General features: G+C 59.6%; 217 protein-coding genes (1 of these 217 only partly in view). 94 read left to right on the top strand and 123 right to left on the bottom strand.

Features of this window, described 5'->3' with window-relative positions:
- A protein-coding gene (gene tssA / locus IB245_RS17820) for a type VI secretion system protein TssA (protein WP_008038109.1) crosses the window boundary here: on the bottom strand, positions 1-247 show its 5' end (the start). The gene continues 1,310 nt to the left of window position 1, outside the view; 247 of the gene's 1,557 nt are visible here — the first part of the coding sequence; its start codon is at positions 245-247; its stop codon lies off the left edge, out of view.
- 904 nt (positions 248-1,151) lie between these two features.
- On the opposite strand from tssA, the gene IB245_RS17815 reads away from it, so the two are divergent.
- Entirely contained in the window at positions 1,152-1,547 is a 396-nt protein-coding gene (locus IB245_RS17815) for a DUF6124 family protein (RefSeq protein WP_192228184.1), read from the top strand.
- 411 nt (positions 1,548-1,958) lie between these two features.
- Here IB245_RS17815 and IB245_RS17810 read toward each other — a convergent pair whose 3' ends face one another.
- From IB245_RS17810 to IB245_RS17800, 3 genes are all read right to left on the bottom strand, one after another.
- Positions 1,959-2,234 (bottom strand): HU family DNA-binding protein, encoded by a 276-nt coding sequence (locus IB245_RS17810; protein WP_003213368.1) that lies wholly within the window; start codon positions 2,232-2,234, stop codon positions 1,959-1,961.
- A 192-nt stretch (positions 2,235-2,426) separates the two neighbouring features.
- Complete coding sequence (locus IB245_RS17805) at positions 2,427-3,575, bottom strand: NAD(P)/FAD-dependent oxidoreductase (protein WP_192228183.1); 1,149 nt, start codon at positions 3,573-3,575, stop codon at positions 2,427-2,429.
- Between the two features lie 20 nt (positions 3,576-3,595).
- Entirely contained in the window at positions 3,596-3,763 is a 168-nt protein-coding gene (locus IB245_RS17800; protein ID WP_007954349.1) for a rubredoxin, read from the bottom strand.
- A gap of 201 nt (positions 3,764-3,964) precedes the next feature.
- Between IB245_RS17800 and IB245_RS17795 the strand changes: the two genes are divergently transcribed.
- Both IB245_RS17795 and ubiA read left to right on the top strand, forming a co-directional pair.
- On the top strand, positions 3,965-4,516 hold the full coding sequence (locus tag IB245_RS17795) for a chorismate--pyruvate lyase family protein (RefSeq protein ID WP_008038114.1): 552 nt from the start codon (positions 3,965-3,967) through the stop codon (positions 4,514-4,516).
- Positions 4,516-5,406 (top strand): 4-hydroxybenzoate octaprenyltransferase, encoded by an 891-nt coding sequence (gene ubiA, locus IB245_RS17790; RefSeq protein ID WP_008038125.1) that lies wholly within the window; start codon positions 4,516-4,518, stop codon positions 5,404-5,406. The genes IB245_RS17795 and ubiA overlap by 1 nt, the downstream gene beginning before the upstream one ends.
- Before the next feature lie 66 nt (positions 5,407-5,472).
- Here ubiA and IB245_RS17785 read toward each other — a convergent pair whose 3' ends face one another.
- On the bottom strand, positions 5,473-5,862 hold the full coding sequence (locus tag IB245_RS17785) for a hypothetical protein (RefSeq protein WP_192228182.1): 390 nt from the start codon (positions 5,860-5,862) through the stop codon (positions 5,473-5,475).
- A 153-nt stretch (positions 5,863-6,015) separates the two neighbouring features.
- Between IB245_RS17785 and phoB the strand changes: the two genes are divergently transcribed.
- From phoB to IB245_RS17770, 3 genes are all read left to right on the top strand, one after another.
- Positions 6,016-6,705: a phosphate regulon transcriptional regulator PhoB gene (gene phoB / locus IB245_RS17780; RefSeq protein ID WP_007896474.1), complete on the top strand. Its 690-nt coding sequence runs from the start codon at positions 6,016-6,018 to the stop codon at positions 6,703-6,705.
- Positions 6,706-6,786: 81 nt separating this feature from the next.
- Positions 6,787-8,073, top strand: coding sequence for a phosphate regulon sensor histidine kinase PhoR (gene phoR, locus IB245_RS17775; protein ID WP_219739792.1), 1,287 nt, complete (start codon positions 6,787-6,789; stop codon positions 8,071-8,073).
- 123 nt (positions 8,074-8,196) lie between these two features.
- Positions 8,197-9,537, top strand: coding sequence for a hemolysin family protein (locus IB245_RS17770; protein WP_008030693.1), 1,341 nt, complete (start codon positions 8,197-8,199; stop codon positions 9,535-9,537).
- 143 nt (positions 9,538-9,680) lie between these two features.
- Here the strand turns inward: IB245_RS17770 and IB245_RS17765 are convergent, their stop codons facing one another.
- From IB245_RS17765 to IB245_RS17730, 8 genes are all read right to left on the bottom strand, one after another.
- Complete coding sequence (locus IB245_RS17765) at positions 9,681-10,583, bottom strand: peptidoglycan DD-metalloendopeptidase family protein (protein WP_192228181.1); 903 nt, start codon at positions 10,581-10,583, stop codon at positions 9,681-9,683.
- 207 nt (positions 10,584-10,790) lie between these two features.
- Positions 10,791-11,747 (bottom strand): response regulator, encoded by a 957-nt coding sequence (locus tag IB245_RS17760; protein ID WP_008038130.1) that lies wholly within the window; start codon positions 11,745-11,747, stop codon positions 10,791-10,793.
- A gap of 168 nt (positions 11,748-11,915) precedes the next feature.
- On the bottom strand, positions 11,916-12,677 hold the full coding sequence (phoU, locus tag IB245_RS17755) for a phosphate signaling complex protein PhoU (RefSeq protein WP_084317714.1): 762 nt from the start codon (positions 12,675-12,677) through the stop codon (positions 11,916-11,918).
- Between the two features lie 71 nt (positions 12,678-12,748).
- Positions 12,749-13,582 (bottom strand): phosphate ABC transporter ATP-binding protein PstB, encoded by an 834-nt coding sequence (gene pstB, locus IB245_RS17750; protein ID WP_008030698.1) that lies wholly within the window; start codon positions 13,580-13,582, stop codon positions 12,749-12,751.
- Between the two features lie 159 nt (positions 13,583-13,741).
- Positions 13,742-15,412, bottom strand: a complete 1,671-nt coding sequence (pstA, locus tag IB245_RS17745) for a phosphate ABC transporter permease PstA (protein ID WP_008030699.1) — start codon at positions 15,410-15,412, stop codon at positions 13,742-13,744.
- 15 nt (positions 15,413-15,427) lie between these two features.
- Positions 15,428-17,710, bottom strand: a complete 2,283-nt coding sequence (locus tag IB245_RS17740; RefSeq protein WP_008030700.1) for an ABC transporter permease subunit — start codon at positions 17,708-17,710, stop codon at positions 15,428-15,430.
- Between the two features lie 253 nt (positions 17,711-17,963).
- The gene (locus IB245_RS17735) at positions 17,964-18,965 is read right to left on the bottom strand and encodes a phosphate ABC transporter substrate-binding protein PstS (protein ID WP_008038131.1); all 1,002 of its coding nucleotides are present in this window, start codon (positions 18,963-18,965) and stop codon (positions 17,964-17,966) included.
- A gap of 213 nt (positions 18,966-19,178) precedes the next feature.
- The gene (locus IB245_RS17730; RefSeq protein WP_008030702.1) at positions 19,179-20,477 is read right to left on the bottom strand and encodes an MFS transporter; all 1,299 of its coding nucleotides are present in this window, start codon (positions 20,475-20,477) and stop codon (positions 19,179-19,181) included.
- 361 nt (positions 20,478-20,838) lie between these two features.
- Between IB245_RS17730 and IB245_RS17725 the strand changes: the two genes are divergently transcribed.
- Both IB245_RS17725 and IB245_RS17720 read left to right on the top strand, forming a co-directional pair.
- Positions 20,839-21,243: an acyl-CoA thioesterase gene (locus IB245_RS17725; RefSeq protein WP_007896491.1), complete on the top strand. Its 405-nt coding sequence runs from the start codon at positions 20,839-20,841 to the stop codon at positions 21,241-21,243.
- A gap of 57 nt (positions 21,244-21,300) precedes the next feature.
- Positions 21,301-22,200: a D-hexose-6-phosphate mutarotase gene (locus tag IB245_RS17720; RefSeq protein ID WP_192228180.1), complete on the top strand. Its 900-nt coding sequence runs from the start codon at positions 21,301-21,303 to the stop codon at positions 22,198-22,200.
- A 99-nt stretch (positions 22,201-22,299) separates the two neighbouring features.
- Here the strand turns inward: IB245_RS17720 and IB245_RS17715 are convergent, their stop codons facing one another.
- The 5 genes from IB245_RS17715 to IB245_RS17695 all read right to left on the bottom strand — a co-directional run bounded on the left by IB245_RS17715 (position 22,300) and on the right by IB245_RS17695 (position 26,080).
- Positions 22,300-22,836, bottom strand: coding sequence for a DUF3299 domain-containing protein (locus IB245_RS17715; RefSeq protein ID WP_008030706.1), 537 nt, complete (start codon positions 22,834-22,836; stop codon positions 22,300-22,302).
- A gap of 87 nt (positions 22,837-22,923) precedes the next feature.
- On the bottom strand, positions 22,924-23,169 hold the full coding sequence (locus IB245_RS17710; protein WP_008030708.1) for a GlsB/YeaQ/YmgE family stress response membrane protein: 246 nt from the start codon (positions 23,167-23,169) through the stop codon (positions 22,924-22,926).
- Between the two features lie 110 nt (positions 23,170-23,279).
- Positions 23,280-24,362: a 5-(carboxyamino)imidazole ribonucleotide synthase gene (locus IB245_RS17705; RefSeq protein WP_008030711.1), complete on the bottom strand. Its 1,083-nt coding sequence runs from the start codon at positions 24,360-24,362 to the stop codon at positions 23,280-23,282.
- An 11-nt stretch (positions 24,363-24,373) separates the two neighbouring features.
- On the bottom strand, positions 24,374-24,865 hold the full coding sequence (gene purE / locus IB245_RS17700; protein WP_008030713.1) for a 5-(carboxyamino)imidazole ribonucleotide mutase: 492 nt from the start codon (positions 24,863-24,865) through the stop codon (positions 24,374-24,376).
- 297 nt (positions 24,866-25,162) lie between these two features.
- Positions 25,163-26,080, bottom strand: a complete 918-nt coding sequence (locus IB245_RS17695; RefSeq protein ID WP_008030714.1) for a LysR substrate-binding domain-containing protein — start codon at positions 26,078-26,080, stop codon at positions 25,163-25,165.
- Positions 26,081-26,260: 180 nt separating this feature from the next.
- Here IB245_RS17695 and aspA point away from each other — a divergent pair, with 180 nt between their 5' ends.
- The 7 genes from aspA (at position 26,261) to IB245_RS17660 (ending at position 39,102) form a co-directional block, all read left to right on the top strand.
- A complete protein-coding gene (gene aspA, locus IB245_RS17690) occupies positions 26,261-27,685 on the top strand; it encodes an aspartate ammonia-lyase (RefSeq protein ID WP_008030715.1) in 1,425 nt (474 codons plus the stop codon).
- Between the two features lie 551 nt (positions 27,686-28,236).
- The gene (locus IB245_RS17685; RefSeq protein ID WP_192228179.1) at positions 28,237-29,688 is read left to right on the top strand and encodes an alanine/glycine:cation symporter family protein; all 1,452 of its coding nucleotides are present in this window, start codon (positions 28,237-28,239) and stop codon (positions 29,686-29,688) included.
- Between the two features lie 139 nt (positions 29,689-29,827).
- A complete protein-coding gene (locus IB245_RS17680) occupies positions 29,828-30,832 on the top strand; it encodes an asparaginase (protein WP_192228178.1) in 1,005 nt (334 codons plus the stop codon).
- Positions 30,833-30,977: 145 nt separating this feature from the next.
- A complete protein-coding gene (locus IB245_RS17675) occupies positions 30,978-31,970 on the top strand; it encodes an AraC family transcriptional regulator (RefSeq protein ID WP_008030718.1) in 993 nt (330 codons plus the stop codon).
- A gap of 247 nt (positions 31,971-32,217) precedes the next feature.
- Positions 32,218-33,255 carry a histone deacetylase family protein gene (locus IB245_RS17670; protein WP_192228177.1) on the top strand — a complete coding sequence of 346 codons (1,038 nt, stop codon included), beginning with the start codon at positions 32,218-32,220 and terminating at the stop codon, positions 33,253-33,255.
- A gap of 5 nt (positions 33,256-33,260) precedes the next feature.
- Positions 33,261-34,361: a polyamine ABC transporter substrate-binding protein gene (locus IB245_RS17665; protein WP_008038136.1), complete on the top strand. Its 1,101-nt coding sequence runs from the start codon at positions 33,261-33,263 to the stop codon at positions 34,359-34,361.
- Positions 34,362-34,515: 154 nt separating this feature from the next.
- Complete coding sequence (locus tag IB245_RS17660) at positions 34,516-39,102, top strand: dermonecrotic toxin domain-containing protein (protein ID WP_192228176.1); 4,587 nt, start codon at positions 34,516-34,518, stop codon at positions 39,100-39,102.
- Positions 39,103-39,130: 28 nt separating this feature from the next.
- On the opposite strand, the gene IB245_RS17655 is transcribed toward IB245_RS17660, so the two are convergent.
- Positions 39,131-40,681, bottom strand: a complete 1,551-nt coding sequence (locus IB245_RS17655; RefSeq protein WP_192228175.1) for a PLP-dependent aminotransferase family protein — start codon at positions 40,679-40,681, stop codon at positions 39,131-39,133.
- A gap of 90 nt (positions 40,682-40,771) precedes the next feature.
- On the opposite strand from IB245_RS17655, the gene IB245_RS17650 reads away from it, so the two are divergent.
- The 3 genes from IB245_RS17650 to IB245_RS17640 are packed head-to-tail and all read left to right on the top strand — an operon-like array spanning position 40,772 to position 42,540.
- On the top strand, positions 40,772-41,395 hold the full coding sequence (locus IB245_RS17650; RefSeq protein WP_192228174.1) for an FMN-binding negative transcriptional regulator: 624 nt from the start codon (positions 40,772-40,774) through the stop codon (positions 41,393-41,395).
- 9 nt (positions 41,396-41,404) lie between these two features.
- Complete coding sequence (locus IB245_RS17645; RefSeq protein WP_008038140.1) at positions 41,405-41,851, top strand: GNAT family N-acetyltransferase; 447 nt, start codon at positions 41,405-41,407, stop codon at positions 41,849-41,851.
- Positions 41,852-41,868: 17 nt separating this feature from the next.
- Positions 41,869-42,540, top strand: coding sequence for a GNAT family N-acetyltransferase (locus IB245_RS17640; protein WP_008030727.1), 672 nt, complete (start codon positions 41,869-41,871; stop codon positions 42,538-42,540).
- A 93-nt stretch (positions 42,541-42,633) separates the two neighbouring features.
- Here the strand turns inward: IB245_RS17640 and IB245_RS17635 are convergent, their stop codons facing one another.
- Positions 42,634-43,533, bottom strand: coding sequence for a homocysteine S-methyltransferase family protein (locus IB245_RS17635; RefSeq protein WP_192228173.1), 900 nt, complete (start codon positions 43,531-43,533; stop codon positions 42,634-42,636).
- A gap of 112 nt (positions 43,534-43,645) precedes the next feature.
- Between IB245_RS17635 and IB245_RS17630 the strand changes: the two genes are divergently transcribed.
- From IB245_RS17630 to IB245_RS17620, 3 genes are all read left to right on the top strand, one after another.
- Positions 43,646-44,467, top strand: coding sequence for an ABC transporter substrate-binding protein (locus IB245_RS17630; protein ID WP_008038142.1), 822 nt, complete (start codon positions 43,646-43,648; stop codon positions 44,465-44,467).
- Positions 44,464-45,300 carry an amino acid ABC transporter permease gene (locus tag IB245_RS17625; RefSeq protein WP_008030736.1) on the top strand — a complete coding sequence of 279 codons (837 nt, stop codon included), beginning with the start codon at positions 44,464-44,466 and terminating at the stop codon, positions 45,298-45,300. The genes IB245_RS17630 and IB245_RS17625 overlap by 4 nt, the downstream gene beginning before the upstream one ends.
- Positions 45,301-45,757: 457 nt before the next feature.
- On the top strand, positions 45,758-48,013 hold the full coding sequence (locus IB245_RS17620; protein ID WP_225609910.1) for an autotransporter domain-containing protein: 2,256 nt from the start codon (positions 45,758-45,760) through the stop codon (positions 48,011-48,013).
- Positions 48,014-48,091: 78 nt separating this feature from the next.
- Here IB245_RS17620 and oadA read toward each other — a convergent pair whose 3' ends face one another.
- Entirely contained in the window at positions 48,092-49,900 is a 1,809-nt protein-coding gene (oadA, locus tag IB245_RS17615; protein ID WP_008038148.1) for a sodium-extruding oxaloacetate decarboxylase subunit alpha, read from the bottom strand.
- An 11-nt stretch (positions 49,901-49,911) separates the two neighbouring features.
- Complete coding sequence (locus IB245_RS17610) at positions 49,912-51,327, bottom strand: acetyl-CoA carboxylase biotin carboxylase subunit (RefSeq protein ID WP_008030739.1); 1,416 nt, start codon at positions 51,325-51,327, stop codon at positions 49,912-49,914.
- Positions 51,328-51,517: 190 nt separating this feature from the next.
- On the opposite strand from IB245_RS17610, the gene IB245_RS17605 reads away from it, so the two are divergent.
- Complete coding sequence (locus tag IB245_RS17605; protein WP_192228172.1) at positions 51,518-52,480, top strand: LysR family transcriptional regulator; 963 nt, start codon at positions 51,518-51,520, stop codon at positions 52,478-52,480.
- Here the strand turns inward: IB245_RS17605 and IB245_RS17600 are convergent.
- Positions 52,422-52,631 carry a PA3496 family putative envelope integrity protein gene (locus tag IB245_RS17600; protein ID WP_008030742.1) on the bottom strand — a complete coding sequence of 70 codons (210 nt, stop codon included), beginning with the start codon at positions 52,629-52,631 and terminating at the stop codon, positions 52,422-52,424. The genes IB245_RS17605 and IB245_RS17600 overlap by 59 nt on opposite strands.
- A 188-nt stretch (positions 52,632-52,819) precedes the next feature.
- Positions 52,820-53,686, bottom strand: a complete 867-nt coding sequence (hexR, locus tag IB245_RS17595; RefSeq protein ID WP_008027445.1) for a transcriptional regulator HexR — start codon at positions 53,684-53,686, stop codon at positions 52,820-52,822.
- 352 nt (positions 53,687-54,038) lie between these two features.
- Here hexR and IB245_RS17590 point away from each other — a divergent pair, with 352 nt between their 5' ends.
- On the top strand, positions 54,039-54,353 hold the full coding sequence (locus IB245_RS17590; RefSeq protein ID WP_008038170.1) for a hypothetical protein: 315 nt from the start codon (positions 54,039-54,041) through the stop codon (positions 54,351-54,353).
- A gap of 59 nt (positions 54,354-54,412) precedes the next feature.
- On the opposite strand, the gene IB245_RS17585 is transcribed toward IB245_RS17590, so the two are convergent.
- Positions 54,413-57,280, bottom strand: a complete 2,868-nt coding sequence (locus IB245_RS17585) for an EAL domain-containing protein (RefSeq protein WP_008038172.1) — start codon at positions 57,278-57,280, stop codon at positions 54,413-54,415.
- Positions 57,281-57,538: 258 nt separating this feature from the next.
- Between IB245_RS17585 and uvrD the strand changes: the two genes are divergently transcribed.
- From uvrD to IB245_RS17565, 4 genes are all read left to right on the top strand, one after another.
- Complete coding sequence (gene uvrD / locus IB245_RS17580) at positions 57,539-59,722, top strand: DNA helicase II (RefSeq protein WP_192228171.1); 2,184 nt, start codon at positions 57,539-57,541, stop codon at positions 59,720-59,722.
- Positions 59,723-59,878: 156 nt separating this feature from the next.
- Positions 59,879-60,319: an EamA family transporter gene (locus IB245_RS17575; protein ID WP_007934436.1), complete on the top strand. Its 441-nt coding sequence runs from the start codon at positions 59,879-59,881 to the stop codon at positions 60,317-60,319.
- Positions 60,320-60,497: 178 nt separating this feature from the next.
- Positions 60,498-61,370 (top strand): Tim44 domain-containing protein, encoded by an 873-nt coding sequence (locus IB245_RS17570; protein ID WP_192228170.1) that lies wholly within the window; start codon positions 60,498-60,500, stop codon positions 61,368-61,370.
- A gap of 137 nt (positions 61,371-61,507) precedes the next feature.
- The gene (locus IB245_RS17565) at positions 61,508-61,915 is read left to right on the top strand and encodes an SMI1/KNR4 family protein (RefSeq protein WP_003187120.1); all 408 of its coding nucleotides are present in this window, start codon (positions 61,508-61,510) and stop codon (positions 61,913-61,915) included.
- A gap of 21 nt (positions 61,916-61,936) precedes the next feature.
- Here the strand turns inward: IB245_RS17565 and IB245_RS17560 are convergent, their stop codons facing one another.
- Positions 61,937-63,700: a cation:proton antiporter gene (locus tag IB245_RS17560; RefSeq protein WP_008027455.1), complete on the bottom strand. Its 1,764-nt coding sequence runs from the start codon at positions 63,698-63,700 to the stop codon at positions 61,937-61,939.
- Positions 63,701-63,901: 201 nt separating this feature from the next.
- On the opposite strand from IB245_RS17560, the gene IB245_RS17555 reads away from it, so the two are divergent.
- Positions 63,902-64,384 carry an acyl-CoA thioesterase gene (locus IB245_RS17555; protein WP_008027457.1) on the top strand — a complete coding sequence of 161 codons (483 nt, stop codon included), beginning with the start codon at positions 63,902-63,904 and terminating at the stop codon, positions 64,382-64,384.
- A gap of 92 nt (positions 64,385-64,476) precedes the next feature.
- Here IB245_RS17555 and pdxY read toward each other — a convergent pair whose 3' ends face one another.
- The gene (pdxY, locus tag IB245_RS17550; protein ID WP_008027459.1) at positions 64,477-65,349 is read right to left on the bottom strand and encodes a pyridoxal kinase PdxY; all 873 of its coding nucleotides are present in this window, start codon (positions 65,347-65,349) and stop codon (positions 64,477-64,479) included.
- Positions 65,350-65,469: 120 nt separating this feature from the next.
- On the opposite strand from pdxY, the gene IB245_RS17545 reads away from it, so the two are divergent.
- Positions 65,470-65,883, top strand: a complete 414-nt coding sequence (locus tag IB245_RS17545; RefSeq protein ID WP_008027461.1) for a DUF3301 domain-containing protein — start codon at positions 65,470-65,472, stop codon at positions 65,881-65,883.
- On the opposite strand, the gene IB245_RS17540 is transcribed toward IB245_RS17545, so the two are convergent.
- Positions 65,880-66,845: a CobW family GTP-binding protein gene (locus tag IB245_RS17540; protein ID WP_192228169.1), complete on the bottom strand. Its 966-nt coding sequence runs from the start codon at positions 66,843-66,845 to the stop codon at positions 65,880-65,882. The two genes, IB245_RS17545 and IB245_RS17540, sit on opposite strands and share 4 nt — an antisense overlap.
- A gap of 27 nt (positions 66,846-66,872) precedes the next feature.
- Here IB245_RS17540 and IB245_RS17535 point away from each other — a divergent pair, with 27 nt between their 5' ends.
- Complete coding sequence (locus tag IB245_RS17535) at positions 66,873-67,229, top strand: NADH:ubiquinone oxidoreductase (RefSeq protein WP_192228168.1); 357 nt, start codon at positions 66,873-66,875, stop codon at positions 67,227-67,229.
- A 4-nt stretch (positions 67,230-67,233) separates the two neighbouring features.
- Here IB245_RS17535 and IB245_RS17530 read toward each other — a convergent pair whose 3' ends face one another.
- Positions 67,234-67,884 carry a DUF1826 domain-containing protein gene (locus IB245_RS17530; protein WP_192228167.1) on the bottom strand — a complete coding sequence of 217 codons (651 nt, stop codon included), beginning with the start codon at positions 67,882-67,884 and terminating at the stop codon, positions 67,234-67,236.
- A complete protein-coding gene (gene zigA / locus IB245_RS17525) occupies positions 67,884-69,092 on the bottom strand; it encodes a zinc metallochaperone GTPase ZigA (protein ID WP_192228166.1) in 1,209 nt (402 codons plus the stop codon). The genes IB245_RS17530 and zigA overlap by 1 nt, the downstream gene beginning before the upstream one ends.
- A gap of 144 nt (positions 69,093-69,236) precedes the next feature.
- Between zigA and IB245_RS17520 the strand changes: the two genes are divergently transcribed.
- Entirely contained in the window at positions 69,237-69,614 is a 378-nt protein-coding gene (locus IB245_RS17520) for a glutamine synthetase (RefSeq protein ID WP_192228165.1), read from the top strand.
- Here IB245_RS17520 and IB245_RS17515 read toward each other — a convergent pair.
- Positions 69,611-70,807 carry an N-acetylmuramoyl-L-alanine amidase gene (locus tag IB245_RS17515; RefSeq protein ID WP_192228164.1) on the bottom strand — a complete coding sequence of 399 codons (1,197 nt, stop codon included), beginning with the start codon at positions 70,805-70,807 and terminating at the stop codon, positions 69,611-69,613. The genes IB245_RS17520 and IB245_RS17515 overlap by 4 nt on opposite strands.
- A gap of 85 nt (positions 70,808-70,892) precedes the next feature.
- On the opposite strand from IB245_RS17515, the gene folE2 reads away from it, so the two are divergent.
- Genes folE2 through IB245_RS17480 form a run of 7 tightly spaced genes read left to right on the top strand, consistent with a single transcriptional unit; the run spans position 70,893 to position 77,032 of the window.
- Complete coding sequence (gene folE2, locus IB245_RS17510; RefSeq protein WP_192228163.1) at positions 70,893-71,789, top strand: GTP cyclohydrolase FolE2; 897 nt, start codon at positions 70,893-70,895, stop codon at positions 71,787-71,789.
- Positions 71,786-72,454, top strand: coding sequence for a metal ABC transporter ATP-binding protein (locus IB245_RS17505; RefSeq protein ID WP_192228162.1), 669 nt, complete (start codon positions 71,786-71,788; stop codon positions 72,452-72,454). The genes folE2 and IB245_RS17505 overlap by 4 nt, the downstream gene beginning before the upstream one ends.
- The gene (locus IB245_RS17500) at positions 72,454-73,320 is read left to right on the top strand and encodes a metal ABC transporter permease (protein WP_008041350.1); all 867 of its coding nucleotides are present in this window, start codon (positions 72,454-72,456) and stop codon (positions 73,318-73,320) included. Before IB245_RS17505 ends, IB245_RS17500 begins: the two co-directional genes overlap by 1 nt.
- An 11-nt stretch (positions 73,321-73,331) precedes the next feature.
- Positions 73,332-74,207 (top strand): metal ABC transporter substrate-binding protein, encoded by an 876-nt coding sequence (locus tag IB245_RS17495; protein WP_192228161.1) that lies wholly within the window; start codon positions 73,332-73,334, stop codon positions 74,205-74,207.
- Positions 74,204-74,764 carry a DapH/DapD/GlmU-related protein gene (locus IB245_RS17490; protein ID WP_150630614.1) on the top strand — a complete coding sequence of 187 codons (561 nt, stop codon included), beginning with the start codon at positions 74,204-74,206 and terminating at the stop codon, positions 74,762-74,764. The genes IB245_RS17495 and IB245_RS17490 overlap by 4 nt, the downstream gene beginning before the upstream one ends.
- A gap of 2 nt (positions 74,765-74,766) precedes the next feature.
- Positions 74,767-76,104 (top strand): dihydroorotase, encoded by a 1,338-nt coding sequence (locus IB245_RS17485; protein WP_192228160.1) that lies wholly within the window; start codon positions 74,767-74,769, stop codon positions 76,102-76,104.
- 22 nt (positions 76,105-76,126) lie between these two features.
- Positions 76,127-77,032 (top strand): His/Gly/Thr/Pro-type tRNA ligase C-terminal domain-containing protein, encoded by a 906-nt coding sequence (locus tag IB245_RS17480; protein WP_192228159.1) that lies wholly within the window; start codon positions 76,127-76,129, stop codon positions 77,030-77,032.
- 79 nt (positions 77,033-77,111) lie between these two features.
- Here IB245_RS17480 and IB245_RS17475 read toward each other — a convergent pair whose 3' ends face one another.
- Positions 77,112-77,633, bottom strand: a complete 522-nt coding sequence (locus tag IB245_RS17475; RefSeq protein WP_008027488.1) for a DUF3617 domain-containing protein — start codon at positions 77,631-77,633, stop codon at positions 77,112-77,114.
- Between the two features lie 132 nt (positions 77,634-77,765).
- Here IB245_RS17475 and cls point away from each other — a divergent pair, with 132 nt between their 5' ends.
- Complete coding sequence (gene cls, locus IB245_RS17470) at positions 77,766-79,205, top strand: cardiolipin synthase (protein ID WP_192228158.1); 1,440 nt, start codon at positions 77,766-77,768, stop codon at positions 79,203-79,205.
- On the opposite strand, the gene cfaB is transcribed toward cls, so the two are convergent.
- The 5 genes from cfaB to hflK (IB245_RS17445) form a co-directional block, all read right to left on the bottom strand.
- Positions 79,202-80,386, bottom strand: coding sequence for a C17 cyclopropane fatty acid synthase CfaB (gene cfaB, locus IB245_RS17465; protein WP_008041360.1), 1,185 nt, complete (start codon positions 80,384-80,386; stop codon positions 79,202-79,204). The genes cls and cfaB overlap by 4 nt on opposite strands.
- A 190-nt stretch (positions 80,387-80,576) precedes the next feature.
- A complete protein-coding gene (locus IB245_RS17460; RefSeq protein WP_192228157.1) occupies positions 80,577-82,487 on the bottom strand; it encodes a cation-translocating P-type ATPase in 1,911 nt (636 codons plus the stop codon).
- The gene (gene hflK / locus IB245_RS17455; RefSeq protein WP_008027495.1) at positions 82,484-83,542 is read right to left on the bottom strand and encodes a protease modulator HflK; all 1,059 of its coding nucleotides are present in this window, start codon (positions 83,540-83,542) and stop codon (positions 82,484-82,486) included. Before hflK (IB245_RS17455) ends, IB245_RS17460 begins: the two co-directional genes overlap by 4 nt.
- The gene (hflC, locus tag IB245_RS17450) at positions 83,539-84,579 is read right to left on the bottom strand and encodes a protease modulator HflC (protein ID WP_032828679.1); all 1,041 of its coding nucleotides are present in this window, start codon (positions 84,577-84,579) and stop codon (positions 83,539-83,541) included. The genes hflK (IB245_RS17455) and hflC overlap by 4 nt, the downstream gene beginning before the upstream one ends.
- Entirely contained in the window at positions 84,576-86,534 is a 1,959-nt protein-coding gene (gene hflK / locus IB245_RS17445) for a protease modulator HflK (RefSeq protein WP_192228221.1), read from the bottom strand. Before hflK (IB245_RS17445) ends, hflC begins: the two co-directional genes overlap by 4 nt.
- A gap of 217 nt (positions 86,535-86,751) precedes the next feature.
- Here hflK (IB245_RS17445) and lpdA point away from each other — a divergent pair, with 217 nt between their 5' ends.
- Complete coding sequence (gene lpdA, locus IB245_RS17440; RefSeq protein WP_192228156.1) at positions 86,752-88,152, top strand: dihydrolipoyl dehydrogenase; 1,401 nt, start codon at positions 86,752-86,754, stop codon at positions 88,150-88,152.
- 121 nt (positions 88,153-88,273) lie between these two features.
- Here the strand turns inward: lpdA and IB245_RS17435 are convergent, their stop codons facing one another.
- Positions 88,274-88,747, bottom strand: a complete 474-nt coding sequence (locus IB245_RS17435; protein ID WP_008027506.1) for an Lrp/AsnC family transcriptional regulator — start codon at positions 88,745-88,747, stop codon at positions 88,274-88,276.
- A 144-nt stretch (positions 88,748-88,891) separates the two neighbouring features.
- Here IB245_RS17435 and IB245_RS17430 point away from each other — a divergent pair, with 144 nt between their 5' ends.
- On the top strand, positions 88,892-89,521 hold the full coding sequence (locus tag IB245_RS17430; protein ID WP_192228155.1) for a LysE family translocator: 630 nt from the start codon (positions 88,892-88,894) through the stop codon (positions 89,519-89,521).
- Between the two features lie 3 nt (positions 89,522-89,524).
- On the opposite strand, the gene IB245_RS17425 is transcribed toward IB245_RS17430, so the two are convergent.
- The 5 genes from IB245_RS17425 to IB245_RS17405 form a co-directional block, all read right to left on the bottom strand.
- Complete coding sequence (locus IB245_RS17425; protein ID WP_192228154.1) at positions 89,525-91,642, bottom strand: hypothetical protein; 2,118 nt, start codon at positions 91,640-91,642, stop codon at positions 89,525-89,527.
- A complete protein-coding gene (locus IB245_RS17420; protein WP_192228153.1) occupies positions 91,629-92,825 on the bottom strand; it encodes a DUF3142 domain-containing protein in 1,197 nt (398 codons plus the stop codon). Before IB245_RS17420 ends, IB245_RS17425 begins: the two co-directional genes overlap by 14 nt.
- A 130-nt stretch (positions 92,826-92,955) precedes the next feature.
- On the bottom strand, positions 92,956-94,986 hold the full coding sequence (locus tag IB245_RS17415) for a pyridoxamine 5'-phosphate oxidase family protein (RefSeq protein ID WP_192228152.1): 2,031 nt from the start codon (positions 94,984-94,986) through the stop codon (positions 92,956-92,958).
- 63 nt (positions 94,987-95,049) lie between these two features.
- Positions 95,050-95,676: a glutathione S-transferase family protein gene (locus IB245_RS17410; RefSeq protein ID WP_008041372.1), complete on the bottom strand. Its 627-nt coding sequence runs from the start codon at positions 95,674-95,676 to the stop codon at positions 95,050-95,052.
- 129 nt (positions 95,677-95,805) lie between these two features.
- A complete protein-coding gene (locus IB245_RS17405) occupies positions 95,806-96,708 on the bottom strand; it encodes a LysR family transcriptional regulator (protein WP_192228151.1) in 903 nt (300 codons plus the stop codon).
- A 106-nt stretch (positions 96,709-96,814) separates the two neighbouring features.
- On the opposite strand from IB245_RS17405, the gene ppk2 reads away from it, so the two are divergent.
- Positions 96,815-97,636 (top strand): polyphosphate kinase 2, encoded by an 822-nt coding sequence (ppk2, locus tag IB245_RS17400; RefSeq protein ID WP_192228150.1) that lies wholly within the window; start codon positions 96,815-96,817, stop codon positions 97,634-97,636.
- A gap of 69 nt (positions 97,637-97,705) precedes the next feature.
- Here ppk2 and glmS read toward each other — a convergent pair whose 3' ends face one another.
- The 21 genes from glmS to rpmH all read right to left on the bottom strand — a co-directional run bounded on the left by glmS (position 97,706) and on the right by rpmH (position 118,022).
- Positions 97,706-99,538, bottom strand: coding sequence for a glutamine--fructose-6-phosphate transaminase (isomerizing) (glmS, locus tag IB245_RS17395; RefSeq protein WP_008041429.1), 1,833 nt, complete (start codon positions 99,536-99,538; stop codon positions 97,706-97,708).
- 1 nt (position 99,539) lies between these two features.
- Positions 99,540-100,316 (bottom strand): DeoR family transcriptional regulator, encoded by a 777-nt coding sequence (locus tag IB245_RS17390; RefSeq protein WP_008027522.1) that lies wholly within the window; start codon positions 100,314-100,316, stop codon positions 99,540-99,542.
- A gap of 240 nt (positions 100,317-100,556) precedes the next feature.
- Positions 100,557-101,924 (bottom strand): bifunctional UDP-N-acetylglucosamine diphosphorylase/glucosamine-1-phosphate N-acetyltransferase GlmU, encoded by a 1,368-nt coding sequence (glmU, locus tag IB245_RS17385; protein ID WP_192228149.1) that lies wholly within the window; start codon positions 101,922-101,924, stop codon positions 100,557-100,559.
- 116 nt (positions 101,925-102,040) lie between these two features.
- Positions 102,041-102,466, bottom strand: a complete 426-nt coding sequence (locus IB245_RS17380) for a F0F1 ATP synthase subunit epsilon (protein WP_007969909.1) — start codon at positions 102,464-102,466, stop codon at positions 102,041-102,043.
- A 45-nt stretch (positions 102,467-102,511) separates the two neighbouring features.
- Positions 102,512-103,891 (bottom strand): F0F1 ATP synthase subunit beta, encoded by a 1,380-nt coding sequence (gene atpD, locus IB245_RS17375; protein ID WP_008027526.1) that lies wholly within the window; start codon positions 103,889-103,891, stop codon positions 102,512-102,514.
- A gap of 27 nt (positions 103,892-103,918) precedes the next feature.
- On the bottom strand, positions 103,919-104,779 hold the full coding sequence (gene atpG / locus IB245_RS17370; RefSeq protein ID WP_008027528.1) for a F0F1 ATP synthase subunit gamma: 861 nt from the start codon (positions 104,777-104,779) through the stop codon (positions 103,919-103,921).
- A gap of 50 nt (positions 104,780-104,829) precedes the next feature.
- Complete coding sequence (atpA, locus tag IB245_RS17365) at positions 104,830-106,374, bottom strand: F0F1 ATP synthase subunit alpha (RefSeq protein ID WP_008041439.1); 1,545 nt, start codon at positions 106,372-106,374, stop codon at positions 104,830-104,832.
- Between the two features lie 21 nt (positions 106,375-106,395).
- The gene (locus IB245_RS17360) at positions 106,396-106,932 is read right to left on the bottom strand and encodes a F0F1 ATP synthase subunit delta (protein WP_008027533.1); all 537 of its coding nucleotides are present in this window, start codon (positions 106,930-106,932) and stop codon (positions 106,396-106,398) included.
- 12 nt (positions 106,933-106,944) lie between these two features.
- Entirely contained in the window at positions 106,945-107,415 is a 471-nt protein-coding gene (locus tag IB245_RS17355) for a F0F1 ATP synthase subunit B (protein WP_008027535.1), read from the bottom strand.
- A 56-nt stretch (positions 107,416-107,471) separates the two neighbouring features.
- A complete protein-coding gene (gene atpE / locus IB245_RS17350; protein ID WP_002555987.1) occupies positions 107,472-107,729 on the bottom strand; it encodes a F0F1 ATP synthase subunit C in 258 nt (85 codons plus the stop codon).
- 133 nt (positions 107,730-107,862) lie between these two features.
- Complete coding sequence (gene atpB / locus IB245_RS17345) at positions 107,863-108,732, bottom strand: F0F1 ATP synthase subunit A (RefSeq protein ID WP_008027537.1); 870 nt, start codon at positions 108,730-108,732, stop codon at positions 107,863-107,865.
- Between the two features lie 16 nt (positions 108,733-108,748).
- Positions 108,749-109,156, bottom strand: coding sequence for a F0F1 ATP synthase subunit I (locus IB245_RS17340; RefSeq protein ID WP_008027539.1), 408 nt, complete (start codon positions 109,154-109,156; stop codon positions 108,749-108,751).
- Positions 109,157-109,304: 148 nt separating this feature from the next.
- Positions 109,305-110,177: a ParB/RepB/Spo0J family partition protein gene (locus IB245_RS17335; protein WP_192228148.1), complete on the bottom strand. Its 873-nt coding sequence runs from the start codon at positions 110,175-110,177 to the stop codon at positions 109,305-109,307.
- A 9-nt stretch (positions 110,178-110,186) separates the two neighbouring features.
- Positions 110,187-110,984: a ParA family protein gene (locus IB245_RS17330; protein WP_008027543.1), complete on the bottom strand. Its 798-nt coding sequence runs from the start codon at positions 110,982-110,984 to the stop codon at positions 110,187-110,189.
- 18 nt (positions 110,985-111,002) lie between these two features.
- Positions 111,003-111,647, bottom strand: a complete 645-nt coding sequence (gene rsmG, locus IB245_RS17325; RefSeq protein WP_192228147.1) for a 16S rRNA (guanine(527)-N(7))-methyltransferase RsmG — start codon at positions 111,645-111,647, stop codon at positions 111,003-111,005.
- A complete protein-coding gene (gene mnmG, locus IB245_RS17320; protein ID WP_192228146.1) occupies positions 111,644-113,542 on the bottom strand; it encodes a tRNA uridine-5-carboxymethylaminomethyl(34) synthesis enzyme MnmG in 1,899 nt (632 codons plus the stop codon). The genes rsmG and mnmG overlap by 4 nt, the downstream gene beginning before the upstream one ends.
- A 551-nt stretch (positions 113,543-114,093) precedes the next feature.
- Positions 114,094-115,464 (bottom strand): tRNA uridine-5-carboxymethylaminomethyl(34) synthesis GTPase MnmE, encoded by a 1,371-nt coding sequence (gene mnmE / locus IB245_RS17315; protein WP_192228145.1) that lies wholly within the window; start codon positions 115,462-115,464, stop codon positions 114,094-114,096.
- Positions 115,465-115,543: 79 nt separating this feature from the next.
- Entirely contained in the window at positions 115,544-117,229 is a 1,686-nt protein-coding gene (gene yidC / locus IB245_RS17310; RefSeq protein WP_192228144.1) for a membrane protein insertase YidC, read from the bottom strand.
- A 2-nt stretch (positions 117,230-117,231) separates the two neighbouring features.
- On the bottom strand, positions 117,232-117,477 hold the full coding sequence (yidD, locus tag IB245_RS17305; RefSeq protein ID WP_010207715.1) for a membrane protein insertion efficiency factor YidD: 246 nt from the start codon (positions 117,475-117,477) through the stop codon (positions 117,232-117,234).
- A complete protein-coding gene (gene rnpA / locus IB245_RS17300) occupies positions 117,470-117,871 on the bottom strand; it encodes a ribonuclease P protein component (RefSeq protein ID WP_028620331.1) in 402 nt (133 codons plus the stop codon). The genes yidD and rnpA overlap by 8 nt, the downstream gene beginning before the upstream one ends.
- Positions 117,872-117,887: 16 nt before the next feature.
- The gene (gene rpmH / locus IB245_RS17295) at positions 117,888-118,022 is read right to left on the bottom strand and encodes a 50S ribosomal protein L34 (protein ID WP_003213577.1); all 135 of its coding nucleotides are present in this window, start codon (positions 118,020-118,022) and stop codon (positions 117,888-117,890) included.
- 566 nt (positions 118,023-118,588) lie between these two features.
- On the opposite strand from rpmH, the gene dnaA reads away from it, so the two are divergent.
- The 5 genes from dnaA (at position 118,589) to IB245_RS17270 (ending at position 125,555) form a co-directional block, all read left to right on the top strand.
- Complete coding sequence (dnaA, locus tag IB245_RS17290) at positions 118,589-120,109, top strand: chromosomal replication initiator protein DnaA (protein WP_192228143.1); 1,521 nt, start codon at positions 118,589-118,591, stop codon at positions 120,107-120,109.
- Between the two features lie 39 nt (positions 120,110-120,148).
- Entirely contained in the window at positions 120,149-121,252 is a 1,104-nt protein-coding gene (gene dnaN, locus IB245_RS17285; RefSeq protein WP_008027555.1) for a DNA polymerase III subunit beta, read from the top strand.
- Between the two features lie 20 nt (positions 121,253-121,272).
- Positions 121,273-122,376, top strand: coding sequence for a DNA replication/repair protein RecF (gene recF / locus IB245_RS17280; RefSeq protein WP_008041454.1), 1,104 nt, complete (start codon positions 121,273-121,275; stop codon positions 122,374-122,376).
- Positions 122,377-122,381: 5 nt separating this feature from the next.
- A complete protein-coding gene (gene gyrB / locus IB245_RS17275) occupies positions 122,382-124,799 on the top strand; it encodes a DNA topoisomerase (ATP-hydrolyzing) subunit B (protein ID WP_192228142.1) in 2,418 nt (805 codons plus the stop codon).
- 237 nt (positions 124,800-125,036) lie between these two features.
- The gene (locus tag IB245_RS17270) at positions 125,037-125,555 is read left to right on the top strand and encodes an Hcp family type VI secretion system effector (protein WP_032832632.1); all 519 of its coding nucleotides are present in this window, start codon (positions 125,037-125,039) and stop codon (positions 125,553-125,555) included.
- Between the two features lie 185 nt (positions 125,556-125,740).
- Here IB245_RS17270 and IB245_RS17265 read toward each other — a convergent pair whose 3' ends face one another.
- The 4 genes from IB245_RS17265 to glyQ form a co-directional block, all read right to left on the bottom strand.
- Positions 125,741-126,520: a lysophospholipid acyltransferase family protein gene (locus IB245_RS17265; protein WP_008027562.1), complete on the bottom strand. Its 780-nt coding sequence runs from the start codon at positions 126,518-126,520 to the stop codon at positions 125,741-125,743.
- A gap of 82 nt (positions 126,521-126,602) precedes the next feature.
- Positions 126,603-127,136, bottom strand: coding sequence for a D-glycero-beta-D-manno-heptose 1,7-bisphosphate 7-phosphatase (gene gmhB, locus IB245_RS17260; protein WP_192228141.1), 534 nt, complete (start codon positions 127,134-127,136; stop codon positions 126,603-126,605).
- A gap of 6 nt (positions 127,137-127,142) precedes the next feature.
- Positions 127,143-129,197 carry a glycine--tRNA ligase subunit beta gene (glyS, locus tag IB245_RS17255; protein ID WP_008041461.1) on the bottom strand — a complete coding sequence of 685 codons (2,055 nt, stop codon included), beginning with the start codon at positions 129,195-129,197 and terminating at the stop codon, positions 127,143-127,145.
- A complete protein-coding gene (glyQ, locus tag IB245_RS17250) occupies positions 129,194-130,147 on the bottom strand; it encodes a glycine--tRNA ligase subunit alpha (RefSeq protein ID WP_003213601.1) in 954 nt (317 codons plus the stop codon). Before glyQ ends, glyS begins: the two co-directional genes overlap by 4 nt.
- An 81-nt stretch (positions 130,148-130,228) precedes the next feature.
- On the opposite strand from glyQ, the gene tag reads away from it, so the two are divergent.
- The 3 genes from tag to IB245_RS17235 all read left to right on the top strand — a co-directional run bounded on the left by tag (position 130,229) and on the right by IB245_RS17235 (position 132,122).
- A complete protein-coding gene (gene tag, locus IB245_RS17245) occupies positions 130,229-130,786 on the top strand; it encodes a DNA-3-methyladenine glycosylase I (protein ID WP_008041464.1) in 558 nt (185 codons plus the stop codon).
- Between the two features lie 40 nt (positions 130,787-130,826).
- The gene (locus IB245_RS17240; protein WP_192228140.1) at positions 130,827-131,714 is read left to right on the top strand and encodes a lysophospholipid acyltransferase; all 888 of its coding nucleotides are present in this window, start codon (positions 130,827-130,829) and stop codon (positions 131,712-131,714) included.
- A gap of 168 nt (positions 131,715-131,882) precedes the next feature.
- Complete coding sequence (locus IB245_RS17235; RefSeq protein WP_008027574.1) at positions 131,883-132,122, top strand: PilZ domain-containing protein; 240 nt, start codon at positions 131,883-131,885, stop codon at positions 132,120-132,122.
- Here the strand turns inward: IB245_RS17235 and IB245_RS17230 are convergent, their stop codons facing one another.
- The 5 genes from IB245_RS17230 to def all read right to left on the bottom strand — a co-directional run bounded on the left by IB245_RS17230 (position 132,123) and on the right by def (position 136,794).
- Complete coding sequence (locus IB245_RS17230; RefSeq protein WP_008027576.1) at positions 132,123-132,437, bottom strand: tetratricopeptide repeat protein; 315 nt, start codon at positions 132,435-132,437, stop codon at positions 132,123-132,125. It abuts the gene before it with no gap.
- A gap of 116 nt (positions 132,438-132,553) precedes the next feature.
- Positions 132,554-133,927 carry a Trk system potassium transporter TrkA gene (gene trkA, locus IB245_RS17225; RefSeq protein ID WP_008027578.1) on the bottom strand — a complete coding sequence of 458 codons (1,374 nt, stop codon included), beginning with the start codon at positions 133,925-133,927 and terminating at the stop codon, positions 132,554-132,556.
- A gap of 22 nt (positions 133,928-133,949) precedes the next feature.
- Positions 133,950-135,260, bottom strand: a complete 1,311-nt coding sequence (gene rsmB / locus IB245_RS17220) for a 16S rRNA (cytosine(967)-C(5))-methyltransferase RsmB (protein WP_008041465.1) — start codon at positions 135,258-135,260, stop codon at positions 133,950-133,952.
- Positions 135,257-136,216: a methionyl-tRNA formyltransferase gene (fmt, locus tag IB245_RS17215; protein WP_192228139.1), complete on the bottom strand. Its 960-nt coding sequence runs from the start codon at positions 136,214-136,216 to the stop codon at positions 135,257-135,259. Before fmt ends, rsmB begins: the two co-directional genes overlap by 4 nt.
- 71 nt (positions 136,217-136,287) lie before the next feature.
- Positions 136,288-136,794: a peptide deformylase gene (def, locus tag IB245_RS17210; RefSeq protein ID WP_008027583.1), complete on the bottom strand. Its 507-nt coding sequence runs from the start codon at positions 136,792-136,794 to the stop codon at positions 136,288-136,290.
- Between the two features lie 171 nt (positions 136,795-136,965).
- Here def and IB245_RS17205 point away from each other — a divergent pair, with 171 nt between their 5' ends.
- From IB245_RS17205 to IB245_RS17195, 3 genes are all read left to right on the top strand, one after another.
- The gene (locus tag IB245_RS17205; RefSeq protein WP_192228138.1) at positions 136,966-137,991 is read left to right on the top strand and encodes a LysM peptidoglycan-binding domain-containing protein; all 1,026 of its coding nucleotides are present in this window, start codon (positions 136,966-136,968) and stop codon (positions 137,989-137,991) included.
- A gap of 80 nt (positions 137,992-138,071) precedes the next feature.
- A complete protein-coding gene (dprA, locus tag IB245_RS17200) occupies positions 138,072-139,172 on the top strand; it encodes a DNA-processing protein DprA (protein ID WP_192228137.1) in 1,101 nt (366 codons plus the stop codon).
- A gap of 54 nt (positions 139,173-139,226) precedes the next feature.
- Positions 139,227-139,784, top strand: coding sequence for an L-threonylcarbamoyladenylate synthase (locus IB245_RS17195; protein WP_192228136.1), 558 nt, complete (start codon positions 139,227-139,229; stop codon positions 139,782-139,784).
- Between the two features lie 103 nt (positions 139,785-139,887).
- Here IB245_RS17195 and IB245_RS17190 read toward each other — a convergent pair whose 3' ends face one another.
- Positions 139,888-140,865: an NADPH:quinone reductase gene (locus IB245_RS17190; RefSeq protein WP_008027591.1), complete on the bottom strand. Its 978-nt coding sequence runs from the start codon at positions 140,863-140,865 to the stop codon at positions 139,888-139,890.
- A 180-nt stretch (positions 140,866-141,045) separates the two neighbouring features.
- On the opposite strand from IB245_RS17190, the gene hemF reads away from it, so the two are divergent.
- Positions 141,046-141,960, top strand: coding sequence for an oxygen-dependent coproporphyrinogen oxidase (hemF, locus tag IB245_RS17185; RefSeq protein WP_008027593.1), 915 nt, complete (start codon positions 141,046-141,048; stop codon positions 141,958-141,960).
- A gap of 9 nt (positions 141,961-141,969) precedes the next feature.
- Positions 141,970-142,791: a shikimate dehydrogenase gene (aroE, locus tag IB245_RS17180; RefSeq protein WP_192228135.1), complete on the top strand. Its 822-nt coding sequence runs from the start codon at positions 141,970-141,972 to the stop codon at positions 142,789-142,791.
- A gap of 133 nt (positions 142,792-142,924) precedes the next feature.
- Here the strand turns inward: aroE and IB245_RS17175 are convergent, their stop codons facing one another.
- The 3 genes from IB245_RS17175 to betC all read right to left on the bottom strand — a co-directional run bounded on the left by IB245_RS17175 (position 142,925) and on the right by betC (position 147,098).
- Positions 142,925-144,493 carry a SulP family inorganic anion transporter gene (locus IB245_RS17175; protein ID WP_192228134.1) on the bottom strand — a complete coding sequence of 523 codons (1,569 nt, stop codon included), beginning with the start codon at positions 144,491-144,493 and terminating at the stop codon, positions 142,925-142,927.
- 153 nt (positions 144,494-144,646) lie between these two features.
- Positions 144,647-145,567, bottom strand: a complete 921-nt coding sequence (gene choX, locus IB245_RS17170; RefSeq protein ID WP_008027600.1) for a choline ABC transporter substrate-binding protein — start codon at positions 145,565-145,567, stop codon at positions 144,647-144,649.
- A 16-nt stretch (positions 145,568-145,583) separates the two neighbouring features.
- Positions 145,584-147,098 (bottom strand): choline-sulfatase, encoded by a 1,515-nt coding sequence (gene betC, locus IB245_RS17165; RefSeq protein ID WP_192228133.1) that lies wholly within the window; start codon positions 147,096-147,098, stop codon positions 145,584-145,586.
- A gap of 114 nt (positions 147,099-147,212) precedes the next feature.
- Here betC and IB245_RS17160 point away from each other — a divergent pair, with 114 nt between their 5' ends.
- A complete protein-coding gene (locus IB245_RS17160; RefSeq protein ID WP_008044033.1) occupies positions 147,213-148,163 on the top strand; it encodes a choline sulfate utilization transcriptional regulator in 951 nt (316 codons plus the stop codon).
- 37 nt (positions 148,164-148,200) lie between these two features.
- Here the strand turns inward: IB245_RS17160 and IB245_RS17155 are convergent, their stop codons facing one another.
- Complete coding sequence (locus tag IB245_RS17155; protein ID WP_192228132.1) at positions 148,201-148,863, bottom strand: NAD(P)-dependent oxidoreductase; 663 nt, start codon at positions 148,861-148,863, stop codon at positions 148,201-148,203.
- 81 nt (positions 148,864-148,944) lie between these two features.
- Here IB245_RS17155 and IB245_RS17150 point away from each other — a divergent pair, with 81 nt between their 5' ends.
- A complete protein-coding gene (locus tag IB245_RS17150; RefSeq protein WP_192228131.1) occupies positions 148,945-149,271 on the top strand; it encodes a DOPA 4,5-dioxygenase family protein in 327 nt (108 codons plus the stop codon).
- On the opposite strand, the gene IB245_RS17145 is transcribed toward IB245_RS17150, so the two are convergent.
- The gene (locus IB245_RS17145) at positions 149,272-149,673 is read right to left on the bottom strand and encodes a GFA family protein (RefSeq protein ID WP_192228130.1); all 402 of its coding nucleotides are present in this window, start codon (positions 149,671-149,673) and stop codon (positions 149,272-149,274) included. It abuts the gene before it with no gap.
- Positions 149,674-150,081: 408 nt separating this feature from the next.
- Here IB245_RS17145 and IB245_RS17140 point away from each other — a divergent pair, with 408 nt between their 5' ends.
- The 9 genes from IB245_RS17140 (at position 150,082) to IB245_RS17100 (ending at position 160,543) form a co-directional block, all read left to right on the top strand.
- Positions 150,082-151,389: a CitMHS family transporter gene (locus IB245_RS17140; RefSeq protein ID WP_008027613.1), complete on the top strand. Its 1,308-nt coding sequence runs from the start codon at positions 150,082-150,084 to the stop codon at positions 151,387-151,389.
- Positions 151,390-151,474: 85 nt separating this feature from the next.
- Entirely contained in the window at positions 151,475-152,242 is a 768-nt protein-coding gene (locus IB245_RS17135; protein ID WP_192228129.1) for a TerC family protein, read from the top strand.
- Between the two features lie 282 nt (positions 152,243-152,524).
- A complete protein-coding gene (locus IB245_RS17130; protein WP_192228128.1) occupies positions 152,525-154,183 on the top strand; it encodes a Na/Pi cotransporter family protein in 1,659 nt (552 codons plus the stop codon).
- 181 nt (positions 154,184-154,364) lie between these two features.
- Complete coding sequence (locus IB245_RS17125) at positions 154,365-155,741, top strand: M16 family metallopeptidase (RefSeq protein ID WP_192228127.1); 1,377 nt, start codon at positions 154,365-154,367, stop codon at positions 155,739-155,741.
- Between the two features lie 207 nt (positions 155,742-155,948).
- The gene (locus IB245_RS17120) at positions 155,949-156,977 is read left to right on the top strand and encodes a DUF5924 family protein (RefSeq protein WP_192228126.1); all 1,029 of its coding nucleotides are present in this window, start codon (positions 155,949-155,951) and stop codon (positions 156,975-156,977) included.
- Positions 156,978-157,031: 54 nt separating this feature from the next.
- On the top strand, positions 157,032-158,180 hold the full coding sequence (locus IB245_RS17115; protein ID WP_032828683.1) for an ABC transporter permease: 1,149 nt from the start codon (positions 157,032-157,034) through the stop codon (positions 158,178-158,180).
- Entirely contained in the window at positions 158,177-158,980 is an 804-nt protein-coding gene (locus IB245_RS17110) for an ABC transporter ATP-binding protein (RefSeq protein WP_008044731.1), read from the top strand. Before IB245_RS17115 ends, IB245_RS17110 begins: the two co-directional genes overlap by 4 nt.
- A 1-nt stretch (position 158,981) precedes the next feature.
- Positions 158,982-159,920, top strand: coding sequence for an MlaD family protein (locus IB245_RS17105; protein WP_192228125.1), 939 nt, complete (start codon positions 158,982-158,984; stop codon positions 159,918-159,920).
- Positions 159,917-160,543 carry an ABC-type transport auxiliary lipoprotein family protein gene (locus IB245_RS17100; protein ID WP_192228124.1) on the top strand — a complete coding sequence of 209 codons (627 nt, stop codon included), beginning with the start codon at positions 159,917-159,919 and terminating at the stop codon, positions 160,541-160,543. Before IB245_RS17105 ends, IB245_RS17100 begins: the two co-directional genes overlap by 4 nt.
- A 117-nt stretch (positions 160,544-160,660) precedes the next feature.
- Here the strand turns inward: IB245_RS17100 and IB245_RS17095 are convergent, their stop codons facing one another.
- From IB245_RS17095 to IB245_RS17080, 4 genes are all read right to left on the bottom strand, one after another.
- Complete coding sequence (locus IB245_RS17095) at positions 160,661-161,890, bottom strand: nucleoside recognition domain-containing protein (RefSeq protein ID WP_008027633.1); 1,230 nt, start codon at positions 161,888-161,890, stop codon at positions 160,661-160,663.
- Positions 161,891-162,076: 186 nt separating this feature from the next.
- Positions 162,077-163,408 (bottom strand): glutamate/aspartate:proton symporter GltP, encoded by a 1,332-nt coding sequence (gene gltP / locus IB245_RS17090; RefSeq protein ID WP_008044718.1) that lies wholly within the window; start codon positions 163,406-163,408, stop codon positions 162,077-162,079.
- Between the two features lie 833 nt (positions 163,409-164,241).
- A complete protein-coding gene (locus IB245_RS17085) occupies positions 164,242-164,406 on the bottom strand; it encodes a DUF1328 domain-containing protein (protein ID WP_003177151.1) in 165 nt (54 codons plus the stop codon).
- Positions 164,407-164,487: 81 nt separating this feature from the next.
- Entirely contained in the window at positions 164,488-164,775 is a 288-nt protein-coding gene (locus tag IB245_RS17080) for a hypothetical protein (protein WP_008044713.1), read from the bottom strand.
- A gap of 437 nt (positions 164,776-165,212) precedes the next feature.
- Here IB245_RS17080 and algB point away from each other — a divergent pair, with 437 nt between their 5' ends.
- Both algB and IB245_RS17070 read left to right on the top strand, forming a co-directional pair.
- Positions 165,213-166,559 carry a sigma-54-dependent response regulator transcription factor AlgB gene (gene algB, locus IB245_RS17075; protein WP_008044712.1) on the top strand — a complete coding sequence of 449 codons (1,347 nt, stop codon included), beginning with the start codon at positions 165,213-165,215 and terminating at the stop codon, positions 166,557-166,559.
- 10 nt (positions 166,560-166,569) lie between these two features.
- Complete coding sequence (locus tag IB245_RS17070) at positions 166,570-168,360, top strand: ATP-binding protein (protein WP_192228123.1); 1,791 nt, start codon at positions 166,570-166,572, stop codon at positions 168,358-168,360.
- Between the two features lie 7 nt (positions 168,361-168,367).
- On the opposite strand, the gene IB245_RS17065 is transcribed toward IB245_RS17070, so the two are convergent.
- From IB245_RS17065 to IB245_RS17035, 7 genes are all read right to left on the bottom strand, one after another.
- A complete protein-coding gene (locus tag IB245_RS17065; protein WP_008044710.1) occupies positions 168,368-169,981 on the bottom strand; it encodes an EAL domain-containing protein in 1,614 nt (537 codons plus the stop codon).
- Between the two features lie 76 nt (positions 169,982-170,057).
- Positions 170,058-170,840: an N-acetylmuramoyl-L-alanine amidase gene (locus IB245_RS17060; protein WP_192228122.1), complete on the bottom strand. Its 783-nt coding sequence runs from the start codon at positions 170,838-170,840 to the stop codon at positions 170,058-170,060.
- A 102-nt stretch (positions 170,841-170,942) separates the two neighbouring features.
- The gene (locus IB245_RS17055; RefSeq protein ID WP_192228121.1) at positions 170,943-173,006 is read right to left on the bottom strand and encodes a GGDEF domain-containing protein; all 2,064 of its coding nucleotides are present in this window, start codon (positions 173,004-173,006) and stop codon (positions 170,943-170,945) included.
- Positions 173,003-173,881 (bottom strand): endonuclease/exonuclease/phosphatase family protein, encoded by an 879-nt coding sequence (locus tag IB245_RS17050; protein ID WP_008027651.1) that lies wholly within the window; start codon positions 173,879-173,881, stop codon positions 173,003-173,005. The genes IB245_RS17055 and IB245_RS17050 overlap by 4 nt, the downstream gene beginning before the upstream one ends.
- 14 nt (positions 173,882-173,895) lie before the next feature.
- The gene (gene dsbA / locus IB245_RS17045) at positions 173,896-174,537 is read right to left on the bottom strand and encodes a thiol:disulfide interchange protein DsbA (RefSeq protein ID WP_192228120.1); all 642 of its coding nucleotides are present in this window, start codon (positions 174,535-174,537) and stop codon (positions 173,896-173,898) included.
- 199 nt (positions 174,538-174,736) lie between these two features.
- Complete coding sequence (locus tag IB245_RS17040; protein WP_008044706.1) at positions 174,737-175,366, bottom strand: c-type cytochrome; 630 nt, start codon at positions 175,364-175,366, stop codon at positions 174,737-174,739.
- A 46-nt stretch (positions 175,367-175,412) separates the two neighbouring features.
- On the bottom strand, positions 175,413-175,703 hold the full coding sequence (locus IB245_RS17035; RefSeq protein WP_008027657.1) for a c-type cytochrome: 291 nt from the start codon (positions 175,701-175,703) through the stop codon (positions 175,413-175,415).
- Between the two features lie 191 nt (positions 175,704-175,894).
- Between IB245_RS17035 and yihA the strand changes: the two genes are divergently transcribed.
- On the top strand, positions 175,895-176,539 hold the full coding sequence (gene yihA / locus IB245_RS17030) for a ribosome biogenesis GTP-binding protein YihA/YsxC (RefSeq protein WP_008044703.1): 645 nt from the start codon (positions 175,895-175,897) through the stop codon (positions 176,537-176,539).
- A gap of 368 nt (positions 176,540-176,907) precedes the next feature.
- On the opposite strand, the gene polA is transcribed toward yihA, so the two are convergent.
- On the bottom strand, positions 176,908-179,679 hold the full coding sequence (gene polA, locus IB245_RS17025) for a DNA polymerase I (RefSeq protein WP_192228119.1): 2,772 nt from the start codon (positions 179,677-179,679) through the stop codon (positions 176,908-176,910).
- A gap of 74 nt (positions 179,680-179,753) precedes the next feature.
- On the opposite strand from polA, the gene IB245_RS17020 reads away from it, so the two are divergent.
- Positions 179,754-180,041 (top strand): DUF2782 domain-containing protein, encoded by a 288-nt coding sequence (locus tag IB245_RS17020; RefSeq protein WP_008027663.1) that lies wholly within the window; start codon positions 179,754-179,756, stop codon positions 180,039-180,041.
- A gap of 58 nt (positions 180,042-180,099) precedes the next feature.
- A complete protein-coding gene (locus IB245_RS17015) occupies positions 180,100-181,050 on the top strand; it encodes a homoserine kinase (protein WP_192228118.1) in 951 nt (316 codons plus the stop codon).
- A gap of 126 nt (positions 181,051-181,176) precedes the next feature.
- On the opposite strand, the gene IB245_RS17010 is transcribed toward IB245_RS17015, so the two are convergent.
- Positions 181,177-182,097, bottom strand: a complete 921-nt coding sequence (locus IB245_RS17010) for a zinc ABC transporter substrate-binding protein ZnuA (RefSeq protein ID WP_008027667.1) — start codon at positions 182,095-182,097, stop codon at positions 181,177-181,179.
- Between the two features lie 66 nt (positions 182,098-182,163).
- On the opposite strand from IB245_RS17010, the gene zur reads away from it, so the two are divergent.
- From zur to IB245_RS16975, 7 genes are all read left to right on the top strand, one after another.
- A complete protein-coding gene (zur, locus tag IB245_RS17005) occupies positions 182,164-182,646 on the top strand; it encodes a zinc uptake transcriptional repressor Zur (protein ID WP_008027669.1) in 483 nt (160 codons plus the stop codon).
- Positions 182,646-183,431, top strand: a complete 786-nt coding sequence (znuC, locus tag IB245_RS17000) for a zinc ABC transporter ATP-binding protein ZnuC (RefSeq protein WP_008027671.1) — start codon at positions 182,646-182,648, stop codon at positions 183,429-183,431. Before zur ends, znuC begins: the two co-directional genes overlap by 1 nt.
- Positions 183,424-184,212: a zinc ABC transporter permease subunit ZnuB gene (gene znuB, locus IB245_RS16995; RefSeq protein ID WP_008027673.1), complete on the top strand. Its 789-nt coding sequence runs from the start codon at positions 183,424-183,426 to the stop codon at positions 184,210-184,212. Before znuC ends, znuB begins: the two co-directional genes overlap by 8 nt.
- A gap of 37 nt (positions 184,213-184,249) precedes the next feature.
- A complete protein-coding gene (locus IB245_RS16990) occupies positions 184,250-184,966 on the top strand; it encodes a PA5502 family lipoprotein (RefSeq protein ID WP_192228117.1) in 717 nt (238 codons plus the stop codon).
- 210 nt (positions 184,967-185,176) lie between these two features.
- Entirely contained in the window at positions 185,177-186,184 is a 1,008-nt protein-coding gene (locus IB245_RS16985) for a methionine ABC transporter ATP-binding protein (RefSeq protein ID WP_008027677.1), read from the top strand.
- A complete protein-coding gene (locus IB245_RS16980; RefSeq protein ID WP_008027679.1) occupies positions 186,184-186,858 on the top strand; it encodes a methionine ABC transporter permease in 675 nt (224 codons plus the stop codon). The genes IB245_RS16985 and IB245_RS16980 overlap by 1 nt, the downstream gene beginning before the upstream one ends.
- Positions 186,859-186,932: 74 nt before the next feature.
- Positions 186,933-187,703, top strand: coding sequence for a MetQ/NlpA family ABC transporter substrate-binding protein (locus tag IB245_RS16975; protein ID WP_008027681.1), 771 nt, complete (start codon positions 186,933-186,935; stop codon positions 187,701-187,703).
- A gap of 150 nt (positions 187,704-187,853) precedes the next feature.
- Here the strand turns inward: IB245_RS16975 and IB245_RS16970 are convergent, their stop codons facing one another.
- The 5 genes from IB245_RS16970 to IB245_RS16950 are packed head-to-tail and all read right to left on the bottom strand — an operon-like array spanning position 187,854 to position 191,756.
- The gene (locus tag IB245_RS16970) at positions 187,854-188,489 is read right to left on the bottom strand and encodes an SCO family protein (RefSeq protein WP_008027684.1); all 636 of its coding nucleotides are present in this window, start codon (positions 188,487-188,489) and stop codon (positions 187,854-187,856) included.
- Positions 188,486-189,385, bottom strand: coding sequence for a heme o synthase (cyoE, locus tag IB245_RS16965; protein ID WP_008027686.1), 900 nt, complete (start codon positions 189,383-189,385; stop codon positions 188,486-188,488). Before cyoE ends, IB245_RS16970 begins: the two co-directional genes overlap by 4 nt.
- On the bottom strand, positions 189,373-190,446 hold the full coding sequence (locus tag IB245_RS16960; RefSeq protein ID WP_192228116.1) for a COX15/CtaA family protein: 1,074 nt from the start codon (positions 190,444-190,446) through the stop codon (positions 189,373-189,375). Before IB245_RS16960 ends, cyoE begins: the two co-directional genes overlap by 13 nt.
- Positions 190,447-190,456: 10 nt before the next feature.
- The gene (locus IB245_RS16955) at positions 190,457-191,050 is read right to left on the bottom strand and encodes a hypothetical protein (RefSeq protein WP_008027689.1); all 594 of its coding nucleotides are present in this window, start codon (positions 191,048-191,050) and stop codon (positions 190,457-190,459) included.
- Positions 191,016-191,756, bottom strand: a complete 741-nt coding sequence (locus IB245_RS16950; protein WP_192228115.1) for an SURF1 family protein — start codon at positions 191,754-191,756, stop codon at positions 191,016-191,018. The genes IB245_RS16955 and IB245_RS16950 overlap by 35 nt, the downstream gene beginning before the upstream one ends.
- A gap of 70 nt (positions 191,757-191,826) precedes the next feature.
- Between IB245_RS16950 and IB245_RS16945 the strand changes: the two genes are divergently transcribed.
- On the top strand, positions 191,827-192,030 hold the full coding sequence (locus IB245_RS16945; RefSeq protein WP_008027692.1) for a twin transmembrane helix small protein: 204 nt from the start codon (positions 191,827-191,829) through the stop codon (positions 192,028-192,030).
- Between the two features lie 11 nt (positions 192,031-192,041).
- On the opposite strand, the gene IB245_RS16940 is transcribed toward IB245_RS16945, so the two are convergent.
- The 4 genes from IB245_RS16940 to coxB all read right to left on the bottom strand — a co-directional run bounded on the left by IB245_RS16940 (position 192,042) and on the right by coxB (position 196,435).
- Complete coding sequence (locus tag IB245_RS16940) at positions 192,042-192,929, bottom strand: cytochrome c oxidase subunit 3 (RefSeq protein WP_008027694.1); 888 nt, start codon at positions 192,927-192,929, stop codon at positions 192,042-192,044.
- A 25-nt stretch (positions 192,930-192,954) separates the two neighbouring features.
- Positions 192,955-193,506: a cytochrome c oxidase assembly protein gene (locus tag IB245_RS16935; protein ID WP_008027696.1), complete on the bottom strand. Its 552-nt coding sequence runs from the start codon at positions 193,504-193,506 to the stop codon at positions 192,955-192,957.
- 126 nt (positions 193,507-193,632) lie between these two features.
- Positions 193,633-195,225: a cytochrome c oxidase subunit I gene (ctaD, locus tag IB245_RS16930; protein WP_008027700.1), complete on the bottom strand. Its 1,593-nt coding sequence runs from the start codon at positions 195,223-195,225 to the stop codon at positions 193,633-193,635.
- A gap of 82 nt (positions 195,226-195,307) precedes the next feature.
- Positions 195,308-196,435, bottom strand: a complete 1,128-nt coding sequence (coxB, locus tag IB245_RS16925) for a cytochrome c oxidase subunit II (protein WP_008027701.1) — start codon at positions 196,433-196,435, stop codon at positions 195,308-195,310.
- Between the two features lie 371 nt (positions 196,436-196,806).
- Between coxB and IB245_RS16920 the strand changes: the two genes are divergently transcribed.
- Positions 196,807-197,457 (top strand): hypothetical protein, encoded by a 651-nt coding sequence (locus tag IB245_RS16920; RefSeq protein WP_008027703.1) that lies wholly within the window; start codon positions 196,807-196,809, stop codon positions 197,455-197,457.
- A gap of 95 nt (positions 197,458-197,552) precedes the next feature.
- Here the strand turns inward: IB245_RS16920 and IB245_RS16915 are convergent, their stop codons facing one another.
- The 3 genes from IB245_RS16915 to IB245_RS16905 form a co-directional block, all read right to left on the bottom strand.
- Positions 197,553-199,079, bottom strand: coding sequence for a SulP family inorganic anion transporter (locus IB245_RS16915; RefSeq protein ID WP_192228114.1), 1,527 nt, complete (start codon positions 199,077-199,079; stop codon positions 197,553-197,555).
- Between the two features lie 90 nt (positions 199,080-199,169).
- The gene (locus tag IB245_RS16910) at positions 199,170-199,901 is read right to left on the bottom strand and encodes a carbonic anhydrase (RefSeq protein WP_008044681.1); all 732 of its coding nucleotides are present in this window, start codon (positions 199,899-199,901) and stop codon (positions 199,170-199,172) included.
- Positions 199,902-200,144: 243 nt separating this feature from the next.
- On the bottom strand, positions 200,145-201,203 hold the full coding sequence (locus tag IB245_RS16905) for a PA0069 family radical SAM protein (protein WP_008027708.1): 1,059 nt from the start codon (positions 201,201-201,203) through the stop codon (positions 200,145-200,147).
- Between the two features lie 231 nt (positions 201,204-201,434).
- Here IB245_RS16905 and IB245_RS16900 point away from each other — a divergent pair, with 231 nt between their 5' ends.
- Both IB245_RS16900 and IB245_RS16895 read left to right on the top strand, forming a co-directional pair.
- Positions 201,435-201,740, top strand: coding sequence for a hypothetical protein (locus IB245_RS16900; RefSeq protein ID WP_192228113.1), 306 nt, complete (start codon positions 201,435-201,437; stop codon positions 201,738-201,740).
- Between the two features lie 198 nt (positions 201,741-201,938).
- Positions 201,939-202,580, top strand: a complete 642-nt coding sequence (locus tag IB245_RS16895) for a dual specificity protein phosphatase family protein (RefSeq protein ID WP_192228112.1) — start codon at positions 201,939-201,941, stop codon at positions 202,578-202,580.
- A 44-nt stretch (positions 202,581-202,624) separates the two neighbouring features.
- Here the strand turns inward: IB245_RS16895 and IB245_RS16890 are convergent, their stop codons facing one another.
- Positions 202,625-202,909 (bottom strand): YheV family putative zinc ribbon protein, encoded by a 285-nt coding sequence (locus tag IB245_RS16890; protein WP_192228111.1) that lies wholly within the window; start codon positions 202,907-202,909, stop codon positions 202,625-202,627.
- Positions 202,906-204,984, bottom strand: a complete 2,079-nt coding sequence (prlC, locus tag IB245_RS16885; protein ID WP_192228110.1) for an oligopeptidase A — start codon at positions 204,982-204,984, stop codon at positions 202,906-202,908. The genes IB245_RS16890 and prlC overlap by 4 nt, the downstream gene beginning before the upstream one ends.
- A gap of 62 nt (positions 204,985-205,046) precedes the next feature.
- Between prlC and IB245_RS16880 the strand changes: the two genes are divergently transcribed.
- The 3 genes from IB245_RS16880 to IB245_RS16870 all read left to right on the top strand — a co-directional run bounded on the left by IB245_RS16880 (position 205,047) and on the right by IB245_RS16870 (position 206,902).
- Positions 205,047-205,592 carry a gamma carbonic anhydrase family protein gene (locus tag IB245_RS16880; RefSeq protein WP_192228109.1) on the top strand — a complete coding sequence of 182 codons (546 nt, stop codon included), beginning with the start codon at positions 205,047-205,049 and terminating at the stop codon, positions 205,590-205,592.
- Positions 205,593-205,619: 27 nt separating this feature from the next.
- Positions 205,620-206,270, top strand: a complete 651-nt coding sequence (locus IB245_RS16875) for an HAD family hydrolase (RefSeq protein WP_192228108.1) — start codon at positions 205,620-205,622, stop codon at positions 206,268-206,270.
- A 173-nt stretch (positions 206,271-206,443) separates the two neighbouring features.
- A complete protein-coding gene (locus IB245_RS16870; protein WP_192228107.1) occupies positions 206,444-206,902 on the top strand; it encodes an REP-associated tyrosine transposase in 459 nt (152 codons plus the stop codon).
- A gap of 89 nt (positions 206,903-206,991) precedes the next feature.
- On the opposite strand, the gene IB245_RS16865 is transcribed toward IB245_RS16870, so the two are convergent.
- On the bottom strand, positions 206,992-208,083 hold the full coding sequence (locus tag IB245_RS16865; RefSeq protein WP_192228220.1) for an aminopeptidase: 1,092 nt from the start codon (positions 208,081-208,083) through the stop codon (positions 206,992-206,994).
- 60 nt (positions 208,084-208,143) lie between these two features.
- Here IB245_RS16865 and IB245_RS16860 point away from each other — a divergent pair, with 60 nt between their 5' ends.
- Positions 208,144-208,566, top strand: coding sequence for a hypothetical protein (locus IB245_RS16860; RefSeq protein ID WP_008044667.1), 423 nt, complete (start codon positions 208,144-208,146; stop codon positions 208,564-208,566).
- 40 nt (positions 208,567-208,606) lie between these two features.
- The gene (locus IB245_RS16855) at positions 208,607-209,029 is read left to right on the top strand and encodes a hypothetical protein (RefSeq protein ID WP_008027726.1); all 423 of its coding nucleotides are present in this window, start codon (positions 208,607-208,609) and stop codon (positions 209,027-209,029) included.
- Between the two features lie 6 nt (positions 209,030-209,035).
- Here IB245_RS16855 and IB245_RS16850 read toward each other — a convergent pair whose 3' ends face one another.
- Both IB245_RS16850 and IB245_RS16845 read right to left on the bottom strand, forming a co-directional pair.
- Positions 209,036-209,275, bottom strand: coding sequence for a DUF1161 domain-containing protein (locus tag IB245_RS16850; RefSeq protein WP_192228106.1), 240 nt, complete (start codon positions 209,273-209,275; stop codon positions 209,036-209,038).
- Positions 209,276-209,462: 187 nt separating this feature from the next.
- Positions 209,463-209,894 (bottom strand): OsmC family protein, encoded by a 432-nt coding sequence (locus IB245_RS16845; protein WP_008152515.1) that lies wholly within the window; start codon positions 209,892-209,894, stop codon positions 209,463-209,465.
- Between the two features lie 243 nt (positions 209,895-210,137).
- Here IB245_RS16845 and IB245_RS16840 point away from each other — a divergent pair, with 243 nt between their 5' ends.
- Positions 210,138-211,139, top strand: a complete 1,002-nt coding sequence (locus IB245_RS16840; protein WP_008027732.1) for an LLM class flavin-dependent oxidoreductase — start codon at positions 210,138-210,140, stop codon at positions 211,137-211,139.
- 69 nt (positions 211,140-211,208) lie between these two features.
- Here IB245_RS16840 and IB245_RS16835 read toward each other — a convergent pair whose 3' ends face one another.
- Positions 211,209-211,430, bottom strand: a complete 222-nt coding sequence (locus IB245_RS16835) for a DUF1161 domain-containing protein (RefSeq protein WP_192228105.1) — start codon at positions 211,428-211,430, stop codon at positions 211,209-211,211.
- Positions 211,431-211,552: 122 nt separating this feature from the next.
- On the bottom strand, positions 211,553-211,768 hold the full coding sequence (locus IB245_RS16830; protein WP_008027736.1) for a dodecin: 216 nt from the start codon (positions 211,766-211,768) through the stop codon (positions 211,553-211,555).
- Positions 211,769-211,926: 158 nt separating this feature from the next.
- Here IB245_RS16830 and IB245_RS16825 point away from each other — a divergent pair, with 158 nt between their 5' ends.
- Positions 211,927-212,253: a DUF883 family protein gene (locus IB245_RS16825; protein WP_008027738.1), complete on the top strand. Its 327-nt coding sequence runs from the start codon at positions 211,927-211,929 to the stop codon at positions 212,251-212,253.
- On the opposite strand, the gene IB245_RS16820 is transcribed toward IB245_RS16825, so the two are convergent.
- Entirely contained in the window at positions 212,250-213,143 is an 894-nt protein-coding gene (locus IB245_RS16820; protein ID WP_192228104.1) for a LysR family transcriptional regulator, read from the bottom strand. The two genes, IB245_RS16825 and IB245_RS16820, sit on opposite strands and share 4 nt — an antisense overlap.
- A gap of 126 nt (positions 213,144-213,269) precedes the next feature.
- Between IB245_RS16820 and trpB the strand changes: the two genes are divergently transcribed.
- From trpB to IB245_RS16805, 3 genes are all read left to right on the top strand, one after another.
- On the top strand, positions 213,270-214,505 hold the full coding sequence (trpB, locus tag IB245_RS16815; protein WP_008027742.1) for a tryptophan synthase subunit beta: 1,236 nt from the start codon (positions 213,270-213,272) through the stop codon (positions 214,503-214,505).
- Positions 214,505-215,317, top strand: a complete 813-nt coding sequence (gene trpA, locus IB245_RS16810; RefSeq protein WP_192228103.1) for a tryptophan synthase subunit alpha — start codon at positions 214,505-214,507, stop codon at positions 215,315-215,317. Before trpB ends, trpA begins: the two co-directional genes overlap by 1 nt.
- A 121-nt stretch (positions 215,318-215,438) precedes the next feature.
- On the top strand, positions 215,439-215,882 hold the full coding sequence (locus tag IB245_RS16805; protein WP_192228102.1) for an anti-virulence regulator CigR family protein: 444 nt from the start codon (positions 215,439-215,441) through the stop codon (positions 215,880-215,882).
- Between the two features lie 125 nt (positions 215,883-216,007).
- On the opposite strand, the gene IB245_RS16800 is transcribed toward IB245_RS16805, so the two are convergent.
- The 11 genes from IB245_RS16800 to IB245_RS16750 all read right to left on the bottom strand — a co-directional run bounded on the left by IB245_RS16800 (position 216,008) and on the right by IB245_RS16750 (position 226,099).
- Complete coding sequence (locus IB245_RS16800; RefSeq protein WP_192228101.1) at positions 216,008-217,969, bottom strand: DUF4105 domain-containing protein; 1,962 nt, start codon at positions 217,967-217,969, stop codon at positions 216,008-216,010.
- Entirely contained in the window at positions 217,966-218,286 is a 321-nt protein-coding gene (locus tag IB245_RS16795; protein WP_008027752.1) for a DUF2388 domain-containing protein, read from the bottom strand. Before IB245_RS16795 ends, IB245_RS16800 begins: the two co-directional genes overlap by 4 nt.
- Positions 218,287-218,313: 27 nt before the next feature.
- The gene (locus tag IB245_RS16790; protein ID WP_192228100.1) at positions 218,314-218,622 is read right to left on the bottom strand and encodes a DUF2388 domain-containing protein; all 309 of its coding nucleotides are present in this window, start codon (positions 218,620-218,622) and stop codon (positions 218,314-218,316) included.
- A 110-nt stretch (positions 218,623-218,732) separates the two neighbouring features.
- The gene (locus tag IB245_RS16785; RefSeq protein ID WP_008044656.1) at positions 218,733-219,050 is read right to left on the bottom strand and encodes a DUF2388 domain-containing protein; all 318 of its coding nucleotides are present in this window, start codon (positions 219,048-219,050) and stop codon (positions 218,733-218,735) included.
- Between the two features lie 144 nt (positions 219,051-219,194).
- Positions 219,195-219,404, bottom strand: a complete 210-nt coding sequence (locus IB245_RS16780; RefSeq protein WP_192228099.1) for a DUF1127 domain-containing protein — start codon at positions 219,402-219,404, stop codon at positions 219,195-219,197.
- 257 nt (positions 219,405-219,661) lie between these two features.
- Entirely contained in the window at positions 219,662-219,877 is a 216-nt protein-coding gene (locus IB245_RS16775; protein WP_007947887.1) for a DUF1127 domain-containing protein, read from the bottom strand.
- Positions 219,878-220,196: 319 nt separating this feature from the next.
- Positions 220,197-221,690 (bottom strand): acetyl-CoA hydrolase/transferase family protein, encoded by a 1,494-nt coding sequence (locus tag IB245_RS16770; RefSeq protein WP_008027760.1) that lies wholly within the window; start codon positions 221,688-221,690, stop codon positions 220,197-220,199.
- Positions 221,691-221,870: 180 nt separating this feature from the next.
- Positions 221,871-223,304 carry an NAD(P)(+) transhydrogenase (Re/Si-specific) subunit beta gene (locus IB245_RS16765; protein ID WP_192228098.1) on the bottom strand — a complete coding sequence of 478 codons (1,434 nt, stop codon included), beginning with the start codon at positions 223,302-223,304 and terminating at the stop codon, positions 221,871-221,873.
- Positions 223,304-223,627 (bottom strand): NAD(P) transhydrogenase subunit alpha, encoded by a 324-nt coding sequence (locus IB245_RS16760; protein WP_003187010.1) that lies wholly within the window; start codon positions 223,625-223,627, stop codon positions 223,304-223,306. The genes IB245_RS16765 and IB245_RS16760 overlap by 1 nt, the downstream gene beginning before the upstream one ends.
- Before the next feature lie 15 nt (positions 223,628-223,642).
- Positions 223,643-224,764, bottom strand: a complete 1,122-nt coding sequence (locus IB245_RS16755; RefSeq protein ID WP_008027764.1) for a Re/Si-specific NAD(P)(+) transhydrogenase subunit alpha — start codon at positions 224,762-224,764, stop codon at positions 223,643-223,645.
- Positions 224,765-225,199: 435 nt separating this feature from the next.
- Positions 225,200-226,099 carry a LysR family transcriptional regulator gene (locus tag IB245_RS16750; protein ID WP_192228097.1) on the bottom strand — a complete coding sequence of 300 codons (900 nt, stop codon included), beginning with the start codon at positions 226,097-226,099 and terminating at the stop codon, positions 225,200-225,202.
- Between the two features lie 158 nt (positions 226,100-226,257).
- On the opposite strand from IB245_RS16750, the gene IB245_RS16745 reads away from it, so the two are divergent.
- Complete coding sequence (locus IB245_RS16745; protein WP_008027768.1) at positions 226,258-227,439, top strand: acyl-CoA dehydrogenase; 1,182 nt, start codon at positions 226,258-226,260, stop codon at positions 227,437-227,439.
- A 13-nt stretch (positions 227,440-227,452) separates the two neighbouring features.
- Positions 227,453-228,673, top strand: coding sequence for a CaiB/BaiF CoA transferase family protein (locus IB245_RS16740; protein WP_192228096.1), 1,221 nt, complete (start codon positions 227,453-227,455; stop codon positions 228,671-228,673).
- The last annotated feature ends 332 nt before the right edge of the window (positions 228,674-229,005 follow it).

The following is a 229,005-nucleotide window of genomic DNA, read 5'->3' as shown; positions in this document are numbered from 1 at the left end:
CCCAGGTCAGCCAGGCGCCGACGCGCAAATCCTTGGACTGGGTGCGCAGCAGGTTTTCGCTGTTTTCACGGATTTTCAGCCAGTCGATCTGACCGCTTTCGTGCATGGACGAGGCTTTGGCCAGCTCGCTTTCCAGTGACTCATATTCGCTCGAAAAGCGAACATCCTCGCCCGCGAAATTCTCTTTGGAAACAGAGGCTTTTGCGAGATCGAGGTAATGAGCAGAAAGTTTGCTTGAGTAGGACATCCATGGCCTTTAGTTTGGATTACGGTCATACGCTCATTGGAGTTCCAACGGCGTGAGACAGAATCAAAGAGCTGCGAAATGTCTCATCCAATTGAGATCGTGCTCTTTCAAAGTGGGCGCATCGTACTCACGATGATGGCCACTAGCAAGCACCCGATTAAACAATAAGACGAAGCGTCCCTAATTCACGTAGGAGAATTCCTTATATATCGCAAGGGATTCCCTGATAGCTGTTTAATATTTCCACACCTGATGTATTGGGCTGAAAGCCACGACCTAGAGCCACCGCCTCCAAACATCCGCCATCGCTATTTATGGAATCGCTGACGCAGGCTTGAATCATGACAAGAATAAAAAACAATAAATGTAGGAGGCTTCCGAAAGGTGCTGTCATTTTTTGACAGAAAAGCAGCGACAACAGCCCGAGAGAAAAGTGCCATCACTATGATGGCAGTTTGATATAGGCTTAAGTTCCACAATGGAACTTCCGGTATCGCAATATTTTTAATACGAGGATTATTGAAGTGCCAACATTTCCGATGGTTAAACACCCTTCAAGAGTGCTTGTTTAAAACACCTCAAGGTTACGTCCTGCAAGCTACAACACCTTGCGTCGTTGCCTACGGCTACGCCAGAATCCGCCGGCTTGTGCGCCTTGGGGGCGGTCGGTAACTTGGTTCGTGTCACTGCTCATCAGTGATCGGGTTTAGTCGCCCGGCTAGTCATCTACGGTTGCACAAGTGTCATCCAGTCAGGTGTTTGCCTGCACTTGATGGTGGCTGTGCGCATGGCGCCCTTGGGCGCGCCGGGTTTTGGTGACTTTACCGGTCGACTAACTTGCGCACAGCCGCCTCCTTTTCGTTTAGTCGCGAAATGGTCACGGCCCTACTAAAGGAAAGTAACCATGTTCAAGGTCACACCAAACCCACCGGAAACCGATCCGGTTTCCCCATACGAAAGCCCCGACTCAAACAAACTCAACGAAGCCGCCGAACGCGCCCTCGACCATCACTTCCCGCCAACCGAACCCAAACCACCGAAACACAACGGCCAACTCTTCAGCGTCTGCCCCGGCATCAACACCGAAGCCCTCCTCGCCAACGCCTCGGAAGACCTGCTATCCATCAGCGCCATCGCCGCCGACCTCGCCGACGATGTGGACGGCTCACGCCGCTCCGTAGCCCTGGCGCTCAGCCGCATGGCCGACGGGGTGCACTTGTTGGTGGAGCGAGCGCTGGATCACCTCGATGATCCGGAAATGGCGGCGATTTTCGCCAGGCAACAAAGTCGAACCGGCTGATTCGCCACGCACGTAAACCTGTAGGAGCCGGCTTGCTGGCGATGGCGGTGTGTCAGGCGAAATTGATGTTGGTTGATAGGACGCTATCGCCGGCAAGCCGGCTCCTACAGTGAGTGTTGTCAGCTGAAAAGATGGGGAGGCCCTTGTCGCTGAATTACTGCGGGGGGAGTGGGGAATTCGCTGGCACATAGGACTGTAGGAGCCAGCTTGCTGGCGATGGCGGTGTGTCAGGCGACGATGATGTTGATTGATCCACCGCTATCGCCACCAAGCCGGCTCCTACAAGGGTTTTGTGTTGTCTGATCCGTGGGCGCCCGGCATGAAACTCGTGGCCATAAAAAATGGGCACCCAACCTGGTTGGCGTGCCCATTTTTTGTTCCGCTCACCCGCTATGCGGGCGTCGGTGCGTGTTACGGATTAACGCTGTCTTTCAACGATTTGCCTGGCTTGAACGCAACGGTGTTGCTGGCCTTGATTTTGACGGGCTCACCGGTTTGCGGGTTTTTGCCGGTGCGGGCGCCGCGGTGGCGTTGCAGGAAGGTGCCGAAGCCGACCAGCGTCACGCTGTCCTTGCGGTGCAGGGCGCCGGTGATTTCTTCGAGAACGGCGTTGAGAACGCGGTTGGCCTGTTCTTTGGTGAGATCTGCTTTTTCCGCGATGGCGGCGGCGAGTTCTGGTTTACGCATTAGTGAAGCCCCTTTGACGGTTTTTTGTTGTTATGTCCGTGCTGTTCTCGTTGGAACAGCGCCCAAAGCGCCGCAGGTGCTCTACTCTGCGGCAGACGGGAGTGAGAATGGCACGCACGGAAGAGCCGCGCCAGTCTCGGCGCGACGTTTGTGGGGGCAAAAGCGGGGTGATTCCGACAGAACGACCGGTATTTACGCCAGCAGCGGCGGAAGTTCTTTGTTCAGTGCGAGTTTTTCCATTACCGCCGTGCCTGTCAGGGCATAACCGAGCAGTTTTCCGGCGGCATCGCGGCATAAAACCTTGATGTCAGCGCCCTGCCCTTCGACGGTCCAGACGCCCTCCAAACCCCGTGGCGGCGGCGAAACCACCAACGGGCAAACCGGCGTTTTGACGGTGATCGGCATCGCGCCGTAGCTCACCGCTGTCGGGTTGCCGGCGAGGGTTTGTGCCAGCGCTCTCGCACAGCTCATGAGGGGCATCACGTACAGCAGATTCAGCCCGTCGACTTCGGCGCAGTCGCCCAGGGCGTAGATGTTTGCGTGGGAGGTTTTCAGGTGACGGTCGACCACTACGCCGCGATTGACCTGCACACCGGCGGCGGCCGCCAGGTCGATGCGCGGACGCAGGCCGATGGCGGAGACCACCACGTCACACGGGATCACCTGACCGTCCGACAGATGCGCTTCCAAACCCTCTTCAACACGCTGCAAGCGGTTGAGCACCGGCCCGAGGTGGAAACGTGCGCCGAGGCTTTCCAGCCCGGCCTGGACCGCAGCGGCTGCCGCAGGGTGCAGCAAGGTCGGCATGACCTGTTCGCACGGTGCAACCAGTTGCACCTCGTAACCGCCAAGGATCAGGTCGTTGGCGAATTCACAGCCGATCAGGCCGGCACCGAGCAACAGCACCCGGCGTTTGCCGGCCGCTGCCGCACGAAAGCGCGCGTAGTCTTCGAGGTCGTTGATCGGGAACACGGCGTCCGCCGCGTCACCTTCAATGGGCACGCGCACGGTTTCGGCGCCCCAGGCCAGGATCAGGTCGCGGTAGATCACCGATTCTTCGCCGATCCACAGGCGCTTATGGCCCGGGTCGATGCCGCTGATGCGCGTGTGGGTGCGCACTTCGGCCTTCAACTGTTCGGCCATGGCGCCGGGTTCGGCCATGCTCAGGCCGTCGGCGTCTTTGTTCTTGCCGAAGCCCGTGGAGAGCATCGGCTTGGAGTAGGAGCGCCCGTCATCGGCGGTAATCAGCAGCAGCGGGGTTTCGCTATCGAGTTTGCGAAACTCCCGGGCGAGGTTGTAGCCAGCCAGCCCGGTGCCGACGATCACGACAGGTGCGTTCATTCCTTACTCCTCTAAATGTCTTAGTTGATTTCGATCATTTCGAAATCCATCTTGCCGACGCCGCAGTCCGGGCACAGCCAGTCTTCCGGCACGTCTTGCCACAGGGTGCCCGGCGCAATGCCGTCATCCGGCCAGCCGTCGGCTTCGTTGTAGATCAGGCCGCAGACCACACATTGCCACTTTTTCATTCAGGTACATCCTCAGGATTCAGGCTTATTGCCGGCGCGAACGGTCGATGGTTGCAGCGCTGCCGTCCGGCTCAGGGCGTTTTGTACTGATCGGGCCCGGCAGATGCAAGCCTGTTCGACGCAATGGGGCGCCGGATCAATCAAAATTACCGACCGACATGGTAAGCTCGCCGCCTCATTTGCTGCCAATAATGACTCACTGTGCCGCACTCAAAACCTCCTTTCTGGCTTCCCCAAAGCCGACTTTCGCCGCTCCCCGACACGTCTACCCTCGACTGGTTGTTCGACGAAGGTTCGCTGACCCGACGGCTGACCCGTCTGTCGAATGACAGCTTCAGCGTCACGCCGCTTTTCGAAGGCTGGCAACCGCTGCGCGCGGACGAATGTGCGGCACTGGACCTGGCCGAAGACAGTGAAGGCTGGGTGCGCGAGGTGTATCTGCGCGGCCACGGTGAAGCCTGGGTGTTCGCCCGCAGTGTGGCGGCACGCAGCGCGTTGCAGGGCGACGGGTTGCACATGGACGAGTTGGGCAGCCGCTCGCTGGGCGAGTTGCTGTTTTGCGATCAGGCGTTTCAGCGTCGCGCCATCGAGGTTTGTCACTATCCTCAGGAGTGGCTGCCGGTGGAGTGCCGGGCACCTGAATTGTGGGGCCGTCGCTCGCGCTTCGACCGTGGCGCCTTGAGCGTGCTGGTGGCCGAGATTTTCCTGCCGACCTTGTGGCACGCCACCCGCGCCCATCCGGAGAACTGCTGATGTACCAGAGCCTGCTCAAGTCCCTGAACCGCTTGAACCCTCGGGCCTGGGATTTCATTCAGCTGACGCGCATGGACAAACCCATCGGCATTTATCTGCTGCTGTGGCCGACGCTGTGGGCGCTGTGGATTGCCGGTAAAGGTTCGCCGTCGCTGGCCAACGTGGTGATCTTCGTGCTCGGCGTGGTGCTGACCCGCGCCGGCGGTTGCGTGATCAACGACTGGGCGGACCGCAAGGTCGATGGCCATGTGAAACGTACCGAACAGCGCCCGCTGCCGAGCGGAAAGATCAGCTCCAAAGAAGCGCTGGTGTTCTTTGCATTGCTGATGGGCGTGAGTTTCCTACTGGTGTTGTGCACCAATGCGCCAACGGTGTGGTTGTCGTTCGGCGGTTTGGCGCTGGCCTTCACTTACCCGTTCATGAAGCGCTACACCTATTACCCGCAAGTGGTGCTGGGCGCGGCGTTTTCCTGGGGGATGCCGATGGCGTTCACCGCCGAAACCGGCGAACTGCCGGCGGCGGCGTGGCTGCTGTGGATCGCCAACCTGCTGTGGACGGTGGGTTATGACACCTATTACGCGATGACTGATCGCGACGACGACTTGAAGATCGGCGTGAAATCCACGGCGATTCTGTTTGGCGAGGCGGACCGGGTGATCATCCTGACCTTGCAAGGCTTGGCGTTGGGTTGCCTGCTGCTGGCCGGGTCGAAATTCGAGTTGGGTGGCTGGTTCCACCTGGGATTGCTGGCGGCGGCGGGCTGTTTTGCGTGGGAGTTCTGGTACACCCGTGGCAAGGACCGGATGCGCTGCTTCAAGGCGTTCTTGCACAACCATTGGGCGGGGTTGGCGATTTTTGTGGGGATTGTTTTGGATTACGCGGTGCGGTGAGGCAGCTGACGCCTTCGCGGGCAAGCCTCGCTCCTACGGAAACGAGGCCGCCGTTTCGGATCGGCCTTACATCTTCGGCCCTTGGAGCACGTGCCAGACGTCCTTCACTTTGTCGCCCGTTTTGTCACCCGGTTTCGCGTCCTTCTTGAAGTAGTACAGCGGTTTGCCCTTGTAGGCCCACTGCATCGTGCCATCGTCACGCGTGACGATTGTCCAGTCACCTTCGGCCTTGGCGCCCGCTTCCGCCTTGAACGGTGGCCAGTACTCTGCACATTCACCAGTGCACACCGACTTGCCAGCGGTGGTGTCCTTGTCGAACGTGTACAGGGTCATGCCCTTGTGGTCCGCCATCACACCGTCTTTCATCATCACAGGCTCAGCCGCGAAGGCCATTGCTGGCAACGCCAGGGCTGCGGTCAGCATCAAAGCCTTGAAGGAATGCGAGTATTTCTTCATGGAAACCTTCCTTTTGTGGTTGTCAGGATTCGGACTTAGAGCTTAGTTCAGGTTCGCGACAATCGCCGGGCGACTAAAATACTGTCACACGACTGCAATAATTCCGTTATCTAATGCGGCGCAAGACAGTTAAATGACAAGAGGATTAAAGGCATGGTTGGCAGGAGCATTCTGATCGTCGACGACGAAGCGCCCATTCGCGAAATGATCGCCGTTGCGTTGGAAATGGCCGGCTATGACTGCCTGGAGGCCGAAAACTCGCAACAGGCCCACGCGATCATCGTCGACCGCAAACCGGACCTGATCCTGCTCGACTGGATGCTGCCCGGCACCTCCGGTATCGAACTGGCCCGCCGCCTCAAGCGCGATGAGCTGACCGGGGACATCCCGATCATCATGCTCACCGCCAAGGGCGAAGAGGACAACAAGATCCAGGGCCTGGAAGTCGGCGCCGACGACTACATCACCAAACCGTTTTCCCCGCGTGAGCTGGTTGCGCGCCTCAAAGCCGTGCTGCGCCGCGCCGGCCCTACCGATGGCGAAGCGCCGATTGAAGTCGGCGGCCTGCTGCTGGACCCGATCAGCCACCGCGTGACCATCGACGGCAAACCCGCCGAGATGGGCCCGACCGAATACCGCTTGCTGCAATTCTTCATGACCCACCAGGAACGCGCCTACACCCGTGGTCAGTTGTTGGATCAGGTGTGGGGCGGCAATGTGTATGTCGAGGAACGCACCGTCGACGTGCACATCCGTCGCCTGCGCAAAGCCCTCGGTGATGCCTACGAAAATCTGGTACAAACCGTGCGCGGCACCGGCTACCGGTTTTCCACCAAAGCCTGATTCAGCCCTTTCCCGCCCGACAAGCTGACAAGGACGCGCGTTCAAGTGAACCAAAACTGGCATGGCACCCTGATTCGCCACATGCTGCTACTGGTCACCGCCTGCCTGGTGATCGGCCTGATTACCGGCTACTACGGCTGGAGCCTCGCTGCGGGCCTGGGCCTTTACCTGGCCTGGACCCTCAAGCAATTGCTGCGTCTGCACGAGTGGCTGCGCCTGCACAAACCCGATGAAGCGCCGCCCGATGGCTATGGCCTGTGGGGCGAAGTGTTCGACAGCATTTATCACCTGCAACGCCGCGACCAACGCGTTCGCGGACGCCTGCAAGCGGTGATCGACCGGGTCCAGGAATCCACCGCCGCGCTGAAAGACGCGGTGATCATGCTCGACACCGACGGCAACCTCGAATGGTGGAACCGCGCCGCGGAAACCCTGCTCGGTCTCAAAACGCCGCAGGACAGTGGCCAGCCAGTGACCAACCTGGTGCGCCATCCGCGCTTCAAGGAATACTTCGAGCAGGACAGCTACGCCGAACCGCTGGAAATCCCCTCGCCGATCAACGATCGACTGCGCATTCAGCTGTACATCACCCGTTACGGCAACAACGAACACTTGATGCTGGTGCGCGACGTGACGCGCATCCATCAGCTGGAACAGATGCGCAAAGACTTTATCGCCAACGTTTCCCACGAACTGCGCACGCCGCTGACGGTGATCTGCGGGTATCTGGAAACCCTGCTCGACAACGTCGATGACGTGAACCCGCGCTGGACCCGTGCCCTGCAGCAAATGCAGCAGCAAGGCGGGCGCATGCAGACGTTGCTCAACGACTTGCTGCTGCTGGCCAAGCTGGAAGCCACCGATTACCCGTCGGACAACCAGCCCGTGGCCATCGATGGCTTGCTGCAATCGATCAAGGGCGACGCTCAGCAACTGTCCGGGCAGAAAAACCAGCGCATCACCCTGGAAGCCGATCCGACGATTCTGCTCAAGGGCAGCGAAGCCGAATTGCGCAGTGCGTTTTCCAACCTGGTGTTCAACGCGGTGAAATACACCCCGGCCGAAGGCAATATCCGCATTCGCTGGTGGGGCGACGAGCAAGGCGCGCACCTGAGCGTGCAGGATTCCGGGATCGGTATCGACAGCAAACACCTGCCGCGCCTGACCGAACGGTTCTACCGCGTCGATTCCAGCCGCAACTCCAACACCGGCGGCACCGGGCTTGGGCTGGCAATCGTCAAACATGTGCTGCTGCGCCACCGCGCACGGATGGAAATCAGCAGCGTGCCGGGGCACGGCAGTACGTTTACCTGCCATTTCGCGCCCGCCCAGGTCACCAAATCCCGAGTCATCAGCACGGCCGACTGATACCGGCCAGCATTCGCCACTAGGCAAGCACCCGGTCAGCCGCTACATTGGCTGACTTGTGCCTGCCCTTCAGGCACCGCATTGACCCCCTTTTCGAATACACGGAACCCGCAAAACTCCATCATGGACCCTTCCCCTGGCTTGACCCTCGCGACACTCTTTGCCGACTTCGGCATGATTCTTTTTGCTCTGATCCTGGTGTTGCTCAACGGATTTTTCGTTGCAGCGGAATTTGCCATGGTCAAACTGCGCTCGACCCGGGTCGAGGCCATCGCTGATAAAAACGGCTGGCGCGGGCACATCCTGCGCACCGTTCACAGTCAGCTCGATGCCTACCTGTCGGCCTGCCAATTGGGTATCACCCTCGCCTCCCTGGGCCTTGGCTGGGTCGGTGAACCGGCGTTCGCACACATCCTCGAACCGCTGCTGGAAGCCGTCGGCGTGCAGTCGGCCGAAGTGATCAAGGCCGTGTCGTTCTTCGCCGCGTTCTTTGTCATCTCGTACCTGCACATCGTGGTGGGTGAACTGGCGCCGAAATCCTGGGCCATCCGCAAACCCGAATTGCTGTCGCTGTGGACCGCCGTGCCGCTGTACCTGTTCTATTGGGCGATGTACCCGGCGATTTACCTGCTCAACGCCAGCGCCAACACCATCCTGCGCATTGCTGGCCAGGGTGAACCCGGCCCCCATCACGAGCACCATTACAGCCGCGAAGAACTGAAACTGATCCTGCACTCCAGCCGTGGCCAGGACCCGAGCGACCAAGGCATGCGCGTATTGGCCTCGGCCGTGGAAATGGGCGAGCTGGAAGTGGTCGACTGGGCCAACTCCCGCGAAGACCTGGTGACGCTGGAGTTCAACGCGCCGCTCAAGGAAATCCTGGCGATGTTCCGTCGCCACAAGTTCAGCCGTTATCCGGTGTACGACAGCGATCGCCAGGAGTTCGTCGGCCTGCTGCACATCAAGGACCTGCTGCTGGAACTGGCCGCGCTGGACCACATTCCCGAGTCGTTCAACCTGGCTGAGCTGACCCGACCGCTGGAACGCGTGTCGCGCCACATGCCGCTGTCGCAATTGCTGGAGCAGTTCCGCAAAGGCGGCTCACACTTCGCACTGGTCGAAGAGGCCGATGGCAACGTCATCGGCTACCTGACCATGGAAGACGTGCTGGAAGTGCTGGTCGGCGACATTCAGGACGAACACCGCAAGGCTGAGCGCGGGATTCTCGCGTACCAGCCGGGCAAACTGCTGGTTCGCGGTGATACGCCACTGTTCAAGGTCGAGCGCCTGCTGGGCATTGACCTGGACCACGTCGAAGCCGAAACCCTCGCCGGGCTGGTGTATGAATCCCTGAAACGGGTGCCGGAAGAGGAAGAAGTGCTGGAAGTTGAAGGTTTGCGGATCATCATCAAGAAGATGAAAGGGCCGAAGATTATTTTGGCCAAGGTGTTGATGCTGGATTAGGAAGTCTCTGGCCTAAACCGCGTCGCTCTTTTCGCGGGCAAGCCTCGCTCCTACAGGGTTTGGTGTCGTTTGCGGCATTACCGTTACACGGGAACCTTGTAGGAGCGAGGCTTGCCCGCGAAGGCGTCAGCCCAGGCACCGCATCACTGTTTGCCCAACGCAAAGTTGGGCAATGCCCCCACCGGTTGATTGAACTGGTACGGAATCGACACCAGCCCCATCCCCGTATTGCGCTGCACCACGAAATGCAGGTGCGGCCCGCTGCTGTTGCCGGTGTTGCCCGACAGCGCCAGCGGACTGCCCACCGACACCCGCTGCCCCTCGCGAACACTCACCGAACCTCGCTTGAGGTGCAAGTACACGCCCATCGTCCCGTCATCGTGCAGCACCCGCACGAAATTGCCTGACGGATCGTTGCCGCGCCCGGTCTGGGCATTCTCGGTTTTCACCACTACCCCGCCCCGCGCGGCAATGATCGGCGTGCCCTCAGGCATCGCGATATCCATGGCGTAGCGATTCTTGGGGCCGAAGTGGCTGTATTGGCCATTGGCGCCCTGACTCAGCCGAAACGGTCCACCGCGCCAGGGGAACGGGTATCGATAGGCCATGGCGGCCCCTGAGGGATCACCCAGGAAGTATTCAAATCTGGGGGTGTACGCGAGCGGCCTTTCGGCCCGCGTCGCCGTGAGCAGCGCCAGACGAATGCTGCTGCGCGCCGGCATGACCCGGCGAATCGGTCGGCTCGGCGCACCGCTGACGTTCTGCAGCCCGGCGAAACTCAACTCGATCTGTACCGGCGCGTACAGGTCGTTGCGCACGTACACGCTGTCCACGCCTTTTTTCTTGGTGATGACGAGGTACACCTGACGCTCAAGGTGCTCGACCATGCGATCACGAAAAGTGAACACCTTGGCGCCTTTCGTGGGGCGGTCGCTGTAGGAGACTACGCCATTGGCATCGGTGGATTTGTAGATGGTCATGGCCATGGCCATGGCCGTAGAGGACGCCATGAACAGACCACAGCAAAACAGCAGGCGCGCGAGCATGGGCAGGATTCTGTCGAGTAAGGCCTGGGGATGAGCCTAGCAGCTGCAATGGACCCGGGTAGTCGGCAGATGTTTCAAAATGGGCAGGTCGGGGGGATGTGTGGTGAATCTAATGGCCCCTTCGCGGGCAAGCCTCGCTCCTACGGTACGGTGTGAACCTGTAGGAGCGAGGCTTGCCCGCGAAGGCGGACTGTCAGGCGACGAAGGTTATGCGCCTGGAACGAAATGCTTCTGCGCCGTACCACGTGCTATCAAACGGGAGATGTAATCCAGCTTCTGCGCATCCTGGTCGACAAAGCGGAACGTCAGTTGCAGCCATTCGCTGTCGGGTTTCTGCTCGTGGGCGACGATGGCGTGCAGGTAACCGTTCAGGCGGGCGACTTCAGCGTTGTCGCCCTGTTCCAGATCGAGCACGGCGCTGTCGAGCACTTGCGGCAGGGCTTCGCTGCGTTTGACCACCAGCAGCGCTTCCTTGAGGCTCAACGCCTTGATCACGCATTGCTGAATGCCATTGGGCAGGCGCAATTGGCCTTGGCCACGACCACCGGTAGGCGCTGCAGACGCCGCCGGCGCTTTTACCGGCGGGCTGTTGAGCAGGCCACGGGACGGGGCAGCCGCCGCGGGTGCTGGCGCGGGTGCAGCGGCGGCAGGTCGGGCAATCGGTGCAGCAGCAGGTGCAACGCTGGCCATGGCAGGCTTGCCGCCGGTCAACGCGCTCAAGGAATCATTGCCGAACGCCGAGTTCATTTTGGTCGGTGCGCTGTTCATCAAGGTGTCGAGCTTGCCGACCTTGTTCAGCGCCTGCTTGACCTTGGTCAGCAGTTGTTCGTTGGTGAACGGCTTGCTGACGTAGCCGGATACACCGGCCTGAATCGCCTGGACGACGTTCTCTTTGTCGCCACGGCTGGTCACCATGACGAAGGGCATGGTCTTGAGGTTGTCCTGCTCGCGGCACCAGGTCAGCAGTTCCAGGCCGGACATTTCCGGCATTTCCCAGTCGCACAGGACCAGATCGAACGCTTCCCGCGCCAGCAAGGCCTGAGCCTTCTTGCCGTTGACCGCGTCTTCGATCCGGATCCCCGGGAAGTAGTTGCGCAGGCACTTCTTCACCAGGTCACGAATGAATGACGCATCATCCACGACCAATACACTGACCTTACTCATCCATCACCCCTTTAAAAAATCCCGGCAAGCATACCGCTTTACTGATGGCGCATCGCCATAAACCTTCAGTCACGCCGGGACTTTTCGTTCGCGGGTGCTGCATTCAAATTCACAAACCCGTAAACAAAAACGCCCGGCCAAAAGGCCGGGCGCTTTACTTGGGCAATCTTACTTATCGTCAACTTTGCCCGGAACATTAGCGGTTTCACCACTTGTGCCTTCAACTTCTTCTTTCATGCGCTTGAGGCCCAAGTGACGCACGTCGGTGCCGCGCACCAGATAAATCACCAGCTCGGAAATATTGCGCGCGTGGTCGCCGATGCGCTCCAGCGAACGCAGCACCCAGATGATGCTCAAGACCCGCGAGATAGAGCGCGGGTCTTCCATCATGTAGGTGGCGAGCTCGCGCAGGGCGGTCTTGTATTCGCGGTCGATGATCTTGTCGTACTGCGCCACCGACAACGCCAGGTCGGCGTCGAAACGGGCAAACGCGTCCAGTGCATCGCGAACCATGTTGCGCACCTGGTCGCCGATGTGGCGCACCTCGACGTAGCCGCGCGGGGCTTCGCCTTCTTCACACAACTGGATGGCGCGACGGGCGATCTTGGTTGCTTCGTCACCGATGCGCTCAAGGTCGATCACCGACTTGGAGATGCTGATGATCAGACGCAAGTCGGACGCGGCCGGCTGACGACGGGCCAGAATGCGCAGGCATTCTTCGTCGATGTTGCGCTCCATCTGGTTGATCTGGTCGTCGATCTCGCGCACTTGCTGGGCCAGGCCGGAGTCGGCCTCGATCAGCGCGGTGACCGCGTCGTTGACCTGCTTCTCGACCAGCCCGCCCATGGCCAGGAGGTGGCTGCGAACTTCCTCCAGCTCAGCGTTGAACTGCGCGGAGATGTGATGGGTAAGGCCTTCTTTGCTAATCATGTTGGCGTCCTTGGAGCGTCCGGTAAGGTGCGGTGGACCGCAGCGTCAGTTCAGTGAGCAACAACAGCTTCCTAGCCGTAGCGACCAGTGATGTAGTCTTCGGTCTGCTTCTTCGCCGGATTGGTGAACAAGGTGTCGGTGTCGCCGAATTCCACCAGTTTGCCCATGTACATGAACGCCGTGTAGTCGGAAACCCGCGCGGCCTGTTGCATGTTGTGGGTCACGATGACGATGGTGAATTTCGATTTCAGTTCGTAGATCAGCTCTTCGACTTTCAGCGTCGAGATCGGGTCGAGTGCCGAGCACGGTTCGTCGAGCAGCAGCACTTCCGGTTCCACGGCGATGGTGCGCGCGATCACCAGACGTTGCTGTTGACCACCGGACAGGCCGAGTGCCGACTCGTGCAGACGGTCTTTGACTTCGTCCCACAGCGCCGCGCCTTTCAACGCCCACTCGACGGCTTCGTCGAGGACGCGCTTTTTGTTGATGCCCTGGATGCGCAGGCCGTAAACCACGTTTTCGTAAATGGTTTTCGGGAACGGGTTCGGCTTCTGGAACACCATGCCGACACGACGACGCAGCTCGGCCACGTCTTCGCCCTTGCGGTAGATGTTGTTGCCGTAGAGGTTGATTTCACCTTCTACGCGGCAGCCGTCAACCAGGTCGTTCATGCGGTTGAAGGTGCGCAGCAGCGTGGACTTGCCGCAGCCGGACGGGCCGATGAAGGCGGTCACGCGCTGTTTCGGAATGTTCATGCTGACGTCGTACAGCGCTTGTTTGTCGCCGTAGAACAGGCTCAGGCCCGGCACTTCAATGGCCACGGTTTCCTGCGCAAGGCTCAGGCTCTGTTTGTCGCGGCCCAGGGCAGACATGTTGATGCCGTGGGTATGTGTTTCGTGCTGCATGGGAAGCTCCCTGTGCTGACAAATTCGGTTCGGTTGTCCGCTGGCCTCACATAATGGGCCAGCGGTGTTGCCGTCCTGTAGGAGCGAGGCTTGCCCGCGAAGGCGTCCTTGAAATCGCCTTCGCCGGCAAGCCTGGCTCCTACAGGGAGCGGCGCTAAATCAGCTATCCAGCGCTTTGTATTTCTCGCGCAGGTGGTTACGGATATAAACGGCCGACAGGTTCAATGTCGCGATCACCAGCACCAGCAGCAACGCGGTGGCGTACACCAGCGGTCGTGCGGCTTCGACGTTCGGGCTCTGGAAGCCGACGTCATAAATATGGAAGCCCAAGTGCATGATCTTCTGGTCAAGGTGCAGGTACGGGTAGTTGCCATCCAGCGGCAGCGACGGCGCCAGTTTCACCACACCCACCAGCATCAGCGGCGCCACTTCACCGGCGGCACGAGCCACGGCGAGGATCATGCCGGTCATCATCGCCGGGCTGGCCATCGGCAACACGATCTTCCACAAGGTTTCCGCCTTGGTCGCGCCGAGGGCCAACGAGCCTTCACGCACGGTGCGAGGAATCCGCGCCAGGCCTTCTTCGGTGGCCACGATCACCACCGGCACCGCCAGCAGCGCCAGGGTCAACGAAGCCCAGAGCAGACCCGGCGTACCGAAGGTCGGTGCCGGCAGCGCTTCAGGGAAGAACAACCGGTCGACCGAGCCGCCCAGCACGTAAACGAAGAAGCCCAGACCGAACACGCCATAAACGATCGCCGGAACGCCCGCCAGGTTGTTCACGGCGATGCGGATAATCCGCGTCAGCGTGTTCTGCTTGGCGTATTCACGCAGGTAAACCGCCGCCAGTACGCCGAACGGAGTCACGATCATTGCCATGATCAGGGTCATCATCACGGTGCCGAAGATGGCCGGGAAAATCCCGCCTTCGGTGTTCGCTTCACGCGGGTCGTCGCTGAGGAATTCCCAGACCTTGCTGAAGTAGAAACCGATCTTGGTCATCGTGCCCATGGCGTTCGGCTGGTAGGCGTGAACCACTTTGCCGATGCCGATTTCAATCTCTTTGCCGTTGGCGTCGCGGGCCGTCAGGCTGTCGCGATTGAACTGGGCGTGCAGGTCGTTCAGGCGTGCTTCGATGTCCTGATAACGTGCGTTCAGCTCGGCGCGCTCGGACTCCATGTCCGCTTGCGCGGTGGCATCGAGCTTGCCGGCCAGTTCCAGTTTGCGACCGTGCAGACGGATGCGTTCGAGGCCTGAGTTGATCGCGCCGATGTCGACTTTTTCCAGGGTCTTGAGCTGAGAGGCGAGCTGGTTGACGCGGGCAACACGGGCCTGCAACTCAGGCCACGCGGCTTCGCCTTCGGCGATGACCTTGCCGTCCTGTTTGACGTTGACCAGGTAGCCGTAGAAATTGCCCCACTCGCGACGCTCGATGGCCATCAGCTCAGGCGGCGTCTTCTGGTTGGTCAGCCACTCGCCGACGATCCAGGTGAAGTCGTTGCCGTTCAAGTCACGGTTGCCGACCTTGATCAGCTCGCGGGTCATGAACTCCGGGCCTTCGTCAGGTACCGGCAGCCCGGCGCTTTTCAGGCGCGCGCGCGGCACTTCTTCTTTCTGCACCACTTCGCCGATGACCAGGTGATTGGCCTGGCCCGGCACGTCGTAGCTGGCGTGAATCAAATCAGCCGGCCAGAAGTGACCCAGACCGCGCACGGCAATCACCGCCAGCAGGCCAATGGTCATGATGACCGCGATGGACACCGCGCCACCGCTGATCCAGACGCCGGGGGCGCCGCTCTTGAACCATCCATTCAGGGAGTTCTGTTTCACAGACTTCTACCTTTCTTAAAGCGACGAGTATTTCTTGCGCAGACGCTGACGAATCAGTTCTGCGAGGGTGTTCATGACGAAGGTGAACAACAGCAGCACCAGCGCCGAGAGGAACAGCACGCGGTAGTGGCTGCCGCCGACTTCCGATTCGGGCATTTCCACTGCGACGTTGGCCGCCAGGGTGCGCAGACCTTCGAACAGGTTCATTTCCATGACCGGGGTGTTACCGGTGGCCATCAGCACGATCATGGTTTCACCGACCGCGCGGCCCATGCCGATCATCAGCGCCGAGAAGATGCCCGGGCTGGCGGTGAGGATTACCACGCGGGTCATGGTCTGCCACGGCGTGGCACCGAGGGCCAGGGAACCGAGGGTCAGGCCACGCGGCACGCTGAACACGGCGTCTTCGGCGATGGAGTAGATGTTCGGGATCACCGCGAAGCCCATGGCCAGCCCGACCACCAGTGCGTTGCGCTGGTCGTAGGTGATGCCCAGGTCGTGGGAGATCCACATGCGCATGTCGCCGCCGAAGAACCAGTTCTCCATGAACGGGCTCATGTACAGCGAGAGCCAGCCCACGAACAGGATCACCGGAATCAGAATCGCGCTTTCCCAACCGTCCGGCACTTTCAGGCGGATGGACTCAGGCAGGCGGCTGAAGACGAAGCCGGCCACCAGAATGCCGATCGGCAAGAGCATCAGCAGGCTGAAGATGCCCGGTAAATGCCCTTCTACATACGGTGCGAGGAACAGACCGGCGAAGAAACCGAGGATCACCGTCGGCATCGCTTCCATCAGCTCGATCACCGGCTTGACCTTGCGGCGCATGCCCGGGGCCATGAAGTACGCGGTATAGATCGCCGCAGCGACGGCCAGTGGCGCGGCCAGCAGCATGGCGTAGAACGCGGCTTTCAGGGTGCCGAAGGTCAGCGGAGACAAGCTCAGCTTCGGTTCGAAATCGGTGTTGGCGGCGGTCGATTGCCAGACGTATTTAGGCTCGTCGTAGTTCTCGTACCAGACCTTGCTCCACAGCGCGCTCCACGACACTTCCGGGTGCGGGTTGTCGAGCAGCAGCGGTTGAATCTTGCCGCCGGCTTCCACGATCACGCGGTTGGCCCGTGGCGACAGACCGAAAAGGCCCTGGCCTTCCACGACCTGGTCCACCAGCAAGGTGCGGTGCGCGGTGCTGTGGAATACGCCGAGCTTGCCGGAAGCGTCGAGGGCGATGAAGCCTTTGCGACGCTCTTCGGCAGTGATTTCAACGATTGGCGTAGTGCCCATCTGGAAGGTGCGGATCTGCTTCAGGCGCAGTTCGCCATCCGGGTCGCGAGCCATGAACCACTGGGCCAGGCCACCTTTGGAGTCGCCGAGGATCAGTGAGATACCGCCCACCAGTTGGGTGCTGGCGGTGATCTCGGCTTCGCCGTTTTCGAGCAGCTTGTAGCGACCGTTGAGGCTCTTGTCGCGCAGGCTGAACACGTCGGCTTGCGCACGACCGTTAATCACATACAGCCACTGCTGACGCGGATCGACGAAGATGTTCTTCACCGGCTCGGTCATCTGCGGCAGATCAATGCGTTTCTGCTCGTTGGTGATTTCGCCGGTCATCATGTTCTCTTCGCTGGTCAGCGACAGGACATTGAGTTGCGAACCGGTGGAACCGACCAGCATCAGGGTCGAATCGGTGGCGTTGAGGCTGACATGCTCCAGCGCACCGCCCGCCTCGTTCAGCGCAATCGGGGTTTCGCCGTACGGATATTCGACGGCCGGCGAGATGGTCTTCTTGCCGTCCGGGTAGCTGACTTTATAGGTGTGACGGAACACCAGCGCCTGGCCATTGGAGAAGCCCACCGCCACCAATGGATGGCCCGGTTGGTCTTCGCCGATGGAGGTCACGGTAGCGCCGGCCGGAACCGGCAGATCGACGCGCTTGAGTTCGGCGCCACTGTCGATGTCGAAAAACAATGCCTGCCCTTTGTCGGAAACCCGCATGGCGACCTGGTTCTGTTCTTCCAGGGAGATCATCAGCGGCTTGCCGGCGTCCTGCATCCAGGCGGGCGTGATGGATTCCTTGGCGGTCAGGTCGGCACCCTGGAACAGGGGCAGGACGACGTAGGCAAGGAAGAAGAAGATCAGCGTGATCGCGCCGAGAACGGCAAGGCCGCCAACGAGGACGTACCAGCGGGTCAGGCGATCTTTGAGCGCGCGGATGCGGCGCTTGCGTTGCAACTCAGGCGTATTGAAATCAATTCGCTTGGGGGGATTTGTAGTCATGGTGGAATTGGCCAGATCATTCATGCGCACACCCTAGCGATCCTGTATGACAGAAAGATGACAATGCAGTGACGCAACAAATCCGCCGCCAGCGGGAACTGGCAGTGGATCAAAAATATGGGGAGGCCGGGTCGCCGGAAATGGCAACCCTGAGCCTTGTAGGAGCGAGGCTTGCCCGCGAATGGGTCGTCACATTCAGTATCAATGTCGACTGACCCACCGCGTTCGCGAGCAAGCTTTGCTCCTACAGGTCCGGGATCAACCCGGACCTAGGGTTTTACTTTTTTGCGACTTCAGCGCCGCCTTCTTGCAGACCCAGGTCAGCCAGTGCTTTTGCAGCAACTTTGGCCGGCAGTGGGATGTAGCCGTCTTTCACTACAACTTCCTGGCCCTGTTTGGACAGAACCAGTTTCACGAACTCGGCTTCCAGCGGGGCCAGAGGCTTGTTCGGGGCTTTGTTGACGTAAACGTAGAGGAAACGCGACAGCGGGTATTTGCCGTTCAGGGCGTTTTCTTCGGTGTCTTCGATGAAGTCCTGGCTGCCTTTCTTGGCCAGGGCCACAGTCTTCACGCTAGCGGTTTTGTAGCCGATGCCCGAGTAACCGATGCCGTTCAGCGAGGAGCTGATCGACTGCACGACCGAAGCCGAACCTGGTTGTTCGTTGACGTTTGGCTTGTAGTCGCCTTTGCACAGGGCTTCTTCTTTGAAGTAGCCGTAGGTGCCGGATACCGAGTTACGACCGAACAGTTGAACCGGCTTGTTGGCCAGGTCGCCGGTCACACCCAGGTCGCCCCAGGTTTTCACGTCGGTTTTAGCGCCGCACAGACGAGTGGACGAGAAGATCGCGTCGACTTGTTCCATGGTCAGGTGCTGGATCGGGTTGTCTTTGTGAACGAAGACAGCCAGGGCGTCCACGGCAACCGGGATAGCGGTTGGCTTGTAGCCGTACTTCTGCTCGAAGGCAGCCAGTTCGGTGTCCTTCATCTTGCGGCTCATCGGGCCCAGGTTGGAGGTGCCCTCAGTCAGCGCAGGTGGCGCAGTGGCGGAGCCAGCGGCCTGAATCTGGATGTTTACGTTCGGGTATTCTTTTTTGTAGTTCTCAGCCCACAGGGTCATGAGGTTGGCCAGGGTATCGGAGCCGACGCTGGACAGGTTGCCCGACACACCAGTGGTCTTGGTGTAGCTCGGGATAGCAGGGTCAACAGCGGCGAACGCGTTGGCAGTCGCAACGCCAGCAGCGACAAAAGTCATTGCCGCCATCAAACGCTTCAGTTTCATGCCTTACTCCTAGCAGATAGGGTGTGTTAGTCGGGGCCAAGTATCAGCAGGCCGTGTGAACACTCTATGGCTGAAATATGACAATTGGATGAAAGGCCAGTATTCCGTGTTTCAACGTATTACCGCGTTATCGTTCTTCGCGGGCAAGCCTCGCTCCTACAGGTAAACGGTGTACCTGTAGGAGCGAGGCTTGCCCGCGAAGGCGTCAGAAGCTTAGCGACCCTTCTTCCAGAGATAACCACCCACCACAATCCCGACGCCACAAATGATCGCCACGTAATACGCAGGTCCCATCGGGCTCTCCTTCAGCAGCAACGTCACCACCATCGGCGTCAGGCCACCAAAAATCGCATAGGCCAGGTTGTAGGAGAACGACAACCCGCTAAAGCGCACCACTGCTGGAAAGGCTTTGACCATCACATACGGCACCGCACCAATGGTGCCGACCAACAGACCGGTCAGGGAATACATCGGGAACAGCCAGTCCGGGTGGTTGAACAGGCTGTGATAGAAGGTCCACGAACTGATCAGCAGCGCGGCACTGCCGAACACGAACACCCGGCCCGCGCCGAAGCGGTCAGCCAACGCGCCGGAAGCCACACAACCCAGGCTCAGGAACACAATCGCCAGGCTGTTGGCCTGCAACGCGGTGGTCGGTGCGAAATGGTAAACCGTCTGCAGCACGGTCGGGGTCATCAGGATGACCACGATGATGCCGGCGGACAGCAACCAGGTCAGCAGCATGGAAATCGCGATCGCGCCGCGATGGTCGCGCAATACGGCACGCAGCGGCACTTCTTCGGCCAGGGCCTTGCGCAGTTGCAGCTCAGCGAAAACAGGGGTTTCGTGCAGCCAGCGGCGCAGGTAAACCGAGAACAGGCCAAACACGCCACCGAGCAGGAACGGGATCCGCCAGGCGTAATCCGACACTTCCACCGGGGTGTAAATGCTGTTGATCGCGGTGGCGACCAGCGACCCCAGAAGGATCCCCGCCGTCAGACCGCTCGTCAGGGTGCCGCAAGCGTAGCCGATATGCCGTTGTGGCACGTGTTCGGAAACGAAGACCCACGCGCCGGGCACTTCACCGCCAATCGCTGCGCCCTGAATCACGCGCATCAGCAGCAACAGGATCGGCGCCCACATGCCGATTTGCGCGTACGTTGGCAGCAAACCCATGATCAGGGTCGGCACCGCCATCATGAAAATACTCAGGGTGAACATCTTCTTGCGACCCAGCAGGTCGCCGAAGTGCGCCATCACAATGCCGCCCAGCGGACGCGCCAGGTAACCGGCGGCGAAGATGCCGAAGGTCTGCATCAGGCGCAGCCACTCGGGCATGTCGGCCGGGAAGAACAGCTTGCCGACCACCGTGGCGAAAAACACGAAGATGATGAAGTCGTAGAACTCCAGCGCACCGCCAAGGGCGGACAGCGATAAAGTCTTGTAGTCATTGCGGGTCAACGGACGTGCGGGCTGGGTCGGCTGCGCGATGCTCGAGGGCGCTGTGGTCATGGCAAGGCTTCTCTTATAGTCGGATCTGCAACCTCAACAACGCTGGCGGAGGCTTGGGCAGGTCCGGCACGATAGCAAATTGTTCGAAAAAGCACATAGAGGTGCGTATTTGACGGTCAAAATGAGAACCGGACGGTCGTCTCGGAGTCTACCGACCGATATACTCGGGATCTTGCAACAGTTTGAAAGGGTTGCTGTGCGAAGACGCTGCTGGCCTACCAGTCGATTTCGCAGAGTTTCCCTTTAGGCGCCTTACGAAAAACGTGACGAACGTAGTATGTTCGGGGCTGAATCGTTTTTTCTGAGACGGCTATTCACCTGAAGTACCAATGAAGAGTCACGGGTCAGAGGCACCCCCGGAATGATAGAGCTCGAACAAGAAGATCCAATCCCGCAAGGCGACCTGGCCCTGCAAATCACCGCGCTTCCGCGTGAAACCAACGGTTTCGGCGATATTTTCGGCGGCTGGCTGGTGGCGCAGATGGATTTGGCCGGCACCGCAATGGCCAGCAAAGTCGCGGGCGGACGCGTGGCGACCGTGGCGATCGACCGTATGGCGTTCCTGGTTCCGGTGGCGGTGGGCGCTCAGCTCTCCTTCTATACCCAGGCGCTGGAAATCGGCCGCAGCTCGATTCAGATGATGGTCGAGGTCTGGAGCGACGATCCACTGTCCAGCGAGTGGCGTAAAGTGACTGAAGCCGTGTTTGTGTTCGTGGCCATCGACGGCAGCGGTCGCACCCGTTCGGTTCCGCCACGCGCACGTTAAACACGGCGAGCGTTTTGCGGTCCATTGCAGTCATTGTTCCTGATCGAGAATTGCCCCATGAGCACGCCCAACGTTGAAGCCGTGAAGCTGGATGAACTGAACTGCTGGCGCATCCGCCACGGTCAGGCTGAATTGCTGGTCGCCCAGCAAGGTGCGCACATCCTCAGTTATCAATTGGCCGGCCAACCGCCGCTGATCTGGCTCAACGATGAGGCCGTGTTCAAGACCGGCAAGAACATCCGCGCCGGCGTGCCGGTGTGCTGGCCGTGGTTCGGCAACCTTGCGCGCAACCCGCAGGGCGTTCAGGCGATGCGCGTCAGCAACGAACCGCCGAGTGCCCACGGTTTTGTACGGGCGATGGACTGGGAACTGAGCGGCATCGAAACCGAAGGTGAAAGCCTGAAGGTGGAATTCGTCCTGCCCTACCCCGATGGCGGCTTCCCCGGCTGGCCGCATCAGGTGGATCTGAAGTTGAGCATTCGTCTGGATGAGCAACTGCACATCAGCCTGACCAGCCACAACCAGGGCTCGGAAAAAGTCACGATCAGCCAGGCGCTGCACAGCTATTTCGCGGTCAGCGATGTGCGCAATGTGCATGTTGATGGGCTGGATGGCTTGAAGTACATCGAGACGCTGGAAGACTGGAAAACCAAGACTCAGACCGGCGACCTGCGTTTTGCCGGCGAGACCGATCGCATCTACCTCAATACCCCGGCAAAGCTGAGCATTGTCGACCCGGCCTGGGAACGGCGCATCGAGCTGACCAGCAGTGGTTCGCGCTCGGCAGTGATCTGGAACCCGTGGATTGATCGTGCAGCGGCGTTCAGCGACATGGCCGATGATGGCTGGCAACGGATGCTGTGCATCGAGACGGCGAATGTGATGGATGATGTGGTGACGCTGGCGCCGGGTGCGAGCCATACCCTCGGCGTAAGCATCGCCAGCGCACCTCTTTAAAAGCTTCGCGGGCAAGTCGGATCGTCGCACCGCTCGCTCCTACAGGATTTACACCGGCCTGTAGGAGCGAGGCTTGCCCGCGAATGGATCGATCAAACACTACAAATCCGATTCCTTCACCACACGCACTTGCGCCGCATCCAGCGCATACGCCGCATCGGCCAGGTCGTTGTTGACCTTCTCGATCTTCAACGTGCCGGTCACCCACAGCGGCGTGTAGATATCATTGAGCTTCAACCCTTTCGGATATCGCACCAGCACCAACTGGTTAGGCGGCGGTGGCGGCACGTGGATGCAGGCGCCCGGATACGGCACGAGGAAGAACAACGTGCTGCGGCCCTTGGCGTCGGACTCCAGCGGCACCGGATAACCACCGATGCGGATGTTCTTGTCGTTCATCGACGCCACGGTCTTGGTCGAGTACATCACCGCCGGCAAGCCCTTGCTCTGCTTCATGCCACCCTTTTCGGTAAAGGTGCCATTGGCTTCGGGGGAGTTGTGATCGATTTCGGGCATGGCCTCGAGGGCTTTCTGGTCCGACTTGGGCATCAGTTCGAGCCAGTCGGTTTCCGGCAGTTCGCCGGCATGGGCAAGGCCCGAACCCAGTAAAAGGACAGTCAATAGAAGACGGCGCATGGAGGTGCTCGGTAAAGGAAGGACGATAAGTCGCCGAGCATTCTAGTCCTCTCGGACTGCGCAGCCGAGAGGACTTTGTCGCCTGAATCAGTTCTTTTTGATCAAGCCGTAGATCACCAGCAACACCACGGCGCCGACCAGCGCACCGATGAAGCCCGCGCCTTGGCCGGCCTGGTAGATGCCCAGGGCCTGACCGCCGTAAGTGGCCGCCAGCGAACCGCCGATACCGAGCAGGATGGTCATGATCCAGCCCATGCTGTCATCGCCCGGTTTCAGGAACCGCGCCAGCAGGCCGACGATCAAGCCGATAAAGATGGTTCCGATAATTCCCATGGCATTTCCCTCTGAGTAAGTGGCTATGCAGAAGCCTAGTCAGACTTTCGCATCCTGCCATGAGAGAACGGCGGCCCCTGAATGGTTCCGCCGCTGCCACATGAAACTATTTATTCGGCGATGAGGGCTTCGACCTTGAGGATCTGTGCCGCCAGCGTCTCGCGGTCCGCGCAACGCAGGTTGGCGTGACCGACCTTGCGGCCGACCTTGAACGCCTTGCCGTAGTGATGCAGATGGCAATCGGCGATGGCCAGGACCTTTTCGGTGTCCGGCACTTTACCGATGAAGTTGAGCATCGCGCTCTCGCCGACCTTGGCGGTCGAACCCAACGGCAGGCCGGCTACGGCGCGCAGGTGGTTTTCGAACTGGCTGCACTCGGCGCCTTCAGTGGTCCAGTGCCCGGAGTTGTGCACGCGCGGGGCGATCTCGTTGGCCTTGAGGCCACCGTCGACTTCAAAGAACTCGAACGCCATCACGCCAACGTAGTTCAACTGCTTGAGCACACGGCTGGAGTAGTCTTCGGCCAAGGCTTGCAGCGGGTGGTCGGTGCTGGCCACGGACAGCTTGAGGATGCCGCTGTCGTGGGTGTTGTGAACCAGCGGGTAGAACTTCGTTTCGCCATCGCGGGCGCGCACGGCGATCAGCGACACTTCGCCGGTGAACGGCACGAAGCCTTCCAGCAGGCAGGCAACGCTGCCCAGTTCAGCGAAGGTGCCCACCACGTCTTCAGCGGTGCGCAGGACTTTCTGGCCCTTGCCGTCGTAACCCAGGGTGCGGGTTTTCAGCACGGCCGGCAGACCGATGGAGGCCACGGCGGCGTCCAGATCGGCTTGCGACTGGATGTCGGCGAACGCCGGGGTCGGAATCCCCAGGTCCTTGAACATGCTCTTCTCGAACCAGCGGTCACGGGCGATGCGCAGGGCTTCGGCGCTCGGGTAGACCGGAACGAATTGCGACAGGAACGCCACGGTTTCAGCCGGGACGCTCTCGAACTCGAAGGTCACCAGATCGACTTCATCGGCCAGTTGGCGCAGGTGATCCTGATCGCCGTAATCGGCCCGCAGGTGTTCGCCCAACGCGGCTGCGCAAGCATCCGGCGCGGGGTCCAGGAAAGCGAAGTTCATGCCCAGCGGAGTGCCCGCCAGCGCCAACATGCGACCCAACTGGCCGCCACCGATTACACCAATCTTCATCGTCAACAACCTCAGGCGATGCGTGGGTCTGGATTGTCCAGGACGCTGTCTGTCTGCTCAGCGCGGAAAGTCTTCAGCACTTCGTGGAACTGCGGGTGCTTGGCGCCGAGGATGCTCGCCGACAGCAGCGCGGCGTTGATCGCGCCGGCCTTGCCGATGGCCAAAGTGGCAACCGGAATGCCTGCTGGCATTTGCACGATAGACAGCAGCGAATCGACGCCCGAGAGCATCGCGGACTGCACCGGCACGCCCAGCACCGGCAGGTGGGTCTTGGCCGCACACATGCCTGGCAAGTGGGCCGCGCCACCGGCACCGGCGATGATCACCTCGATGCCACGCGCCTCGGCCTCTTCGGCGTACTGGAACAGCAGGTCCGGGGTGCGGTGGGCAGAGACCACTTTCACCTCGTAAGGGATGCCGAGCTTTTCCAGCATATCGGCGGTGTGGCTAAGGGTGGACCAATCGGACTTGGAGCCCATGATCACGCCAACCAGTGCACTCATCGTCGTGCCTCTTCTCTCTGGGCGCCCGCAGGCGCGTCAAAAAACAACAAGCCACGCAAAATGCGTGGCTTGATTGTACGAAAAATGGCCGGTCGTAACCGGCCGAAGGCCGCGCAGTATACCTCAATGAAGCAGATAAACAGCCCCCGATGCGACCATCTGTCATACGGCGCAAAACCCCGGTGTTATTGACCTGAAGGTCAATCAAAATCCCCTGTAGGAGCCGGCTTACTGGCGATCCAGACAACTCGGTGTATCAGACAAACCGCGTCGACTGGATCGCCAGCAAGCCGGCTCCTACAGTCCGGTGGGGGTCTGGGCGGCGCCGCCTTCGAGTTTGCGCCATAGCAACCGCACGTTGGCCTTGCGCACCAGTGCGCAGCGATACAGGCGAATTTCCAGCGGCACATGCCATTGCGGGCCGCCGCAGACCACCAGTTCACCGCGGGCCAGTTCGGCACGCACACTCAGTTGCGGCACCCAGGCGATGCCCAGGCCTTCCAGCGCCATGCTTTTCAGGCTGTCGGCCATGGCGGTTTCATACACCGTGGTAAACCGCAGCGCACGCTGGCGCAGCAAGCCGTTCACCGAACGCCCGAGAAAGGCGCCGGCGCTGTAGGCGAGCAACGGAACACTGGCTTCGCCTTCCAGATCGAACAGCGGCTTGCCGTCGGCATCTGCTGCGCACACCGGCAACATTTCCGTATGTCCCAGGTGCAGCGACGGGAAAATTTCCGGGTCCATCTGCATCGCGGCGTCCGGGTCGTAGAACGCCAGCATCAAGTCGCAACCGCCTTCGCGCAAGGCATGCACCGCGTCGCCAACGTTGGTCGCCACCAACCGCGTGGCGATGTTCAACCCTTCATTACGCAATTGCGCGATCCAGCGCGGAAAGAAACCCAAAGCCAAGGAGTGTGCGGCAGCGACCTGCATCACTTCGCCCTGCCCGCCTTCCAGGTGATGAAGATGGCGCAGCACTTCGCCGAGCTGTTCCACCACCGTCCGCGCGGTGACGAGGAACAACTGCCCCGCCGCCGTCAGCTCGATCGGCGTGCGCGAACGATTGACCAGTTGCAGCCCCAGCGCGGCCTCAAGGCTGCGGATCCGTCGGCTGAACGCCGGCTGCGTCACGAAGCGGCGTTCGGCAGCCTGGGAGAAGCTGCGGGTGGCGGCCAGAGCACTAAAGTCCTCAAGCCATTTGCTTTCCAGATTCATCAAGTCCTCCCGGACACGCACCAAATTAGGTCGCACGTTCGCCGCAGACACGGCGTCACACGGGCATTATGCCGAATATGCATAGGCCAGTGTTTAACAGCATTGGCCGAAAATTCTCTACAAGCCTAGCATTTGCGGTGTTCCGGCACAGACCGGGTCCATATTGAGATGATTTCTATCATGTCCTCCGCTGCATCATTCCGCACAGAAAATGACCTGCTTGGCGCTCTCGAAGTACCGGCTCAAGCGTATTACGGTATCCAGACCCTGCGAGCGGTGAATAACTTCCGCCTTTCGGGCGTTCCGATTTCGCACTACCCGAAACTGGTTGTCGGCCTGGCCATGGTTAAACAGGCCGCTGCTGACGCCAACCGTGAGTTGGGTCACCTGAGCGAAGCCAAGCACGCTGCCATCAGCGAAGCCTGTGCACGTTTGATCCGCGGCGACTTCCACGAAGAGTTCGTGGTGGACATGATTCAAGGCGGCGCTGGCACTTCGACCAACATGAATGCCAACGAAGTCATCGCCAACATCGCGCTGGAGGCCATGGGTCACCAGAAAGGCGAATACCAGTACCTGCACCCGAACGACGACGTGAACATGGCGCAGTCGACCAACGACGCCTACCCGACCGCGATCCGCCTGGGTCTGCTGCTGGGTCACGACGCTCTGCTGGCCAGCCTCGACAGCCTGATTCAGGCATTCGCGGCCAAGGGTCAAGAATTCAACCACGTCCTGAAGATGGGTCGTACCCAGCTGCAAGACGCCGTGCCGATGACCCTGGGTCAAGAGTTCCGTGCTTTTGCCACCACGATGGGCGAAGACCTGGCCCGTCTGAAGACGCTGGCCCCGGAACTGCTGACCGAAGTGAACCTGGGCGGCACCGCGATCGGCACCGGCATCAACGCCGACCCGCGTTATCAGGCCCTGGCCGTACAGCGTCTGGCCCTGATCAGCGGTCAACCGCTGGTTCCAGCGGCCGACCTGATCGAAGCCACCTCCGACATGGGCGCCTTCGTGCTGTTCTCCGGCATGCTCAAGCGTACCGCGGTCAAACTGTCGAAGATCTGCAACGACCTGCGCCTGCTGTCCAGCGGCCCACGCACCGGCATCAACGAAATCAACCTGCCGGCGCGTCAGCCAGGCAGCTCGATCATGCCAGGCAAGGTCAACCCGGTGATCCCGGAAGCCGTGAACCAGGTTGCGTTCCAGGTCATCGGTAACGATCTGGCGCTGACCATGGCAGCCGAAGGCGGCCAACTGCAACTGAACGTGATGGAGCCGCTGATCGCTTTCAAGATCCTCGACTCGATCCGCCTGCTGCAACGCGCCATGGACATGCTGCGCGAGCACTGCATCGTCGGCATCACCGCCAACGAAGCGCGCTGCCGTGAACTGGTCGAACATTCGATCGGTCTGGTCACCGCACTGAACCCGTACATTGGCTACAAAAACGCCACCCGCATCGCCCGTATCGCCCTTGAAAGCGGCCGTGGCGTGCTGGAACTGGTGCGCGAAGAAGGCTTGCTCGACGAAGAAATGCTCGCCGACATCCTGCGCCCGGAAAACATGATTGCTCCGCGTCTGGTTCCGCTCAAAGCCTGAACCGACGCGTTACTTGTAGCACCGCTCACCAGGTCGAGGGACTAGACACCTCTCACCTTTTGAGGGCTTGGGGATTTACTCCCCAGGCCCTTTTTTTTAACTCTTTGCCAGTAAATCAGAATGTCTGGGGGCTGAGAAATGTGGGAGCGGGCTTGCTCGCGAAAGCGATGTGTCAGTCACCATAAATAGTGGATGTCAGACCGCATTCGCGAGCAAGTCGAATCGTCGCACCGCCGCTCCCACAGAAAAGCAGATCCCGCATAAGCCCGGCGCCGGTAACGTCGGGTGTTTCAAAGGCTTCGCTTCACCGAATGCACCACAATCGTGCAGACGGACGGCACTGTCATCGGTATAGTGCCGCCCCTCTTCGCGTGAGCGGTCGTCGGTAACGAGGCCCAAACCCATGCGAAACCCGAACTAATAACAAACCCGCAATATGAAATCGGGACGAACCTTCGCCTCGCCTGTTGTGCCGTGCGCACAGCGGTGTAACGCGATGTTTCCGACCGCCCAGCATTTGCCTACACAAAAAAAACAGCGAGGAATAATCCATGCTCGAAGTCATTAACGACTTCCTCTCAGGGAAAGTACTGATCGTGCTCATTGTCGGGCTCGGTAGCTACTTCACGATCCGCTCGCGTTTCGTTCAATTGCGTCACTTCTTCCACATGTTCGCGGTGTTCCGCGACAGCCTCAAAAGCAGCGCCGGTCAACTCAGCTCCTTCCAGGCCCTGATGCTCAGCCTCGCCGGCCGCGTCGGTGCGGGCAACATCGCCGGTGTCGGCATTGCCGTGACCCTCGGCGGGCCAGGTGCGGTGTTCTGGATGTGGGTGACCGCGCTGGTCGGCATGTCCAGCAGCTTCTTCGAATGCTCCCTCGGCCAGCTCTACAAACGCGCCGACGCCGACGGCACTTACCGTGGCGGCCCGTCCTATTACATCCAGCACGGCCTGCAGAAACGCTGGTTGGGCATGATCATGGCGTTCCTGTTGCTGATCACCTTCGGGTTTGCCTTCAACGGCCTGCAATCCCACGCCGTGACTCACTCGCTGAACAACGCGTTCGGCTTCGACACCACCTGGACCGGTCTGGCCCTGGCGGTGCTGCTGGGCCTGGTGTTCATCGGCGGGATCAAGCGCATCGCCAAGGTCGCTGACCTGCTGGTGCCGGTGAAAACCCTGGTGTACATCGGCGTGACCATCTACGTGATCGTGCTGCAATTCGACCACGTACCGGCGATGCTGATGACCATCGTAAAAAGCGCGTTCGGTCTGGACCAGGCGTTCGGCGGCCTGATCGGCAGCGCCATCGTCATGGGCGTGAAGCGTGGCGTGTTCGCCAACGAAGCAGGCCTGGGCAGTGCGCCAAACGTAGCGGCCGTGGCGTCGGTTGAACACCCGGTGTCACAAGGCGTGGTTCAGGCGTTCAGCGTGTTCCTCGATACCTTTGTAATCTGCACCTGCACCGCGTTGCTGATCCTGCTCTCGGGTTTCTACACCCCGGGCTTCGAAGGCGACGGCATTGCCCTGACCCAGAACTCTCTGGCCGCCGTGGTCGGTGACTGGGGCCGGATGTTCATCTCCGTGGCACTGGCGCTGTTCGTGTTCACCTCGATTCTCTACAACTACTACCTGGGCGAGAGCAACCTGCGCTTCCTGATCGGTGAAAACCGCAAGGCGCTGATCGGCTACCGCGCGCTGGTACTGGTGTTGATTTTCTGGGGTGCGATCGAGAACCTCGGCACGGTGTTCGCGTTTGCCGACATCACCATGACCCTGCTCGCGTTCGTGAACCTGATCGCGCTGTTCCTGCTGTTCAAGGTCGGCATGCGCATCCTGCGTGACTACGATGACCAGCGCGCTGCCGGCATCAAGACCCCAGTGTTCGATTCGAGCAAGTTCCCGGACCTGGACCTGGACCTGAACGCTTGGCCAGCCAACCCGCCAGCGGTTGCCACCAAGGCTGAAGCTGAAGCGCAAGGCGTACCCGCAGCGCAACGCTGATCGGTTAAAGTGCGAAATTCCTGTGGGAGCGGGCTTGCTCGCGAAAGCGGTGTGTCAGTCGACTTCAATGTTGAATTGATCAACCGCATTCGCGAGCAAGCCCGCTCCCACATAGGGAGTCATTGTTTCGGAGAACGCCATGAATTCCTCGACCTACCCTGCCGCCCAGCACGTCATGGTGCTCTACACCGGCGGCACCATCGGCATGCAAGCCAGCGAACACGGCCTGGCTCCGGCCTCCGGTTTTGAAGCGCGGATGCGTGAATACCTGCACAGCCAGCCTGAGCTGGTAGTGCCGCAGTGGCGCTTTCGCGAGATGTCGCCGCTGATCGATAGCGCCAACATGTCCCCGACCTATTGGCAGCAACTGCGTGAAGCAGTGGTCGATGCCGTCGACGTTCAGGGCTGCGACAGCGTGTTGATCCTGCACGGCACCGACACCCTCGCCTACAGCGCGGCGGCCATGAGCTTTCAATTGCTCGGCCTGAATGCGCGGGTGTGCTTCACCGGTTCGATGTTGCCGGCCGGCGTGACCGACAGCGATGCCTGGGAAAACCTCGGTGGTGCTCTGGTTGCTTTGGGCCAAGGTCTGGCGCCGGGTGTGCATCTGTACTTCCACGGCGAGCTGCTGGCGCCAACCCGCTGCGCGAAGGTGCGCAGTTTCGGTCGGCATCCGTTCAAGCGCCTGGAGCGTCAAGGCGGCGGAGCGAAGGCCCCGTCACTGCCAGCAGCGTTGAACTACAACCAGAGCAAGCAACTGGCGAAAGTCGCTGTATTGCCGCTGTTCCCCGGCATTGGCGCCGAGCAACTGGATGGCGTGCTGAACAGCGGCATCCAGGGCCTGGTGCTTGAGTGCTACGGCAGCGGCACCGGGCCGAGCGACAACCCCGAGTTTCTCGCCGCGCTTTCGCGGGCACGGGACAACGGCGTGGTGGTCGTTGCAGTGACGCAGTGCCATGAAGGTGGCGTTGAGCTGGACGTTTACGAGGCCGGCAGCCGGTTGCGGGGTGTCGGTGTATTGTCCGGTGGCGGCATGACCCGTGAAGCGGCGTTCGGCAAGCTGCATGGGTTGCTGGGTGCAGGTCTGGACACCGCTGAAGTGCGCCGCCTCGTCGAACTCGACCTCTGCGGCGAACTCACCTGACCCTGTAGGAGCCGGCTTGCTGGCGATTCATGCAACGCGGTGTGTCTGGAAAACCGCGTCGACTGGATCGCCAGCAAGCCGGCTCCTACAAGTGCTCGGCATGTAATTTGCTGCGTTCCAGCCATCCCAAGGCTGGAAGCCGCTCATGCTGCACTCCCACCTCACCACTCTCAATGCTGTCTCTCTGGTGCTCAACGCCTTCAAGGCCGAAGGCCTGTCCAGCGACGCCTTGCTCGCGGGGAGCGGCATCAGCGCAGCGGACTTGAACCGTGCCGACACGCGCATCACCACCAACCAGGAAATGCAGGTCTGCGCCAACGCGGTCGCGCTCAAGCGTGACATCGGCCTGGAGCTGGGTCGGCGCATGCACGTTTCCTGCTACGGGATGCTCGGTTATGCGCTGCTCACCAGTGCCACCTTCGGTGACGCTTTGCGCCTGGCGATACGTTTTCCGGCGCTGTTGGGAACACTTTTCGAGCTGAGCCTGGAGGACGACGGCGAACGCATCTGGTTCGTCGCCGCCGACTACCGGGAGAGCCCGGCGATGGCGGTGTTCAATGCCGAGTTCTGCCTGGTGTCATTGAAAGTCACCTGCGACGACCTGCTCGGTCACCCGCTGCCGTTGATCGCCGCGCGCTTCGAACATGCCGCGCCGGACTATCAAGCGACCTACGCCGCACACTTCAACTGCCCGCTGCACTTCGAGGCGCGGGACAACGCCTTTGCCTTCGACAAGCGCTGGCTCGACCAACCCCTGCCGCTCGCGGATGTCATCACCCATCAGGCCATGGCCGAACGCTGCCGCAAGCAGAACCTTGAGTTCACCGGACGTCAGGCGTGGCTGGGGCGGATTCGTCAGTTGCTCAGCGCGCAATTGAATGCCGCACCGGGGCTCGAAGGATTGGCCGAGCAGATGAATTGCTCGGCGCGGACCCTGCGCCGGCACCTCAAGGATCTGGGGTGCAGTTATCAGGAATTGCTGGATGAACTGCGATTCGAGCAGGCCAAGCAACTGCTCTGCGAAGACCAGATGCCGATCTACCGGATCGCCGAAGTGCTGGGCTTCAGCGAGACCGCGAGCTTCCGCCATGCCTTTGTGCGCTGGAGCGGCGTGGCGCCCAGCCAGTTCCGCCCCTGACCGACACCATCCCCTTGTAGGAGCGAGGCTTGCCCGCGAAGCTCTTGGCGTACCTGAGGACGCCTTCGCGGGCAAGCCTCGCTCCTACAGGTTCTGCGTCATTCGGGGCGTTGCGGTGTCGAAAAGGGGCGAATTTCGGTCAACTATTTTGGCCACATCGATCCCCTTTTGGCCTTTCCTGCCGTTCTCCGAATCGCCATCCGCCGCAAGACTGTGTTCAACCGAATCAGCCTGCGGAGAACAAGAAATGCTGACGATCTACTCGGACGATCACCACCTGCACCACGGCCGTTGTGAATTGATAGACGGGCAACTCAAGCCCTGCTTCGAAATGCCCTCGCGCGCCGACCATGTGCTGTCACGGGTGCAAAACCAAAAGCTCGGCCCGGTAGAAGCGCCGAAGGATTTCGGCCTCGACCCGATCGCACGCATCCACAGCCGCGACTACCTCGACTTCTTCAAAGGCGCTTGGGCACGCTGGACCGAGTTCAACACCGACGGCGACTTGCTGCCTTACACCTGGCCAGCCCGTACCTTGCGCCGCATCAAACCCACCAGCCTGCACGGCGAACTGGGTTATTACAGCTTCGACGGCGGCGCCCCGATCACCGCCGGCACCTGGCAGGCCGCGTACAGCGCAGCCCAAGTGGCGCTCACCGCCCAGGCGGAAATCCAGCGTGGCGCGCGCAGTGCCTTCGCGTTGTGCCGTCCACCGGGACACCATGCCGCCAGCGACTTGATGGGCGGTTATTGCTACCTCAACAACGCCGCCATCGCCGCTCAGGCGTTCCTCGATCAGGGCCACAAGAAAGTCGCTATCCTCGACGTCGATTACCACCACGGCAACGGCACCCAATCGATTTTCTATGAGCGCAGCGATGTGCTGTTCACTTCGATCCACGGCCATCCGGAAGCCGAGTTTCCGTTCTTCCTCGGTTATGAAGACGAGCTCGGAGAAGGCGCGGGCGAAGGCTTCAACTTCAACTACCCGTTGCCCGCCGGCAGCGGTTGGGACACTTGGTGCGCAGCGCTGGAACAAGCCTGCAAAGAGATCGAAAAGTACGGCGCCGAGATCGTCGTCGTATCCCTGGGCGTCGACACGTTCAAGGACGATCCGATCTCCCAGTTCAAGCTCGACAGCCCGGACTACCTGGCGATGGGCGAGCGCATCGCCAAGCTGGGCGTGCCGACCCTGTTCGTGATGGAAGGCGGTTACGCGGTCGAAGAAATCGGCATCAATGCCGTGAACGTTCTTGAAGGTTTTGAAAGCGCCCAAGGGAAATAACAACAATGAACACACTCAAGCGTTTCATCGTGCCCGCGCTCTGCGCCACGGTGCTCAGCGGAGCCGCTCACGCCGAAGAGCGCACGTTGCGCGTCTACAACTGGTTCGATTACATCACCCCCAAAGCGCTGGAAGACTTCAAGGCGCAGAACACCCAGACCAAGCTGATCTACGACATTTTCGACACCAACGAAGCGCTGGAAGCCAAGCTGCTGACCGGCAACTCCGGCTACGACGCGGTGGTGCCGTCCAACGTGTTCCTCGCCAAGCAGATCGAGGCCGGTGTTTTCCAGCCGCTGGACCGCAGCAAACTGCCGAACTGGAACCACCTCGATCCGAAGCTGATGAAGCTGATCGAAGCCAACGACCCCGGCAACAAATTCGCTGTGCCGTACATGTACGGGACCATCCTGATCGGCTTCAACCCGGACAAGGTCAAAGCCGCGCTGGGCGCCGACGCGCCGGTTGACAGCTGGGACCTGATCTTCAAGGAAGAGAACATCAGCAAGCTCAAGCAGTGCGGCGTCGCCCTGCTCGATTCGCCGTCGGAAATCCTGCCGCTGGCCCTGCAACACCTCGGCCTGGACCCCAACAGCAAGAAGCCGGCGGACTACGAAAAGGCTGAAGCGCTGTTGATGAAGATCCGGCCGTACGTCACGTACTTCCACTCCTCCAAATACATGGCCGACATCGCCAACGGTGACATCTGCGTCGCGGTCGGTTATTCCGGCAGCTTCTCCCAGGCGGCCAACCGCGCCAAGGAAGCGAAGAACGGGGTGACCGTCGACATGCGCCTGCCGAAAGAAGGTGCGCCGATCTGGTTCGACATGCTCGCGATTCCGAAGGGCGCGAAGAACACCGAGGACGCCTACACCTTCATCAACTACCTGCTGCAACCACAGGTGATCGCGCCGGTCAGCGACTTCGTCGGTTACCCGAACCCGAACAAGGACGCCACGGAACTGGTCGACCCGGCGATCCGCAACAACCCCAACCTGTACCCGACCGAAACGGCCATGGCCACGCTTTACACCCTGCAACCGCTACCGCGTGATGCCGAACGTGCGCGCACGCGGGCCTGGACCAAAATCAAGTCAGGGACCTGAAGCCCCTTCCTGAAAAACGAAGACCCGCCGTGATGCGGGTCTTTTTTTTGCCTGCGATATTTATGTACCGCCAGACACCTGAGCCCGCCCGATACCGTCCCCTGATCCAACGCTGCGCAATCAACAACAGCGCACCCTCAATCAGGAGACGACCATGTCCGATACCCTTTCCCCGAGTGCAGAAAATGTACTGACCCAACTGGTCACCGGCCCCTCGATCAGAGAGGTTGCAGCGACTGCATTGGCGCCTGCACTCAACGCGCTTTACCCGCAGTTGAAGATAGATCCGACGCTCGCCACGGTTGTCACTCCGACCTGGGTCGATACCGGCAGCGAGGTCGTGCCGGGCAATAATCTGTATGAATCGCTCACCGATGTGTTGGTGCGGCTCGGGTTGTCAGGTTCGACGGTGACGTTCATCGATGGCGAGCATTTCCTGACCCTGCAACCGGGCGTTGCCCCGCCGGCTCAACTGCCCGTGAACATCACGGCCATCGGTTCGCTGATCAATACGCACGCACCGCAGCTGTTCATCGCCTACCAGCAACAGCAGCTGGATTACTGGAATCAGCAGACAAGCCCTTCGACCCCACGCTGGCATCAGCTCTCGCAGGCGCTGCAGGACATCTGGAACCTCGACGAGGCCACCGATTGGGATGCCGATCAAAAAGCAATGGCCCTTGCCGTGTTCACTCATCCGGACCGGGCCACACGGCGCTCACAGGACATGTACCTGACCAAGGCCTGCCTGATCGACACCGAACACGTTGAAAGCGCGCAGAGCAAACATCTGCGGGTTCTGGATATCGCGGTGTTTGTGGGCACGTTGGGCACCCGAACACTGGTGCTGACCCACTCGATTACCGAAGGGTTCAGGCGTTACGACTCTGTTGCGGCACTGGGCGAAACATTGTTTGCAAACCCTGGGGCGTCGAGCACCGGGCAGACCCTGCAATGGCGCCTGTATGAACCCGAGGGTAATTTCTTTCATCATCAGGCGTGTGCACTGATCGCACTCGAAGCCGAAGCCATCGGTGCCTTCAATACATTCCAGAGCACTACGCCAACCAGGCTTTCACCGCAAATCAGCGCGGCGGCGAAGAGTTTCACTGAATTTGAAGCCCTGCCTTTGTCGCGCTTCAACCAGGTTCAGGGGTTACTGACCGACTGGCTGAGCAATGCATCGTCAGCGGATCTGACCCGTTACAGCCGACACCTGATGGACCTGGCGCAGTTGCGAGAGCAGGACGCGGGAAAAACCTTCGACGAAGGTATCGCTTCACTGCCGGAATTTACCCTGCAAACCCTGCGAGAGCAGATGATCAAGGATCATCCAACGGCAGCGGACCTGAATCTGAAGGACATTCAAATCAGCATCACCAGCGTCATCGTGCTGGGCGCTATCGTGGTCCCTGGCAAGACGCAGACTGTTACGTTGTCGCTGATCGAATTGGCACTGCAAAACCTGATTGCCGTTCCGCTGGGCAACAAAACGGTACAGTACAAAAACGGCGACCAAGTGCCCGCCTGGATGACACCCGCCTACCTGGAAAAACTCGTGACCCAGGTTGATATCGGCGCGGTTTACCCGGCGTTGATCAAGCGCAAGCTGCTGGATGACTCGCGAGAATCGTTGCGCCGACAAACGCTCTACACGCGTCATCTGCGCACCCAGTTGCCCTTGCAGGCGCTGCAACACAAGATGCGCGGCGAAGCCGGCATTGATGAACAAGGCTACCAATTCGTCAACGCAGCCCTGCAGCAAGGCGCGGCCGACCGCCGAGTGAATGGGCACGAAATTGTCATTCGCCCGCTGGCTTTTATCAGCAGTGAAAGCGTCGACAGCAAGGGCGACGAAGTTGCCAATATGTTCGTCATCGGTCCGCGCTCCACTGAACAGGGACCGTGCCTGCTCTACCGGCCATTGCTCGTGCCCTCGCTGACGCAGTACCCGAACGAAGCCAATCTGCTGTACGCGATCAAGCACGAAAAACCCCTTCGCCAATCGGTCCTGGCGTGGCTGGCCGACGACGTGCGCTTCAACTATTCCCAGTACGTGTTTTCCGGTGAGTTGCCTTCGGTCTGGACCCTGACCCAATTGCTGGTCGATCCCACCTCGGCGCTGGGCAAGATGGGCGCGGTGTCGCTCAGTGCGGCAGCCCTTGATGATGATTCACTGGCGCCGCTGTTCAAAGCGAACGCCAACGCCATGATCACATTGGCTGACCGTCAATCAGTGTCCAATGCACAAGCTCGCTGGGAAACGCTCAAGCACGGTGCATGGATGCTGTTCAACGTCGCCTTGCCCTTCCTCGGGCGCACTGCCGGGGTTGCCGCGTGGATCTGGCAGATCGTGGACGACTTGCAGGAAATCACCGATGCCGCAGAAAGCGAAGACAGCCAACTTGCCTGGTCTGCCCTGACCGATTTGCTGTTGACGCTCGGCATGGTACTGGCTCATCGGGCTGCCGCTCGCCATAAACCGGTCTCGCGGTTGGCCGAGAAACTCGAGCCACCACCGGTCACGCCGCCCACCAAGCCAGCGCACACAATCACGGTCACTCGCCTGCCCGACCTCAATCAACTGCCTCGCGACCATGAGACGTCTTTGCACGCCGTCGCCACGCTGCCGCCTGTAGCGTTGGGCACCTTGCTGGATGAACTGGCCATCGCCGAACCCAAGGGAATGGCCGTTGCCTCCAGCGTGGCCGGCCCTCACCAGCACCTCAGTTCACTAAACGGAAAATGGTATGCGAAGGTCGGCCAGCGATGGTTCGAAGTCACCCTCAACGACAATAACGACGTGCAAATCATTGACTCACGCCAGTCCCCCCCGCGCACCGGGCCGTTGCTGATCAAGAACGCCAGCGGCGAATGGTTTATCGATACGCGGCTGAGGCTGCGGGGCGGGGGCAGGGAGAGGCAGCGGCTGGAACAGCAAAACAAAGTGCGTCTGGCTGAACTGAAACAGCAAATGACAGCGTTCGAAAGCCAGGTCAAAAGCCGGGAAACAGAACTCAAGGACGCTGAAAAAAACGCGAAGGCTCCGAGCGCCACCGACACCCATCGCCGCTTGTACCTTGAAATGCTCGATGCGCAGATGTCATTCATCGGCGCCAACATTGAACAGATGAAAGCGTTCAATGCTCGCGAAGCCATTCCCAATTTCCGAAAAGCGATGATCAGCCGCCTGGATTTCCAGCTATCGCTGCTGGAGAAATGGTTCGACCACCAGCGTCCTGTTTTCGACAATCAAATGCGTCTCTCCCTCGATCTTCTCGACACACAACCAACGGAAAACACGCAGGCCGCCCGACAGACCTTTCAACACATGAGCGATCTGACCGAGGGCTACATCAACAAAATCGAATTCGCGCAATCGCGCTTCGAGCAACTGAACCTGCTCGGCAAAGAAGCCGTGGAAGTGATCCGCGACGTCAAGGCCAACATACCGACGTTCGATTTACAGGACCTCAAACTGTTCCAGATCACGCTGGCCCAGGAGTTGTGCCTCGCACCCTCGGTTGCGCTCACGCATGAAGCACGCCCGGCGCTGGAGAGCGTTGTCGAAAACGCAGCGCTCGCCATCCAGGCGTCACTGGATCTGGCCGCTGACGAAGACGTGTTGCGCTTGCCGGGGCGAATCGAGGGGCTCAGTGATCTGATGGAGCAACTCACGGTCACCGATCAGCGCATCATCGATCTGCCCGGCGAGTTCCCCGGTCAGTTCCTGCAACCCGCGCTCGACCTGATGCGCAAACGCATCGACGCGTTTCAACAGCGCACCGTGAAACACCTGGCGAGCCTGCTGCGCGAGCGCCAGGCGCTCGAACCGCAACCTGGCCCTTCCCGTCTGCCGACCGCGCCCGCCAAACGCATCATCAAGACCCGTTACAACGGCACGGTGGTCGGCCAACTACGCGCCGATGCCGTGGCGGACGGATCAGAACTGGTCGACGTAACCTCGACGCTGACAGGCAAAGTCATCTCGACCTTTCATGAGAAAACCCCGGGTGTCTGGGTTGAACGAGTGGCCGCGAAACCGGTTTCCCCTGCCGTCGTCCAACCCGATTTGGGTACAAGCATTGTTCAAGGTCAGGCAATGCTGGACGGGCTGGAGGGTTTCATTCGTCGAACAGAAGCCCATGCAAAAGGAGCGCGGCGAATTCCCGTGGAAATCGAGGAGATGTTCCATCAACAGGCCCATCGACTGCAGGAGGCCGCCAAGGCAATCGACGAAGCGCTGATTTCCAGCAACGCCACCGATGACGGTCCGGGGTCTGCCGTGACACTGGTCAAGCAGCTGAATGACGGAGCAACCCGCCTCTACAGCCAGGGACGCGCAACGCGAATCAGCATGACAAAACTACAGCCGCCGACGGCAGAGCGGGTCCAGTGGCTGCAAAGCGAAGGTCAGGTCGACATCGTCAGGAACCCCGGCCGACGCTTGCTCAAAAGCCGTAAAAAAGACTACCTCGAGGAATATGAGGTCCGTGACCACACCAGCAAAAATGTTCTGTGGTATGCACACTTTCACTACGCGCAGCCCGCGTCGCCTGTCCAGACGTTCACGGCGGCGCATCTGAAAACCGTGCAGCAACGGCTGCTGGGCGGCGCATCCGAGGCGCGCGGTGCAAATGACGACCTCCACGCGATAGCGATTTATCGCAGCGAAATCAGCCCACAACTGGCGACTGCACTGTTTTTCGCGAAGGTGCTGCCATCGGCCTCAAAATCGTAAGTCTTGCGTCGGGGTGAGCCGTGACTGCTTAACGCCGCCAGACCTTTTCCAGTCGCCCGAGTGCGGTGCTGATGGCCGCCTCGGGCACGGCCGCGAAACCCAGGACTAGCCCGGCACGCTGGTCCACCGGTTTCTGCGTGTCCGGCAACCAATAGCTGCTCAGCGCATTGATCTCGACATCGACGCTGGCGGCTTTTTCTATCAGCTCGTACTCGCGCGCCTGTGAGTCGACCGCCACCGTCAGATGTAACCCTGCCGCGACACTCGGCAGGCTGCCGATGCCGGGGATGTTCTGCGGCCAGCCCGCCAGCAACGTATTGCGTCGACTCAGGGCGGCACGGCGCATGCGGCGGATGTGCCGCTGGAAATGTCCGGCGGCCATGAACTCGGCCATCACCGCCTGGGTGCTGACTTCGGAATGCCGGACGTCCACCGCTCGACGTTGAGAAAACGCCTGCACCAGTGCCGGCGGCAACACCAGATAACCCAGGCGCAACGCCGGGAATGCGACCTTGCCAAAAGTCCCGACGTACAAGACCCGGCCCTGCCGATCGAGCGCCGCCAACGGCGCCAGGGGTGCGCCGCTGTAACGGTACTCGCCATCGTAGTCGTCCTCGACGATCCAGCCTTGGTTACGCTCCGCCCAAGCGAGTAATTCAAGACGCCGCGCCAGGCTCATTACCACGCCGGTCGGGTATTGATGCGAAGGCGTGACATAGGCCAGTCGACAATCGCTGAGCCGGGCCAGTTCGGTGCAGTCGATGCCCTCGCCGTCCACCGCCACCCCATGCAATTTTGCCCCGGCCACGGCGAACGCATGACCCGCCGCCCGATACCCCGGATTTTCAATCGCCACGCCGTCGCCCGGCTCCACCAGCAGCTGTGCACAAAGGCTAATCCCCTGCTGTGCGCCGCTGGTGATCACTATTTGCTCAGCCGTGCACTGCATCCCCCGCGAGCTGCGCAAATAAGCGGCGATCAGGCCGCGCAAGCGCGCATCACCCGCCGGATCGCCATAACACAGCTGCTGCAAATCCGGTTTACGCCAGAAAGCCGCATTCAGCTTGGCCCACACCTCGAAGGGAAACAGGTCAAACGCCGGCACGCCCACCCGAAAAGCCCGAGGCGGACCGCTGGGCGGCGTGGCCAAATGGTTCTTTTCAACGCGCCCCAGCGCTCCGCTGTGGATAACTTTACTGGATGAAACCACAGGTAAATCCAGCCAATTTGTGGATAAGGCTGTGGGTAACCCTGTTGACAACCCTGTGGATACTTTTGTGGATAGTTTTTTCGTGGGCAACGCCGCTTGAGGCAATTGCGCGACGTAAGTCCCGTCCCCGACACGCCCCTCGATGAAGCCCTCTGCATAGAGCTGATCGTAGGCGCGAACCACGCTGTTGCGGGAAATCGCCAACGCCGCCGCCAAGTCCCGGCTGGCCGGCAATCGAGTGCCACTGGCCAAGCGCCCGTCGAGCACCCGCAGGCGCAAGGCCTGATAGAGCTGACGACTAAGCCCCTGACGGCGGTCAAGTTCGATACCGGCCGGGTTGAACGACAGGGAAAGCGGCGCTTCGCTCATGGCAATGGACCTATGAAATTGGTCGTTAATGGCTCTTACAACAGACCAATAGCCTGCCTAGGATGGACGCATTCGCCAAGGAATTTTTCCATGTACAACCCCAGCGGCTTTGCCATCAAAGATTTGCATGAACTGCAGCAGCAGATACTCGACACGCGTCTTGCCGTGGTGATCACCCACGACGAGCAAGGCTTGCAAGCCAGTCACCTGCCGTTGTTGTTCAGCCCTGACCAAGGTCCGAATGGCACCCTGTACGGTCATTTCGCCCGGGCCAACCCGCACTGGAAGGCACTGCAAAACGGTGCCGAAGCGCTGGTCATTTTCGCCGGTGCCGACGCGTACATCAGCCCGGGCTTTTATCCGAGCAAAGCCGAGCACGGCAAAGTCGTACCGACCTGGAACTACGTCGCCGTACACGCTTACGGCACCGCAGAGGTTTTCACCGACGCCGACCGCCTGCTTAACCTGGTCAGTACGTTGACCGATCGCCATGAAGCCGGTCGCGCCCAACCATGGACAGTCGCTGATGCACCCGCCGACTACATCGACGGCATGCTCAAGGCCATCGTCGGGTTTGCCCTGCCGATCCAGCGCCTGGAAGGCAAACGCAAACTCAGCCAGAACCGCAGCACCGCAGACATCGCCGGTGTGCGCGAGGGGCTCGCCGCCAGCCCCGACGTGCACGACCAGGCCCTCGCCCACTTGATGCGCTAAGGATTGAACATGAGTCAGATTGAAATCCGCCAGGTCACCGCCGCTGATCACGCTGCGTGGCTGCCGTTGTGGCAAGCCTACCTGCGCTTCTACAACACCGAACTGCCTGAGGCGGTCACGGACAGCACATGGCAACGCCTGCTCGACTCGAATGAACCGACTCATTCGGCATTGGCGTGGAGCGACGGCAAAGCGGTCGGCATGGTGAACTTCATCTACCATCGGTCGAACTGGAGCATCGAAAACTCCTGCTACCTGCAAGACCTGTTGGTAACACCCGAAACCCGCGGCACTGGCGTCGGCCGCAAACTGATCGAATTTGTCTACGCGACCGCCAAAGCGGACGGTTGCTGCAAGGTCCACTGGTTGACCCACGAAACCAACGCCACCGCGATCCAGCTCTACGAGCGCATCGCCGAGCGCCCTGGTTTCATCCAGTTCCGCAAAGCCCTTTAAGGTTCAAGGAGAACGACATGACGACTTCACTCGCAGACTGGAAAGGCGTCCCGGCGCCAACGGTGCAAACCATCGAAGGGCGCTTCATCCGCCTGGAAAAACTCGACCCGGCACGCCATGGCGACGGTTTGTTCAAAGCCCTGCAAGGCCCCGGTGCCGACCCGAAACTCTGGGATTATTTGCCTTACGGTCCTTTCCCGGAGCGCAGCGTTTTCAACGACTGGCTGAACAATCACGCGGCCAACAGCGACCCGTATTTCTTCAGCGTGATCGACCGTGCCAGCGGCGATGTGCAAGGCATTCTCAGCTTGATGTCGATCGTTCCGTCTCAGGGCCGTATTGAAATCGGCCACGTCACGTTTGGCGCGCCGATGCAGCGTTCGCCGAAAAGTACCGAGGCGGTGTATCTGCTGGCGAAAGAGTCGTTCGCGCTGGGCTATCGGCGTCTGGAGTGGAAATGCAACAACGGCAACGCTCGCTCCAAGTACGCGGCTGAGCGCTTGGGGTTCAGTTTTGAAGGGGTGTTCCGCCAGCACATGGTGGTCAAGGGGCAGAACCGGGATACGGCCTGGTATTCGATTCTGGATTCGGAATGGCCGGTGGTTGGGGCGGGGTTTGAGCGGTGGTTGAGTGATGAGAATCAGACGGGGTCGGGGCAGGTGAAAACTCTGGCTGAGTGTCGCGGGTAAATCAGCGGCGCCTGGACGGACGCCTTCGCGGGCAAGCCTCGCTCCTACGGGATCATACGAACCTGTAGGAGCGAGGCTTGCCCGCGAATGGCATCACACCAATTTCTGGGCCAACACCGCAATATGCTCCGGCCCAATCCCGCAGCACCCACCCAAATGGCTGGCACCGCGCTCTTTCCAGTCCGCCGCCCAATGCAGGTAGCCCGGCGGGTCCAGATCGTCGCGCAACGGGTCCAGGCCGTCATTGGCCGTTGCCTCTTTCGGTTGCGGCGGGAAGGCATTGGCGTACGCGCCGATGTGAATCTTCACCCCCAGACGCTCGAAAGTTTCCCGCGCCGCATCAATCGCCGCACCGATCACTTCCGGCTGGCTGCAGTTGAACAGTAACGTCTCGACGCCCAGCTCCGCAGCCACCGCAGCGGCTTCGGCCACAGGTTCGCCGGAACGCAAACGCGGGACTTCGTCCGTGTCCTCATCCTTCAGGGTAAACGACAGCCAGAACGGCTTGCCGTCCTGCGGCAGACCGGCGTGAATCGCTCGCGCTTCCACGATCGAGCTCTGGGTTTCGGCCAGCCACAGGTCGACATGTGGGGCCAGCCCCTCGACCAGCGGCGCGAGCAGTTCCGTCACCCGAGCTGCATCGAACAAATCCGGACGATAGGAACCGAACAACGGCGGCAATGAACCCGCCACACGTACCGGTTTGCCCGCAGCGTCCACCGCACGCCTGGCCAACTCCCCGGCCAGCGCCGCGAGGGCTCGACCCTCAGCCGCAAAACGTTCTTCGCCAATGTGAAAAGGCACCACCGCATAGCTGTTGCTGGTGATCACGTTCGCGCCGCTTTCGATATAAGCCGCATGCACCGCCTCGACGGCCTGCGGCGCTTCGCTCAAGGCCAGCGCCGACCATTCAGGCTGTCTGAATGGCGCACCCCGACGTTGCAACTCACGACCCATGCCGCCATCCAGAATCACTGTGCTTGCTGCGCTCATATGCTTTTTACTCATATGCTTATGAAAATAACTCACTACCAGAGTAGTTCTTATAACTATTTAATACGCACCATTCGGTTAATAACAACCATTTTTTTATCAGGGGTCGACTGTGAAACTTCAACCACTACTGGCCCTGGGCCTGACGATTCTGGCTGCCTCCACCCAGGCCTTCGGCGGCGCCACGCTGGACCGCATCGAGCAAAAGAAAGAACTGGTCGGCGTGCTGATGGAAAGCTATCCGCCCTTCTCGTTCCTCAATGACCAAAACCAGCTCGACGGTTTCGACGTTGATGTGGCCAAAGCCGTGGCCAATAAACTCGGGGTCAAACTGCGCCTCGAAACACCTTCCTGGGATGTGATCGCTGCCGGCCGCTGGAGCGGGCGCTACGACATTTGCATCTGCTCCATGACCCCGAGCAAGGCCCGCGCCGAAGTCTTTGATTTCCCGGTCGAGTACTACGCCTCACCCGCGGTGATCGTGGTCAACGCCAAGGACGACAGCATCCACAGCGCCAAGGACCTGAGCGGCAAGAAAGTCGGCCTCACCAGCGCTTCCAGCTACGAAAGCTACCTGAACAAAAACCTGGTGATCGAAGGCGCCGAAGACACGCAGTTGCAGTACCCGTTTGAAAACGTGCAGATCGCCCCGTACGACACCGACAACGTGGCGTTCCAGGACCTGGGGCTGGGCGCTGGTGTGCGACTGGATGCGGTCCTCACCAACCTGGTCACCGCGCAGCCACGCCTGACCGAAGACAAACGCTTCAAGCTTGCCGGCGAACCGCTGTACTCGGAACCGAACTCGGTGGCCATCGAAAAAGGCGATGCACAGTGGGACGCCAAGGTGCGTGACGTCTTCGCGCAACTGAAACAGGACGGCACCCTGAGCAAACTCTCGCAAAAATGGATCGGCGCCGACATCAGCAAATGACTTCCTTTCCCAACCCACCTCAGCCGCCACAACCGGTGGCTGAGTCCCGGCTGCAACGGATCTTCGGTTTTCGCACGCGGCTGTACCTGACCTGGGCGGCAATGCTGGGTCTGTTTGCCAGTTTCTTCCTGAGCTTCGACCTGAAGTTCTCGATCATCCTCGACAAACTGCCCAACCTGATCGGCCTGCACCTGGCGCCGAACGGCTTTCTGCAAGGCGCGGCGCTGACCCTGTTTTTGTGCCTGTGCTCAATCGTCGCGTCGTCGCTGCTGGGCTTCATCACCGCCCTCGCACGGCTGTCGAAAAGCGCCGTGGCCTTCGGCATTGCAAGTTTCTACGCTTCGTTCTTTCGCGGCACTCCGCTGCTGATCCAGATCCTGCTGATCTACCTCGGCCTGCCGCAACTCGGCATCGTGCCGGGCGCCGTCGTCGCCGGGATCATCGCCCTGTCGCTGAACTACGGCGCCTACCTCAGCGAAATCTTCCGCGCCGGCATCCTCGGCGTCCCCCACGGCCAGCGCGAAGCCTCGCTGGCACTGGGCATGCGCGAAACCGTGATCTTCTGGCGCGTCACCCTGCCGCAAGCCATGCGCACCATCATCCCGCCGACCACCAACCAATTCATCTCGATGCTCAAAGACTCGTCACTGATCTCGGTGATGGGTGTTTGGGAGGTGATGTTTCTGGCGCAGTCGTATGGGCGCTCGAGCTATCGCTACATCGAGATGCTGACGACGGCCGCGGTGATTTATTGGGTGATGTCGATTGGGTTGGAGCTGATTCAGGCGCGGATGGAGCGGCATTATGGGAAGGCGTATTTGAGTCGTAGTTAGGAAAGGATTGCAGCTTTCGAACCTGCGCAACCCTTGTAGGAGCCGGCTTGCTGGCGATGGCGATCTCAAGGACGCCATCGCCGGCAAGCCAGGCTCCTACAAGTACCTCCAGAGCAATGAATCGAGGGCGTCACAGCCTTTGGCTCAACGTGATGAGCTGTGGGTAGACGAGTTTCCAGGCCGTAACAAACAGACCAGTCCTGAAATGCTGTAGGCAAAAACGCTCGCTCATGAAGGCCACCGCGCGATTAGACTTCAGGGCTAAATTTTAGCTACAACCGAATGTCCAAGACCCTGCAAAAATGCCGGAAACGCCCGGCATTCAAGGCCAGGGCCCGCCTCCTAAAGTTCGACCTCCTGAAAAACGAGGTCGTACTCAATGCCCAAGCCTTACCCTCATCGCCCGCACCGAATCGCGTTGGCGGTCGCCCTCACACTCGGCAGCATCGAGTTGTCCATGGCTCAGCAAGCAGAGCTCGATACCGTTATCGAAGCCCCCGCCAAGAAGGCTCGTGCAACGCCTTGGCCTAGAAGAGATGACCTTCTGGCGATCAAAAACTTCATTGGCCCTATGTCGCATGCCGTCAACGCCGCTGCGCCTGAGCCGATAGAATCGTCCATTCCGGTGGTATCCGCACCACCAGCTCCAGAACCTGTGGATCTTTACGCAGACCTCTACGAGTTTCCCGAAACTCCCAACGATCCACTCTTACCAAACCTGCCCGAAAAAGTCGCAGAGCGCATCACCGCCGAACCGGTCATCAATGACCTGTTAGCGACCGGGGAATTGGTCCCTGCGATGGAACAGCACAATCAGGCCCACGGGACACCTGACACACCTTCCGAACCGGTAAACGACGACGTCCCGCTCACGTTCGAGGACTTTGCAAAAGCCGACACAACCAAGCGCACTACTGCGTCAGGGCGGTACACAAGCATCGACGGCGTCTCACTGGCGCTAGGGGACGGAAATGACCTGTTGATAATCAACAAGGGCGCCAGCTTTTCAGGGGAAATACAGGGCGGCGACGGGGTAAACGGCATACTCCTGGACTCCCCCGAAGGCGGCATACTCGGCCAGACCCGTAACTTCCTTGGATTGCGAGTTGCCCGAGGTGCCTGGTCTTTGACCGGCAAAGGTGACTTTGACGTAGGAGCAGAAGTGTTGAACGGTGCGAAGCTGTTCAACATGGGCAGTATCGCGGGTGATGTCGACGTTCTAGAGGGTGGCACCTACGGTGGGCACGGTGAAGTTCGCGACCTGTTCGTAAGGGGCACGTTAATGGTCACTGAGGCGCTGGGGGCGCCACACGTCAAAGGAGACCTGATCCTTACGCGAAACGCCACGCTGTCTTACGCAGTAACCGCTGCCGGTCAAATGCCAACCCTTGTGGTCGACGGTGTTGCGGACCTTTGGAACGCCTCTCTGAATGTCGCTGCACTGCCGGGCAGCTATTCAACCAGCAACGTATACACCCTGCTCCGAGCCAGCAAAGTGGACGGTGAATTCGATCGTGTCACCAGTAATCTGGCGTACCTGACTCCAAAACTATTCCAGTCCGAAACCGAGGTGATGCTGCAATACGCTCGCAATGAATTGCCACTGGATGACTTCGCCCTCGACGACAACAGCGAGAACTTTGCCCTGAGTGTTGTGGAGCCTGCCGTCTCGGCAAATGCCGCCATTACTGCCCTGCTCGGTTCGACCGTGGATACTGCGGCCAATGCCCTCGATCAACTCTCTGGTTACAGCACCGCCAATCTCGCCAAGACAACGCTGAACAGCGACGCTCCGGTGAGCGCCAGCATGCTTTCGGCCATGCGTCAGTTGGATGACGCCTATAGCAAACCCGGCAGGCGAAGCAGTTCACCTCACCTGGCTGCCGGTAGCGAAAACGAAGGCAGAGTCTGGCTGCAAGCGCTGGGGCACGGTGGAAAAGTGGACCGTGATTATGACGCTCTGCAACATTCCACCAAGGGTCTGGTAATGGGTGCAGATTGGAGAATTGATGAGGAATGGCACCTGGGTGTGATCGGCGGCAAATCCGACACTCGCCTGGATAGCCGCACACTCGATGGTCGCCTCGATAGCTGGCATTTGGGGGCCTATGCACTGCGCCAGAATGGACCGATGTCGCTTCGTTTGGGGCTCTCCCATAGCAGCCACGATGGCAGCACCAAACGTCGAGTAGCCTTCAACGGATTCAGCGACAACCCCAAAGGTCAGTACGACGCCAATACGCAGCACGCCTTTGCGGAAGTGGGTTACAACGTGGGTCGCGACGTCTATACCATCGAACCGTTCGCCAGCCTCGGCTATCAGCGCTATCAACGCGACGACTACAAGGAAAAAGGTGGGGATGCGACCCTGAAAGTCTTGGGACAAACACGGAACAACGTCAACAGCACCTTCGGTCTGCGCGTGGCGAAGCTCAACACGCTGAACAACGGAATCAAGTTGACCCCACATTTGAGCGCTGGCTGGAAACACACCTACGGAGAGGTCTTAAGCCACACCCGGCAAAAACTGGCGACCGGAGGCAGGCGTTTCACCGTGGAAGGTGCGTCGCTGGATCGTAACAGCGTGATGCTCGATGCCGGGCTCGATCTGTCTCTTTCGGCGCGGCATACGCTGGGCGTTGGCGTCACCGGGGAGATCGGCACCGACAGCCGAAATCATGGCGTCACGGGTCAATGGCGAATGACCTTCTAAACCCCATAAATCCCGGGCGAAAAAAAAGGGGAGCACATGCCCCCCCGAGGTTTAAAGCGTTGTATCGAGGCTGTTAACTCAGCCTTCGATCTCGATCAGGATTTCGCCCGGGTTGACCCGGTCGCCCTTGGCCACGTGGATAGCGGTGACTTTGCCGGCGATGGCCGCCTGCACTTCGGTTTCCATCTTCATCGCTTCGGTGATCAGCACGGCCTGGCCGGCTTTCACAACGTCGCCTTCCTTGACCAGCACGTCGACGATGTTGCCCGGCATGGTGGTGCTGACGTGGCCCGGTGCCGTGGCTTGTTTGCGCTTGCTGCTGCCGCCGCTGACGAATTCGTTGAGTGGTTCGAACACCACTTCTTCCGGCATGCCGTCGATGGACAGGTAGAAGTGACGCTTGCCTTCAGCCTTGACGCCGACACCGGTGATGTCGACGCGGTAGGTTTCGCCGTGGACGTCGATGACGAACTCGGTTGGCACGCCTTCGCCGCCGGCAGAGGCAACGCCGCCCGCTTCCGGAATCGGCAACAGCACTTCTGGAGTGAGGGTGCCGGCAGCGCGTTCCTCGAGGAATTTGCGGCCGATGTCCGGGAACATCGCGTAGGTCAGAACGTCTTCTTCAGACTTGGCCACGGCGCCGATTTCGGCACGCAGCTTGGTCATTTCCGGCTTGAGCAGGTCAGCCGGACGAACGTCGATCACTTCTTCGCTGCCGATGGCCTGGCGGCGCAGTTTTTCGTTTACGGTGCCTGGCGCCTTGCCGTAGCCGCCTTGCAGGTAGAGCTTCACTTCGTTGGTGATGGTCTTGTAGCGCTCACCGGCCAGCACGTTGAAGAACGCCTGGGTGCCAACGATCTGCGAGGTCGGGGTTACCAGCGGCGGGAAACCGAGGTCTTCACGAACGCGCGGGATTTCGGCCAGCACTTCGCTCATGCGGTTCAGCGCGCCCTGCTCTTTGAGCTGGTTGGCCAGGTTGGAGATCATGCCGCCCGGTACCTGGTTGACTTGCACGCGGGTGTCGACGGCGGTGAATTCGCTTTCGAACTGGTGGTACTTCTTGCGCACGGCGTAGAAGTACAGACCGATCTCTTGCAGCAATTCCAGGTTCAGGCCGGTGTCGAATTCGCTGCCTTTAAGGGCGGCGACCATCGACTCGGTGCCAGGGTGGCTGGTGCCCCAGGCGAAGCTGGAGATCGCGGTGTCGATGTGGTCGGCACCGTTTTCGATGGCCTTCATCTGGCACATCGCAGCCAGGCCAGCGGTGTCGTGCGAGTGAATGAACACAGGCAGCGACTGCTCGGCTTTCAGTGCCTTGACCAGTTCGCCTGTGGCATATGGGGTCAGCAGGCCGGCCATGTCCTTGATTGCCACCGAATCGCAACCCATGGCTTCCATTTGCTTGGCCTGGTTCACGAATGCCTCGATGGTGTGCACCGGGCTGGTGGTGTAAGCGATGGTGCCCTGGGCGTGTTTGCCCGCCGCTTTCACCGCTTCGATGGCCACGCGCAGGTTACGCACGTCGTTCATGGCGTCGAAGATGCGGAACACGTCGATGCCGTTGACCGCTGCCTTGGCGACGAAGGCTTTGACCACGTCGTCGCTGTAATGGCGGTAGCCCAGCAGGTTCTGGCCACGCAGCAGCATTTGCAAACGGGTGTTAGGCAACGCCGCGCGCAGTTGGCGCAGACGCTCCCACGGGTCTTCTTTGAGGAAGCGTACGCAGGCGTCGAACGTCGCGCCGCCCCAGCATTCCAGCGACCAGTAGCCAACTTTGTCGAGCTTGTCGCAGATCGGCAGCATGTCTTCGGTGCGCATGCGGGTGGCGAGCAGCGATTGGTGGGCGTCGCGCAGGATTGTGTCGGTAACGTGGATTTGCTTGCTCATTGTTCTATTCCTCACAGGCCTGCGTGGGCGGCGATGGCGGCGGCGATGGCCAGGGCCAGCTCTTCGGGTTTGCGCTTGATCGAGTAATTGGTCAGTTCAGGGTGGCTTTCAACGAAGCTGGTATTGAACTGGCCGCTACGGAATTCCGGGTTACGCAGGATTTCCTGGTAGTACGCGGCGGTGGTCTTGACCCCTTGCAGACGCATGTCGTCGAGGGCGCGCAAGCCACGGTCCATCGCCTCTTCCCAGGTCAGCGCCCACACCACCAGTTTCAGACACATGGAGTCGTAGAACGGCGGAATGGTGTAGCCGGTGTAGATCGCCGTATCGGTACGCACGCCAGGACCGCCGGGTGCGTAGTAACGGGTGATCTTGCCGAAGCTCGGCAGGAAGTTGTTTTTCGGGTCTTCGGCGTTGATCCGGAATTGCAGCGCGAAACCGCGGTGCTGGATGTCTTCCTGTTTCACCGAAAGCGGCAGGCCGGACGCGATGCGGATCTGCTCACGCACGATGTCGATGCCGGTGATTTCTTCGGTGATGGTGTGTTCCACCTGCACCCGGGTGTTCATCTCCATGAAGTACACCTCGCCCTCGGCGAGCAGGAACTCCACGGTGCCGGCGTTCTCGTAACCCACTGCCTTGGCTGCGCGCACCGACAGGTCGCCGATGTAGGCGCGCTGTTCCGGGGTCAGTTGCGGGCTCGGGGCGATTTCGATGAGCTTCTGGTTGCGGCGCTGGATCGAGCAGTCACGCTCGAACAGGTGCACCACATTGCCAAAGCTGTCGCCGAGGATCTGCGCTTCGATGTGTTTCGGGTTGACGATGCATTTTTCCAGGAACACTTCCGCCGAACCGAAGGCCTTGGTGGCTTCGGAAATGACTCGGGGGAATGCTTGTTCAAGTTCTTCTCGGCTGTCGCAGCGACGGATACCACGGCCACCACCACCGGAAGTCGCCTTGAGCATCACCGGATATCCGATGCGGTCGCCTTCGACCAAGGCTTCGGCGATGTCCGCGACGTTGCCCTCGGTACCCGGGGTGACGGGTACGCCAGCCTTGATCATGCTGCGACGGGCTTCAGTCTTGTCGCCCATGCGGCGAATCACTTCAGCCGATGGACCGATGAACTTGATGCCGCGTTCTGCGCAGATATCTGCCAGCTCAGCGTTTTCCGAGAGGAAACCGTAGCCGGGATGCAACGCATCACAACCGGTTTCTACTGCCAGATTCACCAGCTTGCGCGCATTCAGGTAACCGGCCAGTGGCTCGGCACCGATGCTGTGGGCTTCATCCGCACGCTTCACATGCAAGGCATGGCGGTCGGCGTCGGAATAGATCGCAACCGAGCGAATGCCCATCTCGGCGCAGGCTCGCACGATTCGTACGGCAATCTCACCACGGTTGGCGATCAGGATCTTTGTTATCACTTGGAGTTTCCCTTGAGCCGGTGGTACCCACGACCTGCTAGACCAGGTCGACGCGTGACCAAATGTTTCAATTCAGTCGCAGGCCCACACTAGCCCCCGCAAGGGATTAACAAAAATGATTAATTATTGGGTCAGGCATAAGTAAAGACTTATAGTTGATGCATCAGCCTGCGGCAGGAGCTTTCAGATAATGCGTAAGTCATTGATGCGTATGACATTGCGTCAATTGCAGATCTTCAATGAGGTCTGTGATTTACGGTCTTACAGCCGTGCGGCGGACGAAATGTCGCTCACACAACCTGCCGTGAGCCTGCAGATTCGTCAACTTGAGGAGCTGATTGGTCAGCCTTTGTTCGATTACGTCGGCAAAAAACTCTACATGACCGAAGCGGCTGAAGCGCTTCAGCGGGCCAGCCGGGATATTTTCGGGCGCCTGGAAAACCTCGACATGCAGCTGTCGGACATGCAGGGATCACTGCAGGGGCAACTGAAACTGGCGGTGGAATCCAGCGCCAAGTATTTCGTGCCGCATCTGTTTGCCGCGTTCAAGCGCCAGCATCCGGAAGTGAACCTGCAACTGACCGTGGTCAACCGTGGGCAAGTGATCCGCCGCCTCTCCGACAACCGCGACGACCTGGTGATCATGTCCATGGTGCCGCAGGACATGGGGCTGGAGTTCCTGCCGTTCCTCAACAATCCGATCGTGGCCGTGGCGCCACCGGATCATCCGTTGTGCCATATGGGGCCGTTGCGCTTGCAGGACCTCGAACCCTACACGCTGCTATTGCGCGAACCCGGCTCGGGGACGCGACTGGCGTGCGAAGAGTATTTCAAAGAGAAGCGCGTGCATTTCAACCAGACCCAAGAGGTCGCATCGGCCGAAGCTCAGCGTGAATGTGTACTGGCGGGTCTGGGCGTCGCGCTGTTGACGCGCCACGCCCTGAACCTGGAGTTGGCGACCGGCGGACTGATCGAGTTACCGGTCGAAGAACTGCCACTGTTTCGCAGCTGGTGCCTGGTGCAGGCCAAGGCCAAACGGCTGTCGCCGGTGGCCCACGCATTCCTTGCGTTTATCCGCAGCGAACGGGTGCAGATCAGCGCCCTGGTTGAGCGTTTCGACGGGAAGTTGCGGGAGCTGCCTGCCAGTAATTGAGTTCCAGCTCGGGAAAATCACCGATCTCGGCCAGCAACTGGCGGCGTTCGCAGCGATCTTCGATAGCGCGACGAAATTCCATGCGGCGCTGGTCTTCTTGCTGACGACGGGTTTTGACGGCGCTGTTGCGTTCTTCGTAGGGCTGGGCCATTTCGAGTCTCCCAAGGCGATTACGGGAGTTACAGGATGGGCGCGAGGGATGACGGTTTGGCGGCTTGTGCGTTACAGGCAGATGAAGGTTGTCATGTTTGAGGACGCCTTCGCGGGCAAGCCTCGCTCCTACAGACAGCGCATACCCGTAGGAGCGAGGCTTGCCCGCGAAGACGCCCTCAAGACGAATCAGTCGTCGAGGGCTTTCACCGATTTGGGCGACAACCGCAAGCTGCGCAGGCTGCGCTTGACGCTCTTGAGGTGGTTGACCAGGCTCGGCCCGCGCGCCATGGCTACGCCCATCGCCAACACATCGATCACCACCAAATGGGCGATGCGCGAGGTCAGCGGTGTATAGATTTCGGTGTCTTCATGCACGTCGATGGCCAGGTTGACGGTCGACAGCTCGGCCAACGGCGTCTGGCTCGGGCACAAGGTGATCAACGAGGCGCCGCTTTCGCGCACCAGGTTGGCCGTGATCAAAAGATCCTTGGAACGCCCGGACTGGGAAATGCAGATCGCCACGTCAGTCGGCTTCAAGGTGACCGCCGACATCGCCTGCATGTGCGGGTCGGAATACGCGGCTGCCGTCAGCAGCAACCGGAAGAATTTATGCTGGGCATCCGCCGCCACCGCACCTGACGCGCCAAAGCCATAAAACTCGACACGCTGGGCCTGGGACATCAGCGATACCGCTCGCTGCAACTCCACCGGGTCGAGCTTCTCGCGAACCTCCATCAGGGTGTGCAGGGTCGTGTCGAAAATCTTCAGGCTGTAGTCGGCGACCGAATCGTCTTCATGGATCGCGAACTGACCGAAGCTCGCACCGGCCGCCAGGCTTTGCGCCAGCTTCAGTTTCAGATCCTGAAACCCGGAACAACCGATGGCGCGGCAGAACCGCACGATGGTCGGCTCGCTGATGCCCACGCTGTGGGCCAGGTCGGCCATGGAGCTGTGCATCACCGCCGCCGGGTCAAGCAGCACGTGGTCGGCGACCTTGAGCTCCGACTTGCGTAACAGGTGGCGTGACTGGGCGATGTGTTGCAGCAGATTCAAGGGGCTGGACTCTTTGTTATTGGCAGGCGCCGGGGATGTAGCAAGCTTGTAGTTATACTACATGAATTGGCTTTTTGCCTGCTCAATGCGCAACCGAATCCCTCGTTTTCAGGCGTGCGCGCTTCATGTAGCACTCATTATCAGAGCTGCAGCGCAACCGAAGCATACCCTTAGGCTAACAACCCTCCCTGATCGACTCACTCAAAGCAGCAGGGTCTTAGTTGCTACAAGAGCAAAAAATAAAACACTCAAACTTACAAATGCAAATAACAACCCTCTTCCAAAAACAACTTCACCTAGTTACCTTGATCGTGCAGGAAGCAATCAAACTTAATTAAAGGAGTTACACACTATGAGCATTAAAACCAAAGACTGGACCGCACAAATTGACCGTATGCCTGGCGCAGCTTCTTTCCGCGCTTTCGGCACCGTAACCGTTGCACACACAGGCATTACCCCCAAGCTGGTAATGACCGATCTTCAGGATAAATCCTTTGATCTGCGACTGGAGTTGATTCTTGAAAACTCCAACGAAATTTCGCTGCAAGTTGAAACAGACAAAGTTGTCGAATATAAAGCACTGGGGGACTCTAATGTTTCCGGCGTGAGCATCTTTTATAAAGGTGAAAAAATTCACCACATCGATAAAGTTCTGATTACAAACTAAGCCTATAAACACCTTCCCGTCATTTTAGTGGCGGGAAGGTGTGATTGTGCGACACACCTTCAGTAGGCGGATTGCGCTCGCAGAAGGTCCGCCAACCCACCCGCTTCTATCGGGCGACTGATCAAATACCCCTGCACTTCATCGCAGCGCTCAGCCTGCAAAAACTCGAGCTGCTCCGACCGCTCCACGCCTTCAGCCACCACCTTCAACGACAACCCGTGGGCCATCGCAATGATCGCCCGGGTGATCGCCGCATCAACGCTCCCCTCCCCCAGGCCGCGAATGAATGCCTGATCAATCTTCACGTAATCCACCGGAATGCGCTTGAGGTAGCTCAGGGACGAATAGCCGGTGCCGAAATCGTCGATGGCCAGCTTCACCCCAAGATCACGCAGCTGCTGGAACGTCGCGATGATGTGCTCAACGCTGTCCAGCAACTGGCTTTCGGTAAGCTCCAGTTCGAGGTAGTGCGGCGCCAGCCCGGTTTCTTCCAATACCTGACGCACCAGACTGACCAGCTTGCCCTGGCGCAATTGATGCACCGACAAATTGACCGACACCCGGATCGGCTCCAGCCCCTGACGCTGCCATTCGCAGGCTTGCCAGCACGCCTGTCGCAACACGAACTCGCCGATCGGGCCGATCAGCCCGGTTTCTTCGGCCAGGCCGATGAAGTCCGACGGCGGCACGCGGCCCATGGTCGGGTGATCCCAGCGCACCAATGCCTCGGCGGCATTCAACCGGCCTGTGGCGAGGCAAAGCTTGGGTTGGTAAAACACTTTCAGTTGTTTTTCTTCGATGGCTTTACGCAGCTGGTTTTCCAGCTGCAAGCGCTCAAGTGTGCTGGCTTGCAGACTGTCGGTGTAGAACTGGAAATTGTTGCCGCCCAAGTGTTTGGCATGTTGCATGGCCATGTTCGACTGACTCACCAGCGCGGAGATTTCCCGTGCGTTGTCCGGCAGCATGCTGATGCCCATGGACGCGCTGACCACCAGCTCATGCCCCTCGACGGTCACCGGCAAACGCAGCTTGGCCGACAGGCGAGTCGCCACCCGCGCCAGGCTCGAAAGGTTGCCGTAAGCGTCGAACAGCACGGCGAACTCATCGCCGGACAATCGGGCGATGGTGTCTGCTTCCGGCAGTGCGTTGACCAGCCGCCGGGCCATTTTCTGCAACAGCTGATCGGCGATTTCATGGCCAAGGCTGTCGTTGAGCAACTTGAAGCGATCAAGATTGATGTGCAACAACGCCAGACTGCGCCCGCCCTGGCGCACGCGCTGATGGGCTTCACGCAACCTTTCGCGGAACAACGAACGGTTGGCCAGGCCAGTCAGTTCATCGTAGTGAGTCAGGTAGCGCATGCGCTCTTCGGATTCGCGCCGCGCCGAGAGATCGGCGAAGAAGCCGACGATATGGCTGACATTTCCCCGCGTATCGCGCACGGCGTTCAATTGCAGCCATTGCGGATACAACTCGCCGTTCTTGCGCGTTTCCACCAGCTCGCCCTGCCAACTGCCGTGTTGCTCCAGCGCCTGATGAATCGCCCCGTAGTGGCGACGGGCATCGCGACTACACGGCAGCTCCACGACGTTGCGCCCGAGCATGTCGTCGATGTCGTAGCCCGTTAAGCGGCTGAACGCCTGGTTTACCGCGATGAGTGCGTAATTCGGATCGAAAATCATGATGCCTTCGCTGGCGGCCTCGAACACCGTCGCCGCCAGTTGCTGCTGGGCTTCCAGCATCTTGCTGGCACTGATGTCGCGGCGGGTGCCGACCATGCGGATCACCCGACCGCCGTCACTGCGCTCCACCGCTCGACCGCGGTCCTCGATCCAGACCCAATGACCATCGCCATGGCGCACGCGGTATTCGATCTGATAGTCCTCGCTGCGGCCCTTCAGGTGCTCGACCAGTGCGCGCCTCAGCGACGGCAAGTCCTCGGGATGCAGGCGCGGCTTGAGGTGACGCAGCATGGCCGTCACGAATTCCGGCTCCAGGCCGAACAACTCTTGAATATGGGTGTGATGGACTTCGTCGGTTTGCAGGTTCCAGTCCCACAGCCCCAGTTCACTGGCCTTCAAGGCCAGCGCCAGGCGCGCCTCGCTTTTGCTCAGGGCCTGGTTGGCAGCATCCAGCTCCAGGCTGCGTTGGGCGACGCGGCTTTCCAGTCCAATCTGAATTTCTCGCAACTCGTCTTCGGCACGACGGCGCTGATCGATTTCTTTGGCAAGATCATGGTTCAACTGGTCGCTACGGCTCTGGGCCTGCTGCAAGTGCTCGATCAATGCCTGATTCTGGAAGCGGCGCAACAACCCGCGATCAATCAGCCGATTGACCTGCCAGGCGACCACGCTCAACGCCCCCAGCAAAATCAGGCCGAACCAGCCCCAGCCCTGCTCCTGCTCGTCACCGCCCCAGAACAGGTAGGCGATGGCCGGTAACAGGCACGGTAAGGTAAAGGACAGGAAGGCTGGCAGGCTGACGGCGTAAGCGACGCTGGCCGAGAGGGCTGCCGCGCCGATCAGGCCGAACACCCAGGCTTGCTGGATGAAATTGTCGGCGGGAACCAGGGCAATGCCGGCGCCGGCCAGGGTCAGGCCGGTCATGGCCGAGCCGAGCAAAAACATGCGACGCCAGACTGGATGGGCCTGGCGGTTGGGAATGGCCGAATCGAAAGCGGCGACCTGAATCACCCGCAGCGCCACCAGCGACAACAGCCACACCAGCCAGACGCTGACCAGGAAGTAGCGCTGCGGACTCCAGAGCAGTCCCGCACACACCAGGCCATTGATCAGCATGAACAGCGTCGGCAGCAGCGAGCCTTGATAAAGCAGGCGCGTGCGCTCGACCGCCATTTCCATGGCGTACTGTTTGCGGATAACCCGGGGCTCCACAGTGGGGCCCGACAGGTCGGAGCTGAGGGTCATAGGCAATGTTCTTGTTCTTATAATGGTGAGCATGAGCCCGAAACGTGGACGGAGCATACACAAGCCAATGCCCTTACCAAACTGCTCCAGATCATAATTTCTGCAAAAGTCCGGAGCCCTTTTACCCCCTGGAAACGCTGGAAGCGAGCCCCGCCAACGCCTGCAGCCAGTGACCGACCGGTCGTCCTCCGCGTATCTTTCATCGGCTAAAGCAAAGCGGGGTTTGCCCGGTGTGGCGCTGCCCCCTAGAATGCCCCGATGCGCGATGATCTCTCCCTTCTGCTGAACTCCCTCAACGATGCCCAACGCCAGGCCGTAGCTGCCTCCGTGGGTCGTCAGTTGGTCCTGGCCGGTGCTGGTTCCGGTAAAACCCGAGTGTTGGTGCACCGTATCGCCTGGTTGATCCAGGTCGAAAACGCCTCGCCCCACTCAATCCTGGCGGTGACCTTCACCAACAAGGCCGCTGCCGAGATGCGTCATCGCATCGAGCAGTTGATGGGTATTAACCCGGCCGGCATGTGGGTCGGCACTTTCCACGGCCTGGCGCACCGCTTGCTGCGGGCGCACTGGCAGGAAGCCGGCCTGAGCCAGACCTTCCAGATTCTCGACAGCGACGACCAGCAACGTCTGGTCAAACGCGTTATTCGCGAATTGGGTCTGGACGAGCAACGCTGGCCGGCCCGTCAGGCCCAGTGGTTCATCAACGGGCAGAAAGACGAAGGTCTGCGTCCGCAACACATTCAAGCCAGCGGCGACCTGTTCCTGGCGACCATGCGCAGCATTTATGAGGCCTACGAGGCCGCGTGCCTGCGCGCTGGCGTGATCGACTTCTCCGAATTGCTGCTGCGCGCCCTCGACCTGTGGCGCGATCACCCGGGTTTGCTGGCGCACTATCAGAAGCGCTTCCGGCACATTCTGGTGGACGAATTCCAGGACACCAACGCCGTGCAGTACGCCTGGCTGCGACTGTTGGCCAAGGGCGGCGACAGCCTGATGGTGGTGGGCGACGACGATCAGTCGATCTACGGCTGGCGCGGCGCGAAAATCGAGAACATCTATCAGTACTCCGACGATTTCCCGGACGCCGAGACCATTCGTCTGGAGCAGAACTACCGCTCCACCGCCGGCATCCTCAAGGCAGCCAACGCCCTGATCGCCAACAACACCGGGCGCATGGGCAAAGAGCTGTGGACCGACGGCGGCGAAGGCGAAGCGATCAATCTGTACGCAGCTTTCAACGAACACGATGAAGCACGCTACGTGGTGGAAACCATCGAAAGCGCGCTGAAAACCGGCTTGGCTCGCAGCGATATCGCGATTTTGTACCGCTCCAACGCCCAATCCCGCGTTTTGGAAGAAGCCTTGCTGCGCGAGCGCATCCCGTACCGCATCTATGGCGGTCAGCGCTTCTTCGAGCGGGCTGAAATCAAGAACGCCATGGCTTACCTGCGCTTGCTGGAAGGCCGGGGCAACGATGCGGCGCTGGAGCGGGTGATCAACGTTCCGGCACGCGGCATCGGCGAGAAAACCGTTGAAGCGATTCGCGACCATGCGCGCCACAGTGATGTGTCGATGTGGGAAGCCATGCGCCTGCTGGTTGCCAATAAAGGCCTGACCGGTCGCGCAGCGGGTGCGCTTGGCGCGTTTATCGAGCTGATCGAGAACCTCGCCGCCAAGTGCATGGAAATGCCGCTGCACCTGATGACCCAGACCGTCATCGAGCAGTCCGGTCTGATTGCCTATCACGAAGCGGAAAAAGGCGAAAAAGGCCAGGCCCGGGTAGAAAACCTTGAGGAACTGGTCAGCGCCGCACGCAACTTCGAAAACGCTGAAGAAGACGAAGACCTGACCCCACTGGCGGCGTTCCTCGGTCATGCGTCGCTGGAGGCGGGTGACACTCAGGCCGATGAGCACGAAGACAGCATTCAGCTGATGACTTTGCACAGCGCCAAAGGCCTGGAATTCCCTTACGTGTTCCTGGTGGGCATGGAAGAAGGCCTGTTCCCGCACAAGATGAGCCTGGAAGAGCCGGGTCGCCTTGAGGAAGAGCGCCGTTTGGCCTACGTCGGCATTACCCGTGCGATGCAGAACCTGGTGATGACCTATGCTGAAACCCGACGCCTGTATGGCAGCGAAACCTACAACAAGGTCTCGCGTTTCGTACGTGAAGTGCCGAAAGGCCTGATCCAGGAAGTGCGCCTGTCCAACAGTGTCAGCCGCCCGTTTGGCGGCGGTCAGCAGCAGAGTTCCAGCAGCCTGTTTGGCGGCAGCGAGATTCCCGACACCGGGTTCAGCCTCGGTCAGACCGTACGGCATTCGGTGTTTGGCGACGGCGTGATCCTGAACTTCGAAGGTGCCGGCGCGCAGGCCCGGGTGCAGGTGAACTTCAGCGAAGGCAGCAAGTGGCTGATGTTGGGTTACGCCAAACTGGAAGCGGTCTAAGGGCTATCGGCTTTTCTGTAGGAGCGAGCCTGCTCGCGAATGAGGGCGCCGCGGTTTATCCGGAAAACCGTGGTGCGGCTTTCGCGAGCAGGCTCGCTCCCACAGGGGTTTGTGGTTAATCCACCTCGGCAGGTTGATCTTATAAAGGCGCGAATCATGGGCTCAGGTTTCTTTTCTTCCTGGACATTCTGGGCCCTGATGTCGGCAGCTTTTGCCGCCATGACCGCGATCTTTGCCAAAATCGGCATCGAAAACGTCAACTCTGACTTCGCCACGTTGCTGCGCACCGTGGTGGTGTTGGTCAGCCTGGCCTTGATTTTGTACGCCACGGGCCAATATCAGTCATTAGGATCGATCTCGGCCAGGAGCTACCTGTTCCTGCTGCTGTCGGGACTGGCCACCGGCGCCTCGTGGATCTGCTACTTCCGCGCATTGAAACTGGGGCCGGCCTCGCTGGTCGCTCCGGTGGACAAACTCAGTGTGGTGCTGGTGGCGGTGCTCGGCGTGATCTTGCTGGGTGAAAAACTCGACCTGCGCCAATGGGGCGGAATCGGCCTGATCACGGCCGGTGTGGTCATGCTTGCGCTACGACGCTAGGCCCCTTCCTACAGAACCTATCCACTCGTCCTACGGACCGAAGTTAACAGGCCTTATTGCCCTGACTGAAGCTGAACACGACCTGTCAGGCAAAAGCCCGAAACACTCTGCCGCTAGCCAGTAACACTTCAGCTGTGCAACATGGCGCGCGTGCCATCCACAAATGGGAATTCCCTTTATGAAACGTTTTCTTAGCATCGCCATGGCGTTGTGCATCGGCCTGACGATGAGCCTCGACGCCAACGCCAAGCGCTTTGGTGGCGGCAAGAGCTCCGGCGCTGCGCCGACTCACCAGACCAGCCAAATGGCTCCTTCTTCTGCTGCAGGTGGCGCTGCTGCCACTGCAGGTGCGGCCGGTGCCGCTGGCGCTGCCACCAAGGCCGGCGGTGCTTCGCGCTGGCTCGGCCCTCTGGCCGGTATCGCGGCCGGTGGCCTGCTGGCTTCCATGTTCATGGGCGGCGGCTTCGAAGGCATGCAGATCTTCGACATCCTGATCATGGCCGTCATTGCCTTCCTGGTCTTCCGTTTCATCGCCGCTCGTCGTCGCAAGCAACAGGAGCACCTGGCTCCGGCTGGCGCCCCGATGCAGCGTGAAGTGTTCGAGCAGAAGCCAAGCGCCATGGGTTCGATCTTCGGTGGTTCGGCCGCTCCGGTTGCCGCCCGTCCGGTCATCAACGCGCCAGCCTGGTTCAATGAAAAGAACTTCATTGAAGCGGCCCGCAACCACTTCCAGTCCCTGCAGCAACACTGGGACGCCAACGAAATGGACAAGATCGCCGAGTTCGTGACCCCGCAGCTGCTTGAGTTCCTCAAGCGCGAACGTGCCGATCTGGGTGAGGGTTTCCAGTCCACCTACATTGATAACCTCAATGTTCAACTGGATGGCGTCGATGATCGCGCCGACAAGACCATCGCCACCCTGACCTTCAGCGGCGTGTCGAAAACCTCGCGTTTCGACCAGGGCGAAGTGTTCAGCGAAAGCTGGAACATGGAACGTCCACAGGGTGAAAACCAGCCTTGGCTGGTTGCCGGTATCCGCCAGAACGGCTGAACCGACCTGCGTTAAATGTGTCGCAACAAAAACCCCGGCCTCGGCCGGGGTTTTCTATTTCACGGTTGCATCTATAGCGAGCTACTGTATAAACCGCCCCAACTAAACCGCGCCATACAAGCAAGAGGATCCCGGACGTGGAAGAAATCATCGAACAACTGCGTGAAGCCAACGAACCGGTACCGGTCCCCTTGGAGCTGCCCGACGAAGATCTGCTGGTCGAAATCGAAGAACAACTGTTCATCGACATCCCATTTGTTTTCAGAGAATTTTTGCTGACCGTCAGCGACGTGGTCTACGGCAGCCTGGAGCCGGTGACCGTCACCGACCCGCAATCCCACACCTACCTGCCGGACGTTGCCGCCAACGCCTGGGACGCCGGTGTCGATCGCAGCCTGATCCCGATCTGCCAGGACGGTGACGACTACTACTGCGTCGAAGAAGACGGCACTGTAGTGCTGTGGCAAGCCGAAGAAGAGCTGATCGCCGAAGAAACCTGGGAATCGGTGTGGCACTGGGCACGAGACGTCTGGCTGGAAAGCTGAGCCGTCTGACGCGCCGCGTGGTCAATGCCCCGAAGATTCCTTGTGATTGTCCAGGGTTTCCAGCAAGGCCACCTGCATCCGCGTGTGCACGCGGATGAACCAGCGCCAGAGCAGCGCCGCCACGGCGGCCGCGACCACGACAATCAGCACCAGCAACTTGTTGGTCGGCAGAATACTGGCCGACAAGGCTGCCAACAGCAGGAAGATCACCAACAGCGAAAGGATCGGGATCACCTCGGCGATCACCCGACGCACTCGCTGCGTGTGACGGCCGGCCATCTCCGGTTTCACGCCCATCTCCGCCAACAACATCGACAGCGCCTTGAGCTTGCGATAGGCGGCGATGAGGAACGGCAGCGACAACAGCAATGCCCCGCCCCAGATCAACGCCTTCTGCCAGCTTGGGTCGCTGATCCAGTCCTGCAAATAGGGAGACATCCGCTCGGCAAAAAAAGCGCCCGAGAAGAAAATCGCAATCACCAGCGCCAGATTGACCCCCACCTGCAACAGAATCCTCCGGATCATCGACGCCAGTAGCGCGCCCTCGCCCTGAGGCTGGATGCTGCGCAGCCATTCGCCATACATCCCCAATACGCGGCCCAACCGCTGCGGCATCACGCCAGCCAGTTTGATCGACAGCGGATCAGCCGCGCGGATCAGATACGGCGTCAGCAGCGTAGTGATCACCGACACCGCCACGGCGACCGGGTAGAGGAAGTTGCTGGTGACCTGCAGGGTCATCCCCAGTGCCGCGATGATGAAAGAAAATTCGCCAATCTGCGAAAGCCCCATTCCCACGCGCAGTGAGGTGCGTCCGTCATTGCCGGCGATAAAGGCACCGAGGCCACAGGACAACATCTTGCCGAGTACCACAGCGACGGTAATGACTGCGATTGGCCAGGCGTATTGCAGCAGGATCATCGGGTCGAGCATCAGCCCGATGGCGACAAAAAAGATTGCACTGAACAGGTCGCGAACCGGCTCGATCAGTCGCTCGATCTTCAGCAATTGCCGCGACTCGGCCATGATCGCGCCAATAAGGAACGCGCCAAGCACCATGCTGTATTCCAGCTTGACCACCAACAGGCAGAAGCCGAAACACAGGCCCAGCACGGTGATCAGCAACATCTCGTTGCTTTCGAATTTGGCCACGTAGGCCAGCAGGCGCGGTACCAGCAGAATCCCGATCACCAGCGCGACGATCATGAACAGCGAGAGCTTGCCGACCGTGGAAAACACTTCGCCGGAACTGACCGTGCCACTGACCGCGATGCTCGACAGCAAGGCAATGATGCCGATGCCGAGGATGTCCTCGACGATCAATACGCCGAAAATCAGCTGCGCGAAACGCTCGTTTTTCATCTTCAGGTCATTGAGTGCCTTGACGATGATGGTGGTCGATGAGATGGCCAGGATCGCGCCGAGGAACAGCGAGTCCATGGTGTTCCAGTCGAACCAGCGGCCGATTTCGTAGCCGATCCAGATCATCAGCACGATTTCCAGGAACGCCGCGATAAACGCCGTGGCGCCGACCTTGAACAGTTTGCGCAGGCTGAACTCCAGGCCCAGGCAGAACATCAGGAAAATCACCCCGAGTTCGGCGAGGGTCTTGATGGTTTCCTCGTCGTGGATCAGGCCGAAGGGTGGCGTGTGCGGGCCGATGATGAACCCGGCGACGATGTAGCCGAGGACGACCGGTTGTTTGAGGCGGTGAAACAGTACGGTCACCACGCCTGCGACCAGCATGATCACTGCCAGATCCTGAATAAAACTGATGGCATGCATGGCGTGGGGCTCCTTAAGGTCGACTTTCGGAGGTTAACACCGCGACTTCCGTCAGAAAGGCGGTGCAATATATGGAAACAGATCGATCCGGCGTGACGGCGATCACCCGCCCGGCGTCCCGATAACTGTGGTTTGAAAAAACCGAACAGGCACCCGCAGAGGTGCACTCCTCCGAAACCTGCCTTGAACCGTGAGAACGTTATGGAACCCGGAAACGCCCAGCTGTCGATGACGGTACTGATGACTCCCGACATGGCCAACTTCTCTGGCAATGTCCACGGCGGCACCTTGCTCAAGTACCTGGACGAAGTGGCCTACGCCTGCGCCAGCCGCTATGCCGGCCGCTACGTGGTGACCCTGTCGGTGGATCAGGTGATTTTTCGCGAGCCGATCCATGTCGGCGAACTGGTGACCTTCCTGGCGTCGGTCAACTACACCGGCAACACCTCCATGGAGGTCGGCATCAAGGTGGTGACCGAAAACATCCGCGAGCGCTCGGTGCGCCACACCAACAGCTGCTTCTTCACCATGGTTGCGGTGGATGACGACCGTAAACCCGCCGCCGTGCCGCCGCTGCAACCACAGAACAGCGAAGACAAACGCCGCTACATGCAGGCCCAGCAGCGTCGGCAGATTCGTCAGGAGCTGGAAAAGCGGTATCAGGAGATCAAGGGCGACGCCTAATACGTTTGACCGTTAAATCGCATTCGCGGGCAAGCCTCGCTCCTACAGTTTGTATGCGATCCCTGTAGGAGCGAGGCTTGCCCGCGAAGCTTTTAAAGGCTGATCGCGGTGGCTTCAAACCGCACTCGCGGATGCGCAATCCGGTCCTGCGCCCGCACCAGCTCCAACTCGTAACTGGCGCACGCCTGGGTCTCCAGCAGCACTTCATGCACCGCCGACGCAGCAAATTCGAACGCCGCCACCAGGCTGTCGCCCAGCAGTACACGCGCCAGAAACAGGCCGGATGTCAGGTCGCCAACGCCCACCGGCTGACGCGGAAACGCCAGCATTGGACGTCGCAGGTGCCAGCTGCCTTCGCTCGTCACCAGCAACATTTCGAACACATCCTCCGGTTTGCCGGGATAGGCCAGATGCTTGACCAGCACCGCCTGCGGACCGCGTGCCAGCAACGCTTTCGCCATGGCCAGGCAATCGAACAGCGACTGCGGCTTGCGGCCCGAGAAGCTGTCCAGCTCCAGCTGGTTCGGGCACATGAAGTCCGCCATGGCTGCCGCTTCTTCCAGCAGAAAATCGCTGACTTCGGCCGGCACGCTGCACCCCTTCTCTGGATGGCCCATCACCGGGTCGCACAGATACAGTGCCTTGGGATTCATCGACTTGATCCGCGCCACGCCCGTCAGGATCGCCCGGCCCTGGGCTGCACTGCCGAGGTAACCGGACAACACCGCATCGCAATTGCCCAACTCGCCAATCGCTGCGATGCCTTCGACCAAATCGGGAATCTGCTGCGGTGCCAGCACGTCGCCCGCCCATTGCCCGTATTGGGTATGGTTGGAGAACTGCACAGTATTGAGCGGCCAGACATTCACCCCGACCCGCTGCATCGGGAAAACCGCGGCGCTGTTGCCAGCGTGGCCGAACACCACGTGGGACTGAATGGCGAGCAGATGGGGCGTACGTTTCATGCGGTGAGTTTTCCGTAAACCGATTGAAATTCAAGCCGCGCAGTATGCGACTAAACGCAGCCTGTACGACAGACCGGCGACGCAGTTAAGCTGACACTATCTAGTTGGAGCACCCTGTTGATGCTGACCCTCGGAAATATCTTCGTGTTGATGCTGCTCGCCACTGGCGGCGCGTGGCTGTGGCACAACCATGGCTTGCGCGAGCGTGCGCTGGAGCGGGTCAAGCTGCACTGCGTCAAGCTCGGCATCGAGTTGCTGGACGGCAACGTGGCGCTGAAAAAAATCGCCTTCATCAAGGATGCCAACGGGCGGCGACGCCTGGCCCGCGTGTATAACTTCGAATTCACGGTGACCGGTGAAACCCGCCACAACGGCACCATCACCCAGTTCGGCGCCCACAGCGCGCAGATCGAACTGGCGCCCTACCCGATGCCGTTCGACGACACGCCTCCGGTGGTCGACGTGGCGAAGCCTCGCGCTGAAGTGATTGAGCTTAGTCAGTGGCGGCAAGAACACACAAAATGGCGTCCTTAATTCAACCGACAGTCGGCCAGTGCGCTCTGCAATGAATCAATCTCCTGCGGCTCGCTGAAGATCAGCTCGATTCGCGAATCCCGGCGCCATTCACTGGGCTGCCACGCCAATGGCGAGTTATCCAGGGCATTCGCTGAAACCCAGCCGTCGCTGCTGTGGATAACCAGCTTCGCCCGCCGCCACGCAAGGCTTTCAAGCCATCGACCAACGCGCGCGGAATCGAATGTCTGGCTCGGATGCCAGCGCCAGCCAATGCTCCAGCCCCCCTCCTGCTCCTGACTCAAGCAAATCGGCACCTCGGGATCGGTCCAGACGGTCGGCATCTGCGCCATTCCTTTGGGTTGGATGAAGTTATCCACACCCGCCACAGCCTTCGCCTCCAGGCCGGGCAACTCGCTCAATGGCAACCGGGCCTGCTGTGTCCAGTACACGCGGCGCGCCGGCAACTGCGCAACGATTCGCTCACGATCACCTGTGTCGAGGTTTTCCGACTTGTTCAGCAGCAACAGCCCGGCGCTGCCCAACGCCTCCTGCTGCGTCACAGGCAGCGGTTTGCCGGCTGCCAGCGCTTGGGCATCCAGCACCAGCACGCTGGGCTGGACGGCCAGCACACCCAACCACGGCGCCTCTTGCAATTGCCTGAGCAATTGCGCCGGATGGCCCAGCCCGGACGGCTCGATAAACAACCGATCCGGCCGCGCCTTGCGCAGCAAGCGTCCGAGGCCAATCTGAAACGGCGCACCATTGACGCAACACAAACAGCCCCCGGCCACTTCGCCCAGTGCGATACCATCGGCGTCCCGGGTCAGCAACGCGGCGTCTAGGCCGATCTGGCCGAACTCGTTGATCAACACCGCCCAGCGCTCGTTCGCCGGCCGCTGCGCCAACAGATGCTTGATCAAACTGGTCTTGCCTGCACCCAATGGACCGGCAATGACGTGCGTGGGAATGTTCTGCAACATGGTCGGTGTTTTCTGAGGAGGTAAAGGATGCGGTTGATTGGCTGGACGTTGCTTCTGGCGCTGGTTTGCGGCGAGGCGCTGGCCCAGGCTTGCGTAGTACATAGCACGGCCGAGCGACTCGACGTGAAAGTCTGCCAGCAGAACCGCAACATCCCGGAAAAGCTCTTCGCCGACGGGTTCTGCCAGCCCAACCTTGCAGGCCAGAAAGTCGATGTGCAATACGTCGACCAATGCCCCAGCGGTGCATTCGGTGTGTGCAGCAATGCCCAAGTCGCCAATATGCCTTACCGGCAGGATATTCACTATTACGGCGTGGCCACCGACGCGGCGTATCTGAAACCGTTTTGCGAAGGCCAGAGCCAGGGCAACTGGCTCAAGCCTTGATCCGCTAACCCAACCAGTCGAGGGTCAGAATCAAACGGCGCTCGCCCGGCGCGGGTTGCGGCGAGCGGTGGATCAGGCCAAAGCCTTCGTTGCCGTGCCATTTCTCGCCCTTGAGTAAAGCCACGTAACCGCTGGCGATGTGCTGGATCAGCGAATCATCCGTGGGTTCGGCTTCGGGCTTGCTCAATTGGCGGCGATCCATTGCCCCTTCCTTCAGCCATTCGCTGCCGATTCCGGCGTACGTGGTGATCAAGCGCACGGGCACATGATCGACGTGAAAACGCGGGCACATTGCTTTGTCCAGAACCCGTAGACGCACGCCGATACGCTTGGCGCCCAACAGACAGGCGAATGCGCTGACCAACCAGGAAACGTCGGCGATAAAGCCCTCATAGCCCTCGAGATCGCTGAAGCCTGAGGCCAGTCCCTGCAGATTGGGCTCGGTGTCGTCACCGGGCATTTCCAAAACCAGCGACTCGGCCAATGGCTCGTTCAGGGACAGCAACAAACGGCCGAAATCGGCGATGTGCACCGGGAGTCGGCGCTGCCAAATGGCGAGGTTCACGCCGTCGTCCAGAATGCGCGCGAGGGCTTGCGGCGTCTCACCCTGAACCTGGCAAATGACCGGTCGTAACTTCAAGGTCGGCGCCAGCATCACGCGGCGTCCTCTTCATGCCAGGGGCCGAACGGATCGGGCAACAATCGCCAGCCCTCGACGCCGGACGCCATTTCTTCATCACTCAGCAGGCAGTCGTCGAGTTCCGCAGTGAGTAAGTTGAAGTCGATGTTCTGGCCAATGAACACCAGTTCCTGCCGGCAATCGCCAGTGGCGGCGGTCCAGTTTTCCATGATCCCGGCGGTGCTTTCTTCGTCCTGCGGCCACTGGGTTTTCGGCACGAAACGCCACCAGCGTCCGGCAAAACCATGGCGCATCAAACCGCCCGCCTGAGACCAACTGCCCGCGTCCATGGGTTTGCTCGCCAGCCAGAAAAAACCTTTCGAGCGCAGCAATTTGCCATTCACCCACGGACGGTCGATGAAGCTGAAAAAGCGCTGTGGATGAAAGGGCCTGCGTGCTCGATACGCCGTGGAAGCGATGCCGTATTCCTCGGTTTCCGGCACGTGCTCACCGCGAAGTTCCTGCAACCAGCCTGGCGCCTGCGCCGCTTTTTCAAAGTCGAAACGACCGGTGTTGAGGATCTTTTTCAGCGGGATTTCGCCCATGACCATCGGGATGATTTCGGCTTGCGAGTTCAATCGTTCGAGGATCGCGATCAGCTCCTGACGCTCGCGGCTGCTGATCAAATCGATCTTGCTGATCAGGATCACGTCGGCGAATTCGATCTGCTCGATCAATAGGTCGGTGATCGAGCGCTCGTCCACTTCGCCAAGGGTTTCGCCACGAGAGGCGAGGCTTTCGGCGGCCTGATAATCGAGCAAAAAGTTCATGCCATCGACCACAGTGACCATGGTGTCGAGACGTGCGATGTCGGCCAGGCTTTGCCCTTCTTCGTCGCGGAAAGTGAAGGTTTCCGCCACGGGAAGGGGTTCGGAAATGCCGGTGGATTCGATCAGCAAGTAATCGAAGCGGCCGTCCCTGGCGAGTTGGCTGACTTCTTCGAGCAGGTCTTCGCGCAAGGTGCAGCAGATGCAGCCGTTGCTCATTTCCACGAGTTTTTCTTCGGCGCGGTTCAGGGTGACATCACGCTGGACTTCGCTGCCATCGATGTTGATTTCGCTCATGTCGTTGACGATCACGGCGACTCGCAGGTTGTCGCGGTTACGCAGCACGTAGTTGAGCAGCGTGCTTTTGCCGGCGCCGAGAAAGCCCGACAAAACGGTCACGGGGAGACGATTGGGCATCAGGTAGTCCTCACAGGAGATGCCCGGTCGCAGTGTCGGGCTTAATTCAATGTTATAGTATAACAATGCAATTAAACTACTCCCCTCTTGCCGGCAGTGACAAAGGGCAGGATGCTGGAGCCCGTTCGCCCCGAGAGAAACCCCATGCGCACTGCCTTGAAATTAACGCTGATTAGCGTTTCGTTGCTGGTCGCCGTAGACGCTTGGGCGCAAATCCCGAGCCTGGCCAGCTGCACCCGCAGCGCCAACCTGCTGGCCTGCGTGGATGCCGACGGCAACGCTTACAGCGTCAACACCGCCGGCAGCACGATCTACTTGCGAGGCTTCGAACGGGCGGGCAAGCGCTATTGGGCGCAAACCAACAGTCGCTACGGGCAACTGACATTCTTCACAGGGATCGCTTCCGACGGCGAAGCCTGGGTGGGCTACAACCGTCGGGTTGGCTGGACCACCATCAACCGGTTTTCCAGCTCAGGTGGCAGCAGTGCCAGGTTCACTTGCAGCCGGATCACCGGTTGCTAGGCCTGCGCTTTTTGCTGTTCTTGTTGCCAGGCGATGTAACTGTTGACCGGCGGATTCTTCTGGAAGTAGCGCTGTAATCCTTCGAACAATCCGTCAGCCACGGCCTGCTGATGCCGCGCCGTGACCAGCCGCTGACTGTCGCGAGCGTTGGAAATGAAGCCGGTTTCCACCAGGATCGACGGCACATCCGGCGATTTCAGCACGGCAAATCCTGCCTGCTCCACGCGCTTCTGATGCAACGTGGTGATGCCCGCCAGACTGCCGAGCACGGTGCTGCCCAACTGCAAACTCGCGGCGAGGGTGGCGTTCATCGACATGTCGAGAATCACCCCGGCCAGCATCGGATCCTTGTCCTTGAGATTGAGCAGGCTTGTGGCGCCCAACAGGTCCGCGCCGTTCTCTCGCTGCGCCATGAAGCGCGCCGTGGCCGACGTCGCTCCGCCCTCAGACAAGCAATACACCGACGCGCCAGAAGCCGTGAGACGCGGCGCCGCATCGGCATGCACCGAGATGAACATATCGGCGTTGTGTTTGCGGGCGATCTCCACGCGCTTGCGCAGCGGGACGAAGAAGTCGTCGTTGCGCACCAGTTTCACGTCGAAGCCCTTCTCCCGTTTCAGCCGTTTGGCCAGCAGCTGAGCGATGGACAACACCACGTCTTTCTCACGCTCGCCTTTGGCGCCGACCGCACCCGGGTCTTTGCCGCCATGGCCGGGGTCGACCACCACGATGATGTCCCGTTTCGGGTGAGCCTTGTCGATGGCTGCAATGGGCGCTGCAGCGATTTGCAAGGGTGCCGCTGTCTTCAGGTCGAGCACCAGCCGATGACCCTGCCCGTCCTGTGGCGGTAGCAAAAAGCTGTTGAGCTGCACCGGGCCGCTGAGGTCGAGGACGATCCGCGTATCGCCCTGACCAAAGTGCCCGGAGCGGATCGAGCGAATCACCGTGTTGCCAAGCACCAGCTGACTGAAGTCGCCACTGAAGTTGGCGCCACTCAGGTCAATGATCAGCCGCTCAGGCGCGCTCAGTGAAAAAGTTTTGTACTGCACCGGCCCGCTCAGATCGAACACCAGGCGCAACTTGTCATCCGAGCGCCAGAGCCGCGCGTTGCGAATTTGCGTGGCGCCAACACCGAAGGGCAATGCGAAGGCCGCGCTGGCCAGGATCAAGTTGAGCAAGTGACGTCTGTGCATGGTGAAAGCCGCTCGTGAAAAAGGCGTAGTCGATTTTAATGTAATAACATAACATGTCTAACCGACTTCCACGATGGACCTGCTCATGAATGCGCTGACTCTGCCGGATATCGCCGCGCAGGCCTCACGCCAAGCCCTGCCACTTGAATGGGTGGGCATGTGCGGCATTGCTCTTCCAGTTTTGTTCGATGGCCAGCGATTGAGCGCGAAGGCCGATACGGGCGTGAGCCTCGATGATGGAGAAGCGCGCGGCATTCATATGTCGCGGCTGTACCTGGCGCTGGAAATGCTCGAACAGGAACGCCTGACACCCGCCCTGTTGCGGCGTGTCTTGCAGCGATTTCTTGATACCCATGAAGGTCTATCCCACAGCGCTTACCTGAACATTCACGCAGATCTACTGCTCAAACGGCCAGCGCTGATCAGTCCATTGTCCGGTTGGAAATCCTATCCAGTCAGCATCAATGCGCGTTTGAAAAACGCGATGTTCCACGTGGAACTAAACATCGACATCCCCTATTCCTCAACTTGCCCCTGTTCAGCTGCACTGGCGCGGCAGTTGATTCAGCAGCAATTCGTCGACGACTTTGCCAACCAGCCACTGCAACACGCCGATGTTTTGGCTTGGCTCGGTACCACAAAAGGCATCGTTGCCACGCCTCACAGCCAACGCAGCAATGCACAGCTGAGGCTGCGTCTCGATGATTATCTCGATGACCTGCCACTGATTGCGCTGATCAACGACGCCGAAGCCGCCCTCGGCACCGCCGTGCAAACCGCGGTAAAGCGTGCCGACGAACAAGCCTTCGCGCTGGCCAATGGTCAAAACCTGATGTTCTGCGAAGACGCCGCTCGCCGTTTGAATCTGGCGTTGAAGCGCTCCCCCGGTATCAATGCCTTCCACTTGAAAGTCGTCCACGCCGAGAGCCTGCATGCCCACGACGCCGTCGCCGAAAGCCGATGGAATTGGGAGGCCGCATGATTCGCTGCGAGGCATTGCGCTGGGGTGCGCCGGGTCAACCGCTCACGCCGCCGGTAGATTTCGAACTGAACCAAGGCAGCCTGACCGCCGTGATCGGCGCCAACGGCTCAGGCAAAAGCAGCCTGCTGAAAGTCATCGCCGGCCTGCAAAAACCACTGACCGGCAAAGTGATCCTGGATGTTCCACGCAAAGGCTCACTCTCGTTCCTTCCCCAGCAACAGCACCTCGACCGGCAATTCCCGATCAGTCTGCAAGAGTTGGTCGCCGCAGGTTTCTGGGGCAGCAAGCTTTCCCCCGAAGTCCGAAGCCAACGCCTTAAAGCCGTGCTGGAAAACTGGTGCCTGACCGGTCTGGAACAGCGCCCATTGATGGCCCTCTCCGGCGGCGAATTGCAGCGCGCCCTGCTCGCCCGATTGAGCCTCGCCGAAGCACCCTTGTTGTTGCTCGATGAACCTCATGCTGCCCTCGACGAACTCGGTCAATCACTGTTGTGGAGAAACATCCACGCCTGGCACGCCGAAGGCCGAACCCTGGTGGTCGTGTGTCATGACCTCGCTGCCGTGCGCCAACACATTCCTCAAACGCTGCTGATCAAAAGCAGCGGCTGCGTCCTCGGCTCAAGCACCGACCTTATCCGCCAACAACCACAGACGCAGGTGGCCTGATGCTCGCCGCTGCCCATCTTTGGCAACCGTTCCACGAGTTCGTGTTCATGCGCCGGGCACTGCTCGGTGGATTGGTGTTGGCCTGCAGCACGGCACCGCTCGGGGTGTTTCTGATCCTGCGACGCATGAGTCTGATCGGTGACGCAGTTGCTCATGGCATCCTGCCCGGCGCCGCGCTCGGCTTCTGGTTTGCTGGGCTGAGCTTGCCGGCATTGACCTTCGGCGGCCTCGGTGCGGGCTTGAGCATGGCCGGGCTCGCGGCATGGATCACTCGCCGAACAGGTCTGAGAGAAGACGCGAGCCTCGCCGCAATCTACCCAATCTCCCTCGCCAGCGGCGTGCTGATCCTCGGCATCGCCGGCAAACGCCTGGACCTGCTGCACCTGCTTTTTGGCTCGGCGTTGGCGGTCGACGGCCCGACGTTGACCGGCATGTTGTGGGTCTCAGGGCTCAGCCTTATCGCCATGGCGCTCATCTACAAACCGTTGTTGCTGGACACCCTCGACCCACTGTTTCTGCAAACCGTCAGCCGTCTGGGTCCGCTGGCACACGGCGTATTCCTGACATTGGTGGTGCTGAATCTGGTGATCGGATTTCAAGCCATTGGTGCGTTGATGGTCGTCGGTCTGATGATGTTGCCCGCCGCCGCGTCGCGTTTCTGGAGTCGACGCTTGCCCGTGTTGATGGCCATCGCCGGGCTGCTCGGCTGCCTCTCGGTGTGGCTCGGCTTGTTGCTGTCGTTCTACTACTCGCTGCCCAGCGGCCCGGCGATCGTGCTGGTGGCTGGCGGCGGGTACCTGCTGTCCGTGGTGTTCGGACCGGTGCACGGCTTGCTGCGCCGCCCGCCCTTGCTCACATCCCAATGAGGTGTTTCCCGATGCGCGCTTTACTCGTGCTGTTCAGTTTGATGCTGTCGATGTCGTTGTCTGCGGCGGAAAAACTGCAGGTGGTCACCAGCTTCAGCATCCTCGCCGACATGACCCATCAGGTCGGTGGCGAGCACATCCAGATCACCAACATGGTCGGCCCCGATGCCGATGCTCACACCTATGAGCCGACTCCGGACGATGCCAAGGCATTGCTCAAGGCCAGACTCATCATCAAAAACGGCTTGGGTTTCGAGCCGTGGCTGGACCGCCTGGTGACCAGCACCGAGACCAAAGCCCCGGTCATCAGCGCGAGCCACGGCGTCATCCCACGCTCGCTGGATGAAGATGGCGAGACCGTCCCCGACCCTCACGCCTGGCACAACCTGGCGAACACCGAGCTGTACATCAGCAACATCACCAAGGCGCTGATCGCCGCCGACCCGGCGAACAAAGCCGACTATGTACGCAACAGCCAGGCCTACCTGAAACAGATCTACGCGCTGCTCGCCGAAGCCAAAGCCAAGCTCGGTTCGCTGCCACCGGGCAACCGCAAGATCGTCACGTCCCACGACGCATTCGGTTATCTCGGTCAGGCCTACGGCATCGACTTCATGGCGCCGCAAGGTCTGTCCACCGAGCGCGAACCTTCCGCCGCCGAAGTCGCTGCGCTGATCACCCAGATTCGCCAGGCCAAGGTCAAAGCGGTGTTCATGGAGAACATCAAGGATGCCCGCCTGCTCAAGCAGATTGCCGATGAAAGCGGTGCACACATTGGCGGCACGCTGTACTCCGATGCGCTCGCCGCCAGCGGTCCGGCGAGCACCTTTACCGGGTTGTTCGAGTACAACCTCAACACCTTGTACGAGGCTTTGAGCAAGCCATGATCCGCAAGAATCCCTCAGGTGATTTGCCACTGATTGCGGAGTCCGCCTACGTCGATAAGACCGCGATCATCTGCGGCAAAGTGGTGATCGGCGAGAACGTTTTCGTCGGCCCCTACGCGGTGATTCGCGCGGACGAAGTTGACGCCTCGGGTGAGATGGAGCCGATCACCATCGGCGCCAACTCGAACATCCAGGACGGCGTGGTGATCCACTCCAAGTCCGGTGCAGCAGTGACGATCGGCGAGTTCAGCTCGATCGCCCACCGCTCCATCGTTCATGGTCCGTGCTCCGTGGGCGACCGGGTGTTCATCGGGTTCAACAGCGTGCTGTTCAACTGCGCCGTCGGTGATGGCTGCGTGGTGCGGCACAACTCGGTGGTCGACGGTCGCGACTTGCCCGCCGACTTCTACGTGCCCTCCACCACCCGCATCGGGCCCAACACCGACCTGTCGCAATTCCCGCCGGTGAGCGTCAGCGCCTCGGAGTTTTCCGAAGACGTGGCGCGCACCAACGTCGATCTGGTGCGTGGCTACAAAGCCCTGCAAAACGAGTTCTGACCATGAACAACGTGCTGATTCGCAATGCCCGGCTGGTGAATGAAGGACGTGAGTTTGACGGTGATCTGTTGGTCGGCCATGGTCGCATCGTCAAGATCGCGAGCAGCATCGAAGGGGAAAATGCTGCCGTCGAAATCGATGCTGACGGCCAGTGGTTGATGCCTGGAATGATCGATGATCAGGTGCACTTCCGCGATCCCGGTTCGCCCGACAAGGGCAGTTTCTACACCGAATCGCGAGCAGCGGTGGCCGGCGGCATCACCAGTTTCATGGACATGCCCAACACGAACCCGGCGACCCTGACGCTGGCAGCATTGGCCGACAAGAAGCGCCGTGCAGCGATCAATTCGGTGGCCAACTACGGTTTTCACTTCGGCGTGAGCAACGACAATCTCGACACCGTCGCCGCGCTCAATCCTTGCGAAGTGGCCGGCGTAAAAGTGTTCATGGGCGCGTCCACGGGCAACATGCTGGTAGACGATCCCAAGGTCCTGGAGCGGCTATTCGCCGAGGTGCCGACGATTCTGTTGGCCCACTGCGAACACACGCCCAGCATCGACGCCAATGCGGTGAACCTGCGAGAGCTGTTCGGCGAGCACATTCCCGCAGCAGCCCATCCGCTGATCCGCAATGCCGAGGCCTGCTTCCGTTCGTCCTCGATGGCCGTGGATCTGGCCAAGCGGCATGGCACCCGGCTACACGTGTTGCACCTGACCACCGCCCGCGAACTGGCGTTGTTCGAAGACAAGCCACTGACACAAAAACGCATTACCGCCGAAGTCTGTCTGCACCACCTGCTCTTCGACGATCGCGACTACGCAACGCTCGGCAACTTGATCAAATGCAACCCGGCGATCAAGACTCAGGCCGACCGAGACACCTTGCGCCGGGCCCTGATGAGTGATCGACTGGACGTCATCGGCAGCGATCACGCGCCTCACACCTGGGACGAAAAGCAACGTCCCTACTGCCAGGCACCGTCCGGCTTGCCATTGGTGCAACACGCCCTGCCCGCCCTGCTGGAGTTGGTGGCGGATGACGTTCTACCGATCACCACCCTTGTGGCCAAGACCAGTCACCGTGTCGCCGATCTGTTTGCGATTCCCGACCGAGGCTATTTGCGCGAAGGGTATTGGGCCGACCTGGTGTTGATCAAACCCGAACCTGGTGGCGTTGCCGTCTCCCAACAGCCGATCCTGTCTCAATGCGGCTGGACGCCCTTCGCGCAACGGCGCTTTCGCCACAGCGTGAGCACCACGTTGGTATCGGGGCAAATGGCGTGGCACGACAAATGTCTTAATGACAGCTGCCAGGGTTTACCGCTACGGTTTACACGCTAGTGCAGCACTCGAGAGCACCGACATGATCCACATCACTCTGAGCGATGGTTCATTGCGTGAATACGACCAACCGTTGTCGGTGTACGAGTTCGCCGCGAGCATTGGTCCCGGGCTTGCCAAAGCAGCCGTCGCCGGCCGGGTGGACGGCGTATTGGTGGACTGTCAGTTCTTGATCGAAGCCGATGCCCGGGTCAGCATCGTCACGCCCCAAGAGCCCGATGGCCTGGAGATACTGCGCCGCTCCTGCGCGTTGATGCTGGCGATGGCCGTGAAACAGCTCTATCCAAAAGCGCAATTGCAGACCGGATCGGCGCTGGGTGACGGGTTCTATTATGAGTTTGCCTTTGAACGACCGTTAAACCTGGTCGACCTTGCGGGCATCGAAACGCGCATGAAGACCCTGGCGGCGACCAATCATTCGATCCGCCGACGCGAGCCGTCACCGCGTTCCAAGTACATGGAAAAACTTGCGACCTACCTGCTCGGGGACTTCGAATGTGTGTCGATGGGCCCGCATGCTCCGGCAACCAGAGTGTTGCAGGCATTCGCGCTCGATCACATCAGCGGCCTTTCGCCACAGCGGATCTATGGCACGTGCTGGTCTTGCCAGGAGGAACTGGACGACTGGCGCGCACCGCCGCACGTGATGGTCGTGAGCATGGATGATCGCCAAACGGATTACGCACAGTGGGTGACCGAGGCCTTGCGCCGAAGCGGCGTACGCGCCCGTGCGGACCTGCGCAACGAGAAGGTCCGCCACAAGATTCGCGAACACAGCCAGCAAGTGCCGTATCTGGTGGTAATCGGGGAGAAAGAAAAAGAAGGCGGGTTTGTCAGCGTGCGCAGTCGCACCGGGGAGGATTTTGGCCGGATGGCCATTGAGGCGGTGTGTGATTGGCTGAGATCAACGGGGATTGCGGGTGTCTGAAATGACGCCTTCGCGGGCCAGCCTCGCTCCTACAGGATTCACACCGTCCCCGTAGGAGCGAGGCTTGCCCGCGAAGCTTTTAAGCTCTTGGTTTAACAGTCCCGCAATCCTGCCCCAACCAGACTGCGCGAGTATCAAGGCTACCCTTCTGCTGAATGCCGGTGGCGTTGAACGTGCCATTCACCTTGGTGGTGAACTCACGATCACTGAGGAATGTGGCCACACCCGCACCCTGCGCTTTCGGGCAGCTGAAGCGGAATTTCCACTGGTTACCGGTGCGCTCGGTGATTTCCTGCTTGCAGCCCGATTGCGGATCCGTCAGCGGAATGTTGTCAGTCTTCACTTGCTCCGGCGTCAGGCAAGCCCGGATCCCCTTGCCGCCCATGGTAATGCCCTGCTTCTCCAGCTGCGCCCGCTGTTCAGGCGTCATCTGGCTCTGTATCTGACCGAGGATCAGTTGCAGATCCGGCAGGTTCTGGTCATCGACTTTCATGTTGCTCGAGGTCAATTCCCACAAACCCGGCTGCAGCATCTGCGCCTGAGCGGCCACCGGAAGTGCTAAACCTAAAGCTACGGCCAAACCCAGCAGACGAACGTTCATTGAGTAACTCCTGATCGATAGTGGCCGTTAGACGTCAGCCACGAGCTTCGGTTCATGGGCCAATTAAATAGCGACATTCTGCACGGAACATGGTCTGTTAAGCACTGAATCTTCAGGAGCAAGGCTGCCCCCATGGATTACTTTGGACCGCATATTTTCGGTTACCTGATCGCCCTGCTGCACTCGTTAGGCATGATCGCCGCCATTCATGCCGTGTTGACCGTTCGGACCGCTCAGGGCTCGATCGCCTGGGCCTTGTCGCTGCTGTTCATTCCCTACTTCACGCTCATTCCCTATCTGGTCTTCGGCCGCAGCACCTTCGATGGCTACATCAAGGCACGGCGGCAGGCCAACGAGGAAATGCGCAAGGCCATCTCTGATTTGAACTGGCGCCCGTGGGTCGAAGAAGCACTGACCGCCCGTGCCTCCAACGCCTACGCATCATTGAGGGCGATGCCAAAACTGGGCCGCATGCCCTGCCTGGCGAACAACGAAGTCAGCCTGCTGATCAACGGCCACGCCACTTTCGAGGCGATCTTCGCGGCCATCAGCCAGGCGAAGGAAGCCGTGCTGATCCAGTTTTTCATCATCCACGACGACCGTCTGGGCCAACGCCTGCAAACCTTGTTGCTGAAAAAAGCCGCCGAAGGCGTCGCCGTTTATTTACTGTACGACCGCATCGGCAGCCACTCCCTGCCCCACAGTTATGTGCAGCCGTTGCGCGATGCCGGTGTCGAGGTCAAAGCCTTCGCGACGCGTAGCGGCTGGCTCAATCGCTTTCAGGTCAACTTCCGCAACCATCGCAAGATCGTCGTGGTGGACGGCGTGTTGGGCTTCGTTGGCGGGCATAACGTAGGCGACGAATACATGGGCGAGAAACCACCCCTCGCCCCTTGGCGCGATACCCACGTGCGGGTGCGCGGGCCGGTGGTGGCGTGCATGCAGGAGTCCTTCGCCGAAGACTGGTTTTGGGCAGCGCGCTCGTTGCCGCCGTTAATACTGCCGGACGCGTATCCGGACAACGGTGTGCTCTGCCAATTGCTTGCCAGTGGGCCGGCAGATTCCTACGAAACCTGTTCGTTATTCTTCGTCGAAGCCATTCACGCGGCGACCGAGCGGGTGTGGATTACCAGCCCCTACTTCATCCCCGATGAAGCGGTGTTTGCCGCCTTGAGGCTGGCGGTTCTGCGCGGCGTGGATGTGCGATTGCTGCTGCCTTCACGACCGGATCACCGCATCGTCTACGCCGCCTCCAGCCTGTATGCCTTCGAAGCCGTGCGCGCCGGTGTGCGGGTATTTCGCTACCAGCCCGGTTTCCTGCATCAGAAAGTGGTGTTGATCGACAGCGAAATCTGCGCCATCGGCAGCGCCAATATGGACAACCGCTCGTTCCGGCTGAATTTTGAAGTGATGTTGCTGACTGTCGACAGAGTGTTTGCCGGCGAGGTGGAACAGATGCTCAACGACGACTTCGACCAGGCGCATGAAGTCGCCAAAGAAGAAAGCCGGGAGACCCACCGCCTGCAACAGGTCGGCATGCGGATCGCCCGGCTAATTTCACCGATACTTTAAGGGTTGTAGATGTCGTCGCGGGTCCAGGGCAGTTCATGGCTGCCATCGGGGTGGGCTTTCACTGCGAGGATCTGGTGCAGGTTGATCCAGCCCCGGGCGAATGCATAAGCACATCCCGCCAGGTACAGCCGCCAGATTCGCAAGGCCTGCTCCGGCACCTGCCGGGCGGCCGCTTCCAGGTTGTCCTCCAGGCGCTCGCTCCAATGGTCCAGGGTGCGCGCGTAGTGCAGGCGCAAACTCTCGACATCGACGATCTCCAGCCCCGCTTCGCTGATCTCGGCAGAGATCATCGACAGGTGCGGCAGCTCGCCGTTGGGGAACACGTACTTCTCGATAAAATCACCCGCGCCGCGTCCCACTGGCCGGCCATCGGTGTGCTTGGCGGTGATGCCGTGGTTCATCACCAGGCCGCCCTCTTTCACCGCGCCGAACAGGGTTTTGCAGTACTCGGCCAGGTTCTCGTGCCCCACATGTTCGAACATGCCGACGCTGACCACTTTATCGAAGCGCCCGTCTTGAGGCAGATCGCGGTAATCAAGCAGTTGCAGCTCGACCAGATCGTCGAGGCCTTCCTCCTTCACCCGCTCACGGGCCAGGGCCAGTTGCGCTTTGCTCAGTGTGATCCCGAATACCTTCGCGCCAAACTCCCGCGCCGCATAGCGCGCCAAACCGCCCCAGCCACAACCTACATCCAGCAGATACTCGCCAGGTTGCAGGCGTAGTTTGCGACACAGGTGGCGGAACTTGGCTTGCTGGGCCTGCTCAAGCGTTTCGCTGCCGGTCTCGAAATAGGCGCAGGAATACGCCATGTCACTGTCGAGCCACAGCTGATAAAACGCGTTGGAAAGGTCGTAGTGATAGGAAATCGCCTTGGCGTCGGTTTCCTTGTCGTGGGCGGTGCGAACAGGCTGACTGTCGATGTCGCCCAGCAAGGCCTGACTCCATTCATCAACGACGCGGATCACCTCGCTGATGGAGCCTTCCAGCTCAAGTTTGCCCTCGACGAATGCCGCTCCGAGCGCATCGAGGCTGGGATGAGTCAACTGGGTAACCATTTGTGGGTCCTTGACCACAATCGTGACGCTGGGCGTCGGCCCCAGATTAAATTCATGGCCGTCCCAGAGTCGCAGGCGTAGCGGTAACTGCAGATTCTGTAAGGCCGGTGGAAGTTGCGCGAGCATGGAATATCCCCCTTGTTTCAGACGTCTGATGTGAGGGTAGACCATCCTTGAAAAATAGCAGGCTATCGAATTAATAGCCGTTTTCTATGATTTGCAGCGCTGGAAAAAAGCGCCGCAAAATCACAGAAGTGATTGCCCTCACACTAGATGACTGCGAATTTCGCGCACAGTTCTGAAATGTTCACATCGCTTAGACGTCATCCTTCATCTTGAGCAACGGCTCTTGGAAACGCAGCAGCCGTCCGGCGTTGCCCAATACCAGCAACGTGCTCAGGTTATGCAGCAGCGCAGCAATCATCGCCCCTGCCGCACCGAGCCAGCCGAAGGCAGCGAAAGCAACAATTGCCAGTGTCCAGCCCAGACCGATGATCACGTTGACCTGCAAGGTCTGCCGGCATTGGCGACTCAAACGTACGCAAGTGCCGAGCCGACGCAGGTCGCTGCCGATCAGCACGATATCGGCTGAAGCCAAGGCAATATCCGCACCGCCCGCGCCCATGGCGACGCCGACCACACCGGCCTTGAGTGCCAGCGAATCATTGATGCCATCGCCGACCACCATCGGCCGGAAGCCGCTGCCGATTTCTTTCAGCACACGGTTGAGTTTGTCCTCGGGCAAGGCCTGGGCTTCGACATCGCTGATCCCGACATCCAGGGCCAACGTATTCGCGACGCTTTGGCGATCGCCGGTGAGCAACAATTGCCGGCCCAACCCGAGTTCTCGCAATTCACTCAAGGCGAATCGCGCTTCAGGCTTCACGCTGTCCGCGAGCAACAGCCAGGCCAGGAATTCACCGTTGAGCGCCAACCCGGCAATCGGACCATCGTGTTCGGGAACAGCAGAAGTGACGATCGCCAATTGCGCAAACAACTCCGGCCGCCCGAGTGCTGCTTCGCCCTGTTCGGTCATCGCTACCACGCCCAGGCCCTGACGTTCGTGAATGTCCGTGAGCAGCAGAAAATGTTCCTGAGTAACCAATCCGGCGAGCGCGCGACTGACCGGGTGACTGCTGGCGGAGCCCAGGCTGGCAGCCAGTTTCAGCACGTGATTGCGATCTTCCAGCGGACTGTCGATCGATTGCAGGCGCAAGGTGCCGAAGGTCAGCGTCCCGGTCTTGTCGACCACCAGCGACGTCAAATCCGCCAGCTCTTCGAGAAACGCCGAACTGCGAATCAGAATCCCGTGTCGTGCGGCAACCGCGACGCCGGCAATCGCCGTGGCCGGTGCCGACAACACCAACGCACACGGACAGGCTGCCACCAACACCGCGAGCATCGCTTGCGCATCGTTGGTGATGAACCAGGTCACTGCGGCCAGCAACAACACCAGCACCATATAGCTACCAGCGTAGCGCTCCAGCAAACGGGTGATTGGCGGCTTGGAACGCTCGGCGCTTTGCATCAGCGCGATGACTTTGCCGAGTGTCGATTCATTGCCGGTACGGGTCACTTCAATGCGCAGCAGGCCATCAAGGTTGATCGCCCCGCCGAACACCGTCATGCCGACGCCCGCCTCCACCGGCACCGACTCGCCCGTGATCGATGCGGTATCGAGACTCGCCTGACCGGAGAGCACACGACCATCGGCCGGCACTCGATCACCGGCGCGGACCTCCACGCGGTCGCCAGCCTTGAGCGTGCCGTTGTCGACTTCGACGATGGAGCCATCCGCCTGAACCTTGCGCGCATGGCTGCGTGTCAGTTTGCCGAGTGCGTGAATCGCCTCCTGAGAACCGATCACGCTGCGCTCTTCCAACACATGACCGAAGATCATGATGATCGGCAACAACGCAGCGGTCAGCAGATCGCCAGTCGCCCAGGCACCCAACATCGCCAACGCAATCAACTGATCGGTGATCCCGTGCAAGCTGGGATAACGCAGGCTGTACCAGGCAGAACGCATCACCGGCACGGCCACCAGCAACGAGGCAAAACCCAGCAGCAATTGACTGACGCCCGTCTGCTCCGGCGACCACCAGCGCCAGATCAAACCGAGCGCCAGCAAGCCGAGCGCGAGCATGGCCAGGGTCAGTTGGCGTGCAGCGCTGCGTTGTTCGGCCGAGGACAACATGCTCGGTGCGGCGGCGGTTTGGGCGGTCATTGTGCAGCTCCCTGAATGATCAGGCGGGAATCGTCTTTCGGATTGACCGTGGTCACCGAACCGGCCTGACCGAGGATTTTCGGCAAGCGCTCGCGGTAAATGCGCAACAGCATTTGCGGGTCGGTGCCTTGTTGTTGAGCCTTGGCCAGGCTCAATACCGTGGCCGTGTCGGCGGAGGCTTTGGCCAGCCGTTCGCTGGCTTGAGCGTGGGCGACTTGCAGCGCACGGTCGGCTTGCTCGTTGGCGGCCTGAGTGAGTTTCTCGGCTTCAGTGCGAGCATTGGCCACGGCTTTATCGGCTTGCTGACTTGCCGTCAGAACGGCGTTGAAAGCATTGACCGCAGGTCCTGGCAGACTCGACTGCACATCCACGCGCGCCACTTCGATCCCTAGTCCCTGCCCCGTTGCAGTCAATTGCGCGAGTCGTTGATTGATGCCTTGTACCAAATCCCCGCGCAGGCGCTCGCGTCTTTCCGCCGCTTGATTATCCGCGCCGATCAACTCCGGGCGCGCCACCAGGATGGTGTCCAGATCTCGTGCGGCGGTGAGTGCCACGGCGCTGCGAGTCACCAGGCGATCCAGTGCCGGCAGCACGTGTTCACCTTGAACAACGAACGCATACGGTTCGGTGACTTTGTAAAACACCCGCACATCCAGTTGCACCACACCCGCGTCACCCGTCAGCAGATAACCGGAACCTGCCAGCGCATCACTGAGCGGCGTGGCGAAAGTGGCTGCTCGGTCGGCCTGCAACGCGGCATCGCTGCGCAGCAGATTATCGACCCGACGCTCGATCACCCGATCCGCCGCCGGCAACAAAACCACCTGCTCAAACGGCCTCGGCCACGCCAACAGCAGACCGGCATTCTGAATGCGATCCAGCGCGCCAAAGTGCAACACCACCGCGCGATTTTGCGGGTCGATTTGCCGCACGTTGGAGAATGCCCACGCCAACGCGGCCAAGACTGTCACCGCATACAGGGCGAGAAAAGCCAATCGCCCGGCCTGAATCCAGGGGCTGCTTAACTCATTTGTTCCACGTGGAACCAAACTCATGGCTGCGATCCGGACTTGTTATCGAGCGTCGGCGGGCCGTCAACCAACACCCGGAACGGCGCGGCATCGGTTCGCAGAATCAGTTTGGTGCCAGGTGTGACGATGGTGCCCAAGGTGTCGAGGGAGCGCAGCAAGTTATACAGCTGCGGCGAACCCGCGTAAGCGCGGCCGTAAATCTGTGCGGCTTCGACCCGGGATTGAGCCTCGATGTCGGCAGCTTTTACTGTCGCATCGGCCTGGACGATTCGCGCATCACGCTCGGCAGCAGAGCGAATTTGCGCCGCTTCACGTTTGCCGATGGCCGTGCGTTCGGTGGCGATTGTTTCACGCTCGGCGCGCATGCGATCGACGGTGGCGGTCAGGGTCACCGACGGCAAGGTCAATCGTTCGATGCCGACTTGCAGCACACGAACGCCATAAGTGGCGAGTAACTGCTGATCGATTTGCTGACGCAACTGCGCTTCAAAATCAGCGATGTGCACCTGGCTGGCATCGGTGTTCACCAGATTGGCCAGGTCAAAACTGCTGGCCGTGGTTTCTAGCGCCGAGCCGACGAAGGTGCGAATCTGCCGCGCCGCTTCGTCCGGCTGATTCTGCACGGCGCGCATGAAGCGCTGCACATTGTCCGGATCGCCTTGTACCTGCCACGCCACGTAAGCCTGAACGATGATACGCAAACCGTCGCGCGTGCCCACATCCTGCAAACCACTGGACGTGGTGCGCAAACGCAAATCGACCGGAATCGCCGCTTCAAAAGGCGCGGGCCAACGCCAGCCCAGCCCCGGCTCCAGCAACACCCGCGACGGATTACCGAAGCGCGTGATCACCGTGGCTTCGCCGGAGCGCACCTGCACCAGACTTGCAGCCGCGATGGCAAACGCCACCAGCAACGCCGCCCACCCCATGCGTCGCCACGGGAATGGACCCGCTTCCTGCGGATCTCCGTGGTGGTGATGGTGATGCCCGTGGTGATGCCCGCCATGACCGTGATCGTGGCCGGCGTGGTCATCATGATCGTGAGTGTGCGACTGGCTCAATTGGCAGCTCCTGGCTGAGCAGTTTTACGCGCCGATGCAGGGTCAACCGGCAGCGTGAAAGTACGGAGGTCGATGGTCGGCGCGTTGCCGCTGCCGCCCAGACGATGATCGAGAACCAGCAACCTGGCGTTGGTCAGGCCTTGGGAGAGCTGGCTGAAATACTGTTCCAGCACGAAAGCCTGGCCCGCGCTGGCGTAGGCCTTTTGCTCGGCGCTGAATTTCAGATCGGCCGCTTGCGCAGCCGCATTGATTTCACGCGCGCTGGCCGTCGCTTGATCCCGTGCGATGCTGGCCTGCAATTGCGCCTGATTGGTGGCCTCTGCGGCTGCGCCGCGCTCACGCGAGATCAAGGCCTGCGCAGCAATTTGCGCCGCTTGCACACCGTGATAAGCGTTGGCCGCGCCGGCCGGTGGGTGAATCGCTTCAACCACAGTCGCGAGAATCTCCACGCCGCTGTCGAGCTTTTCCAGGTCCGCCTGCACCGCGCGGCCAATCTCTTCGGCGAGCCCTACCCTGTCCTCACCGAGTAGTCCGTCGAGGGTACGAGACGCGAAGTCGTGCACCAGAATCCGGCTGGCGGTGCTGCGGATCAGTGTCGGCACGTTGGCGCTGTTGTACGTCGCGGCCAACGCCGCTTGATCTGTGAGGCCGATGCGATAGACAAAACGCACGTCCATGTTGACGATCTGGAAGCTCTGTTTGTCGGCGCGACTGCTGGCAATCACCTGAGACTTGTCGTTCACGTGGCTGGCGTCCCACAAGCGATTGGCCGTCGCCGGCGCCGGACCTTCTGCCGGTTCAGCCACAATCGGCGCCGTCGCTTCACCAACACTGGTGGCCAACTCGTGAACCACGCCGTTCTCGACACTCAACACTCGGCCCAGCGGCCACGGCAGACCTGCGTGCAAACCGGGGCCGAAGACCTCCACCGGTTTGCCGAAACGCTCATAGATGCCCCGCCCTTGCAGGGAAATTTCGTGAATGCCGGTGAGCGACCAACCGACCAGTGCCACCACCGCCAGCACCGGAACGAATGCCCGACGCATGTAAGTGAAGGCCCAGATCTGTCGTAGATCGATGCCGAAGCGGTTATGTAATTCGTGTTGCAGCGCCAGCAACGGTTGGGGCGGCCAGCGCAGCATGTCGGCGACGAAACTTCGCGCCAGCAACGCAGGTTCGAGTTGTTCACGCTGCGGACTGAACAGTGACAACACCGCGCGTAGCAACAGTTCGACCGCAACCAGACCCGGCAGCAGGCCAATCAGTACCGCCAGACGTACCGGCCAAACCGACGCTTCGCTACCCAATAACAGGCACAGCGCGCTCAGCACAAGGCAGATGATTGCAACGCGCGTCAGCTGCGCCAGCGAACCTGCTTCGGGCCACTGGGCCACGTTTTCCTGGGCAAGTTGTCGCTCCAGCACCAGCAAACCGAAGGCCAGCAGTAACGACAATGCCGCCGCGACACTCGCGGAGAAACCGAGCGCAGCGGGAGGCAGGGCCAGGTTCCAGACTTGATTGATGCTGAACACTACCAGCAGCGCCCAAGCGCCAAGCCACAGCGTCGAGACGCCAATCTGCGCCAGCAGCCGCAACCATCGCCGGCTGATCCGCTCCAGCAGCCGTTCATACCAGCCCTCCGGCGGCGATTCAGCGACGACTTCCACAGGGAGCATCGCCGGGTTCATCGCCCTTTCACGCCACTGCGTCACCCACCACGCCGATTGCAGCCCGGCGACCAGCACCAGCAAACCGGCGCTCTGATTGACCAGCACCGCAGGCCAAAGCGACTGCGGTGCAAACAGCCCGACGAAAAACGCCAGCACCCAGCCTGCCCCTGCGAGCGCGCCGAGGCCGATTGCCAATTGCCGCAATCGCCGCCCTTGAAAGACTGCCTGCTGAAAGCGCGGTAGCCCTGCTACCGTTGCGCCCTCAATCTCGAGATCGACTTGCATACCACCCCAGTGATTTTCTTTGCTCACGTCGCAATTCGTTACGATATAACGAAAGCCGTGAAATTTTCGTACTAAATCTCTTTATCTAAAGACGCTCAACCTGTCGCTTGGCTGAAGCCTTGACCGAAAGGCGTGGCTGCGCACATATTACGCTCGTAATTTTATTCAGGAACTACGTTTATCCAGCCCGATTCCCATCCAATTCAGGAGTACCTGCATGAGCAACTATGACGTCGTGATACTGGGCGGAGGCCCCGGCGGCTACAACGCGGCAATTCGCGCCGGCCAATTGGGCCTTAAAGCCGCCTGTGTCGAAGGCCGCGCCACCCTCGGCGGCACCTGCCTGAACGTCGGTTGCATGCCGTCCAAGGCATTGCTGCATGCTTCTGAATTGTATGACGCGGCCATGGGTGCGGAATTTGCCAACCTCGGTATCGAGGTCAAACCCACGCTGAACCTCGCGCAAATGATGAAGCAAAAGGATGACAGTGTTGCCGGGCTGACCAAGGGCATCGAGTTTCTGTTCCGCAAAAACAAGGTCGACTGGATCAAGGGCTGGGGCCATATCGACGGGCCGGGCAAAGTCACGGTGACGGACAGCCAGGGCGGCAAGACTGAGCTGAGCGCCAAGGACATCATCATTGCCACCGGCTCCGAGCCCACTCCCCTGCCCGGCGTGGACATCGACAACACGCGCATCCTCGATTCCACAGGTGCGCTTTCTTTGTCCGAAGTGCCCAAGCATCTGGTGGTGATTGGCGCCGGGGTCATTGGCCTGGAATTGGGCTCGGTGTGGCGGCGTTTGGGCGCACAGGTGACCGTGGTCGAGTTTCTCGACCGGATCTGCCCTGGTGTGGACGGCGAAGCGGGCAAAACCCTGCAACGTTCATTGAGCAAGCAAGGCATCAGCTTCAAGTTGAGTTCCAAAGTCACCCGCGCCACAACCTCGGCGAACGGCGTTCAACTCAGCGTCGAACCGGCCGCCGGCGGTACTGCCGAACTACTCGAAGCCGATTACGTGCTGGTCGCCATCGGGCGCCGGCCTTACACCGAGGGGCTGGGGTTGGAGAACGTTGGCCTCGCCACGGATAAACGCGGCATGCTCGCCAACAAGGGTCATCGCACTGAAGCGGCAGGCGTGTGGGTCATCGGCGATGTCACGTCGGGGCCGATGCTCGCGCACAAGGCCGAAGATGAAGCCATGGCCTGTATCGAGCAGATCGTCGGCAAGGCAGGCGAGGTCAATTACGACCTGATCCCCAACGTCATTTACACCAGGCCGGAGCTGGCCAGCGTCGGCAAGACCGAAGAGCAACTCAAGGCCGAGGGCCGCGCGTACAAGGTCGGTAAATTCCCCTTCACCGCCAACAGCCGGGCGAAGATCAACCACGAGACTGAAGGCTTCGCCAAAGTGCTGGCCGATGAGCGCACCGACGAGATTCTCGGCGTGCACCTGGTAGGCCCGAGCGTCAGTGAAATGATTGGCGAATATTGCGTGGCTATGGAGTTCAGTGCTTCGGCTGAAGATATTGCCCTGACCTGTCATCCACACCCGACCCGCTCCGAGGCGTTGCGCCAGGCGGCGATGAATGTTGAGGGGATGGCGACGCAGATGTAGGGCTGGAGATTTTCGGTGCCGGGCCTACCGCCTTCGCGAGCAAGCCCGCTCCCACATTAGATCTGTGGCGTACACAACACCAATGTGGGAGCGGGCTTGCTCGCGAAGGGGGCAACCCGGTCTAGAGCGGTAAGTGTTCCAACGGCAAAGCCCCAGGCGTTTTCACCGTGTGAATCGCAAAGTTGCTGCGGATGTCGCTCACGCCCGGTAACTTCAGCAACCGCCCGGTGAGAAAGCGGTCATAAGCACGCAAATCCGGCACCACCACCTGCAACAGAAAATCCGATTCCCCTGACACCAGAAACGCCGAAATCACCTCGGGCAACGCCATCACCGCCACGCGGAAGGCTTCGGCCTGTTCGTCGTTGTGGCGTTCGACCTTGACCCCGACAAACACCGTCAGCCCCAACCCGACTTCATCGCGATCCAGATTGGCCTGATAGCCGCGAATCACCCCGGCCTCCTCCAACATCCGCACCCGACGCAAACAGGGGGACGCGGACAGACCAATCTCGTCAGCCAGTTGTACGTTGCTCAAACGACCGTCACGTTGCAGGGCCGCGAGAATTTTTCGGTCGTAAGCGTCCAGTTTCATGTTTGGCAGATCCTGATGGTATAGGCGTCAGAGAATGGCAGGTTATGCCAATTCAAGACTGTTTAGAAGCAAACTACGCAACCACCTGCCCTGTGTTTCAGCCCTAGACTGGCGCTACCGAATCGACAACGAAAGGGGTGCAGCATGGCGGGGCTTTGGCTGTTTTTCATGGCGCTGGCAGTGGTTTACCTGCTCCCAGGCCCGGACATGATTCTGCTGCTGCAAACCGGCGCTCGTCAGGGCAAAGGCGCGGCGCTGGCCACGGCGGTGGGTTTGGGCATTGCCCGGGGTTGTCATGTGGCGTTGGCGGCACTGGGGCTGGCGGCACTGTTCAAGGCCGCGCCCTGGACGTTCGATTTGGTGCGCCTGGCCGGGGCCGCGTACCTGTTGTGGATCGGCATTCAATGCCTGCGGACCACGATGCTCCCGAACCTGAACGGTGCAGATTCAGCCTGTCGAAAACCTCGTTGGCGCGAAGCCATTCAGCGCGGATTGTTGACCAACCTGCTGAACCCCAAGGCGCTGCTGTTCTGCTCGGTGCTGCTGCCGCAGTTTATCGATCCGCATGCAGGGCCGGTGCTCGCACAATTCGCGACCCTGGGCGTGGTGCTGGTCAGTGTCGGTTTGTTGTTCGACAGCGCGTACGCCTTGGCCGGCGCCGCGCTTGGCCGCTGGCTGCAACGCAGTCCTTCGGCCCAGCGCGTACAGCAGTGGTTGTTTGGCAGCCTGTTGATTGGTTTTGCCCTGCGACTGACCTTTGTTCAACAGGCTTGAACCTTACTGCGACTTACGGCGGCGACGATTGATCAGTAACAATGCCGCTGCCGTGACCGCCAACACACCGCCGATCTGCAAAGTTTTTTTGTAAGGCCGCAGCTCGGAGCGCACGGCGTCGGTGACCTGGGTGACGTAGCGCTTGTCGGCGCGCTGAAAATCCGGGTCCTGGCATTGGTGACCGAAATCACCCGCCCAGACGACATACGGGCCTTCCTCGACATAACGACGGTAGAACGCGCTTTGCTCTTGCAGGTTCGTACCCCACGACGAAGCCTTGCACAGCACCGACGCGAAAGCCTGGCTGCTGTGGGGCAAAAGATCAGCCGCTTTACTCGCCAGCGCGGTGGCAACAAACCGGTAATGGAAACGCTCATCAGGTTGCGCCAACGTGGCTTGCTGGCGTTTCACCTCACCCTCGGCCATCAATGGGCCGACCTTGAGCTCGGGAGTCTCGAGACTGTAATTGCCACCGAAAGTGGCGTAATCCGGAGACATCTCGTAGCCCAACAGCTCCATTCCGTCGAAACGAGCCACTGTCGCGGCATGGTAATAAGCGAATGCCCGTTTGGTTGGCCACCATTTCGACTCGGCGTCGTGGCGCAACTCCCCGTACCACTTGGCCTTGGCCTGCAAGTTGGCATTGTCGAAATAGCCTGGCGCCTCATCATAATGGCCCTCACGCAGCAATCGCCGCCCCAGCAGGTTGCGCAACTTCGCCGCCACCGATAACGGCACGTAGTTATCGCGATCCTGCTGAGTCAGCGCAGGCGGCGCCGACACTTGAGTGTCGACGTAGTGCTTGAGCTCATCGACGGTCAGCACACGCTCAGCGACGGTCGCAGCGTCGAACCAATAAATGTCGTTGCTGCGATAGAGCTGATCGAATGCCTGCAAATAATCCCCACGTTGCAACGCCAGGATCGCGCTTTCCCCCTCGACGCGGCACTTGGGCTGAAGCGTTTCGAAATCCCAGTCCGGTGTCCGTCGCTCGCCCCAGGATTCGTTCTGCGGGAAGGCCTGGGCAGCCTTGGCGTACGCGGCGGCGGCAGCCGTTTTATCACCCTCGCGCATCGCCAGTTTCGCCCGCAGCCACCACGCCAGGCCACCGTCGCCGGCGTGTTCAAGGAAGGCCTTGGCGCTGGCGTAATCGCCCTGTTGATAATTCACGGCCGCCAGCCGATCAGCATTGTCGAGGCTGCCGCGCGTGCTGTTTTGCAGCAGCTTGATCAGTTTTTGTTCGTTTGGCGGTTGATCACCAAATGACCAACCCAACCGGCTGATCAACGACGCCGTGACCAGTTGCTGCACCGGTTTGCCTTTAAGCAACGCGGCCAGTTGCTCGTCAGGCATCGCCGCCAGATCAGCCATCAACAGCTTCAATGAGGTGTAACCCACCGCGGAACCGTGGAGGTTTTGCGTGGCGTAGAGTTTTATAGCGTTGTCCCAATCGCCCGCCATGCGAGCGACACGCGCCTCTTCGCCGAGGCTGGCGACGCCAAGCTCCAATGGGTCGCTGAAACCGTCGATGCTCAACTGGCGCGCCTGCTCAAAGGCCTTGCGCGACTGCGTCAGCAGATCGGGTGCGGCGTCCGCTTCGCCGCTCATGGCAAACAGCGCCCGGCCCAGCGAATAAGCGGCCCAGGTGCTGCGCAACGCGCGTTGATCCGCCGGCAATGCGAGCACTTTCTGGAAGTAATCGGCGGCCAATCCATGGTCACCGACGCTGAACGCCACGGCGCCCGCCAGATAGAGCCTGTGCTCGGTCGGCAGGCCTGCGCCCTGCGCCTCGACCTGGTGAGCATCGCTCAGCGTGCGCAGTTCTTTGACCAACGCCTGCTGCGGCACCGTCAAACCAGCCTGTTCGGCGTCGTCCCGCTGCACGGCATAGTCAGGCGCGTCCATGCTGTAGACGACTTCGCTGACGTTCTTCAAACCCGTAATCGCTTGCCCGAGACGACTGATCTCGAACCGGAAGTTGCCTTCCGGCAGCTCCGCCAGCGACTGGCCCCGGTTGTCGAGCAGGCGCATAGGGAAATCCGGCCCGCAGGCCACTGCCGAACCCAGTGGAAAACCGAGGCTCAGGCAAAGCAAATGGCGGGGCCAGTTACGGGTGAACATTCGAACCTCCTTGATCAATGTTTGTGCAGCGTGCCCAACCAATGGCGCGCTGCCCACCGGCCGGGATCCGACCGTCGCGCAGGCGGGTGAAGGTAAGCAGATCCGGGCTTTGTTGCAACGCATAACCGGCCAGCGCATCGGCGCCCTCACAACCTCGTGCGGCGAGCGTCAGGCGTTCGGGCCAGGCGCTGTCGAGGTTGCCTTGATTGCTGATGCTGACGTCATAGAGGCCATCCTGCGCCGAGAGTTTCAGCGTCAGGCGACTATCGAGGGCATCGCCACGGGCCACGGCGCGCAAGGTCGTCAGGCTCCAGGCCCGGCGATCATTGACCAATGGCAGGCGAAACCAGATCAGCCCGGCCAGATGAGCCGGTGGATCGTCGCGCAACTGGGTGGCAAGTGTGCTCAGTTGCTGCGGATCGGCCAGCAATTCCCGGCGCTCGCCGACGCGCTCAATGGGCACTTCGCTTTCCACATCGGGTGCGCCGCTGACCTGCGGCAACAACGCTACGCCATAGGCCGGCAGCGCCAGATAAAAAGGTTTCGACGTGATGCGGCTCCAGGCGCCGGCCCATTTTCTGGCCTGATCCGGGTCAAACAATCCCATGCGCGGGTCGCTCACCGCATGCACCTGCAACACGCTGCTATCGACTGTGGATAACAATGCAGGCAGTTCGGAACTGTCGAGCCACGCCGGCAGCGCAGTAATGCTCAACGGCATGGAAGCCGGCAGCACCGCGCGCAAGTCCGTGAGGAATTTCCGATAAGCCGGTAGCCGAGCGTTCCCGGCATCGTGGTCGATTTCCACGCCGGAGAGCACCAGCCCTTGCGCCAGCCAATCGCTGAGCACTTGCTGGATCTGCGCAGCGACCTCGTCCTGATCCAGCGACTTGAGCTGGCCATCGAGACGAATCACCGCAATCAGCGGCCGGCCATCCCGTTTGAGCAGCACCGGGTCAATTCGCGCCCGGTTCCAGCCCGCCTTGGGGAATGCTTGCAAGGCCAACACCCGCAAGGTCGAAAAATCCGCACGGCTGTCTTTGAGTGCGGCTTCGTGGGCCGGCGTCCATTGTCGTTGCCATACATAAAGTTGCTGATCGAGCGGCGGTGCGTCCTGTTGTTCGCAACCGCTAAGCAAAGCCAGCATCACCAGCAAGCCTGACAGGCGAGCGAGAAAAACCATAAAACTCCTAAGCCTGAATCTCATATTTGTAGGAGCGAGGCTTGCCCGCGAAGCTTTTGGCGGAGTTTAGGACGCCTTCGCGGGCAAGTCGGGTCGCCGCATCGCTCGCTCCTACACGCCGCGTCAGATGCTACAGGTCGAGCACCAAAGGCTGCGAGCCCTGCGCCGGAATCGCACAACAAATCAGGACATGTCCTACTTCCGGCACTTCCGCTGGTGGCTGTGGATAATTCACCTGACCGCTGATCAGGCGAGTCTTACAGGTCCCGCAGGAACCGCCGCGGCAACTGAATTCCGGGCGCAAACCGCGGCTTTCCGCCAACTCCAGCAAACTGCCGCCGTCGGGTTGCCAGCGAGCTTCTTTGGCCGAACGCTCGAACACCACCGGCACTGACGTGGTCGCGGCGGACGGTTGCTCGATGACCACCGCGTCGGGGTCCGGCCGGCGACGCAAGGTCGACGGGCCGAAGGTCTCGGCGTGAATCCTGCTGTCACGGATGTCCAGTTCCCGCAGGCTGTCGTACAGCCCTTGAGTAAAACTGCCCGGCCCGCAGAGTACAAAATCGAGCTGATCGTAGTCCTCCACTTCAAGGATGTTCTTCAGCAACGCGGCGTCTATCCGTCCGGTCAGGTCAAAGTCCTCACCCTCGTGAGCATCGGCCTCCGGCTGACTGAGCAGACGCAGCACCCGCACCGAATCACCGGCGTCATCCAGCAAACGATCCAGCTCGGAGCGAAACGGTTGATCAGCCAGCGTGCGCGAACTCTGGAAAAACCATGTAGGCCGAATGTGCCGGGTGCGCAGGCCTTGATACACCACCTCCCGCACCATCGACAGCAAAGGCGTAATGCCTACGCCGGCGGCCAACAACACCAGCGGCCGACGTTCATGGGTTGCCACGGTGAAGTGCCCTTGCGGCGCGCGGGCTTCCAGCAGATCACCGACACGAACCTGCTCATGCAGATGCGAAGACACCCGCCCTTCTCGCTTCACGCTGATGCGGAAAAAGTCATCGGACGGCGCGCTCGACAGGCTGTAGGTGCGGATATGCACCTCGCCGCCAATGTTGAACCGCAGCGGTAGATGCTGCCCCGCTTGAAACAGCGGCAACCCGGCGCCATCGGCGGGCTCCAGATAGATCGAGCGGATGTTGTGGCTTTCCGCTTCGATGCGAACCACCCGCAGCGGCCGCCAAAGATCACCCAGCGCCCGGGCTTGCAGGCGTGCGTTGGCCTGCTCCCAGTTGCCCGTCAGCAAACTGGTGGGCGATACGCCGTCGAAGCGCCAGCGCAGAGCCAGTGCTGCGGGCCGACGCACCACCTGCTCCACCTCGAATGTCCACAGACGCTCGGCGCCTTGAAAGGCTTCGACTTGGGGGCCTTCAAGAATGATTTCGGTACGACCGCTGAGGTGCAGCAGGTCACCGGAGTTGAAATCGATGAACAGCAAACCCGCCCGTGGATTGATCAACAGGTTGCCCAGGGTATTGAAGAACAGATTGCCGGCGAAGTCCGGGATGGTCAGACGATTACCTTCTACGTGTACGAAACCGGCCTGACCGCCACGGTGGGAAACGTCCACTGAGCGCCGACCGTCGACATCCACATAACTGGCGACGAAGAAGGTATCGGCGTCGGCAATCATGGCTTTGGCAGCGTCATCCAGAGCGCCCAGGTGCTGCGCGATGCGCGTCGAGGGATCCGCCAGCGGCACCGAACGAAACTGCCGCAATTGAATGTATTGCGGGCAGTTGCCGAAGGACTGTTCGACCGTTACGCCGAAGCCATTCGCCGTCACGGCGCCGACGCGACCATTGAGGCGGTTGCGCCGCCGCGTGTGCAGTTCGATCCCCAACAAGCCGATCGCCGCGCCATCAGTCAATTGCGCCGGGTCATCCGCCCCCGGCAAGCTGTTGAATTGCAGCGCACCTGGCTGGGGCGAATGAGCGAAGCCCGGTTGCCCCTCAAGAATGCTCGCCCAAGGATTGCCGTCGATGTCCACTGCGCCGTACAGCATGAACGGCAGTTGCTCATAGAATTTGCGGTGTTGGTCCGGCATCTCAGTGCGAACCACCCTACGACCCAACTCCTCCATTCGCTGGGCAACACCGACGTGTGCCTGCAACTGTTTTTCGCCCGCGTGCCAAGGTGACTGGTCCATTACGGCTTCTCCCGTGCGCGCCAGGCGCAGTGTGAACGGCCCGACAATGCCGGGCCGCAGGTATCAGGCAGTTTTTTGCAGGCCGGCGACGGTGCGCGGCATGCCGACAAACCCTGGCAAGGCTTCGATGCGCGCCAGCCAGGCTCGCACGTTGGCGTAGTCCTCGAGCGACACGTTGCCTTCCGGTGCGTGGGCGATGTAACTGTAGGCGGCCACGTCGGCAATGGTCGGTTCGCTGCCGGTCAGGTAAACCGTATCCGCCAGTTCCTGATCGATCAGTTTGAGCCAGACGTGGGCGTAAGCGATCGTCTCTTCAGCCCTGTAAGGCGCGCCAAACACCGTGATCAGCCGGGCCCGGCCCGGGCCAAAGGCAATCGGTCCAGCCGCCACTGACAACCAGCGTTGAACCTTGGCGGCGCCGAGCGGGTCGTCTGGCAGCCAGCGACCGTTACCGTATTTTTTCGCCAGGTAAACCAGAATTGCGTTGGAATCGGCCAGCACCACGCCTTGATCGTCGATGGCAGGGACCTGTCCGAACGGGTTGATCGCCAGGTAATCCGGCTGTTTGTGCGCACCCTTGGCCATATCGACCAGGATCAGCTCGGTCGGCAGTTGTAGCAGGGATAACATCAGCTCCACACGGTGAGCATGGCCGGAACGTGGGAAGTTGTAGAGTTTGATCGCTTGCATGGTCGACTCCGCTGGGTGGTGGCGCCGTTCTGAAACGATCAGCGCCGATGGGAGCCATCTTCCACCCCCAACCAAAACAACAGAATAACCAGCAAACGCAATCAATTATTTCAGCCAGTGCAATAACCCTCAGCCCTGCAAGGCCGGGTGTTCGCGCAGCGCTTTCACCGTGAAGTCGACAAAACTGCGAATCCGGGCCGGCGCATTGCGGCCGCCCTGATACACCACATGGATGGGCAATGGCGGCAGTTCGAAGTCAGCCAATACGATTTCCAGTTCGCCGGAAGCGACTTTACTGGCGACTTGATAAGACAGGACACGGGTGAATCCCAGCCCGAGACACGCAGCCGTAATGGCTGCCTGATTCGCCGTCACCACCAATCGCGATTCAACCCGCACGCTGAGTGGCTCGCGCGCATCCTGAAAAAGCCAGCTTTTAAGCTGACCAATAGCGGACGTCGAAATAACCGGTGCACGCGCCAGATCCTGAGGATGCACCGGCCTGCCCTGCGTCTCCAGAAATGGCGGAGCAGCGCAAATCACCCGCCGTACTTCGCCGACGCGGATCGCGTGCTGGTTGCTGTCGGGCAATTCACCGATGCGCACAGCCACATCAATCCCCTCCTCGACCATGCTCACTACCCGATCGACCAGCAAGCCGTTGATGCAGACTTCAGGAAACTGCTTCAGATAACTCACCATTACCGGCGTAACGAACAACTCGCCAAATAACACTGGCGCGGTGATCGTCAGTTGCCCACGGGGTTCGGCATGACTGCCCGCAGCTGAATCCTCCGCTTCCTGCACCTCGGCAAGAATCCTCCTGCAGTCTTCGAGATACCGCTGACCCGCCTCGCTCAAATGCACGCTGCGGGTGGTGCGCGTCAGCAACCGTGCACCAATGCGTTTTTCCAGCGCGGCCACGGCACGGGTAACACTGGCCGCCGACAGGCCCAAACGCCGCGCCGCAGCCGAGAAACCTTGGTCCTGGGCGACGGCGGCGAAGACCTGCATTTCCTGGAATCGGTCCACTGGGTATGTCCTCTACTCAGATAATCGCTACCGTCAGGCTGCGAATCCAATACGGCGTTCAAAACAATCTAGTCTGACATAACCGGGAATTTGCGAGGTCTTGATTATGGCAAAGGATAAGAAGCGCCCGCTTAAGCAGAACGCTGCCGACAGCTCGAAGATGACTAACAAGGACTACCTGGAAGAACTGCGCCGACTGCACGTCGAAACCGTCAAGTTGCAGGAGTGGGTACGGCAAAAAGGGATCAAGGTGTGCATTGTTTTCGAGGGCCGCGACGGTGCCGGCAAGGGAGGGACAATCAAGGCCCTGACTGAACGGGTGAGCCCGCGCATCTTTCGGGTGGTGGCGTTGAGCGCGCCGACCGAACGTGAGAAAACCCAGATGTATGTCCAGCGGTACCTGCCGCATCTGCCGGCGGCTGGCGAAGTGGTGATCTTCGATCGCAGTTGGTACAACCGTGCGGGCGTTGAACGCGTGATGGGGTTCTGCACCCAGGAGCAGGTCGACCGTTTCCTGAAGTCGATTCCGTTGGTGGAACGCGCAATCGTCGATTCGGGCGTCATCCTGATCAAATATTGGCTGGAGGTCAGCCAAGAGGAACAGACACGACGTCTTCAGGCACGCATCAAGGATGGACGCAAAATCTGGAAGCTCACCGGCATGGATCTCAAGTCATACAGCCGCTGGTACGACTATTCACGCGCCCGTGACGACATGTTCAAGATGACCGACACCGAACATGCCCCCTGGTTCGTGGCCAACTCCAATGACAAGCGACGGGCTCGCCTGAACATCATCACCGACCTGCTCAGCCGCATTCCTTATAAGGATGTTCCGAGGGAGCCCGTGAAGTTGCCCAAACGCCAGAAACCAGGCAGCTATCGAGAGCCGAATTATCCACTGCGATTGATAGAGGAAAAATTCTGAGCTGAATGTAAAAGGGGCAAGGTCCTGTGAACAACAGGAGCCCTGCCCCTCGATTCAGCTGTGGATAACTTATTCCACGGTGACTGACTTCGCCAGGTTGCGCGGCTGGTCAACGTCTGTGCCTTTCAACACCGCGACGTAGTACGACAGCAACTGCAGCGGGATGGTGTAGAGGATCGGCGACAGGATGTCGTGGATGTGCGGCATGTGCACAACGTGGGTGCCTTCGCCGTTGGTCATGCCGGCCTGTTCGTCTGCAAAGACGATCAGTTGGCCGCCACGGGCGCGCACTTCCTGGAGGTTGGACTTCAACTTCTCCAGCAGTTCGTTGTTGGGCGCCACGGTCACGACCGGCATGTCGTTATCCACAAGCGCCAACGGGCCGTGTTTCAGTTCGCCGGCCGGGTAGGCTTCAGCGTGGATGTAGGAGATTTCCTTAAGTTTCAGGGCTCCTTCCATCGCTACCGGGAATTGCGCGCCACGACCGAGGAACAGGGTGTGGTGTTTCTCGGCGAACAGCTCGGCGATTTTCTCCACCGTGCTGTCCATGGCCAGGGCTTCGCCCAGACGGGTAGGCAGGCGACGCAGTTCTTCGACCAGGGTGGCTTCGACGCCTTTGGCCAGGGTGCCGCGCACTTGACCGAGGGACAGCGTCAGCAACAGCAGGCCAACCAACTGAGTGGTGAAGGCTTTGGTCGAGGCCACGCCGATTTCGCGGCCGGCCTGGGTCAGCAAGGTCAGGTCGGACTCACGCACCAGCGAGCTGATGCCGACGTTGCAGATCGCCAGGCTGGCGAGGAAGCCCAGCTCCTTGGCGTTGCGCAGCGCGGCCAGGGTGTCGGCGGTTTCGCCGGACTGGGAAATGGTCACGAACAGGGTGTCGGGCTGCACCACGACTTTGCGATAGCGGAATTCACTGGCGACTTCGACCTGGCACGGGATGCCGGCCAGCTCTTCCAGCCAGTAACGGGCGACCATGCCGGCGTGGTAGCTGGTGCCGCAGGCGACGATCTGCACGTTGCGCACTTTGGCGAACAGCTCGGCAGCCTGTGGGCCGAAAGCTTGCACCAACACACCGTCCGGGCTCAGACGACCCTCGAGGGTACGCTGCACCACAGCCGGTTGTTCGTGGATTTCCTTGAGCATGAAGTGGCGGAACTCGCCCTTATCAGCCACGTCGGCACCGTCACGGTACTGCACGGTTTGACGCTCGACAACCTTGCCACTAACGTCCCAGATCTGCACGCTATCGCGACGAATTTCGGCGATATCGCCTTCTTCCAGGTACATGAAGCGGTCAGTGACCTGGCGCAGGGCCAATTGGTCGGAAGCGAGGAAGTTTTCACCCAGGCCAAGGCCGATCACCAACGGGCTGCCACTGCGAGCGGCGAGCAGACGATCCGGTTGCCGAGCGCTGATCACGGCCAGGCCGTAAGCACCGTGCAACTCTTTAACGGTGGCCTTGAGGGCCACGGTCAGGTCGTTCAGATCTTTGAGTTTGTGGTTCAGCAGGTGGGCGATGACTTCAGTGTCGGTGTCCGATGTGAACACGTAACCCAATGCCTTGAGTTGTTCGCGCAGGGCTTCGTAGTTCTCGATAATGCCGTTGTGCACCACCGCCAGATCACCAGAGAAATGCGGGTGAGCGTTGCGCTCGCACGGCGCACCGTGAGTGGCCCAGCGAGTGTGGGCGATGCCCAGGCGACCGGCCAGCGGCTCGGCTTCGAGCGCCAGTTCCAGCTCGCTGACTTTACCCGGACGACGCATGCGCTCGAGCTGTTGGTCATTGGTATAGACCGCCACACCGGCGCTGTCATAGCCACGGTATTCCAGGCGCTTGAGGCCTTCGAGGAGGATGGCAGTGATGTTACGTTCTGCGACTGCACCGACAATTCCACACATGCTATTTCTCCTGACTGACAGCCGCGCATATCAGCGTGATACCGCGGGCTTGTATCTGATCGCGTGCCTCCAGCGGCAGGCGATCATCGGTAATTAGGGTATGGACGCTGCTCCATGGCAGCTCCAGGTTGGGAATCTTGCGGCCTATCTTGTCGGACTCCACCATCACGATCACTTCACGGGCAACATCCGCCATGACGCGGCTGAGTCCCAGCAATTCATTGAAGGTGGTGGTACCGCGCACCAGGTCGATGCCGTCGGCACCGATGAACAACTGATCGAAATCGTAGGAGCGCAGCACTTGCTCGGCGACCTGCCCCTGGAAAGACTCGGAATGCGGGTCCCAGGTACCACCGGTCATCAGCAGCACCGGCTCATGCTCGAGTTCACTCAAGGCGTTGGCGACATGAAGCGAGTTGGTCATCACCACCAGGCCCGGCTGTTGACCGAGTTCCGGAATCATCGCTGCCGTGGTGCTGCCGCTGTCGATGATGATCCGGGCATGCTCGCGGATCCGCGCAACGGCAGCGCGGGCGATCGCCTGTTTGTACCTGGAAACCGGTTGCCCGATATCGGCGACCAGTTCCTGAGGCATGGTGATCGCACCGCCATACCGGCGCAACAAAAGACCATTGCTTTCGAGCGCCGCCAAGTCCTTGCGAATCGTAACTTCCGAGGTTTCGAAGCGCTTGGCCAGTTCATCAACACTGACTTCGCCCTGCTCATTGAGCAAGGCGAGGATATTGTGACGGCGTTGAGGTGTATTGCGCTTCGACATGACCTGGTAAGTTTCGATTCGAAAGATAACGGAAGCAATCAAAACCTATTGGCGAAACTTCGTCAAGCGCGAGGCGATAAAAAGGTCTGTGGATAAAAGCTTCGCGGGCAAGTCGGATCGCCGCACCGCTCGCTCCTACGGGATCGTAGTCAATCCACATAATGTGTACGACTTTATCTGTAGGAGCGAGGCTTGCCCGCGAAGGCGATCTAACGAACACCGCAGACGCCTGTGGATAACTCAGCTTTTCTTGATTTTCACTGGCCGTTTCCAGCCATCGATATTCTTCTGGCGTGCACGTCCGACGGCCAGTTGCTCTTTATCCACATTCTGCGTGATGGTCGATCCGGCCGCAGTGGTCGCACCGCTAGAGATATCCACAGGCGCCACCAACGAGTTGTTGGAACCGATGAACACATCCTCACCCAACACGGTTTTCCACTTGTTGGCACCGTCATAGTTGCACGTGATAGTGCCCGCACCGATGTTGGTGCGGGCGCCAATCTCGGCATCGCCCAGATACGCCAAGTGACCAGCCTTCGCGCCTTCACCCATGTGAGCGTTTTTCAGCTCGACAAAGTTACCCACATGCGCGCGAGCCTCCAGCACGGAGCCGGGACGCAGGCGCGCGAATGGACCGGCATCACTGCCTTCACCCATGATCGCGCCTTCGATATGGCTGTTCGCCTTGATCACCACACCTTTGCGCAAAGTGCTGTCCTTGATCACGCAGTTCGGGCCGATCACCACGTCATCTTCGATGACAACCTTGCCTTCGAGAATCACGTTGATGTCGATCAGCACATCGCGACCAACAGTGATGTCACCGCGGACATCGAAACGTGCCGGGTCGCGCAGGGTCACGCCCTGGGCCATCAAACGACGACCCGCGCGCAGTTGATAATGACGCTCGAGCTCGGAAAGCTGCTTGCGATCATTGGCGCCCTGCACTTCCATCGCATCGTGAGGCTGCTCGGTCGCCACCACCAGACCATCGCTGACTGCCATGGCAATCACGTCAGTCAGGTAGTACTCGCCCTGGGCGTTGTTGTTGGAGAGACGGCTCATCCAGCCGCCCAGTTGCGCGAACGGCAGCGCGAGAATACCGGTGTTGCCTTCAGTGATCGCACGCTCGGCTTCGTTGGCGTCTTTCTGCTCGACGATAGCCGTCACCTTGCCGGCAGCATCACGAACGATGCGGCCATAGCCGGTTGGATCATCCAGCTGAACGGTCAGCAAACCCAATTGCTGCGGCGCAACCTGCTTGAGCAAACGCTGAAGGGTCTCGACTTCGATCAACGGCACGTCGCCGTAAAGAATCAGGACGGTGTCGGACTCAATGAACGGCACTGCCTGAGCAACCGCGTGGCCAGTACCCAGCTGTTTGTCCTGCAGGACGAAATTCAGATCATCGGCTGCCAGTCGCTCACGTACGGCGTCGGCACCATGGCCAATCACCACGTGGATGCGCTGTGGATCAAGTTGCCGCGCGCTGTGGATAACATGGCCAAGCATCGAGTTGCCGGCAATCGGATGCAGGACTTTCGGCAGTGCCGAACGCATGCGAGTGCCTTGGCCGGCAGCGAGGATAACAATTTCAAGAGACATGACTGGCTACCAATCCTGGATGGTCAGCGGCTGCGACCAGGTTATGAAAATCGGAAAAGAAAAAAGGGTAGCCGAGGCTACCCTTTTTAATCAATCGCGCAACAAGTGATGGCCTGTTAGTGGCCAAACTTCTTGCGGATCTGCTGGACGGTGCGCAGCTGAGCTGCAGCCTCGGCCAGACGTGCGGCAGCAGAACCGTAATCGAATTCCGCGCCCCGCTCATGCAAGGCCTTCTCGGCAGCCTTAACGGCTTCCTGAGCGGAGGCTTCGTCCAGGTCGGCAGCTCGTTGCACGGTGTCGGCAAGAACCTTGACCATGTTCGGCTGAACCTCGAGGAAACCACCGGAGATGTAATACACCTCCTCTTCCCCGCCCTGCTTGACCAGGCGGATCGGGCCAGGCTTGAGATTAGTGATCAGCGGCGCGTGGCCCAGGGCGATACCAAGATCACCCAGTGCACCGTGCGCAATCACCATCTCGACCAGGCCGGAAAAGATTTCTCCTTCCGCGCTGACGATATCGCAATGGACTGTCATAGCCATCTGATTGCCTCAACCTAAATTAGCGCCCGTTGCCGGGCGCCGGGATTACAGTTTCTTGGCTTTCTCGATCGCTTCTTCGATGCCGCCGACCATGTAGAACGCTTGTTCTGGCAGGTGGTCGTAGTCACCGTTGAGGATGCCTTTGAAGCCAGCAATGGTGTCTTTCAGGGAAACGTATTTACCCGAGGCACCGGTGAAGACTTCAGCCACGAAGAACGGCTGCGACAAGAAGCGCTGGATCTTACGAGCACGGTTTACCAACTGCTTGTCGGCTTCCGACAGCTCGTCCATACCCAGGATCGCAATGATGTCCTTCAGTTCTTTGTAACGCTGCAGAACGTACTGTACACCGCGAGCGGTATCGTAGTGGTCCTGGCCGATTACGTTCGGGTCCAGCTGGCGCGAAGTCGAGTCGAGTGGATCGACCGCTGGGTAGATACCCAGGGAAGCGATGTCACGGGACAGAACGACGGTGGCGTCCAAGTGGGCGAAGGTGGTCGCTGGCGACGGGTCAGTCAAGTCATCCGCAGGTACGTATACCGCTTGGATCGAGGTGATCGAACCGTTTTTGGTCGAAGTGATACGCTCTTGCAGAGTACCCATCTCTTCGGCCAGGGTCGGCTGGTAACCTACTGCGGAAGGCATACGGCCCAGCAGTGCGGATACTTCAGTACCGGCCAGGGTGTAACGATAGATGTTGTCGACGAACAGCAGAACGTCGTTACCTTCGTCACGGAACTTCTCGGCCATGGTCAGGCCGGTCAGTGCTACGCGCAGACGGTTACCCGGCGGCTCGTTCATCTGACCGTAAACCAGTGCCACTTTGTCCAGAACGTTGGAGTCCTTCATCTCGTGGTAGAAGTCGTTACCCTCACGAGTACGCTCACCCACACCGGCGAACACGGAATAACCGCTGTGCTCGATGGCGATGTTACGGATCAGTTCCATCATGTTTACGGTTTTGCCTACACCGGCACCACCGAACAGACCAACTTTACCACCCTTGGCGAACGGGCAAACCAGGTCGATAACCTTGATGCCGGTTTCCAGCAGGTCGTTGCCGCCCGCTTGCTCAGCGAAGGTTGGCGCAGGACGGTGAATGCCCCAGCGCTCTTCGGTGGCGATCGGACCAGCTTCGTCGATCGGGTTGCCCAGTACGTCCATGATCCGGCCCAGAGTCGCTTTACCGACCGGTACGGAGATGGCTGCGCCAGAGTCGGTGACTTCCAGACCGCGCTTCAAGCCCTCGGTGGAACCCATCGCAATGGTACGAACCACGCCGTCGCCCAGCTGCTGCTGAACTTCGAGAGTGGTGCCTGCATCGCTTTTTACACTCAAAGCGTTGTAGATGCTCGGTACGCTGTCGCGTGGGAATTCCACGTCGATAACGGCGCCGATGATTTGAACGATACGTCCGCTACTCATAGCTGGATCCTCTGAATATTTGAACCGTTAAACCGCGGCAGCGCCGCCGACGATTTCCGAGATCTCTTGGGTGATCGCAGCCTGACGCGCCTTGTTGTAGACCAGCTGCAAATCGCTGATCAAATCACCGGCGTTGTCGGTAGCGTTCTTCATCGCGATCATCCGCGCAGCTTGTTCAGCCGCGTTGTTCTCGACCACCGCCTGGTAGACCTGCGACTCCACGTAACGGACCATCAAGCCGTCAAGCAGCTCTTTGGCGTCCGGTTCGTACAGATAATCCCAGTGGTGCTTGAGTCCTTGATCCGGGGTTGCCACCAGTGGAATCAACTGCTCCACGGTAGGCGTTTGCGTCATGGTGTTGATGAACTTGTTGGACACCACGGACAGGCGGTCAATACGGCCGTCCAGGTAGGCATCCAGCATCACCTTGACGCTGCCGATCAGGTCATTGATCGACGGCTCTTCACCCAGGTGGCTGATAGCTGCTACGACGTTACCGCCGAAGTTGCGGAAGAAAGCCGCACCCTTGCTACCAACAACACACAGATCAATCTCGACGCCGTTTTCGCGGTTTACCGCCATGTCCTTGACCAGAGCCTTGAACAGGTTGGTGTTCAAGCCACCACACAGACCACGGTCACTGCTCACCACGACATAACCAACACGCTTTACTTCACGGTCGATCATGAATGGGTGGCGATATTCCGGGTTAGCGTTGGCCAAATGGCCAATAACCTGGCGGATGCGCTCCGCGTAAGGACGGCTAGCAGCCATGCGCATTTGTGCCTTGCGCATTTTACTGACCGCCACTTTTTCCATGGCGCTGGTAATCTTTTGCGTGCTTTTGATGCTCGCAATCTTACTGCGAATCTCTTTTGCGCCTGCCATGTAACACCTATCAGGTTAGCAAGCGGGAGCCTTGCGGCTCCCGCTGCGGCTTACCAGGTTTGGGTGGCCTTGAACTTCTCGATACCGGCTTTCATGCCAGCGTCGATTTCGTCATTGAAGTCACCCTTCACGTTGATCTTCGCCATCAATTCGGCGTGATCGCGGTTGAAGAAAGCAATCAGCGCTTGTTCGAAGCTGCCGATCTTGGCGATTTCAACGTCAGTCAGGAACCCACGCTCAGCGGCATACAGCGACAGCGCCATGTCAGCGATCGACATTGGTGCGTATTGCTTCTGCTTCATCAGCTCGGTAACGCGCTGACCATGCTCAAGTTGCTTACGGGTCGCTTCGTCCAGGTCAGAAGCGAACTGGGCGAATGCCGCCAGTTCACGGTACTGAGCCAGAGCGGTACGGATACCACCGGAGAGCTTCTTGATGATCTTGGTCTGAGCGGCACCACCCACACGGGATACCGAAACACCGGCGTTCACAGCAGGACGGATCCCGGAGTTGAACATGGCCGATTCCAGGAAGATCTGACCGTCGGTGATGGAAATCACGTTGGTCGGAACGAACGCGGAAACGTCGCCAGCCTGGGTTTCAATGATCGGCAGTGCGGTCAGGGAACCGGTTTTGCCGGTCACTGCGCCGTTGGTGAACTTCTCTACGTATTCTTCCGAAACGCGGGATGCGCGCTCCAGCAGACGGGAGTGGAGATAGAACACGTCGCCTGGGTAAGCTTCACGGCCTGGTGGACGGCGCAGCAGCAGGGAAATCTGGCGGTAAGCCACTGCTTGCTTGGACAGATCGTCATAAACGATCAGCGCGTCTTCACCGCGGTCGCGGAAGAATTCACCCATGGTGCAACCGGAGTACGGTGCCAGGAATTGCAGTGCTGCAGATTCCGAAGCGCTCGCTGCCACGACGATGGTGTTAGCCAGTGCGCCGTTTTCTTCCAGCTTGCGAACCACGTTGGCGATGGTCGATTGTTTCTGACCGATCGCTACGTAGACGCAGAAAATGCCGCTGTTTTTCTGGTTGATGATCGCGTCGATCGCCAGAGCGGTTTTACCGATCTGACGGTCACCGATGATCAGCTCACGCTGGCCACGGCCGACAGGGATCATGGCATCGACAGCCTTGTAGCCAGTCTGTACAGGCTGGTCTACCGACTTACGCCAGATCACGCCTGGAGCAACTTTCTCGACCGCGTCGGTCTCGGTGTTGTTCAGCGGACCTTTGCCGTCAACTGGGTTACCCAGTGCGTCGACTACGCGACCCAGCAGTTCCTTACCAACCGGAACTTCGAGGATGCGGCCGGTGCACTTGGCGCTCATGCCTTCAGCCAGAGTCTGGTATGCGCCCAATACAACGGCACCTACAGAGTCTTGCTCCAGGTTGAGGGCCATACCGAAGACGCCGCCCGGAAACTCGATCATCTCGCCGTACATTACGTCGGCCAGACCGTGAATCCGCACGATACCGTCAGATACGCTGACGACAGTGCCTTCGTTACGGGCTTGGGAGGTCACATCGAGCTTGTCGATGCGGCCCTTGATAATTTCACTTATTTCGGAAGGATTGAGTTGCTGCATTGCTCTGCTGCCCCTTCAAACTCAAGATTTCAATGCTTCGGCAAGGCTCGCGAGTTTGCCGCGAACCGAGCCATCGATAACCAGGTCGCCGGCGCGGATGACAATGCCCCCAATAAGGGATTTGTCTTCCTCGACTTGCAGGCGCACTTCCCGGTTGAGTCGTGCACTGAGAACCTTGGCGAGTTTGTCTTGCTGTTCTTGGTTCAATGCAAAAGCACTGGTCACTTCAACGTCTACCGACTTCTCTTGTTCGGCCTTGTACAGGTCGAACAGAGCGGATATCTCCGGCAACAGCGGGAGACGGTCGTTTTCGGCAACGACGTTGATGAAGTTCTGTGCCTTGGCATCAAACTTGTCGCCGCACACGTCAATAAACGTGGCGGCCTTGTCTGCGCTCGTCAGTCGCGGGGCCTTGAGCACGCGCTGCATGGTGTCGTCTTGCGACACTGCTGCAGCCAGGCCGAGCATGGCTGACCAAGAGGCCAGTTGCTGGTGGGCCTGGGCGTGCTCGAAGGCTGCCTTAGCGTAAGGTCGGGCCAACGTGGTCAATTCTGCCATGATCGCCCTCGCTTAAATTTCAGCAGCCAGTTTGTTTACCAGCTCCGCGTGCGCGTTTTGATCGATTGTGGCACCCAGGATCTTCTCGGCGCCGCCAACGGCCAGTGCACCCAGTTGGGCACGCAGCGCGTCTTTGACACTGTTCAGTTCCTGCTCGATCTCGGCCTGAGCCTGAACCTTCACACGGTCAGCGTCGATACGGGCTTTTTCAACAGCCTCTTCAACGATCTGATTACCGCGTTTCTTGGCTTGCTCAATGATTTCAGCTGCCTGAGCCTTAGCTTCGCGCAGTTGTTGACCCGCTTTATCTTGGGCCAACTCCAGGTCGCGAGCTGCTCGGGCGGCAGCGTCCAGTCCATCCGCGATCTTCTTCTGACGTTCGTGCAAAGCCGCGATGACCGGAGGCCACACGAACTTCATGCAAAACAGTACAAAAATGAAGAACGCAACGGACTGGCCAATCAGGGTTGCATTAATGTTCACGCCAACACCTCGCTCGTTCGTTGCACATCAAACCAATCACTCGAAGGTTCGAGTGATTAGCCAGCGAGTTGACCAACGAATGGGTTCGCGAAGGTGAAGAACAGAGCGATACCAACACCGATCATGGTTACGGCGTCGAGCAGACCGGCAACGATGAACATTTTAACTTGCAGCATTGGAACCATTTCTGGCTGACGCGCTGCGCCTTCCAGGAACTTGCCGCCCAACAGGCCGAAACCAATTGCGGTACCCAGTGCGCCCAGGCCGATCAACAGTGCAACAGCGATAGCGGTTAGACCAACTACAGTTTCCATCTTTCCTCCCGACTTTTACGTCGTATGGTTTAGGTTTTTTAGATTTTAAAGCGGTAAAACAAATCGTTTCATAGCCCTGTTCGGGCCCCCACCCGTTTGATCGGGTGGGACATCAGACTAGTCGAGACTGGCCTTAATGGTTCTCTTCGTGCGCCATCGAAAGGTAAACGATGGTCAGCATCATGAAGATAAACGCCTGCAGGGTGATGATCAGGATGTGGAACACAGCCCACGCCCACTGCAGAACTACGCCCAGGCCGCTAAGCCAGAGCAGACCGCTGCCGAACATCACAGCAATCAGAATGAAGACCAGCTCGCCGGCGTACATGTTGCCGAACAGACGCAGTGCCAAGGAGATTGGCTTGGCTACCAGCGTCACGAACTCCAGCAGGAAGTTCACCGGAATCAGCAGGGCCTGAACGAAGATGTTCTTGCTGCCGAACGGGTGCAGGGTCAGCTCGCCGACGAAGCCGCCGATGCCCTTGACCTTGATGCTGTAGAAAATGATCAACGCGAACACCGACAGGGCCATGCCCAAGGTAGCGTTCGGGTCAGTGGTCGATACGGCACGGAACGGAATGTGCGCATCACCAGTGATCAGGATGGCCAGCTGAGGAATCCAGTCGACCGGGATCAGGTCGACGGCGTTCATCAGGAAGACCCAGACGAAGATGGTCAGTGCCAGCGGTGCAATCACCGGGCTACGGCCATGGAAGCTGTCTTTCACGCTGCCATCGACGAATTCGACCAATACTTCAACGAAGTTCTGCAAAGCACCAGGCTGACCGGAAGTCGCTTTCTTTGCCGCCATGCGGAAAAGAAGAACGAAGATCAGACCCAAAGCGACCGACCAGCCGAGGGTATCGACGTGGAAAGCCCAGAAGCCCATTTCTTTGGCTTCTGCTGCGGTGTGGGCAAAACCCCACCCGCCGGTTGGGTGCTGACCGAAGGTCAGGTTCTGCAAGTGGTGCTGGATATAGCCCGAAGCGGTTGTTTCTGCCATGGTTGCCTCAAACGCCCTAAGGTCTCGAAAGTCTTGTTCTCATCAGCAGGGGCGCGAACCAGCTGACCAGTTGGGTCAACACGAAGACGCCGAATACAGCTAGCGGCGCCAATGGCTTCACACCTGCAAACGTCAATGCAAAAAGCACTGCCGTCAAAATCAGTTTGCCCGCCTCGCCGGCATAAAAAGACCGGACGATGGCTTGAGCTGCTCGGGCGCCGGAAAACCGAAATGCCCTGTGAGCGAAATAAACATTGGGTAGCAAGGCTATCAGGCCTCCGCAGAGTCCTGAGTACCCGGCAACGACTCCGTGCCATTGCCACAGCGCCAAAGCGGCGATCAGCAACACGACAAACTGAGCCATCAACACCGGAAAAACTGCCAGGCGATGGAACGGCAAGCGGTTTGGCGTGCGGGTTTCCATCACTAATACTCCCCAATGGTCGGCTGCCAGAATTCAATAACTTGGCATAATTTGTGCCGACAAAATGCGCGCAGAGTATAGGGGCGGTTCTGCCCCTATTCAACTGTCAGGTAGTGATTTCCGACTGCACGCTACATGAGGAAATGTTTCAGCGAATGTGTGCGAGCACACCCTGAAGCTCATCGAGGGAGTTGTAACCAATGACCAACTGCCCTTTCCCCTTCTTTCCGTGTCGGATCTGCACCGCAGAGCCTAGGCGCTCAGCCAGACGCTGCTCGAGTCGGGCGATATCCGGGTCCGGTTTTACCGGTTCGGCAGGCTCCTGTTTGCCACTCAACCACTGGCGAACCAGTGCCTCAGTCTGGCGCACAGTCAGCCCCCGTGCGACAACATGTCGCGCCCCTTCAACCTGTTGATTCTCCGGCAAACCAAGCAAAGCACGGGCATGACCCATTTCCAGGTCACCGTGCGACAGCATGGTCTTGATAACTTCCGGCAACGAGATCAAGCGTAGCAGGTTGGCCACAGTCACGCGGGATTTGCCCACCGCTTCGGCCACTTGTTGCTGAGTCAGCTGGAATTCCTGCTGCAAACGCTGCAATGCCACCGCTTCTTCGATCGGATTGAGGTCTTCGCGCTGGATGTTCTCGATCAGCGCCATGGCGATGGCGGTTTCATCCGGCACATCGCGCACCATCGCCGGGATAGTTTCCTGGCCAGCCTGCTGGCTCGCACGCCAGCGACGTTCGCCGGCGATGATTTCGAAGCGGCCGCTACCGATCGGGCGAACCACGATCGGCTGCATCACGCCCTGGGCCTTGATCGATTGCGCCAGTTCTTCCAGCGCTTGCGGGTCCATGTCCCGACGCGGCTGGTACTTGCCGCGCTGGATCAGGTCCAGGGGCAAATGCTGCAGCTCACGCTGATCGGCTTGTACAGCCTGCTCTTCCAGCGAGCTGACGGTCGGACCGCTCAGCAGTGCATCCAGTCCACGTCCGAGACCTCGTTTCTTGACGGCCATGGGGATTCCTTAAGTTGCCTGAGCAGCGGCAGTGCGTGAATTTTTGCGCTGACGGCGAACCATCTCGCCGGCAAGTGCCAGATAGGCAATGGCGCCCCGCGAAGTCTTGTCGTAAGCCAGCGCCGGCATGCCATAGCTTGGCGCTTCGGCCAGGCGGATGTTACGCGGGATAACCGTGTCGTAGAGCTGCTCGCCGAAGTGTTCTTTCAACTGCGCCGATACGTCGTTCATCAGGCTCAGGCGCGGGTCATACATCGTGCGCAACAGGCCTTCGACTTTCAGGTTCGGGTTCAGCAGTTCTGCGATGCGCTTGATGTTATCCACAAGGTCGCTCAAGCCTTCGAGCGCAAAGTACTCGCACTGCATGGGGATAATTACCCCGTCAGCCGCGACCAAAGCGTTCAGCGTGAGCATCGACAGCGACGGCGGGCAGTCGATCAAAATGTAATCGTAGTTTTCACGGATCGGCGCCAGCGCGCTGCGCAGGCGGCTTTCCTTCATCTGCATTTCCAGCAGAACCACTTCGGCCGCGGTCAGGTCGCGGTTGGCCGGCAACAGCTGGTAACCACCGTGCTCGGAGAAGTGCATGGCCTGGGCCAGATCGCATTCGCCGATCAGCAAGTCGTAGACCGAGTTTTCCAGGCCGTGTTTATCCACACCGCTACCCATGGTGGCGTTGCCCTGTGGATCGAGATCGATCAACAGCACCCGGCGCTTGGTAGCAACCAGGGAAGCTGCGAGGTTGATGCAGGTGGTGGTTTTACCCACACCACCCTTTTGGTTCGCTATCGCGAATACCTTAGCCATTCTTGCTTGTGTTCCCAATCATGCCGTGCGGCGCAGTATCAGCAGATGGCGTTGGCCTTGGCAACCAGGTACGGCCAGGGCGTGTTCGCTATCGAGGTGGAAGTCTGCCGGCAATGCTACCAGCTCATCGGCCGGATGAACGCCCTTCATTGCCAGCCAACGTGTATCGGCGTTGCCAAGGTGGCGCGTCCAGTTGCTGAAGTTCTCCATGCTGCTGAACGCCCGGGAAATGATCCCGTTGAAAGGCTGTGCAGGCTGGAAGGCTTCGACGCGACTGTGGATAACTTGCAGGTTATCCAGTTTGAGTTCGAGTTTGACCTGGGTCAGGAAGCGGGTTTTCTTGCCGTTGCTGTCCAGGCAGGTCACTTGGGACTCTGGAAACAGGATTGCAAGTGGAATGCCCGGCATGCCGCCGCCACTGCCAACGTCCAGCCAGCGACCGTTTTCGATGAACGACATCACGCTCAAACTATCGAGCAGGTGACGCGAGACCATTTCGTCCGGATCGCGCACGGCGGTCAGGTTGTAGGCCTTGTTCCATTTGATCAACAGGGCCAGATAACCCAACAACTGCGCGTGCTGGGTTTCGGTCAATGTGACACCGAGCTGGCGAGCACCTGTGGATAACTCTTCGGCGTGTTGCGAGGTGACCAACGAACTCAAGCGCTTTGCTCCAACTGACGGCCCGCGCCGCGTTTTTTCAAATGAATCATCAACAGCGAAATGGCTGCCGGTGTAACACCCGGAATGCGTGACGCCTGGCCCAGTGTTTCTGGACGGGTCGCACCGAGCTTGCTCTGGATCTCTTTGGAGAGACCGGAAATGTTCGTGTAATCGATATCCACAGGCAGTTTCGTGTCTTCGCTCGCCCGCAGACGCGCGATTTCATCTTGCTGACGATCGATATAACCGGCGTATTTGGTCTTGATTTCGACCTGCTCGGCGACTTGTGGATCTTCTGCGCCCCCGCCAGTCACGGCGATCAGACCAGCGTAGTCGATTTCCGGACGGCTCAAGAGGTTGAGCAGGTTGTATTCGTGAGTCAGCGGCGTGCCGAATTTCTCGGATATCGCATCGCCCTGCTCAGTGCCGGGGCGAACCCAGGTACTTTTCAGGCGCTGCTCTTCCAGCGCGATGCTTTCGCGTTTGGTGCAGAACGCCGCCCAACGCGCGTCATCCACCAGACCCAGCTCGCGACCTTTTTCGGTCAGGCGCAGGTCCGCGTTGTCTTCACGCAAGATCAGACGGTACTCGGCGCGGGATGTGAACATCCGGTATGGCTCTTGAGTTCCAAGGGTAATCAGGTCGTCAACCAACACGCCGATGTACGCCTCGTCGCGACGCGGGCACCAGGCGTCTTTGCCTTGCGCACGCAGTGCAGCGTTGGCCCCGGCCAGCAAACCCTGGGCGCCGGCTTCTTCGTAACCGGTGGTGCCATTGATTTGCCCGGCGAAGAACAGACCGCCGATAACTTTGGTTTCCAGGCTGTACTTCAGGTCACGCGGATCGAAATAGTCGTACTCGATGGCGTAGCCCGGACGCACGATGTGCGCGTTTTCCATGCCGCGAATCGATTGCACGATCTGCAATTGCACGTCGAACGGCAGGGATGTGGATATCCCGTTCGGGTACAGCTCGTGAGTGGTCAAACCTTCCGGTTCGATGAAGACCTGGTGGCTTTCCTTGTCGGCAAAGCGGTTGATCTTGTCTTCGATCGACGGGCAGTAACGCGGGCCGATACCTTCGATCAACCCTGCATCGGAATACATCGGCGAACGGTCGAGGTTCGCTGCGATGATTTCGTGGGTCCGGGCGTTGGTGTGGGTAATCCAGCAGCTGACCTGTTTCGGATGCTGCTCTTTGGAACCCATGAACGACATCACCGGGATCGGCGTATCACCTGCTTGCTCGGTCATCACCGAGAAATCCACAGACCGACCGTCGATACGCGGCGGCGTACCGGTTTTCAATCGGCCAACACGCAGTGGCAATTCGCGCAGACGGCGAGCCAGGGCGATCGACGGCGGATCACCGGCACGACCACCGGAATAATTCTGCATTCCGATGTGGATAAGTCCACCGAGGAAGGTGCCAGTGGTCAACACCACGGAGTCAGCGAAGAAACGCAGGCCCATTTGGGTGACAACACCGCGCACTTGTTCTTGTTCAACGATCAGGTCATCAGCCGCTTGTTGAAATATCCACAGGTTCGGCTGGTTTTCCAGTGCTTCGCGGACAGCGGCCTTGTACAGAACCCGGTCTGCCTGGGCGCGGGTTGCACGCACGGCCGGGCCTTTGCGGCTGTTCAACACGCGAAACTGAATGCCGCCTTTATCGGTAGCCATGGCCATCGCGCCGCCGAGGGCATCGATTTCTTTTACCAGGTGGCTTTTGCCGATCCCGCCGATGGCCGGGTTGCAACTCATGGCACCGAGGGTTTCCACGTTATGCGTCAGCAACAGGGTTTTTGCCCCCATACGTGCTGAGGCCAGTGCTGCCTCGGTACCGGCATGACCGCCGCCGATGACGATCACTTCAAAACGGGAAGGGAAATCCACCACGCACCTCGTGCCTGCTTAAGTAGGTAATTCAGGAATAGTTTGAGCTCAGGTTTTTGGACCTGGTCGACAAGTATAGGGACTTCGCCCTTCCTAAAGAACCCTTTGCACAAAATTTAACCAGCTGTGGAGAAGTCGGGGTTATAGAAATTAAAAAGAAAGAAATTTATTAAATCTTTGTTTTTATGTTTATTTCTACTGAGCACCATTTCTGTGGATAGATTCGTACAGCCCTTTGTTTTCAATATGTACAGAGAATCAAAACCCTGTGGTCATGTGCCAATGAGGCCCTTGGATAACCGGTGTAAGCCTGTGGATGAAAGGGGTGGTTATCCACAGAGGCGGTTATCTTCAGTTTTGAGGCCCTGTTATCAACTGCCCTTAGCGGCAGTTATTCACAGGGCTTAATCCACAGAAAAGCGCCGATTGATCAAATCCCGGGCGCAGAAAATCCGCCCAGGCAGAAAGAATCTGCTCGGCACTGGAGGCAATTCAGGAAAAGGGGTGAGAACAGACAGGCGCGAATGGCCTGTCTGTGGACAACGATAGGGCTATTTGCCGATACAGAAACTGGAAAAGATCCGTCCCAGCAGATCGTCGGAGCTGAATGCACCGGTGATCTCGCCCAAGGCATGTTGAGCCTGGCGCAAATCTTCGGCCAGTAGCTCTCCGGCACCCGCCAGAGTCAGCTGCGCACGGCCGTGCTCGAGGGATGCACTGGCATGACGCAACGCCTCAAGGTGACGCCTGCGAGCACTGAAGCTGCTTTCCGACGTCTGCTCATAGCCCATACAGGCCTTGAGATGATCACGCAGCAGTTCCAGGCCTTCGCCGGCCGACTTGGCACTCAGGCTGATGGTCACATGGCCATCCTCACTGACTTCCAGGGCAATTGCTTCGCCCGTGAGGTCGGCCTTGTTACGGATCAACGTGACTTTCGCCGGATCCGGGCGGGTTTCCAGGAACTCTGGCCACAACGCAAACGGATCAAGCGCTTCCGGTGCAGTGGCATCGACCACCAACAGCACTCGATCAGCTTCACTAATGGCTTTCAACGCCCGTTCAACACCGATTTTTTCCACATGGTCATCGGTATCTCGCAGACCAGCGGTATCCACCACGTGAAGCGGCATGCCATCGATGTGGATATGTTCGCGCAAAATGTCACGGGTGGTGCCGGCAATCTCGGTCACGATCGCTGCTTCACGACCCGCCAGTGCGTTGAGCAAACTGGATTTACCGGCATTTGGCCGACCGGCGATCACCACCGTCATGCCGTCACGCAGCAACGCACCCTGCCCGGCTTCGCGCAGCACGGTGGATAACTCTTCCCTGACTTTGTCGAGCATGCTCAGTACATGGCCATCGGCAAGGAAGTCGATTTCTTCTTCCGGGAAGTCGATGGCCGCTTCTACATAAATCCGCAGGCCGATCAGTTGCTCGGTCAGGTTATGCACACGATCGGAAAATGCCCCCTGCAAGGAGCGCAATGCATTGCGGGCGGCCTGTGCAGAACTGGCCTCGATCAGGTCGGCGATTGCTTCGGCCTGTGCCAGGTCGAGTTTGTCATTGAGGAACGCACGCTCGCTGAATTCACCTGGTCGTGCCAGACGGCACCCCAGTTCAAGGCATCGCTTGAGCAGCATGTCGAGAACAATCGGGCCGCCATGGCCCTGGAGTTCCAGCACGTCTTCGCCGGTGAACGAGTTCGGGCCCGGAAAATACAAGGCAATGCCCTGGTCCAGCACCTCTTCGTTTTGATCGAAAAACGGGCCGTAGTGGGCGAATCGCGGCTTGAGTTCACGACCGCTGAAGGCCTTGGCCGCAACGCTCGCCAGTGGCCCGGAAATACGGACGATGCCTACGCCGCCACGACCTTGAGCGGTGGCGACGGCGGCGATGGTTTCACGAGGAGCGCTCATAAACCGGTATCCAGACAAAAGTGACAGATAGCAAAACGCCCCACTAGGGGGCGTTTTGAGTGGTTATCCACAGTGTAAATCAGGCAGCTGCTTTAGTAGCCGCTTCGATTTTACGAGTGATGTACCACTGTTGGGCGATGGACAGGCAGTTGTTCACTACCCAGTACAGCACCAGACCAGCCGGGAACCACAGGAAGAAGAAGGTGAAGATGATTGGCATCAGCTTCATCACCTTGGCCTGCATCGGATCCGGAGGAGTCGGGTTCAACTGCTGCTGGATGAACATGGTTGCACCCATGATGATCGGCAGAATGAAGAACGGATCCTTGATCGACAGGTCAGTAATCCACAGCATGAACGGCGCTTGGCGCATTTCAACGCTTTCCAGCAGAACCCAGTACAGCGAGAGGAAAACCGGCATCTGCACGAGGATTGGCAAGCAACCACCCAGCGGATTGATCTTCTCTTTCTTGTACAGCTCCATCATGGCTTGCGACATTTTCTGCCGGTCATCGCCATGTTGCTCTTTCAGCGCGGCCAGTTTCGGTGCCACTGCGCGCATGCGGGCCATGGATTTGTAGCTGGCTGCCGACAGCGGGAAGAAAATCCCTTTGATCAGCATGGTCAGGAAGATGATCGACCAGCCCCAGTTACCGACCAGCGCGTGGATGTGTTGCAGCAGCCAGAAGATTGGCTGGGCAATGAACCACAGAATGCCGTAGTCGACGGTCAATTCCAGACCTGGGGACAACTCTTTCAGCACCGCCTGGCTTTTCGGACCGGCGTACAGAACAGCGCTGGTTTCGGCTTTCGCACCTGGCGCAACAGTCATTGCCGGGGCGGTGTAGCCGATGATGTAGTTGCCTTTGCTGTCTTTACGGGTCTGGACGACGTTGTTTTCGCCCTTCGCCGGAATCCATGCGGTCACGAAGTAGTGTTGCAACCAGGCAACCCAACCACCGTTCACGGTTTCTTTCAGCTGAGCCTTGTCCATGTCCTTCATCGACACTTTCTTGTACGGCTCGTTACTTGTCCACAGGGCAGCGCCCAGGTAAGTCGCGGTGCCGGTGGCGGTGCTGGAAGAAGGATCGGAGCTGGCGTCGCGCTTCAGTTGGGCGAACATCGCACCCGACCAAGGTTTGGCGCTTTCGTTGTCGATCACGTAGGAAACGGTTACGTCGTACAGGCCGCGTTTCAGTGTGAAACGCTTGATGTAGTTGACGCCGTCCTTGCTGAACTTCAGGTCTACAACCAATTGGTTCTGACCGTCGGCCAGTTGGTAGATCTTCTTCTCGGAGGAGTAAACCGGACGACCGGCAGGACTTGCGTCCGGACCATCGGTACCGATCAAACCGCTTTGAGCCAGATAAGTCCGCTCGTTGCCGTTATCGAACAACTGGAATGGAATTTCCGGATGGTCCTGGCGACGTGGATACAGCGGCAGCGTCAACTGTGCAACATCGCCACCTTGTGGATCGATAGCCAGGTTGAGCACATCCGTTTTGATCTGGATGAGGTCTTTGCTTGCAGCTACTGGTGTTTCAGCAGGTGCAGTGGCACTGGTATCGCTTGCGGCGCGCGGAATGTCGTCACTGACAGAAGCATTATTGCCAGTCGCCGTATCCGGTAGGCCCGGTGCGGAAGTACTGGAAGCAACATTCTGAGTCGGCAGGGCAGCCTGGCCATAGTCCTGGTTCCATTTAAGAACCATAACGTAGGACACGATTGCCAGGGCGACGATCAGGATCGTGCGTTTGATATCCATGATTACTCGGCCATCGAAGAAGAACGGGAGGTAGGGATAGGTGGAACCGGGTCATAACCACCGGGATTCCACGGATGACAGCGACCTAAACGACGAAAGGTCAGCCAGCCACCGCGCAGAAGGCCATGATTTTCTATGGCTTCTAACGCGTAGCAGGAACAACTGGGGTAGAAACGACAGTGACTGGCCATCAGGGGACTAATGGCATAGCGATAAAACTGGATCGGAACGAGTGCCAGTTTACGCATCGGGACTGTCTACCCCTACAGTTTCGGTTTTGACTGCTGGTACCGGCGTGCTGCGTGCCAGACGCTTCCAGAGTTTGCCGAAATGCTGAATCAATTCGGGGTTTTCTACGTCACCCAAACCTTTGCGCGCGACGATAACGATATCCCAGCCGACCAGTGAATCCTGGTTCAGACGGAACGATTCGCGCATCAGACGTTTGAGGCGATTGCGCTCGACGGAGAGCTTTACGCTCTTTTTCCCGATAACCAGCCCGAGACGGGGGTGATCAAGATCGTTGTTGCGCGCAAGGAGCAGGAGATTTTTCCCCGGAACCTTGCCGGTAGGGGAGTCAAAGACTGCCTTGAAATGCCGGGGAGTAAGCAGACGCTTTTCCCGACTGAAGTCCTGACTCACCTCCAGTGCCGGCTTATCAAACTGCCAGACGCGCACGACCTTTGGCGCGACGACGCGACAGAACGGCACGACCGTTCTTGGTAGCCATACGAGCACGGAAACCGTGGGTACGAGCGCGTTTGATAGTGCTTGGTTGGAAAGTACGTTTCATTGTCGTGTTACCTGGTTCGTCCACAACGGGCCGGAATGGCCCCCGTTTTAAGAGACCGGGGATTCTAGAGAAAGCAAGCCTCTAGGTCAATTTCCAACCAACGTTTCCTTATAAATAGATCTCCAGACGTTTTGCTCGTCTTCACCTCCAGCCAAATATAAAAATAAAGAAGGAAAGTATTTAAAGCTTTTCTGTAAAGCTTATAAAAGCTAGGACACCGATCATCTGTGGATAACTACCTTCAGACCTTATATCACGTGATGTATAGAGAATGACAACTACGGTGGAAAACGGTGGTCAGCCTGTGCTGCGCTGTCGGATAAGCTGTGTGTGAAAGGGGCTGTTATCCACAGGCAGGTTATCCACCGAGTTTCGCCCCCACTTGTGCAACGACCTCAAGGGCGGTTATCCACAGAGCTTATGCACAGACCACTGGTCGTCTTTTTTACCTATAAAACGTTGATTCTTCTTGGTCAGTAACCCACCTACGTGTGGATAAGTCGGCGTCTGGTCGCTACAATGGCCGCTTGTTTTTGCCTCACCGGCTTTCAACTTAGGGGATATCCGTGTCAGTGGAACTTTGGCAGCAGTGCGTAGAGCTTTTGCGCGATGAGCTGCCTGCCCAACAATTCAACACTTGGATCCGTCCACTACAGGTCGAAGCCGAAGGCGACGAGTTGCGTGTCTACGCACCGAATCGTTTTGTTCTCGACTGGGTCAACGAAAAGTACCTGGGCCGCGTCCTTGAACTGCTGGATGAGCATGGCAATGGCATGGCGCCGGCGCTTTCCTTATTAATAGGCAGCAAACGCAGTTCGGCTCCACGGGCTGCCCCGAATGCGCCACTGGCTGCCGCCGCGTCTCAGGCACAGGCGGCTCAAGCGCCTGTCAGTGCTCCGGCACCTGCCCCGACGGCCACACCGAGCAAGCGTTCGACCCAGAAAGTTGCCGAAGTCAGTGAAGAGCCATCGCGCGACAGCTTCGATCCAATGGCCGGCGCCAGTTCTCAACAGGCCCCGGTGCGTTCCGAGCAGCGCACGGTGCAGGTCGAAGGTGCGCTCAAGCACACCAGTTACCTGAACCGTACTTTCACCTTCGAGAACTTCGTCGAAGGTAAGTCCAACCAACTGGCCCGGGCTGCGGCCTGGCAGGTGGCGGACAACCCCAAGCACGGTTACAACCCGCTCTTCCTTTATGGCGGTGTTGGCTTGGGTAAAACTCACTTGATGCACGCTGTGGGTAACCATCTATTAAAGAAGAACCCGAATGCCAAGGTCGTGTACCTGCATTCGGAGCGTTTCGTGGCCGATATGGTCAAAGCTCTGCAACTGAACGCGATCAACGAGTTCAAGCGCTTCTACCGTTCGGTGGACGCATTGCTGATCGATGACATTCAGTTCTTCGCCCGCAAGGAACGTTCGCAGGAAGAGTTTTTCCACACCTTCAACGCCCTGCTCGAAGGTGGCCAGCAGGTCATTCTCACCAGTGACCGCTACCCTAAAGAAATCGAAGGTCTTGAAGAGCGCCTCAAATCCCGCTTCGGCTGGGGCCTGACGGTAGCCGTCGAGCCGCCGGAGCTGGAAACCCGTGTCGCGATCCTGATGAAAAAGGCCGACCAGGCCAAAGTCGATCTGCCCCACGACGCGGCGTTCTTCATCGCCCAGCGTATTCGCTCCAACGTCCGTGAGCTGGAAGGTGCGCTTAAACGCGTAATCGCCCACTCGCACTTCATGGGCCGCGATATCACCATCGAGCTGATTCGCGAATCCCTGAAAGATCTGTTGGCGCTGCAAGATAAACTGGTCTCTGTGGATAACATTCAGCGCACTGTCGCCGAGTACTACAAGATCAAGATTTCCGACCTGCTGTCCAAGCGTCGTTCACGCTCGGTCGCTCGTCCGCGTCAGGTTGCCATGGCGTTGTCCAAAGAGTTGACTAACCACAGCCTGCCGGAAATCGGCGATGTGTTTGGCGGCCGCGACCACACGACTGTTTTGCACGCCTGCCGCAAGATCAACGAACTTAAGGAATCCGACGCGGACATCCGCGAGGACTACAAGAACCTGCTGCGTACTCTGACAACTTGATGAACACCAGCGCAGCTTATTAAGGCAAGGGACTAGACCATGCATTTCACCATTCAACGCGAAGCCCTGTTGAAACCCCTGCAACTGGTCGCAGGCGTCGTCGAGCGCCGACAGACCTTGCCGGTGCTCTCCAACGTGCTGCTGGTTGTCGAAGGCCAGCAACTGTCGCTGACCGGTACCGACCTGGAAGTCGAGCTGGTCGGTCGTGTACAACTCGAAGAGCCTGCTGACCCGGGTTCCATCACTGTGCCTGCGCGCAAGCTGATGGATATCTGCAAAAGCCTGCCGAACGACGCGCTGATCGACATCAAGGTCGACGAGCAGAAGCTGGTGGTGAAGGCTGGCCGTAGCCGCTTCACCCTGTCGACCCTGCCGGCGAACGATTTCCCGACTGTTGAAGAAGGCCCGGGTTCGCTGACTTGCAGCCTTGAGCAAAGCAAACTGCGTCGTCTGATTGAACGCACCAGCTTCGCCATGGCCCAGCAGGACGTGCGTTATTACCTGAACGGCATGCTGCTGGAAGTTTCGGCCGGGATCATCCGGGCCGTGGCCACCGACGGTCACCGTCTGGCCATGTGCTCGATGCAGGCCGACATCGGTCAGCCGGATCGCCACCAGGTCATCGTGCCGCGCAAGGGTATCCTTGAGCTGGCGCGCCTGCTGACCGAGCCGGACGGCAATGTCAGCATCGTCCTGGGTCAGCATCACATCCGCGCCACCACGGGCGAGTTCACCTTCACCTCTAAACTGGTCGACGGTAAATTCCCAGACTACGAGCGTGTTCTGCCGAAGGGCGGCGACAAACTGGTGCTCGGCGATCGTCAGGCGTTGCGTGAAGCTTTCAGCCGTACCGCGATTCTGTCCAACGAGAAGTACCGCGGTATCCGTCTGCAACTGGCCAGCGGTCAGTTGAAGATCCAGGCCAACAACCCGGAGCAGGAAGAAGCGGAAGAAGAAGTGGGCGTTGAGTACAACGGCGGCAATCTGGAAATCGGCTTCAACGTGAGCTACTTGCTAGACGTGCTGGGCGTGATGACCACTGAGCAGGTTCGCCTGATCCTGTCCGACTCCAACAGCAGTGCGCTGGTGCAAGAGTCCGACAACGATGACTCGGCCTACGTTGTCATGCCGATGCGTCTGTAATCATGCTCAGCAGAAGCTAGATGTCATTAAGTCGCGTCTCGGTCACCGCGGTGCGCAATCTGCACCCGGTGACCTTCTCCCCCTCCCCCCGAATCAACATTCTTTACGGCGCCAACGGCAGCGGCAAAACCAGTGTTCTGGAAGCCATTCACCTGCTGGGGCTTGCCCGTTCGTTTCGTAGTACCCGCCTTTTGCCGGTTATTCAGTACGAGCAATTGGCCTGTACCGTATTCGGTCAGGTTGAGTTGGCTGAGGGCGGGCATAGCGCACTGGGGATATCACGGGACCGCCAAGGCGAGTTCCAGATCCGTATTGACGGGCAGAACGCGCGCAGCGCGGCACAGCTGGCGGAGATCCTGCCGCTGCAACTGATCAACCCTGATAGCTTCCGCCTGCTTGAAGGCGCACCGAAGATTCGCCGGCAGTTTCTCGACTGGGGCGTGTTCCACGTGGAACCGCGGTTCATGTCCACCTGGCAGCGCTTGCAGAAGGCCCTGCGCCAGAGAAACTCTTGGCTGCGGCATGGTACACTTGACGCCGTTTCGCAAGCGGTTTGGGACAGGGAACTGTGCCAGGCCAGCGCTGAAATTGATGAATACCGCCGTGCCTATATCAAAGCCTTGAAACCAGTCTTTGAACAGACCTTGAGCGAACTGGTTGAGCTTGAAGGTTTGACGCTCAGCTATTACCGAGGCTGGGACAAAGACCGCGAATTGAGTGCAGTGCTCGCTGGGTCCGTTCAGCGAGACCAGCAGATGGGTCATACCCAGGCCGGACCACAACGCGCTGATTTGCGCCTCAGATTGGGCGCACATAACGCCGCGGACATCTTGTCCCGCGGTCAGCAGAAGTTGGTGGTCTGTGCATTGCGGATTGCCCAAGGGCACCTGGTCAGCCAGGCCCGACGCGGCCAGTGTATTTATCTGGTGGATGACTTGCCGTCCGAACTGGACGAGCAGCACCGCCGCGCGCTTTGCCGCTTGTTGGAAGACTTACGCTGCCAGGTGTTTATCACCTGTGTAGATCACGAATTATTGAGGGAAGGCTGGCAGACGGAAACGCCAGTCGCTCTGTTCCACGTGGAACAGGGCCGTATCACCCAGACCCACGACCATCGGGAGTGAAGGCATTGAGCGAAGAAAATACGTACGACTCAACGAGCATTAAAGTGCTGAAAGGCCTGGATGCCGTACGCAAACGTCCCGGTATGTACATTGGTGACACCGACGATGGCAGCGGTCTGCACCACATGGTGTTCGAGGTGGTCGATAACTCGATCGACGAAGCTTTGGCCGGCCATTGCGACGACATCAGCATCATCATCCACCCGGACGAATCCATCACCGTTCGCGACAACGGTCGTGGCATCCCGGTAGACGTACACAAAGAAGAAGGCGTTTCGGCAGCCGAGGTCATCATGACCGTGCTGCACGCCGGCGGTAAGTTCGACGACAACTCCTACAAAGTATCCGGCGGTCTGCACGGTGTAGGTGTTTCGGTAGTGAACGCACTGTCCAAGGAACTGGTCCTGACCGTTCGCCGCAGCGGCAAGATCTGGGAACAGACTTACGTCCATGGCGTCCCGCAAGAGCCGATGAAAATCGTTGGCGAGAGCGAAACCACGGGCACCCAGATTCACTTCAAGCCATCGGCTGAAACCTTCAAGAACATCCACTTCAGCTGGGACATCCTGGCCAAGCGGATTCGTGAACTGTCCTTCCTCAACTCCGGTGTCGGCATCGTCCTCAAGGATGAACGCAGCGGCAAGGAAGAGCTGTTCAAATACGAAGGCGGCCTGCGTGCGTTCGTTGAATACCTGAACACCAACAAGACTGCGGTCAACCAGGTGTTCCACTTCAACATCCAGCGTGAAGACGGCATCGGCGTGGAAATCGCCCTGCAGTGGAACGACAGCTTCAACGAGAACCTGTTGTGCTTCACCAACAACATCCCGCAGCGTGATGGCGGTACTCACCTGGTGGGTTTCCGTTCCGCACTGACGCGTAACCTGAACACCTACATCGAAGCTGAAGGCCTGGCCAAGAAGCACAAGGTCGCCACCACCGGTGATGACGCCCGTGAAGGCTTGACCGCGATCATCTCGGTGAAGGTGCCGGATCCGAAGTTCAGCTCCCAGACCAAAGACAAGCTGGTTTCTTCCGAAGTGAAGACCGCGGTCGAACAGGAAATGGGCAAGTACTTCTCCGACTTCCTGCTGGAAAACCCGAACGAAGCCAAACTGGTCGTCGGCAAGATGATCGACGCGGCACGTGCGCGTGAAGCAGCACGTAAGGCCCGTGAGATGACCCGCCGCAAAGGTGCGCTGGACATCGCCGGCCTGCCGGGCAAACTGGCTGACTGCCAGGAAAAAGACCCTGCCCTTTCCGAACTGTACCTCGTGGAAGGTGACTCTGCTGGCGGCTCCGCCAAGCAGGGGCGTAACCGTAAAACCCAGGCCATCCTGCCGTTGAAGGGCAAGATCCTCAACGTCGAGAAGGCGCGCTTCGACAAGATGATCTCTTCGCAAGAAGTGGGCACCTTGATCACCGCACTGGGCTGCGGTATCGGTCGCGACGAATACAACATCGACAAGCTGCGCTACCACAACATCATCATCATGACCGATGCTGACGTCGATGGTTCGCACATCCGTACGCTGCTGCTGACGTTCTTCTTCCGTCAGCTGCCGGAGCTGATCGAGCGTGGCTACATCTACATCGCTCAGCCACCGCTGTACAAGGTCAAGAAAGGCAAGCAAGAGCAATACATCAAAGACGACGACGCCATGGAAGAGTACATGACGCAGTCGGCCCTGGAAGATGCGAGCCTGCACCTGAACGAGGAAGCCCCGGGTATCTCCGGCGAAGCCCTTGAGCGCCTGGTGAACGACTTCCGTCTGGTGATGAAGACCCTCAAGCGTCTGTCGCGCCTGTACCCACAGGAACTGACCGAGCACTTCATCTACCTGCCAGCGGTGAGCATGGAGCAACTGTCCGATCACGCAGCGATGCAGGATTGGCTGGCCAAGTATGAAGTCCGTCTGCGCACCGTCGAGAAGTCTGGCCTGGTCTACAAGGCCAGCCTGCGTGAAGACCGTGAGCGTAACGTCTGGCTGCCAGAGGTCGAACTGATCTCCCACGGCCTGTCGAACTACGTCACGTTCAACCGCGACTTCTTCGGCAGCAACGATTACAGGACTGTCGTATCCCTGGGCGCTCAGCTGAGCACCCTGCTGGACGACGGCGCGTACATCCAGCGTGGCGAACGCAGGAAGCCGGTCACCGAGTTCAAGGAAGCCCTTGAATGGCTGATGGCTGAAAGCACCAAGCGTCACACCATCCAGCGATACAAAGGTCTGGGTGAGATGAACCCGGATCAGCTGTGGGAAACCACCATGGACCCAAGCCAGCGCCGGATGCTCAAAGTGACCATCGAAGACGCCATTGGCGCGGACCAGATCTTCAACACCCTGATGGGTGATGCGGTCGAACCTCGTCGTGACTTCATCGAAAGCAATGCCTTGGCGGTTTCCAACCTGGACTTCTGATCCAGCGGTTCTGCCAACAATAAAAAAGGCCAGCGCAATGCGCTGGCCTTTTTTATTGCGCTATCTCGCCCTTCAGCGGCGGTGCCAAATCGTATGGAACGCAGGCGTTTTGCCTCGGATCCTCACAGATAAGTCCTACATACGCTATCCCGAGTGCTCTTTATCCTACAGCCTCTTCGTCAAGTGTATGACTGACGGGAGCTATCATTTTTGGGATATCGAACAGGGAATGCAGTTATGCCAACACCCGCGTATTTAGTTATAAATGGAAATCGGCAAGGGATGATTACTGCCGGGACATTTACTCCGGAGTCGGTTGGTAACGTCTATCAGGAGGGGCACGAAGACCAAATCCTGGTCCAGGCATTCAGTCACCAAATTATCATTCCGAGAGATCCCCAATCGGGTCAGCCAACGGGCCAGCGTGTGCATAAGCCGCTGATGATCTCAAAGGTATTTGATAAATCATCACCGTTGATTTTTAACGCGTTAACGAGCGGAGAAGTGTTGAATAGCTGCCATATCGCTTGGTATCGGACTTCGTCGGCGGGGAAACAGGAACATTACTTCAGCATCGAGCTGGAAGACGCAGTGATCGTAGATGTGCAGACAAGAATGCCAAGCTGCCAGGATCCCAATATGGCCCACTTTACGCATCTCGAAGACGTGTATTTCACCTATCGAAAAATCACCTGGACTCACGAAGCCTGCGGTACTTCCGGTTCTGATGACTGGCGTGCTCCGATTATCAGCTAAGCCTCGCTGCTCAATTCGCAGGCATAAAAAAACCGGCTATATCAGCCGGTTTTTTTACGTCCGAAAAAAACTTATGCACCTTTTCCCATATTTTATGAGCTTAAGAAATATGTATATAAATCATAAGCCTACAAACTAAATACGTTACTTTTCAGCAAAACGGTACACAGGTTATCCACAGAATCTCAGACAGCCATCTGATCATTGGCAGCCGGCGCTTGCGGAGCGGGTGGGAGCGAGCCCATTTCCCGTTGCATCTGCTCGTTCCAGGCCTGAACCCGGTCATTGAGGTTGGCAATCGCGCGAGGGCCACTGCCTTCGGCGTACATCGGCTCGCCGATGATCACAGTGATGACGCCCTGCTTCTTGGCCCAACCGGTTTTCGGCCAGAACTTGCCGGCATTGTGCGCAATCGGCAGCACCGGAAGTTCGGCGTTGACGGCTAACGCCGTACCACCTCGTGAGAATTTTCCGATGGTGCCGTAAGGGACCCGCGTTCCTTCAGGGAATATCAGTACCCAGACGCCGTCCTTCAGCAGTTCATCGCCCTGCTTCGCTACATGTTTGAGCGCGGCCTTCGGGTTGTCGCGGTCGATGGCGATCGGCCGCAGCATGGCCATGGCCCAACCGAAGAACGGTACAAACAGCAATGAGCGTTTCAGTACCTGGCTCAACGGCTCGAAATAGGCCGAGAGGAAGAACGTCTCCCAGGTGCTCTGGTGGTTCGACTGAATCACGCAGGGCTGGTCTGGCACGTTCTCGGCACCTTTCACTTCGTAGCTGATGCCCAGAAAGACTTTGCTCAGCCACAAGGCGCAACGGCACCAGTACACGTTGATAAAACGATAGCGCGCCTTGAACGGCAGAAAAGGCGCGATAAAAAAGCTCAGGCTGCACCAAAGCAAGGAGCTGGTGCCCAGCAGCAGGTAAAAGAGGAAGGTTCTGATGGCCTGCAATATCGACATGGCGACGTTTACCGTGCGGGCTCTGCCCGTCTATATAAAGCGCACTCCCGATCAATCCTTGGTCAGGAATCTCGAAAACGCTCTAATTGTGGATAAGTTCTGCGGCAATCGCCGCGAGATCGTCAAAAATCAAAGTGCCTACCGGTAGGGTTTTGCCCAAAGTCTTTTCGCCTTTCCCGGTCTTTACCAAAACTGGCTGAGAATCGACGGCTTTGGCGGCTTCCAGGTCACCAAGACTGTCGCCGACGAACCATAGATTAGTCAGCGATACGTTGTAATACGTGGCGATGGTTTTCAGCATCCCGGGTTTTGGCTTGCGGCAATCGCAGCCTTCGTCCGGCCCGTGCGGGCAATAGACGATCAGCCCGACTTCACCGCCCTGCTCCGCCACCAACGAGCGCAAGCGCTCGTGCATGGCGTCCAGGGTGGCGACGTCGTAATAGCCGCGAGCGATGCCGGACTGGTTGGTAGCGACTGCTACCGTCCAGCCGGCTTTGCTCAACTGCGCGATGGCTTCGATCGAACCGGGGAGCGGTTTCCACTCCTCCACCGACTTGATGTAAGCGTCGGAGTCGTAATTGATCACCCCGTCCCGATCGAGAATCAGCAGTTTCAAACAGTCTTACCCCAGCAACGAAATATCGGCGACGCCGAGGAACAAGCCACGCAGACGCGCCAGCAGCGCATAGCGGTTGGCACGGACCTTGGCATCCTCAGCGTTGACCATGACGGCTTCGAAGAAAGCATCCACAGGCTCGCGCAAGGCTGCCAGACGTGCCAGCGACTCGCTGTACTGACGCGCAGCTGCCATCGGTTGAACCGCTTGGTCCGCCTGCTGAATCGCCGAGTAAAGGGAGAATTCGTTGGCGTTGTCGAAGTACTTGGCTTCAACGACTGTAGGAACAGAACCTTCGACCTTGCTCAGCAAGTTCGAAACGCGCTTGTTCACTGCAGCGAGGGCCGCCGCTTCAGGCAATTTGCGGAACGCTTCCACCGCTTGTACGCGCTGATCGAAGTCCAGCGCAGAACCTGGCTTCAGGGCACGAACCGACAGGTAAGTCGCCACGTCCACGCCTTCATCTTCGTAACGGGCACGCAGACGGTCGAACACGAATTCCAGTACCGAGTCGGCCAGGCCAGCAGCCTTGACCTTGGCGCCGAACGCATTCACGGCAAAGGCCACGGCGTCGTTCAGGTCGAGGTCGAGCTTCTTGTCGATCAGGATGCGCAATACGCCCAGTGCAGCACGGCGCAGGGCATACGGGTCTTTGCTACCGGTTGGCAGCATGCCGATCCCGAAGATACCGACCAGCGTGTCGAGTTTGTCGGCGATGGCCACGGCCGCACCGGTCAGGGTGGTCGGCAGTTCAGCACCGGCACCGCGCGGCATGTATTGCTCGTTCAGCGCCAGCGCGACTTCTTCCGGCTCGCCATCGTTCAGGGCGTAGTAGTAACCGGCGACGCCTTGCATCTCCGGGAACTCACCGACCATCTCGGTCGCCAGGTCGCACTTGGACAGCAGGCCGGCACGGGAAGCCCATGCCGCGTTGCCGCCAATGCGTTGCGCGATGAACGCAGCAAGCTTGGATACGCGCTCGGCCTTGTCGTAGACGCTGCCGAGTTTTTCCTGGAACACCACGTTTTGCAGGCGCAGGTTGAAGTCTTCGAGTTTCTGCTTCTTATCTTGCTTGAAGAAGAACTCGGCGTCGGTCAGGCGTGGGCGAACCACTTTCTCGTTACCGGCGATGATTTGCTGCGGGTCTTTGCTTTCGATGTTGGCCACGGTAATGAAACGTGGCAGCAACTTGCCGTCGGCATCCAGCAGGCAGAAATACTTCTGGTTGTCCTGCATGGTGGTGATCAGCGCTTCTTGCGGCACGTCGAGGAAACGCTCTTCGAACGAGCACACCAGCGGCACCGGCCATTCAACCAGTGCGGTCACTTCGTCGAGCAGGGCTGGCGGAACGATCGCCGTGCCTTCCTGCATCGTCGCCAGTTCTTCGGTGCGCTTGCTGATAATCGCGCGACGCTCGTTGGCATCGGCCAGAACGTAAGCGGCACGCAAGTCGGTCAGGTAGTTGGCCGGCGAGGTGATGCGTACGCTTTCCGGGTGATGGAAGCGGTGACCACGGGAATCGCGGCCGGCCTTCTGGGCGAGGATCGTGCAATCGATGACCTGGTCACCGAGCAGCATGACCAGCCATTGGGTCGGACGAACGAATTCTTCCTTGCGCGCACCCCAGCGCATGCGCTTCGGGATCGGCAGGTCATTCAGGGAGTCTTCGACGATGGTCGGCAGCAGGCTCGCAGTCGGCTTGCCGGCGATGCTCTGGCTGTAACGCAGTTTCGGACCGCTCTGATCGATTTCGCTCAGCTCTACGCCGCACTTCTTGGCGAAACCCAGTGCCGCTTGAGTCGGGTTGCCTTCGGCATCGAACGCCGCCTGACGTGGCGGGCCGTCGAGGTTGATGCTGCGATCCGGTTGCTGGGTAGCCAGCGCGGTGATCAGCACAGCCAGACGACGCGGCGCGGCGTAGACGGTTTTGGTCTCGTAGTTCAGGCCAGCCGCTTGCAGGCCTTTGTCGATACCGGCCAGGAACGCTTCGGCCAAGGTGTTCAGGGCCTTGGGTGGCAGTTCTTCGGTGCCCAGTTCAACCAGGAAATCTTGAGCACTCATTGTGCAGCCTCCAGCTTGGCCAGTACTTCATCACGCAGGTCCGGGGTCGCCATCGGGAAGCCCAGCTTGGCGCGAGCCAGCAGGTAGGCTTGCGCAACGGAACGCGCCAGGGTGCGCACACGCAGGATGTATTGCTGACGCGCAGTCACCGAGATCGCCCGGCGTGCATCCAGCAGGTTGAAGGTGTGGGACGCCTTCAACACCATTTCGTAGCTCGGCAACGGCAGCGGCTGGTCGAGTTCGATCAGGCGCTTGGCTTCGCTTTCGTAGAAGTCGAACAGTTCGAACAGCTTCTCGACGTTGGCGTGTTCGAAGTTGTAGGTCGATTGCTCCACTTCGTTCTGGTGGAAAACGTCGCCGTAGGTCACTTTGCCGAACGGACCGTCAGCCCAGACCAGGTCATAGACCGAGTCCACGCCTTGCAGGTACATGGCCAGACGCTCGAGGCCGTAAGTGATCTCACCGGTCACCGGGTAGCACTCGATGCCGCCCGCCTGCTGGAAGTAAGTGAACTGCGTCACTTCCATGCCGTTCAGCCAGACTTCCCAGCCCAGACCCCAGGCGCCCAGGGTCGGCGATTCCCAGTTGTCTTCGACGAAGCGAATGTCGTGGACCAGCGGGTCCAGGCCGACATGCTTGAGGGAGCCCAGGTACAGTTCCTGGAAGTTGTCCGGGTTCGGCTTCAGAACCACCTGGAACTGATAGTAGTGCTGCAGACGGTTCGGGTTTTCGCCGTAGCGGCCGTCAGTCGGGCGACGACTGGGCTGCACATAAGCGGCGTTCCAGGTTTCCGGGCCGATGGCGCGCAGAAACGTGGCTGTGTGGAAAGTCCCGGCGCCTACTTCCATATCGTAGGGCTGAAGTACCACGCAACCTTGCTCGGCCCAGTATTGCTGGAGGGCGAGGATCAAGTCTTGGAAGGTACGCACGGCTGGCGTAGGCTGGCTCACGAAATTCACCTGTTTCTTGGGCTGCGATTTAAAGAGCGGGAGTATACCCGATTCATTGCTGCGCACGCCCCCTGGAGCCTTATGCCACGCTGCTTTTGGTGTTCCGAAGATCCGCTGTACATGGCTTATCACGATCAGGAGTGGGGCACGCCGCTACGCGATGCGCAGGGTTTGTTCGAGTTGCTTTTGCTCGAAGGGTTCCAGGCCGGCCTCTCCTGGATCACCGTGTTGCGTAAACGCGAGCGATATCGCGAGGTGCTGTTCGGCTTCGATGTACAGCGCGTGGCGCAGATGAGCGACGCCGAAATCGATGAATTGATGCTCGACCCCGGGATCATCCGCAATCGCCTCAAACTCAACGCCGCCCGGCGCAATGCCCAGGCCTGGCTGGCGCTTGAAGACCCGGTCGAGTTTCTCTGGTCTTTCGTCGGCGGTAAGCCTGTGATCAATCATTTCAAGGATCGCACCGAAGTCCCGGCGGTCACGCCGGTCGCTGTGGAAATGAGCAAAGGCCTGAAAAAGGCCGGCTTCACCTTCGTCGGCCCGACCATTTGCTACGCGCTGATGCAGGCCTCGGGGATGGTCATGGACCACACCAAGGATTGCGATCGCTACGCGACCTTGTCGATCGGCGGTTAGAATAGCCGCCTCGCGCACAGCACAAGATCAGGAGTGACCTGTGGATAAGTTGAAAGGCGCCTTGCTGGTAGGCGCTCTGCGGCTGTTTGCCCTGCTTCCCTGGCGAGCAGTGCAGGTGGTTGGCTCAGCCATAGGCTGGGTAATGTGGAAAACCCCTAACCGTTCCCGTGATGTGGTGCGGATCAATCTGGCCAAGTGTTTTCCGGAGATGGACCCTGCCGAGCGCGAGCGTCTGGTCGGCCAGAGCCTGAAAGACATCGGCAAGTCGCTGACCGAAAGTGCCTGCGCGTGGATCTGGCCGGCGCAGCGTTCCATCGATCTGGTGCGCGAAGTTGAAGGGCTCGACGTCCTGAAAGACGCCCTCGCCTCCGGCAAAGGTGTGGTCGGCATCACCAGCCACCTCGGCAACTGGGAAGTGTTGAACCACTTCTATTGCAGCCAGTGCAAACCGATCATTTTCTATCGTCCGCCAAAGCTCAAGGCTGTGGATGAATTGCTGCGCAAGCAGCGAGTGCAACTGGGTAACAGGGTCGCCGCCTCTACCAAGGAAGGCATCCTCAGCGTCATCAAGGAAGTGCGCAAAGGTGGTGCAGTGGGCATTCCCGCTGACCCGGAACCGGCCGAATCCGCCGGGATCTTCGTGCCGTTCTTCGCTACTCAGGCACTGACCAGCAAGTTTGTGCCGAACATGTTGGCTGGCGGCAAGGCGGTTGGCGTGTTCCTGCACGCCCTGCGGCTGCCGGACGGTTCGGGCTACAAGGTGATCCTCGAAGCGGCGCCAGAGGCCATGTACAGCACGGATACCGAGACGTCCTGCGCTGCCATGAGCAAGGTGGTCGAGCGTTATGTGCGGGCGTATCCGAGCCAGTACATGTGGAGCATGAAACGCTTCAAGAAGCGGCCTCCGGGTGAAGAGCGCTGGTATTGAGTTGATTGGCATGATCTGTGGATAACTTGAACTTGTAGGAGCGAAGCTTGCTCGCGAAGAGGCCATTACATTCAACATTGATGTTGGATGTGATATCGCCTTCGCGAGCAAGCTTCGCTCCTACAGGTTCAGGGTTATCCACAACTGTTCATAAAAAGGGCGCAGAAGATGTCCGAACACCGCAAATCGTTTCGCATCAAGATCAGTCACGAAAGCTTCGGCGAATGCCTTGGCCAGACCCGAAATCTCTCGACCACGGGCGTCTACGTCAAGCATCCGGGCTTGTCGGCGTTGCCCAAGGGGGCGGTGGTCTATGGTCAGGTACAGGATTTACCCACAGGCGCGCCGCGGGTTCGCATGGAAGTGGTGCTGGTAGACGCTGACGGCATTGGCCTGCGCTACCTCTGATCAGTGCGCCTGGCGCTCAAGTTTCTTCAGGAACACCGTCATCTCCTTCTCCGCCTGCTTGTCGCCGTGAGCACGAGCAGCTTCCAGACCCTGCTCCCACGCCTGACGCGCGGCCGGATAGTCCGCCAGCGCCAGATGAGCCTTGCCCAACAGCTTCCAGGCCGCTGAATACTTAGGGTCGAATTCGACGCAACGCTGGAAATGCTCGGCGGCCTTGGCGTTTTCCCCAAGATCCAGATAACCCTTGCCCAGGCCGAAGCGCAGCAATGAGTTATCCACACCCTTGGCGAGCATTTTTTCCAGGGATTCGATCATGGTGCACCTCGGTTTATGGGGGAGCTTCGGAATCGCCTTCGCGGGCAAGCCTCGCTCCTACAGGGATATGCATGTTACCTGTAGGAGCGAGGCTTGCCCGCGAAGAGGCCTTCGGATCAGAAAAAACTCAGGCCGACATGGAACAACTTCTCCACATCCCGAATATGCTTCTTATCCACAAGGAACAGAATCACATGGTCACCCGCCGCGATCACCGTGTCATCGTGGGCAATGATCACCTCTTCATCACGAATGATCGCGCCAATCGTGGTGCCTGGCGGCAGACCGATGTTCTCGATGGCCTTGCCAATCACTTTGCTCGACTTCGCATCACCATGGGCAATGGCCTCGATGGCCTCCGCCGCACCACGGCGCAATGAATGCACGCTGACGATGTCGCCGCGCCGCACGTGGGCCAGCAAGGTGCCGATGGTCGCCAGTTGCGGGCTGATGGCGATGTCGATGTCGCCACCCTGGATCAAGTCGACGTAAGCCGGGTTGTTGATGATCGTCATCACCTTCTTCGCGCCCAGGCGCTTGGCCAGCAGCGACGACATGATGTTGGCTTCGTCATCGTTGGTCAGCGCCAGGAAGATGTCGGCGTCGGCGATGTTCTCTTCCATCAGCAAATCGCGGTCGGAGGCACTGCCTTGCAGGACCACGGTGCTGTCGAGGGTGTCCGAGAGATGGCGGCAGCGGGCCGGGTTCATCTCGATGATCTTCACCTGATAACGACTTTCGATGGCCTCGGCCAGACGTTCACCGATCTGCCCGCCCCCGGCGATGACGATGCGCTTGTAGCTCTCATCGAGGCGGCGCATTTCGCTCATCACTGCGCGAATATTCGCCTTGGCGGCGATGAAAAATACTTCGTCGTCCGCTTCGATCACCGTATCGCCCTGAGGCAAAATCGGCCGGTCACGGCGGAAAATCGCCGCTACGCGGGTTTCGACATTCGGCATGTGTTCACGCAACTGACGCAGTTGCTGACCCACCAGCGGTCCGCCGTAATACGCCTTCACCGCGACCAGCTGCGCTTTGCCTTCGGCGAAGTCGATCACCTGCAACGCACCCGGATGCTGGATCAGGCGCTTGATGTAGTTGGTGACCACTTGTTCCGGGCTGATCAGCACATCCACCGGAATCGCTTCGTTATCGAACAGCTCGGAGCGCGTGAGGTACGCCGCTTCTCGTACCCGGGCGATTTTCGTCGGGGTGTGGAACAGGGTGTGGGCGACCTGGCAGGCGACCATGTTGGTTTCGTCACTGTTGGTCACCGCCACCAGCATGTCGGCATCGTCCGCGCCGGCCTGGCGCAGCACCGTCGGCAGCGAGCCGCGGCCTTGCACGGTGCGGATGTCCAGGCGATCGCCGAGGTCGCGCAGGCGTTCGCCATCGGTGTCGACCACGGTGATGTCGTTGGCCTCGCTGGCCAAGTGTTCCGCCAGCGAACCGCCGACCTGCCCTGCGCCGAGGATGATGATTTTCATCCAGTCACTCCCTTAAAACCGGTTAACCGCGCGCGGCGGCGATCTTGATCAGCTTGGCGTAATAGAACCCGTCGTGGCCGCCTTCCTGTGCAAGCAGCTGGCGACCGTGGGGCTGCTTGATGCCGGCCGTGGTGGCGAGGTCCAGCTCACGGGCGCCCGGCGTACGGGCGAGGAAGGCTTCGATGACTTCGGTGTTCTCGGTCGGCAACGTGGAACAGGTGGCGTAAAGCAGAATCCCGCCGACCTCCAGAGTTATCCACATGGCATCGAGCAATTCGCCTTGCAGCACTGCCAGCGCGGCGATGTCATCCGGTTGGCGAGTCAGCTTGATGTCCGGGTGACGACGGATCACGCCAGTGGCCGAGCATGGCGCATCGAGCAGGATGCGTTGGAACGGCTTGCCATCCCACCAGGTGGCCGTGTCGCGGCCGTCGGCGGCGATCAGTTCGGCGCTCAGGCCCAGGCGTGCGAGGTTTTCTCGCACACGCACCAGACGCTTGGCTTCCAGATCCACGGCGACGACGCCCGCCAGTGCAGGTTCGGCTTCGAGGATGTGGCAGGTCTTGCCGCCCGGTGCGCAGCAGGCGTCGAGCACCCGTTGGCCCGGCGCCAGGTCGAGCAGGTCGGCGGCCAGTTGCGCCGCTTCGTCCTGCACGCTGATCCAGCCTTCGGCGAAGCCCGGCAGGCTGCGTACGTCGGCGGCGGCGTCGAGAATGATGCCGTCCCGGCTGTAAACGCACGCCGTGGCGGCGATGCCCGCTTCGGTCAGCAGACCCAAGTACGCATCGCGAGTGTGATGGCGACGGTTGACCCGCAAAATCATCGGCGGATGCGCGTTGTTTGCCGCACAAATGGCTTCCCACTGCTCAGGCCAAAACGCTTTCAGGGATTTTTGCAGCCAGCGTGGGTGGGCGGTGCGCACCACCGGGTCGTGTTCCAGCTCGGCCAGCAGCGCTTCGCTTTCACGTTGGGCGCGGCGCAACACGGCGTTGAGCAAGGCTTTGGCCCACGGCTTCTTCAGCTTGTCGGCGCAACCAACGGTTTCGCCGATGGCGGCATGGGCCGGGACGCGGGTGTAAAGCAGTTGATAGAGACCGACCAGCAGCAACGCCTCGACATCGGCGTCGGCAGCCTTGAATGGCTTCTGCAGCAACTTGGCCGCGAGCGCCGACAAACGCGGCTGCCAGCGCGCGGTGCCGAACGCCAGGTCCTGGGTGAAGCCGCGATCGCGGTCTTCGACCTTGTCCATTTGTGTCGGCAGCGAACTGTTGAGTGAGGCTTTTCCGTTTAGAACTGCAGCAAGTGCCTTGGCGGCGGCCAGACGTGGATTCATTGAGCGTCCGCCGTTTGACCGAGCACGGTGCCGACGGCGAATTTCTCACGACGGCTGTTGAACAAATCGCTGAAGTTCAGCGCCTTGCCGCCGGGCAATTGCAGACGGGTCAGACACAGAGCCTGCTCACCGCAAGCGACGATCAGGCCGTCTTTGCTGGCGCTGAGGATTTCACCTGGTGCGCCTTTGCCTTCCGCGAGGCTCGCGGCCAGCACTTTCAGCGCTTCGCCATTCAACGTGCTGTGGGTGATCGGCCATGGATTGAAGGCGCGGACCAGACGTTCCAGCTCAATGGCCGGGCGGGTCCAGTCGATGCGCGCTTCGTCCTTGTTCAATTTGTGTGCGTAGGTGGCGAGGCTGTCGTCCTGCACTTCGCCTTCCAGCGTGCCGGCGGCGAGGCCGGCAATGGCTTGAATCACTGCCGGTGGGCCGAGTTCCGCCAAGCGGTCGTGGAGGCTGCCGCCGGTGTCTTTAGCGCTGATCGGCGTAGTGACCTTGAGCAGCATCGGCCCGGTGTCGAGGCCCAGTTCCATGCGCATCACGGTCACGCCGCTTTCGCTGTCGCCGGCTTCGACGGCGCGCTGGATCGGCGCCGCACCGCGCCAGCGTGGCAGCAACGACGCGTGGCTGTTGATGCAACCCAGGCGCGGAATATCCAGCACCACTTGCGGCAGGATCAGGCCGTAGGCGACCACCACCAGCAAGTCCGGCTTCAGCGCGGCCAGTTCGGCTTGAGCGTCTTCGTTGCGCAGGGTTGGCGGTTGCAGCACCGGGATGTTGTTTTCCAGTGCCAACTGCTTGACCGGGCTCGGCATCAGCTTTTGCCCGCGACCTGCCGGACGGTCCGGTTGGGTGTAGACCGCGACGATCTCGTAAGGGCTGTCGAGCAGGGCCTTGAGGTGTTCGGCGGCGAATTCCGGGGTGCCGGCAAAGACGATGCGCAGTGGCTCAGTCATGGGAAGCTCTCATTTACAAAGCAGTCGCAAAAGAAAAAGGCTTGCCGCAGCAAGCCTTTGAAAGGAGGGCATCAAGCGTTCTGGCGATGGAGCTTTTCCAGTTTCTTCTTGATTCGGTCACGTTTGAGATTCGACAGGTAGTCGACGAACAATTTGCCGTTCAGGTGGTCGCATTCATGCTGGATGCACACGGCGAGCAGGCCTTCGGCGATCAGTTCGTAAGGCTGGCCGTCGCGGTCCAGGGCCTTGACCTTGACCTTCTGCGGGCGATCGACGTTTTCGTAGAAACCCGGCACCGAGAGGCAGCCTTCCTGGTATTGCTCCATCTCGTCGGTCAGGGGCTCGAACTCGGGGTTGATGAACACCCGCGGTTCGGTGCGGTCTTCGGAGAGGTCCATCACGACGATACGTTTGTGCACGTTGACCTGGGTCGCGGCGAGGCCGATGCCTGGCGCTTCATACATTGTTTCAAACATATCATCGACCAACTGACGCACTTCGTCGTCCACTACGGCCACAGGTTTGGCGATAGTGCGCAGGCGCGAGTCGGGGAATTCGAGGATGTCTAAAATGGCCATAAGCTTGATTGCTGCACGTGTGAGGTAAAGTCGGGTCGATGGCCTGGCAGGTCCGAAGATGCAGGCTACCGTTGTGAAGCGTAGCTCCTTTTCTTTTAGGTAAAGAGTCGGGAGCGAGCCACGAGGGCTCTGGCGTTTCACGCGAACGCACATAATAAAGGGATTCACCGCATGAGGAAATCACTACTCGCCTTGCTCCTTCTGGCCTCGGCCGGTTTGGCGCATGGGCAAGTGCAACTCAAGGAAGGTTTTCCACAGCAATACACCGTGGCGGCGGGTGACACACTTTGGGACATCTCCGGGAAATTCCTCCGTGAGCCGTGGAAGTGGCCCGAGCTCTGGCAGGCCAATCCGCAGATCCAGAACCCCAATCTGATCTACCCCGGCGATTTGCTGTCGCTGGTCTACGTTGACGGGCAGCCGCGCCTGACCCTCAATCGCGGGGCTTCCCGGGGCACCATCAAGCTTTCGCCACGGGTGCACAGTTCGCCGGTGGCCGACGCCATCCCGAGCATTCCGTTGCAGTCGATCAACAGTTTTCTGCTGAGCAACCGCATCGTCGACAAGGTCGAGGATTTCGACAAGGCGCCTTACATCGTCGCCGGCGATGCCGAACGGGTGCTCAGCGGCACCGGAGATCGCATCTTCGCCCGCGGCCATTTCGATCCGAACCAGCCGGTCTACGGCATCTTCCGCCAAGGCAAGGTTTATACCGACCCCGAGAGCAAGGAGTTCCTGGGGATCAATGCCGACGACATCGGCGGTGGTGAAATCGTCGCTACCGAGGGTGATGTCGCGACGCTTGCACTGCAACGCACCACTCAGGAAGTGCGCCTCAGCGATCGCTTGTTCAGCGGCGAGGAACGATCGATCAACTCGACCTTCATGCCCAGTGCACCAAAAAAACCGATCAACGGCCTGATCATCGACGTACCGCGCGGGGTTACCCAGATCGGCGCGATGGATGTCGTGACGCTGAACCGGGGCCAACGCGACGGTCTCGCCGAAGGCAACGTGTTGGTGGTGATGAAGACCGGCGAAACCGTGCGCGACCGGGTCTCCGGCCAGCCTCTGAAAATTCCCGATGAACGCGCCGGTTTGCTGATGGTGTTCCGCACCTACGACAAACTCAGTTACGGATTGGTGCTCACCGCATCGCGCTCCTTGGCGGTGATGGACAAGGTGCGAAATCCGTAAGCAGGCTCCACAAGTTACCAACAGAGTTATCCACAGCTTATTCCCGTTTGAACGGGGCTCATAACGATCAAGGATGATCCATGTCGCTGCCTGCTGTTACACCGGTTTCCCCTGCGGAACTGGAAGCCCGTTTACGTCTGCATCGTTTGCCGGAGCTCGGTCCTGCGCGTTTCAGGAAGCTGCTCGAAGCCTTCGGCTCGGCGTCCAAAGCCATCAGCGCGCCGGCCAGTGCCTGGCGTTCGCTGGGCTTGCCGTTTGCTTGCGCCGAGGCTCGCCGGGCCGATGATGTCCGGGACGGCGCCAGCCACGCATTGGCCTGGCTAGACCGTCCCGGCCAGCATTTACTGATGTGGGACCAGCCTGACTACCCGGCATTGCTGGCGGAAATCAGCGACGCGCCGCCACTGCTATTCGTCGCGGGCGATCCGGGCATACTGGAAAAACCGCAATTGGCGATGGTCGGCAGTCGTCGCGCTTCCCGTCCGGGGATGGACACGGCCGCCGCGTTTTCGCGCAGTCTGGCTGGCGCCGGTTTTGTCATCACCAGCGGTCTGGCGCTGGGGATTGATGCCGCCGCGCATCAAGCCGCTCTGGACGTGGGCGGGCAAACGGTCGGCGTACTTGGCACGGGACTTGAAAAGTTTTATCCACAGCGCAACCGCAGGCTTGCCGATGCCATGATTGCGTCGGGCAGCGCGGTGCTTTCCGAGTTCCCGCTGGACACCGGGCCTACGGCCAGCAACTTCCCGCGACGCAATCGAATCATCAGTGGTTTGTCCCTCGGCGTGCTGGTGGTCGAGGCCAGTGTCGCCAGCGGTTCCTTGATCACCGCGAGGCTGGCGGCGGAACAAGGTCGTGAGGTGTATGCGATTCCGGGATCGATCCATCATCCCGGCGCCAAGGGGTGTCATCAGCTGATTCGCGACGGTGCGATGCTGGTGGAAACCATCGAACATATCCTCGAAGCATTGCGCGGCTGGCAGCAGTTGCCGTTAGCCATGCAGGCACCGTCGGTGGCACATCCGCTGTTGATGCTGCTGCACGCGGCGCCGCACACCAGTGAAGCGTTGTCCGTCTCCAGCGGCTGGGCGTTGCCCAAAGTGCTGGCGGCGTTGACGGAACTGGAAATGGACGGCCGGGCGGTCTGCGAAAGCGGGCGCTGGTTTGCGCGGGTGAGCTAGGTTTTATAAGGAACATCGGTAAACTGCGCAGAGCCTTATTCCGGAGAGTTTTTCATGGTCAACAGTTGGCGTGTGCAACAAGCCGCGCAAGCCATTCGCGCAGGGGCGGTGATTGCCTATCCAACCGAGGCGGTCTGGGGCCTGGGTTGCGACCCGTGGGACGAAGAAGCGGTCGAACGTCTGCTGATGCTAAAGGGCCGGTCGGTGGACAAGGGCCTGATTCTGGTTGCCGACAACATCCGCCAGTTCGACTTCCTGTTCGAAGACTTCCCTGAGCTGTGGATGGACCGCATGGCCAGCACTTGGCCGGGGCCGAATACCTGGCTGGTGCCGCATCGGAATCAGTTGCCGCAGTGGATTACCGGCGTGCACGAAACGGTGGCGTTGCGGGTCAGCAATCACCCGTTGGTGCGGGATTTGTGCGCATTGGTCGGGCCGTTGGTGTCGACCTCGGCCAACCCGCAGGGCCGGCCGGCGGCGCGGACGCGGATTCGCGTGGAGCAGTATTTCCGCGGGCAGCTTGATTTGATTCTTGGCGGCAACCTCGGTGGGCGCAAGAATCCGAGCGTGATTCGCGATCTGGCGACCGGGAACGTCATTCGCCCGGGTTGAGACCGCGTCATCGTTCTTCGCGGGCAAGCCTCGCTCCTACAGGGATCGCATACAAACTGTAGGAGCGAGCGGGCGGCGATCCGACTTGCCCGCGAAGAGGCCCTCAAGGCAAAAGAACAGTCGAACCTGTTGTCCGCCGTGCCGACAACTCGGTCTGCGCCTTCGCCGCGTCAGCCAGTGAATACTTCTGGCTGATCTCCACCTTCAGCTTCCCGCTGATGATCATCTCAAACAACTCATCCGCCATCCGCTGCAGGTTTTCAGCGTTGTTGGCATAAGTCGCCAGTGTTGGCCGGGTCACGTACAGCGATCCCTTCGCCGACAGAATCCCCAGGTTGACCCCATCCACCGCGCCCGAAGCGTTGCCAAAACTCACCACCAGGCCCCGAGGCGCTGTGCTATCCAGCGAAGTCAGCCAGGTGTCTTTGCCGACACCGTCGTACACCACCGGGACTTTTTTGCCGTCGGTCAATTCCAGTACGCGTTGTGCGACGTTTTCGTGGCTGTAGTCGATGGTCGCCCACGCACCGTTGGCCTTTGCCAACGCGGCTTTCTCCGGCGAGCTGACCGTGCCGATCAACTTCACGCCCAGCGCCTTCGCCCATTGGCAGGCCAGTGAACCGACACCCCCGGCAGCGGCGTGAAACAGAATGGTTTCGCCACCCTTGAGTTCATAGGTCTGACGCAACAGGTACTGCACGGTGAGGCCCTTGAGCATTACCCCGGCGGCCTGTTCAAAGCTGATCGCGTCCGGCAGGTGCACCAGATTGGCTTCCGGCAATACGTGAACTTCGCTGTAGGCGCCCAACGGGCCACTGCCGTACGCCACGCGATCACCGACCTTGAAGCGGGTGACTTCGCTGCCCACCGCCTCGACCACGCCCGCACCTTCCGAACCCACGCCCGACGGCAAGGCGGGCGGCGCATAGAGGCCGCTGCGGAAATAGGTGTCGATGAAGTTCAGGCCGATGGCCTTGTTGGTCACGCGCACTTGCTGCGGGCCGGGCTCGGCCGGTTGGTAATCCACATACTCGAGCACTTCGGGGCCGCCATGGGCGCGGAACTGGATACGCTTTGCCATCAGAACTCTCCTTAGGTCTTCAGCTACTAGAGGTGTAGTGCCAAGCGCCCTATCGAACTCCCAAGCTTGATCCCCGTCAACTGTGGCGAGTCCATCTGCAATGTTATGCTACGCGCCCATTTGCGCCGGCCCCCGCTCCCATGGAGCGCCGCGTAGTTTTGCCCGATTCAAGGTGAAGACATGACGACCCGCACCGAGGCCGTAAAAGCCTACCTGCTCGACCTGCAAGACCGCATTTGCGCTGCCCTGGAAGCCGAAGACGGCGGCACGCAATTCGTCGAAGACGCCTGGACCCGGCCTGCCGGCGGTGGCGGTCGCACCCGCGTGATCGAGAACGGCGCGGTCATCGAAAAGGGCGGCGTCAACTTTTCCCACGTGTTTGGCAGCGGTCTCCCACCGTCCGCCAGCGCCCATCGACCGGAACTGGCCGGCCGTGGCTTTGAAGCCCTGGGCGTGTCGCTGGTGATTCACCCGCACAATCCGCATGTGCCGACTTCCCACGCCAACGTGCGCTTTTTCATCGCCGAAAAAGAAGGCGAAGAACCGGTCTGGTGGTTTGGCGGCGGCTTCGACCTGACCCCTTATTACGGCAACATCGATGACTGCGTGCACTGGCACCGCGTCGCCGAGCAGGCCTGCGCGCCGTTCGGTCCGGACGTCTATTCGCGCTACAAAGCCTGGTGCGACAGCTATTTCCACATCAAGCATCGCCACGAACCGCGCGGCATCGGCGGCCTGTTCTTCGATGATTTGAACGAGTGGGATTTCGACACCAGCTTCGCTTTCATGCGTGCCATCGGTGACGCTTACATCGACGCCTACCTGCCGATCGTGCAGCGCCGCAAAAATGATGCGTTCACTGCAAAACAGCGCGAATTCCAGGAATTCCGCCGTGGCCGTTACGTCGAGTTCAACCTGGTTTACGACCGTGGCACGCTGTTCGGCCTGCAATCGGGTGGGCGTACCGAGTCGATCCTCATGTCGTTGCCGCCGCAAGTTCGCTGGAGCTATGACTGGAAAGCCGAGCCCGGCAGCGAAGAAGCACGCCTGACCGAGTACTTCCTGCAAGACCGCGACTGGCTGGCCCAGGCCTGAGGATTTCTGATGGATCGTTACGTCGTTTTCGGTAACCCGATCGGTCACAGCAAGTCGCCGTTGATCCATCGTCTGTTCGCCGAGCAGACCGCTCAGCAACTGGACTACAGCACTTCGCTGGCACCGCTCGACGATTTTTCCGACTTTGCCCGGGAGTTTTTCCTGGAAGGTCGTGGGGCGAACGTGACGGTGCCGTTCAAGGAAGAGGCGTTCCGTCTGGCCGACAGTGTGACGGCGCGAGCGCAGCGGGCTGGCGCGGTGAACACCCTGAGCAAGCTCGCCGATGGCACGCTGCTGGGCGACAACACCGATGGTGCCGGGCTGGTGCGGGACCTGACGGTCAACGCCGGTTTCAGCCTCAAGGGCAAACGCATCCTGCTGCTCGGCGCCGGCGGCGCAGTGCGCGGTGCGCTGGAGCCACTGCTGGCCGAGCAACCCGCCTCGGTGATCATCGCCAACCGCACGGTGGAAAAAGCCGAGCTGCTGGCAGAATTGTTCGCGGATCTGGGGCCGGTGTCGGCCAGTGGTTTCGACTGGTTGCGGGAATCGGTGGACCTGATCATCAACGCGACATCGGCCAGTTTGTCGGGCGATGTACCGCCGATTGCGGGCAGTCTGATCGAGCCGGGCAAGACGGTTTGCTACGACATGATGTACGGCAAGGAACCGACCTCGTTCTGCCGTTGGGCTACGGCGCATGGCGCTGCCGTGTCGATGGATGGTTTGGGGATGCTCGCCGAACAAGCGGCAGAAGCCTTCTTGCTGTGGCGCGGCGTACGCCCGGACACCGCGCCGGTGCTGGCCGAACTGCGCCGCCAATTGGCCTTGTAGGAGCCGGCTTGCTGGCGATGGGCGCGCCGCGGTGTATCAGGCAAACCGCGTTATCGTTGAATCGCCAGCAAGCCGGCTCCTACAGTCGGTTGGTATGCCGTGATCGCGGTCATTGTCCGGAGATGGGTGTGTTTCAATCTTCGAAATGAATCGGGCATTTCTCCGCACCTTCCAGCTTTCGCAACTCCACCACCACCGGTGGCCGCGCCCCGCGCAAGGTCAGGCTACGGTCCTGCTTGCGTAGTCGCCGCGCTTCCTGGTGCAGCATTTCCACCCCCGAATAGTCGATGAAGTTGATCTGCTGCGCCTCGATCACCACCCGCGCCCCGTGCATGCGTTGCAGGCGCACTTGCAGGTAATGGCTGGCGCCGAAAAAGATCGAACCGCCGACCCGCAGAATGTCTTCATCGCCGTCGCGCCAATGCTGCACCCGTGGTTGCGAGGTGCGCTTGAGGTAGAAAAACAACGACGCGAGCACGCCGGCGTAGATCGCTGTCTGCAATTCCAGCAGCAGCGTGGCGACACAGGTCAGCGCCATCACCATGAACTCGGCGCGGCTGACCCTTAACAACGCGCGAATGCCGCGATGATCGACCAACCCCCAGGCGATCAACAGGATGCTGCCGGCCATGGCCGGAATCGGAATATGCGCAATCAGGTTGGCGCCGAAGATCGCAAACAGCGCCACCCACAACGCGGAAAACACCCCCGCCATTGGCGAACAGGCACCCGCTTCGTAGCTGAGGCCGGAACGGGTGAAGGAACCGGCTGACAGCGAACCGGAAAAAAACGCACCGACCATGTTCGATAAACCCTGCGCGCGGACCTCCTGATTGGCATCGAGCAATTGCTGCGAGCGCGCCGACAAGGAACGGGCAATCGACAGGCTCGTCACCAGCCCGAGCATCCCCACCGCTACTGCGCTGGGCAGCAATCGCAAAATCATGTCCAGATCCAGTGGCAACGGTCTGAAGGGCGGCAACCGCCCGACAAACGCGCTCACCAGGTTCACGTGGCCGAACATCGATGGCCACAGCCAAACCAGCAGCCCGGCGAGTATCAGGGTGATCAGCAGCGTCGGCCAGCGAGGCAGCAACCCTTTCAGGATTATGCCGACGACGACTGTTGCCAGCCCCAGCACGAGCGAGGGTTTATCCACCGCATCGAGGTGCTGCAGCAGCATCAAAAAGCTGTCCAGAGCGGTGGCCTGGCTAGGCAAGTCCAGCCCCAGCAGGTTGGGCATTTGACCGATGGCAATCACCACGGGGGCACCGAGGGTGAAGCCCAATACCACCGAGTGCGAGACAAAATTCACCAGCGCGCCGAACCGCAGCAAACCCAGTAGCCACTGGAAAATGCCGGCGAGCAGCGTCAGAAGCAGGATCAGCGTGATGTAGTCCTTGGACGCAGGGACGGCCAGAGGACTGACACTGGCGAACAGGACAATCGAAATGGCTGCCGTAGGCCCACAGATCAAATGCCACGATGAACCCCAGAGGCAGGCGATCAGCACCGGGATGATGGCGGCGTACAAGCCGTATTCCGGTGGGAGACCGGCGATCAGCGCGTAGGCAATGGATTGCGGCAACGCGAGAATGGCGCCGCTGAGGCCGACGATCAGGTCACGGCCGACGCTGGCGCGGGTCTGCCGGGGCAACCACGTGAGGAAGGGGAAGAGTGAATGGCGGCTGGGGAAGGCCATGGGTCCTCTCGGTTGAAAATTTTGCGCAAGGGTATCAGCACAGACCTTGTAGGAGCCGGCTTGCTGGCGATTCAACGATAACGCGGTGTACCTGAAACACCGCGGCGCCATTATCGCCAGCAAGCCGGCTCCTACAGTTCGCCACCCAAAGGGTTAGAGCTTGGCTTTTACCGCCGGCAACGCATCCTTGCCGTCCGCGGTCTTCACGCCTTCCAGCCATTTGTCCAGCACCGCCGGATTGGCCTTGATCCACGCCTTGGCCGCATCTGCATTGCTGACCTTCTTGTTCACCACATCCGCCATGATGCTGTTTTCCATCTCCTGGGTGAAACTCAGGTTGGTCAGCAACTTGCCCACATTCGGGCAGGCCTCGGCGTAACCCTTGCGGGTCAGGGTATGGACGCTGCCGGTGTCGCCGAAGTATTTCTCGCCGCCCTTCAGATAATGCATTTTCAGCTGCACGTTCATCGGGTGCGGTGTCCAGCCGAGGAAGGTCACGAATTTCTGTTTCTTCACCGCACGAGACACTTCGGCCAGCATCGCCTGTTCGCTGGACTCGACCAGTTTCCACTGGCCCATGTCGAAGTCGTTCTTCTTGATGATTTCTTGCAGCGAGATGTTCGCCGGGGCGCCGGAGCCGATGCCGTAGATCTTCTTGTCGAACTTGTCGGCGAACTTGTTCAGGTCGGCGAAGCTATGCACACCCGCGTCCCACACGTAATCCGGCACCGCCAGGGTGAACTCGGTGCCATCGAGGTTCTTCGCCAGTTGCGTGACGTCGCCGGTGGCGACGAACTTGTCATAGAAACCCTGCTGCGCCGGCATCCAGTTGCCGAGAAACACGTCGACCTGGCCATCCTTCAACCCGCCAAAGGTAATCGGCACCGCGAGGGTGTCGACTTTGGGCTTGTAGCCCATGCCGTCCAGCAGAAACCCGGTGATGGCGTTGGTTGCGGCGATGTCGCTCCAGCCAGGGTCGGCCATTTTCACCGTCTCGCAGCTCTGATCGGCATACGCCGACGCACTGCCCAGAGCCAGCAGTCCGACCGTCAGTACTGTGGATAACTTTTGCATGGACTTCCCCTTAACATTATTGGTTTTGGCAGGGTTGTGGATAACGTGCTTTACGCTCCAGATCGTCGAGGTCGATGTGGTTGCGCATGTACTGCTGACTGGCGTCCACCAGTGGCTGGTGATCCCAGCTCTTCAGCTTGCCGATGGTCAGTGCCTCGGCGACGAAACGCCGACGACGCTGGCTCGCGAGCACCTGTTGGTGTATCGCCGGGATGTTCCATTTGGCCCGTGCTTCGGCGAGAAATTCCTCGAACAGGAGCCGATGTTGCGGTGACTGGCTGAGTTCTTCCTGTTCACGCGGGTCGTTGTGTACGTCGAAGAGCAGGCACGGATCGTCTTCGCTGTAGATGAATTTGTAGGCACCGCGGCGAATCATCATCAGCGGACTGATGGTGCCTTCGGCCATGTATTCGCCGAAGACTTCGTCGTGACCGCCCTGCCCTTGCAGGTGCGGAACCAGCGACCGGCCATCCAGCGGCAAGCCCGGTTCCAGAGCGCCACCGGCCAACTCGACAAACGTCGGCAGCAGGTCGGCGGTGGAAACCGCTGCGCTGACCCGTCCGGCGCCAAACTGGCCGGGTGAACTGATCAACATCGGCACGCGCGCGGCCATTTCATACCAATGCATTTTGTACCAGAGGCCACGCTCACCGAGCATGTCGCCGTGGTCGCCGGAGAACACGATAATCGTGTCGTTGATCAGCCCGGTATCTTCGAGCGTTTGCAGAAGTTTGCCGACGTTACTGTCGATATAGCTGCAAGCACCGAAATAAGCCCGGCGTGCATCGCGGATCTTATCCACAGGCAGCGGCTTGTCCCACAGGTCGTAGACCTTGAGCAAACGCTGGGCGTGCGGATCGAGCTCGGTTTGTGCCGGGGTTTCGGGCAATGGGATGTCGGCGTCGTCGTACAGATCCCAGAAGGCCTTGGGAATGGTGTACGGGTCGTGTGGGTGAGTCATCGACACGGTCAGGCAGAACGGCTGGTCGCCGTCCTCACGAATGTGGTCGAACAGGTATTGCTGGGCCTTGAACACCACCTCTTCATCGAAATCCAGCTGATTGGTACGCACGCATGGCCCGGCCTGCAGTACCGACGACATGTTGTGATACCAGGTCGGACGCACGTCCGGTTCGTCCCAGTTCACTGCCCAACCGTAGTCGGCCGGGTAAATGTCGCTGGTCAGGCGTTCTTCGTAACCGTGCAGTTGGTCCGGGCCGCAGAAGTGCATCTTGCCGGACAGCGCAGTGCGATAGCCGAGGCGCCGCAGGTAGTGGGCGTAGGTGGGCACGTCGGCAGGGAAATCGGCCGCGTTATCGTAGGCGCCGATTTTGCTCGGTAACTGACCGCTGACCAGGGTAAAACGCGACGGCGCGCAGAGTGGGCTGTTGCAATAAGCGGCGTCGAACACCACGCCTTCGGCTGCGAGGCGGCTGAGATTGGGCAATTTGATCGGCGAAGGGCCGTAGAACGGCAACATTGGCGCGGCCATCTGATCGGCCATGATGAAAAGAATATTCTTGCGCTTCATGTGATCGCGGCATTCCATAGTGAATATTTATGCGAGAGTGCTGCAATCGAGCATGGAGTCCATGTGATTTGTGGTAAAGCCCATGCCAGGCAATGACTAGGATAAGCACAGCTTATGTATGACGCCCTCGGTGATTTGTCTCTGGATCTGCTCCGCGCCTTCGAAGCGGCTGCCCGCCATCACAGCTTCACCGCCGCTGCGGTAGAGCTCGGCACCACGCAACCGGCCATCAGCCAGCAGATCAAACGGCTGGAGGATCAACTCGCCACACGGCTGTTCGATCGCATTTATCGCGGGATCGAATTGACCGAGGCCGGGGCGATTCTTTTCGAGCAGGTTCAACTCGGTTTGCAGAATATCGACGCAGGATTAAGTGCGATCAGTGCACAGCAACAGCATGAAGTGTTGCAGGTCGCCACCGATTTTGCTTTTGCCGCTTACTGGCTGATGCCCCGATTGCACCGCTTTCACGCGGCCAATCCTCACGTGGACGTTAGCCTGGTCACCAGTGAACGCAGTCTCAACATGCTGCGCACCGATATCGATGTTGCCGTGCTGTTTGGTGACGGGCGTTTTAAACAGGGTGAAAGCCATTGGCTGTTCAGCGAAGAAGTGTTCCCGGTGTGCAGTCCGCTGCTATTGAAGGACCGTCCCCTGCCCTTGCCGCCCCAGGGGCTACTGGAATTTCCGCTGCTGCACCTGCGTGGCGAAAACAGCAGCAACTGGTTCGACTGGAGTGGTGTGTTTCGCGAATTGGGGATTACTTCGGCGCCGGCGCCCGGGCAGTTGCGATTCGACAATTACACGCTGTTGATTCAAGCGGCGATTGGCGGCCAGGGCGTGGCGATTGGCTGGCGGCACCTTGTGGATAACTTGCTGGCGCAAGGTTTGTTGTGTCGGCCAATTTCTGAAACGGTGATGTCCCGGCAGGGCTATTACGTGGTCCTGCCCCAACGCAAACGGCGTGGGGTGTTGATTCAACAGTTTGTGGATTGGTTGATGGCCGAGCAGGCCAGCAGTGCGCAATCGCTGAATGGCCTGCCTTTGCCTTCGATTGCGGTGTGAAAGCAAAAAGGTCGTCCGGGCGCGGCCCGAGCTTTCACTACTCTGAAGTCGCCACGAAATTCACGTGTTCGCCCACGTGAAGATTGAAGTGCATTTCATCGGCGATCCCTATCGCGACACGTTTCAAGCGATCCAGCGGTTCGGCCAGCCCCGGTTCCAGGCTGCTGCTGGCGTGGCTGAAATGCTCGATCGTCAGCCCCGGGATGCCACGCGGTGCATTCACCAGCGTCCAGTGCAACTTACTGCTTTGCAGGGATTCGCGGATTTCTTCGGCGGCGTGGCGTTGCAGTTGATCCTCAATCTCCGGATCGTCCAACACCTCGAAATCCCCCACCAGAAACAGTCGGGCAATGCCGGCAGCCTGCATGCCGGCTATCAGCGCATCGACGGCGAGCACCTGTTCGACCGGGCCCGGAACAATGGTTTTTTCAACGTGTTCGCTGTTGAACGGCAAGCCTGGTGCGTCTAATAGACAGATGACGGCCGAACAGCCTGCAACGCTTTGTTTGACGCGCTCGGCCTCAAACAGGTCGCCCGTCTTGGTGCGTAAACCCGGACGTGGCGCGAGTGCCGTCAAGTCATCGAGGATGGCGATCACTTCGTGTTGCCGCCGCAGCATCTCAGCCATCAGCGCACTGCCCAGGCTACTCATGGCACCATAAAGCACCACTTTTACCACCGGGGTTTCGGCATTTTTCATGGCTGGGCTCCGTTTCCTGGGTGTATAGCATTTGACCTGTGGGAGACGGTGAGGGTTCGACAGGGATTCAGAGGGTTTCAGATGCAACAGATCAAGGGTTACCACGCCCACGTGTATTTCGACGCCAGCACCATCGACCAGGCGCGAACCTTGTGTGAGCGGGCGGCACAGCTGTTCCCGCTGAAAATGGGTCGGGTGCACGAACGTCCGGTCGGCCCGCACCCGGACTGGAGTTGCCAACTGGCATTCGGGCCGGAACTCATCGGCGACGTGTTGCCGTGGCTGGCGCTCAACCGCAAGGGTTTGGTGGTGTTCCTGCACCCGGACACCGGCGACGATCTGCTCGACCACACCGAACATGCCATCTGGATGGGGGCGATCCGGCCACTGGACCTGTCTATTTTTTGATCAGAGTGTTTCTTCGGCTTCGCCCGGCAGGTGTTCGTCCAGGTGCAGCCAGGGCAGACGGCTGTCGGTCCAGATGTGCCGCTCGGCCGGAGCCTGCTCGGGATGATCGAGGGTGGCGATGGTCAGGTCGATGCTCTCGGGACTGAGGTGTGTCACCAGCGCGAGTTGCGCCCCACAGTTCGGGCAGAAATATCGTACGCAACTGGATGACGAGGCGTACTGCGCCGGTGTGCCTTTCAGCCATTCAAAGGTCGATGCGGGCACGGTGATCCAGGTGGTCACGATCCCGCCGCTGACTCGCCGGCAGATTGAGCAGTGGCAGTGGGCGATGTCTCTCAAAGGTCCGCTGAATTGATAGCGCAGTTGTCCGCAGTGGCAGCCGCCTGTGTGAAGTTCGTTCATCACATTTCCTCCTGTTGCGTATGTTCCGACGCCATCGCGAGCAAGCCCGCTCCCACAGTGGGTACGCATTTCAATGTGGGAGCGGGCTTGCTCGCGAAGGCCTCAACACGGTCTGACTCCCTGCCCCCGTCCGACGACCGGTTGCACTTCCGGTCAATGCTTTCATCAGCGAAAGCTGGGTGAAAGCTTCCCCGATTAGGATCGCCCCCACTACCGGCAACAGACCGGTCGGCCAATGCCAGTGTTTTATCGCTCGCACAGCCCATTTAACAACAACAATGGTGACCCTGATGTCCTTTGATACCCGCCGCTTCGCCGCAACTCCGCCCGTACGCCTCGTGCTTCCCGTTCTGCGCTGACCTACCCGGTTCGCCCATTCCCTAGCCGCGCTACGCCTGGAGTATTCCCATGCTGACTTTCCTTGGCTTCGCCATGGTCATCACGTTCATGTTCCTGATCATGACCAAGCGCCTGTCCGCGCTGATCGCCCTGATCATCATTCCAATCGTCTTCGCCCTGTTCGGCGGTTTTGCGCCGAAGATCGGCCCGATGATGCTCGAAGGCATCACCAAGCTTGCGCCGACCGGCGTGATGCTGATGTTCGCCATCCTCTACTTCGCCCTGATGATCGACTCCGGCCTGTTCGACCCGGCCGTGCGCAAGATCCTCAAACTGGTCAAGGGCGACCCGTTGAAAGTTTCGGTCGGCACCGCCGTACTGGCGCTCGTCGTTTCCCTCGATGGTGACGGCGCGACCACTTACATGATCTGCGTGGCCGCCATGCTGCCGCTCTACAGCCGCATCGGCATGAGCCCGCGGATTATGGCTGGCCTGATCATCCTCGCCGGTGGCGTGATGAACATGACGCCCTGGGGCGGTCCGACTGCCCGTGCAGCCAGTGCGTTGCATGTGGACCCGTCGGCGATCTTCGTACCGATGATTCCGGCGATGGGTGCCGGTGTCCTGGCCATCCTGGCCATCGCTTACTTCTACGGCAAACGTGAACGTGCGCGTCTGGGTGAGCTGCACCTGGTGGGCGATGAAATCGACCACAGCGAAATCAGCGTTTCGCAGTTCCCGGACGCCCGTCGTCCAAAGCTGATCTGGTTCAACGGTGCCCTGACATTCGCACTGATGTGCACCCTGATCGCAGGCCTGCTGCCGTTGCCGGTGCTGTTCATGGTGGCGTTCAGTATTGCCATGATCGTCAACTATCCTTGCCTGCAACAGCAGAAGGATCGCGTTGCAGCCCACGCCGGCAGCGTGCTGGCAGTGGTCGGTTTGATCTTCGCGGCAGGCATCTTCACCGGTATCCTGTCGGGCACCGGCATGGTCGATGCGATGTCGAAGAGCCTGTTGGCGGTCATCCCGGATTTCCTCGGCCCGTACCTGGCCGTGATCACCGCGCTGGTGAGCATGCCGTTCACGTTCTTCATGTCGAACGACGCATTTTATTACGGCGTGTTACCAGTACTTGCCGAAGCGGCCAGTCATTACGGTATAACCGCGGTTGAAATGGCACGTGCCTCGATCGTCGGTCAGCCCGTCCACTTGCTGAGCCCGCTGGTACCATCGACCTATTTGTTGGTGGCCCTGGCCGGTATCGACTTCGGTGACCATCAGCGCTTTACCCTGAAATGGGCAGTGCTGGTGTGCATGTGCATACTGGTTGCAGCATTGCTGATGGGGATTTTTCCGCTGTTCAGCACTCTATAAGCCCAAGACTCACCACTGGGGGTCCAGGCTTCGTTTTTTGAAGCTTGGGCCCTTTGTGGTTTAACACTCGCTCAAAGGAATACACATGGAATGGCTGACCAACCCTGAAATCTGGGTTGCCTTCTTTACCCTGACCGCCCTGGAAATCGTCCTGGGTATCGATAACATCATCATGATTTCGATCCTGGTCAGCCGCATGCCCAAGCACATGCAGGCGCGCACCCGAATCTTCGGCCTGGCGCTGGCCATGGTTACGCGGATTCTGTTGCTGCTGTCGATCACCTGGGTCATGCGCCTCACCGCTGACTTGTTCGAAGTGTTCGGCCAGGGCATTTCCGGGCGAGACCTGATCCTGTTCTTCGGTGGTCTGTTCCTGTTGTGGAAGAGCTCGCAAGAGATGTACCACGCGCTGGAAGGTGAAGACGAAACCAATGAAGAGCCGGGTGGCAAGGGCGGTAACTTCCTCTACACCATCATCCAGATCGCGATCATCGACATCGTGTTCTCGCTGGACTCGGTGATCACCGCCGTCGGCATGGTCTCCCACGTACCGGTCATGGTCGCGGCGATTGTTGTGGCTGTGCTGGTGATGATGCTGGCTTCCGGCACCATCAGCTCGTTCATCGACAAGCACCCGTCGCTGAAGATGCTGGCGCTGGCGTTCCTGCTGATCGTCGGTACCGTGCTGATTGCCGAATCCTTCGATGTGCACGTGCCAAAAGGCTACGTCTACTTCGCCATGGCGTTCTCGCTGGCCGTGGAAGCGATCAACATCAAGATGCGCACCGCGATTGCGAAGAAGAAGAAACAGCAGGATCCGGTGAAACTGCGCAAGGATATTCCTGGGCAGTAAGCCGAATGTAAAACCTGTGGGAGCGAGCCTGCTCGCGATAGCGGCCAGTCAGTCAACATCAATGTTGAATGTGACGGCCTCATCGCGAGCAGGCTCGCTCCCACATTTTTTTGTGCGGTCGCCAGGCCCTGATTTCATGACAGTTTTGTTTCAATCGCCTCTTTAGCTATGCGATGCTGGCGCGCAGACCGTTAGCCAACTACAGCTTAAGTACACAACGTAGAAAGTCGCGCGGCACCGTCAACTTGCTCCTTTGGGGCGCTACCACCACAGGGGGCCCTTATGCTCACCCTGCTCAATTTGTTATCTGCCGTGGCCTTGTTGATCTGGGGCACGCACATCGTCCGAACCGGCATCCTGCGGGTCTACGGTTCCAACCTGCGTCATGTGATCGGCCAGAACATGTCCAAGCGCTGGCTGGCGTTCATCGCCGGCATAGTCGTGACCGCCATGGTCCAGAGCAGCAACGCCACCGCCATGCTCGTCACCTCCTTTGTCGGCCAGGGCCTGATGGCGCTGATGCCTGCGCTGGCGACCATGCTCGGCGCCGACGTGGGTACGGCGTTGATGGCGCGGGTGCTGACGTTCGATTTGTCATGGGTGTCACCGCTGCTGATTTTTCTCGGGGTGATTTTCTTCCTGTCGCGCAAACAGACGCGGCTCGGCCAGATGGGCCGGGTGGCCATCGGTCTGGGCCTGATCATTCTGGCCCTGCAACTGATCGTCGAAGCGGCGGCGCCGATCACCCAGGCGCAAGGGGTCAAGGTCATCTTCGCCTCGCTGACCGGCGACATCCTGCTCGATGCCTTGGTCGGCGCCCTGTTCGCGATGGTTTCCTACTCCAGCCTGGCCGCCGTCCTGCTGACCGCGACCCTGGCCGGCGCCAGCGTGATCAGCTTGCCGGTGGCCATCGGCCTGGTGATCGGCGCCAACATCGGCAGCGGCATTCTGGCGTTCATGAGCACCAGCATGCAGAACGCCGCGGGCCGTCAGGTGGCGCTCGGGAGCCTGCTGTACAAGCTGATCGGCCTGTTGCTGATCATTCCGGTGCTCGACCCGTTGGTGCACTGGATCGACAGCCTCGACTTCAGCCCCCAGGAAATGGTCATCGGCTTCCACCTGCTCTACAACACGGCTCGCTGCCTGATCTTGCTGCCGACGGTCGGGATAATGGCCAGGCTGTGCGCATGGCTCTTGCCGGAACGCCCGGAAATCAACGGCACGGCCAAACCGCGGCACCTTGATCCGACGGCGCTGGTCACCCCCAGCCTGGCGCTGGCCAACGCTGTCCGGGAAACCCTGCGCATCGGCGATCTGATCGACAGCATGCTCGAAGCCATGCTCGACGTGCTGCGCGGCAAGCAAACTGCCGTCACCCAGGAAATGCGTCGCCTGACCGATGATGTGGATGCGCTCTACAACTCGATCAAGCTCTATCTGGCGCAAATGCCCCGTGAAGACCTCAGCGAGCAGGACAGTCGACGTTGGGCGGAAATCATTGAACTGGCGATCAACCTCAAACTCGCCAGCGACCTGATCGAGCGCATGTTGCGCAAGGTGCAGCAACAGAAAACCTCGCAGCGCCGGTCTTTTTCCGAGGTCGGCCTGGACGAATTGGCGGGGCTGCACAGCCAGCTGATTTCCAATTTGCGCCTGGGGTTGTCGGTGTTCCTCAGCGCCGACAAGGAAAGTGCCCGCCAGTTGCTGCGGGAGAAGCGTCGCTTCCGTGCACAGGAACGCCGCCTGGCCCATGCTCACGTCAGCCGGTTGCAACGTAAGATTGTGCAGAGTATCGAGACCAGTTCGCTGCACCTGGAGCTGATCGCCGACATGAAGCGCCTGAATTCTCTGTTTTGCAGCAGTGCTTACGTGGTGCTGGAAACGTCTGACACCGGTGCGCTCGCTGTAGATGATTTGGCTGACATCACACATTCGCCTTGAACGTCTGGCAGTGTGGTCAGTCAGTTATATGTATTCAGCTTGATGGCCATTCGCGAGCAAGCCCGCTCCCACATTTGAAATGCATTCCTCTGTGGGAGCGGCGGTGCGACGGTTCGACTTGCTCGCGAAGAGGCCCTGACTGACGACACGGATCTCCAAACCAGCCGTATGGAAACTCGCTATGCGTTGTTTGTTGTTCGCCTGCCTGTTGCTCGGTTCATTCCCCTCGTTTGCCCTGGACCGCTTCCAGGTCGAGGGCTATACGCTGCCCAACGGCCTGCAATTGCTGCTCAAGCCCGGCACCGAGCGCGGGCATGTGGCGATTCGCCTGGTGGTCGGCGTCGGCATCGATGATTTCAACTGCGCCGACAAGGAGCTGCCGCACCTGCTCGAACACTTGCTGTTCAGTGGCATCGACGCCACCGGTGAAGGTGGTCTGGAAGAGCGCATGCAGGCGCTGGGCGGCGAGTGGAACGCCTACACCAGCAACGCCGACACCACGTTCGTCATCGAAGCCCCGGCGAAAAACCAGCGCAAGGTCCTCGACTTGCTGTTGGCGCTGTTGACCCAGACCCGAATCGACGACAACGCGATCAACGCTGCCAAGAAAGTGGTCGAGCGCGAAGACGGCGGCCATTACTCGCACCTGCAACGGTGGCTGGATCGTCAGGACCTGGGCCACACCGCGAGCAATCAACTGGCCGTGGAACTGGGCCTTAAATGCCCGGAGCGGGCCGAGGTCGATTACCTGACCCGCGAACAACTGGAGACGGTACGCAAGGCCTGGTACGCGCCCAATAACATGACCCTGATCGTGGTCGGCGACCTCGACCGCTTGCTGCCGGGTTATCTGGAGCGGGCCTGGGGCGAGCTTGATGCGGTTGACCCTACCGATCACCCGCCGCTGCCGGAGATCAACGCCAGCGCGGCCCATGAACGCACGTTGAGTCACGGTATTGTCGGCGCGGGTGCCAAGTTGCACTGGCTGGTGCCGGAGCCCGTGCTGGCGGATCAGCACGACGAAACCTTCGACCTGCTCAAGGATTATCTGGACTGGGCGCTCTATCGCCAGATGCGCCTCGCCCATGGTCTGTCCTATGGCCCCTCCGCCGAGCGCGAAGTGTTTGGCGGCGTGGGTTTCATGAGCCTCAACGCCGACCTTGAGCGCGACGATGTGACAGCGGCGGAACAGGTGCTGGATGAGTTGAAGGCTGGGTTGCTCAAGGACGGCCTGGACGCCGCCACCTTCAACCGCCTCAAGCAGGCTGCCATCGCGCGCCAGGCCTGGGCCGTGCAAGGCAACAGCGCGTTGGCCGATTACTACTGGAGCGCGTTGAGCGACTACGAGGACGGCCGCTTCGCCGACCCGGCCAAGGAACTCCAGGGGGTTACGCTGGAAAAAGCCAACAAGGCCATGCGTGAATTGCTCCTGCAGCCAGGTTATCTGCGGATCGAGAAGCCGTTGATGAGTTATGACCAGGTGTTGTGGGCAATTGCCGGGGTGTTCGTTTTGATGGTGCTCGGGCTGTTGGCCTGGCGCCTCCACCGTAAGCAATAACCAACCCCTGTAGGAGCCGGCTTGCTGGCGATGGTCGTCAACGATAACGCGTATTTTCTGAATAAACGCGGTGCCTTTGAGTCCATCGCCAGCAAGCCGGCTCCTACAGTTTTGCGTAGGCCAGCGAACGCTACTTCACCCTCGCCACACCGCCCTCCGGGCGGTAACCTGTCGGGGTTTTTTCCTACGACTACTGTGAACCGCCGAATGCCTACCCTGACCTTGTTCGTACAGCGCATCCTCGAACTGATGAAGCGCTATCCCGGGGTCATTGCGCTCGGCGGTTTCATTTCCGGGGTCGGCAGCTTCATGCTGGTGGATCGTCAGCAAGGCCTGGCGACGTGGATCACCATCATCATGGTGTTGAGCTGGATCTGGCTGATGCTGGAAAACAGCCTCACCAAGCTCTTCACCCGAATCTTCAAACGGGAAATTCCCCAGCCGTTGCTGCGTTATGCGACGCAGATGATCCACCAGGAAAGCCTGTTTTTTGTCCTGCCGTTCTTTTTCATCACCACCACCTGGAACAGCGGCCAGTTGTTCTTCACCGGGCTGCTGGGCATCGCCGCGCTGATTTCCATCACTGATCCGCTCTACTACAAGTGGCTGGCGCCCCGGCGCTGGGCGTTCCTGGCGTTGCATACGCTGACGCTGTTTGCCGCGCTGCTGACCGCCCTGCCCGTCATCCTGCACCTGACCACCTCCCAGAGTTTCAAACTGGCGCTGGGCACCGCCGTCGTGCTGTCGTTCCCGAGCCTGGCGTCGATCTTCCCTATTCGCACCGTGCGAAATGCGCTGGCAATCCTGAGCATCACCGTCGGCATCGGCGGCGTGGGTTGGGTGTTGCGCTCGTGGGTGCCGCCAGCCACGCTGTGGATGACCGATGTGGCAATCAGCACCCAGATGCAGGACCGCACGCCGGGCAAGAGTCTGGAAGAAGTCAGTGCCGAGCAGATCCGTGGCGATGGCCTGTACGCCTACACCGCGATCAACGCCCCGCGCGGTCTCGACGAGCGCATTTACCATGTGTGGCAGTTCAACGGCAAAGAGGTCGACCGCATCGCCCTGGACATCCACGGCGGGCGCAAGGAAGGCTATCGCGCCTGGACCCACAAGCAGAACTTCCCCGGTAACCCGGCGGGCAAGTGGCAGGTTCGGGTGCTGACCGAGGACGGCCAGTTGATCGGCGTGTTGCGCTTCACGATCACGGACAGCACACCGACCAAAGAAAAGTAATGCGGTTCGTGCTATTACGTAGCTCTGCGTAACAGCCGAACAAGCACGGAGCTTATGACCAGCAGCACAATGGCCGGCAATGCCCAACTGGACGCCGCTCACTCCCCCGCTCAGTTGCGGGTGACGGGTGACTGGACGCTTGCCCATTACGCCGAACTCAAGGACCTGAGCGAAAAGCTTCGCGGCCAATACGACGACAAAACCCACATTGACCTCAATGGCCTCGGCGCGCTCGACACCGCCGGCGCATCGCTGTTGGTGGAATTGCTCGGTTCGGACCGTCTAGGAAAATCCGCTGAACATCCTGATTGCACCTTGTCTGTCGCCGATCGTGCGTTGTTGCAGACCGTTTATTGCTCGATGACCGACTTCTGCGTACCGATCAAGGAAGCGGAAATCAGCGTCGGCATTCAGTTGCTGACCCGTATCGGCCGCGCAGTGGATGCCGTCTGGCAAGACACCCTGCAACTGCTGGGCTTCGTCGGTCTGATTCTCGAAACCATCGCCCGTGGGCTGTTCCGCCCGAAGCGCTGGCGCATCACGCCTATGGTCGCGCACATCGAACAGACCGGCCTCGACGCTGCCCCCATCGTTGCCCTGCTGACCTTCCTGGTAGGCGCCGTGGTGGCGTTTCTCGGCGCAACGGTGCTGGCGAGTTTCGGTGCGAGCATCTTCACCGTGGACCTGGTGGCGTTCTCCTTCCTCCGTGAATTCGGCGTGTTGCTGACCGCAATCCTGATGGCCGGGCGCACCGCCAGTGCGTTTACCGCGCAGATCGGCTCGATGAAAGCCAACGAAGAAATCGACGCCATCCGCACCTTGGGTCTCGACCCGATGGAGTTGCTGGTGGTGCCACGCGTGCTGGCGCTGCTGGTGGCGCTGCCGATGCTGACCTTTGTGGCGATGCTCTCTGGGATTGTCGGCGGTGGCGTGGTCTGCGCCGTGGCGCTGGATATCTCGCCGGCGATGTTCTTGTCGCTGCTGCAAACCGACATCGGCGTTCAGCACTTTCTGGTCGGCATCGTCAAAGCGCCGATCTTCGCCTTCCTGATCGCCGCCATTGGTTGCCTTGAAGGCTTCAAGGTCAGCGGCAGCGCCGAGTCCGTCGGGGCGCACACCACGTCGAGCGTGGTGCAGTCGATTTTCGTGGTGATCGTGCTCGACGCCGTGGCCGCGCTGTTTTTCATGGAGATGGGCTGGTGAGTCGTCTACCCCGAGCGCCCTCCGAGGCGGTGATTGAGGTCCGTGGGCTGTGCAATCGCTTCGGTCGCCAGAGCGTGCACGAGAACCTCGACCTGGATTTGTACAAGGGCGAAATCCTCGCGGTGGTCGGCGGTTCCGGCAGTGGCAAGTCGGTGCTGTTGCGCAGCATTGTCGGCCTGCGCCAGCCCAGCGAAGGTGTGGTGAAAGTGTTTGGTAAAAACCTGCCGACCCTGTCCGAGCACGAGCGCTCGATGGTCGAACGGCGCTTCGGTGTGCTGTTTCAGAAAGGCGCGCTGTTCTCTTCGCTGACCGTGACCGAGAACGTCGCCCTGCCCCTGATCGAACACGCCGGGCTGAGCCGCAACGATGCCGAACACCTGGCGGCGGTGAAACTGGCGTTGGCCGGGTTGCCGCTGTCGGCGGCGGACAAGTACCCCGCTTCGCTGTCCGGCGGCATGATCAAGCGCGCGGCACTGGCCCGGGCGCTGGCGCTGGACCCGGACATCCTGTTCCTCGACGAGCCCACCGCCGGCCTCGATCCGATTGGCGCGGCAGCGTTCGATCAATTGATCCTGACCCTGCGCGACGCGTTGGGGCTGAGTGTGTTTCTGGTGACCCACGACCTCGACACGCTCTACACCATCACCGACCGCGTGGCGGTGCTGGCGCAGAAGAAAGTGCTGGTGGCGGACGCCATCGACAAGGTGTCGGAAACCGACGACGCGTGGATTCACGAATACTTCCATGGCCCTCGCGGCCGCGCGGCGCTGTCAGCCGCTCAACAGCTTAACGAGGTCTGACATGGAAACCCGAGCCCATCACATATTGATCGGCCTGTTCACCGTGATTGTAGTGGCAAGCGCCCTGCTCTTCGGTCTGTGGCTGGCCAAGTCCAGCGTCGACACCGAGTTCAAGGATTACGAGATCGTCTTCAACGAGGCGGTCAGCGGCCTGTCCAAGGGCAGCGCCGTGCAGTACAGCGGGATCAAGGTCGGCGATGTGGTGAGCTTGCGCCTGGACCCGAAAGACCCGCGTCGCGTGCTGGCGCGGATTCGCCTCGGCGGCGATACGCCGATCAAGGAAGACACCCAGGCCAAACTGGCGCTGACCGGGATCACCGGGACCTCGATCATCCAGCTCAGTGGCGGCACGCCGCAGAGCCCGACGCTCAAGGGCCACGACGGCAACTTGCCGACGATTGTGGCCTCGCCCTCGCCCATCGCCCGTTTGCTCAACGACAGCAACGACTTGATGGCCGGCGTGAACGTGTTGATGCACAACGCCAATCAGATGTTTTCGTCGGAAAACGTCGAGCGCATCAGCAAGACCCTCGAACACCTGGAACAAACCACCGGCACCATCGCCGATCAGCGCGGTGACATCCGTCAGGCGATGCAGCAACTCTCTGCCATCGGTAAACAAGCGACGGCGACGCTGGAACAGACCGCCGCCCTGATGCGCAACGCCAACGGCCTGCTCACCGATCAGGGCACGCAGATGTTCGGCAGCGCCGAGCAAGCCATGAAGTCGCTGGAACAAAGCAGCGCAACCATCAACAAATTGCTCACCAACAACCAGGATTCGCTCAACAGCGGCATGCAAGGCCTCAATGGCCTGGCCCCGGCTGTACGTGAGTTGCGCGACACCCTGACCTCGTTGCGCGCCATCTCCCAGCGCCTGGAAGCCAACCCGAGCGGTTACTTGCTGGGCAATGACAAGAACAAGGAGTTCACGCCATGAAGCTGACTCACATCGCCCTCCTCGGCGTTTTTACGCTGACCAGCGCCTGCTCGATCCTGCCCAAGTCCGAACCGTCCGACGTCTACCGGTTGCCCTCGGTCCAGGGCAGCGTTTCGGGCAGTTATGGCACGGCGCAACGCTGGTCACTGCGCCTCACCAAACCGCAGGCCAGCGAGGCGTTGAACAGTCCGCAAATCGCCGTGATACCGCAAGGCGACCTGATCAGCAGCTACAAGGCTTCACGCTGGAGCGATCCGGCGCCGGTGCTGCTGCGCAATCGTCTGCTCGATGGTTTCCAGCGCGATGGACGGGTGCCGTTGTTGAGCACCGATGACAGCAATTTCCAGGCGGATCTGGAGTTGGGCGGGAGTTTGCAAGCGTTCCAGACTGAATACCAAGGCACCGCGGCGAGTGTCGTTGTGCGTCTGGATGCGTTGCTGGTGCGTGGTTACGACCAGCGCATTCTCGCCAGCCGGCGCTTCGAAGTGCGTCAGCCGCTGAGCGATGTGAAGGTGCCGGCGGTGGTGGCCGGGTTTGGCCTGGCGAGCGATGAGCTGACGGCGCAGGTGGTGGATTGGGCGGTTGAGCAAGGACAGAAAGTCGCGCCGCCACCGCGACCGTGAAGCCTTGCACGGACCTAATGTGGGAGCGGGCTTGCTCGCGAAAGCGGTATGTCATTCAGTATTGATGTTGACTGACAGGACGCCTTCGCGAGCAAGCCGGTCCCACAGGGTTTGTGGTTAGCCGAAGAACCAGTAGCAGACGCCAATGGCGCCGAGCACCCCGGCCAGCTCTGCCAGCAACGCACACCCCACCGCATGCCGTGCCCGCTGAATCCCCACCGCACCGAAGTACACGGCCAGCACATAGAACGTCGTCTCGGTACTGCCCTGAATCGTCGCCGCTACCAAGGCAGGGAAGCTGTCTACCCCGGACGTCTTCATGGTTTCGATCAGCATCGCCCGCGCGGCGCTGCCGGAGAACGGTTTGACCATTGCTGTCGGCAGCGCGTCGACGAAACGCGTGTCCCAACCTGCCCATTCCACCAGGTGCCGAATCCCGTCGAGGCCGAAATCCAGCGCCCCGGACGCCCGTAGTACACCGACGGCACAGAGCATCGCTACCAGATACGGCAGCAGATTCTTCGCCACGTCGAAGCCTTCTTTCGCACCTTCCACGAAGGCCTCGTAGACCTTCACTTTGCGCAGCGCGCCGATCACCAGGAACAGCATGATTATCCCGAAGAGCGTCAGATTGCCGAGGATCGACGACAAACTGGCTAGCGCGGTGGCCGAGAGCGTTGCCAGCAACGCCATGAAACTACCAAGGATCAGGGCACCGGGAATCATATAGGCCAGCACCACCGGGTCCCACACGCGCAGGCGTTGCATGAACGCGACAGCCAGGAAGCCGACGATGGTCGAGCAACTGGTGGCCAGCAGGATCGGCAGGAACACCAGCGTCGGATCCGGCGCGCCTTGCTGCGCGCGGTACATGAAGATCGTCACCGGCAACAGGGTCAGGGAGGAGGCGTTGAGCACCAGGAACAGGATCTGCGCGTTGCTGGCAATGGTGTCGCTGGGGTTGAGCTCTTGCAGCGCCTTCATGGCTTTAAGGCCGATTGGCGTGGCGGCGTTGTCCAGGCCCAGGCCGTTGGCGGCGAAGTTCAGGGTGATCAGGCCGATGGCGGGGTGACCGGCCGGCACTTCTGGCATCAGGCGCAGGAACAGCGGGCCCAGCGCTCTGGCCAGCCACTCGACGATCCCGGCTTTTTCGGCGATCCGCAGAAAACCGAGCCAGAGGGTGAGGGTGCCGAACAGCAGGACCATGACCTCGACCGACAACTTGGCCATGGCGAAAATGCTTTCCACCATCGCCGCGAAGATCCCGGCATTCCCGCCGATCAGCCACTGCGCCAGCGCCGACACGGCCGCCACAATGAAGAAGCCAAGCCAAAGGCCATTGAGCATCAGTAAATCCCCCGAAGAATGCGGCGAATGATAGCGGGGTAGCCAGAAACGACAAACCCCGGATTTTTCCGGGGTTCATATAAGCGCCACATCTTTGTAGGAGCCGGCTTGCTGGCGATGAACGATAACGCGGTATGTCTGATAAACCGCGGTGTCCAGATCGCCAGCAAGCCGGCTCCTACAGGTTTAGTTGTTGGACACTTCGCCGACCGGCAGCTTTTCCTTGCTGCGCCAGTGCGGCAGGGAGTTCCAGTAGCGCTGGCCCTTGGCGTCGTCGTACATGCCTTCCCAACGGGCGATGACCAATACGGCCAGGGCGTTGCCGATCACGTTCAGCGCGGTACGCGCCATGTCCATGATGCGGTCGACACCGGCGATGAACGCCAGGCCTTCCAGCGGGATACCCACGCTGCCCAAGGTTGCCAGCAGCACCACGAAGGACACGCCCGGAACGCCGGCGATGCCTTTGGAGGTGACCATCAGGGTCAGTACCAGCAGCAACTGCTGGCTGATCGACAGGTCGATGCCGTAGAGCTGGGCAATGAAGATTGCCGCGATGCTTTGATACAAGGTCGAACCGTCGAGGTTGAACGAGTAACCAGTCGGTACCACGAAACTGCAAATGGCTTTCGGTGCGCCGTAGGCTTCCATCTTCTCGATCACGCGCGGCAGCACGGTTTCGGAGGAGGCGGTGGAGTAGGCCAGTACCAGCTCATCCTTGAAGATGCGCATCAGCTTGATCACCGAGAAACCGAACAGGCGAGCGATCAGGCCCAGCACCACGAAGGCGAAGAAGGCGATGGCGACGTAAACCAGGATCACCAGTTTGGCCAGCGGCAGCAGGGACGCGAAGCCGAAGTTGGCCACGGTCACCGCGATCAGTGCGAACACGCCGATCGGGGCGTAGTTCATGATCATGTGGGTGACCTTGAACATGCTTTCCGACACGCCTTGGAACATCGTTACCAGCGGGTCGCGCAACTCGGGCTTCAGGCTCGACAAACCGAGACCGAACAGTACCGAGAAGAAGATGATCGGCAGCATTTCGCCGCGGGCCATGGCCGCGAAGATGTTGGATGGGATCAGGTTGAGGATGGTTTCGATGAACGCGTGTTCATGCTGTACCTCGGCGGCGGTCGCCTGGTACTTGGAAATATCCACGGTACCCAGGGTGCTCATGTCGATGCCGGCACCCGGGTGGAACAGGTTGGCGAGCAGCAGGCCAACGACGATGGCGATGGTGGTGACGACTTCGAAGTAGATGATCGTCTTGAGGCCGATGCTGCCGAGTTTCTTCGCGTCACCGACGCCCGCAATACCGACGATCAACGACGAGATCACGATCGGGATCACGATCATCTTGATCAGACGGATAAAGATATCGCCTGCTGGTTGCAGAACGTTGCTGATCCACCAAGCCTTTTCGGCACTGAAATGGTTGAGCAGCGCACCGATTGCAATCCCCAATACCAGACCGATCAGGATCTGCCAGGCGAGGCTAAGCTTTGCCTTCTTCATATCTTTACCCTTACTTGCGTTTGACTCAGGCAGATGCGGGAACTGGAACGCTTTTGGCGAAAAAGTCTTGTGCATCTGCCCCCGTATAAGGTGCCCCGGAGCGAGTATTTATGGCTCTCTGGCAGGCGAAAAAAGGCGCAACTATTCCGATGCAAGGATGCGACGTCTAATGCCGTAAACGCCTACCCTATGCCGAATCGGCATGAGGTTTTTTCACTGAAAGCGACGTCGCAAACGGTTCGAATGTGACATTTCGGCAGGCATATGTGCCGTGAACCGGCCATCTCCGGGCAGGCTGGGTGTTTTTTGATCAGTGGTGCGGGAGGGGGATTTCAGAAAAATCCGACAATCAGAGGTGAGAAATCGCTGCAAAATAAGGCAGTTTTTTCTCGATGTACGGTCACGAAAGAAACACCGGGAAAAGTATTTTCCGGTGATTAGTCGTGCGAATGAGAGGTTGGAACAGCGAAACCGGATGGATCGCTCTATTTCAAAGCGTTGCGCGCAAGCTCTTCGCAAGCCCGTCGAGCCATGGAGGGAAGACGAGCTTGCGTCGCAGCTTTTTCCTGACCCGGCCCTTTCGCAGGTACTCCCTGTACCCGTAGGTCACTCCGCCCCTGAAACAGGCAGAACGTCCCGACCCCTTGGTCATGCGTCTACCTTCCTCAGGTAGCGCATTGGAGAGAAGCAATGCTGCTTCTTTCGTGTGACAAATTCGGTACCAGCCCGGATCTTTCTTCAGTTGTTTTCTTCACCGCGCCTGGCTGCCATCGCGATGGCACTGCCGCCCGGGAGCAGGGCGGCTGCCAACGTTTTGGGTGAAACGCTCATCTTCAACCTCGACCGCGACGGCCAAAGAAGAACGAAGCAATGAACATCACCAGGAACACGACAAAGAGAATCTTGGCGATACCCGTGGCGGTGCCCGCGATACCACCGAAGCCCAGTACTGCAGCGATGATGGCAATGATCAAGAATGTGATTGCCCAGCTCAACATGGTGATTCTCCTTACGCTTCTATTTAGAGAGGCTACTTGTGGTGCGTTTCCCGGCGCCGCGAGCGCGCCAAGTTCGTGTGTCTAGAACACCCAACGCTCCTGACGTGTCAGCTCGTCCGCAGGCTGAGCCTGGTCGACATCCATCATTCGCGTCGGAGCGCTGTCAGCGAAGCTGCTGCTGACGGCGCTGAAGTGGGTTTGGGTCGGATGCTGAATCGACACGCGTGGCGCTTCTTGCTGCTGGCTCTGCTCCCAACGCTGAAACTGCTGGCCGCCGATCAAGGTGATCAAAAGCGCCAGAACAGCAAACAGGCCTTGCTGGATATGCAGTGGCGAGATTCGCAATTGGGCGGCACGTTGGCGATTCATCCTGAAGCTCCTCCCACTCTGTAGTGATCTTGTTATGGGCCTCGTTTCTGAATGCCCTGGTTAATCAGGTTGTTGCAGCCTGCATGCCAGCTTTTAGCGACGATAAATATCAATAAAATCAGCTAGTTATGATTTTCATGAAAATCATGCCGGACGCATCCTGCACGATGGCTCTTCCACAGTCGTGCGTAATGCACGATGGATTTGTAGGAACTTTCATTTTTTTTGAATTGCGGGGAGGGCGTGGATGTCACAAGGAAAGATGGGGAATCACCTGAAAGCCGGCTATCTGATAAAAAAACAACAAAATCAGGTGATTAGCCGTAGGGTGAGGGGCGAGCTACCCTGCTGTAGCCGGAATCGACCAGAATCAACCATGCAACTTGCCCGATTATTCCGGGACTAAACCAAGATCATTCTTTAAGGAGCGTAGGAAAATGGAATCAGCCACTGAGCATCAAGGCCGCATTCTGCTGGTGGACGACGAATCCGCCATCCTGCGAACGTTCCGATACTGCCTCGAAGATGAAGGCTACAGCGTCGCCACCGCCACCAGCGCGGCGCAGGCCGATGCGCTGCTGCAACGCCAGGTGTTCGACCTGTGCTTCCTCGATTTGCGCCTCGGCGAGGACAATGGCCTCGACGTGTTGGCGCAGATGCGCATTCAGGCGCCGTGGATGCGCGTGGTGATCGTCACCGCACATTCGGCTGTGGACACCGCGGTGGATGCCATCCAGGCCGGCGCCGCTGATTATCTGGTCAAGCCGTGCAGCCCCGATCAATTGCGCCTTGCCACCGCCAAGCAACTGGAAGTGCGGCAACTGTCGGCCCGTCTGGAGGCGCTGGAAGGTGAAGTGCGCAAACCCAAGGACGGTCTGGATTCCCACAGCCCGGCGATGAAAGTGGTGCTTGAAACCGCCCGCCAGGTGGCCAGCACGGATGCCAACATCCTGATCCTCGGCGAGTCCGGTACCGGTAAGGGGGAGCTGTCCCAGGCCATTCATGGCTGGAGCAAGCGCGCGAAAAAATCCTGCGTCACCATCAACTGCCCATCGCTGACCGCCGAACTGATGGAAAGCGAGTTGTTCGGTCACAGCCGTGGCGCGTTCACCGGCGCCAGTGAAAGCACGCTCGGGCGAGTGAACCAGGCTGACGGCGGAACGCTGTTTCTCGACGAGATCGGCGATTTTCCCCTGACGTTGCAGCCAAAGTTGCTGCGATTCATCCAGGACAAGGAATATGAGCGCGTCGGCGACCCGGTCACCCGCCGCGCCGATGTGCGCATCCTCGCGGCCACCAACCTCAATCTTGAAGACATGGTCCGCGACGGTCGCTTCCGTGAAGATTTGCTCTATCGCCTGAACGTCATCACCTTGCACCTGCCACCGCTGCGCGAACGGCGGGAAGATATTCTGAACCTGGCTGAGCGTTTTCTGGCCCGGTTCGTCAAGGAATACGCACGTCCCGCGCGGGTTTTCAGTGAAGAAGCCCGTGAAGCGCTGCTCAGCTATCGCTGGCCCGGGAACATCCGCGAGCTGCGCAACGTGGTCGAGCGGGCGAGCATTATTTGTCCACAGGAACGGGTTGAAATCAGCCACTTGGGCATGGCCGAAACCCCCGTCAACAATGCGCCACGCATCGGCGCTGCGCTGAGCCTGGATGAACTGGAAAAGGCCCACATCGGCGCGGTCCTCGCCACCGCCGACACCCTGGATCAGGCCGCCAAGACGCTCGGCATCGACGCTTCGACGCTCTACCGCAAACGCAAGCAGTACAACTTGTGAGCCCTGCGCGATGAAACTGGCGATGAAGTTGCGTACTCGGCTTTTTCTGAGTATTTCCGCCTTGATCACCGTGGCGCTGCTGGGGCTTTTGCTCGGTCTGGTCAGCGTGATGCAGATGGCGGGAACCCAGGAAGCGCTGATTCGCAACAATTTCGTCACCCTGGACCTGGGCCTGAAGATGCGCCAGACCCTGGGCGATCAACTGATCCTCATGCTGGGCGAAAAATCGGATCCAGCGGCGTTTGAAACGTCCAGACTGCATTATCTTCAGTTGGTGGATGAAGGCATCGCCCATGAGCAGAATCAAGAGAGCGGCCAACACGGTTTCAGGCAGGCCAAGGACGATTACCTGCGGTTTCTTCAGGCGCTGGACCAGGCACACGATCCGTCCCATGTACTGAGTGGCAACGAAGACCTCGCCGAAAAACTCAACGTGTTGCGCAACGGGCTGATTACCGAGCAAAAGCGAGCGCTGGATACCATCAATGAAACGCAACGTCAGGCGCGGGAACGAGCGCTGCTGATTGCCGGCCTGCTCGGTCTGGTCGGGTTGGCGGTGCTGATCATCGGTTTCGTCACCGCTCATGCGATCGCACGTCGTTTCGGTGAACCGATCGAGGCGTTGGCCCAGGCCGCCGATAACATCGGCCAAGGCAATTTCGAGGTAACCCTGCCGATTTCCTCGGCAGTGGAAATGAATCTGCTGACCAAGCGTTTCGGGATCATGGCCGAGGCTTTGCGCCAGCATCAGGCCACTAATATCGACGAACTGCTCGCCGGCCAGCAGCGTTTGCAGGCGGTGCTCGACAGCATTGATGACGGGCTGCTGATGATCGACCGCGACGGCCATCTGGAACACCTCAACCCGGTGGCGCAGCGCCAGTTGGGTTGGGACACCGATCGTCTTGGTCAGGGGCTGGGTGCCGCGCTCGAACGCCCCGAGCTGGATCAACAGCTGCAACTGGTGCTGCGTGGCGGCACGTTGGAGCGGGCGCCGGAGGACCTGAGTATCGAGGTCGATGGCGAGTCGCGGTTGCTCACGTACAGCCTGACGCCGGTCAGTCATACCCAGGCCCAGATTCTGGGCGCGGTAATGGTGTTGCATGACGTCACCGAGCAGCGTGCTTTCGAGCGAGTGCGCAGCGAGTTTGTGTTGCGTGCGTCCCATGAGTTGCGAACGCCGGTCACCGGGATGCACATGGCATTCGGCCTGTTTCGGGAGCGCACGCACTTTGCGCAGGACTCGCGAGAAGCGGACCTTCTGGACACCGTCAATGAAGAGATGCAGCGTTTGATGCAACTGATCAACGACTTGCTGAACTTCTCCCGCTACCAGAACGGTCTGCAGAAACTCTCGCTGGCGCCGTGTTCCATCGAGGAGCTGCTTGAGCGGGCCCGGTCGCGGTTCGCTGATACAGCGCAAGAGAAGGGCATCAACCTGCTGGTGGAGGTGCAAGGTCCGTTACCGTGGTTGCAGGCCGATCAACCGCAACTGGACCGTGTGCTCGACAACCTGATCGACAACGCCTTGCGCCATACCGGCCCTGACGGCCAGATACGCTTGCAGGCGCGGCGTCATGGGGAGCGAGTGATCATCAGCGTCGAGGACAATGGCGAGGGCATCGCCTACGGCCAGCAGGGGCGGATCTTCGAGCCTTTTGTGCAGGTCGGGCGCAAGAAGGGTGGCGCGGGGCTCGGCCTGGCGTTGTGCAAGGAAATCGTGCAGTTGCACGGTGGGCGGATGGGGGTTTATTCGCGGCCGGGGCAGGGCACGCAGTTCTACATGGCGTTGGCGGTTTAACGCGCGTTTACGCTTCGTCATCCAGGCGTCGGCCGGCCAGTCGCCGACCCCGGGTAATCAGCTCGATGAACTGTACGGCGCTCAATGCATGGGCGAACAACCAGCCCTGACCGAACTTCACCCCTTCACTGCTCAAGAATGCGGCCTGGGCTTCATGTTCGATGCCTTCGGCAATCACCTTCAAGTGCAGCGACTGGGCCATGTGAATGATATGCGGCGCCACGCCACTGCTGGCGGCGTCATGCCCCAGCGCATCGATGAACGCCTTGTCGATTTTCAGGCAGTCCACCGGCAGGGTTTGCAGATAGGCGAGGCTGCAATAGCCGGTGCCAAAGTCATCGATCAATACCTGATGCCCGACATCGCGCAAGGCCTGCAGGTTTTCCCGGGCCACCACCACGTCAATCAATCCCCGCTCGGTCACCTCAAAGGCAATCTGCTTGGCCGCGACCCGGTGCAAGGTCAGCAGGCGCGCCATCACCTGACCGATTCGCGGCACCATGACATCGCACGCTGCGAGGTTGACCGAGATGTACAGTTGCGGATTGGCCCGCAACAACTGCCCCAATTGCTCCAGCAGGCGTTGCAGGACGAAGTCGGTCATCTGACGGATCTGCCCGGTGTTCTCCGCCATCGGAATGAACAGGTCGGGGCTGGTCAGGGTGCCATCCGGCCGGCGCCAGCGCAGCAAGGCTTCGGCTCCGACGCAGTTGCGGCTGTCGAGGTCGAAGATCGGTTGATACAACACCTGCAACTCACCACGTCGTATCGCACCGGTCAATTCGGCGTCCAGCGATTGCCGCTGACGCACCAGCAGAAACACCATGAAGCCCACCAGTATTCCCAATGCCAGGCTGGCCGGCACCAGCCACCACCAGGCGGTGGGCACATTCACGGCGGTGCGCGGGGTGATCAGCACCAATTGGTATTCGGGGCTTTTGGTCGGCATGAGGTAAATCAAGCGAGTCGGGGTGACTTGCAAGGCTTCGCTGCTCTTCGGTGGCCAAGGCACGGTCGGTGGCCAGGCTTGCGGGGAGCCCAGCACCGGAATCGCGCGGGTGCCGTTGTCGAGTATCACCAAAAGACTGCTGCCCGGCGACAGGTCGACCATGTCGGTCAAATGTCCGCGAGAGGTTGCGACCCGGAAGTTGCCCCGTCCGAGCATGAGTGCGGCGCGGTTTTCATCAGGTTCGGTGGTGGTGTTCAGCCAATAACTGTAAGTGGGGTCTTGAATGTCCGGTGCTCGTGTCAGCGACAGTCCTTCCTGGCTCGGTCGGTTGGAGCAGATCTTCGAGGCATCCATATACGCGGCCTCGTAAACGAAGCGGTAATTGAAGGTGACCTGCTGCAAAGTGGCGATCATGTCTTTGTCGCAGGTTCGCAGCGGTTGGGCCTCCAGATCATCAAGGCCTTCGCGCAGTTGCCCGAACAACTGCTCCAGGCGCGAAAGGAATCGCTCACCTTGCGCGTTCATTTCCAGACTTTCGTTCTGCTCGATCTGATGAATGGCCACGAACAGGCTGAGCGCCAATAGCAACACGCTGCTCAGGGCGGCCGCCAGCATCGCCAAAAACCACGGGCGATAGAACCAGCTACGAAGCGTCTCTCGAGCAGCAGGCATATGGGAATATCCGAAGAATTACCAATGAGTTATAGCTGCTGATTGAGAAAAAGCCCGCACCGTCGGGCGGGCGTCATTATTTTGTCTGATTCAACACCTGGAGAAGTGCAGCTGTCTGCGCATCCGGCATGCCGTCGAAGCGGGCCGGCCGGAAATGCATTTGAAAGGCGCCGATCACGTGACGCGTTGCCACATCCAACTCACCGGTTTGCGGCGTGGCGTAACCGAGGCGGGCCAGCTGCGCCTGAAACCAGCTGACGCTCGGCAATTTCGAGTCGAACTGCACTTGTTGCCGCGCCACGGCCTGCTCGTCTGGCCAAACACCAAGGCCTTCGGCGGCCAGGCGCTTCCAGGGGAAAAGCGGCCCCGGGTCCAGCTTGCGAAACGGCGCGATGTCGCTATGGCCGATAATGCTGTGGGGGCTGATGGCGTGACGTTTGCTGATGTCTTTTAGCAAGACGATCAAGGACTGGACCTGAGCTTCGCTGTAGGGATACCAGTAACGCTCTCCGGTCGGGAGTTCCTTGAATCCTGGGTTGACGATTTCAATGCCGATGGAGCTGGAGTTCAACCAGGTCCGACCCTGCCACTCACTCTCTCCGGCGTGCCATGCCCGTTGGTTTTCGTCCATCAACTTATAGATAGTGGCGTTTTTGTCGTCGCCGATCAGGTAATGGCTGCTGACTTCGCCGTGGGTCAGCAGTTGCAACGAGCGTTCCAGCGATGCCGAGGTGTAATGCACCACCACGAATTGAACGCGGCTGTCGTGATTGGCCGAAGGATGGCTGGTGTCGAACCGAGGTCCGCTGGCACAGCCGGCCAACAGGATCAGCGACACGAAGAGGGTGAGAAATTTCATGGTAGAGGCAGTACGCGCAAGACAGTAATGCAACAGTGTAACGTACTGCCTTGCGCGAGAATGGTCGGCGCGAGCTTTTAAACAAAATGGAACAATTGGCTGTCAGCCCAGTTCCACTCGGTTACGCCCGGCATGTTTTGCGCGATACAGCGCCTGATCGGCTCTTTTAAGCACCAGATCGCTGTGTTCGCCGGGTTTGAACGCTGTCAGTCCCATGGAAATGGTGATGGTCACCGGCTCGCTTTTGAAATGGAATGGGCAGGCTTCGACCGCCGCTCGCAAGCTTTCCAACAGCTTTGCGCCGACGGCCGGCACTGTGCCGGGCATTAACAGGACAAATTCTTCTCCGCCAAAACGCGCGATGAAATCTGTCCCGCGCAGGCGCTTGCGCAGCACCGTGGCGATGATTTTCAGCACTTTGTCGCCCGCCAGATGACCATAGTTATCGTTGATGCGTTTGAAATGGTCGAGGTCGAGCATGGCCAGCAGAAGGGTGTTGCCGTGCTGCTGCCACTGATGGATTTCGTGGTCGAGCCGCTCGCTCCAGGCCGCCCGGTTCGGCAGCCCTGTCAGCGGGTCGATCAAGGCTTTCTGGCGCTGCTCTTCAAGATGTTCGCGATAACCCTGGGCTTCCTGCTCCATGTGCGCCACCCGTTCGGCCAGGCCTTTCAGGCGGGCGGCCACTTCCTGTTCGCGTTCGTCGCGCTGCTTCTGGTGTTGGTCCATGGTGCCCAACAGGCCTTCGAGGTGGTTCTCCAGCACATGCTTGAGGTCGTCCAGGTCGGCGGCTTCCTGCATGCTGCTCTGCAAGCCATCGACTTGTTCGCGGATCTGCGTGTCCATTTGCCGTGCCGCAGATTGGTTGTCGGCATGGCCATCGCTGGCAGCTTGCAAGTTGCTCTGGAACGACTCGAGGCGTTCGTTGAGTTGCTGCAAATAAACTTCGAACTCGTGCTGTCCGCTGTTGTTGATCGCCAGCATCAAAGTTGCCAGATCGTCGAGGATCGGCAGCAGTTCGTACCAGTTCAAACCATTTTGCAGGCGATCACGCATCGCTTCGGCTTGTGGGCGATGACGTTCGGGGAGCGACAGGTCGTCGAGCAGGCCCAGTAGCGTGTCTTCGATGTGCTTGGCCACTGAGCTGTAGGACGGCTCGGGCGAGTCCGGAAGGGCGTAGAGAATATCGTGTTCAGGTTGTTCCGGATCGATGGCGGCCAGCGCCTGGGCCACGGCCGAGGGCAGGGGCAGGCTGTCGAGAAGCACCACCGGGGTGAGTTCGTCGGGATTGCCAGGCGGTTGAGCCTCGACAACCGGTGTCATCGCGGCGGGTGCGGGTTGCTCCAGTTGTTGAACCTGCGGCTGGGCCGGTGTTTCCACCTCGGGCGCTGGCTGAGGCTCAACAACTGGCGGGACAAACGCCACGACGGCAGGCGGCGGGGTGTCTGTCGGCGTCTCGATCACCGGCGGCTCGGGTGCGGCCACGGGCGTGTCAGGCGCGGTTACTGGTGGCTCAGCGGCGACTGGCGCGGATTCGACGGCGACTCGCGGCGTCTCGGCAGGCAAAGCAGCAATGGCCTCTACAGGCGCTGGAGCGGACGCCTGGGCCTGCGGAGCCGCAGCTTCCGGAGTGGCTTCATCCGCTTCACGACTGCCGAACAGTCGTTGCAGCAAGCCCGGACGACCGGGTTCTGTCGGGGTCTCCAGCTGATTCAAGGCTTTGCCTTGCAGGCCGCTCAGTTCGCTGAGCAGCAACGGGATCTCGCGCGCCTGGCTGACGCGTCCGTCCAGGGTTTTGGCAAAGTTCTTGAGTGGCCGGCTCACTTCCCGGGGCAACGGCAACGTTTGCAGTTGCGTTACCAGCGAGGTCAGCGCGGCACTGGTCTGATTGACCCGGGTTTCGCGACGCTGTTCGGAGTCGAGTACGGCTTTTTCCAGTCGTGGAAGCAGCGCCGCCAGGCCCGCATCCATGTCATTGGTGCGGATGACCTCGCGCATTTCTTTCATGCACTGGTCAACAGCGCGGTCAGTGCCCTCGGCCGCCAGCGTACTGCGCACCAACCCCCGACGCAGCAAGTCGAGCCGGGCGTCCCAGCGACGCTCGAGTTTTTCCTGTTGTTCGATGCTTTTGAGGTATTTCTCTTTCCAGCGCTGTGCTTCGTCGCTCATTCAGGGGTTCCGCGAGGGGCAGGACTCAACGCGGGGAATGCATCGGCCGTGAGCGAACCCGGCAGACGAATTTCTACCGCGACCGGCAGGTGATCGGAAATGGGTTGAGCCAGCACTTCGACCTTTTCCAGCGTCAGGGTCGGGCTCAGCAGAATGTGGTCCAGGCAGCGCTGCGGGCGCCAGCTGGGGAAGGTCGCTTCCAGTTGCGGCGCCAGCAGGCCGAGGTCGCGCAACGGGGAGTTTTGCAGCAGATCACTGGCATGAGTGTTCATGTCACCCATCAGCACCTGGTGTTTATAGCCGCCAATCAACTCGCGGATGTAAGCCAGTTGCATGCTGCGGGTGCGTGCGCCCAGCGCCAGATGCATCATGACCACCACCAGCGATTCCGGACCTTCGCCGAAGCGCACCAGGATCGCCCCGCGACCCTTGGGCCCCGGCAGCGGGTGATCTTCAATCGCCCACGGGCGCAGGCGGCTGAGCACGCCATTGCTGTGCTGGCCGAGGCGACCGAGGTTGCGATTGAGTTGTTGATACCAGTAGGGGAAGGCGCCGAGTTGCGCCAGGTGTTCCACTTGATTGACGTAGCCGGATCGCAGGCTGCCGCCATCGGCTTCCTGCAGTGCAACCAGATCGAAGTCGCCCAGCAGATTGCCGATCTTTTGCAGATTGTCGGCACGCCCGGTGTGCGGCAACAGGTGTTGCCAGCCCCGGGTCAGGTAGTGCCGATACCGCTCGGTACTGATACCGACCTGGATATTGAAGCTGAGCAAGCGCAGACGACTGTCTGCGGGCAGGCCCGTCGATTCCAGGTGATGCTCGTTGACCTGCGGATCATGCAGGCCAACGACGCGTTCAGTACCCCAGCGGCGCATGGCAGGTCCCGCGCTTAGTTGGCTGCAGCCTTGTTAGCCGCTCGCTCTTTGTCGACCAGTTTGTCGGCCAGTTGCAGCGCTTGCTCGGCGCCGCCGGCAGAGCCCACGTCAAAGCGATACTTGCCGTTGACGATCATGGTTGGGACACCGGAGATTTCATATTTCTTGGCCAGTTCTTTGGCCTTGACGATTTGGCCTTTAATGGCGAAGGAGTCGAAGGTCGCCAGGAACTTGTCCTTGTCTACGCCTTGAGTCGCCAGGAAGTCGGCCATGTCGTTTTTATCGGTCAGCTTTTTGTGTTCTTTCTGAATCGCGTTGAACACCGCAGCGTGAACCTTGCTCTCGACGCCCATGGCTTCCAGGGTCAGGAACATCTGGCCGTGTGCGTCCCACGGGCCGCCGAACATTGCAGGAATACGCACGAAATTCACGTCGGACGGCAGCTTCTCGACCCAGGGATTGATCACTGGCTCGAACGCGTAGCAATGCGGGCAGCCGTACCAGAACAGCTCCACCACTTCGATCTTGCCAGGCACTGCAACCGGAACCGGATTGCTCAGTTCGACATAAGGGGCGGCGGGGGCTTCGGCGGCTTGGGCAGTCATGCCGAACAGGCTGGCAGCGACGAGTGCGGCGCTGATGATCAGATTACGCATGCTTTACTCCTGGACAATTTGGGTCGCCTCGCGCGACCTGTTTTCAGACAGGTCATGGCGGGCTTGAGTTCTGTAGTGTAACGGCAGCAGGCACAAAAAAGGGTGGCCTGAGCCACCCTTTTTATACTTGCTGCGACGGATTAATAGAGCGTTAACGTTGCAGGAGATGTACATCCCGCGCGGCGCCCGCTTCGCCGTCTTAGTGCAGGCCTTGAATGTAGCTGGACACCGCTGCGATGTCTTCGTCGCTCAGCTTTTTGGCAATGGTCTGCATGGTTTTGGTGTCGCCGTCGTTGTTGCGACCGCCTTCTTCCTTGCGGAAATCGGTCAGTTGCTTGGCGACGTATTGAGCGTGCTGGCCACCCAGGTGCGGGAAACCGGCGGCGGCATTGCCCGCGCCATTTGGCGAGTGGCAACCGGTGCAGGATGGAAGGCCCTTGGCCAGGTCGCCACCACGGAACAGTGCTTCACCGCGAGCCACGACTTTCGGGTCGGCGGCGCCAACGCTGCCTTTCTGACTGGCGAAGTAGGCGGAAATATCAGCCAGGTCCTGATCGCTCAGGTTGGTCAGCAGGCCGGTCATTTCCAGAACGGTGCGCTTGCCCGACTTGATGTCGTGCAATTGCTTGGTCAGGTAGCGTTCACCTTGCCCCGCCAGTTTTGGAAAGTTTGGCGCCATGCTGTTGCCATCCGGGCCGTGGCAGGCGCCACATACGGCGGCTTTGGCCTGACCGGCTTTTGCATCACCCGGTTGTACTGCCTCACCTGCAGCATGGGCCATGCCGGAGATGCCCACGGTCAACAGCAGACTCACGATCAATTTGTTCATCAGCTAATCCAACTACGGCTAAGGGTTAAAGAGTTATGGACCGGGCTCACTCGCTCATCCACTGGATGATGACTTGGTAATCCTCGGCACTGCAGTCCATGCACAAACCACGCGGCGGCATCGCCTTGAAACCCTGGGTCACGTGTTGCACCAGCGTCTCCATACCTTTCGCCAACCTCGGCGTCCAAGCTTCCTGATCGCCCTTTTTGGGCGCCATGGGTAGTTGGCCGGAATGACAGGCACCACAAACACGGTTGTACACAGCTTCCGGATCCTGTGTAGCCTGAGCGCTGTAAAGCGGTATCAAGACACCGGCAGCTAGCAGCCATTTCGTCATAAAACGACCTTTTCAGGGTTGAGAGCGTTCTGCGTTCTAATGCGCAATCAAGGTCAATCGCTCTCGTGAACTTCATCCTACGCTGGGACAAAGCGCACACAAAATCTGCGGCATTATATACTGGCGTCACTGAAACGGAAACGACACCGCTTGCCGCGTCCATTCCCGGCGCCGCCCACATCGGAAATCCCATGCAACTCAAGAACCCCATCCTCGGCCTGTGCCAACAGTCCACCTTCATGCTCAGCGCTGCCAAAGTCGACCAATGTCCCGACGACGAAGGCTTCGAAGTGGCCTTCGCCGGGCGTTCCAACGCCGGTAAATCCAGCGCTTTGAACACCCTGACGCATGCCAGCCTGGCGCGGACCTCGAAAACCCCGGGTCGCACGCAACTCTTGAACTTCTTCAAGCTAGACGATGATCGGCGTCTGGTCGACCTGCCGGGGTACGGTTACGCGAAAGTACCTATCCCGTTGAAGCTGCACTGGCAGCGTCACCTGGAAGCTTATCTGGGTGGTCGCGAGAGTTTGAAAGGTCTGATTTTGATGATGGACATCCGTCATCCAATGACCGACTTCGACCTGCTGATGCTCGATTGGGCCGTGGCCAGCGGCATGCCGATGCACATTCTGCTGACCAAAGCGGACAAATTGACCTACGGCGCAGCGAAGAACGTCCTGCTCAAGGTGCAGTCGGATATCCGCAAAGGCTGGGGCGATGCGATCACCATTCAGCTGTTCTCGGCGCCAAAACGCCTCGGTCTGGAAGAGGCCTACACAGTACTGGCAGGCTGGATGGAGCTGGCGGACAAGGGCGCTGAGCCCGTCGAGCAATAAATCGCAGGCAAAAAAAACCCCGGACTTCTTATGGGGAGGGGGAAGTTCCGGGGTTCAAGTTCCGGACCGCTAGGGCGGGGTCCAGATTATCTGCCAACACTTAACACAACATAGGAGCATCGAAGGGCTTCACCAGCCATTCAGTAACTCTGAGTGGCGCTTCACAGGTTTAGTTCCGGTGTTTCCAAAACCATTTGAAATAAGCTGGCTCGCTATCAGAAATAAGCCCCTTCATCGCGACACTATGCCGCAGCGAAATACCCTGTAGGAGCGAGCCTGCTCGCGATGGTCGTTAACGATAACGCGTTCATCCTGAATGAACGCGTTGCTTGTCAGCTCATCGCGAGCAGGCTCGCTCCTACAGTGGATCAGTGAGCCTCATCCCAGTTATTTCCCACGCCCACCTCGACCAGAAGCGGCACATCCAGCTTCGCAGCGTCGCTCATGTGCACGCGAATTTCCTCACGAACCTGATCGACCAGGTCTTCACGCACCTCAAGCACCAATTCATCGTGCACCTGCAGGATGACTTTGGCGTCGAGGCCTGACGACGTCAGCCAGTTATCCACAGCCACCATGGCTTTCTTGATGATGTCTGCCGCAGTGCCTTGCATCGGTGCGTTGATCGCGGTGCGTTCGGCGCCTTTGCGCAGGGCCGGGTTTTTCGCGTTGATTTCCGGCAGGTACAGACGACGACCGAAGATGGTCTCGACAAAACCTTGCTCGGCCGCCTGGGCGCGGGTGCGCTCCATGTATTCCAGGACGCCTGGGTAGCGGGCGAAATAGCGGTCGATGTACGCCTGGGACTGTTTGCGGTCCACGCCGATCTGCTTGGCCAGGCCAAACGCGCTCATGCCGTAGATCAAACCGAAGTTGATGGCTTTGGCGCTACGACGCTGATCAGTGGTGACCTCTGCCAACTCGACGCCGAAAACCTCGGCGGCCGTGGCTTTGTGCACGTCCAGGTCATTGCGGAAGGCGTGCAGCAAACCTTCGTCCTTGGCCAGGTGAGCCATGATGCGCAGTTCGATTTGCGAGTAGTCGGCGGCCAGCAGCTTGTAGCCTTTAGGCGCCACAAACGCCTGACGGATCCGCCGCCCTTCAGCGGTGCGGATCGGAATGTTCTGCAGGTTCGGATCGCTGGACGACAAGCGGCCAGTCGCCGCGACAGCCTGATGATAAGACGTGTGAATCCGCCCGGTGCGCGGGTTGATTTGCTCCGGCAGGCGGTCGGTGTAGGTGCTTTTCAGTTTGCTCATCGAGCGGTACTGCATCAGCACTTTGGGCAGCGGGTAATCCTGTTCGGCCAGTTCCGCCAGCACCGCTTCGGCAGTGGACGCCTGACCCTTGGCGGTTTTGCTGAGGATCGGCAAGCCGAGTTTTTCGTACAGGATCACGCCCAATTGCTTCGGCGAACCGAGGTTGAATTCCTCACCGGCGATGGCAAATGCCTCACGCTCCAGCGCGACCATCTTCTCGCCCAGCTCCACGCTCTGGATGCCCAGCAGGTTGGCGTCGACCAGCGCGCCCTGACGCTCGATCCGTGCGAGCACCGGCACCAGCGGCATTTCGATGTCGCTCAGGACTTTGCTCAGGCTCGGAATCGCGTTGAGCTTTTCCTGCAGGGTTTGATGCAGGCGCAGCGTTACGTCGGCGTCTTCGGCGGCGTACGGTCCGGCCAGTTCCAGGGAGATCTGGTCAAAGGTCAGCTGCTTGGCGCCTTTGCCGGCGATGTCCTGGAAGCTGGTGGTGGTGTGATTCAGGTACTTGAGCGCCAGGCTGTCCATGTCGTGGCGGGTCGCGGTCGAGTCCAGGACGTAGGATTCGAGCATGGTGTCGAAGGCGATGCCTTGCACGGTGATGCCGCAGCTCTGATCGCCACCGATGGCGCAATTGGCCAGGATGTTCATGTCGAACTTGGCGTGCTGGCCGACCTTGAGTTTGTTCGGGTCTTCCAGGATCGGTTTCAGTGCGCGCAGCACGGTGTCGCGATCCAGCTGATCCGGTACGCCCATGTAGGAATGGGTCAGTGGAATGTAGGCCGCTTCGTTGGCCTGTACGGCGAACGACAGGCCGACCAGTTGCGCCTGCTGCGCATCGATGCCGGTGGTTTCGGTATCGAAGGCGATCAGCTTGGCGTCGTTGAGCTTCTTCAGCCACAGGTCAAAATCGGCCTGGGTGAGGATCGTGGTGTATTTGAGCTCGCTCTCGACGGCGGCTTCCTCAGCCACCGGTGCGGTGACTTCCTGGCCGGAGCGCTTGGCGTCGCGCTGGTTTTCTTCAAACCAGCTTTTGAACTCGAGCAGGGTGTAGAGCTCGGCGAGCTTGTCGTGATCCGGCTTGCCCATTTGCAGGTCATCAAGGCCGATGTCTAGCGGCACGTCGATCTTGATCGTCGCCAACTGATAGGAGAGGAAGGCCATCTCCTTGTGCTCTTCGAGCTTGGCCGGCAGGGTTTTCGCACCGCGAATCGGCAGGGTCGGGACGATGTCGAGCTGTGCATACAGTTCGGTCAGGCCGCCGTTTACGCCTACGAGCAGGCCGGAAGCCGTCTTCGGACCAATGCCTGGAACGCCCGGAATGTTGTCGGAAGAATCGCCCATCAGTGCCAGATAATCGATGATCTGCTCGGGAGCGACGCCGAATTTCTCCTTCACGCCCTCCACGTCCATGCTGCTACCGGTCATGGTGTTGACCAAGGTAATGTGGCCGTCGACCAGTTGCGCCATGTCCTTGTCGCCGGTGGAGATGATCACCGGGCGGTCGGCCGCTGCGCTGCTGCGGGCCAGGGTGCCGATCACGTCATCGGCCTCGACGCCTTCGACGCACAGCAGCGGGAAGCCCAGCGCGATCACGCTTTGGTGCAGCGGCTCGATCTGTACGCGCATGTCGTCGGGCATGCTCGGGCGATTGGCCTTGTATTCGGCGTACATGTCATCGCGAAACGTCCCACCCTTGGCGTCGAACACCACGGCGAACGGACTGTCCGGGTACTGCTTGCGCAGACTCTTGAGCATGTTCAGCACGCCTTTGACCGCTCCAGTCGGCAGACCCTTGGAAGTGGTCAGCGGCGGCAGGGCGTGAAAGGCGCGGTACAGGTAAGAAGAACCGTCCACCAGGACGAGGGGGGCTTGGCTCATGAGCAGGATCAACCTTTTCGGCGGGTCCGGCGCTAGAATAGCGGGACCGTTGACGACAAAGGGACAAGGTTATCATGCGCACACTAAATCGCCTGTTGCTGGCTGGCTTGTTTGCAATTGCACCATTGGCCGTGATGGCGGCGGATGACGCACCTTCGCCAGACCCGGATGTCACGATCCGCACGGAAGGGGATAAAACCATTCAGGAATATCGGCAAAATGGTTTTCTGTATGCCATCAAGGTCACGCCGAAAGGTGGCAAACCTTATTTCCTGGTGCGCGCGGATGGCTCGGAAGGTAACTTCATTCGCTCGGACTACCCGGATATGCTGATCCCGGCGTGGGAAATATTTAAGTGGTAAGTCGTCCTTAATTTTAATCGGTGCCGCCATTTGCGGCGCCCGTACTGGCAGTTAAAACATGTCTGTGTTCACCCCGCTGGCTCGGCCTGAGCTGGAAACCTTTCTCGCCCCTTACGGGCTCGGCCGCCTGCTTGATTTTCAGGGGATTGCTGCCGGTAGCGAAAACACCAACTTCTTTATCAGCCTGGAGCAGGGCGAATTTGTCCTGACCCTGGTCGAGCGCGGTCCGGTTCAGGAGATGCCGTTCTTCATCGAGCTGCTGGACGTGCTGCATGAAGCCGACCTGCCGGTGCCTTACGCCTTGCGCACTACCGATGGCGTCGCCCTGCGCGAACTGGCCGGCAAGCCTGCGCTGCTGCAACCGCGTCTGGCGGGCAAGCACATCAAGGAAGCCAACGCGCAACATTGCGCTCAGGTGGGCGAGTTGCTCGGCCATCTGCACCTGGCGACCCAGGCCAACATGATCAAGCGCAAAACCGATCGCGGCCTGGACTGGATGCTGGAAGAGGGCACGCAACTGCTGTCGCACCTGAATGCCGAGCAGAGTGATCTGCTGCAACGGGCGCTGGATGAAATCACACAGCAAAAAGAGAAAATTCTGGCGTTGCCACGGGCCAACATCCACGCAGACCTGTTCCGCGATAACGCGATGTTCGAAGGCACGCACCTGACCGGGTTGATCGACTTCTACAACGCGTGCTCGGGGCCGATGCTCTACGACGTAGCGATTGCCTTGAATGACTGGTGTTCGGATGACGACGGTCTGATTGACGGACCGCGGGCGCGGGCGTTGCTGGGGGCGTATGCAGCGTTGCGACCGTTCACTGCTGCCGAGGCGGAGTTGTGGCCGACCATGCTGCGCGTGGCGTGTGTGCGGTTCTGGCTGTCGCGATTGATTGCCGCGGAGTCTTTCGCCGGGCAGGACGTGTTGATTCACGATCCGATGGAGTTTCAGTTGCGGTTGGCGCAGCGGCAGAAGGTCAACACCCCGCTACCTTTCGCCCTCTAAAAGCTTCGCGGGCAAGTCGGATCGCCGCACCGCTCGCTCCTACAAGTTGGCGTCGTACACAAAATTGTAGGAGCGAGCGGTGCGGCGATCCGACTTGCCCGCGAATGGGGCGCCGCAATTCTGGAATTACAACGACTCCAGACACCCCGCCAAATCATTCCCCAACTTCTCCAGCACCTGCTCATACCCCTGAGCAGTCGCCGGCGTGTACCCACCCAAAGCATCCAGCTCCGCCAGTTTCACCGGCAAACCCGCCACCAGTGTTTCCGCCAGTCGCGGCCGCAACGGCGGCTCGCTGAACACACAGGTCTTGCCCACTTCCTGCAACCGCGTGCGCATTGCCGACACGTGCTGGGCGCCCGGCTGGACTTCGGCGGCGACGCTGAATACCCCAGCGTGCTTCAGGCCGTAAGCCTCTTCGAAGTAGTCGAACGCTTCATGGAACACAAAGTACGGTTTGCCCGCGATGCCCGCCAGTCGTGCCTTCAAGCGCAGGTCCAGCGCGTCGAGACGTTCATCGAACGCCTTCAGATTGCTCTGATAGCGCGCTGCGTTGGCCGGATCGGCAGCGCTCAAATCAGCGGCCATTTTCGTCGCGATCACGCGAGCGTTGATCGGCGATAACCACAAATGCGCATCCAGGCTGCCCGGACGGTGATCGTGATCATGCTCGTCGGCTTCTTCAGCGTGGGAGTGACTGTCTTCGGCGAAACGACGCAATTTCAACCCCGGCAGATCCTGCACGGCAACGCTCGGCAGCGTACGACCGTTCAGCACGCGAGGCAGGAAACCTTCCATGTCCGGTCCGATCCAGTAAACCAGGTCCACCGATTGCACCTTCCGTACATCGGACGGGCGCAACGCATAGTTATGCGGCGAAGCCCCCGGTGGCAGCAGCACTTCCGGAATCGCCACACCGTCCTGCACCGCAGCGGCAATCAGCTGCAGCGGCTTGATGCTGGTGAGGACTTTGACTTCGGCCTGAGCAGAACCGATCAACAGAAAACTGGCGACAAATGCGACAAAGATAGAAAAAAGTCGGGACACGATGACCACTCAAAGAGGCGAGAACGGGTAACATAATAACGTCTCTCACAAAACTCGTCGCCGCTCATGCCTAAAACACCGATTGCCAGCCGTCCCCACGACCACTCTCATTGCGTGCATAGCGCACTGTCTGAGGCCGATGCCCTGTGCGCTCGGCAAGGCTTGCGCCTGACTGCCTTGCGCCGGCGGGTGCTGGAACTGGTGTGGCAAAGCCATAAACCGCTGGGTGCCTACGACATTCTTGCGGTACTCAGCGAGCAGGACGGCCGCCGCGCTGCGCCGCCGACCGTGTACCGCGCGCTGGATTTCCTGCTGGAAAACGGCCTGGTGCACCGCATCTCCTCGCTGAACGCCTTCGTCGGCTGCAATCACCCGGAACACGCGCACCAGGGCCAGTTCCTGATCTGCCGCGAATGCCATGCCGCCATCGAGCTTGAACAAAAATCTATCAGCGACGCGATTATCACCAGCGCCAAGGATGTCGGGTTCGTTGTCGAAGGTCAGACGGTCGAAGTGGTCGGCCTCTGCTCGGGTTGCCAGGGGGCTTGATGAGCAACGCGTTGATCCGCCTCGAGCAGGTTGCCGTCACGTTTGCCGGGCAAAGCGTGCTGGATAACATTGAGCTGAGCGTCGAGCCGGGGCAGATCGTCACCCTGATCGGCCCCAATGGCGCCGGCAAGACCACCCTTGTGCGGGCGGTGCTCGGTCTGTTGAAACCGGACAGCGGCAGCGTGTGGCGCAAGCCGAAACTGCGCGTTGGCTACATGCCGCAAAAACTTCACGTCGATCCGACGCTGCCGCTGTCGGTGCTGCGCTTTCTGCGTCTGGTGCCCGGCGTGGACCGTGCTCGTGCCTTGGCGGCCCTCAAGGAGGTCGGCGCCGAACAGGTGATCGACAGCCCGGTGCAAAGTGTTTCCGGCGGTGAAATGCAGCGCGTGCTGCTGGCTCGGGCGCTATTGCGCGAGCCGGAATTGCTGGTGCTCGACGAGCCGGTACAGGGCGTCGACGTGGCGGGGCAGGCCGAGCTGTACAGCCTGATCACCCGACTGCGTGATCGTCACGGCTGCGGCGTGTTGATGGTTTCCCACGATTTGCATCTGGTCATGAGCACCACCGATCAAGTGGTCTGCCTCAACCGTCACGTCTGCTGTTCCGGCCATCCCGAGCAAGTCAGCGGCGATCCCGCTTTCGTCGAGCTGTTCGGAAAGAACGCACAAAGCCTGGCGATTTATCACCACCATCACGACCACGCCCATGATCTGCATGGTTCGGTCGTCAGCGCGGCCCCGTCGGCCCAACCTCACGTTCACGGAGATAGCTGCAAGCATGGCTGATTTTCTGCTCTACGCCCTGCTTGCAGGTCTGGCTCTGGCGCTGGTGGCGGGCCCGTTGGGTTCGTTCGTGGTCTGGCGGCGCATGGCCTATTTCGGCGACACCCTGTCCCACGCCGCCTTGCTCGGCGTGGCGTTGGGCTTCCTGCTGGATGTCAGTCCGACGGTGGCAGTCACCGTCGGCTGTTTGCTGTTGGCCGTGTTGCTGGTGACGTTGCAACAGCGTCAGCCGCTGGCGTCCGACACGCTTTTGGGAATTCTCGCACCGAGCACGCTCTCTTTGGGCCTTGTCGTACTAAGCTTCATGCACGAAGTGCGGATCGACCTGATGGCCTATCTGTTCGGCGATTTGCTGGCGATCAGCCCGACCGATCTGGCCTGGATTCTCGGTGGCAGCGCCGCTGTCATGGCCTTGCTGGTGACATTGTGGCGGCCATTGCTGGCGATCACGGTGCATGAAGAGCTGGCGAGGGTGGAAGGTCTGCCCGTGCCGGCGCTGCGCCTGACCCTGATGTTGCTGATCGCGGTGGTGATCGCGGTGGCGATGAAAATCGTCGGTGTGTTGCTGATTACGTCGCTGTTGATCATCCCTGCGGCTGCGGCACAACGTCACGCCAAGTCGCCGGAACAGATGGCGCTGGGCGCGAGCCTGCTGGGCATGCTCGCCGTGTGTGGCGGGTTGGCGTTGTCCTGGTTCAAGGACACCCCGGCGGGCCCATCGATTGTTGTGACGGCCGCCGCACTGTTTCTGCTGAGTTTTGTCCTGCCCCGTCGAGGGGTGTAGACTTGCTCGTTTTTTGCGCAAATAGAGAGTCGCAGGAATGAAGCCGTTCGCCTCCCGTTATCTGCTCCTTGTCGCATTTTCGCTGCTACTGGGTGCATGCCAAAGCACGCCACCGGCGGCCACCGAGGCCACTGATGCGCGGGCCACGGCCATCGCACAGCTCGAGCAAAACCTCGCCAGCAGCGAACTGGCCACTGCCGAAGATCAATTGGCTGCCTTGCAGGCTGAGTCGCCAAACGACCCGTCCCTTGTGCAATACCAACGGCAACTTGCCGAAGCCTATCTGCAACGCAGCCAGATCGTGCTGCAAAAAGGCGATGTGAATGCTGCGGCGACCGCACTGAGCCGTGCGCGGGCGTTGATGCCCAAGGCGCCGGCGTTGACCGGTGGGGTCAACAACGCCATCGTCAACGCACGCAAGGCAGAGCTCGACAAAGCTGAAGCGGCGCTGTTGGCTGCCGAGGCAAAACCTCAGGCAAAAGTGATTGATCCGACCGCTGAAAGCACCACCGTCGCGTTGAACCTCACCGATATGAGCAAACTTCGCCGGCAACTGGATGCGATCGCGGCTGATGTGGTGAATTACCAATGTGACGTGAGCATTCAGGCGCCACGCACGCAGGACTACCCGTGGCTGGCGACGTTATTGACCAAGCGGGTAAAGAAGCTGGATTCGGGGTTTGACCTGAATCTGGAGAAGCAGATCCTGCGCAATGTTCCGGCGCAGATGGTCTTGAGTCCGCGTAAACCCTAAAAAGCATCGCGAGCAGGCTCGCTCCCACAGAGTTGCTGTCCCTGTGGGAGCGAGACCGGCTTGCCGGCGAAGGCGTCCGCCACGCGTTCGTTATTGCCAAATGAAAGGTTGAATGCGGAATAAATGCTAATAACCTCTATACGGACAGGCTAAAATGCGCGCCCGGCTAACCGCTGATCCTTATTCAACGCGCCCCACAAGGTTCGCTACGTGATCGAGTTTCAAAACGTCCACAAAACCTACCGCGTCGCCGGTAAGGATATTCCCGCCCTGCACCCGACCAGTCTGTCGATTGAGAACGGCCAGGTTTTCGGCCTGATCGGTCATTCCGGTGCGGGAAAAAGTACCCTGCTGCGTCTGATCAATCGCCTGGAGAACTCCAGTGGCGGCAAGATCATCGTCGACGGCGAAGAAGTCACCGCGCTCGACGCCAGCGGCTTGCGGCGCTTCCGTCAGCAGGTCGGGATGATTTTCCAGCACTTCAACTTGCTGGCTTCCAAGACCGTGGCCGACAACGTCGCACTGCCGCTGACCCTCGCCGGTGAACTGTCGCGTGGCGAGATCGACCAGCGTGTCGCCGAGTTGCTGGCGCGGGTAGGTTTGTCCGACCACGCCAAAAAGTACCCGGCGCAGTTGTCGGGCGGCCAGAAGCAGCGTGTCGGCATTGCCCGCGCACTGGCGACCAAACCGAAAATCCTGCTGTGCGATGAAGCCACCAGTGCACTGGACCCGCAGACCACGGCGTCGGTCCTGCAACTGCTGGCCGAGATCAACCGCGAACTGAAACTGACCATTGTCCTGATCACCCACGAGATGGATGTGATCCGTCGCGTGTGCGACCAGGTGGCCGTGATGGACGCTGGCGTGATCGTCGAGCAAGGTTCGGTCGCTGAGGTGTTCCTGCACCCGAAACACCCGACCACTAAACGCTTCGTGCAAGAAGACGAGCAGATTGACGAAAGCGAACAGCGCGACGACTTTGCTCACGTGCCGGGCCGTATCGTGCGTCTGACCTTCCAGGGCGAAGCGACCTACGCGCCGTTGCTGGGAACCGTCGCTCGGGAAACGGGCGTGGACTACAGCATTCTGGCCGGCCGTATCGATCGCATCAAAGACATCCCCTATGGGCAACTGACCCTGGCGGTCACCGGCGGCGACATGGAGGCGGCGTTTGCCCGCTTCACCGCGGCTGACGTTCATATGGAGGTGCTTCGTTAATGGAAGCTCTGACAACGTTTTTCGCCAACATCGATTGGTTCGAAATCTGGCTGGCCACCGGCGACACCCTGCTGATGCTCGGCGGTTCGCTGCTGTTCACCGTTTTGCTGGGCCTGCCGCTGGGCGTGCTGTTGTTTCTCTGCAGCCCGCGTCAGTTGCTGGAAGCCAAAGGCGTATACGCGATGTTGTCGCTGGTGGTGAACATCCTGCGTTCATTGCCCTTCATCATTTTGCTGATTGTGATGATCCCGTTCACCGTGTTGATCACCGGCACTTCTCTGGGTGTCGCCGGTGCGATTCCGCCGCTGGTGGTCGGTGCCACGCCGTTCTTCGCGCGTCTGGTGGAAACCGCCTTGCGTGAAGTGGATCGCGGCATCATCGAAGCGACCCAGGCCATGGGCGCGACGACACGTCAGATCATCACCAATGCCTTGCTGCCGGAAGCCCGCCCGGGCATCTTCGCGGCGATTACGGTGACAGCTATTACACTGGTGTCCTACACGGCGATGGCCGGTGTGGTTGGCGCCGGTGGTCTGGGTGACCTGGCGATCCGTTTCGGATACCAGCGTTTCCAGACTGACGTGATGGTCGTCACGGTGGTGTTGCTGCTGGTGTTGGTTCAAGTGCTGCAAACGGTTGGCGACAAGTTGGTCGTACACTTCTCGCGCAAATAATTTATGAGCAGGCCCTTCGCTGGCGGGCGCCGCAAACAGGCGCCGCAAGCGGATATTCACAAGGAGTTAGCTGAATGAAAAAACTACTCGTCGCGTTCGCTGCCGTTGCAGCCTTTTCTGCCCACGCCGACACCCTGACCGTTGCGGCCACCCCGGTCCCGCACGCAGAAATCCTCGAATTCGTGAAACCGGCCCTGGCCAAAGAAGGCGTGGACCTGAAGGTCAAAGTCTTCACTGATTACATTCAGCCGAACGTGCAAGTGGCGGAAAAGCGTCTGGACGCCAACTTCTTCCAGCACCAGCCATACCTCGATGAGTTCAACAAGGCTAAGGGTACCAACCTGGTTTCCGTAGCCGGTGTGCACCTGGAACCGCTGGGCGCATATTCCAGCAAGTACAAGGCACTGACCGAACTGCCGGGCGGCGCCACCGTGGTGATCCCGAACGACGCCACCAACGGCGGCCGCGCCTTGCTGCTGCTGGCCAAGGCTGGCCTGATCAAGTTGAAGGATTCGAACAACATCCTGTCGACCGTCAAGGACATCACCGAGAACGCCAAGGACCTGAAATTCCGCGAGCTGGAAGCCGCAACCATCCCGCGCGTGCTGACCCAGGTCGACCTGGCGCTGATCAACACCAACTACGCGCTGGAAGCCAAGCTCGATCCGGCCAAGGATGCTCTGGTCATTGAAGGCAGCGACTCGCCGTACGTGAACATCCTCGTTGCCCGCCCGGACGACAAGGACAGCGAAGACATGAAGAAACTGGTTGCCGCGCTGCACAGCCCGGAAGTGAAAGCCTTCATTCTCGAGAAGTACAAAGGCGCTGTGGTGCCGGCGTTCTGATCTGACGCTGTAACGAAAAATGGGGCGCATTGAATGCGCCCCATTTTTTTTGCCCGAAACACACGCCCCCTGTAGGAGCCAGGCTTGCCGGCGAAGGCGTCCGAGAGATCGCCTTCGCCGGCAAGCCTGGCTCCTACAGGGGCGTGGTGTTTACTTGCGGTTAAGCATTACGGGCAATTGCGCCACCAGCTTCGCGTTGTTCAACGGCGCCCGGATAAACCCGCGCTGTGTCCCGTCCGGCCCGATCACCGCCAGGTTGCCGCTGTGATCAACCGTGTAATTCGGTTTGCTGGTGTCCGCCGGAATGAACGGAATGCTCACCGCGTTGGCCAGTTTCTGAATGTCTTCCACCGACGTCGCCGTCAGGCCCTGGAACTGCGGATCAAAGTAGCCCAGGTATTGCTTGAGCTGCTTTGGCGTGTCGCGGTTCGGGTCGACGCTGACCAGCACGATCTGCAATTTATCCACAGCCTCCGGCGGCAGTTCGCTCTTGATCTGGCGCAGTTGGGCGAGGGTGGTGGGGCAGATGTCCGGGCAGAAGGTGTAGCCAAAGAACAGCAGGCTCCACTTGTCTTTCAGCGCGTTGACCGCCACCGGTTTGCCGTCCTGATCGGTCATCGTCACGTCCGGCAGGTTACGGCTTTGCGGCAACAGGATGATCCCGGCGTCGATCAACGCGGTCGGGTCGCCCTGGCCTTTGCCGGACAGCACTTTATTGATGGTCAGGCCCAGAACCAGTGCGATCAGGGCAACAAGGATGAAGACGGTTTTCTGGGTTCGAGTCATAGGTTCAACAGTAGGTAGTGGTCTACGAGCAGCGCGATAAACAGCAGGAACAAGTAGTAAATAGAGTACTTGAACGTGTTGATCGCCGCGTGCGGTCGAGTGCCACGGTACAGCACCACGGCCCATTGCAGAAACCTTGCGCCCAGTCCCAACGCACAAATCAGGTAAAGCATGCCGCTCATGTGGATCACATACGGCATCAGGCTCACGGCCAGCAACGCGAAGGTATAGAGCAGGATGTGAATCTTGGTGTAGTGCTCGCCGTGGGTTACCGGCAGCATCGGAATGTCGGCCTTGGCGTATTCCTCTTTGCGGTGAATGGCCAGCGCCCAAAAGTGCGGCGGGGTCCAGGCGAAGATGATCAGCACCAGCAACAACGGTTCGGCGCTGATGTGGCCGGTGGCGGCGGTCCAGCCGAGCAACGGCGGGGCGGCACCGGCGAGGCCGCCGATGACAATGTTCTGCGGCGTCGCGCGTTTGAGGAAACCGGTGTAGACCACGGCGTAACCGAGCAAGGAGGCGAGGGTCAGCCAAGCGGTCAGCGGGTTGGTGAAGGCCAGCAGCAACGCCTGGCCCAGCACCGCCAGCACCAATGCGAACGTCAGCGCCGCCGTCGGTGAGACCCGGCCTTCGGCCAAGGGGCGTTTGTGGGTTCGGGCCATCACCGCGTCGATGCGTCGGTCCACTACATGATTCACCGCCGCCGCACCGCCGGCACACAAGGCGATCCCCAGATTGCCGAACACCAGCACGGTCCATGGCACCCCGGCGCGGGTCGCGAGGAACATGCCGACCAGCGAGGTGATGAGCATCAGCACCACCACTTTCGGCTTGGTCAGCTCCAGGTAGTCACGCCAGATTGCCTGGTTGTGACGTGCGCCGATCAGAGTCGCCATGGCATCTCTCCTTTTATTGTTATGGGCCCGGCTGAATGTTTACGCGGGCTGAACCGCCAGCGTGTCGGTTGCTTGACCCGAACCAGACTGGTTCGCGCGTGATAATTGACCAGCACCATCGTCAGCAGCAGCGCTGCACCGCCGGCGTTATGCGCGACGGCCACCGGCAGCGGCAGGTGGAACAGCACGTTGCTGATGCCGAGGGTGATTTGTGTGGCGAGGGCAATCAGCACCAGCCCGGCCAGGCGCGTCATGCCGACGACTTTCAGTTGCCATGCGAGGCCGAGCAGCACCACTGTCACCAACAGCGCGCCGATACGGTGAGTCAGGTGAATCGCCGTGCGAGCATCGCTGTCGAGCTGCCCGCCCAGGTAATTGGGGCCGATGTGCTGGGTCAGGTGAAAGCCGTTGGCGAAGTCCGCCGGTGGCAGCCATTGCCCGTGGCAGGTCGGGAAGTCGATGCAGGCCACCGCCGCGTAGTTGGAGCTGACCCACCCGCCGAGGGCGATTTGCAGGATGACCAGCAACAACCCGGCCGTCGCCCAGTACTGCAAGCGCCGGGGTACGGTCAGCGCGGGTAGCACGCCGGACAGGCGCAGGGTCAGCAGAAACAACAGGCTCAACGTCGCGAACCCACCGAGCAAATGCCCCGTCACCACTTGCGGCCAAAGCTTGAGCGTCACCGTCCACATGCCGAACGCCGCTTGGGCAATCACCACCGCCAACAGAAACAACGGCAGCTTCACCGGTTGTCCCGGATGACGACGATGCACCCACGCGCGACCGGCCAGCACCGAGATCAACAGCCCCAACGTGCCGGCGAAGTAACGGTGGACCATCTCGTTCCAGCCCTTGTGCGCTTCGACGGGCGCATCGGGAAAGTGCAGTTCGGCATGCGCCAGCTGGGCTTCGCTTTTCGGCACGCTGATAAAGCCGTAGCAGCCCGGCCAGTCCGGGCAGCCGAGACCGGCGTGGGTCAGGCGAGTGTAGGCGCCGAGCAGCACCACAATCAGTGCCAGCAAGGTGGCAAACAGCGCGAGGCGAAATCCAGGTTTGGCCATGACGATGCCCTTATCCGATGTTCGACAGTTTCAGCAGATGGCGCAGGTCGTTGAGCAAGTCCTTGCCCTTCACCGTCGGGTCGTAGCGCAGCACCAGATTGCCGTGGGGGTCGATGATCCACAGGTGCGGCGTGTCATTGCTCTGAGCGCCTTTGGTGTAGGTCGGCAGGTCCAGGGAATACCGCTGCAACTGCGGGTACTCGCGTTGAAGTTTAGTCTCGTAATCGCTGTTCAGCGGCTGCGCGGTGGCGATGGCATGACTGGCGCGGGACGCATCGCGACCGAGGCCGATCTGGATTTGCCGTGCCAGATACACCAGTTGCTGACAGTCCACCGCACATGCCTTCGGTGCCGTGACCAGTAGTTGCCAGCGCTCTTCCTGCGCCTGCACGCCAAGGTCGGCGCGGGTCTGGCCGTTGCCGATCAGTTCGCCGTGATAGCTGCGGCCTTCCGGCACCCAGAAATTCAGTTTGTACATGCCGGTGGCGAGGATCATCGGGCCGATCACCACGAGCAGGATCAGTAACAGCTGCAAGCGACCCTTGCGCCGGTTCGCCGGCGTTTTCGCTTCAGACATGCTGGGTGGATTCATGGCCGCTCCCATGGTGTTTCTCCTTTGCGTTGTGCCAGCCGAGGTAGATAAAAAGGCCGAGCAGGGCGATCGACATGGCGAACCACTGCACGGCATAAGCGATGTGTTTTTCCGGCCCTGTGGCAACGATCGGCCAGTCGGCCCGGTAGGTTGCGAGGCTGTTTTCTGCGCGTAATTCGTAGGCAAACCCTTCACGGTCCAGAGCCGACCAGAGCCTGGTCGGCTCGACCGCTGTGATCAGCTGCGGCCAGGTTGTGCTGTCCGGGTCAGCGTGCAATTGAAACGTCGCGCCGGGGGAAACGTAGACCCAGGCATCGAGACTCAATGCCTGGGCGGGTGTGGTGAATTGCGGCGGTGTCCGCCGGTCCGGCCACGGCAGCCAGCCGCGATTGACCAGCAACCAGAGCCCGGTCGCCTGATCCTGAAACGGTTGCAGCAGCTCCACGCCAACCTTGCCGTCGCGTTGACGGTTATCCAGCAGCAGACTGTGCGCGGCGTCGAACTGGCCGTGCAGGCGAACCCGGCGAAAGGCCGGATCCTCGGTGTGTGGCAGTTCGGTGCTGGCCATCGGTTCGGCGGCACGGCGTTCGGCGTAGGTGTGCAGCAGCGCGCTTTTCTCTGCGCCACGGCCCAGTTGCCAGAAGCCGAGCGACACCAGCAGCGGCAGCAGGAGGGCGACCACCAGCGTCGGCACGATGCCCGGCCGAAAGCGCTTCATGGCGTCGCCAGAAAGTCATTGGTCGCGATAGCTATACTCAAGTGCATCGCCTGTCCCCCGGAGTCCCACCATGCTCAAAGCAGCCATCGTCCTGATGCTGATTGCCACGGTTGTCAGCCTGTTCAGCGGCCTGTTTTTTCTGGTCAAGGACGACAGCAGCTCGAACCGCCTCGTCATTGCCTTGAGTGTCCGTGTTGCCCTGGCCGCTGTTACCGTCGGCTTGATCGCCTGGGGTTTTTTCAGCGGCCAGTTGGTCTCTACTGCGCCTTGGTAACTTGCTGGCTCCTACAACACGTAGACGAAAATGAACAACCCGATCCACACGACATCCACGAAGTGCCAATACCAGCTCGCTGCCTCGAATCCGAATTGGTGCTCGTTATCGAAGTGTCCGCGCAGGATCCGCATCAACATCACAAACAAAATGATGGTGCCGATGGTTACGTGCGCGCCGTGGAAGCCGGTCAGCATGAAGAACGTCGCGCCGTAGATGCCCGAGCCCAGAGTCAGGCCCAGTTCGTGGTAAGCGTGGATGTACTCTTCGGCCTGGAAGCCGAGGAACGCGCAGCCTAGCAACACGGTGATCGCCAGCCAGATTTTCAACGCGCCGCGATGGCCCTTTCTCAAGGCGTGGTGGGCGATGGTTATCGTGACGCTGGAACTCACCAGCAACACGGTATTGAGCAACGGCAGGCCCCAGGGGCTGATGACTTCCTTCGGGGGTACAAAGAGTTTGGAGTCCGGGTTGTTCAGCAGCGGCCAGGTCCACTGGAAGGCAGGCCACAGCATGTGGGCGAGGCCTTTGGTGCCTTCGCCACCCAAGGCGGGACCGGACACATGGCGCACATAAAACAGCGCGCCGAAAAAGGCGATGAAGAACATCACCTCCGAGAAAATGAACCAGCTCATGCCCCAGCGGAACGAGCGATCCATCTGCGCGCTGTACAAACCGCTGCGACTTTCCTTGATCACCGTGCCGAACCAGCCGAACAGCATGTACGCCAGCAGCAGGCCACCGACGAAAAAGATCAACGGGCCGTGGGATTCCGGCCGCGCCGCTTTCAGATCGTTGAACCAGGTGGCCAGGCCATACACGGTGATGAACATCCCGACCGTGGCGATGATCGGCCATTTGCTTTGGGCCGGTACGTAATAGTGCTCATGAGTTGCCATTTATTGTTCTCCTTATCGGGCACGCTCAGCCGCCAGTATTTACAGCCACCGGTGGATGTCGGGCGGTGATATCGAACAGCGTGTAGGACAGCGTCAGGTGCTTCACTTCCTTGGGCATGTCGCGGTCAACGATGAAACGTACCGGCATCTCGATCCGTTGACCGGGCTGCAGCACTTGCTGGGTAAAGCAGAAACATTCGGTCTTGTGGAAATACGCCGCCGCGTTGCTCGGCGCGATGCTCGGCACCGCTTGCGCGCTCATAGGCCGGTCGGTCGGGTTGTGGGCTATGAAGATCATCTCGTTGACCGCCCCTGGGTTGGCCGTCAACTCATCGCTCTTGGGGTAGAAATCCCAGGACATGTCAGCAGAGTTGGTCGACAGAAACTGCACGCGGACTTGCCGCGAGGTATCGACGGTTTGTTCGCCTTCGTATTGCCCGGCGGTCTTGCCGTTGATGCCGAACGCCTTGCACATCACGTCGTAGATCGGCACCAGGGCAAAGCCGAAGACAAACATCGCCACCACCACCAGCAACAGGCGGGTGACCAGTTTTTTCATCGAAACAGAATCAGCCATGATTCAAACCCTCAACACCGAACCCTGTAGGAGCCGGCTTGCTGGCGATGCAAACACCGCGGTGCATCAGGCACGCCGCGTAATCGTTCATCGCCAGCAAGCCGGCTCCTACAGGACCGAGGTGTTTCATTTCACTTCCGGCGGCGTGGTGAACGTGTGATACGGCGCCGGTGACGGGATGCTCCACTCCAGGCCTTCCGCGCCATCCCACGGTTTGGCCGGTGCTGGCGGGCCGCCACGGATGGTCTTGATCACGATGAACAGGAAGAAGATCTGCGTGGCGCCGAACATGAACGCACCGATCGACGACACCATGTTGAAGTCAGCGAATTGCAGGTTGTAGTCCGGAATCCGCCGCGGCATGCCTGCCAGCCCCACGAAGTGCATCGGGAAGAAGGCCATGTTCATGCCGATGAACGACAGCCAGAAGTGCAGCTTGCCGAGGGTTTCGTCGTACATGTGGCCGGTCCATTTCGGCATCCAGTAGTAGGCCGACGCGAAGATCCCGAAAATCGCCCCCGGCACCAGTACGTAGTGGAAGTGCGCGACCACGAAGTAGGTGTCCTGGTACTGGAAGTCCGCCGGGGCGATGGCCAGCATCAACCCGGAGAAGCCGCCGATGGAGAACAGGATCACGAACGCCACGGCAAACAGCATCGGTGTCTCGAAGGTCAGCGAGCCTTGCCACATGGTGCTGGCCCAGTTGAACACCTTCACCCCGGTCGGCACCGCGATCAGCAGCGTGGCGTACATGAAGAACAGCTCGCCCACCAGCGGAATGCCCACCACGAACATGTGGTGTGCCCAGACGATAAAGGACAGGAACGCAATAGATGCCGTGGCATAGACCATCGAGGTGTAGCCGAACAGCGGCTTGCGCGAAAATGCCGGGATGATCGAGCTGACGGCACCGAAGGCCGGCAGGATCATGATGTACACCTCCGGGTGACCGAAGAACCAGAACACATGCTGGAACAACACCGGATCACCGCCACCGGCAGCACTGAAGAAGCTGGTGCCGAAGTGGATGTCCATCAGCATCATCGTCACGCAACCGGCCAGTACCGGCATCACCGCGATCAGCAGGAACGCGGTGATCAGCCAGGTCCAGACGAACAGCGGCATTTTCATCAACGTCATGCCGGGGGCGCGCAAGTTGAGGATGGTGGCGATCACGTTGATCGCGCCCATGATCGAACTGATCCCCATCAAGTGGATGGCGAAGATGAAGAACGTCACGCTTTCCGGCGCATAGGTCGTGGATAGCGGCGCGTAGAACGTCCAGCCGAAGTTCGGCCCGCCACCGGGGGTGAACAGGGTCGACACCAACAGCAGGAACGCCGCCGGCAGCAGCCAGAAGCTGAAGTTGTTCATCCGCGGCAGCGCCATGTCTGGCGCGCCGATCATCAGCGGGACCATCCAGTTGGCGAGGCCGACGAAGGCCGGCATCACCGCACCGAAGACCATCACCAGACCGTGCATGGTGGTCATCTGGTTGAAGAACTCCGGCTGGACGATCTGCAACCCCGGCTGGAACAGTTCGGCGCGAATCACCATCGCGAACGAACCGCCCAAGAGGAACATGGAGAACGCGAACCACAGGTACAGCGTGCCGATATCCTTGTGGTTGGTGGTCAGCACCCAGCGCATCAGGCCTTTGGCAGGGCCGTGGGCGTGCTCGGTGTGGGTATGAACAGGTTCATCGATTACAGCAGTCATGTCCTGTCTCCTGCAAACAGATGGGCTGGGCGGGCCGGGGCGCGTAGCCCCGACCGGTTGCTGGTGTACGCAATAGACCGGGTCATTTGCTTTCCGCCTGTTTCAGCTCCAGCACTTCTTTAGGCGTGACCATGTCGCCCTTGTTATTGCCCCAGGCGTTACGTTCGTAGGTCACGACCGCTGCGATATCGACTTCCGACAGCTGCTTGCCGAACGCCGCCATGGCGGTGCCAGGCTTGCCGTGGAAGACAATGCCCAAGTGATCCTTGATCGGTCCGGTGGCGATTTTCGAGCCCTTGAGCGCCGGGAACATCGGCGGCAGGCCCTGGCCTTCGGCCTGGTGACAGGCCACGCAAGTGGTGTGATAGACCTTGTCGCCGCGCTCCTTGAGCTCGTCGAGGGTCCATTCCTTGCTGGTCAGTTCTTTGAGTTGCGCAGCTTCTGCCTTGCGCTCGCCCAGCCATTTTTCGTAATCGGCCTTTTCCTTGACCTCGACCACGATCGGCATGAAGCCGTGGTCCTTGCCGCACAACTCGGCGCACTGGCCACGATAGAGACCGGGCTTGTCGACGCGGGTCCAGGCTTCGTTGACGAACCCCGGGATCGCATCGCGCTTGACCGCGAAGGCTGGCACCCACCAGGAGTGGATGACGTCGGCGGAGGTCACCAGGAAGCGCACCTTGGCGCCGATCGGCAGCACCAGCGGCTTGTCGACCTCGAGCAAGTAGTGCTCGCCCTTGGCTTCCTTGTTGTGGATCTGGTCGGCGGGAGTGGCCAGGTTGCTGAAGAACTCGACGTCCTGGCCCAGGTATTTGTAGTGCCACTTCCACTGATAGCCGGTGACCTGGATATCGATATCCGGCTCACTGGCGTCGTACATCTTGATCAGGGTCGCTGTCGCCGGTACCGCCATGGCCACCAAAATGATGAAGGGCACGATGGTCCAGAGGATTTCGACGGTAGTGCTTTCATGAAACTTGGCGGCCACCTGCCCGGTCGAGCGGCGGTGAAGGATCATCGACCAGAACATGGCGCCGAAGACGATGATGCCGATCACTACACAGATCCAGAAAATGGTCATGTGCAGGTCAAATACTGCGTGACTGATTTCAGTCGCTCCCGGCGCCATATTCACAGTCCAGGCCGCTTGTGCCTGACTGAAAATCGACCACAACAGGAGGCCCATCCAGACGTGTGGATGTCGCATCATTGCGGGTTCCCCTTATCGTTCTTGTTATCCCGCCGGCTTTCACCTGCGGCAAGGGAGCGGCATTTTCAGACTACGAACTTGAATCGCCGGGTCTTGCTGCGTGTGCAGTCGGACGTCATCAGCTAACTCCATTCCAACCCGAGTATAGACAGCGACTGCTACCTCGCAATGTGAGGGCGTAAATCATCTGAAACAGCTGGGACTTGCGTTCTAGGTCACGAATGGAGAAGGATGCAGAGGAGTGGTGGCACATCGATATAACTTTGACGTCTCAAGGATGAAATATTTATGACAAATGCGTCTTAGCAGTTTTTGGATGCCAGCTAAGTTATGTCTTCCCTATTTCATTGCCTTTGTTTCCTGGAGTTTTCATGAACACCGCCGCATTGCGCGAGCAGATCCAAAAAGCCCAACAACATGAAGCCGAGACCGGCCTTCTGACACGTCAGCTGGAAAGCAAACTGCCTCATCTACACCCATCGATCCAACTGCCGGAGGCGGATGCCAATGGCGTGCTGACGCGTTTTGTAGCCGCCTATATCGATGAAGTTCCTGATCTGCTGGATGCAGCCAATGAAGTCGCCAGGGAAGCGGGTATCGAGTCACAGATCAAACCGGTGCTGAAAATTGCCGAGCAATACTTCCTTCAGCCGCCAGAAATCATGGCAGGGCACGTCGGACTGGACAGCCTGCTGGACGAGGCCTATCTGGCGCATCGGTTTGTCGAAGAGGTCAACGACCTGTACATCAAGCATTTTGGCCAGCCACTGATCCCCTTGGACATGACTGTCGCCAACCTGATCGCTCACCAACTGATCGGTGAGGAATTTGCCAACCAACTGGATGAAGTGGTGCACCACGCGGTGGATAACATGCTCGACGATGAAAGCTTTGCGCTGGAATCGGTCGAAGCCTACCGCGCGAAGCTCAGCAGCCCGGATACCGGCGCTGCGTGGAAACGCTGGCCATGCATGTCGCGCCGGCTGGGCGTAGGTCTCGAACTGGACCAGCCCGCCGCCTAATCCCAATGCTCCCTGTAGGAGCGAGGCTTGCCCGCGAAGGCGTCTTTGAATACGCCAAAGGCTTCGCGGGCAAGCCTCGCTCCTACAGGGGGGATTTAACCGGTGGAACCGATTCCGGCGGTGGTCCGCAACCGCCCTTCCAGCCTGCGCTTCAACCCCCGCGCCTCAATCATCAGCGTCGAACCCTTGGCCGCATTGGCCCGTCCCCATTCCTCAAGCAATTCCAGGCACGAATGATCGATGTAGCTCAGGTTATTGAGCGGCACATGCACCGTCGCGCCGGCGGGGATGGTCCCCAGCACCTGAGTCAGTGCCGGCACCTTGAGAAAGGTCGCCGCCCCGATCAGTCGTAATTCCATCTCACCGTCCTTGGGCAGATCGATCAGGCTGATTTTCAATCGTGAGGCCTTCCACGCCAGTTTCGCCAGCGTCAGACCGAAACCGATCAGCACGCCCGTCAACAGATCGGTAAAGATGATCGCCAGCGCTGTCGCCGCGTAAGTGAACATCGGCATCCGGCCGTATCGGCCCAGGCTGCGAAAGGCTTTCAGGTCCACCAATTTGAAACCTGTGTAAACCAACACACCCGCCAGGCTCGCCACGGGAATGCTTTGCAGCACGCTCGACAGCAGCAACACGAACGCCAGCAGCCACAGGCCATGGAATATCGTCGACATTCGGGTGGTGGCGCCGGCCTGCACGTTGGCCGAACTGCGCACGATCACGCCGGTCATCGGCAGCGCACCAAGCAGGCCGCAGAGCATGTTGCCGACACCCTGAGCCGACAATTCGCGGTCAAAGTCCGAGCGCTGGCCGCTGTGCATACGGTCTACCGCTGCGGCCGACAGCAGGGTTTCGGCACTGGCGATGAAGGCCACGGCGAAAGCGGCGATCAGCAAGGTCGGGTCGGCCAGGTTGAGCAAGTCTTCGGGTTTCAGCCAGTCGATGGCTTCCGCCAGATTGGCCGGGACTTCCACCCGTTTGACCTGCAAGGCGAGCATCAGGCTGGTGACCGTCGCCAGACCTACGCCGAGTAGTGCTCCCGGAATGAAGCGCAGGGAATGTGGGCGGAGTTTTTCCCACAGCCACATCACCGCTATGGTTGCGAGCCCGAGCAAACCGGCTTGCCATCCAAAAGAAGGCAGGGCTTGAGCCACGGCAGCGGGGAAGGCGGCCAGGTTATCCAGCCCGGAAGGTTTCGGCACCGAGTCGAGCATCACATGCACCTGTGACAACACGATCAACACGCCAATCCCGGCCAGCATGCCGTAGACCACCGCCGGCGCCGTCACTCGAAACCAGCAGCCCAGCTTCAAGCGCCCGGCCACCAGTTGCAGGAAACCCGCCAGTAGCAGGATCGGCCCAAGCATGGCGATGCCGTGCTGGCGCACCAGTTCGAATACCAGAACGGCCAACCCGGCCGCCGGGCCACTGACTTGCAGTGGCGAACCGGCAAGCCAGCCCACCACCAGACCGCCGACGATCCCGGTGATCAGGCCTTTGGCGGGTGGCAGGCCCGAGGCAATGGCGATGCCCATGCACAAGGGCAGGGCGACCAGAAACACGACCACTGAAGCGAGCAGCTCCCGTGGCAGAACAGCTTTGAGTTGCGCTGCACGCATGGTGATTCTCCCGAAGTTTTCTTCAGGCATGGCAAGGCCGGACCGCTGAAACAGCGGCCGGGGTCAAACCACACAGATTTTTAGGAAGATTTAGAAGCGCGCTTTGGGCGTCGCCACTGGAATCGGATGGCTGCCATCGAGCGGCAGGAAACGACCCTGATCGGCGTCATAAGCTTTGATGGCGCTGGTCTCGATGTCGTAGACCCAGCCATGGATGAACAGATGACCGTTCGCCATGCGCGAGGCTACCGAGGGGTGGGTACGCAAGTGTTGCAATTGGGCGATGACATTCTCTTCGGTGAGGATGTGCATGGTCTCGTTTTCATCGGTGCAGTTGCAGTTGTCGTGCACCATGGTTTTCGCGACTTCCGCATGCCGCAGCCAGGCTTTGACTGTGGGCATCTTTTCCAGGCTGTCGGGATTGAGCACCGCACGCATCGCGCCACAATCGGAGTGGCCACAGATGATGATGTGTTGCACGCCCAGCGCCAGCACCGCGTACTCGATGGCCGTGGATACGCCACCGTTCATCTGACCGTAAGGCGGTACGACGTTGCCCACGTTGCGGGTCACGAACAGATCACCCGGCGAGCTGTGGGTAATCAGTTCGGGCACGATGCGTGAGTCGGCGCAGGTAATGAACATCGCCCTTGGCTGTTGAGCCGTGGCGAGTTTTTTGAAGAGCTCTTCCTGCTGCGGAAAGATCTCATGATGAAAATGCAAAAAGCCGTCAACAATATGCTTCAACGCTGCATCGGCGGTTTCTGCCTCGGTTTGGGCTGAAGCCGACGCAGCCAACGGCTGTTTATCCTTGTCACTCATGAATTCATCCTCATTGGCGGAGTCAGGGAATTTTCCCGTTTTGTCCGGTGTGAAGCCAGTGGCTGTATAAAAAACATCCAGGCCGTAAATCTCGACCCGTCAGTCACTCGATGAACAAGGTAGCGGCCGAATCTTAACTGAAACTGAATGAACCGCTCTAGAACGTGTGTTCCAGATCACAAAAAACGTGACCAGCCTAAATGCGTCGCACGTTTTCCATTACTCACCATAGGTCAATTGTCCTTAAATCAGCGACATCTGGCGACCCGGCGGACAGAAGGCCTCGCAATCCAGATTGAAACCTTCCCGCTGATTGAGCCCCAGGCGTTTGATGGTTTTGGCAAAGCGTTGCGCCAGCAGATCGGCAAATGGACCTTCGCCCCGCATCCGGCTGCCAAACCGACTGTCGTAGAGCTCGCCACCGCGGCTCTGGCGGATCAGGCTCAACACATGGGCCGCCCGCTGAGGATAGTGGGCCGCCAGCCATTCTTCGAACAGCGGCGCCACCTCCAATGGCAGGCGCAGCATCATGTAGGCCGCACTTTGCGCGCCGGCCGCCTGTGCCTCGGTCAACAGGCTTTCGAGCTCGCTGTCGTTGATCATCGGAATCATCGGCGAACACAGCACCCCCACCGGAATCCCGGCTTCACGCATCACCCGGATCGCCCGGAGACGGGCCTTGGGCGCTGCGGCACGCGGCTCAAGGATGCGTTTGAGTTCATCGTCCAGCGTGGTGAGGCTGATCATCACCGCCACCAGCCTTTGCTCGGCAAGTTCGGCCAGCAGGTCCAGGTCGCGAAGAATCAGCGAGCCCTTGGTGATGATGGTCACCGGGTGACGGTAACGCAGCAGCACCTCCAGGGTTTTGCGGGTGATTTTGTGTTCGCGTTCGATCGGTTGATAAGGATCCGTGTTGGAGCCCAGGTTGATCGGCGCGCATTGATAGCCGCGTTTGGACAGCTGTTCTTCCAGCACATCGGCGGCGTTGGTCTTGGCTATCAATCGGGTTTCGAAATCCAGCCCCGGCGACATGTCCCAATAGGCGTGGCTGGGCCGTGCGTAGCAATAAATGCAGCCATGCTCGCAACCGCGATAGGGATTGATCGAGCGATCGAAGGGCAGGTCCGGTGAGTTGTTGCGGGTGATGATGGTTTTAGCGGTCTCGATGCGCACCTCGGTGCCTTGGGTCATCGGCGCCTCCTGATACCAGCCATCGTCCTCCGCCACCGAACGGTTTGGCGCGAAGCGGTTGTGCGGGTTGGTGGCGGTGCCGCGACCGCGGGGTGGCAAGGGAGTGCTCATCGGACAATACTCGTAGCTGTATGTGCATACAGTATCGAAGGTTGAGCGAACCGGCCAGTGCCGTTTGGCGCCCTGGCAAAGCAGGATGACCATTTATTGTGTAATTGATTGACAAGTACAACTTGGCGCAACGCCGGGAAACAAATATCGAATAGCCCCGATGCTAACTTGATAAGTAGTATTCGCTTCGCACGAAGTTCCGTGTATTTACTTATTAAATGGAATTAATAAATGTCGTTATTTAATCAACGCGGTATCTTTTTACAATTGCTGGCGCCGAGTATTGCCAACCCGCGGGAAGCGCAGGTATCGATGCAACTGGCTCGCAAGGAGCTGGGGTGGGACGCCGTGAATGAGCTGTCGACCGAGGCCTTGGTGGATTCAGCCTACGTGACGGCGGTCTCCAGTGATGGTGGCCGGTCCTTCACTATCAAAGCAGTCAATAGCGATGTGGACGGTGACGGCGATATCGACAGTGATGACAAGGAGAAACTGTTGGCCTTGGCGAAAGCGTATTCCAGTATCGTCAATCCTTAAGCCTGTTATTTAACTAAGCCTGTGTGAGATTCATACAGGCTTAGTTGCAATGGGGCATGAAACTACCGTCGTCCATGGTTGATCAATCGTATATAAATGGATGATTCACGATTCTTTGACAGACGGCTCACAGGTCTTTGACTGATCAGGGCTCAATCTGGCGTCGTCATCCCGCCTCTTTGCATACGGTCGCCGAGCATGTCCCTACGTCTTATCCCTGCGATATGCCTGTCGCTGGTCGCATTCCTCAACCTGACGCTCGCCCACGCTGACGATGCGGTCGCACCCCGTCCTGCGGAGTGGGCTCAATCGGTCGAGGTGCAGTACAACCTCTTCCAGATGTCTCCAACGCTCTACCGCAGTGCATTGCCTGACCGCGGAGCCGTCCCGTTGCTGGAAAAACTCAAGGTCGCCACCGTGATCAACTTCCTGCCCGAGTCGGATTCAAGCTGGCTGGCCACGCCCGGTATAGACCAGGTGCAGTTGCCCTATCGCACCAACCACGTGGATGACGCGGATGTGCTCAAAGCCCTTCGCACCATTCAGGCCGCCGAAGCCAAGGGCCCGGTGTTGATGCACTGCAAGCACGGATCGGACCGGACCGGCCTGATGGCCGCCATGTACCGGGTGGTGGTGCAAGGCTGGAGCAAGGAAGACGCCCTGAACGAGATGACTCAAGGTGGCTTTGGCGACAGCACCCACTTCAAGGACGGTATTCGTTACATGATGCAGGCGGATGCCGAGAAGCTGCGCACGGCGCTGGCCAATGGGGAATGCAGTACAAGCCCGTTCGCGGCCTGCTCGATGAAGAGCTGGTTCAAGTCGGCCCACGTCGAGTAACAGCACCTCCCACAGCATTGCGCTGCGGGAGGTCATTGCTGCACTCAGTGTTCGTCAGGCTTTTTCTTCAGCTTCGGGTTCGGGAAAAACTGCACGGCCTGAACCTTGGCGTCCGGCACCTTCAGCGCCGATGTGTTGACCCGTGTGCCCAATTCCTTGGGCACGGACAGGCCTTGTTCATTCAACGTGTCGGAATAACCGCAGCCCACGCACTCGCGATGCGGGACATCGTCTTCGCTCCACATCATCAATTTGTCCGGCTCGCTGCAGGCCGGGCAGACCGCCCCGGCGATAAAGCGTTTTTTCGTCTTCACAGGCCCCTCGCTCATGCTGCTGCGTCCTCACTCAGGCCGCTGTGGCGCAAGAGTGCGTCAATCGACGGGGCACGGCCACGGAAGTCGACGAACAGCACCATCGGCTCCTGCGAACCACCGCGCGCGAGGATCGCTTCGCGGAAGGCGCGACCGGTTTCGGCGTTGAGCACGCCGTCCTCTTCGAACTTCGAGAAGGCGTCTGCCGAGAGTACTTCAGCCCATTTGTAGCTGTAGTAACCCGCCGCATAACCGCCAGCGAAGATGTGCGCAAAGCTGTTCGGGAAGCGGTTGTAAGCCGGCGGGCGCATGACCGAGACCTCGTCGCGTATGCCTTCGAGCACTTGCAGCACGCTGCGGCCATCGCCGTGGGTGGCGTGCAGTTCGAAGTCGAACAGCGAGAACTCGAGCTGACGCACCATCATCAGGCCGGACTGGAAGTTCTTCGCGGCGAGCATTTTGCCCAGCAGGTCCTGCGGCAGCGGCTCACCGGTTTCGTAGTGACCGGAAATCAGCGCCAGGCCTTCCGGCTCCCAGCACCAGTTTTCCATGAACTGGCTTGGCAACTCGACCGCGTCCCACGCCACGCCGTTGATGCCGGATACGCCGGCGTGTTCGACGCGGGTCAGCAGGTGATGCAGGCCGTGACCGAATTCGTGGAACAGGGTGGTCACTTCGTCGTGGGTCAGCAGCGCCGGTTTGCCGCTGTCGGCCGGGGTGAAGTTGCACACCAGGTTGGCCACCGGGCTTTGCAGCACGCCCTCAGCCGTGCGACGACGGTCGCGGGCGCCGTCCATCCATGCGCCGCCGCGCTTGTTGGCGCGGGCGTAGAGGTCGAAGAAGAAGCGGCCGACGTGCTGGCCGTTTTCCTTGATCTCGAACAGGCGAACGTCCGGGTGCCAGGTGTCGAAGCCTTTCTGTTCGGCGATCTCGATGCCGTACAGACGTTGAACGATGGCGAACAGACCGCCCAACACTTTATCGATCGGGAAATAAGCGCGCAGGGCTTCCTGGGCAACGCTGTAACGTTGTTCGCGGAGTTTTTCACCGTAGAAACCGCTGTCCCAGCTTTGCAGGTCCGGGCAGCCTTGTTCGGCGGCGTAAGCCTTGAGCTGGTCCAGATCCTGAGCGGCGAACGGCTTGCTGCGCTTGGCCAGATCGCGCAGGAAGCTGAGCACCTGATCGCTGGATTCGGCCATCTTGGTGGCCAGGCTCAGCTCCGAGAAACTGGCGAAACCCAGCAGTTTTGCCAGCTCCTGACGCAGGTCGAGGATTTCTTCCATCACCGGCCCGTTGTCGTTCTGGCCGGCATTCGGGCCTTGGTCCGACGCACGGGTGCAGTAGGCGGCGTAGACTTCTTCGCGCAGGGCTCGGTCCTGGGCGTAGGTCATCACTGCGTAGTAGCTTGGGAATTCCAGGGTGATCAGGAAGCCTTCCAGATCTTTGGCCTGCGCTGCCGCAGCCATTTGTGCCTTGGCCGAATCGGTCAGGCCGGCGAGGGCGGCTTCGTCGGTAACGTGCTTGGTCCAGGCTTGAGTCGCGTCGAGCAGTTGGTTGGAGAAGCGGCTGCCCAGTTCGGAGAGCTTGCTTTGTACTTCGGCGTAACGCTTCTGCTCGGCTTCTGGCAGGTCAATACCCGACAGGCGGAAGTCACGCAGGGAGTGTTCCAGGATAGTTTTCTGCGCGACGTCGAAACCGGCGGCTTCAGGGCTGTTGGCCAAGGCTTCGAAGGCCTCGAACAGTTCGCGGTTCTGGCCCAGCTCGGTGGAGTAGGCGCTGAGCGCTGGCAGGCAGGACTCGTAGGCTTCGCGCAATTCGGGGCTGTTGCACACGGCGTTCAGGTGACTGACCGGGCTCCAGGCAGCGCCGAGGCGATCGTTGAGCTCGTCCATCGCCAGCACCAGGCCGGCCCAGGTCGGTTGTTTGTCCTGGGTTTTGAGGATCTCGATAATCGCGGCGCGGTTGTCAGCCAGGATCTGTTCAATGGCCGGTTGCACGTGTTCGGCCCGGATCGCCGAGAACGGCGGCAGGTCGTAGGACTGCAAAAGAGGGTTGTTCACGCTCACGTTTGGCACCTTGGCTGGAAGAAACATGCGGCCATCTTAATTACAATCGACGCTCACCGCAGCTATCGGCAACAGAGAGAAACCCTATCGTGACCCTTCGCAAGTATCAGAACCACACGCCGCTGCTGGGCAAAGGCGCTTTTGTCGACAGTTCGGCGGTGGTGATCGGTGACGTCGAAATCGGCGATGACAGCTCCGTTTGGCCGCTGACGGTGATCCGCGGCGACATGCACCGCATCCGCATCGGTGCGCGCACCAGCGTGCAGGACGGCTGTGTGTTGCACATCACCCACGCCGGGCCGTTCAACCCCGATGGCTTTCCGTTGCTGATCGGCGACGACGTGACCATCGCGCACAAAGTCATGCTTCATGGATGCAGCGTGGGCAACCGCGTATTGATCGGCATGGGCAGCATCGTCATGGACGGTGCGGTGGTCGCGGATGATGTGATTATCGGCGCCGGTAGCCTGGTGCCACCGGGCAAGCGCCTGGACAGTGGTTTTCTGTATGTGGGGAGTCCGGTGAAACAGGTCCGCCCGCTGACGGACAAGGAAAAAGCCTTTTTCACCTACAGCGCGGCGAATTACGTGAAGCTCAAGGACCTGCATCTGGCCGAAGGCTACGATCAGCTCTGATCCCGGCGCTCTTATTCAGGATTCAAAATGCATTACCAAACCGTTTTGTTCGACCTCGATGGCACCCTGACCGACCCGCGCGAGGGCATCACCCGTTCGATCCAGTTCGCCCTGAGCAAACTCGGCATCGAAGAACCCGACCTGACCAAGCTTGAACACTTCATCGGCCCGCCGTTGTTGCAGGCGTTCATGCAGTTCTACGACTTCGACGAGCCCAAGGCGTGGGAAGCGGTGAATTTCTATCGCGAGCGCTTCAAGGTCACCGGCCTGTACGAAAACCGCGTGTTCGATGGCGTCACGCCGCTGCTCGAAACCCTCGGCGGGCAAGGGCGTCAGCTGTACATCGCGACCTCCAAGCCGTGGATCTTCGCCCGGGAAATCGCCCGGCACTTCGACTTCGCCAAACACTTCAAGGTGATTTACGGCAGCGAGCTGGATGGCACGCGGACCAACAAAGTCGAGTTGATCGCCCACCTGATAGCGGAAGAAGGCCTGGACCCGGCCAACACCCTGATGATCGGTGACCGCAAACACGACCTGATCGGCGCGCGCAGCAATGGGCTGGATGCGGCAGCGGTTGGGTATGGTTTTGGTAGTCGCGAAGAGCTGAGCGCTGAAGCGCCGACCTATCATTTTGAAACGCTGGATGAGATGCATCAGGCGTTTTTGCAGCGCTGATAAGTACGCCTTCGCGGGCAAGCCTCGCTCCTACGGATCTTCATCAGTCCTGTAGGAGCGAGGCTTGCCCGCGAAGGCGTCCGCCGATACACATCCTGATCAACTGTTCTCACTCAAAACCCTTCTTGTCGTTCTAGCCTGAAGAGGCGGGCCACGATCAAGGAGGATCATCATTGCCGGAGTTAAAACACGCTCACCGATTGCGCACAGGACGATATTCGGAGTCCGGGCAGATTTACCTACTGACAGCGGTGCTTTTGAATCGAGAACCGTTGTTCCGCGACTTCTACAATGGGCGTTTGGTGGTTGATGCTTTTCGAACGGCAGAGCGAGAAGAGTTTGCGACGTCGCTAGCCTGGGTCGTCATGCCCGATCATTTTCATTGGTTGATCGAGCTACAAAATACTCAGCTACCCAAGTTGATGGCTCGGACCAAATCACGCATTGCAGTGACGCTTAATCGTTCAGTTGGCCGTCAAGGTCCGGTTTGGCAACACGGCTATCATGATCGCGCCATTCGAAAGGAAGAGGACTTGCAGGCGGTTGCTCGCTACATCGTCGCTAACCCGTTGCGTGCGGGTTTGGTTGAGAAGGTAGGGAATTATCCACTGTGGGATGCAATCTGGTTGTGACCTTTAAGGGCCTCTTCGCGGGCAAGCCTCGCTCCTACAAGGGCTGATGAACAGCCGTAGGAGCGAGGCTTGCCCGCGAAGGGGTCCGTTCAATCACCGGAAATTTTCGATTCCGCCAACGTCTTTAATGCCGCCTTGCGCTCAGTAACCTCCAAAGCGCCAAGCTTCTCCACCGCCGCATAAAACTTCACCCAATCCCCACCCGCTTGCCGGAACAACGCCGCAAACGCCGGCACCCACTGGTCGTACAAACCGAACGGCAACAACCGCGCATTGTTCATCGGCGCATTGATCCATGCGTCATAGCGTTTATCTCCAGCCCACTGGCTGTCGCGTATCTGCCGGTATTCGGCTCGTAGCCGCTCGAACTCAGCGGCTTTGCGTTGTCGCATCTGTTCGGCGGGTAGCGGCTGGGCATACAGCTGTTCAAGTCGCGAGCGCGTATCCAGAACCAGCTGAATGAACTGATCCCGTCGCTGCGCCTGGGCGCCGTTGTCCGGCGCCAACCCGCGATGGGCACGCCACTGCCGAGTGCCTTCCTGTTCAACGAACGTGGCGAAAGACTCGTTGAACTCCGTGTCGTCCTTCACATAAAAGCGCTGATGGGCCAGTTCATGGAAGATCAACGTTGCCAACCGTTCATCGCCCCAACCCATCATCGAACTGATAATCGGATCGTTGAACCAGCCGAGCGTCGAATAGGCCTCGACGCCGCCGATCGACACGTCCATACCTTGCAATCGCAGCAACGCCGCCTCACCACGGGCCGCGCTCTGGTTGTAATAGCCGCGGTAGGCGACGCAACCGGCGACGGGAAAGCAGTGGTTTTGCGGCGTCAGGGAAAATTCCGGCGTGGCGAACACGTTCCAGACTACGAACGGTCGGCCAATGTCGGCGTACAAACGGTAGCTCTGGTTATCCGGCAGATGCAGCTGCAGGCTGGCAAACGACCGGGCCTTTTGCGACTGGGCCAGATGCGCACGCAGCTTTTGATCGCGGGTGGAGTCGGCAATCACGTCGGAAACCGGCTCCCGAGCCCGCAGCAATTGCAGCTGACCACTGGCCAATTGGCCGTAATAGCTGACGCTGGCGCAACCGTTGAGCAACAAAAACAACACACCCGGAAACAAAACACGCAAAACGCGATCAAGTAACCCAAGGCTTGGAAGCGGCCTGATCAAAATAAAATCATCCATGGAGAGTCTTCCCGCAAGACTATCCCGCCTGACTGGAGCTCCGCTATGCGCAAGATGATGCTGACGGGAGGCCTGTTGTTGCTGACAGGCTGTGCAGGATTCGGATTACCCCACCATGATCCGTCTCAAGCGTGGATCGAACTCGATACACCGCAGGAAGACACCGCACTGCAAGCGCTGGAAGTCGATGACAAGGCCTCCACCGACAAGCGCTACTTCGAGGTCCAGCCCGGCAGTCATGAGTTGACGGTGCGTTATCTGTTCCCGGTCGATCCCAGCAACATCGGGCCGGACGCCGAGCCGCTATGGCGCGATTGCCAACTGAATGTGAAATTCAACAATTTCAACGCGGGTGAGAAATATCAGCTGCAAGCAGGGAATATCGGTTTTCGGCCGTGGGCCAAGCTCTATGACCAACAGCGAAAAGTGATAGGCCAAGGTACTCCGGCAGGCTGTCAACGGACCTGATCGGCGTTATGCTGAATGTCCAATCCACGGGACATTCATCATGCGCAGGTTATTGCTATTGCTCGCGGCAAGCGCCTTTGCCGGTTGCCAGAGCCCGTTACCGGCGGTCAATCCTCAGATGGCGTGGGTCGAGTTTTCTACGCCATTCCCCAACGATAAGTTGCTGATGGCCGAAAGACTGGACAAGCAGCGACTGCGCGATGGGCGTTTCTTCCAGGTGACGCCCGGCAGCCATGAGCTGGTCGTTCGATTCGACTTTGAAGTGCCCGGTGGCGGGGGCTTTGGTGTGATGAGCGGTCCCACGGAACGGTTGTGCTACCTGACCATCAACTACGATCATTTCGAAGCAGGCCAGCGTTATGTACTGGAAGGCCGTTCGATAGCGTTCACTCCCGGCGCTCGTTTGTACAACGCCAAGCGGGAAATCGTCGCTGAAGATCGAGAGTCCTATTGCCTCATGTGAGGCGGATCAACTGTCGTTCTTCTGGTAAATGATGGCTTTGGTGCCGTTGTCGCAAGTGCCGACGACCATCGCGGCGTCATGCTGGGCGGCCTCTTCCTTCGACACGATTTCCAGCGTGTAGGAGGGCACGGCATTCGCCTGAATCTTCACTTCGATCTCATTCTTGAGTTCTTCGCAATCCTTGGGCGCAGCGAGTGCCGAAGTGGCCAGTGCAGTGCAGATAATCGCCAGGGCAAAACGTTTCATGGTTGAAGCTCCTTTGAGGCAGCACGCAGGTTGATGCGTTTTCACTGCTGTCATTTATTCGACCACAGGGACGCCAGCCGGGTTTTGTTTCAGCGCAAAAAAATCGCAGCGTGCGGCAGCTCCTACAGGGGGCGAGTCAATCTGTAGGAGCTGCCGAAGGCTGCGATCTTTTCGTTTCAACACAAATTTAGCTGACCAGTGTGGCATCCAGGCTGATTTTCGCATTCAGCACTTTGGACACCGGGCAGCCTTCTTTGGCTTTATTGCTCAGTTCCTCGAACTGCGCCTGGGTCGCCCCAGGGATTTTCGCCTTCAGGATCAACTTCACCGCAGTGATCGCAAACCCTCCGTCGACCTGGTCCAGCGTGACTTCGGCATTCGTATCGATGCTGTCAGCCTTGAGACCGGCGTCGCCGAGAATCATCGAAAAAGCCATGGAGAAACAACCGGCGTGGGCCGCGCCGATCAGCTCTTCCGGATTGGTGCCTTTACCGCCTTCGAAACGTGCCTTGAAGCCGTAGGGCGCTTCTCTGAGAACACCGGTTTCGGTGGAAATCGAGCCGATGCCGGTTTTCAGGTCACCTTCCCAATGCGCCGATGCTTTCTTGGTAATAGCCATGTCTGCCTCCTCAAGATCCGGCGCGAAGCGTCGCGCCTTCGTGGTTTTCGGTTGCCAGGGTTCTGAGGATAGACGGCGGTGCAAAGTTCACCTGAATTCATTAGTCCTACCGTTTTCGTAGGTTTTTTTGTCTCGGCTATTGAAACTCGGGTATATGCCCTCATTGCATGAAGCACGCTTATGGATTCGGCAGGTTTTCGTTTGCAAGAAAAAACCTGCGACCTCAACTGGAGAAGCAGGTTTATGAAACGACTGTCCGATATCAAGTTCTCGACCCTTGATCTGGTGCCCGTGCGCGAGAACGGCAGCGCGGCCCAGTCGCTGCGCAATTCCCTGGACCTGGCGCAGCACGTCGAAAAATTTGGCTACAACCGCTTCTGGGTGGCCGAACACCACAACATGGACGGCATCGCCAGCTCCGCGACCTCGGTGTTGCTGGGCTATCTGGCCGGCGGCACGTCGACCATTCGGGTCGGTTCAGGTGGCGTGATGTTGCCCAACCACGCGCCATTGGTGATTGCCGAGCAGTTCGGCACCCTCGAAAGCCTGTATCCGGGCCGGATCGACCTGGGCCTGGGCCGCGCCCCCGGTTCCGATCAGATGACTGCACGCGCCTTGCGTCGCGAGCGTTCCGGCAGTGCCGATGATTTCCCTGAAGATGTGGCGGAGCTGGTGCGCTACCTCGGTCCACGCACGCCAGACCAGCGAATCATCGCCATGCCGGGCACCGGCACCAACGTTCCGGTCTGGTTGTTGGGGTCGAGCCTGTTCAGTGCACAACTGGCAGGTGAGCGCGGTTTGCCCTACGCGTTCGCTTCCCATTTCGCACCGCGCTTCATGCATGAGGCGATTCGCGTCTATCGCAATCACTTCAAGCCTTCAGCGGTACTGGACAAGCCCTACGTGATGCTTGGCGTTCCGCTGGTAGCGGCTGACACCGACGAGCAGGCCGAGTATCTGGCGACATCGGTTTACCAGCGCATCCTCGCGTTGATGCGTGGTCAAAGCCTGGTCCAGCGTCCACCGGTGAAAACCATGGATGGCCTGTGGCTGCCCCATGAGAAAGACGCGGTGCATGATTTCCTGGGACTGGCGATGGTGGGCAGCCCGCAGAAAATCCGCGCCAAGCTGGACGTATTGATCGAGCAGACCCAGGCAGACGAGCTGATTTTTACCTGCGACCTGTATGAACATGCCGATCGCGTGCATTCCTATGAGCTGCTGGCGCAGGTCATGAAAGGCTGACGCTTAAACAGCGCGCATAAAAAAGCCGACGCCATTGCGTCGGCTTTTTCGTTTAACGATGGAATCGGCCTACCGTTTGTAGACGATTTCCTTGGTGCCTTTCTCACAGGTGCCGACGACTTTTCCGCCAGCAGCGCTGCCCTTATCAACGATTTCCAGTGAGTAGCCAGAAACGCCTTTGGCATCCAGCTTCGCTGCGATTTCGGCTTTCAGCTCTTCGCATGCCTTGCCGTCAGCAAACGCCGCGCCCGCAAGGCTCAACAAACCTACCGCCAACATAAACTTCTTCATCGGTCGCATTCCCTGGTCGGATCAAAGGGAGCATCCAGCCATCAGCCGGATGCACTCATGTAGCGCTTTGCCATTCCCTATGGCACTCGGCCAGCGCGCAAGTTCAGAAGACTAGCTCAATCCTAGCTGCTGGCAATCCGGAACCCGACCTTGAGCGTCACCTGGAAGTGCGCTGCCTTGCCGTCCTTGATGTGCCCGCGGGTTTCGGTCACTTCGAACCATTCCATGTACTTGAGACTTTTACTGGCTTCGGCCAGCGCGTTGTTGATGGCGTCTTCAATGCTGCTGGTGGATGAGCCGACAAGTTCGACTTTCTTGTAAGTGTGATGGTCAGTCATGGGCGTTCTCCTCAGGGTGTGAAATACAGCCTAGCAGTGATTTTTCGTATTACTTCTGCCGGCCTTCAAGAGGCAGAAGTTCAGATTTACTGCACTTTCTTGAACCTCTGAAGTCCCAACCAACACACGCCACTCATCATCAATGCAGGAGAGCCACCATGGCCAATACCTCTTTACGTAAAGCCTCATTGCAAAGCATGGAAGCCGAGATCGAGAGTCTGTTGAAGTCTTTGGAGAACCTGAAGGACGACGCCTCGGACGAGTCGCGTAAAACCCTCAAGGCGCTGAAAGCCAATGCCGAGAGCGCCCTCAAGCATTCGCGACATTTGCTCAGCGATGCGTACGAAGAAGTCAAAGTCAAAACCCGTGAAACCGGGATCGCCACTCGGGACTACGCCCAGGAGCACCCTTGGACTACAGCCGGTGTCGCGGTGGGCGCACTGGGTCTGCTCGCAGCCTATCTGCTGTGTAAACGCGGCGATTAATCCGTCTGGCGCAGTTCGTTTTTGAGCCACTGCGCCAGTTGCCGAGCGCGTCCGTCCGCGGCGCGCTTGGGTAGCCACAACGCCAGTTGCGCCGAGGTTTCGCTGAAACCCCACGGCGCAACCAGGCGACCTGCCTTCAAGTCCTCGGCGACTAAAGGTTCAGGGGCAATCGCGACACCGAGACCGGCCACTGCCGCCTCCAGCAAATAATACAAATGCTCGAAGCCCTGCCCGTACTTCAACGCTTTGGCGTCGAGGCCGCTTTGCTGCGCCCAGCTTGGCCAGGCCTGCGGACGGGAAGTGGTGTGCAGCAACGGCTGCTTCAACAGAGCACTTGCTGGCGCCTGTTGAAGCAGTTCGTAATCGGCGAAGCGTGGGCTCATGACCGGGCCGATGCGTTCGCTGGCCAATTCGTAAACCTGCATGTCCGCAGGCCATGGCGGCTCGGCGAACACCAACAAAGCGTCCAGCCCCGGACGACGGGGATCGAGATCGCCTTCTCCGGCGGACAAGTGCAGGCGCAGGTCCGGTAGATCAGCATTCAACCGCCCCAGTCGCGGAATAAACCAGCGTGCCAGCAGACTGCCCGAGCAGCCGAGCACGAACGGCGCGTCGGCGGTGCTTTGGGTCAGCTCGGCGCAGACCGTGCGCAAGCGCTCAAAGGCTTCAGCGCTGGCGTCGCGCAATCGCACGCCGGCATCTGTGAGTTTAAGGCCGCGACCCTCCTTGATGAACAGACTCACCCCGAGATGCTCTTCGAGCACTTTCAATTGCCGGCTGACGGCACCATGGGTGACGTGCAGCTGTTCGGCGGCCTGGCTGACGCTGTTCAGGCGGGCAGTGGCTTCGAAGGCGCGAAGCGCGTTCAGCGGGGGAAGGTCGTGGCTCATGGGATCTGTGAGTTTTCCTGACAGGTTGTGGCGATCTTATCGGTTTTCAGCCTGAGGCGTCAGGGGTAGAGTTAAGCCCACTCTCTTTTCAAAAGCTTCATCTCACCCATTCAACCGGAGCGACCCATGACCCAGACTAATCTGCGCAACGGCCCCGACGCCAACGGCCTGTTTGGCTCGTTCGGCGGCCGCTACGTCGCCGAAACCCTGATGCCGTTGATCCTCGATCTGGCCCGCGAGTACGAAGCGGCCAAGGAAGATCCGGCATTCAAAGAAGAATTGGCCTACTTCCAGCGCGACTATGTCGGACGTCCAAGCCCACTCTATTTCGCTGAACGCCTGACCGAGTTCTGTGGCGGCGCGAAGATTTATCTCAAGCGTGAAGAGCTGAACCACACCGGCGCGCACAAGATCAACAACTGCATCGGCCAGATCCTGCTGGCGCGGCGCATGGGCAAGAAACGCATCATCGCCGAGACCGGCGCCGGCATGCACGGCGTTGCGACGGCTACCGTGGCGGCGCGTTTTGGCCTCGACTGCGTGATCTACATGGGCACCACCGACATCGAGCGTCAGCAAGCCAACGTGTTCCGCATGAAACTGCTGGGCGCCGAAGTGATCCCGGTCGTGGCCGGCACCGGCACCCTGAAAGACGCGATGAACGAAGCGCTGCGTGACTGGGTGACCAACGTCGACAGCACCTTCTACCTGATCGGCACCGTGGCCGGTCCGCACCCTTACCCTGCGATGGTTCGCGACTTCCAGGCCGTTATCGGCAAGGAAACCCGTGACCAACTGCAAGCCCAGGAAGGTCGTCTGCCAGACAGCCTGGTCGCATGCATCGGCGGTGGCTCCAACGCCATGGGCCTGTTCCACCCGTTCCTTGACGACAAGAGCGTCGAAATCATTGGTGTCGAAGCGGCCGGTTACGGCATCGAGACCGGTAAGCACGCGGCCAGCCTGAATGGCGGCGTACCGGGCGTATTGCATGGCAACCGGACCTTCCTGCTGCAGGATGACGACGGCCAGATCATCGACGCCCACTCGATCTCCGCCGGCCTCGACTACCCAGGCATCGGCCCGGAACACGCCTGGTTGCATGATATCGGTCGCGTTCAATACACCTCGGTAACCGACGACGAAGCCCTCGACGCGTTCCACAAATGCTGCCGCCTGGAAGGGATTATTCCTGCACTGGAAAGCGCCCATGCCCTGGCCGAAGTGTTCAAACGCGCACCGACCCTGCCGAAAGATCACCTGATGGTGGTCAACCTGTCCGGTCGTGGGGACAAAGACATGCAAACCGTGATGCACCACATGGAAAACTCTCAACAAGTGCAGTCCCAGCAGGAGAAACACTGATGAGCCGCCTGCAAACGCGTTTTGCCGAACTCAAGGAACAAAACCGCGCCGCCCTGGTGACCTTTGTCACCGCCGGCGACCCGAGCTATGGCACTTCCCTGGCGATCCTCAAAGGTTTGCCTGGTGCTGGCGCTGACGTGATCGAGCTGGGCATGCCTTTCACCGATCCGATGGCTGACGGCCCGGCGATCCAACTGGCCAACATCCGCGCCTTGGGCGCCAAACAGAACCTGGCGAAAACCCTGCAAATGGTTCGCGAGTTCCGCGAAGGCAACAGCGATACGCCGCTGGTGCTGATGGGTTACTTCAACCCGATCCACATGTACGGCGTACCGCGCTTCATCGCCGATGCCAAAGAGGCCGGCGTGGATGGCCTGATCGTTGTCGACCTGCCGCCCGAGCACAACGGCGAACTGTGCGACCCGGCCCAGGCTGCCGGTCTGGACTTCATTCGTCTGACCACCCCGACGACCGATGATGTGCGTTTGCCGACGGTCTTGAACGGCAGCTCCGGTTTCGTTTACTACGTGTCTGTGGCCGGTGTGACCGGTGCCGGCGCGGCGACGCTGGAGCACGTTGAAGAAGCGGTGGCCCGTCTGCGCCGCCACACCGATCTGCCGATCAGCATCGGTTTCGGTATTCGTACACCGGAGCAAGCAGCGTCCATCGCGCGTCTGGCCGACGGTGTGGTGGTGGGTTCGGCGTTGATCGATCACATCGCCAATGCCTCGACGCCGGATCAAGCGGTCGATGGCGTGTTGAGTCTTTGCGCGGCATTGGCCGATGGCGTGCGTCAGGCCCGCGTCAGCTGAAGGTAAAGTTCCTGATACAGAGGAATTAGAGCCTCGCGGTACAGACTAAACAGCAAGACCGAGGGCTTCAGGACTACGTTCTGAAGCCCTTTTTGCTGTGTGTGCCGTGAGGAAAGACCCGATGAAAATGCCGAAACGTCTGATTGCCAGCCTGGGTGTGCTGATGCTCAGTGCCACCCCGTTGCTGCACGCCAGCGCCGATCAGCGCGACGATCACGACCGCGGCGGTCAGCAACAGGGCCATTACGATAACCGTGGCGATGACCATCGCGGCCCGCAGGACAACCATCGCGGCGGCCCTCCGCCACGGGACTTTGGTCCGGTGCGCCAGACGATTCATGACAATCATGGCTACTTCGTACGGGGTGCGTCGCCACCTCCAGGCATACATCTGGAGCGTGGTCGGCCGTTGCCGCATGGTTATTACGGCGAACGCCTGGACAACCGCGCGCTGAGTCGGCTGCCGTATTACCAGGGTTACGAATGGCGCCGCGCGGGGGGCGACATTGTGCTGATCGCCGTGGGTACCGGGATCGTCTATGAAATTCTGGAAGGGGTGCTCTGACGTGATGAAACTGTAGGAGCGAGCCTGCTCGCGATGGTCGTTAACGATAACGCGTGTTTCCCGACGGAACCCGGCGCTTTCAAGTCCATCGCGAGCAGGCTCGCTCCTACAGTGGGCAGCAATTACTACGGCAACTCCAACCCTCCCGCCGCTTTGTGCAATTTACGCAAATGCTCGCCAACCTGCTTCAGGTTGGCTTCGTTGGCAGCCATCTCCGCCGCACGACTCGGGTCGAGTAGCGCTCTCACTTCCTTGTCCAGGTCGCCGGTCAGCGCCTGGAGCTGCTTTTGCCTCAGGCTGCTTTCCGATTCCAGGCGTTGCCACTCGCTGGGTTGCGGCAAGCCATAACCGCCGGTACCGAGCAGCTCCGCCGGACGACTGAGGAAGCCGCTGTTGGCGAGAATCTGCTTCAACGTCGCATTGGCCTTGTCCATACCGCCGCTCTTCAATTCCCGGGCACCGAGATAGCGTTGCTTCACTTCGTCCTGGGCCAGCACCAGTTGTTGTCGGAAAGCGGCCTGTTCCAGTAGCAGCAAAGCCGCGCTGGTGCGCAGGTCAGCCTGATCAATCCATTTACGACGCTCTTCAGCCTTTAAGGCCAGCCAGTCTTCGACCTTGTCCTGTTTGATCGGCAGGTGCTTTTTCAGCACCTCGAACATCGCTTGATAGCGATCGCGGAAAGAGTCGAAGCGATAGCCCAGACGCAGCGCTTCGCGAGGATCGTCCAGCACGCTGGTATCCGCCAGGCCGCGACCCTTGAGCACTTCCAGCAAGCCGTTGGGCATGATGTTGTCCAGCCCGACCAGCTTTGCGTTGTTGGTGCCGCTGCGCAGCAACTTCAGGCCTTCTACCGCGCAGTTGTTGGACAGGAAGAAGTAATTGCCGTCGTAGCTCCAGTGCATCTCGGCGGCGTGTTCCACCACGTCTTCGATCTCGGTGCGCGACAGGTTCAGCGGCACCGAGGCTAGGCTGCGCAATTCGGTCTTGGTGTACTCATCGATGACCTGGGCCAGCGGCAGGACAAACAGGCGCGACGGGTATTTGCCGACCAATCCATCCCAGCTCGACAGCTGTACATCACCGACGAAGGCGCGGTAGGACAACACCAGGTGCTGATCCAGATCCAGCCGGCAATCCGGCCCTCGTGGCCGGCCGGGAGCACAGATCACCAGGCGCAACATGCTGTGGCCCCAGCGGCTGACCCAGTTCTGGTTGGCTTCGGCCAACAGATAATCCACGGCATACACCCGCTCCGGATCGACCTGGCCCAGAGGTTGTTTGGCGAAGTCGTTACCGGCATTGAGGAAGGCGAACGATTTACCGCAGGTGTCTTTGGCGGCGGGAGCCCAGCCGAAATGTTCTTTGTAGTAGCGGTAGAGCGCAGGGCGGCGACAGACGTAGCTCGGGTCGAGGAGGAAGTACTCCATGTTCACCGCGACGAACTCTTTGGGACTGCTGGTCTCGTAGATGTCCGGGCTGCGGGCGATCTGGCGGTTGTACTGTTCGCGCTCGCCGCGACGGCCCACGTATTGCGGCCAGCCAGCGAGGTCGAGCAGGCGCGGGTCATCGCTGAGGGTAAAGCGTCGATCGGACTGGCCACGGCATTCATCCGGAATGCCGATCAGGCCGGAGCTGTTGGTGCGCCGGGTGCAGCGCTGGATCAGCGTGCGTTCGGCGGCTGGCCAAAAACGCGAGCGGTCATAGATGTGGGTGAGTTCGTGCAGCACCGTGGCCAGCATTTCCCTGCGCACGGTGCCGTGGGGGCGATAAGTCTTCTTGGTTGCGGCGCTGCCGTCGGTGAGGCTGGCGAGCAGGTTGCGGTTCAGGTCGAGCTCGGACACCAGCGACGCCTGGCCGTAGGCATTGCTCGGCATGTCATCGGTCCAGCCAACGTCGATGCGCCGGTCGAGTTGCTCGATGAACCGCGGCGGCAACGCCTGCATGGCTTCATCAAGCAGTGCCTGGCTGGCCTGCTGTTGCGCGGGGCTCAGGCCTTCGGTCTTGAGCTGTAATTGCAGTCCGGCCTGAGCCGTGTTGCCGAGCAGCAACATGGCCCCCATCAGAAGCCAGGCATTTAGCGACCTCACAGTGCGAGGATGGCTTCGGCGATGACCTGATCACTGGCGTCCCGAGCTTCCGGCACGCGGGTGCGCAATAGGTTGAGCGCTGCTTCCAGGTGCGCGCCCCGGATATCGCCATCACTGGCGACGAAACTGGCGGCATCGTCATGGGCTTCTCGAACGATTTTCGCGTCACGGATGGACGTCGTGGTATCGGAAGTGAAATCAAGGGTCCGGCGAGTGGCGTTGATGAGGATGTTGCTGGTGGCAACCAGGGTGTGCGCCTGGGTTACATCGGCCAACAGCAGCAGGCCAAGGGTGGCGACAATCAGCGGGCTACGCATGGAACGACTCCGGAGGAACGAGGATAACTATTGGACGAGAATAGCGTGTGCCAGTTCAAGGTCGCTTGCATGAAGTTTTGGCTGGGTCTGGCGCAGGTAAATCAGGGCCGACTCCAGTTGTGCGCCTCGCAGTTGGCCGTCACTGGCGATAAATGAAGCGGCGTCATCCCTGGCGGCGAGCAGAAGCTTACGGTCGAAGGGTGCGGAGGTCACCATGCTTGTGGCGTAGCCCGTAGCTACGACGCCTTGCGTCGTCAGGTCGAAGGCATGGGCCTGGCTTGCCCAACTGGCCGCCATGAGAACCGGAGTGATCAACAGACAGGTAAGAAAACGCATGAGACTCGACAGTTGAAAGCGAGTCCCAAGGCTAGCGCAACGCCCGGTTTAGAGCCAGCGCCGAAACATCGGGACACGTCGGGCGTGTCCCGGATATGGATGGTGCCTGGTTAGATCGTCAGGATGGCCTGAGCCAGTTGTGCGTCAGTCGCGTTCAGTTGAGGGGCCTGGTGGCGAATGTGGTCGAGTGCGCTTTCCAGTTTCACGCCACGAATGGCACCTTCGCTGGCGACGAAGCTGGCGGCGTCGTCACGGGCCGCGCGTACGATCTTGTCATCGCGAAAGGACGAGGTGACATCGGAAGTGGCATCGGACGTAGCCTTGAGTGCACCGACGACGGCATCGGTGGTCACGATGAAGCTGGTGGCGTGGGAATTGGCAGCCACGGCAAGCAGGGCTGCAGCGCTGAGCAGACGAAGACGGGACATGGTGTAACTCCTTTTGGTAAACCGATTGAGAGGTGGCGCGGTGTCTGTTGAGTCAGACGCCTGTCGCGCAGTCATCGCCACGTTCTGGCTTGATATTAGGCCTGTAGGTGTCGATTCGCACAGTCCCGTCTGTTCAGGCGGACATCAGCGCCAGAACGGCTTATCCAATTCTTTGACACGATCTGAATGACTGATGCCCAGGTCAGACAGCTGCCTGCCGTCGAGTTGCGCCAGTAAACGCCGGGTTCTGGCTCTTTCGAGGCTGCTGGCGAAGCCTCTGAACAATCTTCCAAGCCAGGTAAACCGAGGCTTGGATTGCGAAGTGGTCGCGGGGAGATCCAGTGGATGATCCATGGTGCAGTCCTTTTGCGGGCAGGTCGGGATTTCATGATGATCCCGCCCGGTTCGCCAAGACAGACACACACACTTGAAATTGTACTGGTTCAGTTTTGAATAAAATCAAACTGTACCTGTTGTTGAGTGTGCTTATTGTTTTGAGGATTTCATCACCCCAAAACGACAAAACCCGTCGTGGTTTCCCACGACGAGTCTTGTTTGTTCAATTCGGGTGCTGGCGGTTGACCTTAAAGATCAGAGCCAGCGACGCTAACTTAGCGCCAGAACGGCTTGCTCAGCTCTTCGTAGCGTTGTGCTTCGCTAATCCCGGCGTCAGCCAGCAGACGCGAATCCAGGCGAGCCAGTTGGTGGCGGCTGGAGATGCGGCGCTGCCACAGCATCAGGTTGGCGATAACGCGCAGAGGCATGGAAGCCTGGGTTTTTGCAGCGGTGTCTTCGAAGAACAGATCGGAACTGAGTGTACGTTCCATGGTTTTCATCCTTCCGCTTGTGGCGGGATTAGGTAGTGGTTTAACTGATGCCAATGATCCTCTCGTTTGGCCAGTCTCTCTAGATACAGTTCACCTGTATTGTGAGGGACCAGTTAACTGTTAAAGGGTGGTGTACTGGTCTAAATTGAGGCAACTGTACCTGTCGGCACTGTTATGGTGCGTTTTTGGTGATTCGGGTCGAAAAGGTAGGGCGTTACGGTAGGAAATGACCAGTACAGCAGTACAGTTTTAAACACATTTCTGCCTGGCAATAGTCCGCTGTCGAAACTGTGTTTGCGACAGCGGCTATCTGTATCAATTACACCGTCAGCATTCGACCGGTTTCTTCCAGGTTGATGTGCCAGCTCAGGGCGTCTCGCAAGATATGTGGCGTGTGCCCGCCGATGGCGCAAGCGGCGGTGAAGTAGTCATCCAGCGCCTGGCGATAGTCCGGGTGTACGCAGTTATCGATGATGACGCGAGCCCGCTCCCGCGGTGCCAGCCCGCGCAAGTCCGCCAGGCCGACCTCGGTCACGAGGATGTCGACGTCATGTTCCGTGTGATCGACGTGGCTGACCATCGGCACCACGCTGGAGATCGCGCCGCCCTTGGCAATCGACTTGGTCACGAAGATCGCCAGGTGCGCGTTACGCGCGAAGTCGCCCGAGCCACCGATGCCGTTCATCATTCGTGTGCCGCAGACGTGGGTAGAGTTGACGTTGCCGTACAGGTCGAACTCCAGCGCAGTGTTGATGCCGATGATCCCAAGGCGGCGCACCACTTCCGGGTGGTTGGAGATTTCCTGCGGACGCAGGACCAGTTTGTCCTTGTAACGCTCCAGGTTGCCGAACACATCAGCGTTGCGGCGGCTCGACAAGGTGATCGAACTACCAGACGCAAAACTCAGCTTGCCGGCGTCGATCAGGTCGAAGGTCGAGTCCTGCAACACCTCGGAATACATGGTCAGGTCTTCGAACGGTGAATCGATCAGTCCGCACATCACCGAGTTGGCAATGGTGCCGATGCCGGCCTGCAATGGGCCGAGCTTGTTGGTCATGCGCCCAGCCGCCACTTCCTGCTTGAAGAAGTCGATCAGGTGGTCGGCAATGGCCTGGGTATCAACGTCCGGTGGCAGCACCGTCGACGGCGAGTCGGACTGATTGGTGATGACGATCGCGACGATCTTTTCAGGCGGGATCGGAATGGCGGTGCTGCCAATGCGATCGTCCACCTTCACCAGCGGAATCGGCGTGCGGGTCGGGCGATACGTCGGGATATAGATGTCGTGCAAACCCTCGAGGTTCGGGTTGTGCGCCAGGTTGATCTCGACGATCACCTGTTTGGCGAAAATCGCGAAGCTGGCCGAGTTGCCCACCGAAGTGGTCGGCACGATGTGGCCTTGCTCAGTGATCGCCACGGCCTCGATGACGGCGATGTCCGGCAGTTTCAGCTGCTGGTTGCGCAGCGACTCCACGGTTTCTGAAAGATGCTGGTCAATAAACATCACTTCGCCGGCGTTGATCGCCTTGCGCAATGTGCTGTCGACCTGGAACGGCATGCGTCGCGACAGGACGCCGGCTTCGGTGAGCTGTTTATCAAGGTCGTTGCCCAGGCTGGCGCCGGTCATCAGCGTGATTTTCAGCGGGGTGACTTTGGCACGTTCGGCCAATGCATGAGGCACGGCTTTGGCTTCGCCGGCGCGCGTGAAACCACTCATGCCGACGGTCATGCCGTCCTCAATCAGAGCGGCAGCGTCAGCGGCGCTCATCACCTTATCCAACAACGAAGGCAAGCGAATACGATCACGGTACATGGATTGTTATCTCGGGCAACGGAAGCAAGGTGTGCAGTCTAGTGATTTCAAAAAAAATCCTCCCGCTACCATGGTCGAATGCAGACCCCTGATTTAGAGCCTTTGGTCGGGTTTCACGGGGAATAAAAAAACCCCAGCCTACTAAAGGCTGAGGTTTTGGGTATTGCGCTGGAGCAGTTTTTACTCGACGGCTTTGACCATGTCTTCGATGACTTTCTTGGCGTCGCCGAAGACCATCATGGTTTTGTCGAGGTAGAACAGTTCGTTGTCCAGGCCGGCATAACCGCTGGCCATCGAACGCTTGTTGACGATGATCGTCTTGGCCTTGAACGCTTCGAGAATCGGCATCCCGGCAATCGGCGATTTCGGATCGTTCTTCGCCGCCGGGTTGACCACGTCGTTGGCGCCGAGCACCAGCACCACGTCGGCCTGACCGAACTCGGAGTTGATGTCTTCCATCTCGAACACCTGGTCGTAAGGCACTTCAGCCTCGGCCAGCAGTACGTTCATGTGGCCAGGCATACGGCCCGCCACCGGGTGGATCGCGTATTTCACGGTCACGCCACGATGGCTCAGCTTTTCGGTCAGCTCTTTCAGTGCGTGCTGCGCCCGTGCTACCGCCAGGCCGTAGCCTGGAACGATGATCACGGTATCGGCGTTGGTCAGCAGGAAGGTCGCGTCGTCGGCCGAACCGGATTTCACCGGGCGGGCTTCCTTGGCGCCAGCCGGGCCGGCATCGGCCGTATTGCCGAAACCACCGAGCAGTACATTAAAGAAGGAACGGTTCATCGCCTTGCACATGATGTACGAGAGGATCGCACCGGAGGAACCCACCAGCGAGCCCGCGATGATCAGCATCGAGTTGTTCAGCGAGAAGCCGATACCCGCTGCTGCCCAACCGGAGTAACTGTTAAGCATCGACACCACAACCGGCATGTCTGCGCCGCCAATCGGGATGATGATCAGGACGCCCATCACGAAGGCCAGCACCAGCATCAGCGCGAAGGCACTGAGATTGCCGGTCAGCATGAAGGTGACGCCCAGCGCGAGTGTCGCCAGACCCAGCAGCAGGTTCAGCTTGTGCTGGCCGCCGAACTGTACCGGTGCACCCTGGAACAGGCGGAACTTGTACTTGCCCGAGAGCTTGCCGAACGCGATCACCGAACCAGAGAAGGTGATTGCACCGATGGCGGCACCCAGGAACAGCTCCAGACGGTTGCCCGCAGGAATCGAATCACCCAATTGTTTGACGATGCCCAGCGATTGCGGCTCGACAACAGCGGCGATCGCGATGAACACCGCGGCCATACCGATCATGCTGTGCATGAAGGCGACCAGTTCCGGCATCTTGGTCATTTCAACGCGCTTGGCCATGATCGAGCCGGCGGTGCCGCCGACCAACAGGCCGACGATGACGTAACCGATACCGGCGGTGGCCAGCTCAGCGCCCAGCTTATAGATGAGGCCTACGGTGGTGAGGATCGCCAAGGCCATGCCGAGCATGCCGTACAGATTGCCGCGACGCGACGTGGTCGGGTGCGACAGGCCTTTCAGGGCCTGGATGAAGCAGATGGACGCGATCAAGTAGAGCGTCGTTACGAGGTTCATGCTCATTACTTAGGCGCCTCTTCTTTTACGGCTTTCGGGGCTTTTTTCTTGAACATCTCAAGCATCCTGCGGGTCACCAGGAAGCCACCGAATACGTTCACTGCCGCCAGGGCCACGGCCAGCGTGCCCATGGTTTTGCCCAGTGGTGTAACGGTCAGCGCCGCGGCGAGCATGGCGCCGACGATCACGATCGCCGAAATGGCGTTGGTGACCGCCATCAACGGCGTGTGCAGCGCGGGTGTAACGTTCCAGACCACGTGATAACCGACATAAATCGCCAGCACGAAGATGATCAGGTTGTAGATACCGGGGGAGATAAGCTCTTCCATCGTCTGAATCCCTGCTTAGGCGTTTTTGCGGATGACTTGGCCGTCGCGGCACATCAGGCACGCGGCGACGATGTCGTCTTCTAGGTTCACTTCGAACTGGCCTTCTTTGTTGAAGACCAGCTTCAGGAAGTCCAGCAGGTTGCGTGCGTACAGGGCCGAAGCGTCTGCCGCGACCGCGCCGGCCAGATTGGTAGGACCGCAAATGGTCACGCCATTCTCGACCACAACCTGATCGGCTACGGTCAGCGGGCAGTTGCCGCCCTGGGCTGCGGCGAGGTCGATGACCACCGAGCCTGGCTTCATCTGCGCCACGGTTTCCGCGCTCAACAGCGTCGGTGCCTTGCGGCCCGGAATCAGAGCCGTGGTGATGACAATGTCAGCCTGCTTGGCGCGCTCGTGCACGGCCAGGGCCTGACGCTGCATCCAGCTCGCCGGCATTGGACGTGCGTAACCGCCGACACCGACGGCGCATTCGCGCTCTTCATCGGTCTCATAAGGCACGTCGACGAACTTGGCACCGAGGGATTCGATCTGCTCTTTAACCGCAGGTCGCACATCGGACGCTTCGATCACCGCACCCAGACGTTTCGCCGTAGCGATCGCCTGCAAACCGGCTACCCCGGCGCCAAGAATCAGCACGCGCGCCGCTTTCACGGTGCCCGCAGCGGTCATCAGCATCGGCATGAAGCGAGGGTAATGGTGAGCGGCCAGCAACACGGCTTTATAGCCGGCGATGTTGGCTTGCGAAGACAGCACATCCAGGCTCTGGGCGCGGGAGGTGCGTGGCGCGGCTTCCAGCGCAAACGCGGTGATTCCGCACTCAGCCAGCTTGGCAATGGTTTCATTGCTGAACGGGTTGAGCATGCCCACCACAACGGTGCCGCTCTTGATCAGAGCGAGTTCGCTGTCGCTGGGTGCGACCACCTTGAGAATCAGCTCGGCACCAAACGCATCGTTGGCGCTGCCAATGGTTGCGCCTGCCGCTTCATAAGCACTGTCGACAACGCTGGCGTTAATGCCGGCGCCGCTTTGCACAGTGACCTTATGACCCTGGCCGATCAGCTTCTTGATGGTTTCCGGGGTTGCAGCAACCCGTGTTTCACCCGTCTGGGTTTCGAGAGGAACACCAATGTGCACGTCAAATCTCCTGCGTGATCTTATTGAGTAAACCCAGGCACTTCGGATGGTGCGGCTGGGGCGGCCGATCAGCACGATCCCGCCAAATCAGGGCGGGGCGCGGCATTTTGCAGGCGAACTTTGTGCCCTTCAAGGGATTATGACGGGTGACGGAAAATTAACTACAAGTCACCCCGTGACCGAATGTCGCAACCAACCGCTTCAATCCCTTGCAGGCCGTGCCTTGTAAGGTTTTTCGCCAAAATTCAAGAAATTACACATCGGTACGGTGAATGCAGTGTTATTGCCATCCAATAGCGGCTCAAGGCCACGTTTTTAGGCGCTTGTGGGACGTTTGTACAGCTTCTCGGTACAGTCTGCGAATATGCGACAAATACTTATATCTGTAGGGCTTTCAGTTTATTGACTACGGGGTCAGCTAATGAGGCTAAGCCTTTATCCTTCTAGGCTGTAGCTTTGTGCCTGATTTACCAGCCAGTCGCGAAAGGCCTTCAAAGACGCAGATTCGACCTTTCGATCAGGAATCATCAGGTAATACGCCTTGATGCTGGACAGTGCCTGAACGTTTGCAATCACCAGCCGCTTCTCCGCCAGTTCGCGCTGAATCAGGAACGGCGGGATCAAGGCGATCCCCATGTCATGCATCGCCGCTTGGGCAAGCATGGAGAATAGCTCGTAGCGCGGCCCTGTCATGTCGCGGGGGATATTAAGGTTTTGCGAGTTGAACCATTGGCGCCAGGCATAGGGGCGGGTGGTCTGTTGCAGCAAGGGCAGTTCGGCGATTTCAGCGGGTGTGAGGCTTGTCCTTTTGCCCAGTAGGTTGGGGCTGCATACAGGCATGGGATTTTCGCCCATCAGCCTGTGGGATTCAGTGCCTGACCAGTCTGCATCGCCAAAGTAAATGGCGGCATCGAAGTCTGTGTCGGCAAACAGGAACGGGCGTGTGCGGTTAGTGAGGTTGACTGTCACTTCGGGGTGTTTTTGCTGGAAGTCCTTGAGTCTTGGCAGCAGCCACTGGGTGCCGAAGGTTGGCACGACCGCCAGTTCAATCACGTTGGTACCCTGCTGGCCCATCACTGACAGGGTGTCGCGCTCTACGGCGTCCAGCTGTGTTGCTACCCGACGGCTGTAGGAAAGCCCGGCTTCAGTCAGCTTCACTCCACGCCGCGAGCGTCGGAACAATTCCACACTCAAGAACTCCTCAAGGCTGGCGATCTGTCGACAGATCGCTCCCTGAGTGAGGGAAAGTTCCTGGGCTGCCTTGGTAAAGCTCTCGTGGCGTGCCGCTGCTTCAAAGCTGACCAGGGCGGTTGTGCTGGGGATCTTCCTGCGCATGTACGTCAACCTCACTAATACATCGTACAAAAAACTGCTTCGCGATGTTTCGGAGTGAGAAATTAGCACAACAGTATGCAAAATCCTCGTTTGTGGTAACGCCGAACCCGGCCTAGGATCAGTCCACGTTATTTGACCCGATTCGAGAGGACACACTCATGGGCGGTAAAGCTAGCTTCAACTGGATCGATCCCCTGCTGCTGGATCAACAGCTCACCGAAGAAGAGCGCATGATCCGCGACACTGCCGAGCAATTCGCTCAGCAGAAGCTCGCGCCACGTGTTCTTGAAGCTTTCCGTCATGAAAAGACCGACCCGGCGATCTTTCGTGAAATGGGTGAAGTCGGCCTGCTGGGTGCAACTATCCCTGAGCAATATGGCGGCAGCGGTCTGAACTATGTCAGCTACGGTCTGATTGCTCGTGAAGTTGAGCGCGTCGATTCGGGTTATCGCTCGATGATGAGCGTGCAGTCCTCTTTGGTGATGGTGCCGATCAATGAATTCGGTACTGAGGCCCAGAAGCAGAAGTATCTGCCAAAACTGGCCTCGGGCGAGTGGATTGGCTGTTTCGGTCTGACCGAGCCTAACCACGGTTCCGACCCGGGCGCGATGATTACCCGTGCACGCAAAGTGGAAGGCGGCTACAGCCTGACCGGCAGCAAGATGTGGATCACCAACAGCCCGATTGCCGATGTATTCGTGGTCTGGGGCAAGGACGACGAGGGCGACATCCGTGGCTTCGTTCTGGAGAAAGGCTGGAAAGGCCTGAGCGCGCCGGCCATTCACGGCAAAGTGGGGCTGCGTGCATCCATCACTGGTGAGATCGTCATGGACAACGTGTTTGTCCCTGAAGAGAACATCTTCCCTGACGTCCGTGGTTTGAAAGGCCCGTTTACTTGCCTGAACTCGGCACGTTATGGCATTTCCTGGGGGGCGCTGGGCGCGGCCGAGTTCTGCTGGCACACCGCTCGTCAATACACCCTGGATCGTCAGCAGTTCGGTCGTCCATTGGCTGCTACTCAATTGATCCAGAAGAAACTGGCTGACATGCAGACCGAAATCACCTTGGCTCTGCAAGGCTGCCTGCGCCTGGGTCGTATGAAAGATGAAGGCACCGCTGCGGTCGAAATCACGTCGATGATGAAGCGCAACTCTTGCGGCAAGTCCCTGGACATTGCTCGTATGGCGCGAGACATGTTGGGTGGTAACGGTATCTCCGATGAATTCGGCGTGGCGCGTCACCTGGTCAACCTGGAAGTGGTGAATACCTATGAAGGTACGCATGACGTCCACGCGCTGATCCTTGGTCGTGCGCAGACCGGCCTCCAGGCGTTCTATTAATAGGAGAACGGCCATGGGCGCGCTTTCGCATCTACGGGTACTGGATTTGTCGCGGGTGCTGGCCGGGCCGTGGTCCGGTCAGATACTGGCGGACCTTGGCGCCGAGGTGATCAAGGTCGAGCGTCCGGGCAATGGCGATGACACGCGCGCCTGGGGGCCACCTTTTCTGAAGGACGCCTATGGTGAGAACACCAGCGAGGCCGCCTACTACTTGTCGGCCAATCGCAACAAGCAATCGGTGACCATCGACTTCACTCGCCCGGAGGGGCAGAAGTTGGTGCGTGAGCTGGCAGCGAAGTCAGACATCCTGATCGAGAACTTCAAGGTCGGTGGTCTGGCGGCTTATGGATTGGATTATGAGTCGCTCAAGGAGGCCAATCCGAATCTGATCTACTGCTCGATCACCGGATTTGGTCAGACGGGTCCTTACGCCAAGCGCGCGGGTTATGACTTCATGATCCAGGGTTTGGGCGGCCTGATGAGTCTGACGGGGCGGCCAGAAGGGGATGATGGTGCCGGGCCGGTGAAAGTCGGTGTGGCGCTGACGGACATTTTGACCGGGCTTTACTCGACCGTGGCGATTCTCGCGGCGCTTGCGCATCGGGATCATGACGGTGGCGGCCAGCATATCGATATGGCGTTGCTGGATGTCCAGGTTGCGTGTCTGGCTAACCAGGCGATGAACTACCTGACGACAGGTAATTCGCCGAAGCGGCTGGGTAATGCACATCCGAACATCGTGCCGTATCAGGACTTTCCTACAGCAGATGGCGATTTCATCCTCACAGTGGGTAACGATGGGCAGTTCCGCAAGTTTGCGGAAGTGGCCGGGCAGCCGCAGTGGGCGGATGATCCGCGCTTTGCCACCAACAAGCTGCGGGTGGCGAACCGTGCGGTGCTGATTCCGTTGATTCGCCAGGCTACGGTGTTCAAGAGCACTGCTGAGTGGGTGTCGCAGTTGGAGCGGGCAGGCGTACCGTGTGGTCCGATCAATGATCTGGCTCAGGTGTTTGCCGACCCTCAGGTAAAGGCGCGCGGTTTGGCGATTGAGCTGCCTCACGCCTTGGCAGGGATGGTGCCGCAGGTGGCGAGCCCGATTCGTTTGTCCGAGACACCGGTGGAGTACCGCAATGCGCCTCCTTTATTGGGCGAGCATACGATGGCGGTGCTGCAGCGGGTGTTGGGCCTGGACGCTTGTGCGGTGACTGCATTAAAGGACGCTGGAGTGCTTTGAGGAGTCCTTCTATATAGAGGGCGTGGTTTTGCTCTTCTATATAGAGGGAGGCGCGCTGTTTTCAGGCTTTCTGCAAGTTATTGATAGAAAGGCTAAATTAGGGGTTGACGGCAGATTCTAGAAGTCTATAATTCGCCCCACTTCCGGCGCAGTCGAAACGGAAAACTCCTTGGTAAACAATGAGTTGCGCAGTTTTCGACAGCGGGTTGCTTCAGATCATCGAAGCCCAGAAGGAGTTGAAAGAGCGGTGTTGTGTGGCTCTTTTGACGGTTCGATCTTCTCGGTCGAAAGCGGAGAAAAAGAGGTGTTGACAGCAGCGAGTAACGCTGTAG

Source organism: Pseudomonas sp. PDM02 (genome assembly GCF_014852285.1).
Taxonomy (GTDB): domain Bacteria; phylum Pseudomonadota; class Gammaproteobacteria; order Pseudomonadales; family Pseudomonadaceae; genus Aquipseudomonas; species Aquipseudomonas migulae.
The sequence above is the reverse complement of the archived record's forward strand: the minus strand, read 5'-3'. Positions and strand labels throughout refer to the sequence as shown.

Bases quoted from the DNA above. Each gene is read 5' to 3' on its own strand.
- IB245_RS16795 (WP_008027752.1), bottom strand. From the start codon at position 218,286: ATGCGTAGCCCGCTGATTGTCGCCACCCTTGGCCTGCTGCTGTTGGCC.
- IB245_RS16775 (WP_007947887.1), bottom strand. From the start codon at position 219,877: ATGGAACGTACACTCAGTTCCGATCTGTTCTTCGAAGACACCGCTGCA.
- atpD (WP_008027526.1), bottom strand. From the start codon at position 103,891: ATGAGTAGCGGACGTATCGTTCAAATCATCGGCGCCGTTATCGACGTG.
- betC (WP_192228133.1), bottom strand. From the start codon at position 147,098: ATGAAGCGCAAGAATATTCTTTTCATCATGGCCGATCAGATGGCCGCG.
- IB245_RS17815 (WP_192228184.1), top strand. From the start codon at position 1,152: ATGTTCAAGGTCACACCAAACCCACCGGAAACCGATCCGGTTTCCCCA.
- IB245_RS17380 (WP_007969909.1), bottom strand. From the start codon at position 102,466: ATGGCTATGACAGTCCATTGCGATATCGTCAGCGCGGAAGGAGAAATC.
- ubiA (WP_008038125.1), top strand. From the start codon at position 4,516: ATGTACCAGAGCCTGCTCAAGTCCCTGAACCGCTTGAACCCTCGGGCC.
- IB245_RS17035 (WP_008027657.1), bottom strand. From the start codon at position 175,703: ATGACGAAATGGCTGCTAGCTGCCGGTGTCTTGATACCGCTTTACAGC.
- aspA (WP_008030715.1), top strand. From the start codon at position 26,261: ATGTCCTCCGCTGCATCATTCCGCACAGAAAATGACCTGCTTGGCGCT.
- IB245_RS16855 (WP_008027726.1), top strand. From the start codon at position 208,607: ATGCGCAGGTTATTGCTATTGCTCGCGGCAAGCGCCTTTGCCGGTTGC.
- dnaN (WP_008027555.1), top strand. From the start codon at position 120,149: ATGCATTTCACCATTCAACGCGAAGCCCTGTTGAAACCCCTGCAACTG.
- IB245_RS17080 (WP_008044713.1), bottom strand. From the start codon at position 164,775: ATGAATCGCCAACGTGCCGCCCAATTGCGAATCTCGCCACTGCATATC.
- algB (WP_008044712.1), top strand. From the start codon at position 165,213: ATGGAATCAGCCACTGAGCATCAAGGCCGCATTCTGCTGGTGGACGAC.
- atpG (WP_008027528.1), bottom strand. From the start codon at position 104,779: ATGGCAGGCGCAAAAGAGATTCGCAGTAAGATTGCGAGCATCAAAAGC.
- IB245_RS17705 (WP_008030711.1), bottom strand. From the start codon at position 24,362: ATGAAGATTGGTGTAATCGGTGGCGGCCAGTTGGGTCGCATGTTGGCG.
- IB245_RS16875 (WP_192228108.1), top strand. From the start codon at position 205,620: ATGCATTACCAAACCGTTTTGTTCGACCTCGATGGCACCCTGACCGAC.
- IB245_RS16785 (WP_008044656.1), bottom strand. From the start codon at position 219,050: ATGTCCCGTCTTCGTCTGCTCAGCGCTGCAGCCCTGCTTGCCGTGGCT.
- IB245_RS16960 (WP_192228116.1), bottom strand. From the start codon at position 190,446: ATGGCCAAACCTGGATTTCGCCTCGCGCTGTTTGCCACCTTGCTGGCA.
- IB245_RS17575 (WP_007934436.1), top strand. From the start codon at position 59,879: ATGGGCTCAGGTTTCTTTTCTTCCTGGACATTCTGGGCCCTGATGTCG.
- atpA (WP_008041439.1), bottom strand. From the start codon at position 106,374: ATGCAGCAACTCAATCCTTCCGAAATAAGTGAAATTATCAAGGGCCGC.
- IB245_RS17635 (WP_192228173.1), bottom strand. From the start codon at position 43,533: ATGAGCGCAGCAAGCACAGTGATTCTGGATGGCGGCATGGGTCGTGAG.
- IB245_RS17065 (WP_008044710.1), bottom strand. From the start codon at position 169,981: ATGCCTGCTGCTCGAGAGACGCTTCGTAGCTGGTTCTATCGCCCGTGG.
- rpmH (WP_003213577.1), bottom strand. From the start codon at position 118,022: ATGAAACGTACTTTCCAACCAAGCACTATCAAACGCGCTCGTACCCAC.
- oadA (WP_008038148.1), bottom strand. From the start codon at position 49,900: ATGAGCAAGCAAATCCACGTTACCGACACAATCCTGCGCGACGCCCAC.
- IB245_RS17420 (WP_192228153.1), bottom strand. From the start codon at position 92,825: ATGGTTTTTCTCGCTCGCCTGTCAGGCTTGCTGGTGATGCTGGCTTTG.
- atpB (WP_008027537.1), bottom strand. From the start codon at position 108,732: ATGGCAGAAACAACCGCTTCGGGCTATATCCAGCACCACTTGCAGAAC.
- IB245_RS16780 (WP_192228099.1), bottom strand. From the start codon at position 219,404: ATGGATCATCCACTGGATCTCCCCGCGACCACTTCGCAATCCAAGCCT.
- IB245_RS17125 (WP_192228127.1), top strand. From the start codon at position 154,365: ATGCGTTGTTTGTTGTTCGCCTGCCTGTTGCTCGGTTCATTCCCCTCG.
- IB245_RS16820 (WP_192228104.1), bottom strand. From the start codon at position 213,143: ATGAGCCACGACCTTCCCCCGCTGAACGCGCTTCGCGCCTTCGAAGCC.
- IB245_RS17130 (WP_192228128.1), top strand. From the start codon at position 152,525: ATGCTCACCCTGCTCAATTTGTTATCTGCCGTGGCCTTGTTGATCTGG.
- IB245_RS17695 (WP_008030714.1), bottom strand. From the start codon at position 26,080: ATGAATCTGGAAAGCAAATGGCTTGAGGACTTTAGTGCTCTGGCCGCC.
- IB245_RS17555 (WP_008027457.1), top strand. From the start codon at position 63,902: ATGGAACCCGGAAACGCCCAGCTGTCGATGACGGTACTGATGACTCCC.
- IB245_RS17495 (WP_192228161.1), top strand. From the start codon at position 73,332: ATGCGCGCTTTACTCGTGCTGTTCAGTTTGATGCTGTCGATGTCGTTG.
- phoR (WP_219739792.1), top strand. From the start codon at position 6,787: ATGCTGCTACTGGTCACCGCCTGCCTGGTGATCGGCCTGATTACCGGC.
- IB245_RS16790 (WP_192228100.1), bottom strand. From the start codon at position 218,622: ATGCGTTTTCTTACCTGTCTGTTGATCACTCCGGTTCTCATGGCGGCC.
- IB245_RS17535 (WP_192228168.1), top strand. From the start codon at position 66,873: ATGCGGTTGATTGGCTGGACGTTGCTTCTGGCGCTGGTTTGCGGCGAG.
- aroE (WP_192228135.1), top strand. From the start codon at position 141,970: ATGGATCGTTACGTCGTTTTCGGTAACCCGATCGGTCACAGCAAGTCG.
- IB245_RS17265 (WP_008027562.1), bottom strand. From the start codon at position 126,520: ATGTCGATATTGCAGGCCATCAGAACCTTCCTCTTTTACCTGCTGCTG.
- IB245_RS16740 (WP_192228096.1), top strand. From the start codon at position 227,453: ATGGGCGCGCTTTCGCATCTACGGGTACTGGATTTGTCGCGGGTGCTG.
- IB245_RS16750 (WP_192228097.1), bottom strand. From the start codon at position 226,099: ATGCGCAGGAAGATCCCCAGCACAACCGCCCTGGTCAGCTTTGAAGCA.
- IB245_RS17340 (WP_008027539.1), bottom strand. From the start codon at position 109,156: ATGGAAACCCGCACGCCAAACCGCTTGCCGTTCCATCGCCTGGCAGTT.
- coxB (WP_008027701.1), bottom strand. From the start codon at position 196,435: ATGATGCGACATCCACACGTCTGGATGGGCCTCCTGTTGTGGTCGATT.
- IB245_RS17230 (WP_008027576.1), bottom strand. From the start codon at position 132,437: ATGATCGAATCCCTGGAAAAAATGCTCGCCAAGGGTGTGGATAACTCA.
- choX (WP_008027600.1), bottom strand. From the start codon at position 145,567: ATGCAAAAGTTATCCACAGTACTGACGGTCGGACTGCTGGCTCTGGGC.
- IB245_RS16910 (WP_008044681.1), bottom strand. From the start codon at position 199,901: ATGAGTGACAAGGATAAACAGCCGTTGGCTGCGTCGGCTTCAGCCCAA.
- hflK (WP_008027495.1), bottom strand. From the start codon at position 83,542: ATGAGTTTGGTTCCACGTGGAACAAATGAGTTAAGCAGCCCCTGGATT.
- IB245_RS16805 (WP_192228102.1), top strand. From the start codon at position 215,439: ATGAAAATGCCGAAACGTCTGATTGCCAGCCTGGGTGTGCTGATGCTC.
- zigA (WP_192228166.1), bottom strand. From the start codon at position 69,092: ATGCCCAATCGTCTCCCCGTGACCGTTTTGTCGGGCTTTCTCGGCGCC.
- IB245_RS16890 (WP_192228111.1), bottom strand. From the start codon at position 202,909: ATGAGCGAGGGGCCTGTGAAGACGAAAAAACGCTTTATCGCCGGGGCG.
- IB245_RS16975 (WP_008027681.1), top strand. From the start codon at position 186,933: ATGAAAAAACTACTCGTCGCGTTCGCTGCCGTTGCAGCCTTTTCTGCC.
- IB245_RS16745 (WP_008027768.1), top strand. From the start codon at position 226,258: ATGGGCGGTAAAGCTAGCTTCAACTGGATCGATCCCCTGCTGCTGGAT.
- IB245_RS17145 (WP_192228130.1), bottom strand. From the start codon at position 149,673: ATGAACGAACTTCACACAGGCGGCTGCCACTGCGGACAACTGCGCTAT.
- IB245_RS17100 (WP_192228124.1), top strand. From the start codon at position 159,917: ATGAAGCTGACTCACATCGCCCTCCTCGGCGTTTTTACGCTGACCAGC.
- IB245_RS16840 (WP_008027732.1), top strand. From the start codon at position 210,138: ATGAAACGACTGTCCGATATCAAGTTCTCGACCCTTGATCTGGTGCCC.
- IB245_RS16955 (WP_008027689.1), bottom strand. From the start codon at position 191,050: ATGGGAGCGGCCATGAATCCACCCAGCATGTCTGAAGCGAAAACGCCG.
- IB245_RS17640 (WP_008030727.1), top strand. From the start codon at position 41,869: ATGACGACTTCACTCGCAGACTGGAAAGGCGTCCCGGCGCCAACGGTG.
- IB245_RS17570 (WP_192228170.1), top strand. From the start codon at position 60,498: ATGAAACGTTTTCTTAGCATCGCCATGGCGTTGTGCATCGGCCTGACG.
- recF (WP_008041454.1), top strand. From the start codon at position 121,273: ATGTCATTAAGTCGCGTCTCGGTCACCGCGGTGCGCAATCTGCACCCG.
- IB245_RS17020 (WP_008027663.1), top strand. From the start codon at position 179,754: ATGCGCACACTAAATCGCCTGTTGCTGGCTGGCTTGTTTGCAATTGCA.
- IB245_RS16860 (WP_008044667.1), top strand. From the start codon at position 208,144: ATGCGCAAGATGATGCTGACGGGAGGCCTGTTGTTGCTGACAGGCTGT.
- IB245_RS17740 (WP_008030700.1), bottom strand. From the start codon at position 17,710: ATGAATGATCTGGCCAATTCCACCATGACTACAAATCCCCCCAAGCGA.
- cfaB (WP_008041360.1), bottom strand. From the start codon at position 80,386: ATGCTCGCGCAACTTCCACCGGCCTTACAGAATCTGCAGTTACCGCTA.
- IB245_RS17480 (WP_192228159.1), top strand. From the start codon at position 76,127: ATGATCCACATCACTCTGAGCGATGGTTCATTGCGTGAATACGACCAA.
- IB245_RS17140 (WP_008027613.1), top strand. From the start codon at position 150,082: ATGCTGACTTTCCTTGGCTTCGCCATGGTCATCACGTTCATGTTCCTG.
- IB245_RS17765 (WP_192228181.1), bottom strand. From the start codon at position 10,583: ATGCTCGCGCGCCTGCTGTTTTGCTGTGGTCTGTTCATGGCGTCCTCT.
- IB245_RS17545 (WP_008027461.1), top strand. From the start codon at position 65,470: ATGCTGACCCTCGGAAATATCTTCGTGTTGATGCTGCTCGCCACTGGC.
- IB245_RS17390 (WP_008027522.1), bottom strand. From the start codon at position 100,316: ATGTCGAAGCGCAATACACCTCAACGCCGTCACAATATCCTCGCCTTG.
- IB245_RS17800 (WP_007954349.1), bottom strand. From the start codon at position 3,763: ATGAAAAAGTGGCAATGTGTGGTCTGCGGCCTGATCTACAACGAAGCC.
- glmS (WP_008041429.1), bottom strand. From the start codon at position 99,538: ATGTGTGGAATTGTCGGTGCAGTCGCAGAACGTAACATCACTGCCATC.
- IB245_RS17505 (WP_192228162.1), top strand. From the start codon at position 71,786: ATGATTCGCTGCGAGGCATTGCGCTGGGGTGCGCCGGGTCAACCGCTC.
- IB245_RS17660 (WP_192228176.1), top strand. From the start codon at position 34,516: ATGTCCGATACCCTTTCCCCGAGTGCAGAAAATGTACTGACCCAACTG.
- purE (WP_008030713.1), bottom strand. From the start codon at position 24,865: ATGAGTGCACTGGTTGGCGTGATCATGGGCTCCAAGTCCGATTGGTCC.
- IB245_RS16945 (WP_008027692.1), top strand. From the start codon at position 191,827: ATGCTCAAAGCAGCCATCGTCCTGATGCTGATTGCCACGGTTGTCAGC.
- IB245_RS17105 (WP_192228125.1), top strand. From the start codon at position 158,982: ATGGAAACCCGAGCCCATCACATATTGATCGGCCTGTTCACCGTGATT.
- IB245_RS17500 (WP_008041350.1), top strand. From the start codon at position 72,454: ATGCTCGCCGCTGCCCATCTTTGGCAACCGTTCCACGAGTTCGTGTTC.
- IB245_RS17540 (WP_192228169.1), bottom strand. From the start codon at position 66,845: ATGTTGCAGAACATTCCCACGCACGTCATTGCCGGTCCATTGGGTGCA.
- IB245_RS16970 (WP_008027684.1), bottom strand. From the start codon at position 188,489: ATGACTCGAACCCAGAAAACCGTCTTCATCCTTGTTGCCCTGATCGCA.
- fmt (WP_192228139.1), bottom strand. From the start codon at position 136,216: ATGACTGAGCCACTGCGCATCGTCTTTGCCGGCACCCCGGAATTCGCC.
- IB245_RS17655 (WP_192228175.1), bottom strand. From the start codon at position 40,681: ATGAGCGAAGCGCCGCTTTCCCTGTCGTTCAACCCGGCCGGTATCGAA.
- trpB (WP_008027742.1), top strand. From the start codon at position 213,270: ATGACCCAGACTAATCTGCGCAACGGCCCCGACGCCAACGGCCTGTTT.
- dprA (WP_192228137.1), top strand. From the start codon at position 138,072: ATGTCGCTGCCTGCTGTTACACCGGTTTCCCCTGCGGAACTGGAAGCC.
- IB245_RS17805 (WP_192228183.1), bottom strand. From the start codon at position 3,575: ATGAACGCACCTGTCGTGATCGTCGGCACCGGGCTGGCTGGCTACAAC.
- IB245_RS17810 (WP_003213368.1), bottom strand. From the start codon at position 2,234: ATGCGTAAACCAGAACTCGCCGCCGCCATCGCGGAAAAAGCAGATCTC.
- IB245_RS17015 (WP_192228118.1), top strand. From the start codon at position 180,100: ATGTCTGTGTTCACCCCGCTGGCTCGGCCTGAGCTGGAAACCTTTCTC.
- IB245_RS17560 (WP_008027455.1), bottom strand. From the start codon at position 63,700: ATGCATGCCATCAGTTTTATTCAGGATCTGGCAGTGATCATGCTGGTC.
- pstB (WP_008030698.1), bottom strand. From the start codon at position 13,582: ATGCAGCACGAAACACATACCCACGGCATCAACATGTCTGCCCTGGGC.
- IB245_RS17415 (WP_192228152.1), bottom strand. From the start codon at position 94,986: ATGGACCAGTCACCTTGGCACGCGGGCGAAAAACAGTTGCAGGCACAC.
- yidC (WP_192228144.1), bottom strand. From the start codon at position 117,229: ATGGATATCAAACGCACGATCCTGATCGTCGCCCTGGCAATCGTGTCC.
- IB245_RS17490 (WP_150630614.1), top strand. From the start codon at position 74,204: ATGATCCGCAAGAATCCCTCAGGTGATTTGCCACTGATTGCGGAGTCC.
- cyoE (WP_008027686.1), bottom strand. From the start codon at position 189,385: ATGGCGACTCTGATCGGCGCACGTCACAACCAGGCAATCTGGCGTGAC.
- yidD (WP_010207715.1), bottom strand. From the start codon at position 117,477: ATGCGTAAACTGGCACTCGTTCCGATCCAGTTTTATCGCTATGCCATT.
- uvrD (WP_192228171.1), top strand. From the start codon at position 57,539: ATGCGCGATGATCTCTCCCTTCTGCTGAACTCCCTCAACGATGCCCAA.
- IB245_RS17770 (WP_008030693.1), top strand. From the start codon at position 8,197: ATGGACCCTTCCCCTGGCTTGACCCTCGCGACACTCTTTGCCGACTTC.
- IB245_RS17195 (WP_192228136.1), top strand. From the start codon at position 139,227: ATGGTCAACAGTTGGCGTGTGCAACAAGCCGCGCAAGCCATTCGCGCA.
- IB245_RS17475 (WP_008027488.1), bottom strand. From the start codon at position 77,633: ATGAACGTTCGTCTGCTGGGTTTGGCCGTAGCTTTAGGTTTAGCACTT.
- IB245_RS16760 (WP_003187010.1), bottom strand. From the start codon at position 223,627: ATGGAAGAGCTTATCTCCCCCGGTATCTACAACCTGATCATCTTCGTG.
- IB245_RS17485 (WP_192228160.1), top strand. From the start codon at position 74,767: ATGAACAACGTGCTGATTCGCAATGCCCGGCTGGTGAATGAAGGACGT.
- IB245_RS16850 (WP_192228106.1), bottom strand. From the start codon at position 209,275: ATGAAACGTTTTGCCCTGGCGATTATCTGCACTGCACTGGCCACTTCG.
- IB245_RS16825 (WP_008027738.1), top strand. From the start codon at position 211,927: ATGGCCAATACCTCTTTACGTAAAGCCTCATTGCAAAGCATGGAAGCC.
- IB245_RS16835 (WP_192228105.1), bottom strand. From the start codon at position 211,430: ATGAAGAAGTTTATGTTGGCGGTAGGTTTGTTGAGCCTTGCGGGCGCG.
- IB245_RS17435 (WP_008027506.1), bottom strand. From the start codon at position 88,747: ATGAAACTGGACGCTTACGACCGAAAAATTCTCGCGGCCCTGCAACGT.
- ppk2 (WP_192228150.1), top strand. From the start codon at position 96,815: ATGGCAAAGGATAAGAAGCGCCCGCTTAAGCAGAACGCTGCCGACAGC.
- IB245_RS16920 (WP_008027703.1), top strand. From the start codon at position 196,807: ATGAACACCGCCGCATTGCGCGAGCAGATCCAAAAAGCCCAACAACAT.
- atpE (WP_002555987.1), bottom strand. From the start codon at position 107,729: ATGGAAACTGTAGTTGGTCTAACCGCTATCGCTGTTGCACTGTTGATC.
- IB245_RS17040 (WP_008044706.1), bottom strand. From the start codon at position 175,366: ATGAACAAATTGATCGTGAGTCTGCTGTTGACCGTGGGCATCTCCGGC.
- pdxY (WP_008027459.1), bottom strand. From the start codon at position 65,349: ATGAAACGTACGCCCCATCTGCTCGCCATTCAGTCCCACGTGGTGTTC.
- IB245_RS17680 (WP_192228178.1), top strand. From the start codon at position 29,828: ATGAATTCCTCGACCTACCCTGCCGCCCAGCACGTCATGGTGCTCTAC.
- IB245_RS16770 (WP_008027760.1), bottom strand. From the start codon at position 221,690: ATGTACCGTGATCGTATTCGCTTGCCTTCGTTGTTGGATAAGGTGATG.
- IB245_RS17625 (WP_008030736.1), top strand. From the start codon at position 44,464: ATGACTTCCTTTCCCAACCCACCTCAGCCGCCACAACCGGTGGCTGAG.
- glyS (WP_008041461.1), bottom strand. From the start codon at position 129,197: ATGAGTGCTCAAGATTTCCTGGTTGAACTGGGCACCGAAGAACTGCCA.
- hemF (WP_008027593.1), top strand. From the start codon at position 141,046: ATGACGACCCGCACCGAGGCCGTAAAAGCCTACCTGCTCGACCTGCAA.
- IB245_RS17735 (WP_008038131.1), bottom strand. From the start codon at position 18,965: ATGAAACTGAAGCGTTTGATGGCGGCAATGACTTTTGTCGCTGCTGGC.
- IB245_RS16950 (WP_192228115.1), bottom strand. From the start codon at position 191,756: ATGAAGCGCTTTCGGCCGGGCATCGTGCCGACGCTGGTGGTCGCCCTC.
- IB245_RS17115 (WP_032828683.1), top strand. From the start codon at position 157,032: ATGACCAGCAGCACAATGGCCGGCAATGCCCAACTGGACGCCGCTCAC.
- IB245_RS17650 (WP_192228174.1), top strand. From the start codon at position 40,772: ATGTACAACCCCAGCGGCTTTGCCATCAAAGATTTGCATGAACTGCAG.
- dsbA (WP_192228120.1), bottom strand. From the start codon at position 174,537: ATGCGTAATCTGATCATCAGCGCCGCACTCGTCGCTGCCAGCCTGTTC.
- IB245_RS17160 (WP_008044033.1), top strand. From the start codon at position 147,213: ATGTATGACGCCCTCGGTGATTTGTCTCTGGATCTGCTCCGCGCCTTC.
- IB245_RS16935 (WP_008027696.1), bottom strand. From the start codon at position 193,506: ATGGCTGATTCTGTTTCGATGAAAAAACTGGTCACCCGCCTGTTGCTG.
- glmU (WP_192228149.1), bottom strand. From the start codon at position 101,924: ATGTCTCTTGAAATTGTTATCCTCGCTGCCGGCCAAGGCACTCGCATG.
- IB245_RS17730 (WP_008030702.1), bottom strand. From the start codon at position 20,477: ATGACCACAGCGCCCTCGAGCATCGCGCAGCCGACCCAGCCCGCACGT.
- IB245_RS17620 (WP_225609910.1), top strand. From the start codon at position 45,758: ATGGCTCAGCAAGCAGAGCTCGATACCGTTATCGAAGCCCCCGCCAAG.
- IB245_RS16980 (WP_008027679.1), top strand. From the start codon at position 186,184: ATGGAAGCTCTGACAACGTTTTTCGCCAACATCGATTGGTTCGAAATC.
- IB245_RS17710 (WP_008030708.1), bottom strand. From the start codon at position 23,169: ATGGGAATTATCGGAACCATCTTTATCGGCTTGATCGTCGGCCTGCTG.
- IB245_RS17685 (WP_192228179.1), top strand. From the start codon at position 28,237: ATGCTCGAAGTCATTAACGACTTCCTCTCAGGGAAAGTACTGATCGTG.
- IB245_RS17430 (WP_192228155.1), top strand. From the start codon at position 88,892: ATGGCGGGGCTTTGGCTGTTTTTCATGGCGCTGGCAGTGGTTTACCTG.
- IB245_RS17070 (WP_192228123.1), top strand. From the start codon at position 166,570: ATGAAACTGGCGATGAAGTTGCGTACTCGGCTTTTTCTGAGTATTTCC.
- lpdA (WP_192228156.1), top strand. From the start codon at position 86,752: ATGAGCAACTATGACGTCGTGATACTGGGCGGAGGCCCCGGCGGCTAC.
- rsmB (WP_008041465.1), bottom strand. From the start codon at position 135,260: ATGAATCCACGTCTGGCCGCCGCCAAGGCACTTGCTGCAGTTCTAAAC.
- IB245_RS16905 (WP_008027708.1), bottom strand. From the start codon at position 201,203: ATGAGCACTCCCTTGCCACCCCGCGGTCGCGGCACCGCCACCAACCCG.
- IB245_RS17060 (WP_192228122.1), bottom strand. From the start codon at position 170,840: ATGAAATTTCTCACCCTCTTCGTGTCGCTGATCCTGTTGGCCGGCTGT.
- trkA (WP_008027578.1), bottom strand. From the start codon at position 133,927: ATGAAAATCATCATCCTCGGCGCAGGGCAGGTCGGCGGTTCGCTGGCG.
- IB245_RS17360 (WP_008027533.1), bottom strand. From the start codon at position 106,932: ATGGCAGAATTGACCACGTTGGCCCGACCTTACGCTAAGGCAGCCTTC.
- IB245_RS16915 (WP_192228114.1), bottom strand. From the start codon at position 199,079: ATGCGTGCAGCGCAACTCAAAGCTGTTCTGCCACGGGAGCTGCTCGCT.
- znuB (WP_008027673.1), top strand. From the start codon at position 183,424: ATGGCTGATTTTCTGCTCTACGCCCTGCTTGCAGGTCTGGCTCTGGCG.
- folE2 (WP_192228163.1), top strand. From the start codon at position 70,893: ATGAATGCGCTGACTCTGCCGGATATCGCCGCGCAGGCCTCACGCCAA.
- IB245_RS17665 (WP_008038136.1), top strand. From the start codon at position 33,261: ATGAACACACTCAAGCGTTTCATCGTGCCCGCGCTCTGCGCCACGGTG.
- IB245_RS17520 (WP_192228165.1), top strand. From the start codon at position 69,237: ATGCGCACTGCCTTGAAATTAACGCTGATTAGCGTTTCGTTGCTGGTC.
- IB245_RS17120 (WP_192228126.1), top strand. From the start codon at position 155,949: ATGCCTACCCTGACCTTGTTCGTACAGCGCATCCTCGAACTGATGAAG.
- mnmE (WP_192228145.1), bottom strand. From the start codon at position 115,464: ATGAGCGCTCCTCGTGAAACCATCGCCGCCGTCGCCACCGCTCAAGGT.
- phoB (WP_007896474.1), top strand. From the start codon at position 6,016: ATGGTTGGCAGGAGCATTCTGATCGTCGACGACGAAGCGCCCATTCGC.
- IB245_RS17190 (WP_008027591.1), bottom strand. From the start codon at position 140,865: ATGGCAAAGCGTATCCAGTTCCGCGCCCATGGCGGCCCCGAAGTGCTC.
- polA (WP_192228119.1), bottom strand. From the start codon at position 179,679: ATGAGCCAAGCCCCCCTCGTCCTGGTGGACGGTTCTTCTTACCTGTAC.
- zur (WP_008027669.1), top strand. From the start codon at position 182,164: ATGCCTAAAACACCGATTGCCAGCCGTCCCCACGACCACTCTCATTGC.
- cls (WP_192228158.1), top strand. From the start codon at position 77,766: ATGGATTACTTTGGACCGCATATTTTCGGTTACCTGATCGCCCTGCTG.
- IB245_RS17050 (WP_008027651.1), bottom strand. From the start codon at position 173,881: ATGCGCCGCTGGGGTACTGAACGCGTCGTTGGCCTGCATGATCCGCAG.
- IB245_RS17425 (WP_192228154.1), bottom strand. From the start codon at position 91,642: ATGTTCACCCGTAACTGGCCCCGCCATTTGCTTTGCCTGAGCCTCGGT.
- trpA (WP_192228103.1), top strand. From the start codon at position 214,505: ATGAGCCGCCTGCAAACGCGTTTTGCCGAACTCAAGGAACAAAACCGC.
- IB245_RS17605 (WP_192228172.1), top strand. From the start codon at position 51,518: ATGCGTAAGTCATTGATGCGTATGACATTGCGTCAATTGCAGATCTTC.
- IB245_RS17460 (WP_192228157.1), bottom strand. From the start codon at position 82,487: ATGACCGCCCAAACCGCCGCCGCACCGAGCATGTTGTCCTCGGCCGAA.
- gltP (WP_008044718.1), bottom strand. From the start codon at position 163,408: ATGAAGAAGGCAAAGCTTAGCCTCGCCTGGCAGATCCTGATCGGTCTG.
- IB245_RS17760 (WP_008038130.1), bottom strand. From the start codon at position 11,747: ATGAGTAAGGTCAGTGTATTGGTCGTGGATGATGCGTCATTCATTCGT.
- IB245_RS17715 (WP_008030706.1), bottom strand. From the start codon at position 22,836: ATGCGCCGTCTTCTATTGACTGTCCTTTTACTGGGTTCGGGCCTTGCC.
- IB245_RS17235 (WP_008027574.1), top strand. From the start codon at position 131,883: ATGTCCGAACACCGCAAATCGTTTCGCATCAAGATCAGTCACGAAAGC.
- def (WP_008027583.1), bottom strand. From the start codon at position 136,794: ATGGCCATTTTAGACATCCTCGAATTCCCCGACTCGCGCCTGCGCACT.
- IB245_RS17675 (WP_008030718.1), top strand. From the start codon at position 30,978: ATGCTGCACTCCCACCTCACCACTCTCAATGCTGTCTCTCTGGTGCTC.
- IB245_RS16895 (WP_192228112.1), top strand. From the start codon at position 201,939: ATGTCCCTACGTCTTATCCCTGCGATATGCCTGTCGCTGGTCGCATTC.
- tag (WP_008041464.1), top strand. From the start codon at position 130,229: ATGCCACGCTGCTTTTGGTGTTCCGAAGATCCGCTGTACATGGCTTAT.
- IB245_RS17095 (WP_008027633.1), bottom strand. From the start codon at position 161,890: ATGCTCAATGGCCTTTGGCTTGGCTTCTTCATTGTGGCGGCCGTGTCG.
- IB245_RS17175 (WP_192228134.1), bottom strand. From the start codon at position 144,493: ATGGCCTTCCCCAGCCGCCATTCACTCTTCCCCTTCCTCACGTGGTTG.
- IB245_RS17785 (WP_192228182.1), bottom strand. From the start codon at position 5,862: ATGAAGAAATACTCGCATTCCTTCAAGGCTTTGATGCTGACCGCAGCC.
- IB245_RS17155 (WP_192228132.1), bottom strand. From the start codon at position 148,863: ATGAAAAATGCCGAAACCCCGGTGGTAAAAGTGGTGCTTTATGGTGCC.
- ctaD (WP_008027700.1), bottom strand. From the start codon at position 195,225: ATGACTGCTGTAATCGATGAACCTGTTCATACCCACACCGAGCACGCC.
- znuC (WP_008027671.1), top strand. From the start codon at position 182,646: ATGAGCAACGCGTTGATCCGCCTCGAGCAGGTTGCCGTCACGTTTGCC.
- prlC (WP_192228110.1), bottom strand. From the start codon at position 204,984: ATGTTTCTTCCAGCCAAGGTGCCAAACGTGAGCGTGAACAACCCTCTT.
- IB245_RS16900 (WP_192228113.1), top strand. From the start codon at position 201,435: ATGTCGTTATTTAATCAACGCGGTATCTTTTTACAATTGCTGGCGCCG.
- hflK (WP_192228221.1), bottom strand. From the start codon at position 86,534: ATGCAAGTCGATCTCGAGATTGAGGGCGCAACGGTAGCAGGGCTACCG.
- IB245_RS17330 (WP_008027543.1), bottom strand. From the start codon at position 110,984: ATGGCTAAGGTATTCGCGATAGCGAACCAAAAGGGTGGTGTGGGTAAA.
- IB245_RS17410 (WP_008041372.1), bottom strand. From the start codon at position 95,676: ATGCAAGCGATCAAACTCTACAACTTCCCACGTTCCGGCCATGCTCAC.
- IB245_RS16990 (WP_192228117.1), top strand. From the start codon at position 184,250: ATGAAGCCGTTCGCCTCCCGTTATCTGCTCCTTGTCGCATTTTCGCTG.
- IB245_RS17645 (WP_008038140.1), top strand. From the start codon at position 41,405: ATGAGTCAGATTGAAATCCGCCAGGTCACCGCCGCTGATCACGCTGCG.
- IB245_RS17135 (WP_192228129.1), top strand. From the start codon at position 151,475: ATGGAATGGCTGACCAACCCTGAAATCTGGGTTGCCTTCTTTACCCTG.
- IB245_RS17670 (WP_192228177.1), top strand. From the start codon at position 32,218: ATGCTGACGATCTACTCGGACGATCACCACCTGCACCACGGCCGTTGT.
- IB245_RS17590 (WP_008038170.1), top strand. From the start codon at position 54,039: ATGAGCATTAAAACCAAAGACTGGACCGCACAAATTGACCGTATGCCT.
- IB245_RS17055 (WP_192228121.1), bottom strand. From the start codon at position 173,006: ATGAGCGACGAAGCACAGCGCTGGAAAGAGAAATACCTCAAAAGCATC.
- yihA (WP_008044703.1), top strand. From the start codon at position 175,895: ATGCAACTCAAGAACCCCATCCTCGGCCTGTGCCAACAGTCCACCTTC.
- IB245_RS16940 (WP_008027694.1), bottom strand. From the start codon at position 192,929: ATGGCAACTCATGAGCACTATTACGTACCGGCCCAAAGCAAATGGCCG.
- phoU (WP_084317714.1), bottom strand. From the start codon at position 12,677: ATGATTAGCAAAGAAGGCCTTACCCATCACATCTCCGCGCAGTTCAAC.
- IB245_RS16845 (WP_008152515.1), bottom strand. From the start codon at position 209,894: ATGGCTATTACCAAGAAAGCATCGGCGCATTGGGAAGGTGACCTGAAA.
- IB245_RS17270 (WP_032832632.1), top strand. From the start codon at position 125,037: ATGCCAACACCCGCGTATTTAGTTATAAATGGAAATCGGCAAGGGATG.
- IB245_RS17515 (WP_192228164.1), bottom strand. From the start codon at position 70,807: ATGCACAGACGTCACTTGCTCAACTTGATCCTGGCCAGCGCGGCCTTC.
- IB245_RS17600 (WP_008030742.1), bottom strand. From the start codon at position 52,631: ATGGCCCAGCCCTACGAAGAACGCAACAGCGCCGTCAAAACCCGTCGT.
- IB245_RS17725 (WP_007896491.1), top strand. From the start codon at position 20,839: ATGATAGAGCTCGAACAAGAAGATCCAATCCCGCAAGGCGACCTGGCC.
- IB245_RS16830 (WP_008027736.1), bottom strand. From the start codon at position 211,768: ATGACTGACCATCACACTTACAAGAAAGTCGAACTTGTCGGCTCATCC.
- IB245_RS17585 (WP_008038172.1), bottom strand. From the start codon at position 57,280: ATGACCCTCAGCTCCGACCTGTCGGGCCCCACTGTGGAGCCCCGGGTT.
- IB245_RS17530 (WP_192228167.1), bottom strand. From the start codon at position 67,884: ATGCTGGCGCCGACCTTGAAGTTACGACCGGTCATTTGCCAGGTTCAG.
- IB245_RS17150 (WP_192228131.1), top strand. From the start codon at position 148,945: ATGCAACAGATCAAGGGTTACCACGCCCACGTGTATTTCGACGCCAGC.
- IB245_RS17335 (WP_192228148.1), bottom strand. From the start codon at position 110,177: ATGGCCGTCAAGAAACGAGGTCTCGGACGTGGACTGGATGCACTGCTG.
- IB245_RS17085 (WP_003177151.1), bottom strand. From the start codon at position 164,406: ATGTTGAGCTGGGCAATCACATTCTTGATCATTGCCATCATCGCTGCA.
- IB245_RS17720 (WP_192228180.1), top strand. From the start codon at position 21,301: ATGAGCACGCCCAACGTTGAAGCCGTGAAGCTGGATGAACTGAACTGC.
- IB245_RS17205 (WP_192228138.1), top strand. From the start codon at position 136,966: ATGAGGAAATCACTACTCGCCTTGCTCCTTCTGGCCTCGGCCGGTTTG.
- IB245_RS16765 (WP_192228098.1), bottom strand. From the start codon at position 223,304: ATGAGCATGAACCTCGTAACGACGCTCTACTTGATCGCGTCCATCTGC.